General features: G+C 66.5%; 172 protein-coding genes, 1 tRNA gene and 4 pseudogenes (2 of these 177 cut by a window edge). 83 read left to right on the top strand and 94 right to left on the bottom strand.

The genetic code is table 11. The features are described 5' to 3' along the window. Positions 1-1342: part of a protein kinase coding region (locus tag Q8T13_02805; protein ID MDP3716677.1), annotated on the top strand (this coding region is incomplete at its 5' end). 1257 nt of the annotated region lie to the left of the window's left edge; the window shows 1342 of its 2599 annotated nt. A gap of 152 nt (positions 1343-1494) precedes the next feature. Then, entirely contained in the window at positions 1495-1743 is a 249-nt protein-coding gene (locus Q8T13_02800; protein MDP3716676.1) for a hypothetical protein, read from the top strand. 7 nt (positions 1744-1750) lie between these two features. On the opposite strand, the gene Q8T13_02795 is transcribed toward Q8T13_02800, so the two are convergent. Then, a complete protein-coding gene (locus Q8T13_02795; protein MDP3716675.1) occupies positions 1751-2179 on the bottom strand; it encodes a PIN domain-containing protein in 429 nt (142 codons plus the stop codon). Continuing rightward, positions 2163-2435, bottom strand: a complete 273-nt coding sequence (locus tag Q8T13_02790; GenBank protein MDP3716674.1) for an AbrB/MazE/SpoVT family DNA-binding domain-containing protein — start codon at positions 2433-2435, stop codon at positions 2163-2165. Before Q8T13_02790 ends, Q8T13_02795 begins: the two co-directional genes overlap by 17 nt. An 87-nt stretch (positions 2436-2522) precedes the next feature. Between Q8T13_02790 and Q8T13_02785 the strand changes: the two genes are divergently transcribed. Together Q8T13_02785 and Q8T13_02780 are read left to right on the top strand one after the other, a co-directional pair. Then, positions 2523-5321 (top strand): protein kinase, encoded by a 2799-nt coding sequence (locus Q8T13_02785; protein MDP3716673.1) that lies wholly within the window; start codon positions 2523-2525, stop codon positions 5319-5321. A 54-nt stretch (positions 5322-5375) separates the two neighbouring features. Further along, positions 5376-8450 carry a sialidase family protein gene (locus Q8T13_02780; protein MDP3716672.1) on the top strand — a complete coding sequence of 1025 codons (3075 nt, stop codon included), beginning with the start codon at positions 5376-5378 and terminating at the stop codon, positions 8448-8450. Positions 8451-8536: 86 nt separating this feature from the next. Here the strand turns inward: Q8T13_02780 and Q8T13_02775 are convergent, their stop codons facing one another. Then, complete coding sequence (locus Q8T13_02775; GenBank protein ID MDP3716671.1) at positions 8537-9043, bottom strand: transposase; 507 nt, start codon at positions 9041-9043, stop codon at positions 8537-8539. Positions 9044-9090: 47 nt separating this feature from the next. On the opposite strand from Q8T13_02775, the gene Q8T13_02770 reads away from it, so the two are divergent. Continuing rightward, positions 9091-10566 carry a M24 family metallopeptidase gene (locus Q8T13_02770; GenBank protein ID MDP3716670.1) on the top strand — a complete coding sequence of 492 codons (1476 nt, stop codon included), beginning with the start codon at positions 9091-9093 and terminating at the stop codon, positions 10564-10566. Between the two features lie 133 nt (positions 10567-10699). Continuing rightward, on the top strand, positions 10700-13564 hold the full coding sequence (locus tag Q8T13_02765; protein MDP3716669.1) for a TonB-dependent receptor: 2865 nt from the start codon (positions 10700-10702) through the stop codon (positions 13562-13564). Between the two features lie 26 nt (positions 13565-13590). On the opposite strand, the gene Q8T13_02760 is transcribed toward Q8T13_02765, so the two are convergent. After that, positions 13591-14676 carry a phosphoglyceromutase gene (locus Q8T13_02760; GenBank protein MDP3716668.1) on the bottom strand — a complete coding sequence of 362 codons (1086 nt, stop codon included), beginning with the start codon at positions 14674-14676 and terminating at the stop codon, positions 13591-13593. Between the two features lie 114 nt (positions 14677-14790). Between Q8T13_02760 and Q8T13_02755 the strand changes: the two genes are divergently transcribed. Beyond that, positions 14791-15558 (top strand): glutaminyl-peptide cyclotransferase, encoded by a 768-nt coding sequence (locus Q8T13_02755; protein MDP3716667.1) that lies wholly within the window; start codon positions 14791-14793, stop codon positions 15556-15558. A gap of 57 nt (positions 15559-15615) precedes the next feature. Here the strand turns inward: Q8T13_02755 and Q8T13_02750 are convergent, their stop codons facing one another. Further along, the gene (locus tag Q8T13_02750) at positions 15616-20739 is read right to left on the bottom strand and encodes an FG-GAP-like repeat-containing protein (protein ID MDP3716666.1); all 5124 of its coding nucleotides are present in this window, start codon (positions 20737-20739) and stop codon (positions 15616-15618) included. A gap of 171 nt (positions 20740-20910) precedes the next feature. Between Q8T13_02750 and Q8T13_02745 the strand changes: the two genes are divergently transcribed. From Q8T13_02745 to Q8T13_02735, 3 genes are all read left to right on the top strand, one after another. Then, positions 20911-21606: a hypothetical protein gene (locus tag Q8T13_02745; protein ID MDP3716665.1), complete on the top strand. Its 696-nt coding sequence runs from the start codon at positions 20911-20913 to the stop codon at positions 21604-21606. A gap of 1 nt (position 21607) precedes the next feature. Then, positions 21608-22495 (top strand): winged helix-turn-helix domain-containing protein, encoded by an 888-nt coding sequence (locus Q8T13_02740; protein MDP3716664.1) that lies wholly within the window; start codon positions 21608-21610, stop codon positions 22493-22495. Between the two features lie 128 nt (positions 22496-22623). After that, the gene (locus tag Q8T13_02735; protein ID MDP3716663.1) at positions 22624-22935 is read left to right on the top strand and encodes a hypothetical protein; all 312 of its coding nucleotides are present in this window, start codon (positions 22624-22626) and stop codon (positions 22933-22935) included. Between the two features lie 62 nt (positions 22936-22997). On the opposite strand, the gene Q8T13_02730 is transcribed toward Q8T13_02735, so the two are convergent. Beyond that, positions 22998-24647, bottom strand: coding sequence for a M14 family metallopeptidase (locus Q8T13_02730; GenBank protein MDP3716662.1), 1650 nt, complete (start codon positions 24645-24647; stop codon positions 22998-23000). Between the two features lie 290 nt (positions 24648-24937). Between Q8T13_02730 and Q8T13_02725 the strand changes: the two genes are divergently transcribed. Then, positions 24938-27277 (top strand): diguanylate cyclase, encoded by a 2340-nt coding sequence (locus tag Q8T13_02725; GenBank protein ID MDP3716661.1) that lies wholly within the window; start codon positions 24938-24940, stop codon positions 27275-27277. A gap of 2 nt (positions 27278-27279) precedes the next feature. Here Q8T13_02725 and Q8T13_02720 read toward each other — a convergent pair whose 3' ends face one another. Next, the gene (locus Q8T13_02720) at positions 27280-29352 is read right to left on the bottom strand and encodes a S9 family peptidase (protein ID MDP3716660.1); all 2073 of its coding nucleotides are present in this window, start codon (positions 29350-29352) and stop codon (positions 27280-27282) included. 79 nt (positions 29353-29431) lie between these two features. Here Q8T13_02720 and Q8T13_02715 point away from each other — a divergent pair, with 79 nt between their 5' ends. Beyond that, entirely contained in the window at positions 29432-29854 is a 423-nt protein-coding gene (locus Q8T13_02715; GenBank protein ID MDP3716659.1) for a hypothetical protein, read from the top strand. Here the strand turns inward: Q8T13_02715 and Q8T13_02710 are convergent. Together Q8T13_02710 and Q8T13_02705 are read right to left on the bottom strand one after the other, a co-directional pair. Beyond that, positions 29851-30237 carry a copper chaperone PCu(A)C gene (locus Q8T13_02710; protein ID MDP3716658.1) on the bottom strand — a complete coding sequence of 129 codons (387 nt, stop codon included), beginning with the start codon at positions 30235-30237 and terminating at the stop codon, positions 29851-29853. The two genes, Q8T13_02715 and Q8T13_02710, sit on opposite strands and share 4 nt — an antisense overlap. Positions 30238-30267: 30 nt before the next feature. Continuing rightward, entirely contained in the window at positions 30268-31644 is a 1377-nt protein-coding gene (locus Q8T13_02705; protein MDP3716657.1) for a M20/M25/M40 family metallo-hydrolase, read from the bottom strand. 150 nt (positions 31645-31794) lie between these two features. Between Q8T13_02705 and Q8T13_02700 the strand changes: the two genes are divergently transcribed. After that, complete coding sequence (locus Q8T13_02700) at positions 31795-34671, top strand: carboxypeptidase regulatory-like domain-containing protein (GenBank protein MDP3716656.1); 2877 nt, start codon at positions 31795-31797, stop codon at positions 34669-34671. An 85-nt stretch (positions 34672-34756) separates the two neighbouring features. On the opposite strand, the gene Q8T13_02695 is transcribed toward Q8T13_02700, so the two are convergent. From Q8T13_02695 to Q8T13_02685, 3 genes are all read right to left on the bottom strand, one after another. After that, positions 34757-35635: a hypothetical protein gene (locus Q8T13_02695; protein ID MDP3716655.1), complete on the bottom strand. Its 879-nt coding sequence runs from the start codon at positions 35633-35635 to the stop codon at positions 34757-34759. 3 nt (positions 35636-35638) lie between these two features. Beyond that, positions 35639-36967, bottom strand: a complete 1329-nt coding sequence (locus Q8T13_02690; protein MDP3716654.1) for a hypothetical protein — start codon at positions 36965-36967, stop codon at positions 35639-35641. Positions 36968-37140: 173 nt separating this feature from the next. After that, positions 37141-39417, bottom strand: coding sequence for a prolyl oligopeptidase family serine peptidase (locus Q8T13_02685; GenBank protein ID MDP3716653.1), 2277 nt, complete (start codon positions 39415-39417; stop codon positions 37141-37143). A gap of 34 nt (positions 39418-39451) precedes the next feature. On the opposite strand from Q8T13_02685, the gene Q8T13_02680 reads away from it, so the two are divergent. The 5 genes from Q8T13_02680 (at position 39452) to Q8T13_02660 (ending at position 47665) form a co-directional block, all read left to right on the top strand. Next, a complete protein-coding gene (locus Q8T13_02680) occupies positions 39452-40939 on the top strand; it encodes an amino acid permease (GenBank protein MDP3716652.1) in 1488 nt (495 codons plus the stop codon). A 5-nt stretch (positions 40940-40944) separates the two neighbouring features. Then, positions 40945-42420, top strand: a complete 1476-nt coding sequence (locus tag Q8T13_02675; GenBank protein ID MDP3716651.1) for an aldo/keto reductase — start codon at positions 40945-40947, stop codon at positions 42418-42420. 150 nt (positions 42421-42570) lie between these two features. Next, positions 42571-44247, top strand: coding sequence for a DUF885 family protein (locus Q8T13_02670; GenBank protein ID MDP3716650.1), 1677 nt, complete (start codon positions 42571-42573; stop codon positions 44245-44247). A 75-nt stretch (positions 44248-44322) separates the two neighbouring features. Then, the gene (locus Q8T13_02665) at positions 44323-46083 is read left to right on the top strand and encodes a hypothetical protein (protein ID MDP3716649.1); all 1761 of its coding nucleotides are present in this window, start codon (positions 44323-44325) and stop codon (positions 46081-46083) included. A gap of 1 nt (position 46084) precedes the next feature. Beyond that, a complete protein-coding gene (locus Q8T13_02660) occupies positions 46085-47665 on the top strand; it encodes a M81 family metallopeptidase (GenBank protein ID MDP3716648.1) in 1581 nt (526 codons plus the stop codon). Between the two features lie 22 nt (positions 47666-47687). On the opposite strand, the gene Q8T13_02655 is transcribed toward Q8T13_02660, so the two are convergent. Further along, entirely contained in the window at positions 47688-48134 is a 447-nt protein-coding gene (locus Q8T13_02655) for a PIN domain-containing protein (GenBank protein ID MDP3716647.1), read from the bottom strand. Then, complete coding sequence (locus tag Q8T13_02650) at positions 48131-48376, bottom strand: type II toxin-antitoxin system prevent-host-death family antitoxin (GenBank protein MDP3716646.1); 246 nt, start codon at positions 48374-48376, stop codon at positions 48131-48133. Before Q8T13_02650 ends, Q8T13_02655 begins: the two co-directional genes overlap by 4 nt. 117 nt (positions 48377-48493) lie before the next feature. Here Q8T13_02650 and Q8T13_02645 point away from each other — a divergent pair, with 117 nt between their 5' ends. Then, positions 48494-48967: a heme-binding protein gene (locus Q8T13_02645; protein MDP3716645.1), complete on the top strand. Its 474-nt coding sequence runs from the start codon at positions 48494-48496 to the stop codon at positions 48965-48967. A gap of 10 nt (positions 48968-48977) precedes the next feature. Here the strand turns inward: Q8T13_02645 and Q8T13_02640 are convergent, their stop codons facing one another. After that, complete coding sequence (locus tag Q8T13_02640) at positions 48978-51230, bottom strand: TonB-dependent receptor (GenBank protein ID MDP3716644.1); 2253 nt, start codon at positions 51228-51230, stop codon at positions 48978-48980. Between the two features lie 196 nt (positions 51231-51426). On the opposite strand from Q8T13_02640, the gene Q8T13_02635 reads away from it, so the two are divergent. The 5 genes from Q8T13_02635 to Q8T13_02615 are packed head-to-tail and all read left to right on the top strand — an operon-like array spanning position 51427 to position 55643. Then, on the top strand, positions 51427-51810 hold the full coding sequence (locus Q8T13_02635; GenBank protein MDP3716643.1) for an MbcA/ParS/Xre antitoxin family protein: 384 nt from the start codon (positions 51427-51429) through the stop codon (positions 51808-51810). After that, positions 51776-52519, top strand: a complete 744-nt coding sequence (locus tag Q8T13_02630) for an RES family NAD+ phosphorylase (protein MDP3716642.1) — start codon at positions 51776-51778, stop codon at positions 52517-52519. The genes Q8T13_02635 and Q8T13_02630 overlap by 35 nt, the downstream gene beginning before the upstream one ends. Then, on the top strand, positions 52516-53898 hold the full coding sequence (locus Q8T13_02625; protein ID MDP3716641.1) for a GntP family permease: 1383 nt from the start codon (positions 52516-52518) through the stop codon (positions 53896-53898). The genes Q8T13_02630 and Q8T13_02625 overlap by 4 nt, the downstream gene beginning before the upstream one ends. A 51-nt stretch (positions 53899-53949) precedes the next feature. After that, a complete protein-coding gene (locus Q8T13_02620; protein MDP3716640.1) occupies positions 53950-55023 on the top strand; it encodes a transporter in 1074 nt (357 codons plus the stop codon). Beyond that, a complete protein-coding gene (locus Q8T13_02615) occupies positions 54969-55643 on the top strand; it encodes a carboxypeptidase regulatory-like domain-containing protein (protein ID MDP3716639.1) in 675 nt (224 codons plus the stop codon). The genes Q8T13_02620 and Q8T13_02615 overlap by 55 nt, the downstream gene beginning before the upstream one ends. A 38-nt stretch (positions 55644-55681) precedes the next feature. On the opposite strand, the gene Q8T13_02610 is transcribed toward Q8T13_02615, so the two are convergent. Further along, on the bottom strand, positions 55682-56950 hold the full coding sequence (locus Q8T13_02610) for a PQQ-binding-like beta-propeller repeat protein (protein ID MDP3716638.1): 1269 nt from the start codon (positions 56948-56950) through the stop codon (positions 55682-55684). Between the two features lie 109 nt (positions 56951-57059). Between Q8T13_02610 and Q8T13_02605 the strand changes: the two genes are divergently transcribed. The 4 genes from Q8T13_02605 to Q8T13_02590 are packed head-to-tail and all read left to right on the top strand — an operon-like array spanning position 57060 to position 60802. Beyond that, positions 57060-58181, top strand: coding sequence for a hypothetical protein (locus Q8T13_02605; protein ID MDP3716637.1), 1122 nt, complete (start codon positions 57060-57062; stop codon positions 58179-58181). Positions 58182-58225: 44 nt separating this feature from the next. Beyond that, positions 58226-60052: a M28 family peptidase gene (locus Q8T13_02600; protein ID MDP3716636.1), complete on the top strand. Its 1827-nt coding sequence runs from the start codon at positions 58226-58228 to the stop codon at positions 60050-60052. A gap of 40 nt (positions 60053-60092) precedes the next feature. Then, positions 60093-60404: a Rieske 2Fe-2S domain-containing protein gene (locus Q8T13_02595; GenBank protein ID MDP3716635.1), complete on the top strand. Its 312-nt coding sequence runs from the start codon at positions 60093-60095 to the stop codon at positions 60402-60404. A gap of 38 nt (positions 60405-60442) precedes the next feature. Next, positions 60443-60802, top strand: a complete 360-nt coding sequence (locus tag Q8T13_02590) for a hypothetical protein (GenBank protein ID MDP3716634.1) — start codon at positions 60443-60445, stop codon at positions 60800-60802. A 16-nt stretch (positions 60803-60818) separates the two neighbouring features. Here the strand turns inward: Q8T13_02590 and Q8T13_02585 are convergent, their stop codons facing one another. Beyond that, a complete protein-coding gene (locus Q8T13_02585) occupies positions 60819-61829 on the bottom strand; it encodes a hypothetical protein (GenBank protein MDP3716633.1) in 1011 nt (336 codons plus the stop codon). A 65-nt stretch (positions 61830-61894) separates the two neighbouring features. Further along, positions 61895-64387: a thiamine pyrophosphate-dependent enzyme gene (locus Q8T13_02580; protein ID MDP3716632.1), complete on the bottom strand. Its 2493-nt coding sequence runs from the start codon at positions 64385-64387 to the stop codon at positions 61895-61897. Positions 64388-64502: 115 nt separating this feature from the next. Between Q8T13_02580 and Q8T13_02575 the strand changes: the two genes are divergently transcribed. From Q8T13_02575 to Q8T13_02560, 4 genes are all read left to right on the top strand, one after another. Beyond that, the gene (locus tag Q8T13_02575) at positions 64503-65477 is read left to right on the top strand and encodes an endonuclease/exonuclease/phosphatase family protein (GenBank protein ID MDP3716631.1); all 975 of its coding nucleotides are present in this window, start codon (positions 64503-64505) and stop codon (positions 65475-65477) included. A 14-nt stretch (positions 65478-65491) separates the two neighbouring features. After that, positions 65492-67405: a histidine kinase gene (locus Q8T13_02570; GenBank protein ID MDP3716630.1), complete on the top strand. Its 1914-nt coding sequence runs from the start codon at positions 65492-65494 to the stop codon at positions 67403-67405. Next, positions 67368-68144 carry a LytTR family DNA-binding domain-containing protein gene (locus Q8T13_02565; protein MDP3716629.1) on the top strand — a complete coding sequence of 259 codons (777 nt, stop codon included), beginning with the start codon at positions 67368-67370 and terminating at the stop codon, positions 68142-68144. The genes Q8T13_02570 and Q8T13_02565 overlap by 38 nt, the downstream gene beginning before the upstream one ends. A 150-nt stretch (positions 68145-68294) precedes the next feature. Continuing rightward, positions 68295-69431: a dipeptidase gene (locus Q8T13_02560; protein MDP3716628.1), complete on the top strand. Its 1137-nt coding sequence runs from the start codon at positions 68295-68297 to the stop codon at positions 69429-69431. Positions 69432-69527: 96 nt separating this feature from the next. Here Q8T13_02560 and Q8T13_02555 read toward each other — a convergent pair whose 3' ends face one another. From Q8T13_02555 to Q8T13_02540, 4 genes are all read right to left on the bottom strand, one after another. Beyond that, complete coding sequence (locus Q8T13_02555; GenBank protein MDP3716627.1) at positions 69528-72182, bottom strand: ABC transporter permease; 2655 nt, start codon at positions 72180-72182, stop codon at positions 69528-69530. A gap of 7 nt (positions 72183-72189) precedes the next feature. After that, the gene (locus Q8T13_02550; protein MDP3716626.1) at positions 72190-72522 is read right to left on the bottom strand and encodes a PadR family transcriptional regulator; all 333 of its coding nucleotides are present in this window, start codon (positions 72520-72522) and stop codon (positions 72190-72192) included. Positions 72523-72587: 65 nt separating this feature from the next. Further along, positions 72588-73160, bottom strand: coding sequence for an isoprenylcysteine carboxylmethyltransferase family protein (locus Q8T13_02545; protein MDP3716625.1), 573 nt, complete (start codon positions 73158-73160; stop codon positions 72588-72590). A gap of 75 nt (positions 73161-73235) precedes the next feature. Beyond that, positions 73236-73823, bottom strand: coding sequence for an isoprenylcysteine carboxylmethyltransferase family protein (locus tag Q8T13_02540; protein MDP3716624.1), 588 nt, complete (start codon positions 73821-73823; stop codon positions 73236-73238). Between the two features lie 320 nt (positions 73824-74143). On the opposite strand from Q8T13_02540, the gene Q8T13_02535 reads away from it, so the two are divergent. Next, positions 74144-75079, top strand: coding sequence for a sigma-70 family RNA polymerase sigma factor (locus Q8T13_02535; protein ID MDP3716623.1), 936 nt, complete (start codon positions 74144-74146; stop codon positions 75077-75079). Here the strand turns inward: Q8T13_02535 and Q8T13_02530 are convergent. From Q8T13_02530 to Q8T13_02495, 8 genes are all read right to left on the bottom strand, one after another. Further along, positions 75069-75941, bottom strand: coding sequence for a hypothetical protein (locus Q8T13_02530; GenBank protein MDP3716622.1), 873 nt, complete (start codon positions 75939-75941; stop codon positions 75069-75071). The genes Q8T13_02535 and Q8T13_02530 overlap by 11 nt on opposite strands. A 6-nt stretch (positions 75942-75947) precedes the next feature. Then, entirely contained in the window at positions 75948-76937 is a 990-nt protein-coding gene (locus Q8T13_02525; GenBank protein ID MDP3716621.1) for a SagB/ThcOx family dehydrogenase, read from the bottom strand. A 107-nt stretch (positions 76938-77044) separates the two neighbouring features. Beyond that, complete coding sequence (locus Q8T13_02520; protein MDP3716620.1) at positions 77045-77329, bottom strand: hypothetical protein; 285 nt, start codon at positions 77327-77329, stop codon at positions 77045-77047. Between the two features lie 9 nt (positions 77330-77338). Further along, positions 77339-79849 (bottom strand): protein kinase, encoded by a 2511-nt coding sequence (locus tag Q8T13_02515; GenBank protein ID MDP3716619.1) that lies wholly within the window; start codon positions 79847-79849, stop codon positions 77339-77341. Further along, the gene (locus Q8T13_02510; GenBank protein MDP3716618.1) at positions 79839-80420 is read right to left on the bottom strand and encodes a sigma-70 family RNA polymerase sigma factor; all 582 of its coding nucleotides are present in this window, start codon (positions 80418-80420) and stop codon (positions 79839-79841) included. The genes Q8T13_02515 and Q8T13_02510 overlap by 11 nt, the downstream gene beginning before the upstream one ends. A gap of 133 nt (positions 80421-80553) precedes the next feature. Beyond that, a complete protein-coding gene (locus Q8T13_02505) occupies positions 80554-81663 on the bottom strand; it encodes a serine hydrolase (GenBank protein MDP3716617.1) in 1110 nt (369 codons plus the stop codon). Positions 81664-81781: 118 nt separating this feature from the next. Further along, on the bottom strand, positions 81782-84466 hold the full coding sequence (locus tag Q8T13_02500; GenBank protein ID MDP3716616.1) for a M14 family metallopeptidase: 2685 nt from the start codon (positions 84464-84466) through the stop codon (positions 81782-81784). Beyond that, complete coding sequence (locus tag Q8T13_02495; GenBank protein ID MDP3716615.1) at positions 84463-85362, bottom strand: serine hydrolase; 900 nt, start codon at positions 85360-85362, stop codon at positions 84463-84465. Before Q8T13_02495 ends, Q8T13_02500 begins: the two co-directional genes overlap by 4 nt. Before the next feature lie 76 nt (positions 85363-85438). Between Q8T13_02495 and Q8T13_02490 the strand changes: the two genes are divergently transcribed. Next, positions 85439-85903: an OsmC family protein gene (locus tag Q8T13_02490; protein ID MDP3716614.1), complete on the top strand. Its 465-nt coding sequence runs from the start codon at positions 85439-85441 to the stop codon at positions 85901-85903. Between the two features lie 34 nt (positions 85904-85937). Here Q8T13_02490 and Q8T13_02485 read toward each other — a convergent pair whose 3' ends face one another. Next, the gene (locus tag Q8T13_02485; GenBank protein MDP3716613.1) at positions 85938-87974 is read right to left on the bottom strand and encodes an aconitase family protein; all 2037 of its coding nucleotides are present in this window, start codon (positions 87972-87974) and stop codon (positions 85938-85940) included. A gap of 189 nt (positions 87975-88163) precedes the next feature. Between Q8T13_02485 and Q8T13_02480 the strand changes: the two genes are divergently transcribed. After that, positions 88164-89750 carry a M20/M25/M40 family metallo-hydrolase gene (locus Q8T13_02480; protein ID MDP3716612.1) on the top strand — a complete coding sequence of 529 codons (1587 nt, stop codon included), beginning with the start codon at positions 88164-88166 and terminating at the stop codon, positions 89748-89750. A 121-nt stretch (positions 89751-89871) separates the two neighbouring features. Here the strand turns inward: Q8T13_02480 and Q8T13_02475 are convergent, their stop codons facing one another. After that, complete coding sequence (locus tag Q8T13_02475; GenBank protein ID MDP3716611.1) at positions 89872-91191, bottom strand: PQQ-binding-like beta-propeller repeat protein; 1320 nt, start codon at positions 91189-91191, stop codon at positions 89872-89874. A 76-nt stretch (positions 91192-91267) separates the two neighbouring features. Here Q8T13_02475 and Q8T13_02470 point away from each other — a divergent pair, with 76 nt between their 5' ends. From Q8T13_02470 to Q8T13_02440, 7 genes are all read left to right on the top strand, one after another. Further along, positions 91268-92587 carry an MATE family efflux transporter gene (locus Q8T13_02470; GenBank protein MDP3716610.1) on the top strand — a complete coding sequence of 440 codons (1320 nt, stop codon included), beginning with the start codon at positions 91268-91270 and terminating at the stop codon, positions 92585-92587. A gap of 33 nt (positions 92588-92620) precedes the next feature. Next, positions 92621-93511, top strand: coding sequence for a sulfate adenylyltransferase subunit CysD (cysD, locus tag Q8T13_02465; protein MDP3716609.1), 891 nt, complete (start codon positions 92621-92623; stop codon positions 93509-93511). Further along, complete coding sequence (gene cysN / locus Q8T13_02460) at positions 93475-95334, top strand: sulfate adenylyltransferase subunit CysN (protein MDP3716608.1); 1860 nt, start codon at positions 93475-93477, stop codon at positions 95332-95334. Before cysD ends, cysN begins: the two co-directional genes overlap by 37 nt. Continuing rightward, complete coding sequence (locus Q8T13_02455; protein ID MDP3716607.1) at positions 95331-96125, top strand: sulfite exporter TauE/SafE family protein; 795 nt, start codon at positions 95331-95333, stop codon at positions 96123-96125. Before cysN ends, Q8T13_02455 begins: the two co-directional genes overlap by 4 nt. Positions 96126-96199: 74 nt before the next feature. Then, on the top strand, positions 96200-98503 hold the full coding sequence (locus tag Q8T13_02450) for a sulfatase-like hydrolase/transferase (GenBank protein ID MDP3716606.1): 2304 nt from the start codon (positions 96200-96202) through the stop codon (positions 98501-98503). 26 nt (positions 98504-98529) lie between these two features. Then, positions 98530-100617 (top strand): sulfatase-like hydrolase/transferase, encoded by a 2088-nt coding sequence (locus Q8T13_02445; protein ID MDP3716605.1) that lies wholly within the window; start codon positions 98530-98532, stop codon positions 100615-100617. Beyond that, on the top strand, positions 100618-102600 hold the full coding sequence (locus Q8T13_02440) for a tetratricopeptide repeat protein (GenBank protein MDP3716604.1): 1983 nt from the start codon (positions 100618-100620) through the stop codon (positions 102598-102600). Between the two features lie 86 nt (positions 102601-102686). On the opposite strand, the gene Q8T13_02435 is transcribed toward Q8T13_02440, so the two are convergent. Continuing rightward, positions 102687-105374, bottom strand: a complete 2688-nt coding sequence (locus Q8T13_02435; GenBank protein MDP3716603.1) for a TonB-dependent receptor — start codon at positions 105372-105374, stop codon at positions 102687-102689. A 262-nt stretch (positions 105375-105636) separates the two neighbouring features. Here Q8T13_02435 and Q8T13_02430 point away from each other — a divergent pair, with 262 nt between their 5' ends. Both Q8T13_02430 and Q8T13_02425 read left to right on the top strand, forming a co-directional pair. After that, complete coding sequence (locus Q8T13_02430) at positions 105637-109611, top strand: CocE/NonD family hydrolase (GenBank protein MDP3716602.1); 3975 nt, start codon at positions 105637-105639, stop codon at positions 109609-109611. Positions 109612-109651: 40 nt separating this feature from the next. Next, positions 109652-110923: a P1 family peptidase gene (locus tag Q8T13_02425; GenBank protein ID MDP3716601.1), complete on the top strand. Its 1272-nt coding sequence runs from the start codon at positions 109652-109654 to the stop codon at positions 110921-110923. A gap of 22 nt (positions 110924-110945) precedes the next feature. Here the strand turns inward: Q8T13_02425 and Q8T13_02420 are convergent, their stop codons facing one another. Together Q8T13_02420 and Q8T13_02415 are read right to left on the bottom strand one after the other, a co-directional pair. Next, entirely contained in the window at positions 110946-114047 is a 3102-nt protein-coding gene (locus Q8T13_02420; protein MDP3716600.1) for a serine hydrolase, read from the bottom strand. A gap of 735 nt (positions 114048-114782) precedes the next feature. Beyond that, positions 114783-115037: pseudogene (locus tag Q8T13_02415) on the bottom strand (DUF2442 domain-containing protein). Positions 115038-115150: 113 nt separating this feature from the next. Here Q8T13_02415 and Q8T13_02410 point away from each other — a divergent pair. Next, the gene (locus Q8T13_02410) at positions 115151-115369 is read left to right on the top strand and encodes an addiction module protein (GenBank protein ID MDP3716599.1); all 219 of its coding nucleotides are present in this window, start codon (positions 115151-115153) and stop codon (positions 115367-115369) included. A 734-nt stretch (positions 115370-116103) separates the two neighbouring features. On the opposite strand, the gene Q8T13_02405 is transcribed toward Q8T13_02410, so the two are convergent. The 6 genes and pseudogenes from Q8T13_02405 to Q8T13_02380 all read right to left on the bottom strand — a co-directional run bounded on the left by Q8T13_02405 (position 116104) and on the right by Q8T13_02380 (position 121172). Next, positions 116104-116598: a hypothetical protein gene (locus Q8T13_02405; GenBank protein MDP3716598.1), complete on the bottom strand. Its 495-nt coding sequence runs from the start codon at positions 116596-116598 to the stop codon at positions 116104-116106. Positions 116599-116743: 145 nt separating this feature from the next. Beyond that, positions 116744-116971, bottom strand: coding sequence for a hypothetical protein (locus tag Q8T13_02400; GenBank protein MDP3716597.1), 228 nt, complete (start codon positions 116969-116971; stop codon positions 116744-116746). Positions 116972-116976: 5 nt separating this feature from the next. Next, positions 116977-117210 carry a hypothetical protein gene (locus Q8T13_02395; protein MDP3716596.1) on the bottom strand — a complete coding sequence of 78 codons (234 nt, stop codon included), beginning with the start codon at positions 117208-117210 and terminating at the stop codon, positions 116977-116979. 264 nt (positions 117211-117474) lie between these two features. Then, positions 117475-117687: pseudogene (locus tag Q8T13_02390) on the bottom strand (tyrosine-type recombinase/integrase). 237 nt (positions 117688-117924) lie between these two features. After that, positions 117925-119271 carry an APC family permease gene (locus Q8T13_02385; protein MDP3716595.1) on the bottom strand — a complete coding sequence of 449 codons (1347 nt, stop codon included), beginning with the start codon at positions 119269-119271 and terminating at the stop codon, positions 117925-117927. Then, a complete protein-coding gene (locus Q8T13_02380; GenBank protein ID MDP3716594.1) occupies positions 119271-121172 on the bottom strand; it encodes an NAD(P)/FAD-dependent oxidoreductase in 1902 nt (633 codons plus the stop codon). Before Q8T13_02380 ends, Q8T13_02385 begins: the two co-directional genes overlap by 1 nt. A gap of 66 nt (positions 121173-121238) precedes the next feature. Here Q8T13_02380 and Q8T13_02375 point away from each other — a divergent pair, with 66 nt between their 5' ends. Together Q8T13_02375 and Q8T13_02370 are read left to right on the top strand one after the other, a co-directional pair. Continuing rightward, positions 121239-122414 carry a serine hydrolase gene (locus Q8T13_02375; protein MDP3716593.1) on the top strand — a complete coding sequence of 392 codons (1176 nt, stop codon included), beginning with the start codon at positions 121239-121241 and terminating at the stop codon, positions 122412-122414. Beyond that, entirely contained in the window at positions 122411-123757 is a 1347-nt protein-coding gene (locus tag Q8T13_02370; protein ID MDP3716592.1) for an aspartate aminotransferase family protein, read from the top strand. Before Q8T13_02375 ends, Q8T13_02370 begins: the two co-directional genes overlap by 4 nt. Before the next feature lie 17 nt (positions 123758-123774). On the opposite strand, the gene Q8T13_02365 is transcribed toward Q8T13_02370, so the two are convergent. The 4 genes and pseudogenes from Q8T13_02365 to Q8T13_02350 all read right to left on the bottom strand — a co-directional run bounded on the left by Q8T13_02365 (position 123775) and on the right by Q8T13_02350 (position 128918). Beyond that, positions 123775-125217, bottom strand: coding sequence for an NAD-dependent succinate-semialdehyde dehydrogenase (locus Q8T13_02365; protein ID MDP3716591.1), 1443 nt, complete (start codon positions 125215-125217; stop codon positions 123775-123777). A gap of 6 nt (positions 125218-125223) precedes the next feature. Then, the gene (locus Q8T13_02360) at positions 125224-126840 is read right to left on the bottom strand and encodes an amidohydrolase (protein MDP3716590.1); all 1617 of its coding nucleotides are present in this window, start codon (positions 126838-126840) and stop codon (positions 125224-125226) included. Positions 126841-126854: 14 nt separating this feature from the next. Further along, positions 126855-128222: an aspartate aminotransferase family protein gene (locus tag Q8T13_02355; GenBank protein ID MDP3716589.1), complete on the bottom strand. Its 1368-nt coding sequence runs from the start codon at positions 128220-128222 to the stop codon at positions 126855-126857. A 306-nt stretch (positions 128223-128528) separates the two neighbouring features. Further along, positions 128529-128918, bottom strand: a pseudogene (locus Q8T13_02350) (GNAT family N-acetyltransferase). Between the two features lie 68 nt (positions 128919-128986). Here Q8T13_02350 and Q8T13_02345 point away from each other — a divergent pair. Continuing rightward, positions 128987-130771: a CocE/NonD family hydrolase gene (locus tag Q8T13_02345; protein MDP3716588.1), complete on the top strand. Its 1785-nt coding sequence runs from the start codon at positions 128987-128989 to the stop codon at positions 130769-130771. Between the two features lie 39 nt (positions 130772-130810). Next, positions 130811-132520: an amidohydrolase gene (locus tag Q8T13_02340; GenBank protein ID MDP3716587.1), complete on the top strand. Its 1710-nt coding sequence runs from the start codon at positions 130811-130813 to the stop codon at positions 132518-132520. 20 nt (positions 132521-132540) lie between these two features. Here Q8T13_02340 and Q8T13_02335 read toward each other — a convergent pair whose 3' ends face one another. From Q8T13_02335 to Q8T13_02310, 6 genes are read right to left on the bottom strand one after another with little or no spacing between them, the layout of a single operon-like run. Continuing rightward, positions 132541-133617 carry a nitronate monooxygenase gene (locus Q8T13_02335; GenBank protein ID MDP3716586.1) on the bottom strand — a complete coding sequence of 359 codons (1077 nt, stop codon included), beginning with the start codon at positions 133615-133617 and terminating at the stop codon, positions 132541-132543. Continuing rightward, complete coding sequence (locus tag Q8T13_02330) at positions 133563-135329, bottom strand: amidohydrolase (protein MDP3716585.1); 1767 nt, start codon at positions 135327-135329, stop codon at positions 133563-133565. The genes Q8T13_02335 and Q8T13_02330 overlap by 55 nt, the downstream gene beginning before the upstream one ends. Before the next feature lie 52 nt (positions 135330-135381). After that, positions 135382-136233 carry a hypothetical protein gene (locus Q8T13_02325; GenBank protein ID MDP3716584.1) on the bottom strand — a complete coding sequence of 284 codons (852 nt, stop codon included), beginning with the start codon at positions 136231-136233 and terminating at the stop codon, positions 135382-135384. Beyond that, positions 136217-136408 carry a hypothetical protein gene (locus tag Q8T13_02320; GenBank protein ID MDP3716583.1) on the bottom strand — a complete coding sequence of 64 codons (192 nt, stop codon included), beginning with the start codon at positions 136406-136408 and terminating at the stop codon, positions 136217-136219. Before Q8T13_02320 ends, Q8T13_02325 begins: the two co-directional genes overlap by 17 nt. Position 136409: 1 nt before the next feature. Next, positions 136410-138371 (bottom strand): alkaline phosphatase family protein, encoded by a 1962-nt coding sequence (locus Q8T13_02315; protein MDP3716582.1) that lies wholly within the window; start codon positions 138369-138371, stop codon positions 136410-136412. Further along, the gene (locus Q8T13_02310) at positions 138368-140458 is read right to left on the bottom strand and encodes an alkaline phosphatase family protein (GenBank protein MDP3716581.1); all 2091 of its coding nucleotides are present in this window, start codon (positions 140456-140458) and stop codon (positions 138368-138370) included. Before Q8T13_02310 ends, Q8T13_02315 begins: the two co-directional genes overlap by 4 nt. 50 nt (positions 140459-140508) lie before the next feature. Here Q8T13_02310 and Q8T13_02305 point away from each other — a divergent pair, with 50 nt between their 5' ends. Continuing rightward, on the top strand, positions 140509-141114 hold the full coding sequence (locus tag Q8T13_02305) for a sulfotransferase domain-containing protein (protein MDP3716580.1): 606 nt from the start codon (positions 140509-140511) through the stop codon (positions 141112-141114). 26 nt (positions 141115-141140) lie between these two features. After that, the gene (locus Q8T13_02300; GenBank protein MDP3716579.1) at positions 141141-142013 is read left to right on the top strand and encodes an amidohydrolase family protein; all 873 of its coding nucleotides are present in this window, start codon (positions 141141-141143) and stop codon (positions 142011-142013) included. On the opposite strand, the gene Q8T13_02295 is transcribed toward Q8T13_02300, so the two are convergent. Beyond that, positions 142010-144721, bottom strand: coding sequence for a protein kinase (locus Q8T13_02295; protein ID MDP3716578.1), 2712 nt, complete (start codon positions 144719-144721; stop codon positions 142010-142012). The two genes, Q8T13_02300 and Q8T13_02295, sit on opposite strands and share 4 nt — an antisense overlap. Before the next feature lie 168 nt (positions 144722-144889). Here Q8T13_02295 and Q8T13_02290 point away from each other — a divergent pair, with 168 nt between their 5' ends. The 5 genes from Q8T13_02290 to Q8T13_02270 all read left to right on the top strand — a co-directional run bounded on the left by Q8T13_02290 (position 144890) and on the right by Q8T13_02270 (position 153407). Further along, positions 144890-145417, top strand: coding sequence for a hypothetical protein (locus tag Q8T13_02290; GenBank protein MDP3716577.1), 528 nt, complete (start codon positions 144890-144892; stop codon positions 145415-145417). Between the two features lie 17 nt (positions 145418-145434). Continuing rightward, positions 145435-146412 (top strand): DUF1028 domain-containing protein, encoded by a 978-nt coding sequence (locus tag Q8T13_02285; protein ID MDP3716576.1) that lies wholly within the window; start codon positions 145435-145437, stop codon positions 146410-146412. Between the two features lie 60 nt (positions 146413-146472). Beyond that, positions 146473-148314 carry a VWA domain-containing protein gene (locus Q8T13_02280; GenBank protein MDP3716575.1) on the top strand — a complete coding sequence of 614 codons (1842 nt, stop codon included), beginning with the start codon at positions 146473-146475 and terminating at the stop codon, positions 148312-148314. A 10-nt stretch (positions 148315-148324) separates the two neighbouring features. After that, positions 148325-150382: a M3 family metallopeptidase gene (locus Q8T13_02275; GenBank protein ID MDP3716574.1), complete on the top strand. Its 2058-nt coding sequence runs from the start codon at positions 148325-148327 to the stop codon at positions 150380-150382. 316 nt (positions 150383-150698) lie between these two features. Continuing rightward, positions 150699-153407 carry a protein kinase gene (locus tag Q8T13_02270; GenBank protein MDP3716573.1) on the top strand — a complete coding sequence of 903 codons (2709 nt, stop codon included), beginning with the start codon at positions 150699-150701 and terminating at the stop codon, positions 153405-153407. Positions 153408-153606: 199 nt separating this feature from the next. Here Q8T13_02270 and Q8T13_02265 read toward each other — a convergent pair whose 3' ends face one another. From Q8T13_02265 to Q8T13_02220, 10 genes are all read right to left on the bottom strand, one after another. Further along, positions 153607-154794 (bottom strand): DUF3500 domain-containing protein, encoded by a 1188-nt coding sequence (locus Q8T13_02265; GenBank protein MDP3716572.1) that lies wholly within the window; start codon positions 154792-154794, stop codon positions 153607-153609. 95 nt (positions 154795-154889) lie between these two features. Then, positions 154890-155378, bottom strand: a complete 489-nt coding sequence (locus Q8T13_02260) for a DinB family protein (protein MDP3716571.1) — start codon at positions 155376-155378, stop codon at positions 154890-154892. Between the two features lie 362 nt (positions 155379-155740). Beyond that, positions 155741-156160, bottom strand: coding sequence for a hypothetical protein (locus Q8T13_02255; protein ID MDP3716570.1), 420 nt, complete (start codon positions 156158-156160; stop codon positions 155741-155743). Positions 156161-156236: 76 nt separating this feature from the next. After that, on the bottom strand, positions 156237-159437 hold the full coding sequence (locus Q8T13_02250; GenBank protein MDP3716569.1) for a hypothetical protein: 3201 nt from the start codon (positions 159435-159437) through the stop codon (positions 156237-156239). Positions 159438-159492: 55 nt separating this feature from the next. Continuing rightward, positions 159493-160401 (bottom strand): MBL fold metallo-hydrolase, encoded by a 909-nt coding sequence (locus Q8T13_02245; protein ID MDP3716568.1) that lies wholly within the window; start codon positions 160399-160401, stop codon positions 159493-159495. Beyond that, positions 160401-161714 (bottom strand): amidohydrolase, encoded by a 1314-nt coding sequence (locus Q8T13_02240; protein ID MDP3716567.1) that lies wholly within the window; start codon positions 161712-161714, stop codon positions 160401-160403. Before Q8T13_02240 ends, Q8T13_02245 begins: the two co-directional genes overlap by 1 nt. Before the next feature lie 70 nt (positions 161715-161784). Next, positions 161785-162351, bottom strand: a complete 567-nt coding sequence (locus Q8T13_02235; GenBank protein ID MDP3716566.1) for a DUF2721 domain-containing protein — start codon at positions 162349-162351, stop codon at positions 161785-161787. Between the two features lie 79 nt (positions 162352-162430). Next, positions 162431-163405, bottom strand: coding sequence for an NADPH:quinone reductase (locus tag Q8T13_02230; GenBank protein ID MDP3716565.1), 975 nt, complete (start codon positions 163403-163405; stop codon positions 162431-162433). Between the two features lie 112 nt (positions 163406-163517). Next, on the bottom strand, positions 163518-164585 hold the full coding sequence (locus Q8T13_02225) for a thioredoxin domain-containing protein (protein MDP3716564.1): 1068 nt from the start codon (positions 164583-164585) through the stop codon (positions 163518-163520). Next, on the bottom strand, positions 164582-164776 hold the full coding sequence (locus tag Q8T13_02220; protein MDP3716563.1) for a hypothetical protein: 195 nt from the start codon (positions 164774-164776) through the stop codon (positions 164582-164584). The genes Q8T13_02225 and Q8T13_02220 overlap by 4 nt, the downstream gene beginning before the upstream one ends. 55 nt (positions 164777-164831) lie before the next feature. On the opposite strand from Q8T13_02220, the gene Q8T13_02215 reads away from it, so the two are divergent. Beyond that, positions 164832-165743 (top strand): VWA domain-containing protein, encoded by a 912-nt coding sequence (locus Q8T13_02215; GenBank protein MDP3716562.1) that lies wholly within the window; start codon positions 164832-164834, stop codon positions 165741-165743. A gap of 158 nt (positions 165744-165901) precedes the next feature. Here the strand turns inward: Q8T13_02215 and Q8T13_02210 are convergent, their stop codons facing one another. From Q8T13_02210 to Q8T13_02195, 4 genes are read right to left on the bottom strand one after another with little or no spacing between them, the layout of a single operon-like run. Next, positions 165902-166729 (bottom strand): hypothetical protein, encoded by an 828-nt coding sequence (locus tag Q8T13_02210; GenBank protein MDP3716561.1) that lies wholly within the window; start codon positions 166727-166729, stop codon positions 165902-165904. Beyond that, entirely contained in the window at positions 166722-167624 is a 903-nt protein-coding gene (locus Q8T13_02205; GenBank protein ID MDP3716560.1) for an FAD binding domain-containing protein, read from the bottom strand. The genes Q8T13_02210 and Q8T13_02205 overlap by 8 nt, the downstream gene beginning before the upstream one ends. Continuing rightward, positions 167608-168075 carry a (2Fe-2S)-binding protein gene (locus Q8T13_02200; protein ID MDP3716559.1) on the bottom strand — a complete coding sequence of 156 codons (468 nt, stop codon included), beginning with the start codon at positions 168073-168075 and terminating at the stop codon, positions 167608-167610. Before Q8T13_02200 ends, Q8T13_02205 begins: the two co-directional genes overlap by 17 nt. 49 nt (positions 168076-168124) lie before the next feature. Next, a complete protein-coding gene (locus Q8T13_02195; protein MDP3716558.1) occupies positions 168125-170263 on the bottom strand; it encodes a xanthine dehydrogenase family protein molybdopterin-binding subunit in 2139 nt (712 codons plus the stop codon). 54 nt (positions 170264-170317) lie between these two features. Here Q8T13_02195 and Q8T13_02190 point away from each other — a divergent pair, with 54 nt between their 5' ends. Together Q8T13_02190 and Q8T13_02185 are read left to right on the top strand one after the other, a co-directional pair. Continuing rightward, entirely contained in the window at positions 170318-170524 is a 207-nt protein-coding gene (locus Q8T13_02190) for a type II toxin-antitoxin system HicB family antitoxin (GenBank protein ID MDP3716557.1), read from the top strand. Further along, a complete protein-coding gene (locus Q8T13_02185; protein ID MDP3716556.1) occupies positions 170521-170733 on the top strand; it encodes a type II toxin-antitoxin system HicA family toxin in 213 nt (70 codons plus the stop codon). The genes Q8T13_02190 and Q8T13_02185 overlap by 4 nt, the downstream gene beginning before the upstream one ends. 269 nt (positions 170734-171002) lie before the next feature. Here the strand turns inward: Q8T13_02185 and Q8T13_02180 are convergent, their stop codons facing one another. Together Q8T13_02180 and Q8T13_02175 are read right to left on the bottom strand one after the other, a co-directional pair. Then, positions 171003-171257: a MoaD/ThiS family protein gene (locus Q8T13_02180; protein MDP3716555.1), complete on the bottom strand. Its 255-nt coding sequence runs from the start codon at positions 171255-171257 to the stop codon at positions 171003-171005. Continuing rightward, positions 171244-173199, bottom strand: coding sequence for an aldehyde ferredoxin oxidoreductase C-terminal domain-containing protein (locus tag Q8T13_02175; protein MDP3716554.1), 1956 nt, complete (start codon positions 173197-173199; stop codon positions 171244-171246). The genes Q8T13_02180 and Q8T13_02175 overlap by 14 nt, the downstream gene beginning before the upstream one ends. Before the next feature lie 45 nt (positions 173200-173244). On the opposite strand from Q8T13_02175, the gene Q8T13_02170 reads away from it, so the two are divergent. The 3 genes from Q8T13_02170 to Q8T13_02160 are packed head-to-tail and all read left to right on the top strand — an operon-like array spanning position 173245 to position 176604. Further along, on the top strand, positions 173245-174162 hold the full coding sequence (locus tag Q8T13_02170; protein ID MDP3716553.1) for an alpha/beta hydrolase: 918 nt from the start codon (positions 173245-173247) through the stop codon (positions 174160-174162). 49 nt (positions 174163-174211) lie between these two features. Then, complete coding sequence (ggt, locus tag Q8T13_02165; GenBank protein ID MDP3716552.1) at positions 174212-175882, top strand: gamma-glutamyltransferase; 1671 nt, start codon at positions 174212-174214, stop codon at positions 175880-175882. A 53-nt stretch (positions 175883-175935) separates the two neighbouring features. Continuing rightward, entirely contained in the window at positions 175936-176604 is a 669-nt protein-coding gene (locus Q8T13_02160; protein ID MDP3716551.1) for a hypothetical protein, read from the top strand. Positions 176605-176698: 94 nt separating this feature from the next. On the opposite strand, the gene Q8T13_02155 is transcribed toward Q8T13_02160, so the two are convergent. After that, the gene (locus Q8T13_02155; protein ID MDP3716550.1) at positions 176699-177718 is read right to left on the bottom strand and encodes a proline racemase family protein; all 1020 of its coding nucleotides are present in this window, start codon (positions 177716-177718) and stop codon (positions 176699-176701) included. Between the two features lie 348 nt (positions 177719-178066). Between Q8T13_02155 and Q8T13_02150 the strand changes: the two genes are divergently transcribed. Genes Q8T13_02150 through Q8T13_02140 form a run of 3 tightly spaced genes read left to right on the top strand, consistent with a single transcriptional unit; the run spans position 178067 to position 180522 of the window. Then, complete coding sequence (locus tag Q8T13_02150) at positions 178067-178972, top strand: histone deacetylase (GenBank protein MDP3716549.1); 906 nt, start codon at positions 178067-178069, stop codon at positions 178970-178972. Positions 178973-179014: 42 nt separating this feature from the next. Further along, positions 179015-180004 carry an ornithine cyclodeaminase family protein gene (locus Q8T13_02145; protein MDP3716548.1) on the top strand — a complete coding sequence of 330 codons (990 nt, stop codon included), beginning with the start codon at positions 179015-179017 and terminating at the stop codon, positions 180002-180004. Next, entirely contained in the window at positions 180001-180522 is a 522-nt protein-coding gene (locus tag Q8T13_02140; GenBank protein ID MDP3716547.1) for a hypothetical protein, read from the top strand. The genes Q8T13_02145 and Q8T13_02140 overlap by 4 nt, the downstream gene beginning before the upstream one ends. Here the strand turns inward: Q8T13_02140 and Q8T13_02135 are convergent, their stop codons facing one another. The 4 genes from Q8T13_02135 to Q8T13_02120 all read right to left on the bottom strand — a co-directional run bounded on the left by Q8T13_02135 (position 180523) and on the right by Q8T13_02120 (position 185234). Continuing rightward, positions 180523-181773 (bottom strand): mechanosensitive ion channel family protein, encoded by a 1251-nt coding sequence (locus tag Q8T13_02135; GenBank protein ID MDP3716546.1) that lies wholly within the window; start codon positions 181771-181773, stop codon positions 180523-180525. Positions 181774-181874: 101 nt separating this feature from the next. Continuing rightward, the gene (locus tag Q8T13_02130; GenBank protein ID MDP3716545.1) at positions 181875-183047 is read right to left on the bottom strand and encodes a M48 family metalloprotease; all 1173 of its coding nucleotides are present in this window, start codon (positions 183045-183047) and stop codon (positions 181875-181877) included. Beyond that, entirely contained in the window at positions 183044-184915 is a 1872-nt protein-coding gene (locus Q8T13_02125) for an adenylate/guanylate cyclase domain-containing protein (protein ID MDP3716544.1), read from the bottom strand. Before Q8T13_02125 ends, Q8T13_02130 begins: the two co-directional genes overlap by 4 nt. Before the next feature lie 244 nt (positions 184916-185159). Continuing rightward, a tRNA-Glu gene (locus tag Q8T13_02120) sits at positions 185160-185234 on the bottom strand. Between the two features lie 76 nt (positions 185235-185310). On the opposite strand from Q8T13_02120, the gene Q8T13_02115 reads away from it, so the two are divergent. From Q8T13_02115 to Q8T13_02095, 5 genes are all read left to right on the top strand, one after another. Beyond that, positions 185311-186066 carry a hypothetical protein gene (locus Q8T13_02115; protein ID MDP3716543.1) on the top strand — a complete coding sequence of 252 codons (756 nt, stop codon included), beginning with the start codon at positions 185311-185313 and terminating at the stop codon, positions 186064-186066. Further along, positions 186041-186961: a heme o synthase gene (gene cyoE, locus Q8T13_02110; protein MDP3716542.1), complete on the top strand. Its 921-nt coding sequence runs from the start codon at positions 186041-186043 to the stop codon at positions 186959-186961. The genes Q8T13_02115 and cyoE overlap by 26 nt, the downstream gene beginning before the upstream one ends. 77 nt (positions 186962-187038) lie before the next feature. Continuing rightward, the gene (locus Q8T13_02105; protein ID MDP3716541.1) at positions 187039-187785 is read left to right on the top strand and encodes an ABC transporter ATP-binding protein; all 747 of its coding nucleotides are present in this window, start codon (positions 187039-187041) and stop codon (positions 187783-187785) included. Continuing rightward, entirely contained in the window at positions 187782-188531 is a 750-nt protein-coding gene (locus Q8T13_02100) for an ABC transporter permease (protein MDP3716540.1), read from the top strand. Before Q8T13_02105 ends, Q8T13_02100 begins: the two co-directional genes overlap by 4 nt. After that, entirely contained in the window at positions 188528-188941 is a 414-nt protein-coding gene (locus Q8T13_02095; GenBank protein ID MDP3716539.1) for a DUF420 domain-containing protein, read from the top strand. The genes Q8T13_02100 and Q8T13_02095 overlap by 4 nt, the downstream gene beginning before the upstream one ends. A 77-nt stretch (positions 188942-189018) precedes the next feature. Here Q8T13_02095 and Q8T13_02090 read toward each other — a convergent pair whose 3' ends face one another. Next, positions 189019-190200, bottom strand: coding sequence for an ATP-binding protein (locus Q8T13_02090; protein MDP3716538.1), 1182 nt, complete (start codon positions 190198-190200; stop codon positions 189019-189021). 108 nt (positions 190201-190308) lie between these two features. Between Q8T13_02090 and Q8T13_02085 the strand changes: the two genes are divergently transcribed. Beyond that, positions 190309-192780, top strand: a complete 2472-nt coding sequence (locus Q8T13_02085) for a TonB-dependent receptor (GenBank protein MDP3716537.1) — start codon at positions 190309-190311, stop codon at positions 192778-192780. A gap of 29 nt (positions 192781-192809) precedes the next feature. Here the strand turns inward: Q8T13_02085 and Q8T13_02080 are convergent, their stop codons facing one another. Continuing rightward, complete coding sequence (locus Q8T13_02080) at positions 192810-195239, bottom strand: DUF1343 domain-containing protein (protein MDP3716536.1); 2430 nt, start codon at positions 195237-195239, stop codon at positions 192810-192812. A gap of 59 nt (positions 195240-195298) precedes the next feature. Here Q8T13_02080 and Q8T13_02075 point away from each other — a divergent pair, with 59 nt between their 5' ends. Further along, positions 195299-196240, top strand: coding sequence for a tetratricopeptide repeat protein (locus tag Q8T13_02075; GenBank protein ID MDP3716535.1), 942 nt, complete (start codon positions 195299-195301; stop codon positions 196238-196240). 335 nt (positions 196241-196575) lie between these two features. Here Q8T13_02075 and Q8T13_02070 read toward each other — a convergent pair whose 3' ends face one another. The 6 genes from Q8T13_02070 to Q8T13_02045 form a co-directional block, all read right to left on the bottom strand. Further along, a complete protein-coding gene (locus Q8T13_02070) occupies positions 196576-197367 on the bottom strand; it encodes a tryptophan 2,3-dioxygenase family protein (GenBank protein MDP3716534.1) in 792 nt (263 codons plus the stop codon). A gap of 255 nt (positions 197368-197622) precedes the next feature. Next, positions 197623-200454 carry a carboxypeptidase regulatory-like domain-containing protein gene (locus Q8T13_02065; GenBank protein MDP3716533.1) on the bottom strand — a complete coding sequence of 944 codons (2832 nt, stop codon included), beginning with the start codon at positions 200452-200454 and terminating at the stop codon, positions 197623-197625. Between the two features lie 217 nt (positions 200455-200671). Further along, complete coding sequence (locus Q8T13_02060) at positions 200672-201553, bottom strand: DMT family transporter (protein MDP3716532.1); 882 nt, start codon at positions 201551-201553, stop codon at positions 200672-200674. A gap of 97 nt (positions 201554-201650) precedes the next feature. Next, positions 201651-201995, bottom strand: a complete 345-nt coding sequence (locus Q8T13_02055) for an ATP synthase F0 subunit C (protein MDP3716531.1) — start codon at positions 201993-201995, stop codon at positions 201651-201653. Next, a complete protein-coding gene (locus Q8T13_02050) occupies positions 201992-202369 on the bottom strand; it encodes an ATP synthase subunit I (GenBank protein ID MDP3716530.1) in 378 nt (125 codons plus the stop codon). The genes Q8T13_02055 and Q8T13_02050 overlap by 4 nt, the downstream gene beginning before the upstream one ends. 109 nt (positions 202370-202478) lie before the next feature. Then, positions 202479-202700 (bottom strand): AtpZ/AtpI family protein, encoded by a 222-nt coding sequence (locus Q8T13_02045; GenBank protein MDP3716529.1) that lies wholly within the window; start codon positions 202698-202700, stop codon positions 202479-202481. Positions 202701-202763: 63 nt separating this feature from the next. Between Q8T13_02045 and Q8T13_02040 the strand changes: the two genes are divergently transcribed. From Q8T13_02040 to cobA, 3 genes are all read left to right on the top strand, one after another. After that, positions 202764-203654: a VWA domain-containing protein gene (locus Q8T13_02040; GenBank protein MDP3716528.1), complete on the top strand. Its 891-nt coding sequence runs from the start codon at positions 202764-202766 to the stop codon at positions 203652-203654. Between the two features lie 3 nt (positions 203655-203657). After that, positions 203658-204653, top strand: coding sequence for a VWA domain-containing protein (locus Q8T13_02035; protein ID MDP3716527.1), 996 nt, complete (start codon positions 203658-203660; stop codon positions 204651-204653). A gap of 68 nt (positions 204654-204721) precedes the next feature. Beyond that, a complete protein-coding gene (cobA, locus tag Q8T13_02030) occupies positions 204722-205837 on the top strand; it encodes a uroporphyrinogen-III C-methyltransferase (GenBank protein ID MDP3716526.1) in 1116 nt (371 codons plus the stop codon). Between the two features lie 4 nt (positions 205838-205841). Here the strand turns inward: cobA and rseP are convergent, their stop codons facing one another. The 5 genes from rseP to Q8T13_02005 form a co-directional block, all read right to left on the bottom strand. Further along, a complete protein-coding gene (gene rseP / locus Q8T13_02025; GenBank protein MDP3716525.1) occupies positions 205842-207179 on the bottom strand; it encodes an RIP metalloprotease RseP in 1338 nt (445 codons plus the stop codon). Next, positions 207176-208348, bottom strand: coding sequence for a 1-deoxy-D-xylulose-5-phosphate reductoisomerase (locus tag Q8T13_02020; GenBank protein ID MDP3716524.1), 1173 nt, complete (start codon positions 208346-208348; stop codon positions 207176-207178). Before Q8T13_02020 ends, rseP begins: the two co-directional genes overlap by 4 nt. Positions 208349-208607: 259 nt before the next feature. After that, positions 208608-209390, bottom strand: coding sequence for a phosphatidate cytidylyltransferase (locus Q8T13_02015; protein MDP3716523.1), 783 nt, complete (start codon positions 209388-209390; stop codon positions 208608-208610). Positions 209391-209397: 7 nt separating this feature from the next. Beyond that, positions 209398-210186: an isoprenyl transferase gene (locus Q8T13_02010; protein MDP3716522.1), complete on the bottom strand. Its 789-nt coding sequence runs from the start codon at positions 210184-210186 to the stop codon at positions 209398-209400. A 127-nt stretch (positions 210187-210313) separates the two neighbouring features. Beyond that, positions 210314-211552 carry a hypothetical protein gene (locus Q8T13_02005; protein MDP3716521.1) on the bottom strand — a complete coding sequence of 413 codons (1239 nt, stop codon included), beginning with the start codon at positions 211550-211552 and terminating at the stop codon, positions 210314-210316. Between the two features lie 111 nt (positions 211553-211663). Between Q8T13_02005 and Q8T13_02000 the strand changes: the two genes are divergently transcribed. Next, the gene (locus Q8T13_02000) at positions 211664-212962 is read left to right on the top strand and encodes a HupE/UreJ family protein (protein MDP3716520.1); all 1299 of its coding nucleotides are present in this window, start codon (positions 211664-211666) and stop codon (positions 212960-212962) included. On the opposite strand, the gene Q8T13_01995 is transcribed toward Q8T13_02000, so the two are convergent. Next, positions 212959-216765, bottom strand: a complete 3807-nt coding sequence (locus tag Q8T13_01995; protein ID MDP3716519.1) for a protein kinase — start codon at positions 216763-216765, stop codon at positions 212959-212961. The genes Q8T13_02000 and Q8T13_01995 overlap by 4 nt on opposite strands. Before the next feature lie 44 nt (positions 216766-216809). On the opposite strand from Q8T13_01995, the pseudogene Q8T13_01990 reads away from it, so the two are divergent. Both Q8T13_01990 and Q8T13_01985 read left to right on the top strand, forming a co-directional pair. Then, positions 216810-216984, top strand: a pseudogene (locus Q8T13_01990) (FAD-binding protein). A gap of 130 nt (positions 216985-217114) precedes the next feature. Then, entirely contained in the window at positions 217115-217309 is a 195-nt protein-coding gene (locus Q8T13_01985) for a hypothetical protein (protein MDP3716518.1), read from the top strand. A 17-nt stretch (positions 217310-217326) separates the two neighbouring features. Here the strand turns inward: Q8T13_01985 and truA are convergent, their stop codons facing one another. After that, positions 217327-218136, bottom strand: a complete 810-nt coding sequence (truA, locus tag Q8T13_01980; GenBank protein ID MDP3716517.1) for a tRNA pseudouridine(38-40) synthase TruA — start codon at positions 218134-218136, stop codon at positions 217327-217329. Positions 218137-218139: 3 nt separating this feature from the next. After that, on the bottom strand, positions 218140-218712 hold the full coding sequence (gene pyrE, locus Q8T13_01975; GenBank protein MDP3716516.1) for an orotate phosphoribosyltransferase: 573 nt from the start codon (positions 218710-218712) through the stop codon (positions 218140-218142). Positions 218713-219056: 344 nt separating this feature from the next. Here pyrE and Q8T13_01970 point away from each other — a divergent pair, with 344 nt between their 5' ends. From Q8T13_01970 to Q8T13_01955, 4 genes are all read left to right on the top strand, one after another. Further along, positions 219057-220514 carry a TolC family protein gene (locus Q8T13_01970; GenBank protein MDP3716515.1) on the top strand — a complete coding sequence of 486 codons (1458 nt, stop codon included), beginning with the start codon at positions 219057-219059 and terminating at the stop codon, positions 220512-220514. 23 nt (positions 220515-220537) lie between these two features. Further along, positions 220538-221332, top strand: a complete 795-nt coding sequence (locus Q8T13_01965; protein MDP3716514.1) for a glycosyltransferase family 2 protein — start codon at positions 220538-220540, stop codon at positions 221330-221332. Then, a complete protein-coding gene (locus tag Q8T13_01960; protein ID MDP3716513.1) occupies positions 221269-222372 on the top strand; it encodes a glycosyltransferase family 4 protein in 1104 nt (367 codons plus the stop codon). Before Q8T13_01965 ends, Q8T13_01960 begins: the two co-directional genes overlap by 64 nt. Before the next feature lie 221 nt (positions 222373-222593). Next, entirely contained in the window at positions 222594-223391 is a 798-nt protein-coding gene (locus Q8T13_01955) for a transposase (protein ID MDP3716512.1), read from the top strand. Positions 223392-223436: 45 nt separating this feature from the next. Here Q8T13_01955 and Q8T13_01950 read toward each other — a convergent pair whose 3' ends face one another. Genes Q8T13_01950 through Q8T13_01940 form a run of 3 tightly spaced genes read right to left on the bottom strand, consistent with a single transcriptional unit; the run spans position 223437 to position 225637 of the window. Continuing rightward, on the bottom strand, positions 223437-224096 hold the full coding sequence (locus Q8T13_01950; GenBank protein ID MDP3716511.1) for an ankyrin repeat domain-containing protein: 660 nt from the start codon (positions 224094-224096) through the stop codon (positions 223437-223439). A gap of 15 nt (positions 224097-224111) precedes the next feature. After that, a complete protein-coding gene (locus Q8T13_01945) occupies positions 224112-225095 on the bottom strand; it encodes a M28 family peptidase (GenBank protein ID MDP3716510.1) in 984 nt (327 codons plus the stop codon). 32 nt (positions 225096-225127) lie between these two features. Continuing rightward, positions 225128-225637, bottom strand: coding sequence for a GNAT family N-acetyltransferase (locus Q8T13_01940; protein ID MDP3716509.1), 510 nt, complete (start codon positions 225635-225637; stop codon positions 225128-225130). 89 nt (positions 225638-225726) lie between these two features. On the opposite strand from Q8T13_01940, the gene Q8T13_01935 reads away from it, so the two are divergent. Next, positions 225727-228186: an ABC transporter permease gene (locus Q8T13_01935; GenBank protein ID MDP3716508.1), complete on the top strand. Its 2460-nt coding sequence runs from the start codon at positions 225727-225729 to the stop codon at positions 228184-228186. 30 nt (positions 228187-228216) lie between these two features. On the opposite strand, the gene Q8T13_01930 is transcribed toward Q8T13_01935, so the two are convergent. After that, positions 228217-230439, bottom strand: a complete 2223-nt coding sequence (locus tag Q8T13_01930) for a DUF5916 domain-containing protein (GenBank protein ID MDP3716507.1) — start codon at positions 230437-230439, stop codon at positions 228217-228219. Positions 230440-230446: 7 nt separating this feature from the next. Beyond that, positions 230447-230686: the end of a S8 family serine peptidase gene (locus tag Q8T13_01925; protein ID MDP3716506.1), read on the bottom strand. The gene runs 444 nt beyond the window's last position; only the last 240 of its 684 coding nucleotides appear in the window; its start codon lies beyond the right edge, outside the window; its stop codon occupies positions 230447-230449.

The raw sequence follows: 230686 nt of genomic DNA, 5'->3' as shown, positions 1-230686 counted from the left end.
GGGAGCGGACGGCACGATTCTGATCCCCGGCGATGAGGGGCGGATCTGGAAAGTCAGCGCGAAGGGCGGAGACCCCGAACCAGCGACGACGCTTGACCCAATCGCGCGGGAGCGCCGGCACTCCCGTCCCTCGTACGTCGGCGATACGCAGTCGTTCGTCTTCGAAGCCGAGACCCTCGGTCCATTGAAGACGGTGAAGCTGGCCTCGCTCGCGAACGCCGCGGCTGCCACGCTCTTAATCGACGACGCCCTGATCCGGCAGACTGCGGTCTCGGCGAACTACCTGCTCTTCAAGACCGCGTCGACGCTGTTTGCCCAACCGCTTGATCTCGCCGCGCGAAAGCTCGTCGGCACATCACAGCGCATCCAGGAGGACGGACTGCTGTCCGAGATTGTCCCGAGCGTCTCCCCACGGGTGCTGACACACATTGATGGGCGGCGCGTACCGACCGAAATGCAGTGGCGAGACCGATCGGGGCGGCTGCTGGGGAGCGTCATCCGCGCAGGCGAACTCGGCGGACTGGACCTGTCGCCCGCCGGGGACCGGCTCGCCTATGACAGTGTCAATCCCGCAACCGGGCGCAGCGAACTGGTCGTCACCGGTGTGGCTGATGGCCGCTCGAGCGTCGTCGTCGCCACGGATGGCAACCTGGACAGTCCCATCTGGTCTCCGGACGGACAGGAACTCGCCTACATGGCGTTTGAGAAGAATGCGTCCGGCGTCTACCGCAAGCGTCTTGACACGAACTCGCCGGCAGAACGCCTGATCGATCAGACCGCAGGGGTGGTAGCGCCATCGGATTGGACCGCTCACGGCAATCGTTTGATCTGGAAGCGCAACGGTGTGGCCAACGATGTGATGATGCTGCCGTTGGCTGGCGCTCGCGAATCGGTGCCGCTGGTGAACTCGCCGGCCTTCGAGGACACGGGTAAGGTCTCGCCTGATGGCCGGTGGCTGGCCTATTCGTCAGACGAGTCAGGCCGGGTTGAAGTGTACGTGCAGTCGTTCCCCGGGAGCGGACGACGCTGGCAAGTGTCGCGGGCGGGCGGCATGTTTCCACGATGGCGGGCAGACGGCCGCGAGCTGTTCTTCTATGCCGGCAGCACACTGGCGGCCGCGGAGATCGTGCTCGGCAGTGTTCCTCGAATCGGCGACATCACGGCGCTCTTCACCTTCCAGAGGCGCGGGGGGGCAAACCAGAATGAGTATCCGTACGCGGTGACGCCAGACGGACAGCGTTTCATCATCAACGCGCGCGTCGACCAGTCGCCGCTGCTCAGCATCGTCGTCAACTGGCAGGCGGCGCTCAGGGCGCCCGTCCGCAACGGGGCCGGTCAATGAACGTCGCGCGCCGGGCGCGACGGGCCGGGCCCGCCTGGGCCTTCGGTGACGCGAAATATGATCCCGGCCATTGGCGCACGGCCAACGGGGTGCCGGCGGCATGGGCGAGGTGTATCGCGCGAAGGATTCGAAGTTGAAGCGGCCGGCCCGCGATTCTGAAGTTTCACCAGGCGATGCCGCCATGGACGCCGGAGAGATCGATCCACATCGATGAGATCCGGGGTCGAGGGGAGATGGCGTTCGTGATGGGACATTCAACCGTCACTCCCGGCGCCGGCGGTAAGCCCGTGGTGGTTGGCCGCTACCTGGACATTCGGTTGCGACAGCCGGAAGGGACGTGGCTGTTCTATCGCGACATGGTCAGCCCCGTGCCGCCCCCGATCGAGCCGGCGGTCAGATAGATCGTGCTCACCGGAACGGATCGATGGTGCGGACGCGTCCATACCGCCGATCGTGCGCGAAATCCTCGCTGAAGATCGTGTCGAGGCCGAATCGCTCCGCATAGGCCCAGAGGTGCGCATCGAACCAGGACAGCCCGTAGGTGGCGGCACCGCGGATGGCGGTACGCAGCACTTCTTCATCCGGATAGACCACCTCGAACTGCAGCAGCATGTCCTCCATTTCCAGTCGCGCGTCGCTGGACGAAAGGAGCGAAGCCCCGCCCTTGGACAGCGGCTTGGTGGTCGCGGCCACAAACTCGAGCAGCGCCTGGTGCGGCACGCGGATGGAGTCGCCGGCGATGCCTGCCTTCAGCAGCGCGGTCGCCTTGGCCTGCTTCGCCGGATACCGGGGGTCGAAGCGATAGACCAGGATGTTGGTGTCAATCAGCGCGGCCACGGGTGTACAGCTCTTCGCGCGTCCATCCGCGCGTCGCGCCTTTCGGGGCCGTTGCGCGCTTGTGTTGCCGCTTGGTGGCGCGGTCGAAATGCGTCAACCGCTCGCGCGTGTCATGTGCGACGCCCTCGGTCCGGCGGGTCACGAGCAGCCCACCACCGTTGACCCGGATGTCCAGCGTGTCACCCACTGTGATGCCGGCTTGCGTCACCGCGGCTTTCGGCAAGGTGATCTGAAACTTGCCCGTCACTTTGGCCATGTCTCGAGGCTGGCAGACATCAAGGATTAAGTCAAGGATTCACCCTTGCCTGCCTGGCGGCCAATCCGTCGGTATAATCCACGGCACGTGGCCCTGGCCCCTGGCACCCGCATCGGCGCCTACGAAGTCCTCGGCTCGCTTGGGGCGGGCGGCATGGGCGAGGTGTATCGCGCGAAGGATTCGAAGCTGAAGCGCGAGGTCGCCCTCAAGGTCCTGCCCGCGGATGTCGCCAACGATCGCGAACGGATGGCGCGGTTCCAGCGCGAAGCCGAAGTTCTCGCCTCGCTCAATCATCCCCATATCGCGCAGATCTACGGCATCGAAGAAGGTCCGGCTGAAGCCGGACACCACATTGGCACGGGCGAACCTGGACTCCACATTGGTGCCGATGTAGCGTCCGGCTTTAGCCGGACCACGGGATCCGATGCCGATGTAGCGTCCGGCTTTAGCCGGACTACCGCCCTGGTGATGGAACTGGTCGAAGGCGAGGACCTCGCCGAGCGGCTCAAGCGCGGCGCCATCCCCATCGACGAAGCGCTGCCGATCGCGAAGCAGATCGCCGAGGCACTCGAGGCTGCGCACGAGCAGGGGATCATCCATCGCGATCTGAAACCCGCCAACATCAAGGTGCGGCCCGACGGCACGGTGAAGGTGCTCGACTTCGGTCTCGCGAAGGCACTGGAGCCGGGAGTCGGGAACCGGGAGTCGGGAGTCGGAAATACCCTCGCCAACTCGCCCACCATCACCTCACCCGCAATGACGATGCGCGGGATGATTCTCGGCACGGCCGCCTACATGGCGCCGGAGCAGGCCAAGGGCAAAGCGGTCGACAAGCGCGCCGACATCTGGGCGTTTGGCGTCGTCCTCTTCGAGATGCTCACCGGCACGCGGGCGTTCAAGGGTGACGACGTTACCGACATCATCACGTCGGTGATGCGTGACACGCCGGACTGGGGCGCGTTGCCGCTGGCGACGGCGCCCGCAATCCGCACGCTGCTGCGGCGGGCACTCGAGAAAGACCCGCGCCGGCGGCTGCCGCACATTGCCGTCGCGCGACTCGAGATCGACGACGCGATAGTGTCCACTGGCGAGCTTGTCAACGCCCCCGCGGCACCAGCGCCAGGCGCGCCGACCGGGCGCACCCCGCTCGTTTGGGCCGTTGCCGGCGCCGCCGCAGCCATGGTGGTGACGCTCGCACTGCCGGCGTACCGGACCTGGCGCAACCCGCCCGCACCCGAGGCATCCACGACGCTGATCGCGCAGCTTGGCGCTCCGGCGTCGGTGGTGTCGGCGTTTCATGAGGGCTTCGCTCTGTCGCCTGACGCCGCCACGCTCGCTTTCATCGCGCGTGGTACCAACGGCGTGCAGCAGTTGTGGGTTCGCCCGCTCGATGCACTGGAGGCGCGTCCGCTCGATGGCACGGAAGGGGCACGCTATCCGTTCTGGTCGCCCGACTCGACCGAGCTCGGCTTCTTCGTGCGTCAGCAGTTACGACGCATTTCGTTGAGCGGCGGCTCTGCCCAAACCATTTGCGACGTGCCCGGTCCCATGCCAACCGGATCGTGGGGCGACAACGGCGTGATCCTGGTGGGCGCCATGGAAGGCATGCGGACCAACATCTACACGGTTCCCGCCACGGGTGGCGCCCGGGAGATCGCGCTCGCCGGCGCATACCGGCCGCAGTGGTTGCCTGGCGCGCGCGGGTTTCTCTACGCCGACGAAGGCAGTAAACCCGGCGTCTACGTCCAGGCGGAAGGCCTCGACTCGCCCCGGCAATTGGTGGCGCTCGGCGGCAATGCCGACGAGGCGTGGGCATTCACATTTTCGCGAGCCGGGTACCTGTACGTCAATCGCAACGGCGCCTTGACGATGCAGAGGTTCGATCTCGACTCCCTGAATGTCGGCGGACCAGTGGTACCCCTCGCGGGTGCAGCTGGCACGCCGTCGCTGTGGATGGCGGCATCGGCAGCCGCTCATAGCCTGGCTGCCCTGGTGCCGCAGTCGGCGGACGACTTCGGCAACCCCGGGGATCCGGTCGCGCGGTTGAAGTGGGTCAATCGGATGGGCGAGACCGCCGGCGAAATCGGGGAGCCCGCACGCTACTGGTCGCTGCGGCTGGCACCAGACGGACGCCGCGTCGCGGCCAATCTCGGCGGTGGCACGTTGTGGCTGCTCGACGGTAACCGGCGCAGCGCCATCGCAGCCGGCACGGAGGGTGGCGGGGAGAACGGCATCTGGTCCCCGAACGGCCGGGCGATCGTCTACTCGCAAGTGGCCAGGACGAATCTCGTGCGCCGCTCTCTCGGCACTGGCGGCACGGTCGAGGAACTGCCAGGCCTGCATGGCTATGCCACCGACTGGTCCGGCGACGGCGCTTTTCTGTTGGTCATGGTCGACGGCAGTGCCCAGTCGCAGGGAGCAGACATTGTCCTCTACGACTTCGCCGCCAAGACCTCGCGGCCCTTCCTCAGTTCGCCAGCGAACGAACTCCAGGCTCGCTTCTCGCCCGACGGCCGATGGGTGGCCTACGTGTCGAATGCCGGGGGCCGTGAAGACGTGCTGATCAGGTCGTTCGCAGGGGACGGCGCTGCCCATGCGGTTTCGACCGGCGGCGGCGCACACCCCATCTGGCGGCGCGACGGGCGCGAGCTGTTCTACTTGAGTCCGAATGACGACCTGATGGCCGTCCCCGTGTCGCTCTCTGATGCTGATGTCTCGCTTGGTGAGCCGAAGGCGCTGTTCCGCATTCTGCTGAATTCGATTGGTGCGCGAACGTTCACACCGTACGACGTCAGCGCCGACGGCCAGCGGTTCCTGCTCAACGTCACCGAGGGGCCGCAGCCATTGTTGTTTATTTCGGGCGTGGGCGGCCTGCTGCCGCAGTAGCCCCCACCGCGGACCGGCTGCGGTGACGACGCCCCTTGGTAGTAGGATCGGCGGATGACTCGACGCCGAATTGTCTCTGTTCTTCTCTTCATCGCCCTCACCGCCACCGGATGGGCAACCCTGAATGGTGGCCTCCACCAGACAACAGATCTGCTTGAGCAGGCGGGTCTAAAGACCCGCCTCTACGCTCAGGCGGCGCCGGCGTTGCAGGGCAGCGACCTCGCGGGCCTGCGCCTGCGCAATATTGGCCCCGCCACCATGTCGGGCCGCTTCGTCGACATGGACGTCGTCGAAAGCAATCCCTTCATCATGTATGTCGCCTCGTCCACCGGCGGCATGTACCGCACGCTCGACAACGGCATCACCTGGGCGCCGGTGTTCGAGCGCGAGGGCACGCACTCGATTGGCGACGTCGCCATCTACCAGCCCGATCCCAACATCATCTGGGTCGGCACCGGCGAGCGCGCCAACCGGCAGAGCGTGAGCTGGGGCGACGGCATCTACAAGTCCACCGACGGCGCGAAGACATGGACCAACGTCGGCCTCAAGACCTCCATGCACATCGGCCGCATCGTCACCCACCCGTCGAATCCGGCGATCGTCCACGTGGCGGCGCAGGGCTCGGTATGGGGGCCTGGTGGCGATCGCGGCGTCTATCGCACGCTCGACGGCGGCAAGACGTGGCAGCGCACGCTGCACGTGGATGACGACACCGGCGCGACCGACCTGGCCATGGACACGCTCGATCCCAACGTCCTCTACGCCGCCACCTATCAGCGCCGCCGCACGGCGTTCGGCTTCAACGGCGGCGGCCCCGGCAGCGCGTTGTGGAAGAGCATCGATGGCGGCGCGACCTGGACGAAGCTGACCGGCAACGGCCTGCCCGACGGCGAATACGGCCGCATCGGCATTGCGGTCTACCGCAAGGACCCGCGCATCCTGATCGTCAGCATCGAGCAGGGGTTCCGCTACAACGCCTCGACCGCCTACACCGAGCGGCGCGGCGGCATCTATCGCAGCAACGACGCCGGCAAGACCTGGCGCTTCATGTCGAACTGGAACCCGCGGCCGATGTATGCCAGCCAGCCGCTGATCGATCCGCAGGACGACCGCCGTGTCTACATGATGAATTCCTACTCGTTCTCGGACAACGGCGGCGAGTCGTTCACGACGCCGAGCCAGACGCTGCACGGCGACGACCGCTTCGTGTGGGTCAATCCCAAGGACTCGCGCCACGTCGTCAAGCTGGACGACGGCGGCATCGGCATTTCGTACGATCGCGGGCTCAAGTTCCTGTATGTGCAGAACCTCCCGGTGTCGCAGTACTACCGCGTGGCCGTCGACAACGAGCGGCCCTACAACATCTACGGCGGGTTGCAGGACAACGGCTGCTGGAAGGGCCCGAGCGCCAGCTGGACGACCAACGGCATCCTGAACGAACACTGGTCGCGGCTGTGCGGCGGCGACGGGTTCTTCACCGTGCCCGATCCCGCCAACTCGCGCATCGTGTTCTCGGCCAGCCAGTTCCTGGGTCTGCAGCGCAACGACACGCGGACGTTCACGACCCAGGACATCCGGCCGGGCGACCCGCAGGGCGCCATCGGCGGCCGGCGCAACTGGGAGACATGGGGCAAGGACGTGCCGCAGCAGGTGCTGGGCAACGAGTGGCACTACGCCAACTGGGACGCGCCGATCGCGTTATCACCGTTTGATTCCGCCACCATCTACGCCGGCGCCAAGCACCTGTTCCGCTCGCGCGATCGCGGCAACACCTGGGAATATCTTGGCGACATGACCACCGGCGTCGATCGCAGCAAGCTGCCGGTGATGGGCCGACTGCCAGACGAGAACGTGCTGTCGGTCGACGATGGGGTGCCGTTCTACCCTGGGCTCGTCTCGATCGCGCTGTCGCCACTGACGCGCGGGCTGATGTATGTCGGCACGGACGATGGCCGACTGCGGATGTCGAGCGATGACGGCAAGTCGTGGACCGACCTGCAGGACCGCCTGCCGGGGCTGCCGAAGTCGTCGTGGTTCGGCGGCATCGAAGCGTCGCGTCACAACGCCAACACGGTGTACGTGGCCGTCGATAACCACCGCAGCAACGACCTGAACAACTACATCTACAAGTCGGTGGATGGCGGCAAGACGTTTACCGCGATCGCCAGCGACATGCCGGCCGGCCGCGTCGTCCGCACCATCCGCGAAGACGTGAAGAACCCGAACCTGTTGTTTGCGGGCACTGAGATCGGATTGTTCTTTTCGCCCAACGGCGGCGGCAACTGGATCGAGCTGAAGAACAACATGCCGACCCTGCCGCACAACGACCTGGTGATCCACCCGCGCGACAACGACCTGGTGCTGGCCACGCACGGGCGCGGCATCTGGATTCTCGACAAGATCAACGCGCTGCAGGAGATGACGCCGCAGGTGCTGGCCTCGCCGGCGCATCTCTTCACGGTCGCGCCCGCGTACCAGATTCGGCAAAGCAACCTGAAAGCCCACACCGGCGACATGTGGTACCGGGGAGAGAACCCGGCGGCCGGCGCGCTGGTGGATTACTGGCTGGGCGCCGCGGGCACGGCGCCGGCGGTCACGGTGCACGCTGCGAACGGGCAGTTGATCAACACGCTGCGCGCCACCTCCAGCAAGGGCGTGAATCGCCTGGTGTGGAACCTGCGCGAGACCGACCTGCCGATTCGCGGCGGGGGCGGCGGAGACGACGATGATGGCCCGCAAGGGGGCGGCATGCCGGGTCCGCTGGTGGCGCCGGGCACGTATTTGATCCGCATGGTCGCCGGCGGCCGCACGCTGGAGCAGAAGGTCGAGGTGCGCGAGGATCCGCGCATTGACGTGACGCCGGCGGATCGCAAGCTGTGGACCGATGCGGTTGCGCAGGTGACGGCGCTGGCGCGGATGTATGCGCCGGTCAATGATCGCATCCAGAAGATGGGCGGTACCGGCGCCGACGTCGTGGACCTGAAGCGCCAGTCGCGCGAGCTGCTGTCGCGCATCTCGGGGCTCTACGGCGCGGTCGGCCGGTGGACCGGTGCGCCGACGAAAGACCAGTTGTCGCGGCTGGCGTATTACCAGTCGATGGCGAAGCAGTTGGCGGCGAAAGCGCCGTAGAAGTACGGAGGGCCGGGACTTTCGTCCCGGCCCGACCCGGAGAGCGATGGCTTTAGCCGTCGCTGCCTCCCCGGAGAGCGATGGCTTTAGCCGTCGCTGGCACCCCGGGGCCTCTGCTGCACCGCCGCCATCAGTTCGGTCAGCGAGTACCTGGATGACCCAAGGTAGGGATACTGTTCCGGTGAACGAACAAGGCCCGCACGAACAGGGTTCGCCACGACATAGGCCGCTATGCCGATGACCGAGTCGTCGTCTCGAAGCGTGTAGTCCCAGTATCCTTCTTGCCAGAGGTACTGTCCGGTTCGGCGGCGCTCCCAGAACCCGGACAGCTGCCGCCAGAGGCCTAGCCATTTCCGGAAATCCGCGTCGGGTTGTTCCGCCTCAACCAGGACGTGGACATGGTCCGGCATCAGGCAGTACGCGATTACCGCGAACCCGTGCTTCTGAGTCGATTGAAATAACTGCGTGGTTACTTTCCCGCACAAAGCGGGATCCCGAAACGACGCGCGCCGGCCGTAGGTCGAAGCCGTCAGAAAATAGCAGTAGAACCCGCGATATTGGTCGAGCGGGAGTCGATGGGGATGACGCGCCATCCTGAGTAGCGTTGCAAGGGGCGGACCGGCTGTAGAATTGTCTGACCATGCGAACTCGAATTCTCATTGCGTTGATTGCTGTGGCGGCTGTGGCGGCGACGGCTAAAGCCGTCGCCCTCCGGGAAACACCGGCGACGGCTGAAGCCATCGCCCTCCGGGAGACACCCGCGACGGCTGAAGCCATCGCCCTCCGGGAGGCACCGGCGACGGCCGAAGCCATCGGCCTCCGAGAGACACCCGCGACGGCTGAAGCCATCGCTCTCCAGGTGACCTATCCCGATCCCACCGAGCGCGTGCTCACGCATCGCGAGCAGAACGCGCTGGTCACGCCGTGGATCAAGAAGCGCTTCGACACGCTGCTTGGTCCGCTGATGACCCGCGAGGGCATCGATATGTGGATCATCCCCACCCGCGAGTACAACGAGGACCCGGTGTTCGCGTCGATGGCGCCGCTTACCACCTACGCCTCGCGGCGCCGCACGCTGCTGGTGTTCTACAACCCGGGCGGCGGCAAGCCGGCGGAACGGTTCTCGATTGGCCGCTTCGACTACGACGGCATCTACCCGATGGTGCCCTCGACCAACGACGGCCAGCACGAGGCGCTGCGCAAGCTGGTGGACGAGAAGAACCCCACCGTGATCGGCATCAACGAATCGGATGCGTGGCAGCACGCTGACGGGATCACCGCCAACGAGAAGCGGCGGCTGGTGGAGGCACTGGGCCCCGCGCACGCCGCCAAGATCAAGTCGGCCGAGATGCTGGCGGTCGGCTGGCTCGAAGTGAAGCTGCCGGAAGAACTGGACGCCTATCGCCACGCCATGAAGGCGGCGCACATGGTGATTCGCGAGGCGTTCTCGAACAAGGTAATCACACCGGGCAAGACCACCAACGAAGACGTGGTCTGGTGGATGCGCCAGCGCGTCGTCGAGCTCGGCCTGGGCAAGTGGTTCCAGCCGTCGGTGACGATCTTCCGCCAGGGCGAGAAGACCAGCCCGCGCGGCGTGATTCTGCCGGGCGACATGCTCCACACCGACTTCGGCATCGTCTACATGGGCTTCTCCACCGACACGCAGCACAACGCGTATGTGCTGAAGCCGGGAGAGACCGACGCGCCGGCGGGCCTCAAGGCCGGCCTCAAGGCGGCCAATCGCCTGCAGGACCTGACCATGCAGTACGCGCGACTCGAGCGCACCGGCAACCAGGCGCTCGCCGATGCGCTGGCCCATGCGAAGAAGGAAGGCCTCGTGCCGTCGATCTACTGCCACCCGGTCGGCTATCACGGCCACGGCGCCGGGCCGCCCATTGGCATGACCGACTACCAGCAGGGTGTCCCCGTTCGCGGCGAGTATGTGTTCCGGCCCAACACGTGGCACTCGATCGAGCTGAACGTGACGCACAACGTTCCGGAGTGGGGCAACCAGCCGGTGCGCTTCGCCCTTGAAGAAGATGCGGCGATCATGCCCGGCGGCAAGTGGGACTGGATCAACGGGCGGCAGGAGAGCTTCTACCTGATCCGCCCGTGACGCCCAACAGGGTCGAGTATTGGTCACTGGGGGACCAATTGCCATTCGTGTGACGCCGACGTAACATCCTCTCATTCAACGGACTCTCAACTCGCGGGGCGAGTCGGGCCGTTTGACTTGATGGAGGATGGTCATGACGAGGCTCACCGGCACAGCCGTTTGCGGTTGCGTGTTGTTACTGCTTGCCCTGGCCGCACCGGCCGCGGCGCAACTCGACACCGCGACGGTGATCGGCGTTGTGACCGACGCACAGGGCGCTGTCGTTCCTGGCGCCACCATCACGGCCACCAACAAGAACTCTGGTTTCGTGCGTTCGACGACCAGCGACGCCGACGGCCGCTATCGCCTGGCGGCGCTCACGCCGGGCCGCTACGAAGTGGTGGCCGAGCTCCAGGGCTTCTCGCGGGCGCTGCGCGAGGGACTCACCTTCGCCCTCGGCTCTGAAACGGTCGTCAATTTTTCGCTCCAGCTGGGCACCTTGAGCGAGGCCGTGACGGTGACCGCGGAATCGCCGATCGTGCAAACCACGACGGCGGCGGTCGAGACGCGGCTCGATCGCGCGACCATCGACGTACTGCCGATCATCGGCCGCAGCTACGAATCGCTGCTGCGCATGGCGCCGGGCGCGCAGAGCTCGAACGGCACCGCGTTTGTCGGTTCGCGCGGCCGCTCGAACCAGTGGAACATCGACGGCGTTGACAACAGCGAAGACATCTCCGGCTATTCTCGGCAGTCGCTCGCCCTCGACTCGGTGCAGGAAGTGCAAATACTGGTCACCGGCTTCAAGGCCGAGTACGGCCAGGCGTCTGGCGGGGTCGTGAACGTGGTGACGCGGTCGGGCACCAACGACCTGCGCGGCAGCGGCTTTTTCCTGTTTCGCGATCAGTCGATGATGGCTCGCAGCCCCTATGCCAACCGCAGCCTACCGGCCGACCCGTTCCAGCGCATTCACTACGGCGGCTGGCTGGGCGGCCCGATCAGGCAGAACAAGCTGCATTATTTCCTCAACTACGAGCGGGAGGATCGGGACACCAACTCCAGCAGCACTCGCACGCTGCCCGCCGAGACGGCCAACTTTTCTGCGGCCACGCGCCAGTTTCTGGCCGCCAACAATATTCCCCTGTCGCTGTTCGGCGCCGGCGGCTCGATTCGGCAGGTGCGGCCCGAGTTCGTCGATGTCCACAACCTGACCGCCAAGCTCGACGCGCAGCTGTCCAACAGCCAGTCGTTCACCGCGCGGTATCAGCTCACCGACGACGCGCAGCCGTCAGGCCAGAGCGGCACGCTGCTCGACTTCAACGGCAGCGTGACGGACTTTCGCACCAACTACGCCAATTTGAACCATAAGTGGATTCTCGGGTCGAACAAGCTCAACGAGCTCTACCTCCAAGTCGGCCAGACCCTCGGCAGTTTCCTGCCGACCTATCCGGCCCTGACCAACGTGTCGGTGACCGGCGGTTTTGACCTTGGCGGCCCGAGCACCTATCCCCAGGGTCGAACCGATTGGGTTTATCAGGTCATCGACAACCTTACCTGGACGCTGTCGGGCACCCGCACCGGCGAGCACTCGGTGAAGGCCGGTGCCCAGGTCAAGATTTTCAAGTCGGATAGCTATTTCGATTCGAACTTTCGCGGTACCTACACGTTCCCGTCGCTGAACGCATTCATTGCCGGCACGCCGAGCCGCTTTACGCAGAACCAGGGCGACTCCAATCTGGCCCGGCCGAACCAGATCTACGGGTTCTACCTGCAGGATGACTGGCGGCCGTCGCCGAGCTTGACCATCAACACCGGGATTCGCTACGACTACGAGGGCGCCAAAACCGAGGCGCTCAAGGACGTCACCGGGACGGCCGGACCGGGCATCAGCCGGGACCGCAATAACGTGGCTCCACGGTTCGGGTTTTCATGGGCGCCGGACGGGACGACCACGCAGGCCATCTACGGTGGCACCGGGATCTACTACGACCAGATCATCCTGAACATTATTGGCAACGCGCGTTTCACGCCGCCCAAGATCATCGGGATCCAGATCGACAATCCTGGTTTCCCGAATCCCTTCGGCGGGAACCAGACGGTGCCGGTTCCCAGTCTCTCGGTGATCGACGACAACCTGGTGACGCCGTGGAACTGGAATACCCAAATGGGTTACCGGCGCGAGCTGACGGGCGATCTCGGCCTGGATGTCAGCTTCGTTTACAACCGGGGCTACGACCAGATCGGGATCACCAACACCAACGCCGGGCGGCCCGGCACGGCAAACATCAACGGCGCCGGCGCCATCAGGCCCGACCCGCGCTATACCAACGTCAGCTTCTACACCAATCAGGGCGAGATCCGCTACAAGGGCCTGATCGTCGACCTCCGCAAGCGCCTCAGCAACCGATTTTCGGGCGAGGTGGCCTACACGCTCTCGAAGACCACCGACAACGCGTTTAACTTCGTCAGTTCGGTGCTGGTGCCGGAGCGGCCCGACCTTCAGTGGGGCCCGGGCAGCGACGACCGGCGGCATGTCGTCACCGGCAACATGGTCTACCTGCTGCCGATGAACCTGACGCTGGCGACCATCGTCGAGTATCGGACGGAGGCGCCGTTGAACATCACGGTTGGCCGCGACGTCAATGGCGACGGCCTCACCACCGACTGGGTCAACGAGGGCATTTGCCGCAACGTGGCGTGTCCGGGTTTCAACTATTCTCGTAACAGCGTCCGCGAGGTGTCGACCGAGGAGGCCAACCGGCTACGTGCGCTATTCGGGCTCTCCGCGATACCGGCGTTCGAGAACAATCCCAAATTCTTTAACGCCGACGTGACCCTGCAGTGGGCCCCCACCCTGGGGGGCAGCCGTCGCATCAAAGTGTCCGCCGAGGCCTTCAACGTCTTCAATTTTCCCTTGAGGAACCTGCCGACCGAGAGCATTACGTCCGGCAACTTCGGCCGGGTCACGTCGGTCTCACAGCCCCGCGCGGTTCAGTTCACCCTGCAGATGGATTTCTAGGCCGCGCCCACTCGGCTGATTGGTAATTACTGCACTGGCGGGGCGGCGGCTGGATCGAACGTTTTCCAGTCGCCACCCGCCCACTTGATCAGCGTTGCGGCCACCTGTGCGATTGTCAGCGGGGCGTGACGGGTCCACTCACCCCGGCGCGACATTGACGGCGATGCGAACGCCATCCACGTTTCACTGGCGCCGACGACATCCTTGCCGTGGTCCTTCCAATCCTTGGGCGTCTGGCCACGGCCGTGGTCGGTGGTGATCAGCATGTGGGTGCGGCCGCGATACTCCGGCTGCGACTGCAACCAGGTCCACAACTGCTTCAGGTAGTCGTCAGTCCGGGTATAGGTTTCGAGCACGCGGTCGTAGCGGCCGTTGTGCGCCCAGTCGTCGGTCTCACCAAGGGCCAGGTACAGCACTCTCGGCTTGTGCCGTGACAGGTGGTCCATGGCAAACCGGAACGTGTACGCGTCGTGCCGCACGGTGTCCCACGGCGTCGGCGTCTCGAACTGTAGCTGGCTCAGGCGCCGCACCTCTTCGTCCGGCGAGTCGAACTGCTCGAAGCCGGCGTTGACCGTGATCGCGCCCTTGGTCTGTTCGACAATCGCGCTGAAGACGTCCCACGACGCAAACGCCGCGACCTGGTTCGAGGTGAGCCCCGCGGTCTTCTGCAGGTACTCGAGCACGGTTGGATACGGATTCTGAATCGGGTCGTTGCTCTTGATCACGTCATCGTGCGCCCGGCCGGTCAGCATCTCCGAGTAACCCGGGTACGAAAAGCGATGACCGTTGACCAGGTGCACGCGGCTCTGCTTAGCCGGGTTGCCGGCAATCGAGCCGTGCTCGCGCATCAGCGTGCCCCAGAAGAACGGCATCAGCTTCGCCCGCCGTTCCTCCGGCGTCGCCGCCCAGAAGCGCTGGTAGAGCGGCTGGTCCTCGACGCGCTGATTCGGCTTGAGGCCGGCCTTCACAATCTCCACGTCGATGCCGCCAAACACCTCTTCGATCCGCGCCCCGTCGAGGGTCACGAGGACGATGGCTGGCGGCGACTGGGCGAAGACAGCCGCCGTCAGCCCTGCGACGAAGAGCGCGATCGTGATTCGGAGGTGTCTCATTTGGTCAGCTTACGCGAAAGCAGCGTAAGCAGGCGCTGTGACACCTCCAACACGATTGCATTACGAAAGGCGAAGACCAACCTCGCCCGTCGCGGCTCGGCTTATAGTGGCATCATGAGGGCTGGTTCACTGCTGATGACGATGGCCGTTCTCGCCTGCGCCCCCACAACCGTGGCCCAGCGGCAGCCCGCGCCGGTGCAGGGATATAAGCTCGTCGCAACCTATCCGCACGATCCTACGGCGTTCACGCAGGGGCTCGTGTTCGCCGACGGCCAGCTCTACGAGAGTACCGGGCTGAATGGCGAGTCATCTGTCAGGCGGGTGGAAATCGCGTCCGGCAAGGTGCTGCAGCAGATCAAGATTCCCGACGAATACTTCGCAGAGGGCCTGGCACTCGTCGGGGACGAGCTGCTGCAGCTCACCTGGCAGCACCAGCGCGGCTTCGTCTACGACCGCAAGACGTTCGCGCAGAAGCGGACATTTGCCTACAAGGGCGAAGGCTGGGGTTTGGCCTACGACGCTGCCGGCGGCTTGGTGATGAGCAATGGCAGCGATACGCTGACGTTCCTGGATCCGAAGACGCAGGCGCCGGTCCGGACCCTCCGCGTGCGCGATGCGGGGCGGCCGGTGTCACAGCTGAACGAGCTCGAGTGGATCGAGGGTGAGATCTGGGCCAACGTGTGGATGACCGATCGGATTGCGAGGATTTCGCCGGTCACCGGCGACGTCAAGGCCTGGGTGGACCTCGCCACGTTGTGGCCCCTCAACCAGCGCCAGCCGCCCGCAGACGTGCTGAACGGCATCGCCTACGACAAAACCACGCGCCGGATCTTCGTCACCGGCAAGAAGTGGCCGCTCCTTTATCAGATCGCCGTGCCCTGAAAAAAAAGAGCCCGCCGTTTCGGGCGGGCTCTTGAAGGATCAAGCCGAGGACGTAAGTTACTTGCCCTGGCTCTTCGGCACGAAGACCGTGCAGGTCTTCGTGCTCTTGTTACCCACGGCGTCGCTCGCTTCCACTGTAATGGTGTAAGTGCGGCCGTTGCCCTTGCCGCCACGCTCGGCGCGCAGGTTGAGCGTCAGATCGCCGGTGACTTGGATATCGCCGGCGGTGTCGCCGTCGCCGAGCCCGTTGTCCGGTTCGCTGCTCGTGGCGCTAATGATCTTCAGCGAGGTCACGCCCACCAGATCACTGGCCAAAGCGCTGACGGTGACGGCGACCATCTTGTGATTGGGCGGCCAGAGGGTCGGGGCGTTGGTCGAGACGCTGGTGATGACCGGCGCCGTAGTGTCCTTGATTCTATTGGTGATCGACGTGGCGCCGACGCTGATGTAGTTGGCGCCAGCGAAGCTCCACGAGTCGGAGTAGGTGCCAACGTTGGTGTGGGTCGTGTTCTGAGTGACGGCGCCGACGGTAGCCCCGGTCTCCCCGTTCACGCCGGTGATGGTGAAGGTCGCCGTGTGCGGCTGACCATCGTATTCCACGTCGTAGGGCGCGGCCACGACCGTCGCAACCGCCTTGGCGATCGTGATCGACGCGCTCGCCGAGCTGCTGGTGTGGTTGCCGTCGCCGGCGTTGGTCGCCGTCGCGGTGCAGGTGCTACCGGCATTGGTGCAGTCGCCGGTATACGCGATGGTCGGCGTCCCGGCCGGGTTCGTCGACGCCGTCGCGGCGAAGGCCGCCCCGTTGTACACGAATGGCCCGGAGCCGAAGCTCACGGTCGTCTCTGTTGACCGCTTGGCGATCGTGATCGACGCGCTCGCCGAACTGCTGGTGTGGTTGCCATCGCCGGCGTTGGTCGCCGTCGCGGTGCAGGTGCTGCCAACATTCGTGCAGTCGCCGATATACGCGATGGTCGCCGTGCCGATTGGGCCCGTCGACGCGGTCGCGGTTAAGGCCGACCCGTTGTAGACGAAGGGCCCGGAGCCGAAGGTCATCGTGGTCGTGGTCGATGCCTTCGTGATGTCAGCGCTTGCGTTTGCCGAGCTGCTGAAGTGATTCGCGTCGCCCGGATTCGTCGCCGTTGCGGTGCACGTCCCGACATTGGTGCAGTCGCCGCTGTAGACGATCGATGCGCCGGCGCTGGCCGTCGCTTCGATGGCGGACCCGGTGTAGACATACGACGCGGCGCTGAAGTTCACCGTCGTCGTGGTCGATGCCTTCGTGATGTCAGCGGATGCGACCGCCGAGCTGCTGAAGTGATTCGCGTCGCCCGGATTCGTCGCCGTCGCCGTGCACGTCCCGACATTGGTGCAGTCGCCGCTGTAGACGACCGATGCGCCGGCGCTGGCCGTCGCTTCGATGGCGGAACCGGTGTAGACATACGACGGAGCGCCGAAGCTCACCGTCGTCGTGGTCGCGGCCTTCGTGATCTCCGCGGTTGAGACCGCCGAGCTCTCGCTGTGATTCGCGTCGCCAGCAGTCGTCGCCGTCGCCGTGCACGTCCCGACGTTAGTGCAGTTGCCGCTGTAGGCGATCGTGGCTCCGGCACTCGCCGTCGCTTCGATAGCCGAACCCGTGTAGACGAACGACGGAGCGCTGAAGCTCACCGTCGTCGTGGTCGGAGCCTTGGTGATATCGGCGCTCGCAACCGCGGAGCTGCCGATGTGATTCGCGTCGCCGGCGGTCGTCGCCGTCGCCGTGCAGGTCCCAACGTTGATGCAGCTGCCGGTATAGGCGATCGTGGCGCCGCCGTTCGCCGCCGCTTCGATAGCCGAACCGGTGTAAACAAACGACGCGGCGTCGAAACTCACCGTCGTCGTAGTCTGGACCGGAGCAATCGTGATCGATGCGGTTGCTGAGCTGCCGAAGTGCGTGGCGTCACCATCGTAGGTCGCGGTCGCCGTGCAGGAGCTACCTGCGTTGATGCAGTCGCCGCTGTAGGCAATGTTGGCCACTCCGCCCGAGCTCACTGACGCCGTGGCGGTAAAGGCCGCGCCGGTATAGGTGAACGGTGCGGTGCCGAAGCTCACCGTGGTCGAGGTGGGCGCCTTCTCAGGCAGGTCCCCACCACCGTCGATGAACGACTGGCGAGTCTCGAGCCGGAACTTGCCGCCAGCGGAGCCGCCACCGTCCAAGATGATGAAGCTGAGGGTGTGCGGACCGGGGCCAGTGAGCGTGAGTGGATATCTCCCTGTGCCGTTGGTCGCCCAGTTGGTGTCCTGAACGCCAATGAGCTGGTCATCCAGGTAGATCCAGGAACAGTTGTCGGCAAGAAACTGCACGACGAAGTCGCCTTCGCCAGTGACCTGCGTGGTGTACTTCGTCCAGTTCTGCCGGCCATCCGGGCCCATCGGGCCGCGTGAATTCAGGTCTTCCCACGCGTTGATCCAGTTGGCGCCGAACTTGAACGCCGATGGAACCCACCCTTGGTGCTCCCAGGGATGCGAATTCAGCGGGAAGGAGAACGCGGCGTGGGGGTTCACCCAGTTGGCATTCGGGCCGACCGAAGGCGCCGCCGAACACTGCGAAGGCCAGTTCTGGTAAGCGGTGCTTGGGAAAATCGGATCCCAAGTCGTCACATCGGCCGTGCCGCTGGCGAAGACGGTCTGCGTCATGCTGAAGGTGGCCGGCCCGTTCCCCTCCTGCAGCGTCACGGGCTGGTTGAAGAGCGTGACGACCACTTTCTTGTCCGGTCCGCCGTTGAGCAGCTCGAGTTGCAGCTCGCCATTCACGACCTCGACATCCACTGATTCGCCGGGGTCAAGGCTGAATGAACCAATCGGCGTCATGCTGTCGTTGTAGAGCGTCACCAGAATCGGTGCTGTGTTCGTCTCCAGGGCCGTCACAGGGCTACCGGCGATCACGCCGTTGCCGGCGCTCGAGGTCATCTTCACCCAGGAGCATCCGGACGGGCAGACCACCTTCCAGAACTCCGGCGTGCCGGAGTCGAAGCTCACTGTCAGGGAGGTCCCGGACGCCGCGCAGCGCCAATCGATGGTGTCCCCAACGGTACCGAAACGCAGTTCTTTCGGTCCCCCGCCGCAGTTGGCCGAGATAACGGCCGGCGCGGTCCCAAAGCCAGAGAGGGTGGCGCGCAGCTGGAATGCCGACCCACTCGCCGTCGGCGCAATCGTCACGGTCCCGCCATTCCGCGTCACCGTGCCCGTATTCTTGGCGTCCAGGCCGTAGTCGTTCGACGCGGCGGTGCGCTGATGGTCAACGCCGTCGGCAATGCCGTCGCCGTCGTCGTCCTGGTCCACGTCGTCCACGAGTCCGTCGGCATCGATATCCGTCGTTACCGTGACCAGGAAGGAGGCTTCCCCGTAATTCAGGCGGGCGTCAGACGCTCCACAGACTACGGTGGAGGTGCCCCCAGGGAACTGGGCACCCGACGTGACAAGACGGCCACCCGATATGTTGTTCATGTCGATGCACTGGGGCGTGAGGGTCCCGTCGACGAGGTCCACGGCCGACACGGCGAAGGTCACGGCGGTGGTCGCCAGGCCCGGCGTCGCGACGATAGAGATGTTGCCAGGAACGGTGATCACGGGATCAGTCGTGTCGCGGATCGTCACGAGGAACGTTGCAGTGCCCACGTTGTTCGACGTGTCCGAGGACGTGCACGTCACGGTCGTGTTACCCAGCGGGAAGAGCGACCCAGAGACAGGGGCGCACGTGACGGACCGAGCGCCATCCTCGACGTCGACGGCCGTCACAGTGAACTGCGCGGTGGCGCCACTTGCGCCGACGGCTTCCACGGTCACGTTGGTCGCCCCGGAGAAGGCCGGCGGGGTGGTGTCGGGCGTGTATCCGACGGTTCCGCCACTCAGCGTGACGCTCGACGGGTGCAGCTGTGCGTTGGCAACGACATCGTTCGTACTCGTGCAGCAGTCGGCGCGCATATAGGACCGGCTGATCCCGTCATTCGCCACGACCACGTCAAGCTTGCCGTCGATGTTGATGTCGCGGATAGCGACACCGGTCGTGGCCTCCGGAATCGGCTCCGAGACCGCAAAGACGGTGCCCCCGATGTTGACGTTCACGATGTGGTTCGGCTGAAAGGCGAAGCCGCACTGAAACAGACCGAAGCAGCGGACGTTCGGGCCATCCGCGTTAACGAACGCGATCTCGGCGCCCCTGTAGGCGGTGGTGGTAGAGGGGGGGGGCGGGTTCGGCATGAAGTCAGCAATCACCACGTCGACCGTGTGATAGGCGGCATCGTTGAATGTGTAGGAGGTAACCGGATTGAACCCGCCGCAGGCAAAGCCCACATTCAAGCCCGACCAGTTGCCGTTGCCGAGGCAATACTCGTTCTTTCCGTCGTTGGCGAAGGCGATATCCAGATTGGCATCTGGCGTTTGCCCGAAGCCGGCGGGGAGGTGTCCGACAGCGACCGCATTCGAGACCTTCGTCGCCAAGACATTCGCGGCCTGGGTAATTGCGCGGCAGTCGAACGACGTGCCGCCGCCGCTGTTGAGGCAGACCTCGTTCCGAGTGCCGCTATTGGACACCACGACGTCAAGGTCGCCGTCGTTGTCGACGTCGCCTAGTGCCACGCCAGTCGAGGGCGCCAGCGTGCCGAACTCGTAGCAGCCTCCGCCGCCGAGACACACCAGATTCGACTGGTTCAGCGGATTGCCAGCGTTCCCGCCGTTGGCGAACACCAGGTCCGGGACACCGTCGCCGTTCAGGTCACCGGCGGCCACGTCCTGACTGTTGTAGGGGAAGGTATTGAACCCATACAACTCCGCGCAGCCGAGGCCGGAGTTGAACTGACCACCACCGTCGTTGTAGCAGACCACGTTCGAGTGGCCTTCCATGGCCAGCGCGATGTCCAGGTCGCCGTCGCCATCCCAGTCGATCAGCGCCGACGCCGTCGTGTTGATTTGGTTCGAGATTGTGAACTGGGCACCGATCAGGTCGGAGCAGGTGGTAAAGGCGCCCGTGCCGTTGCCGAAGCAGACCTGGTTGTAGCGCTGCTTCTGGGTGAACACGGCGTCGACTCGGCCGTCCCCGTTGATATCCTGGGATGTCTGTCCAAATAGCGGATTGGGAACCGCGAGGGCGACCAGCGCAAGCGCCAGTGCCGTGAATAGACGGGCTGGGGAGCCAATCCGATGCATTTCTAACCTCCTGAAATCACTAATACCGACAAGAACCGACACCATGACTCAGAGGCGGAAAAGGTGTCCTTTAGTGAGCCTTTATGGAGTCTTTATTCTTCATTTATTTAGGAAATGCTTGTATTTATCGGGTTGCACAGTGTTTTGATACACTCCCCTTCGAGATAAGGATTGCCTCCCCCCCAGATCCTGAAACTTGCCACGGCGGTGGTAGTCGCCAGCGTTCTCGGCACCCCATTCGCGGCCGGCCCCGCAGCCATTGACTTCGTCGATGCGCTGACGGGACCGGATAGCCCTGCCTTTCGCATTCCCTTCGATAAGTACGCGCTGTCACCCGCCGGCCTGGTCCGGACCTTGGCCGGGTCGGGCACCCAGAACGGCATCGACCGCCCAGTGGTCAGGAGCGCCTCCGGCAAGTACCTGTCCCGGGACTTCGTGTTCGAGGTCGACGTCACCATTCCGGCATCGCATGGCGACATCGCGTGGGTCGGCTTCGGCCATGGAATCAACAGCCAGCTCTTCGACAACGAGCCGACCAGTGCCTTCTTGTTCCGCATCCACAACCTGCCGGAAATTGCCTTCCACGGCATCGACATCGCCGTGTCGGTGCCGAGCGGCGGCACGGAGTTTCATGGTGCCTTCCGGTCACTCGATCGGATCGCTGCCTATACGCCGGGCCACCCCATGCGCTTCCGCATCGAACACCGCGGCGGCGTGGTGACCATGCGTATCCCCGATTTGAATTTGAGCCGCAGCTTCATGTTCGCGGAGTTCGCGGATCTGTTCGACTCGTCCAACGCTTACCTGTTCCTGAGCAACAGTTCGGAGGGCACGACCTTCCGCAACGCGTCACTGCGAACGCCGTAGCATGGCAGGACCGGCGTACATCTGGGACGAGTGGCGCTTCGAGCCGACCGAGTGCCGGTTGATGAGGAACGATGCTACTGTGCCGATGCCCGCCAAGACGCTGGACTTGCTGGCGACCTTGCTCCGGCGCGCACCGCGGCTGGTGACCAAGGAAGAGATCCTCACCGCGGTGTGGCCCGACGCCGCTGTCGAAGAGGGCAACATCGCCTTCCACGTCGCGGCGCTGCGCAAGGTTCTCGATACCGGTGACGGTCCTTCGGTCATTGAGAACGTCAGGGGACGCGGCTATCGGTTCGTGCACGACGTGGCCATCCTCCAGCTGCCGCTGACCGATGCGGTGCAACAGCGCATCGTCCAACCGCCGCCGGTCGCGCGACACCAGGCGCGGCGGCGTGCGCTCTGGCCGGCACTGGCAGTTGCCGGCCTTCTCGTGGTCGCGCTGGTCATGACGGCGGTCATGCGCGGTCGGCCGGCGGAATGGTCGGTCGTCGTGATGCCTTTCACGGTTGTTGATTCGGATGAGGGCGCGGAGTTCGTGCCTGGGCTCGCCCAGTACATCGTCCTGGAACTGGAGAAGAGCGGCATTCGGGCCCAGGCGAGAACCGGTGGACTGCGAGGAGAACAGCCGCGAGACACCGCCATGCGGCTTGGCGCCGATGCGGCGTTGATGGGCACGCTGCGGCAGACCCCTGCAGGATGGCAAGTCGCGGTGGAACTGGCGCGATCAAGCGACGGCAGGCGCGAGTGGACCTGGGTCTTCGAGGTGGCGACCGATGCAAACCGTCCTGCCGGCGCCGGCCCCGATGATGTGCGGTCCCGCCTGCAAGGCACGATTGGCGGACGAATCGCGGCCGGACTCCAGCACCGGCTGGCCGCAGGCGACGATTAGCGCCGCAGCTTCCCCCTGCTTGAACCGTGGTCGTCGTGACGTCGTCACCTGCCCATGCTATTTTCAGGTAGGGGCGTGATCCGCGCCAGCAAGGGAACGAAACAGCCTGACGAAAGAAGACCGTGGTTTTGAAGAAGACGTCCCGATCCCCGAAGTCCGCCTCACCCGCTCCGCCGCTGGAAGAGAAAAAGAAGAAGAAGCCGTCGCCGGCGGCCGACAAAACACCCGTCCGCGCCGCCACCCGCCGAAAGCGCCCTGCAGCCGAGACGCCAGTGGCTCCGGACGCTGTTTCGCCGGTGGTGGAGGTGTCCGACGAAGACATCCGGATCCGCGCTTATTTCCTGTCGATCGAATACCGCGGCAGCGACCGGCAGGATGTGGATTTCTGGTTGCTGGCCGAACGCGAGCTGCGGCCGCCGAAGCCGCCCGGCAAGCGATGACGTGTGCCGGGTGGACGGCTAACCGCCCTCGCCTGGCGCTGCCATCCGGCTAAAGCCGGACTCTACTTAAAGCGGAGCGCCGTGGTGTTCATCACCCGGTAGATCGGATACGCCTCGCCCGCCGCCAGTCCGTCTTCGATGACGTTCCAGGTCACGAAGCCATCATCGCTCTCCGGTTCGAGCAGGTAGAACGCCAGCCGCGCCAGCGGCTGGTCGGCGGGCACGAACAGCGCGCCGGGATCGACCGTCAGTTGCGCGTTTTCGAAGGTCCCCTTCAGGCGCGCCTCGCGCCGGCCCTGGAACACGCGCTCGGTGCGCGTGTAGTCGGCAATCGTAAAGCGCTCCACCGACACTTGCCCGGGAGTCGTGACCTCGTGTAACTGAATCCCGTGCCAGCGCAGGCGCTCGACCGCCGCCGCCAGGCGCGGGCTGGACGGAATCACCCACCCCTTGGGCATGGCCGCCGAGCGCGTGGCTGCGAACACCCCGTAGTCTTCCATCGACACCGGCACGGCCAGGTCGGTCATGGCCAGCATCTCGCGGCCCGATCGCGGGTTCGGCACCTTCTTCACGTCGCCGACGAAGATCCCCACCCGCTCGGGCAGCGCGCGAATCTCGAAGTCGAGGCCGAGTTCCACCGGCTTGGCGTTGGGCGGGGCGGTGAACTGCCGGTCGGCCTGCGCGGTGAGCTGGAGGATCTGCTTGGCGTTGTCGGCGGCCGACTTCCAGATCTCGGCCACGAAATCTTCGGTGACGTCGACGCGGCCCTTGAAGTCCAGGTAGCTATACGCCTCCGACAGGATGGCGATGCGATTGCGCAAGCCCGCGTAGTTGTTGCCGAAACGCGGCCGATGGTCAAAGGTGCGCCACGTGACGTTGCCGGGGTTGGCGGGGTCGACGCGCGAACTGTCGCGGCTTGATCCGTCCTCGGGCGCAAAGTTGCCGTAGTAGTAGGTCCGCCAATTGTGATCCTTCAACATGGCGGCGCGAATCGGCGCCAGCATGCGCTCGCGGGTGAACTCGATCAGCCGCGCATCGGCGTTCGGGTTGAGGATGGGCGAGTAGGTCAGGTGGTTGGCGTGATACGAGCCGTTGGTCGTGTGCAGGTCGACCAGCACGTGGGGATCCCACTTGTTCATCAGCCCGACCAGCGCTCGCGCCTCGACCGAGTCGAGCTTCATGTAGTCGCGGTTGAGGTCCAGACCCTTGGCGTTCTCGCGCGTCCCGACGCCGGCCACCGGCCCATACTGCGCCGCGCGGTTCTGCACGTTGACCTTCTCGTTGCCGTCGGCGTTATAGTTGGGCGCGATCAGGATGACCAGCTCCCGTGTCAGCGGCTTCAAGTCACCTGAGACCAGGCGGCGGGCCAGCACCAGCACGGCTTCCTTGCCCTCGACCTCGCCGGCGTGGATGTTGGCTTGCACAAACACAAGCGGCCGTCCCAGCTTGCGCGCGGCGGCCGGCGTCGTCACCTTCGGATCGGAGATCACCAAGAGCGGCAGCTCGCGGCCCTCTTCGGTCGTGCCAAAGCTTTCGACATGCACCAGCGAGCTCGACGCGGCGAGGGCGTTCGTCACCCGCTGCACATCGGCGTGTGAACTGGTCTCTTCGTAGTTGGTGAGCTCGGCTCGCGTGCGCAACTCGGCCGGCTGCTGCGCCGAGGCGTGGGTCATGGCGATCAGGATGATGGCGGGAACAGAAAGACGACGCATGATGGCGAATTATGGCCCAACTGCCGCGGACCGTCGCAGGGTCCGAGCCGGCGGGCAGCTTGGTAACCAACTGTCACATAAAAGCACACACACGAGCGCGACAGATTAACCATGAATCGTACTATTTAGCCGAGTTATTAGGTATTTCAGGCCAGTAAACACATGTTCTGGCCGAGATAGCCTTGCTAGGCACGTAAAATGCAGAGCGTCATTACATGACTATAAAGTCATACAATGTCTATTGGTGTCATGTTCTATGATTCTTGTCGTGGCCGGGTGAGCGGAGCCTGATGAACTCCGGTTTGCCGAGCCGGCGGAAGTCCGACCGGGCCGAGTTGATGGCGCTGCCGCGGCCGGCGCGCGCGTACGTCGTCGCCGTCGTGGTCGCGGGCGTCGCGGCGCTGGCTGATGCCGCGCGCAACCTGCCGCCGCCGGACCTCGGGCTGTTCGTGATGCTGCTGGTGATCGCCGTGGCGACCTCGACGGCGAAGATCGAGTTGCCGCTCGGCCGCAGCAAGTCGAACCTCTCGCTTTCGCATGCGGTGAACTTCTGGGCCTTACTGGCGTTGGGGCCGTCGCCCACGGTGTTGATCGCCGCGGCCAGTGCCTGGGCGCAGTGCACGCTTCGCACCGCCGCCCGCAACCCGCTGCACCAGGTAGTGTTCAGCATCGCGACCTTGACGATCACCGTGTGGGTGGCCGGCCTGCCGCTTGATTTGGCGATGGGCGCGGATCGCGCCGGCCTCCCCGCGCTGGTGCGTGCGGCCGCGGTAGTCGCCCCGCTCTACTTCCTGGTCAACACGGCCCTCGTGGCGGGCGCGATTGCGCTGTCCACCCGCCAGCCGCTGATCAGGATCTGGCGGCGCAACTTCCTGTGGAGCGCGCCAAGCTACCTGGCGGGCGCCGCCCTGGCCGCGGTAGCAACCGTGGTGTGGGATCGCGGCCTTTTCGCCTGGCTGGCGCTGCTCGCGGCGCCGCTCTACCTGGTGTTCCGCAGTTATCACACGGTGGTTGCGCGGCTGCGCGAGGAACAGGACGAGACCCGCCGCGCCATGGACGTCCAGCTGGCCACCATCGAGGCGCTGGCGCTGGCCATTGAAGCCAAGGCCGGCTGCACGCCCGAGCACATTCGGTCGATTCAGCTCTACGCCGCGACCCTGGCCGAAGCCGTGGGCCTGTCGGATGCCGAGGTGCAGGCGGTGCGGACCGCCGCGCTGCTGCACGATGTCGGCAACATGGCCGTGCCCGAGCACATTCTCGCCAAGCCCGAGGCGTTGACACCCGAAGAGTTCGAGCGCGTGAAGCTCCACCCGCGCGCCGGCGCCGAGATCCTGCGCGACGTGCCATTCGGCGCGCCGGTGGCGGAACTGGTGCTCTGCCATCACGAACGCTGGGATGGCCTCGGCTACCCGGCCGGCCTGCGCGGCGACGCGATTCCAGTCGGTGCGCGCATCCTGGCGATTGCCGACTGTTACAGCACGCTGCAGATCGATCGTCCGTACCGGCCGGCGCGCAGCGCCGTGGCGGCGCTCGCCGTGCTGCACGAGCATGCGGGCACGGCCTTCGATCCGGAGCTGGTCGATCTGCTGACGGCGCGGCTGCACCTGTCGGCGGCCCTGCCGGGCCAGCGCGCCGCCGGGCACGAAGCCGCCGACCAGAACCAGAGCGTGCTGCACGACATCACCGGCACCCATCGCGAAGAGCAGACCTTGTACGAGATTGCGCAGGCGCTTGGCTCGAGCCTCGGCGTGGAAGACGCGATGATGCTGATCCACGAGAAGGTCAATCGCCTGGTGCCGTTCGTGACCTGCGCCTTGTTCCTGGGCAACGACAGCGACGGCTACTCGTGCCGCTACGCCCATGGTCCCGGCACCGAGGCGCTGCTGACCTGGACCGGCCGGCCGTGGAGCGACCTGTCGCAACAGTTGCCGCCGTGCGCCGACGGCCGGGCCGGCCGCGGTCAAGACCTGGCGGCGCTGCTACCCTGCCCGCTGGTGTGCGACGGCCGGCGCATTGGCGCCCTCGTGATTTACCACCACGCGCCCGCCTGCTTCACCGACGAACACCGGCGCGTGTTCGGCCGCGTCAGCGAGCAGGCCGCGGCGGTGATCTACAACTCGACCCGTTACGAGCAGACGCAACACGAATCGCAGACCGATGCGCTGACGGCCCTGCCCAACCGCCGATCGTTCGATCAGCAGTTTGGCGCTTGCATCGCCGGCGCCGCCAGCGCCGGCGGCACGGCCAGCGTGATCGGGCTCGACCTCGACCGGCTCAAGGAGATTAACGATACCTACGGACACGAGGCGGGCGACCGCGCGCTGCGCGCGGTCGGCGCGGCGCTACGGTCAACGGTGCGCGAAAGCGACTTGTGCGCGCGGTTTGCCGGCGACGAGTTCATGGTGGTGCTGTGGGGCTGCAGTCCCGAGCACGAAACGCGGCGGGTGGCCGAGGTGCAGGCCGCGGTGCGCGACTACCCGTTCGAGCCGCGGCCGGGCGTACGGATGCAACTGTCGATCAGCGCCGGGTGCGCGCGCTTCCCCGAGGACGGGCGCACCGTCGAAGAACTGCTCGCGGTGTCGGACGAACGGATGTATCGCGACAAGGCCAGCCGCCGCTCGCGGGCGTAGCGTTACTGGCCTCGCGCCGTCGTCGTCGCTGCCGGCTGCAGATACTTGTTGAACCAGTTCAGGTAACGCTGCAACCGATCGCGCTCGTAGCTCGGAATGGTCAGGCCGTGGAACTGGCCGGGGTAAATCACAAGCTGGGTGTCGACGCCCAGGCTCTTGAGCGCCTGGTACATCTGCTCGCTGCCGGCGATCGGCACGTTGAAGTCTTTCTCGCCGCCCATGAACAACGTCGGTGTCTTGATCCGGTCGGCGTTGAAGAACGGGTAGGACACCTTCATCCACTTGTCCTTCGACTTCCACGGCTGGCCCATCTCCTGCTCGTATTGGATGATGTACTGGTCCATGCCGTACATCGTGAACTGCATGGAGCTGCCGGCGCCGCTGACGGCGGCCTTGAAACGGGTGTCGGTCGCGATCGTGTAGTTGGTCGAGATGCCGCCGTAGCTCCAGCCGCCAATGCCGAGCCGATTGGGATCGGCAATGCCCTGCCTGACTACTTCATCGGCCGCGCCCAGCAGGTCGACCACTTCGAGGTTGCCCCAATCGCCGTGAATCACCTTCTGCCACGCGTTGCCGCGGCCGGCGCTGCCGCGGTAGTTGATGGCGAGCACGACGTAGCCGTTGGCGGCGAGGAACTCGCGATCGAAGTTGAAGGCGTGCTGGTCCTGCCCGTTCGGGCCGCCGTGGACGATCAGCAAGGTCGGATAGGTCGTGCCCGCCTTGAAGCCCGCGGGCTTCACGATCAAGCCGTTGACGACCGCGCCATCCTTGCTCTTCGAGGTGAAGTCTTCGGTGGTCGCCAGCTGCAGCTCGGCGGCCAGCGGATCGTTGTGCTTCGTCAGCTGCCGCAGGTTCGCGCCTTCGAGCGCGTAGACCTCGGTGAACTGTGTCGGCGAGGTCGCGAGCACGGCGAAGTGGCCGTCCTGGCCCGGGCTAATCGCGCTGATCACGCGGCGGCCGGTCGACTTGCGCTGCGCCGTGCCGTTGGGGTTCTCGGCCGGCACCGTCGCGACGTGATTGGTGCGATCGTCCTGCAGCAGGAATGCGAGGTGCTGGCCGTCGGCCGACCACGACACGTTCGACACGGCGCGGTCGAGCTTTGGCATGTAGACGGGCGGATTGGTCGCCGGTCCCGCCGAGGCCGGGGGATTGGCCGGCACGACGATCAGCTTGTTCATGCCGTAGGCGGTGTTCTGATCGTTGTCGCCCATCAACGCGGCAATGCGGCTGCCGTCAGGACTCCAGGCCGGACGGCCCGCTTCACCGGCCGCGGTCTGCGTCAACTGCTTGGGCGTGCCGAACGGCGTGGCATCGACCACCCACACGTCTTCATTCGACGTGCGATCGGGATCGGCGGCGCCGCGCTTGCTCAGGAACGCGATCTGCTTGCCGTCGGGCGACCACGACGGGCTCACATCGTCGGTGTTGCCCTTGGTGATCACGGTCGAGGTCCTGGTGGCGAGGTCGAAAATGGCAATGTGACGGTACAGCTGCTTGAGGTAGCCTTCGCGATCCTGCTTGAAGTGGTAGCGATCGATCACAATCGGCGGCGCGGTCTTGCGCTTCCAGCCGTCCATCTGCTCGGGCTCGTCGGCGGGATCCTCGTCGCTCGCGACAAATGCTATGCGGGTGCTGTCGGGCGACCACTGGATGTCGGAGACGCCGCCCTTGACGTCGCTGACGCGCTGCGCCTCGCCGCCGGCGCGGGGCAGCAACCAGATCTGGCCGCCCTTCTTCTTCTCTTCCTCAGTGCCGCGCGAGGCGACAAACGCCAGGTAGTTGTTGTCGGGACTCCAGCGCGGCGACGATTCGCTGTCGGGCGACGAGGTCAGCTGCAGTTGTTCGCTGCCATCCCACTTCACCATCCAGACATCGGTGTTGCGCCGGTCCTTCTCGGCATCGATGGTCGTGACCGTGTACGCCACCCACAGGCCATCGGGCGACCGCTGCGGATCGCCCACCCCGAGGATGCGGGAATGGTCGTCCAGGACCAGCGCGCGGCGCGATTGCGCGGCCGGGGTCAGCGGGGCCATCAGGGCCAGGATCAGGGTGAAGCTGAGCAGGGTCTTCATCATCGGGACACTATAGCCTCATGCTATTCTTCCGCCGCACTGGGCCGCATTCCGCTGCCCTTTGCGTCCCGGAGGGATCTGCATGCATTTTTCTCGTTTTCTCACGGCTGCCGGCATGGCCCTGGCCCTGGCCATCACCATGTCCGCCGGCCCACTCGCCCAGGCCAAGACGGATGAGGACTACGACACCTTGATGAAGGCAGTCGGCGCGGCCATGGGCGGCGTGCGCGGCGCCGCCAAGGAACAGAACCTGGCCGGCATCTCGGCGGAAGCCACGAAGATGGTCGCCCTGTTCAAGGATGCCCAGGCGTTCTGGACCGCGCGCAACAACGCCGAGGCCGCAGAATGGGCGGGCGCGGCCATGAAGCACGCTGACGCCCTCGCCAACGGCACCGACGCGGCAAGCATCATGGGCGCGATGAAGGAACTCGGCGGGACCTGCCAGACCTGCCACGCCAAGTACCGCGAAGGCGCACCCGGCGCCTTCACGATCAAGAAGGGCTAACGTTTGACGACGGCGGTGGCCACGATCGTGGCGCCGCCGTCGGTCAGCATCGTGACGGTGATCGACTCGCCCGCCTTCCACTCGCTCTTCAACTCCGACAGGCGCAGGAACATCCCACCGGCTTTCAACTCCAACGATCCGTACGCCGCGACGGTCATGTTCTCGACCGGCTTGTCACCGGAATACAGCTCGACCTTCCCCGCCGCATCGCTCGTCGCCGACATTACGTAGATGTCGTACATCGACGGGTTGTTGACGGTCAGGTAGACCGACGCGGTCGTGCCGGACCGAACGATCGTTGCGTCGGTGGCCGTGGGCGCCGGTTGTGCAAGAACTGTCACATTCAACAGCAGCGCGACGAGAGCAGTACGCAGAATAGTCATCAAAATCCCATGTAACCGTGCCAGGCCCCGTTACTTCGGCAATGCCTGCGGCATGTCGGCGACGACGTAGACCACGGCGGCGATCGCGGCCGCGGCCTTCGACACCTCGGCGGGAGCAATGCGATCCACGGTGTCGGCCGGCGTGTGGTGAATGGTGAAGTACTTATCCGAGTCGCCCTGGTAGGCCATCATCGGCACCTTGCCGAGCGCGGCGATAGGACCGATGTCGGCGCCGCCGCCGCCGGGCCCGATGTCCTGCAACCCAAGCGGCGCGAGCAGCGTGCCGATGTCGGCCATGATCTTCTGCGCCGCCTCGGAGCCCGTGAAGCCGAGCCGCGCCGGAGCAAAGACGCCCGAATCGGACTCGAGCGCCAGGATGTGGTTGGGCGCCTGCGTCGCGTGCTGATCGCGATAGCCGTTGCCGCCGCGCATGCCGTTCTCCTCGTTGGTAAACAACACCACCCGCACCGTGCGCTTCGGCCGGATGTTCAGCTGCTTCATGAGCCGCGCGGCTTCCCACGTCACGATGCACCCCACGCCATCGTCCGACGCGCCGGTGCCGGGATCCCACGAGTCGAAGTGGCAACCGACCAGCACGATCTCGTCCGGCTTCTCGCTGCCGCGAATTTCTCCGACGACGTTGAAGGATTCGGCGTCGGGTTCGAACCGCGCCTCCATCTTGAGGCGGACGCGGACCTTGAGGCCGCGGTTGGCGAGGCGCTCGATGCGCAGCGCGTCTTCGACCGGGATCGCCGCGGCCGGGATCTTCGCGACGGTGTCGTCGCCGTAGTTCATGTTGCCGGTGTGGGGCGTGCGCAGGCCGACCGGCCCCACCGACCGCACCAGCGCGGCGACGGCGCCATGTTGCGCGGCCATGCGCGCGCCGCCGGATCGGTAGGCCACCGTCTCGCCGTAGTTGGTGTAGGGGACGTTGAACAGCACGATTTTACCCTTCGCCTCGGCCGCGCGCTTCGTCAGCTCATCGCCACTGGCCACCACCATGACCTCGGCCTCGATGCCGGCCGGCGGCGTGGCGATGCTGCCGCCAAGCCCCAGCATCGGCACGACGTGATGCGGCGGGTTGGTGATCTCGAGGCTCTCGGCGCCGCGCACCCACTTCGGCACCATCACGCGCTCGGTGTGGACGTTCTCGAGACCGTCCTTCGTCATAGTCTCGACCGCCCAGGCGATGGCGCGGTTCAGGTTGTCCGATCCGCTGATGCGCTGCCCGTAGGTGTCGGTCAGTTCGGCGACGCGGTCCCAGGCGAACTGGCCGGCGGTGGCGGCCGTGATCAACTTGCCGGCGTTGTCGCGATAGGGATCGAGCCACGCCGGCCGGCCCTGCGCCGAGAGTGACATCGAGAGGGCGCTGCCGGCGAGCAAGAGGATGGTGAGCACTATCCGCATGGCCTTGATTATAAGTGCGCGCTGGCAGCGGCGGTTCTGTCTGTGTATGTAACGGCTTATGGGCTCGCATAGGTGCTATAAGTTCCGCTCGTCGGCCGTCACGGGGGCAATTCCTCTCAGTACCCGTGATGAGCGCGACAAGGAGCGTGTATGAATTGGAAGACTTGGAGTGTGGTGTGGCTGACTTCACTGGCGCTGACCGTGGCGCTCGTGGGTTCGGCAGAGGCGCAGCAACAAACGGGGGCAATCACCGGACGAGCGACGGATGCCAGCGGCGGCGCCCTCCCGGGTGTCACGGTGTCGATTACCAGCCCGAACATGATTGGCGGGGCCCGTACCGCCGTTACCGATGATCAAGGCATTTATCGATTCACCCTTCTCACGGGCGGTCAGTACGTCGTGTCGTTCACCCTGCCCGGGTTTACGACGCTGAACATCGAGGGCGTCAACCTCAACGCCGGCGCGACCGCGACGATCAACGGCAAGCTGGAGGTGGCGTCGCTACAGGAAAGCGTGACCGTCACCAGCCAGTCGCCGACCATTGACCTGGAGTCGGCGAACGTCGCGGTCAACTGGGATCAGCAGAAGCTCGACGACCTGCCATCGAGCCGCAGCCTGACGGCGTTGGTCTCGATGATTCCCGGGCTTTACGCCACGTCGATGGACGTGGGCGGCTCGAGCTTCGGCACCGGCTCGGGTCCGGCGGCGCGCACGTTCGGCCGCGCCGGCGGCGGCGTGGTCAGCTACGACGGCATGATCTGGGACCAGACCTACGGCGACTTCGGCACCTACGAAGAGGCGCAGATCACGACGGCGGCCAAGGGCGCCGACGCGATGAACCCCGGCGTGACCATGAACCTGGTGGTCAAGTCGGGCAGCAACATTTTCAAGGGCCTCGGCTCGGCCAATTACCAGTCGGGCGATTTCCAGAGCGACAACATCACCCAGGCTCTGCGCGACAAGGGCTATGCGCCCGGCGTCAACAAGTTCACCAAGCAGACCGACTACTACGGCGAACTTGGCGGACCGCTCCTGAAGAACCGCTTGTGGTTCTATGCCAGTCACCGCGACGCCTCGTCGGGCATGCTGATTCCGGGCTTCGTGCAGTTGTCGGACCGCCAGCAGGTGGAGTTCTACACCAAGCTGCAGGATCCCACACTGAAGATGACCTACCAGGTGACCAAGAACAACAAGTTCGAGGGCATGTTCCAGGTCGGCCGCAAGTGGCAGCCGTACCGCACGGCCAGCCGCTTCGTGCCGCTGGAATCGACGCAGAACCAGGACTCGTGGTCGCTGGTCGGGCCGTCGTTCAAGTGGCTGTCGATCCTGTCGTCGCGGGCGACGTTCGACGCCAGCCTGCAGCGAGGCGGTTACTGGTGGCCCGACGTGCCGTGGACGAGCGACGTGCGCAAGAGCGACCTGGCCACGACAGCGGTGCGCGGCGCGTTCCTCGAGACCGACCGGGCGCCGCGGCGGTGGCAGTACGGCGCGACCGTCGCCTACTTTGCGGATATCGGCGGCCGCAACCACGAGCTGAAGACCGGCTACCTGGGCTGGAAGAACATCGCCGACACCGAGAACCTCGGCTACCCAAACCAGCAGCTGTACCGCTACCGCAGCGTGACCGGCGACGCGGGTTGCAACGAGTCCGCCAACTACGAGGGCTGCTTCACCCGTCCCGACTCGGTGCAGGTGTTCGACTACCCGAACACGACCGGCTCGGGCGAGTGGTACAACTCGCTGTACTTCAACGACAAGATCACGCTCAGCCGCAAGCTGACGCTGAACGTGGGCGTCCGCTACGACCGCTACTCGAGCTTCCTGCCCGAGCAGGGCAACCCGGGCACCGGCCCGTTTGCCACCGAGAACATCTTTGCGGCCAAGGGCGAAGACAACTACCCGATCTACCAGACGCTCGTGCCGCGCATCTCGGCGGTGTATGACCTCACCGGCGAAGGCCGCGTGGCGGTGCGAGCGAGCTACGGCCGCTATGTCGGCGGCAGCTCGGGCGCCAATGCCAACCCCGGCCCCGGCGCGGCCGACCTCAACCCGAACGCGATCATCACGCGGACCTACTCGAACTGGAACGGCGTGATTCCGTATGTGCCAAACCCCGCCAACCTGACCTCAACCACCGGCGGCGGCACCAACCGTTCGATCGACCTCGACCTGAAGGGGCCGTATGTGGATGAGTACACGGCGGGCCTCGACCTGGGCTTGAGCCGCGTGCTGACGGTGCAGTTCAACTACGTGCACAAGCGCGACGGCAACGCCAACTACGCGATCAACGAGGCGCTGCCCTACGACGCGTACACCGTGGCCACTACCGGCATCGACCCCGGCCCTGACAATCGGGCGGGAACCGCCGACGACCAGACCCTGGTCGTCTACTCGGTGCCGCGGACCTACCCGACCTTCGGGCAGAACATCGAGCGACGGGTGCAGACCACCGGCGACAGCCAGTACCACGCGTTCGGTGCGACGCTGAACAAGCAGCAGTCGAACAACTACACGTTCCTGATGTCGTTCGATGCTGACTATCGCGACCTCAAGAACAACGCGCCGCGCAACCCGAACGAGGCGCTCTATGGCACCGGCACGGTCACGGGCAACAACTACGGGGTGCAGAACTTCCAGCGCGCCAGTCCGTCGTGGAACTACGCACTGCGTGTCAGCGGCAGCTACAACCTGCCGTGGGGCCTGATGTACTCCACGTCACTGATGGCGCAAAGCGGCGACTACTACTTCCGCGAGGTGCAGATCCGTGACGGCAACAACGTGCTGGTCCCGATCCGCGTCGACCCGCAGGCCGGCCGCTACGAGTGGACCAAGATCTGGGACAACCGCATCTCGAAGCGCATCAAGACCTGGGGCAACCAGTCGGTGGAAGGGACGTTCGACCTGTTCAATTCGCTGAACACCAACACCATCACGGCGCAGACCAACCGCGTGGGCTCGACCTACCTTCAGCCCACCGAGATCATCGCCGCGCGGGTCTTCAAACTCGGCGTGAAGTACCGCTTCTAGGGAGGAGTTCAGGAGTCACGCGAGACCAAAACGAAAACGGCCGGGCACCTTCGGGTGTCCGGCCGTTTCTTTTGCTTCAGAGGGGTTACCTGACGGTGACCTTGATGTAGCCGTTGGTCCAGCAACACTGGTTGCCGGCCGAGGTGTCGGGGCGGCCGAAGTTGTCGGCGCGCACGCGCAGCATATAAGCGCCGGGCTGCGTGAAGGTGGCCGTGGAGTTGACGGTGCCCTGCAATTCGGTCAGGCCCGTCCTGGCGGGATCGAATTTCACCGGCCCCGGCCCTGAATGTTTGTACCAAACCACGTTGACGGCGGGGCGAGCCGGGCCGCGAGTCTTGAGCGGGATGGAATCGGCTTCGCGCTTGCTGTCGTCGTTGATCCAGATCGTCACCGGCAGCGGGGTGCCCACGGTGGCCTGCAGCGCCGGACCTTCAATGCCCATCGGGCCGCGGCCCTCTGGGCCCGTGGCCGCAAAGCGCAGGGCCGGCGGGATTGAGCCCATCGCCATGGGCCACTTCAGGCCGTAGGCGCCGGTCTTCGTGCGGCCCGGCACCTTGTGTGTCTGCCCTGCGTGCCGCAGCGTCCAGACCACGTCGCCCTTGTAGGTGGCCGGTATGGTTACGGTGAAGACCCCGCGCTCGCGATCGCGGCGTGCGCCGGTGGGCCCGCCGCCGGAAACCGGGGGAAACGACGTGGGTTGGCGGCCGTCGAACTCCTTCGGCTCGATGAAGTTGTCGGGACCGAGAGGAATCTCGACGACCTCCGTCGCATTGAGGTTCGAGTAGCCGAACGACAGCGATACGCTGCCGTCGGCGTTCTCGTAGAAGCCGTCGAAGAACGGCGCGACGCGTTGACCGTCGGGCGGCGTCGGCGCCAGCGGCCATTGCCGCGGCGCCTGCGCACCCACAACCCCGATCGCCGCCGTCACCAGGACGACGCCCAGAACAAACGAACGTGTACGCACGCTTTACTGCCTGTCCCGCGGCGCCGCGACGTCGGTGGTGGTCTTCTTCTTCGCCTCGCGTTCGGCCTTGATCCGCGCGTAGCCTTCGTCGTCCAGGTGGGTCACCGCGATCCACGCGTGCGACATCTCATCCGCAGTCCGGCTGCCCGGGCCCACCCATTGGTCGGGATCGGGATTGCCCTTGTTGGCTGAGGAGTTGTCGTAATAGCCGGTGATTACCAGCACGGCGCCCGCCGGCAGGAGCGGCGCGGCATCGTCGGCATAGATGTGACTGGTGTGCCAGTTGTTGGTCCAGTTCGAGACCGAGCTCACCATCTCGAGCCGGCCGGTCTCGGGGTAGAAAATCTCGAGCGTCTTGCCCACCAGCCGGAAGTGGCCGTGGGGCTGGAAGCTGTCGATGCGCACGGGCGTCTTGAAGGTGTGGAAGCCCTGCGTCATGGTGGTGCCGTGCGGCGGAATCTCGAGATCGCCGCCTTTCATGGTCATCAAGTAGAGCCTCAGGTCCTGCTTGTATTTGCCCTTGTGATCCTCGGGATAGAGCCAAATGCCCATCTCGATTACATCGTCCTTGAGCTCTTCGCCCGTCGGGTAGTAGTGCACGTCCCAGCGGACCAGCGAGTTGGCCGGCATGGTGCGGCAGCCGTCGGCCGGGACGATTTCACCGGTCTTGCCGAGGGCGTATTCCGACACGCGCTGGGTTTCCACGTAGTTACCCGACTTCTCGTCGAACTCGACGAACTCGGTATTGGCGTGGTGCGCGGCAGCGCGGCCCTTGCGCGACGGCTTCACCGACACCGCCTTGATGCAGCGGTCCTTCGTGATGCCCGTGGGGACGATTGGGCGCCACCACACGTCCTGCCCGCGCGCCGCCAGCGTGAAGGGCTTGGTCTTGACGATCACATCGGGCGGTCCCATTTCCTTCTCAAACGCCCACACATTCGGGTTGGCGAAGGTCACCGCAGGCGGCAGGTCGGCCGGGTTACCTTGCGGCGCGCCGCTGTCGACCCACTTGGTAATGGTCTGGATTTCCTTTTCGCTAAGCCGCAGGTCATCCTTGAGGTCCTGGATGCCGACGTTGCGGTCGTAGCGATAGGGGGGCATCTCGCCCAACATCACCTTCTGCTTGATTGAGCGCGCCCACGGCCTGACGTCGGCGTAGGTCTTCAGTGACATCGGTCCGATCGAGTCGGGCTGATGGCACTGCAGGCAGCTGCGTTGAAAGATCGGGGCGATGTCCTTGGTGAAGGTCACCGACGCCGGTGCGGCAGCCTGCTGGCCCTGAGCGGAGTCGAAGGGCTGCTCGGCGGCCGGGCGGGCGACCGACGCGGACACGAGGACGGCACCGAAAAGAACGAGAACCCCAGCCCGAAAGAGACGGACGCACTTCAGAGACATCTGGCTACCTCAAACCGGGATTCTAAGGCCAATTGCCTCTAAATGTGAACAGGCAAGAGGTCCGCCCCGGCAGAGGTCAGAATTGCGCAAAAGCGGCCAAAATCGTCGTTTTAAGGGGTCTGGCCCTTCAGGTGGCGGTCGAAAAACTGCACGAGCTTGCGGTAGAAATACGTTGCGTAGTGCTCGCGCGCCGTCCACGCGTGCGTTGCGGCGGGCGCGGTCGCGACATCAAAATCCTTGCCGAGCAGCATCAACCGCTCCGCCAGCGCCATGGTCGTGCGGAACGGGACCACATCGTCCATCAGGCCGTGGATGATCAACAGCGGATCGCGCAACTCGTCGCCGAGATGGAGCGCCGATCCCCGCACGAACGCCTCGGGATGCGACGCCGGGGTCCGGGTGATCGCGATGTCATCCGGTCCGAACGCGTGCGGATCCACGGCCGGTGCGCCGGCGACACCGGCGGCGTAGACCCCGGGCCGCTTCAGCAGCGCATAGACCGAGAGCAACCCGCCGTAGCTGCTGCCCCAGATGCCGATGCGGTCACCGTCGACATACGGCATCGCCTTCAGGCCATCGACCACCGCCTGCAGATCGTCGAGGTCCTTGCCGCCGTAGTCCATCAGGAACGCCTCGCGGAACGCGCGACCGTAGCCGACGCTTCCCCGCACATCCACCTGCACGACGATGTAACCCTGCTGGACGAGGAACTGCTGGAGTGTTCCAGCCAGGCCATTCCAGCGATTGCGCACGGTATTCGAGTAGACCGGCCCGAAAATCACGGGATGGCGGCGGGCCTTGTCGAGCGCGGGCGGTTCGAGAATGCGCGCATGCACGACGAAGCCGTCAACGGCGTTGGTATAGGTTGCGTAGCGAGGACGGGCCCACGCGTGGCGCGAGAACTCGGGCAGCGGCGAGGTGGTGACACGACGCGCGGTGGCCGAGCCGCTCGCCGCGATCATCAGTTCCGGCGGCGTCACATCATCGGTCCAGATCGTGGCGAGGTGGCGGCCGTCGGGGGACATCACCGGCGCGTGCGTGCCGGCCAGCGTCGTCAGGGCGACCGGCCCGGTCGCCAGGGTGGTCAGGGCAACCGGCGCCGCGCCACCCGGTGCCGCGCGATAGACCTGACGTTCATAGGCGTTCTTCTGCGTGCTGGTGAAGATCACTGCGCCGTCGGCCGCGATCTCGACGAGCGCGGTCACGTCCCACGGGCCTGAGGTCAGCGCGACCGGCGTCGCGGCTGTAACGGTTGTATCGATGGTGTAAAGGTGATCGCGCTCCACGAGATCCGCCAGGACGACGATGCGGCGGCCGTCGGGGTGCCAGCGGGCGGCGTAGGAGGGATAGATGCGCGTGTCGCGCTGGTCGTGCCACACCACTCGTGGCGTGGTCGCGCCTGGATCCAGGACCGACAGCCACCGATCGGTGCCGGTGTCTGACACCCGATCGATCAGCAGCCGGCCGTCGGGCGCCCATTGAAAGTCGCTGACCGCCCGGTAGCCGGGCGCCTCGAGTGCGATCGGTCGCATGGCGCGAGTCGCGAGATTGAGGACATGCAGGGTGCGACGTTCGTTCTCGTCACCGGGATAGCCGCGGCGCAACTCGCTGGCGATGGTCTCGTCGCCGAGGTACGACGGAAACGGCACGCGGCGGATGTGGCGGCGATCGACCTGGTGGAGAACCATCGACTTGCCGTCGGGCGCCCACGCGAACGGGCGCCAGCTCGCGCCCCAGATGCCGGTGCCGATCTCGACATCGGCACGGTTGTAGGTGCCGAGCGGTACACGTGCGATGCCCGGCACCGCGACCTCGGTCAGCCGCAACGGAGGCGCGCTGGCATCCAGAGGCCACAGCCACAGGTCGCCGGCGCGCAGGAAAGCCAGCCGCGTGCCATCCGGCGACACCGCCAGGTTCGACGCGGCGCCCCCAAGGTCGAGCCGTGCCGGCATGCCGCCGTCGGCATCGAGACGATAAGCAGCGCCCGCGGACGTGAAGAGCAAGGTGCGGCCGTCGCGCAGCCACAGGTATTCGCCCACGCCGCCGCGCGCGCGTGCCGCCGCTTGTGCCGCGAGTGCCGCGGTCGATCGCCCGTCCGGTGGTGGCGGCGAGGGATGGGTGCGATCGAGATCGGTGAGCCGGCGCAATCCGCCGCCGTCGGCCGCGACGATCCAGAGATCGCGAAATGGCAGGCCGCGATCGTTCCAAGCAAAGACCAGGCGCCGGCTGTCGGGTGACCACGCGGGCGCGGCGGGCGGCGTGCCGATTACGCTCGGTCGCGAGGTGACTTGCGCGAGCGTCAGCGGTGCGACTGGCTGAGCGACAGCAGGTACGACCGGCAGCCCAAAGAGGATCGCGAACAGCACAGAGCGCGGGGCAGTCAACATCGACGAATAGTACAACGGCTATACTGGCCGCTCCATGTCGGAACCTACCGGTCGGGCCACGCTCGCCCGCGAGATGGGTGTGCTGGGACTGACGGCGACCGGCGTCTGCGCCATGGTCGGCGCCGGCATCAACATCATCCCGTTCATGATTCAGCGCAACGTGCCGGGCATTGGCCCGTACGTGCTGCCGGCATTTCTGTTCGCGGCGCTGCCGGCCATCCTGGCCGGACTGGCCTACGCGATCCTGGCGTCGGCCATGCCGCGCGCCGGTGGCAGCTACGTCTATGCGAGCCGCGGCTTGAGCCCCTACCTGGGCTTCGTCGCCTCGTTCTCGCAGTGGTTTGCGTTGTGCGTGGCCATCGGTGTGGTGTCGTACGTGTTGGTGCCCTTCATTCGCGACATCGCGGTGGCCGCGGCGTGGCCGGGCGTGGCGGCCGCGCTCGAAACCGGTCCGGTGCGGCTGACGATCTCGCTCGGCGTGCTGTGGGCAGCGGTCGCCGCCAACCTGCGCGGCATCGCGTTCTACCAGCGATTGGTGGTGCCGCTGATGTTCCTGACCTTCGCGCTCGGCGCCGTGGTGATCGTGGCGGGCTTCTGGTTTGGTGCCAACGACTTCGCCACTGCCCTGATGGCGCGCGAGGGCCGGGCGATTCCGGACATGCCGAGCCGCTTCGAGCTGTGGCCGTTCCTGTCGGCATCGGCGGTGCTGTTCGCGTCGTTCATCGGCTTCGACGCGATTGCGCAAGCCGGCGGCGAGGCCCGCAACCCTGGCCGCAACCTGCCGCTGGCGATCGGCCTCGCGGTCGGTTCGGTCGCGCTCTTCTATCTCCTGTTCACCGCCGCCGTGTATCACGCGGTGCCTTGGCAGTACGTCGCAGACGAGGCGCTGCGGCGCGACGTGACGGCGCCGGGTCTGCTCGGCTACCTGCTGCCGCCGTTCTGGACGGTGGTGATCGTGTCGGCGGCCGCGGTGGCGCTCGCGAAGGACCTGCCGGCCATGCTGCTGGCGACCTCGCGGCTGATGTTCGCGTGGGCCGAGGACGGCATCTTCCCCAAGGCCGTCGCCGCCGTGCATCCGCGCCATCGCACCCCGCACGTCGCCGTCGTCGCCAGCGGCGTGATGGCGACGCTCGGCATCCTCGGCAGTCACCTCGCCGGCGACTTCTTTCTCGGGGTGGACATTCTCGTCACGGCGATGCTGGTCAACTTCCTGTTGATGGCGGTCTCGGTGCTGACGCTGCCGGGGAAGAACCCGCTGCTTGCGAGCGCGGTCACGGTGCTGCCCAACCCGGCGCATCGCGTGCCGCTCGCGGTGCTCGCTGTGGTCGTGATCGGAGGCTTCCTCGCGATCCACACCGTCAAGGACCTGACGGCACCGGCCGCGGCGTGGTACTTCCGTTCAACCTGGCTGTGGATGGCCGTGATGGCGGCCGGCACTGTCATCTATTGGCGCGAAGTCGCCAAGCTCAAGGCCGCAGGCGTGGACCTGCCGGCGCGTTTTGCGGCACTGCCGCCGGAGTAAGCCGCATGGCACAGTTTCTCCCGGTTCCACGAATCGATCTCGCGCCAGGTCTTTCCATCTCGCGCGTGCTGACCGGCTTGTGGCAGCTCGCCGACATGGAACGCGATGGCCGCGCGATCGATCTCGCACGCACGGCTACCGCGATGCAGCCGTATGTGGATGCGGGCCTGACGACATTCGACATGGCCGATCACTATGGGTCGGCGGAACTGGTGGCGGGGATCTTCCGGTCGCGTGACACCGGCACAGTGCAGTGCCTCACGAAATGGGTGCCGAAGCCGGGCCGCGTCTCGAAGGCCGAGGTGCGCACCGCCGTCGAGCGGGCCCTCGCCCGGTTGCAGGCGGAGTCGCTCGACCTGCTGCAGTACCACGCGTGGAACTACGCCGACCCCAGTTGGCTCGAGACCCTCTATGACCTGCAGGACCTGAAGCGTGAAGGCCTGATTCGCCAACTCGGACTGACCAATGTCGACACCGCGCACCTGCGGATGGTCAGGAACAGCGGGATCGAGGTGGTGTCGAACCAGGTCTCGTTCTCGCTGCTCGATCAGCGCGCCGCCGCTGGCCTGGCGCCCTACTGCGAGGTCAGCGGCGTTGGCCTGCTGGCTTACGGGACCGTGGCCGGCGGGTGGCTGACCGAGAAGTGGCTCGGCCAGCCCGAGCCCGACTGGGAACGCACGGGCACGTGGTCGATGATGAAGTACGGACGGTTCCTGCGCGTGGCCGGAGGATGGGACGCGCTGCAACGCGTGCTCGCCGCGGCCAAGGTGGTGGCAACCAGGCACGGGGTCTCGATCGCGAACATCGCGACCCGCTACATCCTCGATCAACCGGGCGTGGCCGGCGTGATTGTCGGCGCGAGACTCGGCGAGCGGGCCCACATCGACGATACGCTGCGGTTGTTCTCGTTTTCGCTTTCGGACGAAGACCGCGCCGACATCCGCACCGCGCTCCAGACGCTTGCGCCGATCCCTGGCGACTGCGGCGACGAGTACCGCACGCCGCCGTTCCTCACGGCCTCGGGCGATCTCAGCCATCACCTCCAGAGCATGCCGGCCCCATACGAGACACGCGCCGGCGCCGATGGCCGGACGCGTTGCCTCAGCGGCACGGTGTGGGAGACCGCCGCTGGTTTTGCGAGGGCGATTCGCCACGGGCAGCACATCGCCGTGTCGGGCACTACCGCCACGCTTGGCGACCGGGCCATTGGCGGGCAGGACGCCGCCTCGCAGACGCACTTTGCGATCGACAAGGTCGAGGGCGCGCTGCAGTCGCTTGGAGCGGCGCTCACCGACGTGGTGCGGACCCGGGTGTACGTCCGGCACGTCCGCGACTGGGAAGCGGTGGCGCGCGCCCACGGCGAGCGTTTCGGCAGGATTCAGCCGGCCAACACGCTGGTTGGCGCCGAATTAATCGGAGACGAGTACCTGGTGGAAGTCGAAGCCGACGCAATCGCCAGGCCACTGATTGACACCGATTAGACACAGACGATCGACGGGCCACTGATTGACACCGATTAGACACAGACGATCGACGGGCCACCGATTGACACCGATTAGACACAGACGATCGACGGGCCACCGATTGACACCGATTAGACACAGACGGGTCAGTAAGACTTGAGAGAGACGATGATGAAATACGGGCTGCTTGGCGCACTCTTGATCCTGTCGGCTGGCGTGCTTGGCGCCCAGTCCCCCGCGTCCACCTATCCGCAACTGCTCAGCGTGTTCGCCGACTGGCGGGCTTTCGAAGAGCCGCCGCGCGTGAACGGCGGCATTCCCGACTACTCGCCGGCCACCAATGCCCGCCGGCTGGCCGAACTGGGCAAGCTGCAAGCGCGGCTGCAGGCAATCAACCAGGCGGGCTGGTCGATCCCCCAACAGGTCGATCACCACCTGGTGCGCGCCGAGATGAACGGGCTCGAGTATCACCTGCGGGTGCTGCAGCCGTTCGCGCGCGATCCCGCGTACTACGCCTCGATCGTCACCAGCGAAAGCGACACGCCGGCCAAGGAAGGGCCGGTGATCCACGGCGCGCTCAAGCTGTACGACTATCCGATCTGGCCGCGCACCGGTCTCGACGTCGTTCAGCCGCTCTCTGCCGCGCAGTCGGCCGAGCTGGCGACGAAGCTGCGAACCGTGGCACCGTTGCTGGCCGCGGCTCGCGAGAACCTCGCGGCGGCCAATGCCAAAGACCTGTGGGTCGGCGGCGTGCGGGCTTTCGAAGATCAAAGCGCGGCGTTACGGACTCTGGCCATGCGCGTGCCGGCAAGTGATGGGGCGCTGGCGAGCGCGGCAGAAGCGGCCCGGGCCGCCACCGACAGCTTCGCCGACTGGCTGCGAACCGAGGCGCCGAAGAAGACGGGGCCTTCCGGCATCGGCAAGGAGCAGTACACCTGGTATCTGCGTAACGTGCTGCTGGCGCCGCTGTCGTGGGAGGACGAGGTCACGATCCTGCGTCGCGAACTGGCGCGCGGGCACGCGTCGCTGCGGCTCGAAGAGAACCGCAACCGGAACCTGCCACCGCTGCCGGTGGCCGACACGCCTGAGGCGTACGCCGCGCTGCAGGAGAAGGCGATTCCGCGTTACCTGAAGTGGATGGCCGACAACCGCATCCTGACCATGGAGCCGTGGATGGAGCACGCCATGCGCGAGCGGACGGCGCCGTTCGCGGCCGAGGCCAATCGCAACTTCTTCATGCAGGCGACCCAGCGCGACCCCATTCCGCTGTGGACGCACCTGTATCACTGGTGGGACAACATGCGCATCCGGATGGCGCCGCATGCCAACCCGATTCGCCGCCAGGCGCTGCTCTACAACGTGTGGATGAGCCGTGCCGAGGGCACGGCGACGGCGATGGAAGAGTGGATGATGCACGCGGGCTTGTACGACGAGTCGCCGCGGTCGCGCGAGATTGTCTGGATCATGCTGATCACGCGCGCGGCGCGCGGCCTCGGCAACCTCTACGCGCACGCCAACGACCTGACCATGGCGCAGGCCGCCGACATCCACGTCAACTGGACCCCGCGCGGCTGGATGCGGCGCGATCCGCTGCTGGGCTTCGAACAACACCTCTACCTGCGACAGCCCGGCTACGGCGCCAGCTACATCACGGGGGGCCGGTTGATGGAGGAGATCATCGCCGAACGCGCGCGCCAGCTGGGCGACGCCTTCACGCTGCAGCGCGTGATGGACGAGATCAACCAGGCCGGCATGATCCCGCCGTCGCTGATCTACTGGGAGCTGACCGGCGACGACCGCATGGTGCGCGAACTGCAGGCGGGGCGACCGTTGCCGCCGCGCTGATCGACTGGCGCCCTGGCGGGTGACCTTGATTGACCATGAAGTTCCCATGGTCGCGGATGGGTCTATACTCCGCCAATGGGCCCGTACCTCCATCGCCGTTTACTCTCGTTTCTCGCTGCGGCCGCCGGGCTGTGGCTGGCCGGCTCGCCGCTGCTCGTCGCGCAGGGCGGCGGACCGCTGCGCGTGCAGATCACAATCGCCGCGCCGCACCGCGCGAGCGCCCCCTTGGATGGCCGCTTGCTGCTCATGCTGTCGAAGCGCGAAGGCGATGAACCGCGCTTCCAGGTGTCGGACGGACCCACCGCCCAGCCGGTGTTTGGCATCGATGTGGATGGCTGGAGCGGCAGCACGCCGCAGGTGATGGACGAGGGCGTGTTCGGCTTTCCGGTTGCCAGCCTCGCGAACATTCCGGCCGGGACCTACACCGTGCAGGCACTGCTGCACCGCTACGAAACGTTTCGCCGGGCCGACGGGCACACGGTCAAGCTCCCGATGGACCGCGGCGAGGGGCAGCAGTGGAATCGCGCGCCCGGCAATCTCTACTCCACGCCCGCGCGCCTCGTCGTCGATCCGGCGCGTGGGGGTGCCATCGAGGTCGTGCTCGACCAGGTGATCCCGCCTATTCCGCCGCCCGCCGACACCAAGTACATTCGGCATGAGCGGATTCAGAGCGAGCGGCTGACGAAGTTCTGGGGCCGCCCGATGCACCTGGGCGCGAACGTGCTGCTGCCAGAGGGATGGGAGGCGAACCCCGGCGCGCGCTATCCGCTGTTCGTCTATCACGGCCACTTTCCGTACACGTTCACCGGCTTCCGGGAGACGCCACCCGATCCGAACCTGAAGCCTGATTTTGCGGCGCGGTTTCGCCTCGAGGGCTACAACCGCATCCAGCAGCAGCACGCCTACGACTTCTACCGTGAGTGGACCGGACCGAACTTCCCGCGCGCGATCGTGATCGAGATCCAGCATCCAACGCCGTTTTACGACGACAGCTACGCGGTCAACTCCGCCAACCAGGGCCCATACGGCGACGCCATCGTGCGCGAGCTCATTCCCTACCTCGAACAGAAGTATCGCGGCCTCGGGCAGGGATGGTCGCGGTTCATGTATGGCGGCTCGACCGGCGGCTGGGAGGCAATGGCCGCACAGGTGTTCTATCCCGACGACTTCAACGGCGCCTACATCGCGTGTCCCGATCCGATCGACTTCCGCGCCTTCACGGTCGTCAATCTCTACGAGGACACGAACGCCTACTACATCGACAGCGACTGGAAGCGCACGCCCCGGCCGGGGCGACGCAATTACCTCGGGCACGTCGACGCGACCCTCGAGGAGATGAACCAGCTCGAGCTGGTGCTCGGCACCAAGACGCGGTCGGGCCAGCAGTGGGACGTCTGGGAGGCGACCTACTCACCGGCCGGCCCCGACGGGTATCCCGCGCGCATCTGGGACCGGCGCACGGGCGCGATCGATCGGACGGTCGCCGAGTACTGGCGGGACCACTACGATCTCTCCTACATCCTGCGGCGCGACTGGGACAAGGGACTTGGCGCGAAGCTGCAGGGGAAACTCCACATCTATGTCGGTGACATGGACAACTACTACTTGAACAACGCCGTCTACCTGGTCGAGGAGTTCCTGAAGAGTACGACCTCGCCGCCGTACGGCGGCGAAGTGGACTACGGCGATCGCGCCGAGCACTGCTGGAACGGCGATCAGACGCGGCCGAACGCGCTGTCGCGCCTGCGCTATCACCAGATGTTCATCCCCAAGGCCATCGAGCGGATGCTGAAGACCGCGCCGGCCGGTGCGGACTTGAAGAGCTGGCGGTACTAGCGTGCCGCGATCATTTCGTTTCGTTGTCCTGATGCTCGCCCTGGTCGGCGCCGTGGCGTGTCAACCAGAGGCCGGGCGAGAGGCGGGCGGCACCGAGCCGCAGCGCTTCAAAGTGGCGGTCGCGCGCTTTCAGCATGAGACCTGCACGTTCTGCCCGGGCGGCGACCTCGGCATCGAGGATTGGACCCGCATCCGCGCGCCTTTTGGCGGTGCGGCGCTGCTCGACGACGATGATTCGTACGTGCAGGGCTTCGTGCGGATGGCACGTGAATTTGGCGACCTCGACCTGGTTGGCCTGACCTCACCCGGCGAAGCGTTCGGCGGCTCGTCGCGCGCCTGGACGACGAAGGAGGCCTTCGATCATTTCCTTGGGCTGATGCTCGACGACCTGCGGGCGGCGATGCCGGTCGATGGCGTCTATCTCGCGCTGCACGGGGCGATGGCGGTGCGCGAGGTGCCGCGGCCGGAAGCGGAGATCGCGCGCCGCTTCCGCGAGGTCGTCGGGCCGAACGTACCAATCGTCGGCGCGTTCGACCTGCATGGCAACGAAGACGAGGCGTTCCTCGAGGTGGCGGAGGGCTCGTTTGTCACCAAGCATTTTCCCCACTACGACTCGTGGTACCAGGGCGAGCGCGCCGCCATCTACCTGCGGCGGGTCATGCGCGGCGAGTACCAGCCGGTGCGCGTCACGAAAACGGTGCCGGTGGTCACCGCGACCGTGCTGCAGTGGACCGGCGCTGCGCCGGTCCTGGACATCATGGCGCGCGCGCGTCGGTGGGAGGATCAGTATCCCGGGGTCTTCGTCAGCGTGTTCCTCGGGTTTCCGTGGTCCGACGTGCCCGACATCGGCACGACGGTTCAGGTCATGACCAACGGCGATGCGCGGCTCGCCAACGAGGCGGCCAATGACGTGGCCTCGCTCATCTGGCGCCTCAGGGAGCGCTATGCAGCGCCGCAAAGCTACCCGCTGCCCGCCGACGCGGTGCGCCGTACGGAAGCGGCGATCCAGAGCGGCGCGACGCCGGTGGTGCTGGCGGACTACTGGGACCGTCCGGGCGACGGCACCTGGACGCTCAAGGCCCTGGTGGACCGCGGTGTCGGCAAGGTGCTGTACGCGGCGCTGACCGACGCCCCCGCCCTCGAGGCCATCTTCGCGGCAGACCTGCAGCCCGGCGCACGCTTCGAACGCGAGGTGGGCGGCTACACGGGTGAGCCTTCTGGGCCGCCAGTCCGGATCAGCGGCACGCTCAGGTGGAAAGGCGCGCGTTGGGGCTACGAGCGCGTGGCCGTAATCGATTTCGGCGCCGGCAACGTGCTGATTCTGACACCGGCATATCAGCAGATCACGATGCCCGAACAACTGCGCTTTGCCGATCTCGAGCCCGATCGCTTCGACGTGTTCGTGCTCAAGAGCCGCGCCCATTTCCGCCGCGGCTTCGACGACAACGGCTACGCCAAGACGATTCTGATCGTCGACGCGCCGGGCGACTGGTTCGGCACGACCCGGCTCGGTGCGTTGCGGTACGAACACGCGCCGCTCGGCCGGCTGTATCCGTTCGGCACAGCGGCGTTCACGCCCTGACGTGCTGACGCGGGCCGCCCGGTCAGGCGCTGACCAGGGCGTCGAGCAGTGGATGACGCCGCGGGGCGAACGGATTGGTGACGGTCACCCCGCGCCAGGTGAAGCCTTCCTGGAGATCCTCGGACAACAACAGCCGGCACCGCGCGTCGGCGGCCGCCGACAGCATGATCGCGTCCCACAGGCTCAGTTGGTGCGCATCGGCGAGATCGGTGGCCGCCAGTAACACGTCGTTCGAGGTCTCGATCAGGGGAAACGCATCACCCCAGCTGAGCACCGCGGCCGCGGCAACCGATCGAGACTTGCCGGCCTTGCGGACCAGAACCGTGAACAGCTCGCCGAGCGCCTGCACCGGCACCAGGGTGGATTCCGGAGGCAGCGCCTGCAGCAGGCCCAGCGCGGCGTCGCGATGCTTCGCGCCGTTGACACCTTCGGCATAGGCGAGGACGTTCGTGTCCACGGCCACGTTCATCGCTCGTCCTCGTACAGTTCGTCACGCGTCCAGCGACCAGCGTTGACCGGGCGGGCGGCGGCCAGGCGATCGAACAAAGTCTTGCGCGCCGACCGAGCCACGGTAGCTCCGGCGGCCACCGGCACAATGCGAGCCACGGGCCGCCCATGCGACGTGACGGTAAACGTCGCGCCGCCGCGCACTTTGCGCAGGAGCGCGGAGAAATCTCGGTTCGCGGTCGCAGCCGAAACGGCTTTGCTCATGGTACCTCCCACGAAGTAGGTATTTTACCTACTTCCAGCCGGCGCGGCAAGCCTGGGGGCGCAGGTGGGCGATAATGGCGTTCCACTGGCCATTGGCCGCTTGCAGATGGAGCTCACATGTTTCGATTCACTCCCGTCGTTGTCGCCCTCGCCCTGATCATCAGCGCGGCAGCAGCCCAGGCACAAACCGCCGATCGCAAGGTCATCACCCTTGATGGCGCCAAGGCAATCCTTGCCGCCGCCGAGGCCGAAGCCTTGAAGAACAAGTGGACGGTCGCGATCGCCGTCGTCGACGAGTCCGGCAACCTGATTGCTTTCCACAAGGTGGATGACACCCAGGTGGGCAGCATCGACATCGCCATCGGCAAAGCGCGCACCGCGGCGCGCATGAAGCGGCCGACCAAGGCGCTTGAAGACGCGGTCGCGGGCGGTCGCACGGTGATGCTGGCGATCGAGGGTTTGACGCCGCTCGAGGGTGGCGTGCCGGTGATGCTCGGTGGACGCGTGATCGGCGCCGTCGGCGTCAGTGGCGTCACCTCGCAGCAGGACGCGCAGGTGGCCCTGGCGGGCGTGGCCGCATTAAAGCAGTAGCGTTACCCGGTTAGAAGCCCAGCGTGTAGACGACCTTGAAACTGCGGCCGGCTTCGAGCAACTGGTCCTTCAAGTAGTTCAGGTGATTGCGGTACGACTCGTTCGCGGCATTGTCCAAACGCGCCGTGAAGGTGTGCAGGGCACCGCCGCGGGCGATCGAATACGAGCTGTAGAAACGCGCTGTCAGGTAACCGCCGGTCGGTGTCTCTTCGCCGTAGACGCGGGTCTGGTCCGATGCCACGGTGAAGCTGCCGCCTAATTGGAAGGCATTCTTCTGGTACTTCAAACCCGTCGTCACCCGGAACGGCGGAATCCGCGGCAGCGGCTCGCCAGTGTCCTTCAACTCTCCGGTCACCCAGTCAGCGGTCGATTCGAGGGTGAACAGGCTCGACAGCTTGAGATCGAGGTGCGCTTCGACGCCCATCAGCACGCTGTCGCGGCCGACGAACTCGACGAAGGGGAACTCGCCGTGGTCGTGGCCGCCCTCGCCGCCTGCCTCGTCTGCGATCCCGAAACGCTCGTCAAACTCGTCCTCGCGTTCCTCGAACTCTTCTTCGCTCACCGGATTGCGAAACACGTAGTTCGCGATGTCGTTACGGAAAAACGTGAGTTCAGCCTCGAAGCGGTCTGACCGACCACGCAGCGACAGGTCGAAACCGAGGCCCTGCTCGGCCTCGAGGTCGGGATTGCCGATCTCGAACGAGAAGTTACCAGGGTGCGGACCGAAGAAGTACAACTCCTCGAGGGCCGGAGCGCGGGCCGCGCGGGCGAGGCTGGCGGCAATCACGAAGTTATCGCTGGCCGCCTCCGGCTGAATCAGCAGGCCGAGCGAGCCCGACCACTCCGTGAAGTCACGCGCCGGCAGCACCCCGCCAGGCTCGTAATTCGTTTGATCGACACGTCCGCCAAACTGCAGCGTCGCGTGCGACCACTTCACTTCTTCGTACAGGAATGCCGCCAGGCTCCGCTGGTCAACCGGTGGCGACAGCGCCTCGGCGCCGGTGGCCTTGAAGGCGCGATCGAGAAACCATCCGCCGAGGCTGCCAACCAGGCGGCCGGTGGGACGATGCGACAGCAGCACCTCGCCCTCGACCGAGTCGTTGTTGAAGGTGGTGCCGACCTCGTCACCTTCCACCTCGGAGTGCTCGTAGCGACGCACGCCCACGGTGGCGCGGTATGACTGCAGCCATCCGCCCATCTCCGACGCGCCCGCCCGCGCGCTGAACGCGTGGCGCTTCGGCGTCAGGCTGATCTGGCCATCTTCCACGACCGGAATGCCGTAGCTGGTGTCGTCGTAGCCGTAGCTGGCACCCACATAGGAGTTGTCGCCGGTCCACGCGCCACCGACCTGGCCCATGGCCATGCGCGACTGGGAGTTGTCGACCTCGCCTTCGGGCGTTGAGATGTTCCCCGAGCGGCGGCTGGCGCCGCCGAAGTGGAAGGCGAACGTGCCATTGCCGACGTGCACGTCGCCGGCGCCCCCGGCCTGGCCGCCGTTGCTGCCCAAGTCCAGGGTAAAGTCGCCCGTGGTTTTGGTGGTCTTCTCGGTTGGAATCTGATCGGTGATCACGTTGACGAGGCCGCCAATCGCATTGGCGCCGTACAGCAGCGTGGCCGGGCCGCGCACCACTTCGATCCGCTTGGCCGCGGCTGGATTGATCGGCACGCCGTGGTCCGCCGACTGGCTGGACAGGTCGCCCATGCGCTGGCCGTCTTCGAGCACGACGACGCGGTCGCCGTCGAGACCGCGGATCACCGGCCGCGCCGGGCCGGGACCCAGGGAACGCATGGCCACGCCCGGCGACTCCGCCAGCGTGGCGCCAATCGTCGACTCCAGTTGCTTGGCCAGATCCTGGCCGGCCAGCACCGAGGTCGGCTGATACGACTCGAACTGCGGCCGCGCGTGGGGGCTGACCGACAGGATCTCGGCAAAGTGCAGGTCGAAATCGATCGACAGATTCAGGGTCGCCGGCGTGGTGCCCACGGTGACCTCGGTCCGCCTGGTCGTGTAGCCCTCGGCCCGCACGCCCACGTGGTACTGCCCGGGCGGCACCGCTTCGAACACGTAGTTGCCGTCCTCGTCGGCACGCACCTCGCGGCGCAACTCGTCGATGACGACGAGGGCTCCGGGCATGGGCAGGTTGGTCAGACCTTGCGTGACCCGGCCGCGGAGGGTGGTGCCGGTTTGCGCAGAGGCGGTGGGGGCGATGACGGCCGTAACGACCAGGGCGCCGATGACAAGAGCAGCTGACAGACGGATCATGACCTTCCTACGCTAGCCTCGCCGGCGCCGCTCCGCTACCAGTTCCCGCCTGCCGACGCCTGTGGACCGGTGAATGGTCGTTTCCGGCCTATGAACGGACTGGCCGCCCAAGCGAGGCCGCGTGGGCCGACCCTGGCTGGAGTCAGATGGTGTATTTGCTTTTGAAATAAGAATACAATATTATTTCTACAGAAACATGTTAAGCCTGTCGAGTTCGGCCGAGCCCAGCCCTGCGCAGGGGGCCGTCGTGACCAAGGCCGTCATTCGCGCTGCCGGCGCGCTTGAAGTTTCGAACAAGTCGCTGGCAAAGATCCTGGGACTCTCCGAAGCGAGCGTTTCGCGAATGGGCTCGGGCGCCTACGAGTTGCGGCCGGCGGACAAGACCTTTGAAGTGGCCATCCTTTTCCTCCGGCTCTTCCGCGCGCTCGATGCCATTGTCGGAGGCGACGAGGCAGTGGCGCGGGCCTGGTTGAAAAACGAGCACACGACGCTCGGGGGCTCCCCGGCGGTCTTGATCCAGTCACTGACCGGCCTCGTGAACGTCGTTGGCTACCTGGACGCCCGCCGAGCTCTCGTCTAGCACGCGCGGCCTCGGCGGCCGCTGCTGGCGCGTGGTCGAAGCCCAACATGTCGTCTCGACCATGAAGCTGGTGGATACGCTGGCCGAGCAGGCCCTGCTCGAGCGACTGCTCGAGGCGCACAAGCCGCCGGTCCCATCCGAGTGTCGCCACCTTCATTACCTGCTGGCCACGCCGTTTCGCTATGGCGCACCCTACCCGCGAGGCTCACGGTTTCGCCGGGCCGGGATGACGCCCGGGGTGTTCTACGCCTCGCAGTCGCCGGCCACCGCCATGGCGGAGGTCGCATTTCATCGGCTGTTGTTCTTCGCCGAGTCGCCCGGCACGCCGTGGCCCGCCAACGCCGCCGAGCACACGGCGTTCGCGGTGCGGTACCGCGCGCGGGCAGGACTCGACCTGACCGAGCCTCCCTTCGATGAAGATGCGGCGCTGTCGGATCCGAGCAACTACGAACCGTGCCAGGCATTGGCGGACGTCGCGCGCGCGGCCGGCGTGCAGGCCCTTCGCTATCGTTCGGTTCGCGATCCAAACGGTGGACAGAACGTCGCGCTGCTGACCTGCGCCACCTTCACGTCGCGCGAGCCGATCGAGCGCCAGACCTGGCGCCTTCAGCTGGGCGCGACCGGCGCCCGGGCCATCTGTGACAGTCCGCCGGCCCGTCTCGAATTCCTTGCACTTTCGCGGCCGGCGGGACATCCTCGGCGCGCATGATTGGCGTAGCCGGCATCCTCCTGTCCCTGGTTCTGCTGATGTATCTCGCCTACCGCGGGATCAACGTGCTGGTGCTGGCGCCGCTGTTGTCGCTGCTGGCCGCGCTCATGGGCGGCGACCCGCGCATGCTGGCGATCTACACGCAGGTGTTCATGGTCAGCCTCGGCGGGTTCGTGGCGAAGTACTTCCCGCTGTTCCTGCTCGGCGCGATCTTCGGCCGCCTGATGAGCGACTCCGGTTCGGCCACCAGCATCGCCCGAGCGATCGTGGCCAGGCTCGGCCCCTCGCAGTCGCTGCTGGCGATCGTGCTGGCCTGCGGCATCCTGACCTACGGCGGCGTGTCGGTGTTCGTTGTGGTGTTTGCGGCCTACCCGGTGGCGGTGGAGTTGTTTCGCGCCGCGAACACGCCCAAGCGTTTGATTCCGGGGGCGATCCTGCTCGGCGGCGCCACGTTCACGCTCAGCGGCATGCCGGGCACGCCGTCGATCCAGAACGCTATCCCGATGCCGTTCTTCGGCACCGATGCCTTTGCGGCGCCGGGGCTTGGCAGCGTCGCCGGCGTGGTGATGCTGGTGGTCGGCATGTGGTGGCTGAACGGCCGGGCGCGCCGGGCCGTGGCCGCCGGCGAGGGGTACGGCGATCATCCACACGACCTCGACCTCTCGCAGAGTCCGCATCAGCCGCCCCTGATGATCGCGCTGATCCCGCTGGCGATCGTGCTGCTGGTGAACCTGGCGATGACGTGGTGGGTCATTCCGGCCATGGACCTCGCGTACCTCGCCGAGCCGCGGTTCGGCGGCGTCGGCGTGAATGACGTCCGTGGCATCTGGGCGCTCGTCGCCTCGCTCGGACTCGCCATCCTCGTCGCCATCGCGCTGCACTGGCCGCGGTGGCGGGACCTGAAAGGGTCGGTGAACCAGGGCACGATGAGCTCGCTGCTGCCGATTTTCAACACCGCGTCAGAGATTGGCTACGGCGCGGTGATCGCGTCGCTGGCGGCGTTTGCCACGGTGCAGGCGGCGGTGATGGCGATCTCCTCCAACGTGCTGGTCTCGGAGGCGGTGGCCGTGAACATCATGGCCGGCATCACCGGCTCGGCGGCCGGCGGCCTGAGCCTCGCGCTCGGCATGCTGGGAAAGACCTACGCCGAGGCCGGCGCCGCGGCCGGCATCAGCCCGGAGTTGCTGCACCGCGTGGCGGCAATCGCTTCCGGAGGCTTGGACTCGCTGCCGCACAACGGCGCCGTGATCACGCTGCTCGGCATCTGCCGCCTGAGTCACCGCGAGTCGTACCTGGACATCTTCATGGTCTCGGTCGTCGGCCCGCTCGCGGCCCTGGCCGTCGTCCTCATTCTGGGCTCGACCGTCGGCGCGTTCTGACGAACACGGCACCGCTGGCGATTCGCCATCTGATCAGGCATAGTTCGGTCGTTGACGTCACTGCTTCTCGCCGGCACGCTGGTTCTGGCAAACCAGTTGCCGGCCGGCGGGCCTACGACCATCCCTGAAATGTGGGGCGCCTGGTGCGCGCGCTGCCATGCCGACGATGGCAGCGGCAAGGTGAAGGAGCCGACCATCACGGTCGAGCCGATGGACTTTACCGATTGCCGCGTCACCTCGCCAGAACCCGACGCCGATTGGGAACGCGCCATCGCCAAGGGGGGACCGGGCGTGGGTCTCTCGCCCGAGATGCCTGGCTTCGAAGATTCGCTGTCGCCTGAACAGATCTCCGGATTCGTTACGCACATGCGCAGCTTCTGCAAGGAAACCCGCTGGCCGAGCGGCAACAACAATTTTCCCCGGCCGATCATCACGGAGAAGGCGTTCCCCGAGAACGAGTTTCTGTTGCTGCCGGCTGTCAGCCACGAGTCAGAGCCGCAATCGGCGTCGGCCACCGACTTGAGCCTCGTCGCGGTCTACGAACGCCGCGTGGGCCGGCGGGCGATGTACGAAGTCGCCATTCCGTTCTACAACTGGGACTTCCAAACCGCACGCGACTCGGAGATCGGCGACGTGGCGGTGGCCTTTAAGTACGCTGCCTACGCCAGCAGCACCACGCCTCGGATTTTCTCATTCGGCCTCGAAGCCACGCTGCCCACCGGACAGGTCTACAAAGAGTTCGGCAAGGGCACGGTGGTTTTCGAGCCGTATGTCGCCGCCGGCACCATGCTGGGCGACTGGTACGTCCAGGCGAGCGCCAAAGTCGAACTGCCCGTGGACACGCTGGTGGACCGCGCGTATCTCTACAACCTGTACCTCGGCCGCGACACCAGCGCCGCACCAAATACCTGGACGCTCGGCGTCGAGTTGAACGGCGTAGAGCTGAACGGCGAGAATCGGGAACTATGGATCACTCCGCAGGTTCGCAAGGGCCTCACCGGCACGGGCGCACTGGCCGCGTCGCTCGGCGTGTCGATTCCGGTCAAGTACCGCGGCGAGAAAGTTGTGTCATGGGTCGGTTACTTACTCTGGGAATACTTGGAGCCATTTCGTGCGGCACGCTAGCGGCGCCGGCGTGGGCACAAACCGGCAGCGTCACGGGCACGATTACGACCTCGGCGAAAGGGCTGGCGCCCGTCCGCGTGACGATCGATCAGAAAGTGTGCGGCAACGAACTGCCCGACCACGCCATTGTCGTTGACGCCCAAGGCCGCCTCGCCAACGCCGTCGTCGTCTTGACGGGTGTAAAAGGGTCCGCGCCCGCGGAAACGATGGTCACCAACGACAAGTGCGCCTTTGCACCGCGCGTGGAAATTATGCGGCCCAACGGCAACCTCAAGACGACCAGCAACGACCCCGTGCTTCACACCACGAACGCGCAACTGGAGAACGGGCGGACGCTGTTCAACGTCGCGCTGCCAATCCCGGGCCTGACCATCACGAAGCCGATTGGCGCGGCGGGCACCGTGCGCCTGGGCTGCAACACCCACCCCTGGATGCGCGGCTGGGTGATCGTGACCGACCAGGCCGCCGCCGTCACCGCCGCCGACGGCCGGTTCACGATCGACAACGTGCCGCCGGGCACCTATGAGTTGCGGGTTTGGCACGAGGCGCTGAAGGGCGCGCCGCAGAAGATCACGGTCGCGGCCGGCAAGCCGGCCGACCTCACCGTGCAGATGAAATAGGGGACAGGCAACCCCAGAGAAGGGGTTGCCTCCACCAATCAGCGAATCGCGATCAACGCCTGATCCGTTCGCCAGTACCACGTGCCATCGACCAGCGCCGGCGACGCGAGCGTCCGCGCGCCCATCTCGTTGACGTGCAGCAGGTTGAACTTGCGCCCCTTCTGCACCACGAAGGTCTGCCCATCGTCATTCGTGAAAAAGATCTTGCCGTTCACGTGCACTGGCGACGCCGAGAACCCCTCGCGCTGCGCCACGCCCAGGCGCTCCTGGTAGACGAGCGTGCCCGTGGCCGCTTCGTAGACCGTGAGAATGCTCTGCATGTCGTTGATGAGATACAGCAGATCATCCACGACGATACCCGATGGCACGAAAGGTGAGCCCTTGGGCGAGTTCCACGCCACGTGGGTGGCGGTCACGTCGCCGCTGCCGCCGGGACGAATCGCGATCGTCGGACCCGCGCGTCCAGACGAGGCGATCACCAGGCCATGAGCGACCACCGGGGTGGGAATAACCTCGAAGGTCATGCCGCGCACGGTCCACAGCTCCTTGCCAGACGCCGGATCGTAAGCGGCGACGCGGCGCTGGCTGCTCACCACCAGTTCGTCGCGCTCGCCGGTGTTGAGCACGACGGCGGTGCCCCACCCGACGGTCTCGCTGCGCGGCGTCTCCCAAATGGTCTTGCCGGTCTTCTTGTCGAAGGCGCCGACGAACGCGCGCTGCCCCGGTGCCGGGTTGGCATCCTGGTAAATGAACACCCGGTCCTTGTAGAGCACCGGCGACCCGGCCGGGCCGTGGTAGTTGTCGATGATGCCGAACTTGCGGTGCCACACAATCTTGCCGCCAAAGTCGAACGCGACGAGGCCGTGGCGGCCGAACGAGGCGTAGACCAGCTGGCCGTCAGTCGCCGGGGTCGCCGAGGCGTAGCCGTTTTTTGCGTGCGGATACTCGACGCCGTTCTGCGGGATGTCGGTTTCCCACAGCTTCGCGCCGTCCTTGCGCGCGAACGCCAGCATCGACAGGCGCTGGCCCTGGTCGCGCGCGGTGGTCAGGAAGATGCGATCGCCCCAGACGATGGGCGACGAGTTGCCGCTGCCGGGTACGGCGACCTTCCACTGCACGCCGGTCGTGGCCGACCAGCGGTCGGTGTATTGCCCGGCGGGCACCTGGCCCTGCCCGGACGGCCCGCGCCATCGCGACCAGTACTTGGCGCCCTCGCCGGTCACCTCGATCATCTTCACATCGCCGGGCGCGGCCCCCACCGATGTCACCGCCAACGCCGCCAAGCCCAGCCACAGCCGAGGTTTCATAGCCCGATTCTAGGCCAGACAAGTCCGGTTTCGCCCTGCCACCCCGGGGCCAGTAGAATGAAGGCCTCCGGTTTGTGGGGACCAAATGCCAAACGCCTTGACGAATAGAGTGATTTCCACGGTATCCGTGTGCGCGGCGGCCGTATTGCTGTGGTCGACCGTGCCGGTAGCCAGCCAGGCGCCGTCGGAAGAGCGGTCGTTCCTGAGCCGGGTACGCCGCCTGACCGTGGACGGCAAGCGCGCCGGCGAGGGCTACTGGTCGCCCGACGGCAAGAAGCTGGTGTTCCAGAGCGAACGCGACCCGGCCAACCCGTTCTACCAGATTTTCGTGCTCGACTTCGCGACCGGCGAGACCAAGCGCATCTCGCCCGGCGTGGGCAAGACGACCTGCGCGTTCTTCCGGCCCGGCAGCAGCGAAATCATGTTCGGCTCGACGCACCTCGATCCCAAGTCGCTGCAGTATCAGAAGGACGAGCTCGACTTCCGCGCCTCGGGCAAGCAGCGGCGGTATGCGTGGGATTACGACCCCGAGATGGACATCTTCGCCTATGACGAGAAGACCGGCGCCATGAAGCAACTGACCACGGCCAAGGGCTACGACGCCGAAGGCGGCTACTCGCCCGATGGCCAGTGGATCGTGTTCTCGTCGATGCGCGATGCCTACAACCGCACACTGTCGGCCGCCGAACAGAAGCAGCTCGAGCTCGACGCCTCGTACTTCGCCGAGGTCTACGTCATGAAGGCCGACGGTTCGGAGCAGAAGCGGCTGACCGACTGGGCCGGCTACGACGGCGGCACGTTCTTCACCAGGGATGGCCGCATCGTGTGGCGCCATTTCGAGGAGAACGGGCTGGTGGCCAATGTCTGGACGATGAAGATGGACGGCAGCGACAAGAAGCAGATCACCGACTTCGGCGCCATGAGTTGGGCGCCGTACGAGCATCCGTCAGGCGAGTACTTCATGTTCGCCTCGAACAAGCTGGGCTTCGAGAACTTCGAGGTCTTCATCGTCGACAAGGACGGCGCCAGGGAGCCGGTGCGCATTACCTATACCGACGGCTTCGACGGGCTGCCGGTGCCGTCGCCGGACGGCACACAAATCGCGTTCACGTCGAGCCGCGGCGGCGGCACGGGCTCGGCCGGGCAGATTTATCTCGCACAGTGGAATCACCAGGCGGCGATGGCAGCGTTGAAAGCCGCGCCGCCGCGGACACCTCCAGCGAAGAAGTAGTGCCAGAAGGCCGGGACTTTAGTCCCGGCGGACGGAGAAGCATCATGCGAAAAGCCATTCAAGTTGTCGTTCTGGTCTGGGCCACAGGCGTTCTCGGGACCGCGCCCCACGCGCAGACGGCCACCGCCGTCAAGTCGCGCACCCAGGTGCATGTTGAAACGCTGGCCTCGCCGAAGTTCGAGGGCCGCTTCACCGGTTCGCCCGGCGAGAAGCTGGCCGGCGACTACCTCATCAGCGAGCTGAAGCGCATGGGCGCCCAGCCGCTGCCCGGGCTCACCGATTTCCGCATCCCGTTCACGTTCACCGCCGGCTCGAAGGACGGTGGCACCACGCTCACCATCACCAACGACGGCGGGACGGCGCAGACGGTCACGGGCGCGGCCAGCGTGCAGGCGCTGTCGTTTTCTGACAACGCCGAGGCGTCGGGACGCGTCGTGTTTGCCGGCTATGGCCTGGTCGTGCCCGAAGCGCAGAACTTCGGCTACGACAGCTACGTGGGCCTCGAGGTCAAGGACAAGATCGTGGTCGTGCTCCGTTACTTCCCGGAAGACGCGGACCAGAAGACCCGCGCGATCCTGGCGCGCTACTCGGACCTGCGCTACAAGGCCCAGGCGGCGCGCCAGCGCGGCGCCAAGGGCATGATCGTCGTCACCGGCCCGCGCTCGCCTAATGCCGGCGCGGTCGTGCCCATGAGCTTCGACACGGCGATTGCCGGCTCGGGCATTGCCGCCGCGAGCGTCAGCGGCGAGGCCATTGCGCCGATCATGACGGCGGCGGGCAAGTCGCTCGACGCGGTGCAGAAGGAATTCGACAGCGGCAACCCGCACGTGTCGGGCTTCGCCATTCCCGGCATCACGGTGACGCTCAAGGCCAACGTGATTCGCGAGCAGCAGACCGGCAACAACGTGGTCGCGTACCTGCCCGCGACCGCGCCGGTGACCGGCGTCGCCAAGCCGTGGGTCGCGGTCGGCGCGCACTACGATCATCTCGGCCGCGGCGGCGCCGGCAATTCGCTCGCCAGCAAGGACGAAGTGAACCAGGTGCACCACGGTGCCGACGACAACGCCTCGGGCACGGCGACGGTGCTCGCCATCGGCGAGGCGTTCAGCCAGCAGCCGCGCAAGCGCCACCTGCTGCTCGCCTTCTGGTCGGGCGAAGAGCTCGGCCTGCTCGGGTCGAATGCCTACGTGACCACGCCGCCCGTGCCGCTCGACGCCCACGCGGCGTATCTCAACTTCGACATGGTCGGCCGCGTGGCCGACAACAAGCTGACGGTGCAGGCCACCGGCACCAGCGCGATGTGGCCGCGGCTGCTCGAGCAGGCGAACATCGCGGCCGGGTTCGACCTGGTGCTGCAGGAAGATCCCTACCAACCGACCGACGTTGGCAGCTTCAACACCGCCGGCGTGGCGTGCCTCACCTTCTTCACGGGCGCGCACCCGGAGTACCACCGGCCCAGCGACACCGCCGACAAGATCAACTACGAGGACCTGGTCCGGGTCGGCGAGCTGGCGGGCGGGATCGTGCGGCGGCTGATGGACTCGGCGGAAGTGCCGCTGTTCACCAAGGTCGAACGGAAGACCGAGACCGGCGGGCGCGCGGGCATGCGGTTGTTCACCGGCACCATCCCCGACTACGCGTCCGACGTGAAGGGCCTGTTGCTGGGCGGCGTGATCGGCGGCGGACCCGCGGAGCAGGCCGGGCTGGCCAAGGGCGACGTCGTGATCGAGATTGCCGGGCAGTCGATCACCAACATCTACGACTACACCTTCGCGCTGGAGTTGCTCAAGATCGGCCAGCCGGCGAAGGTCGTTTACATGCGCGGCGGCGAGAAGCGCGAAACCTCGCTCACGCCGGCAGCCAGGAAGTGAGTGCCAGGAGGGCCGGGCCTTCAGGCCCGGCCACGCGGCGATGACAGAGTTCGTGAACGTCGGCCGGGTGGCCGACTTCACCCCGGGCGCGGGCAAGATGGTGGTGGTCGGCGGCCGCCACGTGGCGGTGTTCCGGCTGGGCGACACCTTCCACGCCCTCGACAACATGTGCCTGCACCGCGGCGGGCCGCTCTGCGAGGGGCCGATCGCCCGGGGAGTAGTGACCTGCCCGTGGCACGGGTGGTCGTTTGAGATTGCGACCGGGACCATGGTGCAAGACCCGCGGGTGGGCGTGTCGCGTCACGAGGTTCGCGTGGCGGACGGCGAAATCGCCGTCCGCTTGACCGATTGATCTGCTAGGCTCGTTCGACCACTTTCCTGGAGGCTTACATGTTCCGAGTTCTGTCGTTGGCGGTGGCGTTCGCAGTCGTTCTCGGGGTCGCGCCGCGCGCGCAGGGTTCGGTGACCGGCGCGTGGGACCTCAGCATCAACGGTCCGCAGGGCCCGATTACCGCCGCCGCCACCCTGGCGCAGGCGGGCGAGGAAGTTACCGGCACCATCGAAAGCCCCCAGGGCACGGTCCCGGTGAAGGGCACGCTCAAGGGCAAGACGCTGGCGCTGATGTTCAGTGTCGACGGTCCGCAGGGCCCGCTCGAGATCAAGGTGAACGGCGAGGTCGAGGGTGACTCGATCACCGGCATGCTCGATTTCGGCATGGGCCAGGCCGACTTCACCGCCAAGAAGAAGTAGGCCGCCGGCCGGCGGCTTACTTCGACTGGGAAAAGCCCGCAGGCAACGCGACCGACGCGGCATCGACGTCGGTCGTCAACTTCAGCATTTCCACCGACGTCGTCATGATGACCGCGCGCGCGGGTGTGCTGCTGCCCTTCTCGGCGCCCTGCGTCATCTTCTTCAAACCGCCGAGCATGCCGCCGAGGCCTCGCTTCCTGGGCTCCTCGGGCGGTGGCGGCGCTGCGGCTGCCTGGTTCGCGGTGCCGGGCGGCACCGACTCGACCTTGGTTTCGGTCAGGATCGCCGTCCCCGAAAGCTTGCCGCCTTCCGCCTGCATCTTGTCGAACGCCGGCTTGATCTGTGGATACATCGCCATCGCCATGGCCATGTCCTGCGCGGAGGCGCCGGCGACGGCCGGGCCATAGAGTTTCTGGGCATAGCGCATATCGAAGTCGGTCAGTTCCTTCGTTGACGGGGCGTTGGGGGTCAGCCACGTGTCGGTGACCATCACCACGCCACCCGACTGATCGAGGGTCTTGCCCTTTTCCCGAACGGTGACGGTGATCACGCTCTTGGTGGTGTCGAAGCCGTTGATGGTGCGCGTCTCGGCCGTGTTCTTGATCTCGAAGTCGACCTCGTATTCTTTCGCGTTGGGATCCTTCTCGGTCGGCTCCTCGGGCTCGTTGGCCTGCTCGCGGGCGTTCTTCTCGGCCTCGCGCTTCGCCTCTTCCAGCTGCTGGCGCAGCTCCGCGAAGGTGGTGACCTTGTAGGTTTTCTTCTTGAGGTCGAGGTCGTAGATCTTCTCCTCGGCCAGGTCGATGATCTGACCGGTCGAGTCCGACATGGTGGCCTTGCGGTCGCCCTTGACGGCCACGGTTGACGTCACGCCCTCGCGCGCGCCCTTGCCGCCAAACATGTTGACCAGCTTGCCGATGGCGCCACCCAACTGGAACTTGACGCGTTGGTCGGTGCGGACGTCGGCGCTGACGGAGGTGGTGGCGGCCGCCACCAGGAGGATGAACGCAAAAACGCGGGCTCGAGTCATGGGTACCTCTCCACTACACGGCGGGGGCTGAAGCCCCCGCCCTCCATTATCGCTGACCGACAACCTTAATAGCTGACCAACAACTTCGCGGCGGCCTGGATTTCCTGCTCGCTGACCAGGAACACCTCTTCGAGCGGCGGTGAATACGGGACGGGCGTGTCGAGCGCGCCGAGGATCCGGATGGGGGCATCGAGCGCTTCGAATGCCTCTTCCTGGATGATCGCCGCCAGGCTTTCGCCAATGCCTCCCGTGCGCGAATCCTCGTGCACGATCAGCACCCGGTTGCAGTGCCGCGTCACGGCGAGAATGGCCTCGCGATCGAGCGGCGCCAGGCTGCGCAGGTCGAGCACCGACGCTTCAATGCCTTCCGCCGCCAGCTTCTCGGCCACGCGCATGCAGTGGTGCACGTAGGCCCCGTACGAAATCATCACCAGGTCCGCGCCCGCCCTCCGTAGCGCTGCCTTCCCGATCGGGCACGGCGCGGGAGCGTCGGCGGGCAAGGCCTGCTTGACGCGCGGATCGCGGTAGAGCGCGATGTGCTCGTAGAACAGCACCGGATCCGGATCCGCCACCGCCGCCGCCATCAGGGCGCGGGCATCTTCCGGGGTTGAGGGGACGACGATCTTGAGGCCGGGCGTGCGGTAGAACCACGGCTCGGTGTTCTGGCTGTGGTACGGGCCGGCATGGCGCAACCCGCCCCACGGCATGCGCACGACCATGGGCACGCTGCCGCCCCACCGGTAGCGAATCTTCGCGGCGTTGTTGACCAGTTGATTGAAGCCGGTAGCCACGAAGTCGTTGAACTGCATCTCGCCGATCGGCCGCTGCCCGGCCAGCGCCGCGCCGACGCAGACGCCGAGCACCGCGCCTTCGGCCAGCGGCGAGTTGCGGATGCGGCTGCCGTAGTCCTTCAGTAACGGGCGCAACAGCAGGAACGCGTTGCCGTAGTGCCCGCCGACGTCTTCGCCGTAGACGAACACGCGCGGATCGGCCGCGAGCGCATCGCCGACGCCGAGCATCACCGCTTCGAGAAAGGTGTTGCCCTTCTTGTCGAATGGCAGCCCCGGCTCGAGCGCCGGCAGCGCGGCGATGGTGGGCACCGCCAGCCGGAGCGCCGGCTCCAGCACCTCGATGCGCTCGCGCGGCGCTTCGTCGTAATGCACCCCGACGCCGGCCATTTCCGGGCGCGGCCACGGCGCGTCGATCACGAGCTGTGCCTGGCGGCCGACCAGCTCGTCGGCCCAGGCCTTGATCGCGTCGAGCTCGCCGGCCTTGATCACGCCTTCGCTCTCGAGGCGGCGCGCGTACATCGGAATGGGATCGCGCTTGGCCCAGTACTCGTACAACTCGCGGTTGGCGTAGCCGGTCTCGAACAGCTGGTGATATTCCCACGACGGCGGCTGATCCTTGCCGAGGTACAGCATGTCGTCATGGTGCGCGTGGCCGCACATCCGCATCGCCACCACTTCGATCAGCGTGACGCCTTCGCCGGCGCGCGCGCGCTCGGCGGCCCAGGTGAAGGCGGCGGCGACCTCGTCCGGGTCGGTGCCGTCGATGGTCACGCCGGGAATGCCGTAGCCGGCCGCCTTGTCGGCGAACACGCGGGTCGCGGAGTTGTCGCGCACCGGCGTCGACAGCGCCGTCTGGTTGTTCTGCAGGCAGAAAACGGCCGGCAGCTTGGCCGCCGCGCACGCGTTGATGGCCTCGTGCCATTCGCCCAGCGACGAGCCGCCTTCGCCAATGAACGACAGCGCGATGCGATTACTCTTCTCGAGCGCGAAGGCCATGGCCATGCCGGCCATGGTCAGCGAGCCCACGGCGAGCGGCGCCGCGGCCGGCAGCACGCCCCACTCGAAGTCGCCGGTGTGCAGGTCCTTGCCGTCCATGGGCGGTCCCGACTTGCCCATCTGGGCACGCAACACCATGGCCACGGCCTCTTCGTCGTGACGCATCGCCAGCGTCATGCCGAGATCGCGAATCACCGGCGCCAGCACGTCGCCGCCCCAGGTGCCGTCGGCCTTGCGGTAGCTCGCGCCGCGGTGCAGGCGAATGGCGCCGGCATAAATCGCCTCTTGTCCCAGCGAGCGGAAGCCCTTGCCCTGGAACGCCATGTCGCCCCAGCGCACCTCGCCGCCCATGAAGAACTGCTTCAGGCGATTGTCGACGCTACGCGTGAGGCACATCCCCTTGAGAATTTCCTTGCGCTCGGCCTTGGTCAGCGACGCCTCGATCGCGGCCCGCCGCAAGAACCCGTCGCACGCGTCCACCACTTCAGCCCGCGCCTGCTCGAGCCGCTTGATGGCCGAGGTGCCCGGGGTGGTCTCGGCAATGCCCTCCGGTGCCGCGATCTGGTCGTACAGCGACTTCGTCAGCGCGCGCCGAAACGGGGGCCGAGCCGCGTCGAGCTTCACGGCGTCGCGACTCTTGATGTCGCCGATGCCCGAGGCGTCGAACGCCTCGAGGGCGAACTTCAGGGCGAAGGGATGGCGTTCGGCGACAAACGCGGCGAAACGGCTGGCGAGCCCGGTGAGGCGGGTGGCATCAGTGGTACGCGACATGCAGACGCCATTGTACCGAATGCGCGTCTTCTCGCTGGCTCTCGCGTGCGCCTGTCTCGCCGTCTCGTCCGGTTGCCGAACCGCTGCCGTTTCTGAGCGCTCCGCTTCACCGTGCGTGGCACGGCTGGCACAGGTCGACGGCCAGGCGGTGGCGTGGCATCCAGGCCCCACAGGTGATGCCTTCCAACTGGACCGCTGGTGCCGCGCAGTAGGACCGCCCATCCTCGTGCCGCAGCCCGGCTCACCCAAATCGGACGCCCCCCCGGCCCTCGAAGATCTCGTGGTGGTGACCTGGAACGCCCACCTGGTCGAAGGCCGGCTGCCGGAGCTGGTGCGCGCGTTGCGTTCCGGCGCGCTGACCGGCGGCGCCCCCGTCGATCACTTCGTGCTGCTGATCCAGGAGGCGTATCGCCGGGGAGCGGACGTGCCGCCCTTTCCCGAGGACGGGCGGGCGGCGTTTGGGATCGTGCCCCGCGATCCGCATGGACCGGACGCGATCGCCGAGGCCGTGTCCCTGGGGCTGGCGGTCTGGTACGTCCCGTCGATGCGGAACGGGCCCGAGATGCCCGAAGATCGCGGAAGCGCGGTCGTCTCCACCGAACCGCTGAGCGCACCGCAGGCGTTGGAGCTCCCGCTCGCGCGTCAGCGGCGGGTCGTCGCCGGAGCCACGGTGGCGGTTCGCACCCGGCGCGGCCACGAGCGTCTGCAGTTGTGGAGCGCGCACCTGGAACCGGTGAGTTCGCCACGGACGTTGTGGCTGTTCCACAACCCGCGGCCCGCGCAGGTGCGCGCCATCCTGTCGGTCCTGGCGACCCAGGCCGTGGCCGGCGCCGCCCCATCGGCGGGTGTGGTGCTTGGCGGCGACTTCAACACGATCAGAAACGGCGACGATGAAGGCGCATACGCGTTGGCGCGGGAATGGTCCACCAGCCTGGCCGCCGAAGATGGCCGCCGGACCCATCTGATGGGACGGCTCGACTACCTGTTCTTCCGGCTCGCCGGGAGCTGGCAGGCCCAGGCGCGCCGTGCCGACGACCGCTACGGCTCTGACCACTACCCGGTCGCCGGCCAGTTCCTCCCGTCGCGCTAGGCTAGAATCGATCCGTGATCGCGCCGAACGCGGCGGAGGTACTCAACCTGGTCGGCTTCGTCACCGGCACGGCGCTGTACGCCATGCTGCTGGCGCTGGTGCTGCGCGGTACGCCTGGCGCCAAGGTTCAGGACCACCCTCCCCCACCGTACCTGCCGCTCGCGACTGGCGTGCTCGGCCTGATCTGGAACCTCGGCGAACTGGCCGCGTATTCCCTGCCGCGGCTGGGCTATTTCAACGAGTCGATTGGCCTGTGGGCGATCGCGTTCCCGGCGCTCGGCCTGCTGGCCGCCGTCGTTGTGCATTCGGTCGCCCGCGCGCTGCCGCGCGGCGTCGTCCTGACCGTGATCGCCTACGGCTGCAGCATCGTTGCCTCGGTGCTGCACCTGCAGACGGTGATCACCGGCAATCCGGAACCTTCGTCACTCGCCTTTCTGATCCTGACTATTTGCTACGGCCTGATCATCCTGGCGCTCGGCGTACTCACGCGGGCGCAGGCGAATGGCCAGCGGGTGCTGTGGGTGTTGGCGCTGGCGCTGTTCGCCGTGTCGGCCTCGCACCTGGGCCGCTTCCACGCGGCGGCCGACGGCTGGGCGGTGGAGCTCGTCGGCCACCACGCCGCCATTCCCCTGGCGTTCGCCATCCTCTACCAGGACTACCGCTTCGCGCTCGCCGACTTGTTCCTGAAGCGCGCGCTCACGCTAATCGCGCTCGTCGCGATCGCCTTCGCGGGCTACAGCCTGGCGACGCTGCTGCCGGCCGGCCCGCTGGCCGCCAGCCTGTTGATGGCGCTATGGGTCGCGACCTCGCTCGTCTCGCCCTGGCTGCACCGGCTCATTGTTCGCTTTGTCGATCACTCGCTGCTCGGCCGCACCGACTACGCCGCGCTTGCGGCAGGCATCGGGCAGGCGCTGCAGGCGCGCAATAGCATCGACGGTGTGCTCGAGATGGTGGCCGAGCGGCTGGCGCCGGCGCTTGATGCGCGGCGCGTGTGGTGGGGGGAGGACGGCGCCGCGGCCGGCGGCGGTCTGCCACGGACCACGCAGGCGCTGGTGCCGACGACCGACCTGCCCCGCTACGTCGTCAACGTCGGCGAGCTCACCGGCGGCCGGCGGCTGCTGTCGGACGACCTGGCGCTGGTCGAGACGGTGGTGGCCACCGCGGCGCGGCGCATCGACCAGATCCGGCTCACGCACGAGCGCTACGAGGTGCAGCTGCGCGAAGAGGAGATGCAGAAGCTGACTGCCGAAGCCGAGCTGAAGGCGCTGCGCGCGCAGGTCAATCCGCACTTCCTGTTCAACGCGCTCACCACCATCGGCTACCTGATCGAATCGGCGCCGCCACGCGCCATGAACACGCTGATGCAGCTGACGGCGCTCCTGCGTGGCGTGTTGCGGTCCGAGGGCGACTTCACTACCCTGGGCCGCGAGATCGAACTGGTCGAGCACTACCTGAAGATCGAGCACGAACGCTTCGAAGAACGCCTGCGCGTGCACGTGAACGTGCCGCAGGCCTTGCGGCACTTGCGCATTCCGGCGCTCGTGGTCCAGCCGCTCGTGGAGAACGCGATCAAGCACGGCGTCGCACCGAGCACCACCGGCGGCGACGTCGAAGTGGCGGCCCTGCTCGATGCGGTCGATGGCGTCGAACGGCTGCACATCGTGGTTCGCAACACCGGCGCGCCGCTGCACCCAGGAGCCTTGCGCGACCTCGGCCGGCCCACGATCCCGCCAGGGGCGAAGGTGGGCGTCGATAACGTCAGGCGCCGGCTGGCGGGGCACTACGGCGCGAGTGCGACGTTGACACTGGCCGCCGAGGCCGGCCGCGGCACGGTCGCCGAGCTCGTGGTGCCACTCGCCACGGCTGCCGAACTGGAAAAGGACGATCGAGATGCCCAAGCTGTTGCGGGTCGTACTGGCCGACGATGAGCGGCCGGCCCGCCGCTTCCTGATCAACCTGCTCAAGACCTTCCCGGATGTCGAGGTGGTGGGCGAGGCGGCGAATGGCACCGATGCCATCGACCTGATCGAGACCCTGAAACCCGACCTGGCGCTGCTCGATCTCAACATGCCGGAGGCCGGCGGGCTCGACGTGGCGCGGCTGGTGACGGCCGGGGCGACGCCGTCGATTGCCTTCGTCACGGCGTACGACGAGTTCGCGGTGCAGGCGTTCGAGTTGAACGCCGTCGACTACCTGCTGAAACCGGTGGATCGCGACCGGCTCGCGACCACCCTCGATCGGGCGCGGACGCGCGCTGGCGCGAGCGAACCCGAGCGCGCCCAGGGACTGGCGGCCGCGTCGGCGGCGCTCGACACGGCCGTGCGCCCGACGTATCTCGAGCGCATCCCGGTGCGGCGGCGCGAGGAAACGGTGATCCTGCCGGTGCGGCAGATCGCGTCGGTGGTCGCCGAGGGCGACCTGCTCCACCTCACCACCGCGACCAACGAGCGCTTCACCATCTCGCACCGCCTGCACGCGCTCGAAGCGCGGCTCGACCCGCGGCGGTTCGTGCGTCTCAGCCGCGGCACGCTGGCGGCAGTGGATCAGATCCAGAAGGTCAGCCCGATGCCGGGCGGGACCTACCAGGTGCAGATGGTGAACGGACAGACGCTGTCAGTCAGCCGCATCCAGGCGCGGGTCCTGCGCGACACCTTGCTGCGCATCTGAATCAGGGATCAGGGATCAGGGATCAGGGATCGGGGATCGGGGATCGGGGATCGGGGATCGGGGAACAGGGATCAGGGCGGCGCGGATTGTGGCAGGATGGCGTCTATGCCCAGATACTCGCCCTTCGTCGCTCTGCTCGCGGTCGTCGTCATGGCCACCAGCCACACCTCGGCCCAGGGAGATCTCCTGGCACGGGCCAGGGCCTTGCACAAGCAGGTGCCGCTCATCGACGGCCACAACGATTACCCCTGGGCGCTGCGCGGACTCGATCCCGGGCGCGACTTCAGCAAGGCCGAGATCTCCAAGCCGGTGCCGTCGTTGCATACCGATATCCCGCGCCTGCGAGAAGGCGGGGTCGGCGGGCAATTCTGGTCGGTGTACGTGCCGTCGAGCATGCAGGGCAAGGAAGCGGTGCGGGCCACGCTCGAGCAGATCGACATCGTGCACCGCATGACGAAGCGCTGGCCCGAGACCTTCGAGATGGCGTATACCGCGGCCGACATCGAGCGCTCGTTCAAGGCCGGCCGCATCGGCTCGCTGATCGGCATGGAAGGCGGGCACTCGATCGACAACTCGCTGGCGACGCTGCGCATGTTCTACGCGCTCGGCGCCCGATACATGACCATCACCCACTCCGCCAACCTGCCCTGGGCCGACGCCAGCACCGACACGCCGGTGCTCGGCGGCCTGTCGAAGTTCGGCGAGGAGGTGATCCGCGAGATGAACCGGATGGGGATGCTGGTGGACCTGAGCCACGTGTCGCCCGGGACCATGGAAGATGCCCTGCGGGTGAGCGAGGCGCCGGTGATCTTCTCGCACTCGTCGGCCAAGGCGCTGTGCAACGTGCCGCGCAACGTGCCCGACAACGTGCTGCAGCTGACCGCCAAGAACGGGGGCGTGGTGATGGTGACATTCGTGCCCCAGTTCATCTCGCAGGCGGTGGCCGATCACGACGCAAAAAGGGCCGAGGGCCCCGCACCGCGGGCCACGCTCGCGCAGGTGGCCGACCACATCGATCACATTCGCAAGGTCGCCGGTATGGATCACGTGGGCATCGGCGGCGACTTCGACGGCATCAGCTCGGTCATCCTCGGCCTCGAGGACGTCTCGAAGTACCCGGATCTCACCGCGGAGCTGCTCAGGCGCGGCTACTCGGACGACGACCTCAAGAAGCTGCTCGGCCTGAACGTGCTGCGGGTGATGAAGGGTGCCGAGGCCGTCGCGGCGCGGCTGCAGAAAACCCGGCCGCCTTCGACGGCCACCATCGAGCAGCTAGACGCCAAGTAGTTGGCCACAGAGGACACAGACACAGAGGATGTTTTTCTAAATACCGGACCGCGGTATTAGAAACGAATCTCGGTGTCCTCTGTGTCCCCTGTGGCCCTATTCCGCGCGCAGGGCGATTAACGGGTCGACCGTGGTCGCCTTGCGCGCCGGGATCAGGCACGCCAGCCCGCCCGCCAGCACGAACACGACGGCCACGGCCGCAAAGATCAGCGGGTCGCGCGGGGCGGTCTGGTAGAGGTATGACGACAGCACCCGGCCGCCGGCCAGCGCACCGGCAATGCCAATCACCAGGCCAATCACGACCAGCGTCAAGCCCTGGCGCAGCACCATGATCAGCACGCTCTCCCGCCGCGCCCCAAGCGCCATGCGCAGGCCGAACTCCTTGGTGCGCTCGGTCACCGACGTGGCAATCACGCCGCCGATGCCGGCGAGCGTCACGAGCAGCGCCAGCGCCGCAAACACCGCGAGCAGCGTCGCCGTGAGGCGCGGGGCGGCCAGCGCCTCGGAACGCAGATCGTCCAGCGTCTGCACCTCTTCGACCGGCTGGTTCGGATCGACCGAGTGGATGACGCTGCGCAGCGTATTGCCAAAGGCCGCCGGATTGCCGGCGGTGCGTACCAGCACCTGGCCCGCGAAACCCTGGCGCGTCTGCGCCAGCGGCTGATAGACCTGCGCCACGGTTTCCTGGGCCAGGCCGAACTGCTTCACGTCACCGACGACGCCGACGACGGTGAACCAGTTCTGACCGCGATCAACCGAGATGCGGCTGCCAACCGGGTCGGCGCCTTCCCAGTACCGCGCCATCGCGCGGTTGATGACGACGACGCTCAGTGATTGGTCGGTGTCGAGTGGGTTGAACGCGCGGCCGCTGACGAGGGGAATGCCAATGGTGTTGAAATACTGGTCGCTGGCGACGCGCACATCCATGGTCGGACGCCGCTCAGGGTCGTCGCTGACGCGGCCTTCGATGTCGAAACGGATGGTGCCGGGCGCGCCACCGCCGAGCGGCACCGCATTGGTGATCGCCGCGCTGCTGACCCCGGGGGCGGCCTGCAGCCGCTCGAGCACCGGCAGGTAGAGCTTGCGCAGTTCGTTCACGTTCGGATACCGCGAGAAGTTGCCGTAGATCTGTGCCGACAGCACGCCGTCCGACCGGTAGCCGGTCTCGACCCGCTGCAGCCGATAGAAGCTGGCCAGCAGCAGGCCGGCGCCCACGAGCAACATCACCGACACCGCCACCTGCGCCACGATCAGCGCGCCCTGGATGCGGCGACGGCCGCCGGCGTCGCCGGCCTGGCCACCGCCCTGCTTCAACGCCGCCACCAGGTCGACACGACTACCGACCGCCGGCAGCGTGCCAAACAGCAATCCCGTCAGCACCGACACGCCCAGCGTAAACACCAGCACCACCGGATCGAGCGTGACCTCCCCGGTCCGCGACGTGAACCGGCCGACGAACGTGGTCAACATCCCGATCGTCACCCACGCGAAGCCGACCCCGACAAGGCCGCCACAGACGCCGAGCAGCATGCTTTCGGTGAGCAGCTGGCGCACCAGCCGCCCGCGTCCGGCGCCAAGGGCCGCGCGCATGGCCAGTTCGCGGTCGCGGCCGAGCATGCGCGCCAGCGTGAGGTTGGCGACGTTGGCGCACGCGATCAGCAGCACCAGCCCGGTGATGCCGAGCAGGATCAGCAGCAACTCGCGGGCGCCGCTGGTGAGCGCGTCGCGCACCGGCACGGTGGTGGCGCGGAAGCCGGACGTCTCGGGCCGGTAGACCTGCCGGTGGTCCTGCGTGAAGGTGTGGCAGATCGCGCCGACCGCGCTGGCCGCCGCCCCGGGATCGAGCCCCGGCTTGAGACGGCCGAACACGTTCAGCGCGGCGAAGGCGCGGCGGTTCTGCGCCATCTGCCGTTCGCCATTGGCTCGAAACGGGCACGCCAGCACCGGCATGTAGACGTCGTTCTCCTGCGGGTAGTGCGGCACGTTGGGCAGCACGCCAATTACGCGGTGCGGCCGATCGTTCATCTCGAACACCTGGCCGACGATGTTGGGGTCGCCGCCGAACTTGGTGCGCCAGTAGGTGTGGCTCAGCACCAGCACGGCCTCGGCGCCCTCGACATCGTCGGTGGCAGCGAAGGTGCGGCCGATGATCGGCTTGATCCCCAGCAGGTCGAAGAAGTTGGCCGAGACGACGCCGGTGTCAACGCGATCGGGTTCGCCGCGATTGATCAGGTCGAAGTTCATCTGGTGGTACTCGACCAGACCGTCGAACACGTTGGTGGCGCGTTCGCGGTAGTCGTAGTACTCGGCGATGGCCACGCCGACCGTGGGCTGGCCCGAGAGCGGCCGCGACTGCTGCAGCACCACCAGCCGATCGCCGTTCTCGTACGGCAACGGCTTGAGCAGCACGCCGTTAATCACGCTGAAGATGGCGGTGTTGGCGCCAATGCCGAGGCCGAGGGTGATGACCGCCAGGGCGGCATAACCGGGGCGCTTGACCAGCGCGCGGGCCCCGTAACGCAGGTCGGCGACCAGCGTCTCGAGCCAGCTCACGCCGCGGGCGTCGCGGGTTTCTTCCTTGTGCTTTTCCATGGGTCCAAAACTCCTGAACGCGCGCGTGCGCGCCTCGTCCGGGCTGAAGCCGAGCGAGATGTTCTTCTCGGTTTCCATCTCGATGTGGAACCGCATCTCGGCGTTCAGGCCGCGATCGAGTTGTTGGCCGCGCCACAGGGCCGGCAGGCGTTTCCACATACGTTTCCTATGCCTCGCTGGCGAGGATCTTCGCCACCGCGCCGGTCATTCGCTCCCACTGCTCGGTCTCGTCCCTGAGCTGCCGGGCGCCGGTGCGGGTGAGCTGGTAGAACTTGGCCTGGCGGTTATTCTCGGACGTGCTCCACTCGGAGTCGATCCAGCCGGCGGTCTCGAGGCGCTGCAGTGCCGGATAGAGCGAGCCCTGGTTGACGCGCAACACGTTGTCGGAAATCTGCTGGATGCGCTGCGAGATCCCCCATCCGTGTTGGGGCCCAAGCGCCAGCGTCTTCAGGATGAGAAGGTCGAGCGTGCCCTGGAGCAGGTCGAGTCTTGTCGGCATTCGATAGAAGAATGCGCCCGGCTCTTGTCGAATGTCAACAGGAGCGCGAAAAAGGCTGGGACGAACTAAAACAGGAAGGGAATCATCCGCCAGGTGCGGGCGCGGTACTGCTCGTACTCGGCGGCGCGCTTCCCGGTCGCGAGCCGGCGCTCTTCCTCTCGCGCCGACGCGACATAGCACCCGATCATGATCACGGCGGTCACCCCAAGCGCCACGCTGTGCATCGCCACGGGCGCCGCTAACCAGGCCAGCGCGTACGAGAGGTAGATGGGGTGGCGAATCACCCGGTACGGACCGGTCTGGAGAATAATGTCGCACTTGGGCTCGTAGACGAACGTGCGCGTCATCGGCGTGCGCCGCGCCGCCTCGATCGCGCTCAGGAACAGCGCCAGCGACACGGAATACATGCCGATGCCCACGCCCGCCCACAGGTCGGTGGCGGTGTTCAGCACGAGCAGGGCGAAGCCATGGGTGAGGCCAACCAACACGCTCAGGTCCTGGAACAAGCGCTGGGGCCGCGAGAGCGTCGGCGGTTGCACAAAGAAATTCTGCAGCGCGACGGCAAACACGATCAGGGTGGAGCCGCCGACGACGGCCAGGGCCCACTCGAGCAGGGTATCGGGAAATTGTGCTGACACGGGGCGCTCAGCAAGCTTAATGCCGGATTGGCGCGTACCCCCACGCCAGCACGAATATTGTGTGCAATCGGCGGTTCAGCGGAAGAAACGGACCAGGCCTGGAATCGACGGCAGCACCCCGCCTGCCTTCGCGCGGTAGACTCGATAGGCGTCGCCAAAGTGCGCTTCGAGCCGGCGTTCCTCGCGCCGCGCCGCGAACACATACAGGCCCACCGCCAGCAGGCCCGAAATCGTGATGACCGGGCCGTGGGTCGCGACCGGCGCGGCCAGCCACGCCAGCGAGTACGCGATATAGAACGGGTGCCGCACGACGGCGAAGGGACCCGTGGTGATGAGCGCCCTTGGCATGGGCTCGTCGACCAGAGTGCGCGGCAACTTCACGCGGCGCGCCGATTCGAGGGCGGCCAGGAACAACAGCGTCGCGCCCATATACATGGCAATACCGGCCGCGGCCCACCGCGGGCTCACCGATCCGAGCAGAAGAATGCCGCCGACGTGGATCACGGCCAAGCCGACGCCGACGTCCTGCAAGGCGCGAATTCTGGGGCTATTGACTCGCGAGTCGAGAAAGAAATCCTGCAACGCCACCGCAATGATCACACCGGTGGCGGCGGCAACCGCGAGCAGCACCCAATCGAGCGGCGTCTGTGGCAGGACACGCATGGCGGCAGTAGGGTATCGCGGAAACCGCGGGACCGGTGCGTCCATTGATGGTGGGAGGCGGTCTGGCCGATATGTCAGAGTGTGCAGATGGGTCCGCGTGTTCGTTCATTGAAGTCTTATACTGGCCGCAACTTTAGATGATCCGACGACTGCTGTCGTTTTTCAGGACGTACCGGAAGGCCCGCAGGCTGGGATTCACCGTGGTCGATGCGATGCGCGCAGCGCGGGTCAACTCGCGCGGCGCGGGTTGGTAGCCTCAGGCAAGCACCAACTGTTCGGTTCGTCGCGGTTCGGCGTTTTGGGGGGTGAGGAGAGTTCAGATGGCCCCCCAACCGTCGGTCACTTGCCCAGCCGTACCAGGCCGCAGCCTGGTTGAGTCCCAATTCGAACTGATTCAAGCCACCGTTCGCGCCGTCGCCTGGAGCGCGCGCCTGCCGGTCCAGGATCGCGGCGATTTCGAGTCGTATGCCTGGATGAAGCTGCTCGAAGCCGACAGCCGCAAGGTGGCGGCATTCCGCGGCGACTGCACGTTTCCGATCTTCATCCGAATCGTGATCAAGCGGATCCTGTTGGACTACCGCAATAGCCGTTGGGGGCGGTGGCGCGCGTCCACCGACGCGCGGCGCGCCGGTGCGGAAGTGGTCGAGGCCGAGCGACGAATCCTCCGCGATGGCTATCCGGTTCACGCGGTGGCCACGCGCGGCCACGCCGGCGTGGCGGCGCTGGTCGCCCGGCTGCGCGCCGGTGGACACCCGGCCAGCGGCCGGCGCGTTCGCGAAGAACCGCTCGAGCTCGTGCTGGAGACGGCATCGAAGGAACCTAATCCGGAGGAGCAGGCACTGGCCAACGCCAGGAAGGCGCGCTCGGCGACGGTGTCGCGCGCGCTGCTCGACACGCTGCGCCAGTTGAGCGCCGACGACCGCCGGCTGCTGATGTTGCGCTACGCCACCGGCCAGCCGGTCAGCCAGATCGCATTCACGGTGGGACAGGATCAAAAGCGCCTGTATCGGACCTACGAGCGCATTCTCAGCCAGCTGCGCGGCGAGCTCGAGCGCGCCGGTGTCTCGCGTGGCGAGGCGCGCGAGGTGGTGGCCGATGGCCTCGACTCGCGGCTCTTCGCGACGACGCCGTGCGCCACCGGCCAGGATGCGCACCGGCGCCGGGCGCCGGCATGCCCACTTCGGCCACGCCTAGGCACCCGCGAATACCGTCACGACCCAGGTAACGCACCGGCGCAGGCGGCCGCTATGGCCTGAGGCTGCGGGCGGGCGGGGACCAGAAGAATCCCACCAGCGTCATCGGTTGGTTGAATACGGCGCTGCGGATGTTGCGGATGACGAGTCTACTGCCATCGACTTGATCGACCGGATCGGGGCCATCCTTCTGGGACCACACCCCGGAATCATCGAGCCGGAGACAGTGAAAGTCCTGGTAAATGCCCATTTTTGATCGCAGGCAGATCGCGAGCAGATGGGTGTTTGCGTCACCCGTGCACACCGTTGGCGGGCGCATGCCGTCCCAGACCAGGTTGTCGTATTCGGCGGCGCGGCGCATTTCAGCCGCGTCCGCCCACGTCGTCAACCCCCCAGGCATGGCACCCGTCATGGACTGCCCAAACACGACGTCGTTCGCGTAGTTGTAGCAGTTGTTGCTCTTTCTGTGGGTATCCCAGAAACTCGGCGAAACAGGGTACGTGGGAGCGTCAGGGCAGACGATTTCCGCCGGGCCGCTTGCGATGCCGGCGATGGTGTGGGTCGCCGCTGGGGTACTCGACAATTGGGCGAATGTCAGGCCGAGCGACATCTTGATGGCGAGCGGCGCGGTGCCGTACAGCCAGGATTCAAGTAATCCCGCAGTGTCCCAGAACAGGCTTGTTCCCGACAAGGCGCGGGCGCTCCAGACGTGAAGCGAGATCTCACTATCCTCGCCACTGCCGCGTACATCGAATCCACGATAGCCCGACGCGGGCGGCGCGAACTCGACCGACACGTTGAGGTCGAAGGCCCCGCCCTGTAGCTGCCCCAGCGCCGTCTTGAATAACGGCAGGTCATCGGTATTCAGCATCCACGCCGGATTGCGAATGCCTGAGAACAGGATCAGCTCAACGCGAATGGCCATCTCACCTCACTCCGACATTCCGCCCGGGTGCCGGCGCCGGTCGGCGGCCTGGATGCCAACGCCAACAACATAGATGGGACATTCGGTCACGCCATCGAGGCCCAGTATGGATTCGATCTCCGCCTCGCGAAACGCCATGGTGCAAAAGGGCGCCAGGCCCATCTCTGTCGCCAGCAGACAAAAGGACTGCCCAAGATGGCCGGCCTCGATCAACACGGCCCGATACACGCGGCTGAACGGGTAACGCCACATGGCGCGGGCAAACACCGGGCACATGACGATCGCCGCAGCCGCCCCACGAAAGTAGTTCTGACCGGCCAGGCAATGCACCAGTTCGGCGGGCTGACATCCGCTGCGCACACCCACCAGTTCATGCGCTTCCGCATCGTAGTGATACCAGCCAGGCTCGAGCCCGTTGACGTCCAGAACCGCGACGTACGCCTCGATGGAGTGCCGCGCACCGCCCGAAGGCGAGGTCTTCAGCGGCACGCGGCTTTGCCCCGGCACGTTGCCCCACGCCTGCACGCCCCACGTATGGAACAACAGTGCTTCGAGCGCCTCGCGCTGAAGGCTGCCGGCGCCGAAGTTGCGCCACGTCCGGCGTTCATGCAGGGTCTTCGTGACCGGCGTGGCCAGGTCCTTTGATGCCAGGCGAGTTCGACTCCCGGCGATCTTCTTGCACGCGGGTGGTGGTGGCTCGACCACCGCCTTGGCCCGCAGCACCTGCTCGTACGCGATCAGGTCGTCTGGATACGAGCCATCCTTGGTCGCGAAGTGGAACGCCACGGCCTCCGGACTCCAGGGCGCCCAGACGCTGAGATCCCGGATCGGATCGGTGGTGCGATCGAGGATCGAGGCATCGGCGAGCAGCGTCAGCAGTTGCGTGGTCGATTCGAGGGAGCCCAGTTCCGGGCAGCCGGCGAGCACCTCTGGCGCCGATCGCCAATCCGTCAACGCTTCCAGCATCGGCACGCAGAGCGTCGGCAGAGGCGTCACACTGTGAGTCATCCAATTGGTCGCCTGAAGCCCTGCCCCCTCCCAGTGCAGCGTCAACGTGGACGAACGCCGAAAGCGTTCGTCCACGCCATTGCGCTCCAAGTCGGTCACTCCACTTCGAACAGGCAGAACAAGCCCTGCCAGCCACAAGTGGCTCTAACGGCCTCACGAGCCTCTGTCAGCCTGGCGATCGCGGCCTCCACCTTCGCCAATGTGTTGGCCTCGTTATGTTCCGTGTTCGCCGGATGCCCATCGGCCGGCTTCACCGTGAGCGAGAGATTTCCGGACTCCAGCTTCATCCGGAGGAGCTCGAGGCGATCGATGCGGAGCTGAATTTCGTCCTGCAGTTCCTTGTTGTCAACACTGACAATCTCAACGGGCTTCTCTGCCATGCCTGCTCCCTAGGGTTGTGCGCCGAGTCCTGCCCGGCGCAACAGTTCACCGAATCTCGGATCGGTCCTCAACGGATCGACTCGAGGGTCCACTCCAAGCCACAACGCATTCGTCGAACGCTGGGCCACCGCCTCTTCGAGGATCGCCAGGGCGTCGTCGAAACGCCCCTCGGCAACGGCCAGGTACGCCAGGCTGTCGGGCCCGGGGGTCTCGCCCGCGCGCCGCCTGGTTTCCAGTTCCTGCATCACGGCGCCGGCGTCGTCCTGGCGTCCGGCCGACAGGTAGACCCGCGCCAGTTCGGACAGCCACCCGACGTTCCGGCTTTGCGCGAGCGCCTGCTGGATTTCGGCAATCGCCGCATCAAACAAGCCGCGGGCGCTGTAGATCCGTCCCAACCCAAAATGGGCGACCCCGTAGCCGGGCGAGAGGGACAGGGCCCGTCGCATCTCAGATTCCGCCTGCGCGAAATCGCGCGCATAGTAATACAGGGTGGCCACGGAGGTCGTGCGATTGGCGATCAGGGGCTCGCGCTCCCTCGCCTCCAGGCCCATGGCGATGGACTCGGCGAATCGTCCTTGCGCCGCCAGCAGCATCGCGAGCCGCTGGCGCGCCAGTGCGTAACTCGGACTGGACGCAATCGCCTGCCGATAGGTTTCCTCCGCCAACGGCAAGTCCCAATCGAAGTAGAACTGGACCGTGGCCAACGCGGTCAACCCGACCGGCAGTTCGGGGTCAAGCGAGAGCGACCGACGGGCCAGTTCCCGGGCGTGCTCGATTCGGGGCGCCCGCTCCGGCAACGCCGACAGGTCGGCGAGTCGATGCTCGATCAACGCCAGTTCCGCCCAGGCCTCGGCAAAGGTGGGCTCCAGTTCGATCGCCCGCTTGAACAGGGAAGCTGCCAATGCGGCCCGGCGATCGTCAAACGCAATGGTGGTCTCCACCAGGCCGCGGACGTAGGCGTCCTGGGCCTCGGGATTGAGCACACGTTCCGCCAGGGCGCGCCGTTCGCCGGGCGACAGATCCAGCATCAGGCGCGTGGCCACCAGCCTGGAAATTTCGGTTTGGGCACTGATGATGCCGGCGCGATCGCGAATGATTTCGTCGCCCCAGATGGTCTTTCCGGTGGCCGGCTCTGACAGGCGCACGTTCAACCGGAACGCGTCATTGACCTGGTCAAGCGATCCCGCCAGCAGGAGACGGACCCCGAGGCGGGACGCCTGGCCGTCGGTCTCCGCCGTTGGCGACAGATTGCGGACGGCGTCGTAGGACGGCACCCGCAACGAGCGAATCCTGGCGAGGTTGGAAATCAGCAGTTCGGTCATCCCGGTGGTCAGGTAGTCGAGGTCCGGGTTTCCGGTCCGGTTGAGGATTGGCAGGACGGCGATGGAGGTGTCGCTTGGTTCGACCGAGGTGAACCGGGTGATCGCCGCCCCGCTCAGCACGACGGCAAGCGCGGCGGCCAGCCAGAGCACCAGGCCGCGCCAGCCCCGGCCGGTCGTCACCGGGTCGGCGGCGGTCGCCACGCTGGTCGAGAGGACGTCCGACAGGTCAGCCTCGAACTCGCCGGCCGTTCGCGTGCGCCGCGCCGGGTCATGCTCGACGGCGCGAGAGACGGCGCGAACGAACTCCGGGGCCAGGTCCGCTCGCACATCGAGCAGGTTCCGGCCGCTCCGATCGAGGTGCGCCTGGCGCAGCGCCGCCAACGAGGCGGCGGCGATCGGAAACTGCCCGGTCGCCAGATAAAACAGGGTGACGCCAAGGCTGTAGACGTCACTCTCCGGTGTCGCTGGCGTGCCGGCCAGCACCTCGGGCGCCATGTAGAGCGGCGTGCCGGTCTGATCGGCGACGGCATCACCCGGCAACAACACCGAGCTGGCGCCGAGGTCCATCAAGACAATGCGGCCGCCCGCCTCGCGCATCACGTTCTGCGCCTTGACATCCCGATGCACCAGGCCGGCGGCGTGAATGGCCGCCAGCGCGCGGCACAAATCGCGGCCGATCAAGGCGGCCTCGTGCGCGCCGAAGCGCCCCTGCTCCTTGACCAGCAGGTCCAGCCGCTTGCCGCGGACGAACTCCATCCAAATGCCCGGCAGGCCCTCGTGCACGTCGGCGCCAAACACCGTGACGACGTTCGGGTGCCGCACCCGCGCCAGGCGCCGGCCCTCTTCGATCACCGTGGCCGGCTGCGAGGACCGCGGGAACAGCTTGAGCGCGACCTCGCGATGAAGATGGGTGTCGAGGGCGCGGTAGACAATGCCGAACGAGCCGCGGCCCACCTGCTCGAGCAGCTCGAGATGCCCCCAGCGCGAGGCGACCGGCCGGTCGTCGGCCGGGCTCGACGGATCGCCCGGCAACAGGTCGTGCAGCTGGCGGTGCGCCGCGGCGACCTGGGACACGGCCACGAGCTGATCGGCCACCGCGCGGTCGTCGGCCGAGAGGCCGGCGAATGCCGCGTCCCAGTCGACGCCGGCAAAATCGGCGACCCGGCCGGCGGTGTCGATCAAGGGGTCAGGCTTCATTCTTCATGACCTGGGCGAGGCGCAGGATGGCGCGGCTGACCGTCATGCGGGCGGCGTCGGGCGACGGCTTACCAATCAAGTCGGCGATCTCCTGGTACGAACACCCCATCTCGACACGCGCGATGACCGCCTCCCGCGCTTCGGGTTCGAGCAACCGCAGCGCGCGCTCGTAGCGCTCCATCGTCTGTTGCCCAATGGTCGCCTCGAGCGGGCTGGCGCCGCTGAAGAGGAGGTCGTCATCGAGCTCATCGCGGTGCGGACGGCGCGCCCGGCCGCGCGCCTCGTCTTTGACGCGATTGAGGATCGCCTGCCGCAGGTACGCCTGGAAGGCGCCTTCACCCCGCATTTCGAAGGTATTCAGGGAGCGCACGGTTCGCACCAGCGTGTCTTGCACGAGGTCGTCCGTATCTGACAGGTCACGCACCCAGCGCGGCAACCGGCCCGAGGCCCAGCGCGTCAGCCGGGGCAAAAACCGGTCGAGCAGCCGGCTCAACGCCTCGGCGTCGCCGCTCTTGGCCATGGCCACGAGCTGGATGGTAGAGGTCGCGGACGGATCGCTGCCCGGGTCCAAGCGGCGATTCTAGACCAACTGCCGGGCTGGCAGCGGCGACCCGCGCGCGAACGCCAGCAAGGTGTGCAACGCCTGGCATACCGAGGTAGACGGACACGGAATGGAGTTTCCGGGTCCGTCGCGCCGGGCTGCCCTATTTGATGGCGGCGATGATGCGCTTGGCGAACTCCCCTTCGTTGCCGGCGTGCCAGCGCCACACCACCACCAGGTCGTGATCGGGAGAGATCAGGATGGTGTTGCTGCCGGCGCCGCGGGCGCCGTACACGTTTGCGGGCAGGCCCGGATAGTTCTTGCCCGCCGTGTTCAGCCACCACAGGTAGCCGTAGTCAGGACCGTTCGCGCTCGGCGACACCGCGGCCTTGACGAACGCCGGCGGCAGGATCTGCTGGTCGCCCCACTTGCCGCCGCGCAGCCACAGGTAGCCGAAGCGCGCCATGTCCCACGAGTTGATCCACACGCCGCCGCCCCAGCGCGTGCCGCCGCTGACCGACGGCATCTTCCGGCCGTCGATGGTGACGTAGCTGTTGTGGTACGGCACCCACTTCCACGAGTTGGAGCCGCCGATCACGTCCATCACCTCGTCGCGGAACACCTCGGGCACGGGCTTGCGGAACGTCTGCAGCAACGACATGCCGAGGCGGTTGATGCGAACGTCGTTGTACTCGTAGAACGTACCGGGCCGCTTCAGTTCGCGAGGCTTGCGTTCGCCGTCGCCGAATGCCTCGGCGCCGACGAAGTCGTGGTTCTTGCCGAACATCGCGCCTTCCCATTCGGTTTCCTGCTGGAGGTGCATCTTCCAGGTGACCTGCGCGTTGCGCGGCGAGTCGTAGCCGCCGTCCTTGACGGTGGCGCCGACCGGCGCGTCGAGGTTGGCGATCTTGCCGTCGCGGATGGCGATGCCGGCGACCGTCGCCATCATGCTCTTGGCCACCGAGTAGGTCGGATCGACCCAGGTCGAATCGCCGAACTCGGCGACCACGTAGCCCTTGTAGATGACCAGGCCGTTGGTCGTGGCGCGCTTGGTCGGGACCGAACCGAGCAGGGTGCCGAAGATCTTCTCCTGGTCCGAGAAGTCCATCTCGCGCCGCGACTCGCGGGTCTGCGCCCAGGCGACGGCCTCGGCCAGCCTGGCGGGGTCCAGTCCCAACTCCGCAGGAGCCTTCTTTTCCCAGGTCCCCGCGGGTGGATAGTACTGCGCAGTCTGCGCGGCAGGCGCGGCCGCCAGATACATCCACAGAAGCACGCAAGCACAGAAACACGGAGCCAGGGCTCCAAAGGCCACTGCGCGGAGGCGTCGAATTCCGGTCGTCATAAAATGAGTTTCCGTGTTTCCGTGTTTCCGTGTTTCCATGCGACGCATTCTAATATCCCGGCCCCAACAACACCGCGTTCATAAACAACAACATCGTGGATTCCGTGAACGCACGATAGTTCGGATCCTCGGCAAAGCCGATCACGTGGCCTTGTCCGAAGGGCTGGTGCATGAGGAACGCCTTCTGCACGAGGATGTCCTGGGCTTCGGGCCAGATCAGGCCCGAGGCGATCAGCTGGTCCTTGGTCGCGTAGATGCCGACGTTGCGGCCGCTGTTCAACTTGAGCGGCGCGAACACCCGGTTGCCTTCGATCATCACCTGCGTCTCGGCATCGCTGCCGGCCGTCAGCCAGTGATTGGTGTCGAGCGTCACGCGCAGGATGGCACCGGGCTGCGACGCCGGCCGCTCACGATCGGGCTGGATCGCCTTGTCGTAATCGAACGCCTCGCCCGGCTTGGGCGCAGCACCTGAGGCACCCGAGGCACCTGAGGCACCCGCGCCACTGGGCGGCGGGATGTCGGGCCGCCCGTCTTTCAGCAGCCCCGTCGTCTCCAGCAGGCCGACGTTGGCGCCCGTCGCCCACCTGGTGGCTTCGGCCATGGTGACCAGCGTGCCGCCACTGCGCAGCCAGTCCTTCACGCGGTTCAGCACGGCCTCGTTGATGGTGCCGGCAAAGTTGCCCGACGGCATCACGATGACGTCGTAGTCGTTGAAGTTGGCACGGCCGAGCGAGCTGGTCCGCACGGCGGTCACGTCCTGGCCGAAGCGCCGCTCGAGCGTGTACCGCGTCCACCCGGCCGACAGCGTGCTCGTGGGCGTGTCCCAGACCAGCAGCACTTTCGGCGCCTTCAGCGCCTGCACGTCGTTGCTGCCGAGCGAGGTTCCTTCGTCCACCCACGATGAATCGATCGGCACCAGGTCGACGCTGTGACGCCGCGCCAGCGCCGTGAGCTTCGCGTTGAGGTCAGCCGGATTCTCGATGTTGCGGAAGAAGGCGGTGCCAATCGGGTAGCGCCGGCCGTTGTGCGTGAACGCGCCGCCGACGCTCCGGATCTTGAGGCCCTGTTTCAAGGCGTCAGCCGCGACCGCCGCCGCGCCCGATCCCCACGGCATCAGGTAGCCGACCTTGGCCGCAGCCAGCGTCCGCGCCGGCATGGGCGCGTCGTACTGCGAGGGCATGGCCGTCGTCTTGACGGCCACCGCGGTGGGGCTGGTGACCAGCTCAACGTCGAACAGCATCGGCAGGTTCCACGCGGTGATGTCGTAGATCTGGTCGTTCAGGCGCATCTTGCGGCGCTCTTCCTGCTTGCGGACGAACTCGGCCGGCATGTCGGTTTTTGGATCCAGCAGGTTGCGCGCCATGCGCGCGGTCGGCTGCGCGTTGGAGACGATGAAGGTGCCGGCGGGCAACGTGCGCGAGGCCAGCTTGATCGGTTCCTCGGCGCGGCGGACTTCAATGCCCTGCGTCGCCAGGTTACGGGCCAGCAGCTCGGCACGCGACGGATCGTGTCCCGGCACGATCAGGTACTCGCGTACCGGCCCCTTCTCGCCCTCGGCCACGGCGCTGCGCCGGTACTCGAGGTAATCGCGCATCAGGCGCTCGCGGTTGCGGGCCGCGGTGATCGCGGTAGTGATGGCGGCGTTGAAGTGATGCATCACGCCGTCGCGGTAAGTCAGCGTGTCGCCGTCGCTCCGGGCAAAGGCCAGGCCGCGGGCCGACGCTTGTTCGTAGGTCATGCCGATCGAGCCCTGGAAGGTCGGCCACGAATCGCCGTAGCCCGGATAGAACGCGTCGTAGACCTCGCGGATGTAGTACGCCCAGCCGCGCTCGTCGAAGCGGGCGCCGTTGGCGCGACCGAGCAGTTCCCACGCCGCGATCTGGCTCTTGGTAATGTGCGGATTCAGCGGGTCGGCCGGCGGCGCGAAGTAGTAGCTGTTGTCGCCGCCCATCTCGTGCAGGTCCACGGTGACCTGCGGCACGTACTCCAGCCCGATCTTGATGCGGCCGCGCGTCTCGGGCTGCGACTGGGCGAACCAGTCGCGGTTCATGTCGAACAGGTAGTGGTTGCTGCGCCCGCCGGGCCACGGCTCGTCATGCTCGGCACTGTATGGCGCGGCATCGGGCGTGGCGGCGCGTCCCAGCAGGTTCTGGGCCACGAACCGGGCGCGGCCATCCGGATTCTGCATCGGGTCGATCAGCACCAGCGCATCGCGCGTGACCGCGTCCACGCCGGCGTCGCCCTGGGACGCCAGCAGGTGATACGCCTCGGCCAGCGCCGCGTCGGACGAAGAGATTTCGTTGCCGTGCACGCCGTGCACCAGCCACACCACGACCGGAAGCTCGCGGGCCAGTCGGTCGGATTCGGCCGGCGCCACGCCGCGCGGATCGGCAAAGCGCTGCAGGTCGGCCTTCACCTGTTCGAGCTTCGCAATGCGATCGGCGCTGCCGATCACCATCAGCCACAACGGACGCCCTTCCCAACTGCGCGCGTACTCGATCAGCCGCGAGCGGGTGGGCGCGGCCTTCTGCAGCGCCTGCAGATACTGGGCAACGCCTTCCGGCGGCGTGATTACCTCGCCGTGGTCGTGCCCCAGCACCTGCTTGATGGTCGGGATGGCCGGGTCGTACTTCGCGCCAGGCCACAGAGCCGGTTCCTGCGCTGCCGCGGATGTCAGCCACAGAGGACACAGAGAACACAGAGCCAGAACACTAAAGACAAGACGCCTGCTCATTTGTCGAAATACTCCACTAGCTGTTGCGCGAAGCGGCCGATGCGGTCTTCGGCCTCGCCGTAGTTGCCGGTAATCGCGTTGCCCAGAAACGACACGACGATCGGTCCGGAACGCGCGTAGATGATGCCGACATCGTTGGCCAGCACCGGCGGGAAATCGCCGGTCTTGTGCGCGACGGGCACCGAGAGATAGTGATTCAGGCGGCGCTGCCCGGCCAGCTGGGCGCGCAGCATTCGCAACATCTCGTCGCAACTGGCCGCCGAGGCGATGGTCTTCTTCTCGATCGCCTCGAGCATCTGGCCGGTCGCCCGGGCGCTGATTTCACCCAGCCAGTACGATCGATCGCTATTGGTCTTGCCATTACGATCATCGGTCGGCTTGAGCGCGTTGTACTTCGCGAACAGCTCGCCGGTGGTCTGCGTCAGCTTCAAGCCCTCGCCGTACCCCTGTTCCTTCAGCCACGCGTTGACGCGCGCGACGCCGCCCACCCTGGCGATCGCCAGGTCGGTGGCGGTGTTGTCGCTGGTGATGATCATCTGCAGCAGGACGTCGCGAAAGGTCGGCTGCAGGCCGGCGTCGTGGTGTCGGAAGATGCCGGAGCCGCCGCGGATGTCTTCTTTGCGGACGGTGACGCGCTCGTCCAGCTTGATCTCGCCGCGCTCGGCCATCTGGAACGCCAGCACCAGGACCGGGATCTTGATGACGCTGGCGCTGTTCAGCAGTTCTTCGTCACGCACGCCCGCGGCCTCGCCGGTGGTGAGGTGCTTCACCCAGATGCCGGCGGTCCCTGGGAACTCTGCGGCCACGCGCGTGAGCAGCGCGCCGAGCGGCGTTGTTTGCTCGGCCGTTGAAAACGAGGCCAGGCCGAGCGCCAGCAGCGCAACGACAGGTTTCACGCGCCCTAGCTTATTGCAAATGGGTTGGGGCTTGGGGCCTGGGGCTTGGAAGGCGTTTCGCCAGATAATCGGGGGGATGGCCCACCTTTACCCCATTCGCATGACCTGGACGGGCAACACCGGCACGGGGACCGCGCACTACAAGGGCTACGAGCGGACCCACGAGTATTCGGTCCCGGGCAAACCGGTGATTCCTGGTTCGTCAGACCCCGCGTTCCGCGGCGACGCCACGCGCTACAACCCTGAAGAACTGCTGGTCATGTCGCTGTCGTCGTGCCACATGCTCTGGTATCTCCACCTCTGCGCCGAGGCCGGCGTCGTGGTGACTGAGTACGTGGATGACGCGGTGGGGACGATGGTCGAAGTGAAGGAGACGGGCGGTCACTTCACGGAAGTGATCCTGCGTCCGCTGGCGACGCTCCAGGCGGGCAGCGATGCGGCGCTGGCGGCGCAACTTCACGAGAAAGCGCACCACCTGTGCTTCGTCGCCAACTCGGTGAACTTCCCGGTCCGCTGCGAACCGTCCTTTCGGTCCGCCTAAAGGCGTTACGCCCATCGGTGAGGAAGGGACCTTCTTACACGCCGTACTTTTCGGGATCCCAGAGCAACCCGAGTTCGGTCGGCGGCGCCATGTAGCCCGCCAGCGCCGACGCTGCCACCACCGATGGCGAGGCGAGATAGCCTTCGCCGCCCAGTCCCATCCGGTTCTGCCAGTTGCGATTGAACGAGGTGATCGCGCGCTGGCCCTTCTCGAGGGCATCGCTGCCCTGCCCGAAGCAGGGTCCGCACCACGACGCGCGGATCTGGCCGCCGACGTTGCGGAAGACATCGGCGATCGACTCGCCGCCCAGCCGCGGATCCGGCCGCTCGATCAGCAGCTTGACGCCGCCGGAGCCGGGGAACACCACCAGTTCTTTCTGGACCTTCGTCAGTCCCTTCGCGCGCGCCGCGACCAGCACCAGCGCCGCCGACAGCAGGTCGTCGTAGCTGCCGTTGGTGCACGAACCGATCATCGCCTTGTCGAACTCGATCCGCTCGCGCGCGACCTCTTCGGCCGGGAACGCGTTGCCCGGGCTGAACGGCTTGGCAATCATTGGCGTGATCTCGTTCAGCACGAGTTCCTCATCGATCTCGAAGCTCGCGTCGGGCCCGCAGCCGAACTTCGGATACGGCAGCTCGGTCATGCCCTTGGCCTTGTACCAGGCATAGGTGATGTCGTCCGGAGCGAAAATGCCGTTCAGCGCTTCAGCCTCGGCCATCATGTTCGCAATGGTGTTGCGGAACGCGATCGGCAGCTGCTTGTCGGCGTCCACCAGTTCCACCGACATGCCCTGCGACTGCCTGGCGCCCCACCGGCGTAGCAACTCGAGCACGATGTCCTTGCCGGTCACCCACGGGCTCAGCTTGCCGCGGAACGTCACGCGCCGTTCCTTCGCCATCGTGAAGTAGATGTAGCCGGTGGACCAGCCGAAGCCGAGCGTGGTCGAGCCGACGCCCATGCCGACGGCGCCGTACGCGCCATAGGCGCGGCTGTGCGAGTCGGCGCCGGGAATGAACTGCCCCGGCACGACCAGACCCTGCTCGGGAAAATAGAAGTGGAAGATGCCGTCGCCGGGCGTGGCGTAGTACGGCTTCTTGATGTCGTGAAACGCCGCGAACTGCCGCCCAATCCCCGTCTGCTTGTCATCGTCTGGCTTGCCGGTGAAGACGAAGTGATCGTTGGCGACGGCGGCCTGGCGCGGCAGGATCGAACTGCCGCCGGTGATCTGGTTGAAGGTGTGGATCGAGAACGGCGCCGTGCCGTCGGACGCCGGCAGCAGATCGGCGTACACCCGCAGCGTCGCGCCCGGCGCGACCTCTGCGTCCTTGTCCACCCGGTGCGCCCACACGATCTGCGCGGTGGTGGACATGGTGCGCGCGAGCGTCGCGTCCGGAAAGATCACCTCGGGTGTGCGCTCGACCGACGAGCGGAACTCGCGGCGGCCGACAGCGAAGATGCCGCCGCTCTGCCGAATCTCGTCTTCCTTTGCGCTGAGCGGCACCGGCGTGTAGGTCCTGCCCTGCGTGAGGTTGACGATCTGGCGCGAGCCGGTTTCGAACGTGAACGCGTCGCCGTCTTTCGCATCGGCCACCGCCTCGGGACTTTGCACGACGTGCAGGCCGAGGTTGAACGAGTTGCGGCGGAAGATGTCGCCCATGTTGTGGCCGCAGATGATCACCATCTCGAGGCCGACCTCTTCAGCGATCGCCTTGAGGCCGGCCGGCGACATCTCGCGCGAGCTGCCAATCGCGAACCGGTCACCGGCAATCACGAACGTCTCGCCCTTGTGGACGCGGGCGCGGAAGTCGGGCATCAGGTAGCGAAACGAGCCGGCCTTCCAGCGTTCATCGAGCGTCTCCAGGCTTTCCGAGACGCAGTCGGCCGCCGGCGTGATTTGGTCGGTATCAATGGCGTCGAGTTTCTTGCCGGGCTTCCTGGGATCCCAGAGGATCAGCGCCGTGCCGCGAATGCTCCGGCTGGCGTCGCTGCCGGCCAAGTCGGCAGGACGCGGCGTGGGCAAGGTATCAAGGGTGAGGCCCGGCTTCAGGATGGCGGGTTTCGCAATCTGCATAACCTAACGATTGTAACTTGCCGGCCCGCCTGCGCTCGCCTGGCGAGCTACGGCGAGGTCGCGCCGAAGCAGCCGTTGGCTGCGAAGGCGGAGAGTCGGGAGTCGGGCGTCGGGAGTCAATGTGGCGTCCGGGTTCTTGACCCGCCGAAGCGCAACGCGAAGGCGGTCAGCCGAACTAAAATGGCGGCCATGCGTTACCTCACATTTGCCCTGACGTTTGCCATCGCGGCCCTGTCGGTTGTCACACCAACCGCGCAAGAGAAGATCGACAAAGACATCCAGTGGAAGATTCGCCGCGAAGCCACGGACAACTCCCAGATTCTCCGCACCCTGCACTTTCTGACCGACGTCTACGGGCCGCGCCTGACCGGCTCGCCCAACCTGAAGGCCTCGCAGGAATGGGTCGTCGCGGAAACGACCAAGTGGGGCTTGAAGAACGCCAAGCTCGAGCCGTGGAACTTCGGGCATCCCGGCTGGGCGAACGAAAAGCTGTCGGTCCACGTGACCGCTCCGGTGAAAGACTCGCTGGTAGCCGAAGCGCTGGCGTGGACGCCTGGCACCGCCGGCGCCGTCACCGCGCAGGCCGTGCAGTTGATCGTCCCGAACCAGCCAACCAAGGACGTGCTGACGAGGTTCTTTGACGACCACCGCGCGAAGGTGAAGGGCAAGTTCGTGATGGTGGGCGCGGCCGCGGACGTGCGCGTCGCCATCCTCACGCCGCCGAAGCGCCGCGAAGATAACGACGTGCGCGCGCAGTACGATCCGGTCAACCCCACCGGCGGCGGCTTCCCCGGCGGCGGTGGCCCGGGCGGTCCGGCCAATCCCAACATCGTGCCGGCCGCCCAGGTCGCCGAGCAACTGGATCAGTTCCTGGTCGCGGCCGGTGCCGCCGGCCGCGTCAACGACGCCGGCCGTGAGCACGGCCAGATCCGCGCCTTCAACAACCGCACCTTCGACATCGCCAAGGCCGTGCCCACGGTGGTGATGCGCAACGAAGACTACGGCCGCCTCTCGCGGTTGATGGCCGGCGGCGCCACCGTCGAACTCGAGATGAACATTGTCAATCGCAGCTACCCCGAAGGCGCCACGCAGTACAACGTCGTCGCCGAAATTCCTGGCACCGACAAGGCGCACGAAATAGTGATGCTGGGCGGCCACATCGACTCGTGGCACTCGGCGACCGGCGCCACCGACAACGCGATTGGCTGCGCGACCATGCTCGAGGCCATCCGCATCCTGAACGCCATCGGCGTGAAGCCGCGCCGCACCATTCGGGTTGCCCTGTGGGGCGGCGAGGAGCAGGGCTTGCTCGGCTCGCAGGCTTACGTGAAGGAACACTTCGGCATGGTCGAGAATCCGAAGCCGGGGCACGCCAACTTCGCCGGCTACTTCAACATCGATTCAGGCACCGGGCGCGCCCGCGGCATGTCGGTGTTCGGTCCGGCCGAAGCGGCCGCGATTCTGCGCCAGGCGACCAAGTCTTTCGAAGACAACGGCTTCTTCGGCGTCAACGCCACGCAGAGCCGCCGCCGCGGCGGCACGGACTCGACGTCGTTCAATGAAGCGGGCCTGCCCGGCATCGGCATCCAGCAGGATCCAATCGAGTACAACTCGCACACGTGGCACACCAACCTCGACACCTACGAGCGCGTTATTGAAGACGATGCGAGGCAGTCGGCGATGGTGATTGCGGCGGCGGTGTACCACCTGGCGATGCGCGACGAGATGCTGCCCCGCCTGCCGAAAGACAAGATGCCGCCCCTGCCGACACCCTAAAAGGAAATCTGCCACAGAGGACACAGAGAAACACTTCTTCGAAATGCAAGATACGCGATAGCAACCGTGTGCCTGCATTTAGAAAGACTTTCTCGGTGTCCTCTGTGTCCTCTGTGGCCAATTACTGTCCGACAGCGTAGATACGGTCGTCCGCGCGCAGATAGAGCCTGCCTGCCGCGGCGGCCGGTGACGCGACGAAGTGGCCGTCGAGCTTGTTGCGCGACAGCACCTCGAAGGTCCGGCCGGCCTTGAGCACGATCGTCTCGCCCGTCTCGCTGACGAAGTAGACCTTGCCGTCGCCGGCGATCGGCGACGCGGTGAAGACGCCGCCGACCCTTTCCTGCCACAGGCGCTGGCCGGTTGCGGCATCCACAGCGGACAGGATCCCGTTCTCGCCGCTCATGTAGACCACGCCCTGGTAGTGAATGAGCGACGACACGTACGGTCCGCCCGTCGGCACGCGCCAGGCGACATGGCTGGCGGTGATGTCGCCCTTGCCACCCAACCGAATCGCCATGTACGGGCTGCTGCGATAGCCGCGGCTGAGGTACAGCATGCCCTTGTCTTCCATCGCCACCGGGATCGGAAAGCGGTTGACCTCGGGGTAGTGCCACAGTGACGCGCCGGTCGCCGGGTTGAACGATTCCACGCCGGTGCTGGAGTTGACGATCAGTTCAGGTCCCGAGGGACCGGTGATCACCACCGGTGAGCTCCACGAGGCGTTGCCGGCGGGCTGGTCGACTTTCCACTTCACCGCGCCGGTGCGCTTGTCGAGGGCCAGCAGATACGACAGCTGCTCGTGGTAACAGAGCAGGATCAGCGAGTCGTTGAACAGGACCGGCGAGCTGGCGTGCCCCCAGTTGATCTCGAAGGGCGCGTAGTCGCGCGCGAGGTTGCGCTGCCACAGCTGCTTGCCCGAGACGTCGAGGGCGACCAGCTGGCCGGTGCCAAACCACGCGTAGACGCGCTCGCCGTCGGTCACCGGGCTGGCGCTCGACAGGTTGTGCTTGTCGTGCACGGGCGGCAGCTCGCCCTCGGCCGGCGTCTCGTGGATCCACAGCCGCTTGCCGCTGGCGCGGTCGAACGCCTCGACGATAAAGGCCACCGCGTCACGTTTGGTCCGTCGCGCAAGAGTGCCCTCGCCCGCAGCGGCAGGATCGACGCCTTGCGCCAGGGTCGGGTGGCGGCCGTCCTGGCGGCGGCCGTCGCCGGCCTGCGACGTAACGAACACGCGGTTGGCCGACACCACCGGTGATGACACGCCCGTGCCCTCGAGCGGCGTTGACCAGGCCACGTTCTGCGTGGCGCTCCACGTCGCCGGAATAGGACCGGTCGCAATCCCGCTGGCCGCCGGTCCGCGCCAATGCGGCCAGGTGTCGGCCGACAGCGAAGCGGCGGCAATGAACAAGGTGGCGAGGGTGACGGCAACGCGCATCTGCATGACTGGCTCCGGAGCCGATCCTACCGTAAGCTTGCAGATTCCCGTGCGCGCGTCCCTTCGCTCAGAACTGGCTCCCATGCTCCGCCTCGCCGCCCCGGTGGTGATGGCCGAGCTTGGCTGGATGGCCATGGGCGTGGTCGACACCTTGATGGTCGGGCCGCTCGGTCCCGAGGCGATCAGCGCCGTCGGCGTCGGCGCGGCCATGCACATTGCGTTCGCGGTGTTCGGCATGGGCGTGCTGCTCGGCCTCGACACGCTGGTGTCGCAGGCGTTCGGCGCCCGTGACATCCGCGACTGCCACCGCTGGCTGTTCGATGGCCTGACCCTCGCCGCCCTGATGACCATCCCGATCATGCTGGCCTGCGGCGTGCTGGCGTATTCGATTCCGTCGCTCGGCTTTCACCCCGCCGTGGCGCCGCCGCTCCAGTCGTACTTCATCGTGCTGATCTGGAGCACCCCGTTCCTGCTGGGCTACGCCGCTTGCCGGCGCTACCTGCAGGGCATGCACCTGGTGAAGCCGGTGATGTTCGCGCTGATCTCGGCGAACGTCTTCAATGCCGTCATGGACTGGCTGCTGATCTACGGCAACCTCGGGTTCCCGCGTCTCGAGGTGGCCGGCGCGGCCTGGGCGACGCTGCTGTCGCGCATCTACATGTTTGCGGCGTTGCTGGTCGCGATCTGGTGGGCCGACTCGCGGCATGGGCACGAGAGCCTGTGGAAGGTGCCTCGCCTTGTTGATCCCGCGCGGCTCAAGCGGTTGCTCAAGCTCGGTCTGCCGGCCGCCTCGCAGGTGCTCGCGGAGGTCGGGGTGTTCGCCCTGGCCACCGCCCTCGCCGGCACGCTCGATCCCATCTCGGCGGCGTCGCACCAGATCGCGCTCAACCTGGCCGGCATCGCGTTCATGATCCCGCTCGGCGTGGGCTCGGCCGGCGCCGTCCGCGTTGGCCATGCGGTCGGCGCGGGCGATCCCGTGCGCGCGGCAGCCGCTGGATGGACCGCCATCATGCTGGGCGTCGTGTTCATGCTGAGTTCGGGCGCGTTGTTTGTCGCCATCCCGCGCACGTTGATCGGGCTCTTCAGCACCGACCCGGCAGTGCTCAGCGCGGGCACGTCACTGCTTTATCTCGCCGCCGTGTTTCAGCTCTTCGACGGTCTCCAGGGCGTGATCACCGGCACGCTGCGGGGAATCGGCGACACGCGCACACCCATGCTCGTCAACCTGGCGGCGCACTGGTTGCTGGGGTTGCCCGTGAGCTATACGCTCTGCTTCGTGATCGGCTGGGGGGTGTGGGGCCTCTGGGTGGGCCTGTCGCTGGGGCTGATCGTCACCGGCACCATCCTCCTCTGGGTCTGGGCGCGGAAGATCCATGACTATCGAGTGGCCCATGAACTGTGACCCGCACCGCAGTCGTGCCATGATGAGGGGTCGATGACGCTCGACGTCCTGGAATCGGAGAGCATCGAGATCCTGCGTGAAGCCGTGGCCGGCGCCGAGCGACCGGTCCTGCTGTATTCCATCGGCAAGGATTCGTCGGTGCTGCTGCACCTGGCCCGCAAGGCGTTCCATCCCTCGCCACCGCCGTTTCCCTTGCTGCATGTCGACACCACGTGGAAATTCCGGGACATGTACGCGCACCGCGAACGCGTGATGCGCGAAGCCGGCATGCGCCTCCTCGTGCACCGCAATGAGGCCGGCCTGGCCGCCGGGGTGAATCCCTTTACGCACGGCTCGGGCCCCTACACCGACGTGATGAAGACCGAGGCCCTCAGGCAGGCGCTCGATGCCCACCGCTTCGACGTCATCTTTGGCGGCGCCCGCCGCGACGAGGAGGCCTCGCGGGCCAAGGAGCGCATTTGCTCGTTCCGGGCGGCGGGCCACCGGTGGGATCCGAAGGCGCAGCGCCCGGAACTCTGGGCCATCTACAACATGCGCATCCGCCCCGGTGAGTCGATGCGGGTGTTCCCGCTGTCGAACTGGACCGAGATCGACGTCTGGCGCTACCTCGAGCGCGAGGCCATTCCGGTGGTCCCCCTCTACTTCGCCGCCGAACGGCCGGTCGTGCATCGCGGCGGGACTCTCGTGATGGTGGACGACGAGCGGTTTCCGCTCGCACCCGGCGAGCAGCCCGAACGCCGATGGGTGCGGTTCCGAACGCTGGGGTGCTACCCGTTGAGCGGCGCCATCGAGAGCCGCGCCACCACGATCGCGGCGATCATCGCCGAGACGGTGGCGGCGGCGTTTTCCGAGCGACAGGGCCGGCTGATCGACAGCGACCAACCGTCATCCATGGAGAAGAAGAAACGGGAGGGATACTTCTGAGCCTCCCCCTGCTTCGGCTGATCACGTGCGGCAGCGTGGATGACGGCAAGTCGACCCTGATCGGCCGGCTGCTGCACGAATCGCGCGCGGTCTTCGACGACCAGACGCGGGCGCTCGAGGCCGATTCGCGCAAGTTCGGTACGCAGGGCAGCCGCGTCGACTTCGCGCTGCTGGTGGATGGACTGCAGGCCGAGCGAGAGCAAGGCATCACCATCGACGTCGCCTACCGCTTCTTCTCCACCCCCGCCCGGCGGTTCATCGTCGCCGACACGCCCGGCCACGAGCAGTACACGCGGAACATGGCCACCGGCGCATCCACCGCCGACCTGGCGGTGATCCTGGTCGATGCGCGCAAAGGCCTGCTCACCCAGACCCGGCGCCACACCCGCATCGTCGCGCTCATGGGCATCCGGCACGTCCTGCTCGCGGTCAACAAGATGGACCTGGTGGACTATTCGCGGGAGGTCTTCGAAGCCATCGTCGACGCCTACGCGCCGTTCGCGGCCGCGTGCGGCATCACCAGCGTCAGGCCAATCCCAATCTCCGCGCTCGAGGGCGATCACCTCGTCGCGCCGAGCGCGCGCATGCCTTGGTACCACGGGCCCACCGTGATCTCCTACCTCGAGACCATCGAGGTGACCGGTCCGCCTTCGTCCGGGCCGTTCCGGATGCCGGTGCAGTGGATCAATCGTCCCGGCCCCGATTTTCGTGGCGCGGCCGGACGGGTCTGCGCAGGCGCCGTGCATCCGGGCGACCGCGTGCGCGTGCTGCCCTCCGGCGTGGAAACCCGCGTCAAGGGCATCGTGATGTGGGGTGGCGAGCGGGCCCGGGCCGAAGCCGGCGACTCCGTCACCCTGACGCTAGGCGACGAGGTGGACGTCAGCCGGGGCGACGTGATCGCGGCCGCCACGGCCGCGCCCGCCGTGGCCGATCAGTTCGAGGCCCGGCTGTTGTGGATGGGATCTCACGACCTCATTCCAGGCCGTTCGTACCTGCTCAAGGCGTACTCAAAGGAAATGCGCGCGACCGTGACCGCCATCAAGCATCGCCTCGACATCGGCAGTGATGCCCACCTGGCGGCGAAGACGCTGGCGCTGAACGAGATCGGCGTGGTCAACCTGTCGACCGCGCAGCCCCTCGTGTTTGAACCCTATTCCGTCAATCGCACGCTGGGCGCCTTCATCCTGATCGACTTGCTCACCTTCGAAACCGTGGGCGCCGGCATGATCGAGTTCGCGCTGCGCCGCGCCGCGAACCTGCACTGGCAGGCGCTCGAGGTCACGGGGCCGGCGCGGGCGGCCTTGAAGCAGCAGCAACCGTGCTGCGTGTGGTTCACGGGCCTCTCGGGCTCCGGAAAGTCGTCGATCGCCAACCGCCTCGAGCAACGCCTGCATGCGGCGGGCCGCCACACCTATCTGCTCGACGGCGACAACATCCGGCACGGACTCAATCGCGACCTGGGATTCACCGAGGCGGATCGGGCCGAGAACATCCGGCGCGTCGCCGAGGTCGCCCGCCTGATGGTGGATGCCGGGCTGATGGTGCTGGTCGCGTTCATCTCTCCCTTCCGCGCCGAGCGGCGAGCGGCGCGAGACCGGTTCGCAGACGGAGCGTTCGTGGAGGTGTTCGTCGACACCCCGATCGAGGAATGCGAACGGCGCGATCCGAAGGGGCTGTATGCGAAGGCGCGCAGCGGAGCGCTGCCAAACTTCACCGGCATCGACAGCCCGTACCAACCGCCGGAATCGCCGGAGATCCACCTGGTCACCACCGGGCGCTCGCCCGAGGAGTGCGCCGAACAGGTGTTCGCGCGCCTGCCGTGACCATCGACGCGTGGCAGGTCGCGGCCGGTGCCCTGACCGGCTTGGTGGTCGGGATGACCGGCGTCGGCGGCGGTGCGCTGATGACGCCGATTCTCTTGCTGGGTTTCGGTACGGCGCCCCTGGTTGCGGTCGGCACCGATCTTTGGTTTGCCGCGATCACCAAGCTCGCCGTGTCCGGACTTCACGTGCGACAGCGATTGATCGACTGGCCGGTGGTGACGCACCTCTGGCTGGGCAGCCTCCCGGCATCGCTGCTCACGCTGCTGTGGCTGGCCAACTGGCAGGCCAACGATGGCGCGGTAGCGCTGGTAAAGGCGGCGATTGCGATCGCGGTGTCAGTGACCGCCGTCAGCCTGCTGGTGGGCCAGCCGTTGCGGGCGCCCGGCGCCCGGCTCTCCGCATCGGCGCCATCATCGGCCGCCATCGAATGGCCGGCGGCGGCGACCGTCGCGGCAGGCGCCCTCCTCGGCGTCATGGTGACCCTCACATCGATTGGCGCCGGCGCGCTGGGTGTGGTCATGCTGGTGCACCTGTACCCACGGCTGGCGCCGCCACGCCTGGTGGCCAGCGATATTGCCCACGCCATTCCGCTGGCGCTTTGTGCCGGCGTCGGGCACCTCGCGCTCGGCGGGATCGATCTGGCCCTGCTGGGCAACCTGCTGGCGGGGTCGATCCCGGCCGCGCTCGTCGGCGCGGCGGTCTCATCGCGGGTGCCGCACGCCGTCTTGCGGGCGGTTCTCGGCGCCGTGTTGCTCGTGATTGGGCTGACGATGCTTCGCGCGGCGATGTGACCCGCCAGCGCTCATGCGCTGGCCGTGAAGTGAGAGGCGGGCAGCCGCGGCAGCGCCGCTGATACCATAGCGGCATGCGCAGGGTCCTTGCAGTGCTGGCCATCCTGGCCGGTCTCGCTGCCGGCTGGTTCGGCTGGCAACAGGGCTGGTTCGGCGGCGCGTCGAGCCGCGGTCCGGCGTCCGTGCTGCTCATCAGCGTCGATACGCTGCGAGCCGACCGGCTGGGCAGCTACGGCTACCAGGCCGCGTCCACTCCGGTGCTCGACGCCCTGGCCGCGCGTGGCCTGCGGTTCGAGCAGGCGGCCACGGTGGCGCCGTTGACGCTGCCGGCCCACGCCTCGCTGCTCTCCGGCACCTTCCCGACGTTTCACGGCGTGCGCGACAACGGCAGCTTCTATGTGAACGACTCCATCACTACGCTCGCCGAGGTGCTGCAAGCTGGCGGCTATCGCACCGGGGGATTTGTCGGCGCCTTCGTGCTCGACCGCCGGTGGGGCATCGCGCAGGGGTTCGACCACTACTTTGACGCGTTCGACCTGTCGAATTACGAGATGGCCGCCGGCCTCGACGCCGCCCAGCGGCCAGGCAGCGAGGTGGTCGATCACGCGCTGGCGTGGCTCGCCGAAGACAGTGACCGTCCGTTTCTGGCGTGGGTGCACTTGTACGATCCCCACAGCCCGTACACGCCCCCCGAGCCGTATCGATCGCGCTTTCCCGCCACCATGCAGGGCGCCTACGACGCCGAGATCGCATTCACCGATGCGCAGATCGGCCGGCTCCTCGATGCGCTCAAGGCGAGCGGGCGACTCGATGACACCATCGTCGTCGTCGTCGCCGACCACGGCGAATCGCTCGGCGAACACGGCGAGCAGCAGCACGGCTTCTTCGTGTACGACGCGGCCGTGCGCATTCCGTTGATGGTGGCCGGGCCGGGTGTGCCAGTTCGCGCCGTGCCCGACCAGGTTCGCATCGTCGACGTGATGCCGACCATCCTGGATCTGGTCGGCGCCGAGGTGCCGTCAGATGTGCAGGGGGTCAGCCTGCTGCCACTGGCGCGGGGCGAAGCGCTGGAGCTGCTGGGCTTCAGCGAAACCTGGTACCCGCGCTTGCACTACGGCTGGAGCGAGCTGACCGCAGTGCGCAACGGCCAGTACAAGTTCATCGCCGCGCCCCGCCGGGAACTCTACGATACGCAGGCCGATCCGGGCGAGACCAACGATCTGTCGGCTGCCAATCCCCGGATGGCCGACGCGCTCGAGCGCGCCCTGCGCGACATGGCCGCGCGAACGGCCACCGCCGCGCCCACGCAGACGCCTCGCGCGATCGATCCCGCGGTGGAAGAGCGCCTGCGCGCGCTTGGCTACGTGGCGACCAGCGTCAGCCGGGCGGCGCTGGCCGAGCGGCCGCGAGGCGATCCCAAAGACATGATCCGGCTTTACAACCTGTTGAAGCTGGCCGGAAGCGACTCGGTCGAGGGCAGGCTGGACGACGCCATGGCCAAGGTTCGCAGCGTGCTCGAGGCCGACCCCGAGGTCATTGAAGCGCACACGATCCTCGGCAACCTTCACACCAAGGCCGGCCGGCTTCCCGACGCGATCAAGGCATACCAGCAAGCGCTGGCCGTCGACCCGGAGCACGAGGGCGCCGCGTGGAGCCTGGCGCTGGCCTACCGGCAGGCCGGCAAACTGGACGAAGCCCGCGCCGGTTTCGAGCGCGTGTTCGACCTCAACCCGCGTGGCGCGAAAGCGCTCTACCAACTGGCGACCTTGTCGATGGGCGAGCGAGACTTCGCGGGCGCGGCCGCGCTGCTGGAGAAAGGCCTCGACCTCGGCGATCGCGCGGTCTTCCTGGTCAAGATTGCCGAAGCGCGCATCGAGCTGAAACAGCTCGACGCCGCCCAGGCCGCGCTGGCCGAAGCAATCAAGATCAACGCCGGTCAATCCATGGCCCACTACGACCTGGGCCTGGTGCACGAAGCACGCGGTGAGTGGCAGGCCGCCGCGTCCGCCTACGAGGCCGAGATCAAGGTCAGCCCCAAGCTGTACCAGCCCCACTTCAACCTGGCGAAGCTGCTCGCCCGCAGCGGGCGGCCCGCCGATGCCCTCACGCATTTTCGCGCGGCAGTCGACAAGAACCCTGAGTTCGGCACCGGCTTCCTGTACCTCGCCAAGGCGCTTCTGGACGCCGGCAATCTGAAGGACGCTGAGGAGGCGGCCACCCGGGGACTCGCGACGAAGCCCGATCCCGCCATGGTCCCCCTGGGTCACTACGTACTTGCCGATATCTACTCGCGCCAGGGTCGTGACGCGGATGCGGCGCGCCAGGCGGCGGCCGGCAAGCGGGCCGAAGCCAGGGGCGGGAGCTCGGGGCGCCGGTGAGTTTGACACCGAGCAGTCGACTCGTCGTGGCCGTGGCGCTGATCGCCGCCAGCGCCGGGTGTGCGCCCACGCCACCGGCAGTGCCGGCCGCGCGCACGGCCCGGCACGTGCTGGTGGTCACCATTGATACGCTCCGCGCCGATCGCCTCGGCGTCTACGGCAATCCGACGGTGGCCACGCCGAATCTCGACCGTCTGGCTCGCGAAGGGGCGATGGCCCTTCACGCGTCGGCGCATTCGCCCATCACGCGTCCATCGCACATCTCGCTCTTCACCGGCCTGTACCCGGCCGAACACGGGATTCGCGACAACGTGTCCCCGCCGCTTGGCAAGGGCGTGCCCGTGCTCGCCGAGATCCTGCAGCAGCGCGGGTTCCGCACCGGCGCCTTTGTCTCGTCGATCGTGCTGTCGAAGCAGTCGGGTCTCGGCCGCGGCTTTGCGCACTACTCCGACCAGTTCGAGGTCGGCGAAGACGACGCCCGGTTCCTCAACACGATCCAGAAGCGCGGCGATGCGACGGTGGCCGAGGCCGTGGCCTGGCTCGGCGAACCGGGACCCGAACGGCGCTTCGGGTGGGTCCACCTGTACGATCCGCACGATCCCTACGAGCCGCCTGAGCCGTATGCGTCGCAGTACGCCGATCGGCCGTACGACGGCGAAGTCGCCTGGTCGGATGAGTTGGTGGGCCGACTCGACACCGCGCTCGGCGCGGCGGGCCTGCGTGACGACACCCTGCTGCTGGTCACCGCCGACCACGGCGAAGGGCTGGGCGAGCACGACGAGGCGGTGCACGGGTTCTTCGTCTACGAAACAACGCTCCGCGTTCCGTTCATCGCGCGCGGCCCCGGCATCACTCCTGGCACGAGGCTCGGCGTCGTGGCGCGAGCCGTTGACGTGATGCCGACCGTGCTCGAACTGCTGGGGCTGGCCGAGGCGACGCCCGCCGTCTCCGGCCGATCGCTGGCCGGGGCACTTGGCGGCGCCCCCCTGGACGATGAGCCGACGTTTGCCGAGTCGCTCACGCCGCTCATTCACTACGGGTGGAGCGATCTGCGCGCGCTTCGCGACGGCCGGTGGAAGTACATCCTGGCGCCGCGGCCTGAGCTGTACGATCTCGATCGCGATCCGGGTGAGCTGCACAACCTGGTCGATCGGGAACCGGCGCGAGCGCGCGCCTACCGGGCGGGAATCGAGCAACAGCTTCGCCAAGAGCAGGCGGCTGTGCGCGATCCTGGCAGCGTCGCCTCGGTGCCACCCGACCTGCTCGAGAAGCTGGGCGCGCTCGGCTACGTGAGTAGTGGCGGCCCCTCGACCAGCAAGGCTTCTGGCGCCGACCCGAAGGACAAGATCGACGAGTATCAGACCCTCAATACGCTGATGCGCGAGGGCCTGGTCAACCTGCGGGAAGGCCGCTACGCCGTCAGCCTCGAGCGTTTCCGGGGACTCTTCGGCCGCGGCATCGACAGCTTCGAGGCCCACTACTACGCCGCCCGCGCCTTGACCGGGTTGAAGCGGTGGCGCGAGGCGGCCGCTCACTACGAGGGCGCCATCGAGAAACTGCCCTCCTACTCGGCCGCCTACCTCGGACTCGCCGACGCGCACCTCGCCGACGGCAATGCCACCCTGGCCCTGGCCGCGGTCCGCCGCGGACAGAAAGCCGCACCGGACGATCCCCGGCTGATCGAACGCGAAGGCGACCTGGGACGGCAGCTGGGTGACCGGAGCCTCGCCGCGCGCGCCTACGAGCGCGTGGCGCAGATGGCGCCTCGCGATGCGCTCGTGCGGGTCAAGCTCGGCGAGCTGTATCGCGACGGGGGACGACCGGTCGACGCCGCCCGCTTGCTGCGCGAAGCCATCGCGCTCGATCCGGAAACGGCGTCGTATTGGAATTCGCTCGGCATGATCCTCGCCGGCGGCGGCGACTTGTCCGGAGGCGAAGCGGCCTTTCGTGAGGCGGCCACGCGCGATCGCGCCAACCCGCAGTACACCTACAATCTGGGCCTGGCCCTCGCCCGGCAGAACCAGCGCGACGAAGCGGCCGCGCAGTTCAGGCGCACGCTCGAACTCGACCCACGGTTTGCCGCCGCACGGCAAAGGCTCGCAGAGCTGCGCTGAATGGCCGCCCGGGTCGTCTCGATTGTCGTGATGGCCGCGGCGGTGGTCTGGACGTTCCTGCCTGCCACCGGTTTTGCCTTCCTGAACTGGGACGACCAGGCCGTCATCGTCCAAAACCCATCGCTCGGCTTTCCAGGCGCCGCGACCTGGGCCTTCACGACCACCTACATGGAGCATTACCAGCCACTCAGTTGGCTGGTGTGGGCGGCCCTCAAGACGCGCGCCGGCCTCGACGCGACGGTGTTTCACGCCGCGAATGTGTTGGCGCATCTCGTCTGCGTCGCGCTGGTCTGGGGCGTGAGCCGTCGTGTGTTGTCGCGATCGGCGCCGGACCTGCCCGGACCATGGCACGACAGGGCCGCCCTGGCCGCGGCCCTGCTCTATGGTCTGCACCCACTGAGAGTCGAGGCGGTGGCGTGGATCAGCGCGCTGCCCTACACGCTCGCGCTCGCCCTGATGCTGGCGTCTCTGCTCGCATACATGGAAGGTCCGGCTAAAGCCGGACACCACATTTCCGTCACGGAAGGTCCCCATGCGTCCTGGCCGTGGTGGGTTGCGTCACTGATGCTCTATGCCGCGTCACTCGGGGCGCGACCCGTCGCCCTTGGCTTTCCGATCGTGCTCCTGGCCGTCGATGCCGGCCTCCTCAAGCGAGGCCGGCGCGCGAGCCTGGCCAGGGTGTCGCCGTTCGCGGTCCTGGCCATTGCGGCGGCCGTGATCGAGAGCGTGGCGCGCGTCCCTGGGTTGAACGACACGCCGTGGCTGTACCGTCTGCAATCGGCGGCATCGGCCCCGTTCGTGTACCTGTGGCACACCGCGGCGCCAATTGCGCTGACGCCGCTCGCCGTGCTGCCGATCGAGCCGGTCGCGCACTCCGGTGTGCTGGTCGCGGCGTTGCTGTCTCTGGCGGCTGCATCCTTCGCCGCCTGGACCTGGCGCCATCGGTGGCCCGGTCTCTCAGCGGCGTGGGTGGCGTATCTGGCGTTGCTGGCCCCGGCCGCGGGACTGGTGCCAAGCGGGCTCCAGGTCACTGCCGATCGCTACACCTACCTGCCCGGCGTCGTCGTGGCGATCGTGGTCGCGGGGGCCGCCGCGCGGTGGGCCGCACGACGGCAGGGCCGTGCCCGGCTGGTGACCACCGCCTTCGTGGTGTTGGCCGTGGCTTCATCCCTGGCGTCGCGGCAGGCCCTGGCATGGTGGTCCGACTCGGTGTCGCTCTGGACGCGCGTCGTGACCCTCGATCCCACTCACGATGTCGGCTTATACAACCTCGGGACCGCGCTGGCCGCCGAAGGGCGCAACGAAGAAGCGGCGGTACGGTATCGACAGGTGCTCGCGCTCAGGCCCGACCACGCCGACGCCAGGGCCAATCTGGATCGCCTTGATGCCGCGCGTCTCGAACGCCAGGGCAACGACCTGGCGGCCAGGGGCGACTTGACCGGGGCGGCCGAGCGCTACCGGCAGGCCGTCGCCCTCGACCCTCAGCGAACCCATTCGCAGGCCAGCCTGGGCATGGCGCTCGCCAGCCTTGGCCGCGTCAGCGAGGCGTTGCCGGTCCTGCGAGAGGCAATACGCCTGGGCGTTGTTGACGACCCGGCGGTCCCGAGCGCGCTCGGCGTGCTGCTACTCCAGTCGGGGCAGACGCGCGAGGCGCGGTCGGTGTTTGAAACGGCGTTGGCGAAGCACCAGAACGACGTCGGCCTTGCGCACAACCTGGCGCGACTGTTGGCGACTGGTCGTGTCATCGAGCCTCGAGACGCGATGCTGGCGCTGCGACTGGCCGGCGCGGTCGTCGCGGCCACTGGCGAGCGCGATCCGCGGGCCCTGGAAACGCTGGCGACGGCGCTGGCGGCCAACGGCCGGCGGGCCGAGGCCATGATGGTCAACGCCAAGGCGGCATCGCTGGCCACGGCCCTGGGCGATCATGACCTGGCCGTACAGATCACTGCCCGAGGTGCCGAGTATCGGCGCCCCGGGCAGTAGGTTGGGTCTAATTTCAGGAGTTCAGGAGTTCAAGAGAATTTCTGATTGGATTCTCCTGATCTCCTAATCTCCTGTTCAGCTCCGGACTAGAACCGGAACTTGCCGCCGACCATCAGCCGGCGCGGCAGGATGAACCGTGACGCCACGTTGTAGTTCGCGTTGCCGAGGCGCCGGTCGAGCACGCTCTCGTTGGCATCGCTGTTGGTCAGGTTCAGGAAGTCCCCGAACACGGCCAACTCCGCGCCGCGGCCGAGGTCAAATGACTTCTCGACGCGAGCGTCGATGGTCTGCCATGTCTTGGTGCGGAGCTCGCCGTCGCTCGGCGTGGCAATGATGCGGCTTGCCCCGGGAATGCCCGTGGCGCTGGTGGCCGCGCGAATCTCCGAGTAGACCGGCTTGCCGGTCTGGCTCATGAAGTTGACCGACGACATGATCCCCCACGGCATCTGATACAGGAACTGCGTCTTCAAGACCACCGGCCGGTCGCCAATGAGGCGGCCGTCGCTGTTGATGAAGTCGTTCGGGTTCTGGCCGAAGATGCCGGCCGTGCTGGTCTGCGACGTGAGCGGTGTGGCGCGGGCCGAACTCGAGCCCTGGCGGCCGGTGGACTTCGACAGCGTCAGGCCAAAGTTGGCCTGCCAGCGGCTCGACATGCGCTTCTTGATCTCAAACGCTACGCCGTTGTAGCGCGAGAACATGCGGTCGTCGTTCCTGAGCTGGAAGCGTCGCGAATCGGCGCCGCTCGTCAAGCGGTAGACCTGGGGCACGCTGGCGCCCGCTGGCGCCGTGTATGCGACCAGGCTGTAGGTGCCGCCGATGTCCGGGAACGCCGTCTGCTGCTCGCTGCGCTTGTGCACGTAGCTCACTGATAACCCGATGTGGGACCCCACCTGCTGCTCCCAGGCAGCGATGAACTGGTCGGTGTAGGGGTTCTTCAAGTCAGGGTCGACCGAAAGCTTGGAGTTGTCGGACACCAGTTCCTGGTCGAGCGGGACTCCGGCCGCACTGTAAAGGCCGGAGAACAGGTATCTGGGCGAGATCGACGGCGTGGTGTTGTCGAACTCTCCGGTCACGATGCCCCGGTAATAGCGCCCGTAGTGCACCTTGAGCAACGTCGAGCCGCGCTCGTTCACCTTGAAGTTCAAGCCGATGCGTGGCGACACGACCCGCCATCGGAAGACCTCGTCGACCGCCCGGGACTGTGCCCCTGTGGGCTTGCCGCTCGCATCGAGGAGGTCCTGCGCAGCGATGTAGGCCTTGCTGTCGTCGTAGCGGAGGCCCACGTTCAGCGTCGCCCGTCCGACCTGGTAAGTATCGTCGGCGAAGATGCCCATCGACCGCAGGCGGCCGCCCTGGGTGTACGGCAACTGCGTGTAGCCATACGCGGGCGTCGAGCCGTACGTGTAAATGTAGTCGTTGGGGCCGTAGGTGTACTCGCCGAGGCCGCCGTTGTACTGCACCCCCAGCTTGAAATCGTGGCTGCCACCCATGAACGCATCGGCGTATTTCGTGACCTTGGCCGAGAACGCGGTCTTGGCGCTCTTGCCGTCGTACCACGAGTAAATGCCACCGGTAATCTGGCCGGTGTCGAGGTCGTGGTAGCGGCGCGCCACGCGCGATCCGCCGTTGAGCGGGTCGCCGTGATCGACACCGTAGAAGCCCGAGTAGCGCGCTTCGAGCACGGTGGTCGGGTTAACGACCGAGGTCCACAGCAGGCCAGGCGATGGGTTGTGCCCGGTCTCGATGGAAATAGTGCTGGGCGCCGTGGTGGCGGTGGCGCGGCCCGGGATGCGGTAGAAGTCGTCGTGCATCTGGAACTGCAGCCGATGGCTCTGGTTGAACTGGTAGTTCACCTTGTAGAAGTAGCGCTTGGCCGACGACCGCGCGGGGAACTGCGGATCGGTGCCGGGCTGCGAGTCGGCGTCCTTCTGGTATTGGAACGACCCGAAGAACCAGAACTTGTCCTTCATGACCGGGCCGCCCAACTGCACGGTGGTGTCCTTGAACTCATCGCGGTTGTAGGGCAGCTTGTTGTCTTGCTTGTCGGTCGTGTTGCGGCCCGTCAGGCTCTGATTCTGGAAGTAGAAGTTGGCGTCGCCATGGAAGTCATTGCTGCCCTGGCGCGTCACCACGTTGAACACCGCGCCGCCCAGGTTGCCGTAGTCGGCGGGCGCGCCGAGCGAGAGCACCTGCACTTCTTCGATGGCGTCGGTGTTGGGCCACGGCCAAGCCGCGCCGGTCAGCGGCGCGGTGAAGTCGGTGCCGTCGATCAGGTAGACGTTCTCGTTGGTCGCCGATCCGAACGACTGTGACCGTGAACTGGTGGAGGTCGACGGGCTCACGCCAGGCGCGGCGTTGATCAGGTCGAAGAAGGTGAACCGGCGGACCGGTGCGTTTTCGACCCACTCACGAGAGTAGTTGGTGGCGACCTGCGAGCTGGTCGAGTCGACGATCGGGGACTGGGCGACCACGGTCACAGTTTCGGTCAGCGTGCTGACTTTGAGCGCCACGCTGACTTCGGCCGTGCCGCCAAGCGACACCTGAATGCCGGTCTGCGCGCTGGTGGTAAAACCGGAGAGCTCCGCCGTGATGTCATACGACCCCGGCGGCAGGTTCGGGAATCGATAGGCGCCCGTCTCGTTGCTCACCGTCGTCGGCGCGCCCGGCACGGCTCGCCCTCTTAGCGTGAGGGTGACCCCCGGCAGCACGGCGCCAGACTCGTCGGTCACCACTCCACGAATGACGCCGGTGGTCGTTTGGGCCCACCCGGACATCGGACTGGTTAATAGCCCGACAATCATCAAGACCCAGGCCATACGTTGCCGCATCGCATCCTCCCAATCCAGTTTCCACACGCGCGTAGGTCACTGCCGTCGACGACGGCAGTCCCTGAGTTACACCGGATTACATCCGGGCGGATTATCCAGCGGTTGAGCTGCAGTGTCAACGAGCGATATTCCACACGACGGCGTTCGTCCCAGGCAATTCCGGTGCGGATTGACACCCGGGGCGCCGGGGGTTAACGTCCCGATTCTCATGGTCATTCGTGCCGTACCGGTCCTGGCGCTGCTCCTGCTCGCCGCCGCCTCACTTCCGGCACAGGTGTCGCCTGAGGTCCACATCGAGAAGAACGTCCCCGCCCGCATGCGGGACGGCATCGTTCTTCGTGCCGATGTCTACCGGCCTGCTGCGGCCCGGCCGGGACTGCAGTCCCGGCCCGCCAAACTGCCCGCCCTGCTGCAGCGCACGCCCTACTCCAAGAACGATCGCGACTCGGCCCGGCGATTCAGCGCCATCGCGGCGCGTGGGTTCGTCGTGGTCGTGCAAGACACCCGGGGGCGCTACACCTCGGACGGCGTCGCCCGTCCCCACGATGAGGCTGACGATGGCTACGATTCAGTGCAATGGGCCGCGTCCCTGCCGGGCGTCGACGGTCGCGTCGGCATGTTCGGCGGCAGCTACCTGGCGACGACCCAACTCCAGGCCGCGACCCGTCAGCCACCGGCGCTCGTGGCACTGTTTCCCGCCTCGTCTTACAGCCGCCGCCATGACATGGTCTTCCAGGGCGGTGCGTTCTACCTCAGTGACGGGCTCGGGTGGAATCTCGGCCAGGCGATCGACGTCCGGCGCCGGGAGTTGGCGCCGGACCAGGACCGGGACAACCCAATCGGCCTGGACCCGAAACAGTCGGCCCTGCTCAGATCGTCATGGTTGTGGCACCTGCCGCTCAGCTCCTTCAATGAACTCGGTCTGGATCGCTTTGCGCCCGGTTACCGGCAGATGCTCGCCCACCCCGACGCCGACGCGTTCTGGGATCCCTCCGACATTGAGTCTCGTCACGACCGTTTCCTTGTGCCAGCCTTCCACCTGACCGGCTGGTACGACACCTTGCTCACTGGCACGCTACGCAACTTCACGGGCCTGCGCGCGCGCGCGGCCACCGACACCGCGCGCCGCTACCAGCGCCTCGTGGTCGGCCCCTGGACCCACGCGCGACCGAGCAAGGACACCACGGCGATCGGGAATGTCGATTTCGGTCCGGACGCCGGTTTTAGCGCGGACGAAGCCATGCTCAGCTGGTTTGACTACTGGCTCCGCGACGGTGCCAATGCGGACTCCAGCGGAAACAGTGTGGCGTCCGGCTTCAGCCGGACCAACCCCGCAGATCAGGCGCCGGTGCGCCTGTTCGTCATGGGAGAAAACCGGTGGCGCGACGAACAGGAATGGCCCCTCGCGCGGACCCGATCCACCGCCTATTACCTGCGCAGCGGCGGCCATGCAGCCACGCTGTCGGGGGATGGACGCCTCGACCTTGCGGCCCCGGGTCAAGAGCCACCGGACCAATACACCTATGACCCGAAGGACCCGGTGCCGACGGGCTCGAGCGGCGGCTACTCGCGTGCGCCAATCGATCGGCGGACGATCGAGCAGCGCCCCGACGTGCTCGTCTACACCAGCTCGCCGCTGACCGCCGACCTCGAAGTGACCGGTCCCCTCGCGCTCACGCTCTGGATCGCGTCGAGCGCGCGCGACACCGACTTCACCGGCACATTGGTGGATGTGTTTCCTGACGGCACGGCCCGGGCCCTCGCCGACGGCATCATGCGCGCGCGCTACCGGGCCGGCAAGACGGCGCCGGCGCTCTTGACGCCCGGCGAGCCCACCGAGATTACGATCGACCTCGGCGCCACGTCCAACCTGTTTCGCGCCGGACACCGGATCCGCCTCGAGGTATCGAGCAGCAATTTCCCCCGTTTCGACCGCAACCCCAACACCGGCGGGGTCTTCGGTCACGACGCCGCGGTGGTCAGCGCAACGCAGACCATTCTTCACGACGCGTCGCATCCGTCACGCCTGATCTTGCCCGTCGTGCCGCGTCAGTCACCCGTGGCGTCAACTGCCGCCGCGCCGCCGCCGGCCCCGCTCGGCGCATCGCCGTCGCGGGCGGCCGCCATGCGGGCGGTTGAACAGCGCTTTCTGAGCGGCGTCTCGACCGAGTCGATCAGCACCATGCACCAGCTGGTCACCGAGCATCCGCACATCGCCGGATCGGCGCGCTCGATGGCGGTGGCCGAGCGGGTGCGACGCGCGCTCGACACGGCGGGCTTGCAGACCGAAGTGCGCGACTACCTCGTGCACCTGTCCACGCCGAAGTCGGTGACGGTGGACATCGTCTCGCCGAGCGCCGAATCGCTGGCCGTCCGCGAGCCCGTCGATCCGCGCGATCCTGACGGCGCGCATCCTGAACTGGGTCCGGCGTTTGTCGCCTACTCCGCGTCGGGCACGGTCAGTGCACCGGTCGTCTACGTGAACTACGGCCTGCCGCCCGACTACGCCAGCCTGGCCGCGGCCGGCGTCGACGTGCGCGGCAAGATCGTAATCGCGCGCTACGCGCGCAGCCACCGCGCCGTGAAGGTTCACACCGCGGAACACGCCGGCGCGGCGGGCATCATCATCTATTCCGATCCGGCGGATGACGGCTATGCGCGCGGCCTGGAATGGCCCGACGGCCCCTGGCGCGCCGATTTCCAGTCGCAGAGCGGCAATGCCAAGTACAGCTGGTTCTGGCACGGCGATCCGCTAACGCCCGGCGTCGGCGCCACGCGCGGCGCCCCGGCCCTCGATCCGGCCACGGTGCCGACCCTTCCCAAGATCCCCGCGGTGGTGCTGTCGTGGAAGGAGGCGTCGAAGATCCTGTCGAAGCTGACCGGTCCACCGGTGCCGGCCGGGTTCCAGGGCGGGCTGCCGTTCACCTATCGGCTGGGCCCGGGCCCGGTGACGGTGCGGCTCGACGTGCAGATGGAGGCGAGCCGGCGGCCCATTCGCAACGTGATCGGGAAGATCACCGGCCGTGATCCCGACCGCTGGATCGTGCTCGGCACCCATCACGATGCGTGGAGTTTCGGCGGGATGGATCCCGGCACGGGACTGGCACCGACATTCGAGGTGGCACGCGGCCTCGCGGCCCTCGCGCGATCGGGCTGGACGCCAGAGCGTTCCATAGTCTTTGCCTTCTGGGATGCGGAGGAGTTCGGGCTGATCGGATCGACGGAGTACGCCGAGGCGATGCAAGCCGAGCTGCGCGAGAAGGCCATCGTCTACATCAATACCGACCTGTCGATGCGCGGCCGCTTCGACGGCGGCGGCACGCCCTCGCTCCGCGACTTCCTCGTGCAGGTGACGCGCGAGGTGCCGCACTACGATGGCGGCGGTTCGGTCTACGACCGCTGGCGGGCCGACCAATGGCAGCGACAGCCGGTGGAGCGTCGCCGACGCGGACCCGACGGCTACGAAGTGGAGCTGGCGGCGCTTGGCAGCGGCGCCGACTTCGTGGCGTTCCAGGATTTCCTGGGACTGCCCACCTTGCAGATGGAGTTCGACTTCGAGGGGAGCTACGGCCCCTATCACTCCAACTACGACACGCGGCAGTACGTGGAGCGGCACACCGACCCCGGCTTCAAGGTCGGCCAGACCCTGGCGCGCGTGCTCGGCCTGACCGTGATGCGCCTGGCGTCGACGGAACTGCTCCCGTTCCGCTATTCGCACTACGCGCGAAAGATGGAAGAGTTCATCGACACCGCCGCTCGGTGGGCGGTCGATGATTCCGGTCGTCGTCGAGTGGTCACCGACCTCGCGACGGCCCGCGGCCTGGCCACGCGGGCGATGACTACGGCGTCTGCGATTGAAGCGCGGCTGGATCGACATGTCGCCGCGGGTGTGGTCGATCCGGTCCGTGCGCGCCGGCTCAACGACGCGCTCGTCCGGCTGGAGCAACAGTTGTTGGACGAGTCGGAACCCCCGGCGACGCGCTGGTACCGGCACGTGATCTACGGATGGAACATCTACTCTTTGTACGAGGGCCAGCCACTGCCAGGGCTGGCCGAGGCGATTCGCGTCGGCGACGCCGCGGCGGTCGCCCGCGAGACGGCTCGCCTGGAACAGGCTCTCACGCGTTTTGTCACCACCCTCGAGGAGATTGCCCGCCTTGCTGACACCGTCGACGCACCGTGATCGGCCCCGGCCCGCGTCCCTCAGCCGTGGGCTCTGGGGCTTGAGGCTTGGTCTGCTCCTGCTTGGCCTGGCCGCCATGTCGCGCGCGTGGCCCGCGGCGATGGCGCCGTCGGCCACGACGTTCGCGATCGTGAATGCCAATGTCGTTGACGGCGCGGGCGCGCCGGCGCGGGCGCCCCGCGCTTGGGCCGACCTCGTGCGGCGCCAGAACGCCGCGGTCCGGCCACGCGCGCGCGACCTCGGCGTGCCCTTCGAGGGCACCGCCGGGTCGCGCAACGCCATTACCGACGTGACGGGGGTTGAGGTCGGATTCGCCACGATCGTGACTGGTGAGGGCGCGCTCGTGCGGGGGAAGGGCCCGGTCCGCACCGGTGTCACCGCCGTGCTGCCGCGTGGTCGCTCCGGCGACAACGTGTTCGCCGGGTGGCACACGCTCAACGGCAACGGCGAGATGACCGGCACGACCTGGATCACCGAGGGCGGGTTTCTCGAGGGGCCGATCCTCATCACCAATACGCACAGCGTCGGCGTCGCTCGGGACACGGCGGTGGAGTGGATGGCTCGCTACTCGGACATCGTGCCTTTGCCAATCGCGGCTGAAACCTACGACGGCACGCTGAACGATATTTTGGGTTTTCACGTCAAGCGCGAGCACGTGTTGGCCGCGCTCGATGGCGCCACGCCCGGCGCCGTGCCTGAAGGCAACGTCGGCGGCGGCACCGGCATGATCGCGTTCGGCTTCAAGGGTGGCACCGGCACCGCCTCGCGCGTGGTCACGGCCGGCGGCGCCGACTACGTGGTCGGCGCCCTGGTGCAAGCCAATTTCGGCCGGCGCCCGCAGTTCCTCGTGGCCGGTGCGCCCGTCGGTCGAGAAATTCCTGACCTGATGCCCGAGACCGGGCGTCCGCGCGCAGTCCAGGGTGACAATCCCGAGTCAGGCTCGATCATTGTCGTCATCGCCACCAACGCGCCGCTGCTGCCGCACCAGCTGCGGCGGCTGGCGCAGCGCGCGGGGCTCGGCGTGGCCCGCGTCGGCGGCACCGGCGGCAACGGTTCCGGCGACATTTTCGTGGCATTCTCAACGGCCAATCCAGATGCCTACGCGAAACCGGCCACGGCCGCGGTGACGATGCTCGCCAATGACGCCATCGACCCGTTGTTCCAGGGGGCGATTCAGGCCACCGAAGAGGCCATCATCAATGCGGTGGTCGCGGCGGAGACGATGGTGGGACGCGACGGCAATCGCGTGCACGCCTTGCCGCACGACCGATTACGCAGCGCGCTGCGGAAATACAACCGGCTCGCGCCCTAGCCGCCCTCCGATCGTCTGGCGGTCACCGCGGTGGCGAGGGACGAAGCGCCGATCGGTCGACCGTCCCGCCGAAGTGGTCGGCGACGATGGCGGCGATGCGCGCCTCGGCCTCGTGAATCTCCGCGGTCGTGCCGCGATGGTGGCCGGCGAAGGTCACGAGCACGATGGGCGTCCCCTTGACCCACATGATGCCGGCATCGTTGGCCACCCACGGCTGCCCATCACCGGTCTTGTGTGCCACCTCGACGTCCGCGCCCAGGTATCGCGGAAAGCGATTGTTCACCTGCTGACGCTTGAGGATCGACACCATGAGTGCCGAGGCATCCTGTGACACCAGTTCGCCCCTGGCCATTAGCGAGAACAGTCGCCCCGTTTCCCGCGCCGTGCTCCGGCCGAAGTAGAGGCCGGTGTCCTCGATGACCTTGCGAAACGCCTCGCCAACGGCGGCGTCGCCATACTTCGCAAACGGAAACTGGACCGTGCGATCGCCGCCGGCGTCCCGATAGGAGGGATCCAACTGCGACAGCCAGAGTCGATCCCATTCGAGATCGGAAAACCGAATCATGGTGTTGGGCAGACCCAGGCGCCCCATAAAGCGCGTCACCTCGTCCCGGCCCACCAGGTCGCCCAGCGCGTCGGTGGCTTCGTTGTCGCTGATGATGATCATCAACGTGAGGAGGTCCTTCACGGTCGGCTGGAGCCCGGCATCGAGGGCGTAGAGCACGCCCGAGGGGATCCGGCGCTGGTCGGCCGTCAGCGTGATGCGATCCGAGAGCGACAGCCGGCCTTCGCGCACGCGCTCGAGCACGGCCGCCATCAGCGGCACCTTGATCACGCTGAAGGTCTCGTACGGCGAATCGGCATCGATCGCCACGCGTTCGCCGGTCGTCACGTTCTCGACATAAACGGCCATGCGGCCGTCGACCTCGTCGCGCACCTGTCGCAGCCGGGCTTCGAGGCTGGTGAGCGCGGCGCCAGCCGGCAACTCGGCGGCCGCGGCGTCGGCAAGCGCGCTGTTGCGCGCCAGCGCGTCGGCGACGAGCGAGAGCTGGGCGGCCGCGCGCGGCCAGTCGCCCTGTTCGGCGGCTTCGGTAATGCCCGGCAGGGTCATGGCGGCATAGGTGTAGCGCGGGGCGTAGAGCAGGTGCTTGAACCACGGACGGCCGGGAATGCCCGCCTCGTGCAACCAGTTCTGCTCGAACTGCCGCAGGCTGCGGTTGACCCGGCCGGCCACTTCGCGCGTCGGCCCGCCGGCCGCCAGTGCCGACTCCAGGCGAAGGTTCAACTTCCGGCCCGATGTCCGCAGCGCCTTCACCCCGTCCACGAGTCGCGGGATGTCGAGGTGCTCGCGCACGCCCGTGATCGCGTCGAGGTGGCGGACGAAATCCCGAACCGACGCGGCGTACGACTCGACATCGAGCGGCAGGATCTCGGCATTGGCGAGCCGCAGCGCCAGCGAGCCCCAGAGCTCGGTCATCAACTGGTGGTAGCGGTAACCGGGATCGCCGATCTGGTTGATCCAGTAGTGGCTGTCGTAGGCGGAGTGGTAGACGCCGTACGGCCCGGTGAACCCCATCTCGACCACCGGCAGGCCGACGTGATTGATGAACACGGTGTGGTCCGACCCGCTGCCGATCCTGGTCACGGCCAGCGCCTGGTCCGGCAGCGTGCCCTCCTTCGGGCCGTCGCTCTCGCCTTCGGGGCGCCGCCACGCCTCGTACAGCGACACGCCGGACGGGTCGCGGAGCTCCTTGGTCAGGTCCACCACCATCGGCGCCAGCGATCCCACCGCCGACAGTTCGAGCCGCGGTCCGGATGCCGACGAATCGACGTTCAGGTATGCGACTGCCTTCTCCCTGAGTTCAGCGGCAAACTGCTCCCCCCATTCAGTGGACCCGGTGAGCGTGACCTCCTCGCCGTCCCAGGCGCAGAACACCAGCGTCCGCTTGGGGCGCGTGCCTTCCTGCTTGAGTCGGCCGAGCGACTTGGTCAGCTCCATCATCGACGCCGTGCCGCTCGAGGGATCGACGCCGCCAAAGACCCACGCATCGTGATGGTTGCCCAACACCACCCACTCGTCGGGCAACTCGCTGCCGGTGATGCGTCCCTCTACCACGTAGTTCGGCTGCACGTCGGTCCGCATGTCGATCTGCAGGCGCATGCGCGCCACCTCGCCGCCGAGTCGATACTCAATCGGCAAGGCGCCCCTCCACTCGGCCGGCGCCAGCGGTCCGCCGAGCTTTTCAAGGATGGGTTGAATGTCGCGATACGACATCGGCAGGGCCATCACCTTCGGCACCGACACCGCCTCGCCAATCGGGATGCGCCTGGCGCCAGGCGTGGACGCCCAGCCCGGCGTCAACGGATCGCCGGGGACCAGGTAGTCGTAGGCGATGCCGCCGCGCTGAAAATGGCTCGCCGGTCCCCACGGGCCCTTGGGGAACGTCTCGCCCTTGACGTAGCCGTCCTCCTGCGGGTCCGAGTAGACAATCATCGCGGCCGCACCTTCCCGCTCGGCGGTGAGGGCCTTGAATCCGCGGTAGCTGTAAGGGTTCGAGTAGCGGACGATCACGATCTTGCCCCTGGGATCGATGCCGTTGCGGCGCAGCACGTCGTAATCGGCGGGATTCCCACTGTTGGCGTAGACCACCGGCGCGGTGACGTCGCCGGACGCGGAGAACGACAGCCACGCGCCGCTGATGGCCTTCTGGGAAGAGTCCGGGTCTTCCCGGTAGGGATCCTCCCTCAGCGACGGCACGTACCGGATCGGCGCCACGAGTTCGGCGCGAATCCTTCTCGGATTGGACGACAGCACGTCGTACCTCCGGATCACGACCTCGTCCAGCCCTTGCGCCTTCCATTGCGCGGCGATGTAGTTGGCGATCTCGAGGGTACGCGGAGAGGTGGCCGGGTGCGGCTTCGCCGTGAAGTAGCGGTGCCATGCCTTGATTGACTCGGCGTTGGGCAGCTCTCGCAGGCGACGCTCGGTCGCTCGCTGGGCGAGCGAACCCTCCGGCGAGAAGCCGCGAATAGGCGGCATTGCCGTGCGGTCCTGGGCACCCGGCGCCGCGACGAACAGGACGGCGGCGACGAGCGAAGCGGCAAGCGGGCGATTGGGGAACATCAGCAGGCCTTTCAGGTGGATTGACTTCCTGGATACCAGATCGCTCACCGGCCGTCGGGTGCACCGCCTGTCAGGCCGGGGACAGTTTGAGATCGGGAAGATTCTCTCCCAATACCCCTGCGTTGTCATGCGCTCGAATGGTGTTGACAACTACTGGCATCGGGTCCGGCCAAATGTCCGGCAGGTCCACCTCGCCTGGTAGCCGCAACGAAAACGCCAGCCGTTCGGTGGGCGGAATGAACTGGGCATCGACTCCGGCGCGATTCCCACGAGGATCTGCCCGGTACCACCCGATGCCAGGAACAGGACCGCATTCAACCCATGAAGGCAAAAACGATGACCGCCGTCATCGACGTCGAGCCCCCTTTCCAAGCACATCAATGCCGAGTCGACATAGTTCTCGGCAACCCGGTTGAAAAGAACCCCTACCCTCATCTGACAGCGGTTGATTCGTCGAAAACAGCACGCACAAGCCTGAACACTTGGTGGCGCCAGCCTTGGCTCACCTGCTCACGGCAGATGCGCTCGGCAGCTTGGACCCACGCATCGTGTCGCTCGTCGGTCGAGGTGGTGCCAGGAAGTGGCAATGCTATTTGGTGTCGCCGAATCCGTCCGGCTAACGATCGGCGCTCAGCCGCGAGCCGCGCGGGAGCGCTGCTTCGGCTTGGGTTTCTGTCGAGCGCGGCTCGTCGGATGCAGCGCCTTGTTAGCCGGTGATGACTGAGCATCACCGCGTCGAGGTCGACGGGCGGGAGCACCGTTGAGAAGACCGTCCGCACTTAGATCTTCGTCGACATCAGGCCAATGCACGCCAGCGCCGTCGCCGATGAGTTCCCAATTCTCGCGTTGGGCAGGTGTTGCGTCTGACAGTCGCCACGACCACGCCAGCGGCACGCTGATGACGCGACCATCAACGAGGTGGGCAGTGATCGTCTCGTCCGTGACCACGATGTGACCGATTCGGTTCTCAACGCTGACCGCAGTGCTCATGCCAAGCCTCGATGATGGATGACTCGTTCTCGATGACCACACGCCGAATCTCATTGAGTTCGCGCGGGCTGCAGCCATGATTCCACGTCAACTCGACCGGAGACAGCCAGAACTTGCAATGGTCACGATCGCGCCGAACGTGGACGTGCGCACGCGCGGACGTCGCCGCCGAGCTGCTCGCCAGCCTTGATGGACCGGTTGATGCGGACGCAGAAAGCGCCTGGGACGCCGAGATCGAACGTCGTATCGAGGCCATCGAAGCGGGAACGGTCCGACTGGAGCCCTGGTCGGATGCCAAACGCCGAATCGAACGGGACGTGCTCGGCCGGTGACGCCGCTACAGATCAGCGAGCCCGCCTCGCTGGAACTGGCTGAGGCCGTGCGCTGGCACGAAGCACGTCGCTCGGGCTGGGGCGGTCGGTTGTTCGACGCCGTCGCAGGCACGTTCGCACTGGTGGAGTCTTTTCCGGAAGTCGGGTCGCCGCGGCGGGGCGGCTCCCTTCGCGTCAACTCAAAGTGCGCGGGTTTCCTTACGTCGTCGCGTATCGAATCCGGCCCGCCGATGTCTACATCATCGCCGTGGCTCATTCGAGCCGGCGTCCGGGCTACTGGAAACATCGGGCTTGACCGCCTGTGGCCCGGACTCCGAAGCTGAATCACACGGCAGTCGCGTCACTGAACGGCTCGAGATCGCCGGATGACCGCTCGCAGCAAGCACCAAGCCACCATCAACATCGCACCCAACAGCATGCCCACGAGCGCGCGCACAGGGCCGATGGCGCCGTTGGGCACAGTGTCCGACGAGATTACGTCAGGCAACACACGTGGTGTCAGCAACACATAGACAAACGCCAGCAAGCCGGCGCCAAGCATTACCCGCGAAATCTTCGTGCTGAGTGGGGAATTGTTCAAAGAACGCCTCCGCTTCGTAGCTGTCGTGGTTGTCCGGCTAACGTCGGGCATCAGCCGCAGCGGGCTCGTAGTCGCACACGGATGTCGGCTGCCTGCCATGTTAGACCCGCGTGTATCTTGTCCTGGTCCCAATGAGTAACCATGACGAGTGTCTCTACCGAATTGACGGCGCCTGGTAGACCACTGAACTGCGGACCCGTGCCGCGTCAACGCGCCAGCCAATGAGCGCACCGACCACACTGCCCAGCACGCCCGATCCGACGATGAAGTCTCGTCGGTAGCCCGGAGGTTTGGCTCCGTACCGCCCGCTTCCATGGAACCACGCGGCACCAAGTCCCGCACCTCCGCTGAATCCGAGCGCAGCCCCAGCGACGAGCCCCTGCCAGGCTGAATCACGTTTCAGCGCCCTCACGGTGTGGAGTTCTCCGACCGCGATCTGCCGCTCCTCACCGGTCTTCGTGACAACGACGAATTGGTCGGCGGTCGCAGCCTTGGCCTCACCCTCGACCAGGACGCCCGATACCGTCGTGGCTATGACCGGGGTGCCCACTGCCAATCCACGGAGCGCCGCCAGCGGATCCTGCGCGTGGGCGCCGAACGGCGCAACGCTAAGAACGATGACGACAACTGCTCCTGCCGACCGCCTCATCGTGCCTCCTCGTGGGCGCCGACGACATCCACGCCCCGCAATATGAGGATCCTTCACCACTGGTGGTTCAGCGGTCTAACGCGCCAAATGAGCCGCGCCCGCAGACACGCGTAGGCGTGGCAAGGGCGTCGGCTCCATTGGGATGTTAGACGGCTGCCAGTACCGCTCTCTTGATCGGTGTTGGCAATTCGATGGCCGCGAACCACGAAGCCGGAAACAAATAGTCTTCGCCGGATTCATCGACGACCCGAATCTGCCGGTGGCGTCCCGCTGCCTTGTCAGGAAGAACCTCGTAGATCTTCCGGAGTTCGAGCGACACTTCATACCCTTCGTTTCGAACACAGACCGCGAAGTGGCGACGTGGTTTTGCCATGGCTCTTAATCGAGGTAACGCTTGATCTTCAGTTCACGACGGCCGATACCGGTGGCCTCGTACCAATGCAACTCCGCTTGCGCTACGACCCCGTCCGAAAGCCGGACAGTAGCCAGGCCCTTGCGCTTCCGCCAACGGCCCCGACCGTACTTCTTTCGCAGACGCTTCAACTCGTGAATGCGCCGGCCAATTGCGAATGTCTCGATCTCCGCGATTTCGCCGATGACCGTGAAATCCACGACTCATCGTCACCAATATCCATCTGCGCGTCAATGGCCGTATTGTCGTCCGTCTGACAAGAAGTCGGCTGAACCGCCTACTTCGTTATTCAAACGACAGGCGCAGTGTAGTCCCCGGGTTCAGGCCGGTCAACGGCACCGGAACACGGCACTGGAACTTCATGAACCTGCTGCTTTTGGCAATGCGATCACCTCGCTGAAGACCGGGATAGGCCGATCAGCATAGTTCGATATTCCCGCGGCTCCCGGTCGGCATAGCCCAGCTCACCGCCGCCCGAGTCCCTGCGCCAGTTGGTCAAAGGGGCTCCGCACGCCACGCCCACCCTGATTGAGCACGTGCGTGTAGATCATGGTCGTACTGACATCGCGATGGCCCAATAACTCCTGAATCGTTCGGATGTCATACCCAGACTCCAAGAGATGCGTGGCAAGTGAATGGCACAGGGAGTGACACGTGGCCGGTCGAGGAACACCGGCTGCCCATAGGTTTCCGCGGTCCGCGGACTGTAGTGGCGCAGCTGTATGGCTGTCCTGATCTGATCGAACAGCTTGGGAGGCGGTGCGGGCAGCGGGGAAGTGCGTTCGGTCGGCATGGGCCGTACAACTGCGAACGGCATGCCGCCGTTAATCAGGCGAGAATCCGCACAGCGTCCGGCCAGATGTCGCAAAAACTGCGATGTTGCGCGACCGAGGGTGTCGCAGAAACAGCGAAGCTCAGGACCGCAGCCGGCCGTGTGATCGCCAGTACAACCACAACCCGATCGCAATCGGCCCGCCCACGCCGGCCACCATCTTCAACTCGAACACCACCACGCTCGTCACATCGTCGCCCGGCAGGAACGCCGTGATCATTCCCGCGCTGGTCACCAGCGCGCCGACCGCCCCGGCTGTGCGCTCGAACGGGCGGGCCGTGTCGAGCGTCAGCAGGACGAGAAACGTATAGACGAACGGCACCAGGTTGATCACCACCGAGGCCCTCAATAGCACCTGATACGCCTCCGCGACGCTCGACCCGGTCAACGACAACGCGGTGAGCCCCGCCGACAGCAGCGCGCAGGTGATGAGCGCGACGTGCGGTGATCCCCAGCGTGGATGCAGGCGGCCGAGTGCCGCCGGCAACGCGCTGTCGAGCCCGGCCACGAACGGAATACGCGCCGGACCCGCGAACCACGCCGACGTGGCACCGCCAATCGAGATGGCCATTACCACGGCAATCGGCGCCACCAGCCAGCCGGCGCCGGCCGCCTCGGCGCCGCGCGACACTGCCTGCATCACCCCCTGAATCGCACCGAGCTCACCGGAAGGCACCAGCGCCAGCAACGCGTCGGTGACCAGCAGGTACGACACGATCGCAATCGCCCCGACGATCGCGATCGCGCGCGGGATGTCGCGCTCCGGATGCCGGATCTCATCCGACATCGTCGACGCCAGCTCGATGCCAATGAAGGCAAAGCACATCACGCCCAGCCCGCTCACCATGTCGAGCGCCGAACCCTCGACGGCCGCCGGTGTCGCGGCCACGCCCTGCCAGCGCGCCACCATCGCGGCCACCACCAGCAGCACTACCGTGACGCCACTGCCGATGCCGCCGATGTTGTGGACCCACTTGCCGACACCCATCCCCCGCACGTTGGCGACGGTGATGATCGCCAGCCAGCCAAAGGCAACCGTCGCGACGAACCACTTGTCGTCAACCAGCCCGGCGGTGCTGGCGCCACCGGCGAAGGCGACCACGCCGGCCAGATACACCAGCAGGACGGGCACGTAAAAGAGGTTGTTGGTCCAGTAACACCAGCCTGAGACGAACCCGTGAATGTCGCCGAAGTGACGACGGGCCCACAGATACACGCCGCCTTCACCCGGGTAGCGGCGCGACAGCGCCATCACGGCGATCGCTTCCGGGATGAAGAACGCGGCAAAGGCGACCACCCACAACAGCAAAGTCGCCCGCCCGAAACCCGCCACCGGTGGCACGGTGTTGACGTTGACGATCGCGACGGTGCCGAGCAGCACCAAGTCCGTCAAGCCGAGCGTCCGCGGGATCCGGGGCGCGACAGACACTACGCGAGCAGTTCCTGGACCGCGCGATGGGCGTGGTCGATGGCCGCGTCGGTGTAGGAATAGGCGCCGGCGTCGGCGTTGGCGATGGCAATCCGCCCGTGCGGCTTGCGCGCGACGGCGCAGGGCTGTTCGCCGCCGTTTACCCAGAAGTCGTCGGCCAGTGAGTTGTACTGGTAGGCGTAACCATGCGGCCAGCGGTTGACGGTAATGCCGAGAATGTCTGCTGCCGGATCGAACCCGCCACCGCCAAGCGCGCGGCCCAGTTGATCGCGAATGCTGCGTTCGATGGTGGCAAACGACGTTGAGAGCAACTCTGCGCGGCCCACGCGGTGCTGTTCGCGCACCGGCAAGCCGGGCCGGCACGCCGACTTCGTCAAATGCAGCACGATGGGCTCGGCTGGGTTGGTCTGATGCTTGTAAGACCCGAGGCTGACGGGAAAGTCGAGGCCGACCGAGGTGTGCCAGAATCCGGGTGTCGAGACGCGCTGCACGCCCAGTTTTTGAAAGGCGGTCCAGTTCCGGATGAACACGTTGGTGTAGACGAGCGGCACTTTGATCGCGTAGTCGAGCGCCGTCTTCTGCGCGGCCGGCAGCTCGGGGCAGATCGACGGAATCGCCGTGTGCCAGCAGGCCAGGATGACCGAGCGCGCCGACACGGTCTTGAGGGTCTTGTCGCCTTGCAGGTATGCGACCTCGACACGTTGACTAGGACCCGGAGCGCCGACGTGACGCACGCGCATCGCGGAGCTGCTCAAGCGAATCCGCACCGGCGTGTCGGCCGTGTCGAGCTTCGAATAGTCGGCGCGCGCCGTCACCACATCGTCCAGCGTGGATCCCGGAATGGCGATGGGAATCAGCCGGCGAACCAGCAGCCGCGCCATCGTGGCGTTGCCGTCGGGAAAGTGGAAGTAGTAGTTCTGCGCCTCGTCACTCTGGATCGAGTCGAAGTTCTGGCCCGGTCCAGGCTTATTGTCGAGCCCCATGCCGGCGAAGCCCGGCAGGCCCAATCCAAACGCATCCTGCGCCGGGACCGCGTCGACGCCCACGCCGAACAGGCCGTGGGTGCGCGTCTGGTAGAGCCGCGCGACGCCGGCATCGAGCTGCCACAGCTTAGTGAGAAAGTCGGTGTAACTCATCCGCGCCAGGCGCGCTTTCTTTTCCGTCGAGTTGAGTCCCGGCATCGGATCGAAGCGCTCGGTGAGCAGCCGCTTGAGATCGCGCCGGACGGTGTCGCTGAGCGGCGCGGCCGCCTGGAACGCCTCGTCGCGGAGATCGCCGGTGACGAGGCGATCGGCGCCGTAGGTCTCCTGGTCGAAGAAGGTCGCCGACCGCAGGCCCAGCGACTTGTAGAGTCCCGAGTCGAGCACCTTGTCGTAACGGGCCATGTCGATGCCCAGTTCGGTGACCAGCGCTTTCGACACCGCGCTGTACGGCGCCGGGCTGTCGATCGACTGCGTGCCGCCGTAGCCGATGTAGGTGCGGCCGTTGTGCGTGAACTCGTTGCGCTTGGCGTGGCCGCCGAAGTCGTCGTGGTTGTCGAGCAGCAGGATGCGGGCCTCGGGCCGGGCCTTGCGGAAGTAGTGGGCGGCCGCCAGGCCGCTGATGCCGGCGCCGACTACCACCAGGTCGTACTCCTCACCGGTGACCTGGGGCTCGGCCGCGGTCTTCCAGAAAGTGCCGTTCGCCATCGAGTGAAAGACCTCGAACGAGCCGGCGTGCGACCCGCGCAGGCCGGTCAATGCCGGCGGATACCCACCGGCCTGGCCTTGGGCGAGCAGGGTCGCGAAATCTGGAGACAGCGCTCCCGCGGCCGCGGCACCGACGCCAACGGCCACGCCGTTCAGGAAGTCACGGCGCGTGATTGGGGAGCCCATGCCTAACTGGCGGTCGTCGTTGGTCATGATGAGGCGATTGTAGCCGCGTTCGTGGTACCGTTCCCCGGCCGGGCGACGGCAAGGAGCGCAAATATGTTGAGGCAAGTGGTCGTGGCAAGCATCGTCGTCGTTCTGGCCGGGTGTGCGGCGGCACCAGAGACACCGCCGGCCACGCCCTGGCCGACCAAGGCCTGGGCGGCGTCTTCGCCGGAGGCCGAGGGGCTTGATGGCGCCAAGCTCGCCGCGCTCGACGCCGAGTTCGCCTCGGGCGCGCGCGGGCAGATCACCGCCATGCTCGTCATTCGCAACGGCAAGGTGGTAATCGACAAATCGTACCGCCACGATTTCGATGCCCTGTTTGCCGGCCGCGACCCGGTGCGCGGTCCGTACAACTACTACGATCCGGACTGGCACCCGTTCTATCAACACGGGCCCCTGCACACCATGCAGTCGGTCAGCAAGAGCGTGACGTCCGCGCTAATCGGAATCGCGATTGGCCGGGGCGAGCTGCCCGGCGTCGACGCCAGGGTGATGCCCTACTTCGCCGGCGATTTCCGCGTCGCCGGCGCCGACCCGCGTCGTGACGACCTCACGCTCAACCACCTGCTGACGATGACGGCCGGCATCAAGTGGGACGAGAGCACGGTGGCCTACACCGACCCGGCCAACAGCTGCGCCGGCATGGAGAAGAGCGACGACTGGATCCAGTTCGTGCTCGACCAGCCGATGGCCACGGCCCCGGGCGCCACCTTCGTCTACAACAGCGGTGCCACCGAGCTGCTGTCACAGCTGATCAAGAAGGTCACCGGCAAGCAGGCGGATGAGTACGCCGCCGAGCACCTCTTCGCGCCGCTCGGCATCACCGACACCTACTGGAAGCGCACGCCGAAGGGCCTGTCCGACACCGAGGGCGGGCTGTACCTCACCGCGCGCGACCTGGCGAAGATCGGCTACCTGTATTTGAATGACGGCATGTGGGATGGCCGCCGTCTGCTGCCCGAAGGCTGGGTCAAGGCGTCGACGATGCCGCTGGTCGATACGCGTCCCGGCCAGCCGCGCTCGCGCAAGTACGGCAACCAGTGGTGGGTACTCCCGTACGGCGACGGCTCGAAGCATGCCTACGCCGCGCTCGGCTACGGCGGGCAGCGCCTGATCGTCGTGCCCGAGCACCAGCTGATCGCGGTGTTCACGGGCTGGAACATCTACGAGCATGCCGAGTTCGCACCTTACGACGCGCTCGATCGCATCCTCGCCACCGTGAAGCCGTGACCCACATCCTTCATCGCCACCTCCGGGTCACGCCGCCGGTCGCCGTCACCGGCCAGGGCGTTTACCTCACGGATGCTTCGGGGAAGCAGTATCTCGATGCCTGCGGCGGCGCCGCCGTGTCGTGCCTGGGCCACGGCCATCCCGCAGTGGCCGCGGCCATGCACGCGCAGATCGATCGGCTGGCCTACGCGCACACCAGCTTCTTCACCTCGGCGCCGGCGGAGGCGCTCGCCGATCAGCTGGCGCGCACCGCCCCGGCGGGGATGGAACACGTCTACTTCGTGAGCGGCGGCTCCGAAGCCGTTGAAGCTGCCCTCAAGATGGCCCGGCAGTATTTCGTCGAGATCGGTCAGCCCGAGCGCGGCGTGTTCATCGCGCGCCGCCAGAGCTATCACGGCAATACGCTGGGCGCGCTTGCGGTCGGCGGCCACGAGGCGCGACGCCGGCAGTTCGCGCCGCTGCTGATCGACGTCAAGCACGTCGCGCCGTGCTACGCCTACCGCGACCAGCGTGCCCATGAAACGGCCGAGGCGTACGGCGCGCGGCTCGCCGCCGAACTCGACGCGACGATAACGGCGTGTGGCGAACAGCGGGTCATCGCGTTTGTCGCCGAGACGGTGGGCGGCGCGACCGCGGGCGCCGTGACGCCGGCACCCGGCTACTTCAAGGCGATCAGGGAAGTATGCGACCGCCACGGTGTGCTACTGATCCTCGACGAGGTGATGTGCGGCATGGGCCGCACGGGCACGCTGCACGCCTGCGAACAGGAGGGCGTCGTCCCCGACCTGTTGACGATCGCGAAGGGTCTCGGCGGCGGCTATCAGCCAATCGGCGCCGTGCTGGCCCACAAGAAGATCGTCGATGCCATGTCGGCCGGCAGCGGCTTCTTCCAGCACGGCCACACCTACCTCGGCCACCCGGTTGCCTGCGCGGCGGCGCTCGCCGTGCAGCAGGTGATCGAGCGCGAGGGGTTGCTCGCCGTCGTGCGCGCGCGCGGCCAGTCGCTGGCGGCGCGCCTGGCCAGCCGCTTCGCGGATCATCCGCATGTCGGAGATATAAGGGGCCGCGGGCTCTTGCACGCCGTCGAACTGGTCGAGGATCGCGCCACCAAGGCGCCGTTCGTCCCAGCTGCTCGGTTGCACGCCCGTGTCAAACGCGAAGGCATGGCCAGGGGGCTGATGACTTACCCGATGGGCGGCACCATCGACGGTGTCGCCGGGGATCACATCCTGCTCGCGCCGCCGTTCATCATCGAGGAACAGCACCTCGAGATCATCGTTGATCGGCTGCACGCGGCGATCGATGCCGCGATCGCCTCGCTTGGCCGGTCAGGGTCCGGCTGAAGCCGGACGCCACATCGTCAGCTCAGGCCGCCGATGGCGACGAGCTTGGTCTCGAGATACTCCGACAGCCCCTCGCTGCCACTTTCGTGGCCCACGCCGCTCTGCTTCCAGCCGCCAAACGGCGCCTCGGTCGCGTGCGGCGCCCACTCGTTGATACCGACCATGCCGAACTCGAGTGCCTCCGAGATCTTCACCGACGCTCGCAGGTCGTTGGTCCAGATGTAGGCGGCCAGGCCGTACGGCGTCTGGTTGGCCAGCGCGATCGCTTCGTCCACTTCGTCGAAGGTCACGATGGGCATCACCGGTCCGAAGATCTCTTCGCGGAACACCGGCATGTCGGCCGCGACGCCCGAGAGCACCGTCGGCTCGAAGAAGTACCCGTGCGGCAGGGCGGCGGGGATGTGGCCGCCGGAACGGACCGCCACGCCCTGGCCGGCCGCGCCGGCCACCAGGGCAGCGACGCGGTCGCGCTGCCGGGCATTGATGAGCGGGCCCACCTGCACTGCGGCATCCAGTCCGCTCCCCAGGCGCAACTCGCCGGCGCGGCGCGCCACGTCGTCGGCGAACGCCTCGGCCACGCGCCGGTGCACGAGGAAGCGCTGCGGCGACACGCACACCTGGCCGTTGTTGCGAAACTTGCTGGCGATCGCGCCGGCGGCGACCTGCTCGAGATCGACGTCAGGCAGCACGATCACCGGCGCGTTGCCGCCGAGCTCGAGCGAGAGCCGCGTGACGGTGCGCGAGGCGCCGTCCATCAGGATCTTGCCGACGCGGACGCTGCCGGTGAAGCTGATCTTCCGGCACGCCGGATGGTCCAGCATCGCCTGGCCCATCGCCTCGGGATCGCCGTTGACGAGATTCAGCACGCCTGCGGGCAGCCCAGCCTCGACCAGCACCGCGGTCATCGCCATCGCGGTCAGCGGCGTGAACTCCGACGGGCGGCCCACCACGGTGCACCCCGCGGCCAACGCCGCCGCCCACGCCCGCGCCGGGTTGTAGGCCGGAAAATTCCACGCTGTGATCACGCCGACCACGCCGAGCGGCTGGCGCAGCACGGTCATCCGCTTGGTGGCAACCCGCGAGGGGATGGTCCGGCCGTAGGCGCGCTTGCCTTCTTCGGCGAACCAGTCGAAGAGATCGGCGGCGACCAGCCACTCGCCACGAGCCTGCGCCAACGGCTTGCCGCACTCGAGCACCATCGCGTGGGCGCCCTCGTTCGCCACCTCGCGCATGCGGGCCGCCGCCCGTTGCAGGATGGCGCCCCGCTCATACGGCGTGCGACGAGACCATCCCGGAAAAGCGCCCGCCGCCGCCTCGATCGCCGCGTGGCAATCCTCGCGCCCGCCGAACGGAACGATGCGAACCACTTCCTCTGTCGCGGGATTGATCACGTCCCACGTACCGCCGCCGGCCGCGCCGGTCCAGGCCCCGTTGATGTGCTGCTGATAAGTGAAGGTCATGGTTGGTTATCCCGAGTACGCCTGATCGCCGCCGACCCAGGTCTGCGTCACGCGCAGGGAAATGATCTCTTCGGCGGGCGTCTCATGCAGGTTGCCCGACAACACCGCGAGGTCCGCCAGCATCCCCTCGCGCAAGCACCCGCGCTCCCCATCGTCTCCCGATGCGATGGCGCCGCCCCGGGTGTAGGCGTCGAGCGCCTCGTCCAACGAAATGGCCTCGCCCACCGCAATCCCGTGGCCGTCCTCGTCGCGACGAAGCATCGCCGCCTGGATGCCGCGCAGCGGAGAATCATCTTCGACCACCGGCGCATCCGACGACAGCGCCACCGTCACGCCGGCGTCGAGCATCGACCGCACCGGGTAGGTGCGCGCCAACAGGGCATCCGGCAGATACTGCCGAAAGTTGCGCCCAAGCGCGTGGATGAACACCGTCTGCGGAACCGCAATCACGCCGAGGCGGGCCGCCCGTGCCAGATGATCGGCGCCTGGCAGTCCGAAGTGCTCGATGCGGTGCCGCATCGCACCGCGGCCACCTGCCCTGAGCGAGTGCGAGCGAGTTAAAGGGAGCGCCTCGTAGACGCGCAGCACCTGGTCGATCGCGACATCCCCAATGGCGTGGGTGGCAATCCGCCAGCCCGCCTGGTGCGCCTCGCGGGCCAGCGCCAGAAATTCGTCATACTCGAAACGCAGGACGCCGCGCGTGTCGGCATGCCGGTAGGGCACGCTCAACGCCGCCGTGGCGCCGCTCAGACCGCCGTCGGCAAAGAACTTCACCGTGTCGATGCGCAGTCGATCCGACCGGTGGTGATGCGCGGGGAGCGGTACCGCGCCGACGCCATCGACCAGCCGCAGCGCCATCACGTTGATGCGGATCGGCAACCGCCCGTCCTGGTCCATCTGCCGGTAGCGGTCGAGGAGCTCCGGCGCAACGCCAGCGTCGTTGGTGCTGGTGATGCCGAGCGACACTTGATGCCGCAGGGCGGCGGTGACCATCGCCTCGTAGTCAGCGGCCGACGGCGGCGGCACGTGGCGCAGCACGAGCCCCATCGCCGCTTCGCGCAGCACGCCGGTCGGCTCACCGTCGGGGCCGCGATCGATCTCGCCGCCCGGCGGCGTCGCCGTGTCGCGCGCGATGCCGGCCCGCTCGAGCGCCACGCTATTGCAGACGACGATGTGGGCGCAGGTCCGCATCAGCACGACGGGCCGGTCGGCGACCACCGTGTCGAGGTCGGCCCGCGTGGGTGGCCGGCCGTCAGGAAACCGCGCCTCGTTGTAGCCGCGTCCTTGCAGCCAGGCGCCGGGCGCGAGACGGCTGGCCCGCTCGCGCAGCTGCGCACCGAGACCAGTGAGGCTCGACGCGCCACGCAGGTCGAGCAGCGTGGTCAGCAGATGGCCGATCTTCCAGATGTGCGCGTGGGCATCCACGAACCCCGGGATCAAGGTCTGCCCGGCCAGATCCACCACTAGCGTGCCGCGCCCTCGCAGCGCGAGCACTCTGGGGCTGTCGCCGACGGCGACGATGCGGCCACCCGACACGGCGAGCGCCGTCGCGCGCGGGTCGCCGCCGACTCCCGTCCACACAACGCCGTTGTGGAAAATCGTCTCGGCCGTATCGGCGCGCATCACCGCCCGGCGCGTCAGGACCTGCCCGCAGCCGCAGGCGTCAGGACGCGTGCCTCCACCTCGGTCAGCGCCTGCTCGACCACCCCGAGGCCCTCGCGCAGTTGGTCGTCGGTGATGACCAGTGGCGGCAGGAACCGGATGCAGTTGGTGAAGAGGCCGGCTCGCATGGCGATCACGCCTTTCTGGCACGCCGCCTTGATGATGGCCAGGGTCTCGTCCGGTGCCGGCTGCTTCGACGCGCGGTCTTTCACCAGTTCGATCACCAGCATTGAGCCCAGGCCGCGCACGTCGCCAATCAGCGGATGACGGCTCTTCCATCCCTCGAGGGTTTCTCGCAGCGTCGCGCCAATCTGTTCAGCCCGGGCCAGGAACGCCGGCTGACGGATCATCTCGATGGCCGCGATCGCCGCGACGCAGGTCAGCGGATTGCCGCCGTACGTGCCGCCCATGCCGCCGAGGTGCGTGGCATCCATGATCTCGGCCCGCCCGGTGATGGCACTCACCGGCATGCCGGCGCCAAGCGACTTGGCGGTGACGACGATGTCGGCGGCGACGTCGTAGTGCTCCAGCGCGAACAACTTGCCGGTGCGCGCAAAGCCGCACTGCACCTCGTCGGCGATCAGCACGATGCCGTGCTGATCGCACAGCTCGCGCATCCGCCGCATGACGCGCGGCGGCACCGGGATGAAGCCGCCCTCGCCCTGCACCGGCTCGATGATCATCGCCGCGACTTCTGCCGGATCGACCTGTGCCGTGAAAGCGTGCTCGAGCTGGTGAATGGTCCAGGTGACGCAATCCTCCGCGGTCATGCCTTCGGGAGCACGGTAGGCATTGGGCATCGGCAAGCGGACGATTTCCCCCGCGAACGGACCCATGCCCTTCTTGAACAGCCCGTACTTGCTCGTCAGGCTCACCGCCAGCAGCGTGCGGCCGTGGTACGCGCCCTCGAAGCAGATGATGCCAGGCCGTTTGGTAAATGCCCGTGCCGCCTTCACGGCGTTTTCCACCGCTTCGGCGCCGCTGTTGGAGAGCAGCGTCTTCTTGGCGAACGTCCCGGGTGTGATCTCGTTGAGCAGTTCGCACAGCCTCACGTACGACTCGTAGGTCGCCACGAGCGAGCCCACGTGGATCAGCTTTTCCGCCTCGGCCTGAATCGCCTGCACGACGGGAGGTGGGCAGTGGCCGACCGCCAGCGCACCGATGCCGCCGACGAAGTCGATGAAGGTGTTGCCATCCACGTCGTGCACGAGGGCGCCCTCGGCGCGCTCGACGACAACGTCGGTCGCCTTGCCGAGGCCGGTGGGTACCGCCGCGAGCCGGCGGGCGAGCAACGCCTTGCTGCGCGGGCCGGGCACTTCAGTCTTCAGCTGAATCGATGACATCACTCTCTCCTTCAATTGCCTGGCGGGCGCGACCGGCCGGACGGCGCCCTGCACGTCCCTGGCCGCATCGAGCACGATCAGCACACTGTAGTTGTCGCAGACTGGATCGCTCAAGTAATCCTTGAGCAGCGCCCGGAACTCGAACCCCACCTTCTGCTGCATCGACAGCGTGGGGTCGTTGATCCGGCCGCTCACCAGCCCCTCATAGTATGACTCGGCGCTCATCCGGTGCTTGACGGCACCAAATCCGCTCATCATGCCCGCCGTCACCTGTCCCTTGAGCCCCAATGCCCAGACCAGTTCCTGGCGGGCGGCGTAAAGCGCCTGCGCCAGCCCGCGTCCGCGATAGTCGGGGTGCACGCCGATGTCGGCGCCGTACAGCCAGTCGCCGTCCGGCTCGTGCGACGTCAGCCATCCGCCCTGGATGACATCGGCAAAGGTATGCGTGCGGTCGTTGAAATCGAAATGCAGCCGGATGGTCGCCGTGGCCGCCACCACGCGATCGCCGTCAAGCCCGACCAACTGCCCGGCCCGAAACAACTCAATGTGCTTGTGGTAGTGGGCGGCCTTGAAGCGCTGATCGTCAGCCAAGGTCGGAAACACCACGCGCTGAAGCGCTTCGAGTTGGCCGGCGTGTTCCGGCTGTGCCGAGGCGATGACCAGACCGTCCGGCAGCACACGGCGATAGGCGCCCATGCTGGCGTGCATCGCGGGAGTATACTTCGCGGTGACACGCCGTGGTCGTGCTGCCGCTCAAAGGTCAAATGCGCCTCACCCACCACCCGATCGCCCGCTACCAGGTCGCGTTCGCCACCCTCTTCGCGTTGACGCTGTCGGCCCAGACGCCGACGCCCGCCGGCCGGACCATGCTGCGCGAAGTTGATGTGGCGGTGCCGATGCGGGATGGCGTCGTCCTTCGCGCTGATGTCTTGCGTCCGCCCGCTCAGGGACGCTTCCCCACGTTGGTCTATCGCACGCCGTACGGCAAGCATGCGGCACTTGACGACGAGACGACCTTCAGCCGCGCGGTCGAGCGGGGCTACGCCGTCGTCGTGCAGGACGTGCGAGGCCGCTACCGGTCGGACGGGGAGTTTCGGCCCTACGAAAATGAAGGGCGCGACGGCTTCGACACCATCGAATGGGCCGCGCGCCAGCCGTGGTCAGACGGCAACGTCGGCACGTTCGGGTTGTCCTATCCCGGCGCGGTGCAATGGCTGGCCGCCGTCGAGGCGCCGCCGCACTTGAAGGCCATGGTCCCGGCCATGACGTTCTCGACCCCCCAGAACTTCTTCTACACCTGGGGCGTCTGGGACATGTCCTGGGCGTACTGGATCTGGCAGAACATCGCCCCGGACGTTCGCGTCAGGAGGAACCTGCCTGGGCCAAGGACCTCGGCCGACGCGCGCGCCGGCTGGCCGGCGGTGGAGCGGAAGTTGACGGGCACGCTACCGCTCGATCGTCTCGAGGAGTTTCGCGAGGTCGCGCCCTATTACTTCGACTGGCTGCACCATCCGCCCGACGACCCCTTCTGGAACTTTGCCGAGCTGCGCGGCAAGTACTCGCGCACGCAAGCCGCCGTGCTGAACCTGTCTGGCTGGCACGACGACAACTACGGGCCGGAGGGAGCGACGACCAACTTCACCGGCCTGGTGCGCGCGCGGGGCGGGCAACCATCGGGCACGGCCTTGCTAATTGGTCCCTGGGTGCACGGCGTGGACGCTACCGCTCGCACCAAGTCGGGCGAACGCGAGTTCGGCCCCGCGGCGGCGATTGCCTACGACGAGGTGGTCCTGGACTGGATGGACCGTCACCTGCGCGGTGACCGCCCGGAGACGCCGCCGGATCCCGCCGTGCGCTACTTCGTCATGGGCGACAACCGGTGGAAGACCGCCAGCGCCTGGCCGCCGCCGGCGCGCTCCCGCGTCTATTACTTGTCCCCCTCGCCTGGCGCGGCTCCCCGGCTCGGCACGCTCAGGTCGGAACCGCCAACCGACGCCAAGACGCCCAGCGAGTTCATCGCCGACCCTGATGCCCCGGTGACCAATCCGTACGATGGGGCCGGTGCGCACGACTACCGGCGACTCACCGATCGCAGTGACGTGCTCACTTTCGATTCGCCGCCGCTTGACCGCGATACCGAGGTCACGGGCCCGATCCTCGCCCGCATCTATCTGTCGTGCGATTGCCGCGACACTGACCTGTGGGTCCGCGTGCTCGACGTCGCGCCTGACGGCACCGCCTACAACCTCATGAGCCCAGGACTCGACGTGGTGCGGGCCAGTTACCGGGATCTGGAAAAGGGGCGGCAACTCCTCGAGCCCGGCCAGGTCTACGAGCTCCGGCTTGACCACCTGGTCACCAGCAACCTCTTCAAGCGCGGGCATCGCGTGCGGGCGCAGATCTCCGCGAGCTTCTTTCCCAACTTTTCGCGCAACCTGCACACGGGAGATCTCGAAACCGTGTCGTCCCGCCGGCAACGCGCCACCATTCGCGTCCATCACGATGGCGCGCACCTATCCCAGGTGGTTCTCCCTGTCGTGGACCGCTGAAACGTGAGGACTGCCGTGATTCACACAAGGAGATTGTCCATGAGGGTTCGTGCGGCGTCCGGGGTCTGCCTCGCATTGCTGGCGTTCGCGACCGCGTCCTGTCGTGCCGCACCGTCGCCGGCCGGGGGAGAAGTCGCGGACCTGATGATCGTGAACGGCCGGGTGTTCACCGCCGACGAGCAGGGCACGATGGCGCAGGCCGTGGCCGTCGCCGGCAACAAGATCCTCCGCGTCGGAACCGACCAGGACCTGGCGGCGCTGCGTGGACCTGGCACCCGCGTCATCGACGCGCACGGCGCCAGCGTCACGCCCGGGTTCAACGATTCGCACGTGCACTTCCTGAGCGGCGGTGAATCGCTGGGCGACGTCGACCTCGCCGGTCTGACGACCCTGCCGCAAGTACAGAACGCCATTCGTGATTTCGCCACCGCCAAGCCGGATGTCGCCTGGGTGAAGGGCCGTGGCTGGCTCTATTCGCCGTTCCCGGGCGGCACCCCGACGAAAGCCCAGCTTGATGCCGTCGTCGCCGACCGACCCGCGGTGATGACCTGCTACGACGGCCACAGCATCTGGGTGAACTCAAAAGCGCTGGCGATGGCCGGCATCACCAAGGACACACCGAATCCCCCCAATGGCGTGGTCGTCAAAGACCCGAAGACCGGCGAGCCCACGGGTCATCTGAAGGAATCGGCCACCGACCTCGTCACCGGAATCATGCCGAAGGCTACCGCCGAGGATCGGCGAGCGGCCCTGCGAACCGCCGTGGCGCACGCGCACCGTTTTGGCGTGACGAGCGTACAGAACGCGGGCGGCGATCCCGGCGAGATGGCGCTGTACGACGAGGCCCGGCAGGCTGGCGAACTGCAGGTCAGGACGTATCTGGCCTTCTCGGCGCAGGCGGGCACCACCGAAGCAGACCTCGATCGCATGGAGGAGGTCCGAAAGCAGTTCGGGGACGACCCGGCGTTGAAGACCGGCGCGGTCAAGATCTACGCCGACGGCGTGATCGAGAGCCGGACCGCGGCGTTGCTGGCGCCCTACTCGAACAGCCGCGACGCGGGCTCGCCGAACCTCTCAGCCGACGAACTGAATCGCCTGGTCACGATGATCGACAAGCGAGGCTGGCAGATCTGGATCCACGCGATTGGCGATCGGGCCATCCGCATGTCGCTTGATGCGCTCGAGCGCGCGACAGCGGCCAACCCGGCCCCAGCGAGCGGCCGGCGCCATCGCCTCGAACACATCGAGACAATTGATGCCGCCGACATCCCGCGGTTTGCGCGGCTGGGGGTGATCGCCTCCCAGCAGCCGATGCATGTGCCGCTCGGCGACATGAACTCCGCGCACCCCTCCGGCCCCTGGCCCGACAACATCGGTCCCGACCGTGCATCGCGCGCGTGGGCCTGGAAGAGCATTCAGGACGCCGGTGGCCGCCTGACGTTCGGCAGCGACTGGCCCGTGGCGCCGCTGTCGCCGGGACAGGGCATCTGGGTGGCGGCGGCGAGAACGGGGCCGTCCAACGCGGTCGATCAGAAACTGCCGGTGCGTGACGTGATCAGCGGCTATACGCGCTGGCCGGCATACGCGTCATTCGAGGAGCGGCGCAAGGGCACGCTGGCCCCGGGCATGCTGGCAGACCTGGTCGTGCTGTCCGCGGATCTCCTGGCCCGGCCGCCGGCGACGGCCACCGACGTCGTGGTGGAGACGACGATCTTCGACGGCCAGGTCGTGTACCAGAAGCCGAAGTAGACGACGCGGCCCGCCGGGTGCTAGCGGGCGGGCCTTGCCGCTCGCGCGTCGGCGCCGCGAAGGGCGGCGGTGGCATCGCGCATCATGGCGTCGACGATGGCCGCGGCCGGGTGAATTCCAGCAACGTGTGCGGAGCTCTTGCCGGCGTACAGGCACATCTGCTCGAAATCTCCAGTCGTCGATCGCAAGGGCGAATCAGTGCCGCACCGGTAGACCGGCCGTCCGTCGTCGTCGCCGATCACGTCGCGCGGCAACTGGTCCGGATGATAGCCCCACAGCGTTTCTCCCGCGGCCGCGGTCACGCTGTTCTTCAACACGCGCACTGGCGCATGCGGTGGCCAGCCGATGGCAAACAGGTCCGTGTGCACCGTGTCGCCAGGCCCGGCCGCCACGATCCGCTGCTTGTGATAGTCGTGGGCGAACGACTCAGTACTCGCCAGGAAGAGCGTGCCGCACTGCACGCCGTGGGCGCCCGACTCCAGGGCGGCGGCCAGGCCGCGCCCATCGGCAATGCCGCCGGAAGCCACGATCGGGATCGTGAGCTTCTCGACCACCCGCGCCAGGAGGACCGACAGCGGCAGGTGGCCGCGCACGTGGCCGCCCGCCTCGACGCCCTGCACGATCACCACGTCGGCGCCGGCGGCCTGCGCCAGGACCGCATCCTCGAGCGATCCCACTTGATAAAGCACCAGGCATCCCGCGTTCTTCGCCTGGTCGACGATGGCGGGATGCACATCCCAGAAGAAGCACATGGCAGGAACGTGGGCGTCGAAACAGGCGGCCAGCTGGTTGGCCAGCAATGCGGGAGCCGTGGCGAACGGGACGAGATTGACGCCGAAGGGCCGAGCGGTGCGGCGTCTCACGTCGGCGATTTCCCGGACGATGAGCTCGGGCGATTCGCCGACCATGCCGAGCAGCCCAAAGCCGCCCGCCTCGGATACCGCGGCCGCCAGTTCCGACCGCGCCGGGCCGCCCATGCCGGCCGAGATGATCGGGTGGCGGCAGCCCAGCGACTCTGTCAGCCGGGTCGTGATCGTGGTGCTCAGCGTGATGCCCCGCGATAGACGACCTTGCCCCGCACCAGCGTCAGCTCGCACCGCATGTCCTTGAGCGCCGCGGTGGCAACCTCGTACGGGTTACGATCCCACACCGCGAGGTCGGCGTCCTTGCCCACCTCGATCGACCCGATGCGGTCTTCCAGGAACATCGTCCGCGCCGCCCAGATGGTGTACGAACGCAGCGCCGTCTTGATGTCGACCGACTCCGACGTACCAAAGGGCGTCGCCCCGTAGGTGGCGTTCAACGTTTCGCGGGCGACTGCTGCCCACAGGCCATACCGGGCGGCGAACGGCGTGACCGAGTAGTCGGAACCGCCGCCCCACTGCACGCCCTTCCGCAAGTAGGTCTGGAACGGGTTGAGCCGCTGATTGCGCAGCCGTCCGAAATTGCCGGCGTAAGTGTCGCCAATCCACCACATGAACGTGGACGAGGCTTCGGGGTAGCCGGCGTCGTAGTCCCGCTGCAGGCGGGCCATGGTGTCGATCGCGCGATCGGTGGGGATGTTGCCGTGAATGAGGCCATGGCGCAGGCCGCGCGTGGGTTTGGCTTGCAGCGCGCGGTCGTAGGTGTCGATCACCCAGTCGATCGCGCGATCGCCAATCGCGTGGGTGCTGACATGCACGCCCGCATCGTGCAGCTCAGTGGCGATTTGTCGATACTGATCCGGCGGCGTTGACGGATAGCCCGGATTGCCCGTGTCAGTGTCGACGAGGTTCTTGTTCCAGTCGTCGTACATCCACGCCGTCCGGGCACCGCCGCTGCCATCCATGAACATCTTGACGCCGCCTGAGATCAGCATGGCGTCGCCGGCCAGGCCGGCCTGCCGCGGGTTGGCGCGGACGCGCGCCATGACCGCCGCGCGTTCCTCGAGGCGGCGTGCGCCGGACCACAAGGCGAAGACGCGGACGGTGAGCCGGCCCTCCCGCAACAGCTCCTGGTACAACTCCCACTTGCCTTCGCCGATGCCCGGATCCTTCGCGCCGGTCATGCCTTCCTTGTTGAAGTCCTCGATGATCCTGATCAGCCCCTGCTTCTGCTGATCGCGCGTCAGCGGTGGCACCAGCCGGCTCACCAGGCCCATCGCCGCTTCCTTCATCACGCCGGTCGGCATGCCGTCGGCGGTGCGATCGATGGTGCCGGCCGGCGGATCCGTCGATTCCTTCCGGACCTCGGCCATCTTCATGGCGTAGCTATTGGCCACGCCGTAGTGCCCCGTCGTGTGCATCAGCCACACCGGGTTGTTCGGGGCGACGGCATCAAGGTCGGCGGCGGTGATGTAGCGCTGTTCGGCGTATTTCCCCTCGTCCCATCCGCGGCCCCTGACCCACTCGCCTGGCTTGAGCTTCGCTACCTGCGCCGCCACGCGCTTTTGGACCTCGCCGATCGTCTTGACCGCCGTGTCGCTCAGGTCCACGGTGAACAGGGCATCGGCCTCGGTGAAATGGACGTGGCTGTCGATCAGGCCCGGTGTCACCGCCCGGCCGCGCAGGTCAATGACTTCGGTGGCGGCGCCAACCAGGGCCTTGATGCGATCGGTCGTGCCGACGGCGACGATCTTGCCGCCGGCGATCGCCACGGCCTGGGCCACGGAGTCGCGGGCATCTACGGTGAGGACGCTGCCGTTGATGAGAACCATGTCGGCCGGCGCCGGAGCCTGCGCGTGAGGGGCCAGTTGGCCGTGCCAGGCCACCACCGAACACAACGCGACTGCCAGACCAACGCGGTGAATCGGAACCAGTTGCCAGCGCATGATGGACCACAGTCTAACCCCAACCGGCAGGACCCACTGGCAACCGCTGGTCCTAGATCGTGACGCCGAAGCGGCGGGCGAGGATGAAGGCGCAGGCCAGCGACAACACGCCGTAGACGATCATCCAGTGCATCCTCCAGCCAAAGACGTCAATCCCAGGCTCTGGATACGCTACCGCAATAGACGCGATGCGGCTGCCGGCAGGCAGCGGCGCTTCAGACGGATAGAGCGCTTGATTGGCCAGGCCGCCCGCGACCGTCATGGGTGACCGGCGCCCAAGCGCCGGCGACACCAGCACCGACTTGGTCACCGCGGCTTCTCCATCGCGAAGGGTCAGCGTGTAGGCACCCTCGGTGGTGGGCCGGAGACGCCAGACAACTTCGTTCGATCCCGCCAGCCGCACCGCGCCGGTCTCGAGGCCAACCGCGGCCGGCGCCTCCAGCACCAGCGCGGACGCCGCCGCCGACCCTGACCCTGGGATCAGTTGCACCGTGATCAATGCCGGCGCGCCGGGCTGCAGCCCGCCGTATCCATAGAAAGCCTGCAACTGCGCGATGACGAGCACCAGCGGGACGCTCATCCAGGCGAGGGGCACCAGCGACAACAGGAGATAACGCCCATTGCGGACCAGCACCTCGCCGAACGCGCGCAACATCAGGCCGGGCTGGTCGCCGTAGAGCCGGATCTCGAACAGCGCCGCATGAATGCCGCGCTTGGTCTCGGTCATCGCGCGCTGATTCGACGTGCGCGCGACGACCACCAGCATCGCCGCCGCCGTCACCAGTGACACCAGCAGCAGGCTGACGAGCGGCGGCAGGCCCATCAGCGGCCCGAGCAGCACGTCGAACGCCGTCACCAGCGCCGCGTTGACCCACGCCAGCGCGCGGTCAGGAAATGTAGCCAAGCCCCTTCAGCTTCTTCTTGATCTCTTCCTCGGAGTCGGAGCCCTCGAACTTGGCCAGTTCCTTCTCGATCACGTGCGTGACGAACTCGTCCACCGACGAGTAGCCGGCGAGGTCGGCGTAGCGCTTGACCTTCGCCAGCAGGGCCTTGTCCAACTTGATGTTCGATCCAAACATGTCAGTACTCCTTGGCGCGGCGCTCCCCGGGAAACCCGTCGATCCCGAACTCCGCGAGAATCGCCGCCGCCAGGTTATGAATCGTCGCCGCCGGACGCTGGAGCGCCCGGCTACTCAGCAGGATCCCGGGGACCGTTTCGTGATCCATGCAGTGATCACCGCTCCACGCGCTCGTGTTGTCCGTTAAGACGTCCAGCGGCAGGCCGCCCAGCGCCGACTCGTCGGACCCACGCGTGCCCTTCGCGTATCCCACCACCAGGTCGGGCGCGATGTCCTCGTTGCCCCCCAGATGAAACACGTCTTCGCGCCGGTACATCTTGGAGATGGCCGCGCTCCCGGTCGCCGGGTCCATCGTGCCGAGTAGCTTCGCCGCAATCTCGCTCACCAGGGCCTCGCGTTCGGCCGGTTCGACGATGCCGTCCCGCTCGCGGCCCTTGAGGTTCAAATACAAGCCGTTCAGGCCGACCGCATAGGCGCGCGTGCGGGACCAGTCGACGTTGCCGAAGAACCCCGGGTCGTCGCGCCGGTTGGGATCGACCAACGCCAGGTAGCCGTGGTCGCGCAGCCAGCTGTTCATGTGGAACGCGCGGCGCCAGGACGTGAAGCCATGGTCCGACATCACCACCAGCAGATCGTCGGGTCCGAGCGTCGCGAGCGTGTCGCTGACGATGGCATCGAGGCCCCGGTAGAGCTCGTCGACCACGCTCGCGTTGGGACTGTCGGTCACGGCATTGTACGCAGGGTGATTCGGATCCCGTGCGCGCCACATCATGTGCGACACCTGGTCGACGTTGCCGAAATAGTAAAACAGCAGGCCGTCGTCAAACCGGTCGAGCACGTAGCGATACTGCCGCCGGTTCTCGTCGGCGGCCAGGCGCGCCTGGGCGAGGAACTCGGCCTCGGTGAGCACGCCGGTCTTCAGGCCCTTGGTGTCTTCGGGCATGCCCTGCGTGTAGAAACGCCCGGTGGCCTCCGCCAACTCCGCGGCGTAATCGCCTGGATGCGACACCGGCATGGCCGGATTCATGGGATCGATATTGACCGGGCTGGCATACAGCTCGAAGAACGGATCGAGACCCTTCAGGTAGAAGCGGACCTCGCCGCCAATCGACTGCGTCGGCGCGAGCGAAAAGCTGATCGGCACCCAGTCGCTCCATTCGCCCACGGCCAGCAGGAGCTCGTCGGCGCCAACGGTGATCTTGACGTGACGGTTGGCCTGGTCGAGGTGCGCCGTGAACTCGGCGCGCACCTTCTCCGGTTTCTTCAGGAACGGATTCTCGGGCCCTTCGAGCGACGCCCGTACCTGGCCGTTCCGGACCTTGACCGCATGCACGACGCCGCCGGACAGTGACTGGCCAACATAGGCATACGGCTCGGAGGTGTAGAACGCGAACGTGCCGTAGGTGCCGGTCAGATCCGGCGTGCCCATGCCGCTCAGCTCGCGCGTCGCCGTGCCAGACGGGGGGAAATTGGCCGGCATGCGGATGATCGTAGTGGGCACGCCACGCGACTCGAGGACCTCCCAGAACGGCTGACCGCGGCGCAGTGATTCTACGCGACCGCTCGACAGCGGCAGCTGCCATCGGCCGACGCCGAGCGCCCGGCCGCCCGGCTCCGTCCGCGTCGTCGACAGGTACGGCAGCATTGTCTTGGGATCGCGATGCACGAAGTCGAAAATGCCGTGCCCGCCGGGATCGAGACCGGTGATGAAGGTGGCCCACGCCACCGGGCTTTGCGGGGGAATGGTAGTACCGAGCGACGAGAAGCCGCCGGTCGCGGCGAGGTGCGCGAACCCGGGCAAGCGGCCGGCGGCGATCATCTGGCGGGTCAGGTCGTAATCGAGACCGTCGAAGCCCAGCACGATCACCTTGCGGCCCACCGCCGCGCGCGAGCCGCACGCGCCCACGGCGATTGCCGCGACGACCGCTATCGCCACCAACGCGCCATGGCCGGCGCGCGTCATGCGAGTCCTTCCAGTGACCGGCCGTCCATATAAGGCGGCGGTTCGATGCCGAACAGGCGGAGCGCCGTCGGCGCGATGTCGATCAGCGACGGTTCCTCGGTCGTGACCTTGCGGTTGCAGAAGAACACCCCGGGTACCAGGCGCGGATCGATGCAATGGTCGCCACTCCACGGCTTCAGATTGTCCTCGAACACCGCGCCCGACACGATGCCCGTGGCGCAGTCCCACGACGTGCGGTAGCCGGCGTTGTAGCCGATGATCAGGTCGGGCGCGTTCTCGAGGTACGGGCCCGAGTACAGCGCGGTGGTGTCGAACGCCTCGTTGACGCCGACCCCCGCCTTCTCGGGGTCGGCGAGGTTGCGAAGCTTGCCCATGATCTCGGCCTTGAGCGCGGCAGCCTCGGCTCCCGGAGAGACAATGCCGCCCGCCTCGCGGCCGGTCAGGTTGAGAAACATCCCCGTGAGGCCCAGCGCGTAGGCGCGCGTGGCGCTCCAGTCCACATCCCGCAGCCACTCGCTGCTGCCGTCGGTGCCGGGCTTGAGCGTCAGGTAGCCTTCGCGAAGCAGCCACTGGTTGAGGTTGACGCCGCGCCGGAACGAGCTGAAGCCATGGTCCGAGATCACCATGAGGACATCGCCATCCCGCATCCGCGCGCGGACGCGACCCACCAGCGCGTCGTTGTGGCGGTAGAGCTCGCGGATCGCGTCGCGGTGCGGCGCCTGCTCGCGGCCGCGACCGGCGGGGTGTCCGGGATCGATGTCGCGCCAGAACATGTGCTGGATGCGATCGGTGGCGTCAAAGACACACACCAGGCAGCCCCGGCGCAGGCGATCGAGCGACGCAAAGAACATCGACTCCCGCTCGCGGTCGATATCGTAGGCCTGCTGCAGGAACGTCCCATCGTCGGTGACGCCTTCGTTGAGCGCCCACGTGTCTTCGGCCAGGCCGAGCGTAGCAAAGGACCCCACGCGCTTGGCGAGGTAGGTGGCGTAGTAGGAGGGATGCGAGATCGGCATCGCCGGCGCGCCCGGGTCGAGGTTGATGGGCGAGACGTAGAGCGAGAAATGCTCGCCCAGCTCCGTGACGAGCAGGCGCGTCAAGCCTTTTACGGTGATGCCGGGCATCGCGGAAAAGGCGAGCGGGATCCAGTCGCTCAGCGTGCCGGCCTGGAGCGTGACCGAGTGGCCGCCCACTTCCACGTGCACCTGGCGTGACCCGCGATCCAGCCGCGCCCGCAGGGGCAAGGTGAGCGGGGGCGTGCCGTCCAGGAAGGTGTTGTCCGGTCCGTGCAAGGTGGTCGTGACGCACTCGCCTTCGATCGCAACCGCAAAGCGCAGCCCGCCCTCCTTGAAGGCCTGGCCCTGGGGCCGGGTGGTGTAGAGCAGGAACGTGCCCTGGGTGCCCAGCAGATCGGGCACGCACATCGCGCTCAGTTCGGCGCCGTAGAAGCGGTCGGGGGGGAACGTGATCGGCACGCGCAACACCGTGCTCCAGATGCGGGACTCGCCGAGGATCGTCCAGAACGGCTTCGACTTGCGCAGCAGCCGCAGTTCGGGCTTGCGCAGGGGAATCCGGTAGCGGCCGATCTTCAGGAACCGATCGACCTTGCCGATGCGGGCCGACGACAGCATCGGCAGGTAGGTGCGGCGGTCGCGATCGAGAAAATCGAAGATGTTGTGCCGCGCCGGGTGCGAACCGGTGCTGAACGACGACCATGCCACCGGCGACACCGAGGGAAAGGTCGTCTTGAGGCGCCGATAGCTGCCGGTGGCGGCGAGCGCGCTGAAGTTGGGCAAGATGCCTTCGCGCATGAACTGATCGGTCAGCTTCGGATCCTGACCGTCGAGACCCACCACGATCAGCCGGGTGATGGATGCCTTGGGCGGCGCCGCACTGGTGAGGGCCCGCCACAAGGCGCGAAACGGCCAGGCCAGCAGCGTCACCAACACGACGAGGATAGTGGTGACGAGCACGAAGGCTGACGACATCAGCGCGAAGCCGGCGCCGGGGCCGATGTATGCTGGGGTCGGCGTGGCGTTGCCAAGCAGCATGAGCAACGCCAGCGTGAGGGTGGTCAGGAACTTCAAGCGACCACTCTAGGCGGGCCGAACCCGTTTGGCAACCGACGATGGCTCCAATGTCCTTCCTTCGCCGCCTTCGACGCGGCCGTCCGATTGTGGTGGTGTCCGGCCTGCCGCGGTCGGGAACATCAATGGCGATGAAGATGCTCGAGGCCGGGGGGCTCCCCACCTTGACCGACGGCCTTCGGCGCGCCGACGCGAGCAACCCCAACGGCTATTACGAGTTCGAGCGCGTCAAGCAACTCGACAAGGCGGGCGACACCGCCTGGCTCGCGGCTGCGCGCGGCCAGGCCGTGAAGATCATCTCGTTTCTCCTTACCTACCTGCCCGAGTCGTACGATTACCAGGTCGTTTTCATGCGACGCGACCTGGGCGAGGTCGTCTCATCGCAGAACCAGATGCTCGACGCCCGCGATGAGGATCGTGGGGCCGGCGACGACCGCACGATGGCGCTCTACGCGCAGCACCTGGAGCAGGTCGAGCGCTTCTTGCGGCAACGAGCGTGCTTTTCCACCTTGATGGTGGACTACGCCGAGGTCCTTGCCGACCCCGGCGGACAGGCGGCGCGCATCAACCAGTTCGTCGGCGGCCGCCTCGCCGTGGATCGGATGGTCGCCGTGGCCGAGCCGGCCCTCTACCGTAACCGCCGCGGCGCCTCATAGGGCCGGGCCGGAAGGTCTCAAGAACTATGATCTGCGACGCACACGTCCACTTCTTCTCACCTGGGTTCTTCGCGGCGCTCAAAGCCGACCGTGCCGCCGTTGCGGCGCTCGGCTTCGACGTCCCGGAGTCGGCCGAATCGCTCGCCGATCGCTGGGTCGCAGAGCTCGACGCCAACGGCGTCGCTCAAGCGGCGGTGATGGCCAGCTTGCCGGGCGACGCAGACTCGGTGGCGACGGCACTCGCGCGACATCCCTCACGCTTCGTCGGGTTCTTCATGGTCGACCCGACGCGCGACGATGCGATGGCGTACGCCACGCGGGCCCTGGACGCGGGGCTACGCACCATTTGCCTGTTCCCGGCGATGCATCGGTACCCGCTCTACGACGAACGCGTGGCGCGGGTGTTCGGCCTCGCGGCATCGCGGCCGGGCACCGCGCTGTTCGTTCACTGCGGGGTGCTGTCGGTAGGCATTCGCGGGAAGCTCGGCCTGCCCAGCCCGTTCGAGATCCGCTTCGGCAACCCGCTCGACCTCCACGGCGTTGCCTTGAAGTTTGGCGCGGTGCCGATCGTGATCCCGCACTTCGGCGCCGGCATGCTACGCGAAGCGCTGATGGTGGCCAGCCTCTGCCCGAACGTGCTGCTCGACACATCAAGCTCCAACTCCTGGATCAGGCAGACGCCGGGCCTGACACTGGAGCAGGTGTTCCGCACCGCCCTCGACGTCGTCGGCGCCGAGCGGCTGTTGTTCGGCACCGACTCGTCGTTCTTCCCGCGCGGCTGGAACCCTGACGTCTACGTGCAGCAGAAGACCGCGCTCGACAGCCTCGGCATCGACGCGACTGACCAGGAGAAGATCTTCTCGGGCAACTTCAAGCGACTGTTCCGCGAAGCGCCTTAGCGTGGCGGCGTCTTGGCGACCAGCTCCTGCAGCCCGTTGACGACGACTTCAATCTGCGTCGAGTCTCCCCGGGCCGAATCGGCCGAGCTTTCCGGGAGCACGACCAACAGCCGCTTGCCATCAGGCATCAGGTCCCAGTGCCGCCGCATGGTCGCACCGCCCGGCATGATGTCCGGCAGCTTCAGTTCCCTGGGCTGGCCGATGGCCAACGCCGGGGCGGTCTGAATATCGGCGATGAAGATACGGCTATCCCTGGAGAAAAACAGGCGCTTGCCATCGCGCGACCAGACCGGATTGGACGAGTCCATCGGCAGTTGGTGCTTCGCCCCCGTGGGTGGATAGGGTTGTACAAACACCTGGGTGTTGCGCCCGTCGAGTTCGTTCGAGGCGTAGGCCAGCCACCGCCCGTCTGGCGAGAACTCGCTCATGGCGTACGACTGGGCCCCTCGCAGCAAGGGCTTCGGCAATCGGTCTCCCTCAGGCGACCACGCCCAGACGCTGGTTACCTCGGTAGCTACCCGCATCGCAAGCGTCTTTCCGTCAGGACTCCATGACTCCGGGAAGTGGCTGTGGATCAATTCGGGCCTGGTGAGACGCTCTGCGGCCTGGTTGCCGTCCGCGGGCTGCTGGAACAGGCCGCGATCGCCTTCGCGATCCGACTGGAAAGTGATGAACTTTCCATCGCGCGTCCAAATCGGCGCCGCGTTGCGCCCATCAAACGTCAGCCGGCGAGGGAGGCCATCGCCGGCGAGGTCGTGAATCCAGATGGCCGAGTCGTCTGCGGTCTCCGTCGCCACGACGATGCGAGTGCCGTCGGGGGAGATGCGTGGGTGCTGGTAAGCGTTCGGTGGTACGGGCAGCAACTGCGAACTGCCGTCGAGGTTCATCAGTGCCAGGTTGCGCCGCGCCGCTGCCGTGGGCGCTTCGGCCGGCAGGTATGCGAGCGAGCCGGAAGCCGACACCGCATAGTGCGCCACGAACAGCTGCGACATCCCGCGCGAAATGCCCTCGACGATCGGGACCGGCGGTCCGGTCGTGCGGAAGCCGGCGAGGTCGAAGGGCACCGCGAGCAGATTCGCCCCAGACGCAAACACCAGGTGACCTGACGACAGGTAGCGCGGGTCACTGGCCGACGACGCCACGACCCGTCGCGCGCCGTCAGCAGTCTGGATGATGACCTGTCCCTTTTCCCAGCCGGTGCCGAAGGCCTCCGTCGTCAGCGTGAACAGGATCGATCCGTCGTCGCCGATGTACTGCGGACTGGAAATGCGCTCGCCGGGCGCGACCGGAATCACCACCTCTGGCTCACCCCCGTCGGGCGAGACCCGAAGACCGCCGCTTGGCTGGGTGATGAGAATCCCGCGCGCCCCCCAATGCGGGCCCGAGAATGGCGCCACCATCCTGGCCAGGGTCACCGCCGGGCCGCCGGTGAGCGCGACCTTCTTCAACGCCTCGTCTGCGCCAGAGTAGAACGCGACAAACTGGCCGTCGGGAGAGAACGATGGACTGCTGACCTGTCCCTCGGCGCCAGGGATCGACCGCGCCTGCGATTCGCCCATGCTCCGCAGCATCAGCTGGCGTTGGCCGGGGCCAACATCGACCACGTAGGCCAGCCGCGTGCCGTCGGGTGACAGCGCGAGATTCTGGAACGCGCGGTTGTAGTTTGGGCTCGGAAACGCAAACCGCACCACGTCGCGGGGCGGCGCCGGCGTCAGCCACCGCGTCGCGAACACCGAGGCGCCGGCGGTGATCGCGACCAGCAACGCCACCGGCATGACGCGGCGCCAGAGCGAAGGGGTGGCGGGAGTCACGGTAAATGTCGCGGTCGCCGCGGGAATTGGCGCGGCGACCAACGCCTCGAGCTCGATCCGCAGATCGCCCATCGCCTGCCAGCGCTTCTTCGGGTTCTTCTCCAGGCAGCGCTTGAGCAGCACGGCGAGCCGCGGGTCCGTTCCGGCAGGCAGTGCCGTGAGATCCGCCTCGAGGGCGATGATCGCCGCCATGACCTGTGCGCCGGTGTCGCCGCGAAAGGGCCGTTGCCCGGTGAGCATCTCGTACAGCACGACGCCGAACGAGAACACGTCGCTGCGCCGATCGACCGCGGCGCCCTTGGCCTGCTCAGGCGACATGTAGGCGGCGGTGCCCATGATCATGCCGGCCTGCGTGGCCAGTAAGACCACCGTCGGGGAACTCGCGGTTGATAATGCCGCCGGCGAGCTGTCCATGGCCTTGGCGAGCCCGAAGTCCAGGACCTTGACCTTGTCGTCGGGTGTGATCTTGATGTTGGCGGGCTTCAGGTCGCGGTGCACGACGCCTTGCTCGTGCGCGGTCTCGAGCGCGTCGGCAATCTGGATGGCGATGGGAAGCGCCTCGCCGACGGGCACTGGCCCACGCGCGAGGCGTTCGAGCAGAGTCTCGCCTTCGACCAGTTCCATGACCAGGAAGTGGATCGGCACCTGGCCGGCGCCGTGCTCCATGCCGTAGAGCGCGGCGATGTGGGGATGGTTGAGCGACGCCAGCACCTTGGCCTCGCGCTCGAAGCGCGGCACCCGGTCCGCATCGGTGGCGAACGCCTCCGGCAGGACCTTGATCGCCACGCTGCGACCGAGCCGGATGTCACGGGCGCGGTACACCTCGCCCATGCCACCGGCGCCAAGCGAGCCGGTAATCTCGTAGGTGCCGAGGGTCGTTCCGGGAGCGAGCGGCATGCCGTGGGTGATGATAGCTCGGGACGTTCGGGGGCCGACTAGGAAGAAGGCCGCGTTGCGCGCGGTGGGGGCTCGTGGCCTCCGGCCACTTGTCGGGCTCGGCGCTCCGCGCCTTCGTCGGGCGTGGCGTATACAATGCGGCAACGGCTCAGACCGTGAGACACCCAAATGGCAAAGAAAAAGACCAAGGCAAAGTCACCGAAGACCACCGCGAAGAAGGCCACCAAGAAACGGCCGGCCAAGAAGGCGCCCGCGAAGGGAACTGCGGCCAGAAAGAAGGCGAAGACCGCGGCCAAGCGCAAGCCGGCCGGGGCCCCCGACGAACTGTACGCGCCAATTCTCGGCGCCGAGCGCCGCTACCTGGGCCGCGTCCAGCTCGAAGTGGTCCGCGCGGGCGCCGCGCGCGTGAAGCGGATGATCTATCCGCCGGGCTTCAAGTGGTCGGTGGACATGCAGCCGGCTGTCGGCACCGACCTGTGCATGCACGCCCACGTCGGTTACCTGGCGCACGGCGAGATTCACATCGAGTATGCGGACGGCTGCGTGGTCGAGTTCAAGGCGCCGCAGGTGGTGGCGATCGATCCCGGGCACGACGGCTGGGTCGTCGGCACCGAACCGGTGGTGCTGATCGAGTTCGATTTCGAGCGCGATACCGTCGCCCGCATGGGCATGCCCAACAGCCACCGCCATGAGTAGTAGCCACGACTGACGTCATGAAAATACTTATCCTCGTCCTCACGCTCCTGCTCGTGCCGGCACTGCCGGCCAGCGCGACGTTCTCGATTGTCGCGATCGATCCGGTGACCGGCGACCTGGGCATTGCGGTGGCCTCGCGCTACTTTGCGGTGGGCGCGGTCGTGCCGTGGGCCGACGCGGGCGTGGGCGCGGTCGCCACGCAGGCCGGCGTGAACGTGGGCTATGGCCCACGCGCGCTGGAGTTGCTGCGGCAGGGGTTGACCGCGCAGCAGGTGATGGACCGCCTGTTCCAGGAGGACACGTTTCCCGGCAAGGACGGCCGGCAAATCGCCATCGTCGACGCCAAGGGCAACGTTGCGGTGTTCACCGGCGATGCCGCCAACGCGTGGCGCGGCCACGTCACCGGCAAGACCTGGTCCGCGCAAGGCAACATCCTGGTCGGACGACACGTCGTCGAGGCCATGGGCCGCGCGTTCGACCAGACCAACGATGAACTGGCCGAGAAGCTCTACGCAGCGCTAAAGGCCGGCGACGAGGCGGGTGGCGACAGCCGGGGCCGGCAGTCGGCATCGATCCTGGTCGTGCGCAAGGCTGGTGGCCGCAACACCAACAACGACCGCTATGTCTTCGTGAACGTGGACGATCACCAGGATCCGATGAGCGAACTGCGGCGGCTCATGAACATCCAGATGACCATCAACCACGGCGGCGCCGTCAATCGCGCCCTCACTGCGAGCGACTTTGCGAAGGCGCTGGCGTCGGCCGAAAAGGTGGCCGGCTACTCGCCGAACGACGGCGCGGCCCACGTGCGAGCCGGCTTCATCGCGTACCTGGCCGGCAACCGCGACCGCGCCACGGCCGCCTTCGCCCGAGCGAAGCAACTGACGCTGCCGGCGCAGTTCAAGACGCTCTGGGACGGCCAGTCGTCCCGGACCCCCGCGTTTGCCAGGGTCCTCGAAGACAAGGCGTTCGTGGCGGCCTCAGGCCCGCAATAGCCTGGGGCCAGTTGCAAGACGGTACTGCCCCGGAGCCGGGGAACTGTCTACAATGCGGCTATGCGAATTCCTGCCGGACTGACCGCCGCCGCCCTCCTCGCCCTGGCGGCGACCGAGCCGGTTGCCACGCGGCAGTTCCGGGCCGGCACCGCCCTGGTGATGGTGGACGTGGTGGCCACCCGGGCCGACGGCAACCTGAATCACGACCTGAAGCGCGAAGACTTCCTGGTGTTCGAAGACGGCAAGCCGCAGGAGATCAAGCAGTTCCAGATCGTGGATCTGGAGACCATCGCCGCCGAAGTCGTCGATCCACCCGGGGTGTTCAGCAATCGCGCCGAGCCCGGCGCCGTGTTCGCGCTGGTGCTCGATGACATGAACATCGACACCCGGCACTCCGCCTTGATGCACAAGACGGCGAATGGGTTTATCGACGAGCAGGTGCGCAGTGGCGACTACGTCGGGGTGATGCGCACCGGCATGAACTCGCCGTTGCTGCTCACGACCGATCGCGAGCTGGTGCGACCGCTGATTGCGCGGACCCAGGGGCTCCGCGATGCCAACGACCTGAGCGCCGTGACCGGCGTCACTGGCGAGACCTTGCCCGTGCTTGGCGCCGGCGGCGAGCTGCAGATGCCGGACTTCAGCGCGCTGGGGCTGTTCGACCAGTCGCCGGCCGCGCGCATCCAGGCCGAGCAGAGCCTCGTGATGGTGCAGCGCGTGGTCGAGTACCTCTCGCCGATTCCGGCGCGACGCAAGGCCGTGCTGCTGTTCAGCCAGGGCGTGGCGTTCGACCTCGAAACGTTCGCGGCCAACAGCACCTCGCGCAGCTTCGACACCATGCGCCGCCTGCTGGCCGCGGCGCGCGAGGGCAACGTGGCGATCTACACCATCGATCCCCGCGGACTGCAAGGGTCACAGGATCCGCCCATCGGCGCCACCCCGGTGCCGATTACCGGCGATGCCGGCATCGACTCGCTGCGCGATCTCGCTGCGGCGACCGGCGGTCGGGCCGTGGTCAGCACCAACGAGCTCCAGGGCGCGCTTGGTCGCATCTCCCGCGAGAACCGGTTCTATTACCTGGTCGGCTACGAGCCATCGGACACGGGCTCGCCGACTCGCGCGCGGCAGATCGAGGTCAAGACGCGAGCGCCGGGAACGACGCTGCTGCACCGCCGGGCCTATTCGCCGTCAGCGGCCACGGCCGTGGCGGCGGTCGTCAACCGGGCGCCGATTGCCGCGCCGCTGCCGGATGCCGGCCTGCCGATCTCGATGGCGCCGGTCGTGTTCCCCGACCCTGCAGGTGGGGCGTCGCTGGCCGTGCCGTTCGAGGTGGGCGGCAACCTGCCGGGCAACGACACGGTGAAGTACACGCTGGTGGCGGTCGACGGCCGCGGCGTGCAATCGGGCCGCGTCTCCGGCACCGTGCGCGTCGCGGACGGCGCCGCGCGAGGCATGGTGCGGCAGAAACTCGCGCCCGGCCGCTACCAGCTGCGGCTGCAGGCCGAGATTGACGGTCGTGGAACCGGCGTGGCGCTGGCCAATGTCTCGATGCTCGTGCCCAATACCGATACTCCGGTCTGTGGCGGATTCATGCTGTTGCAGAACGAGGGCGGCAGGCCGCGGCCGAACGTGACGCGGTTTTTCCGCAGCGACCGACCAGTGATGGCCGCCATGGTGCTGTCGGCACGCGCGCTGTCGGCCGGCTCACTGGCGCTGGTAGTGCGGCGTCCCGGCGCGCCCGAAGCCGAGTTGCCGCTGGGGCGGCCGCAATCGATCGTCAACGGGCTGTGGCGCGTCGAATCCGGCATTCCGGCCTCGACGTTCTCCGGCGATGTCGAGCTGATCCTGCTGTCGAACGAACAACCCGTTCCCGGATGCCGCACGGAACTGCATTTTGAGTGAGCACTCTCGCATGCGCCTGACACTTGGTTCGTTGATCGTTATCGCCCTGGCCGGGTTGACCTCGGCCGGCCATCTGGTGGCGCAGGCGCCGCCGGCCGCTACCGGCAGCACGGCGCCGTTCTTTGCCGGGGTCACCGATCCGGCGGCCCTCACGACGCTGGTCAATGAACACCTGGCGGCCGGGCGCGGGTTGCTCGCCCAGCTGACGTCGGCGCCAGGCCGGCGCCCGGCAGAACAGACGCTGCGGACGTACGACAACATCATCGTCCACATCAACGCCGCCAGGGACCTGTCGTCGGTGGTTCGCCAGCTCCATCCCGATGCCGCCATGCGCACCGCCGCCGAGACACTCGGCCAGTCCGCGGAGAGTTTCGAAACTGAGCTGGCGCTGAACCCGGCCGCCTACGGGGCCTTGGCCGGCATCCGCACCGCCGGCGCGCCCGCCGACATGAAGCGGTACCTCAAGCTCGAACTCGACGACTACCGCCGCGAGGGCGTCGACAAGGATGCCGCGACGCGCGCCAAGGTCAACGAGCTGCGCGACCAGCTGGTGCGGCTGCGCCAGGAGTTTGATCGCAACGTCCGCGACGGGGCGCGGACGCTGACGGTGGCCAACGCCGGCGAGCTGGCCGGCCTGCCGCCCGACTACATCGCCGCCCGCAAGCCCAGGCCCGACGGCTCCATAGTCCTGACGACGAACGCGTCGGACCTGCAGCCGGTGATGCTGTATGCGAAGAGCGACGACCTGCGCCGCCGCATGCTGCTCGAGTCGAACGACGTCGCCTATCCGGCCAACCTGGCGGTGCTGCAACGGACCATCGAAACCAGGGCGGAGCTGGCCGGCACGCTCGGCTTCAAGGACTGGGCGACCTTCGACCTGTCGAACCGCATGGCGGCCACGCCGCAGAACGCGGCTGCGTTCATCGATCGCATTGTCGCCGCGTCGGCGGCGAAGGCCAACGCCGACTACCAGTTGATCCTCGACCGCAAGCGGCAGGACCAGCCGGGCGCGACCACCGTCGAGGCGTGGCAGCGCCGCTACTACACGGAGCTAGTGCGGCAATCGAGCTACGACTTCAACTCGCAGTCCATGCGTCCCTATTTCTCCTACGAACGGGTGCGGGCCGGTGTGTTCGCGGTCAGCGGCCGGCTGTTCGGCCTCGAGTTCAGGCCGGCGCCGTCGCTGCCGGTGTGGCATCCATCGGTCGAACCCTACGAAGTGTTCGAGGCAGGGCGGCTGGTCGGCCGCATCTATCTCGACATGCACCCGCGTGCCGGCAAGGCCGGCGGCGGCGCCACCGCGGCCACCGCGCGCGCCGGCATCCGCGGCCGTCAGTTGCCAGAGGTGGTGCTGATTACCCGCTTCCCCGGCGGCACCCCGGGCGATCCCGGCCTCATGACCTTCGACCAGGTCACGACGTTCTTTCACGAGTTCGGCCACCTGGTGCATGCCCTGTCGTCGGGACAGCAGCAGCAGTGGATCGGCCTCACCCGCGTGGCCGAGCGCGACTTCATCGAGGCGCCCTCGCAGATGATGGAAGAGTGGGTCTCGGATCCCGCGACGCTCGCGACCTTCGCGACGCATTACCAGACCAACGAACCGATTCCTGCGGCGCTGGTCCACCAGATGCGCCGGGCCAACGAGCTCGGCCGCGGCTACGACACGCGCCAGCAGATGGTGTTTGCCGGCCTCAGCCTGTCGCTGCACAATCGCGATCCGAAAGACGCCGATGCGATGGTGATCTACAAGGATTTGATGACGAAGTACCTGCCGACGACGTACCCGGAGGGTAGTCATTTTCCGGGGACTTTTACGCAGCTGTCGAACCCCAACTACACCGCGTCGTACTACACCTACATGTGGTCGCTGGTGATTGCGAAAGACCTGTTCAGCGGTTTCGACAAGCGCGACCTACTCGCGCCAGGACCGGCCCGCCGGTTCCGCAACAAGGTGCTGGCGCAGGGCGGCGCCAAGCCGGCCGCCGAACTGGTGCGTGACTTCCTGGGTCGCCCCTACAGCTTCGATGCGTGGGCGGCCTGGCTGAACCAGGAGACGCCGGCGCCTTAGGAGGGCTCGCGGCTCCGCCGCTGGTGGGGTCGCTCGCTCTGCTCGCTCCTGGGGACGCGAATTCACGGCGTTGATGTCATCGGTTCGATCCCGGTCTGGTCCACCACCTCCTTAGCCTTGGGCGACTGGCGGTTTTCAAGAATGTCCTGGAGAAGACTGACCATCGGTCGCGATGGTCCTCGAAGCTTGCCGAGGGCATGGGCCCGGGGGGGCGGGTCGGCACAGTAATGGCTGTGGTTCCAGTGTAGACTTCGCCAACGGAACGCTTACGCCAGTGCAGGCTCGTTCGTCACACGCGGCTCGCTGAGGGAACGGCATGACCCTTCAACGCGGAACCAGGCTCGGACCCTATGAAGTTGTGTCGCTTCTCGGCCACGGTGGCATGGGCGAGGTCTACCGCGCGCGCGATGAGAGGCTCAATCGCGACGTCGCCATCAAGGTCCTGCCACAGCATCTCGCAGGTGACATTGAGCGGCTGGCGCGGCTCCGCCGCGAGGCCCAGGTTCTTGCGTCGCTGAATGATCCGAACATCGCGCACATTCATGGCCTCGAAGAGACGAACGGAGTGCCCGCGCTCATCCTGGAGCTCGTCGAAGGATCCACACTTGCGGAGCGCCTGGCGAACAGCTCGCTGCCGCTTTCTGAGGCAATCGGAGTCGCAAGGCAGATCGCCGACGGTCTCGAGGCGGCGCATGAGAAGGGCGTCATCCACCGTGACCTGAAGCCCGCCAACGTCAAGATCACTCCTGACGGCACCGTGAAGCTTCTCGACTTCGGGCTGGCCAAAGCCGTGTCTGCGGATGGCCCAGAGCCCGATTTGTCAATGGTCACGACCGCGAACACCGAGGCGGGCGTGGTGCTCGGAACCGCCGCGTACATGAGCCCTGAACAGGCGCGCGGGCGACCGGTCGACAAGCGTACCGATATCTGGGCGTTTGGATGCGTGCTCTTCGAGATGCTGTCCGGGCGGCGGCCCTTTGGCGGTGAGACGCTGTCAGACACGATCGCCGGCATTCTGACTCGGGACCCGGACTGGGAAGCCCTGCCGCCTGATTTGCCAGCCAACATTCATGTGCTCTTGCGCCGTAGCCTCGAGAAGGACAGCAAGCGCCGCTTGCGCGATATCGGCGACGCCCGCATCGAACTCGACGACGCAAGAGGCGCGCCTGCTGGCCACGTCCCTCAAGAGCAGCCCACGGCCGTCACTCGGAGGACCGCAATCGCCGCAGTGGCCGGTGCTGCGGCCGGCGCGGCGGCGACGGGCCTGCTGGCCGTCAGCCGCTATCGCAACGACGCCACGCCGCGCAAGCTGGGACGCTTCGCGATCCCGTTGCCGGGCGCAAGTGTCATTACGGTCGGCTTCAACAAGCGGGTCGCCATCTCGCCGGACGGGACGTACTTGGCCTGCAACCCGGTGCCGCAAGGCAACGCCGCCAACATCTTCATCCGGTCGAAAGGCGACCTGGAAATGCGACCGCTTGTGGAAGGTGCTCGCGGCGTGCCGTTCTTCTCGCACGACTCTCGTTGGGTGGGCTATTTCACGACCGACGCCCCGTGGCGACTGCAGAAGGTCGCGCTGAGCGGCGGTGGAGCGACGACGCTTTGCCGCACCGAAAATTTCGCAGGAGCGACTTGGGCGGCCGACGACATGATCTATTTCGTCCCGGCCGTGCCGGGAGGACTGGTTCGCGTCGCGGCCGCGGGCGGCGATCCCGTCTCGGTGGTGAAGATCGATCTCGATCGCGGTGAACGCCTCTTCAAGTTTCCGCACGCGCTCCCTGGCGGCACGGCCATGCTGCTCACAGTCGGAACGGTTGACAGCGAATCATTCGACGATGCCCAGATCGTGGTTGTCTCGCTGCGGACGGGCGAAAGACGGGTGCTGATCCAGGGCGGTACTAGCCCGTGTTATTCACCCACGGGCCACGTCGTCTACGCGCGCAACGGCAGTCTGTTCGCGGTCCCTTTCGATCTGAACCGGCTGGAAGTCACCGGCCAGCCGGTGATGGTGCTGGAAGGCGTGCTGATGAGTCGTAACTCGGGTGTCGCGAACTTCGAGATTTCACTGACGGGCGACCTCGTCTACGTCCCTGGCCGCGCGGTCGGCGGGTCCCGTACACTGCACTGGGTTGATCGCAGCGGCCGTCCCGAGCCACTTTCGCTGCCGCCGCGAGCCTTTCTCCATCCGCGCCTCTCGCCTGACGCGACACGGTTGGCGATCGAGGTCGAGGGACCCGATCACGATGTGCACGTCTATGACTTCCGCAGTGGCGTGTTCTCGAACCTCACCGCCGACGGCGTCAGCCACTGGCCCGTCTGGTCGCCGGATGGACTTCGGATTGGCTATCGTTCGGGGCCGATGGGGCGCTTCCGCTTATTCGAAGTACCCGCCGACCGCAGCGCCCCCGCCAAGCAGGTCCTCACGACAGACATATCCCAAAGTCCGGGGTCTTACTCGCCGGATGGCCGTGCGATCGTGTTCACGATGAACCTGCAGACCTCAGCGCCGCCGAAGATCGCGGTGATCTCGCTCGACGGCGATCAGAAGCCCCGGCCGCTCGACGATTCCCGGTACGCGCAGGGGTCGCCCAAGATCTCGCCGGACGGCCGCTATCTCGCCTATTGCACGAACGAAACCGGGCGGCCTCAAGTGTACGTTCGGGCCTTTCCCGGACCAGGACCCACGACCCAGGTCTCGACCGAAGGTGGTACCGATCCGGTCTGGAGACGAGACGGCCGCGAGTTGTTCTATCGCAATGGCGACAGCATGATGGTGGTTCCGCTTGCGGCCGGTCCGGACTTCGTCAACGGTCGGCCCGAGCTATTGTGGAAGGGCAGCTACTCGCACGGTATGAGTAGCTCGTGCGGTCCCCCCGGCCTGACCTCGTCCAACTACGACGTCACGCCTGACGGTCTGCGATTCCTGATGGTCAGGGACGAGGACGTGGAGAAAGAGACCGCGCGCGAGTTCATCCTCGTCCAGGGCTGGGGCGACGAGCTGTCCCGCTTGTCCACGCGCAGCTGAAACGCTCTGCGCTGCGCGAAGATCCTCCGCTCCATGATCCAGGCGGAGGTTGTCCACCGTAGCGGCGAAGCCGCGTAGGTGGACCTCCCCTCCCAGTCAATTCGGAGCTACGGTTGGCAGGCCCACTTCCCGAGGCCCCACTCCTACCTCTACCCAATTGTTTCTGCTGGCTTGGGCGAAGATTCTTCCAGAGTTCCTCTTACTGCGCTGCGACGTGGGGATGCCGCTGGTAATGCTGCCGCAATAGATCCTTGCCGTAGTCGTTGCCGTTCGGGGTACGCATCACGGCATGAATGTGCTCCCGAAACGGCACGCCCGGCGGATACAAGTGACGCAGGCCCACCGGCGTCTGGTGATCGAACTCGATCAACAGCACGGGGCTGTGCACGCGGTAGTAGAACACGGCGTCGGCGTCGGTCTTGCCGATCCACGCAAAATAGGTGCGATCGAGATGCGCTTTGACCTCTGCCATCCGCACCGCTGCATGGCCTTCGCGCATGTTGCCCACGTACTGCTCGATCAAATCCAGCAGCGCCTGCCGTTGTGAGCCGTTCAAGTCGCTCCCCCGCACACCGGCATAGTCGAGCACGACGTTGTCCTGCCACGCCTGCGTCAGGATGTTGTTGCCGGTCTTCGCGACGTTCAGTACCGCCTGGCTGCGTTGCGCCTCGGTGAGCGCGTTCACCAGCGCCAGGCCCTTGCGCGCTTCGTCGATCAGGATCTCGGTGCCCGCATATTTCCCGCTCTTCGCCACCACCGGCTCGGATCCGACAAACAGGGGTGACATCACCACCTGGTCGCCCAGCACGAAGTAGTTGACGATGCCGTGATGGCCGTCGAACTGCCAGCCCCACGGTTCGGTCGCCGACGGCGCGCCCATCACGGTCAGGTGATACCGGCCCTCGTTGTGCGCGGTGAAGTCGTTGTTCTGCAATTCACCGAGCGTGTGGTTCAGCTTCCTGATGTTCTCGGTCAATGTCAGGCCGCGGGCGCTGAGGCTGGCCCGCATCATCCCGAGCGCCGCCTCGCGTTGAGCGTCGCTCATCTCACCGAAGCTGACGCCGCGCGCCCAATAGGAACTCTGGTTGGCCCAGCTGCGCCACTCGTCGGAATCGTGCGCAAAGGTCGACTTCTGGCGCTGCTCCGCCGTGAGCGAGGCCAGGAAGGTCTCGGCCGCCTTGCGCACCGGCTCGGTAGAGACGCCCGTGGACTTGAGGCTGAACAGACCCGGCTCGACCTGCCCGTTGGCGGTGATGCCCTTGAACGGCACGGCCAGTTCCTTGACTTCGAGCGCGCGCGAGCGCTGCTCTGGACTGGTTTGCTCCGCAAACGCCCAGGCGCCAAGCATCGTGCCGATCACGAGGGTGTGGGTGAGCAGCCTTCTCATGACGGCAAGTCTACACTGCGGGTCGTTGCGAAGCGTGACCGCGGCGCGTCATGAGCGCCTCCACCTGTCTGAGCCATTTGGCGATTCTGCACCCATCATCCCCACAGCCCCAACGCACGCCGCACGGCGACGATCTGGCCGAGATGATACGCGTTGTGATCGGCCATCAAGAGGATGGCGCGCAGGTAGGACTGGTGTCCTGTGCCCTTCGGGACCAGCGCGTGGAGATCGACGGCCTCATCTCGCACCAGGTCCTTGAGCCGCTCGCGGTCCGCCTTGAAGCCGGCCACGCTGTCGTCCCACGCCTGCGCATAGGCCGGCGCGGCCTGCGGCCAGTAGTCGTCCGGCCACTTCATCGCGTGCACGTAGTTCGGGTTCAGGCAGAAGTCGAGCACGTCGACCTGCGCAAGGCGCATGTGCTCAACCAGCTGCCAGACGGAGTACGCGATGCCGGGCGCCAACGCCCCTCGCTGATCCGGCGGCAGGCCGTCGATGGCCTTGTCGAACCCAACGTGCGCCTCTTCCCAGTCGAGGACGCGCGCGAGCTGCAGTCGAAGGGGATCTGAGGTGTTCGTGTCTGTCATTGTTAGATCTATTCACCGCTCAGGGCCGGAACCTGTCGTCGGACCGTGCGGAATTCCCCGGTCGCTGGCTCACCTTCCAAAGCGCGCGCGACAGACCTCCGCAGAGCACCGCTCCCAGCCCCACGCCCACCGCCACCATGGCCAGCACTGCAGGACCAGGGAGACTGTCATGCCCGAAAGTCGCGGCCGCATAGACCAGCATTACGCAGTAGACGGCAAGTGTCGCGGAGGCGATTGCGCAACCAATCGCGATGACGCGTGTGGCGATTGATAGCACTCCACGTAGTTGGCTAGTCAAGGCGTCGCAATCATACATGACCGCTCGAAGAGAGAGCGGGCCTGGCGGCAAGCGGATGACGAGGTCACGCACGCTCCACCGCCGCAAGCAACGACAGCAGTGCGGGCCAGTCGGGCACGACCGTGATCTCAGGCAGCCAGTGGAATACATTGCCCCGGGCTCCGACCACGATTACCCGCTTGCCGCGGGCCAGCGCATAGCCGGTCTCGACGTGCCGGCCGCCACGGCCGATGCTACACGCCTCCGCAGGGTTGAAGACCACTACCAGGTCGGACCGGTCGATGTCCTCGAAATCCTGCCGCGCGATGCCGCTGAGCCGGGTCTCGGCTCCCGGGTCGGACGCCTGCGCCGTCGCCGGCCCGGCCGCGGCTGAATCGAGCCATCGCGACGTCACGCAGTAGCGGGCCTCTTGCAATTGCTGGCGGACTTCGCACAGCCTCGCCCCGTCTTCAAACTGGCCGCTCAAGTAAATCCGCGTCGGCATCAAAATCAACCCCTCCGCGACATGTCCGCCGTAGCCTTGGCGAAGGTGGAAGCGCCGAGCCCCAACGCGCTAGCGCCTACCCCTTCGGCACCGGCTTGATCGCCGGGAACAACGCCCCGGAACCGACCATCTCCTTCACCAGTCCTGGCACCTTGGCCACCACCGCGTTCGCCTGATCGATCACTCCGGGCAGCGCCGCCTTCACCTCGCGGATCTGCATCAGTTGGGTGTTGGTCGGCGTCGCGGTCGCGTTCATCACGGCGTTCTTTAGCTGGCCGATGCGGCCGCGCACGTTCTCGGTGTTGCCGCCGCCCCCGCCACCGAAGCCCTGCTGGCCGAGGCCCAGCCGCCGGCGAACCGCTTCGAACTCCTTCACCACCGCATCAAGCTGCTGCTTGACGTTCGGCGACAGCGTGGCGCCGCGCGTTTGCTGCTGCAACACGCCAACCTGCGCGAACGCGGTCTGCACCATCTCGGCTGCGGCGTTGGCCTTAGCCTGCTGATCGTGCAGGTCTCTCGCGGTGTCGAACCACATCCGGCGATCGGCGTCGGTGATCTGGATCTCGGGGTCGCCCTTCACCACCACGTCGATCGTCTGGGCGTCGCGGCCGTTCACGTTCAGCGTCGCCTTGTAGGTGCCCGGCAGCACGTACGGACCGTTGTTGCCGCCGCCACCGAATCCCCCACCACCCCCACCCGCCCCACCAGCCCCACCAGCCCCAGGAGGCGGCGGCACCGGCACCAGCGGCTGCACCCGCAGATCCCATTTCAGGATGTTGAGGCCCGCCTTGTTGGCATCTCGCACGACCTCGCCCGACAGTTCGCGCACGACGTCGCCGCGGCCATCCTTGATGATGAACTTGACGTCCTTCGCATCGCCCTTGAGCCGGTAGGCCAGCGTCGCGCCCGCCACCGGGTTCTGACCGAGGAACAGTCGATCGCCTTCGAAGCCTTTCATCTGATCGTTCGCGGGATTCATGATCGCCGCCGGCTCGGCGTCGAACAGGAACGCGTCGGCGCCTTCCGACTTCGCCCACTGCTGGATCGGCGTGACGTCATCGAGAATCCAGATGCCACGCGCGTGGCTGCCCAGAATCAGGTCGTTGTCGCGCGGATGCTGCTTGATTTCATAGATCGGCATCGTCGGCAGGTTGGCCTTGATGCGCGTCCACTGGCCGCCCCGGTTGAGTGACACCCACAGGCCGGTTTCGGTGCCGAGATACAGAATGTCGGCGTTCTTGCGATCCTCGGCCAGGCCGCGGACGACCTCGCCCTTCGGCAGGTTGCTGACAATCGAGCGCCACGTGGCGCCGTAATCGGTGGTGGCGAAGACATAGGTGTTGAAGTCGCCACCACGGTGGCCGTCGAACGACACGTACGCGGTGGCCGGGGCCGAGCGCGAGGGCACGACGTCGGACACGTAGGTCCACTTCGGCACGCCGGAGATCTTTGACGTGACGTTGGTCCAGGTCTTGCCGGCATCCTGCGTGACGCTCACCACACCGTCGTCACTGCCCACCCACACCACGCCCTGCCGCGCGGCCGATTCCTCGAGGGTGACGATGTTGCCGAACGAGCCGACGCCGTCGTTCTTGGCAATGCGAACATCGGGACCCGCGACACCCATGATCGACAGGGTCTCGCGATCGGTGTTGGTCGTCAGGTCGGGACTGATCGGCTGGTACGAGCGCCCGCGATCGGTGGACTTCAGCACCATGTTGGCGCCGATGTAGATGGTCGAGGCGTCAAACGGCGACAATTGCATCGCGGTGTCCCAGTTGAACCGGTACGGCGCCTCACCCGGCTTCAGTTCCGCCGGCTCGGGCCGAATCACCTGCCGCTCGTTGGTCTGGCGGTCCACGCGGCTCATGCGGCCGTCCTGCGACTCGGCATAGACGATGCGTGCATCGGTGGGGTCCATCAAGGGCTGGAAGCCGTCGCCGCCGTTGATGACGTACCAGTTGTCGTTGTGGATGCCGCTGTTGGTGCGCACCGCGCTCGGCCCACACCAGGTGTTGTTGTCCTGCAGGCCGGTGCACACGTGATACGGCGTCTGCATGTCGAACTCGACGTGGTACGACTGCGCGCCGAGCAGGTTGGGCATCCAGCCCCAGGTCGCCGAGCGGTCGTACGAAATGCTGACGCCCCCGTCGTTGCCGATCACGATGTGCTTCGGGTTGGCCGGGTTGATCCACATGGCATGGTGATCCACGTGGATGCGCGCCGCGCCGTCATTTCGGAAGGTCCGCCCGCCATCGTCCGAGATGTGGAGCTGTACACCCAAGACGTAAATGCGCGAGTCGGTCTGCGGGTCGATGCGGATCTGGCTGAAGTACATCGGCCGCGGGTTGACGTCGCTCAGCTTGCGCCAGCTCCCGCCCGCATCGTCGGTCCGGTAGACGCCGTTCTCGCCGGGGATTTCGGCCACCGCGTAGAGCACGTTCGGATTGGCGCGGTAGATCGCCAGACCGATGCGGCCCTTGGGACCGGCCGGCAGGCCGCCTTCGACGCGCGCCCAGGTCAGGCCCGCGTCGGTGGACTTCCAGATGCCGCTGCCCGGGCCGCCGCCGTTCATGCCCCACTGCTGGCGGCGCCGCTGATAGGTGGCGGCGTAGAGCGTCTTGTTGTTCAGCGGATCGATCACCAGGTCGGTGGCGCCGGTATCGTCGTCCACGTGCAGCACGCGGGTCCACGTCTGGCCGCCGTCGGCGGTCTTGAACACGCCACGATCGCCGCCAGGGCCCCACAGGTCGCCGGTGGCGGCGACATAGACGACGTTGAAGTCGATCGGGTCGATGATGATGCGCGCCACCTGCTTGCTGGTGGCGAGGCCCATGTTCTTCCAGGTGCGGCCGCCGTCGGTGGTCTTGTAGACGCCGTCGCCCCACGACGAACTCTGGCGGTTGTTGGCCTCGCCGGTGCCGGCCCACACCAGGTTCGGATCGGTTTGCGAAATGGCGATGGCGCCGATCGAGCCGCTGCCGTAGTTGTCGAACACCGGCGTGAACGTCGTGCCGGCGTTGGTCGTCTTGTAGATTCCCGAGGTCGCCATCGCGACGTAAAACGTCGCCGGATCGCTTTCGAGCACCGCCAGGTCATCGACGCGGCCCGACGGCGTGGCCGGCCCGATCGATCGGAAGTACAGCCGATCGAGCGGCCCGGTGCCGGTCGAGTTGGTGGTCATGATCGGCGTGACCGGCGGCGGCGCCTGGGCGACGAGCGCAACGGTGGTGAAACACAACGAGAACAAGGCAAGAGCAAGTCGAATCCGTGTCATATCAGTCCCTGATCCCCGATCCCTGATCCCTGATCCCTGATCCCTGATCCCTGACTTACTTACCGGTGACCTCGTCGTAGCAGATGCCGAGCACGAAGGCGAGGGTGAGGCGCGCGTTGGGCGAGACGTTGTCTTCAAAGCCCTTGAGCACCGGCAACTTCTGAACTTCTTCTTTCGACTGGCCGGCCTTGGCGCCGGCGCGCGCGTGCTCCAGCACAGCGGTCAGGTAGTTGCGGAAGTGCATCACCTCGGCCTTGGTGTTGCGAACCACGTTGTCCTTGGCGTGGCCGGCAATGAAGATGGTGTCGTTTGAGGCACGGTTGCTGACCGCTTCGAGCACCTTGATCCAGTTGGCGACGCTGGCGCCCTGTGGTCGGTCGATGTTTGGGTGCGCACGGTTGAACAGCAGGTCGCCCATGTGCATGACGTTGGCGCGCTGGAAGTGAATCACCGCGTCGCCGTTGGTGTGGGCGGCGCCGTAGTAACGGGCTTCGATGGTCTCGTCGCCAAATTTCTCCGTCCAGGTGTCGGTGAACGTCGCCGTGGCGTACGCCTGCTGGTCAACCGTCTTGGCCGCCTCGGTCACCTCTTTGTGCGACTTCAGGCAGTTGGCATGAGCCACGATCTTGCTGACGCCGTAGGCCTTGTTGCCGCCGGTGTGGTCGCCGTGGTGATGCGTGTTGAGCAGCATGGCAATGCCCTTGGGCGCGCGCTGCTTCAGGCCCGCCGCGCAGATCTCGGCGGTGTTCATGAACTGGCTGTCGACCGCGACGGCTCCGTCAGCGTTGACAAGATAGCCAATCGTGCCTCCGGAACCCATGAACATGCCGACGCCCCGCCGCAGTTCGGTGAACGAGGTGACGGGCGGAGCGGCCGCAGCGGGCTGAAAGGCAAATGCGGAATCAGCAACGGCCAAGCCGGCGACGCCGGCGGCGGTGGTCGAAATAAAGGCTCTACGGTTCATTACTTTCCTCCAAACAAATAGTCGAGCGCGAGGTTGGTCATCGCCTTTACGCCGACGGGCAATGCCGACTCGTCGGCGAAGAACAGCGGTGAGTGATTCTGCGGTACTTTCGTGTGGTCCTGGTCACGCGGTGTCACGCCCAGAAAGAAGAACAGTCCCGGCACCTTCTGTTGAAAGAACGAGAAGTCCTCGGCCGTTCCGGTCAGGGGGCCAAGCCTCACGTTCTCGGCACCGGCGGCCCGCCGCAACGTGGGCAGCATGCGTTCGGTCAGCGCCGGGTTGTTGATGGTCACCGGGTAGTTCGCGCCGAAGCCGATGTCCACCGTCGCGGTCGCACCTGCCGCTTCGGCGTAGTGGGTGGCGATCGAGCGAATGCGCGCGTGGATGTCCTTGCGCACACCTTCGTCGAACGTGCGGATCGTCCCTTCCAGCTCCACCATCTCGGGCACGATGTTCGAGCGGTTGCCGCCGGTGAAGCGGCCGACGGTGACGACCGCGGGCGCTTCAGTGATGTTGACGGTGCGGCTGATGATCGTTTGCAAGCCCATCACGACTTGCGAGCCGATCACGATGGGGTCGATGCCGCCCCACGGCACGGCGCCATGGGTCTGGCGGCCCTTGATCCGAATCAGGAACGATTCGGCACTCGCCATCAATGGCCCGGACCGGTAGACGATCGTGCCGGCGGGATAGGGAAACACGTGCAGCCCGAAGACGGCATCCACCTTCGGATTCTCGAGCACGTTCTCTTTCACCATCTGCTCGGCGCCGCCGGTCTCACCTGGCGGCGGACCTTCTTCGGCCGGCTGAAAGATCACCTTCACGGTCCCCGGCAGGCGGTCCTTCATGCGCGCGAGGGCGGTGGCGGTGCCAAGGAGAATCGCCATGTGGTTGTCGTGACCACACGCGTGCATCACGCCAACTTCCTGTCCGTTCCACTGGGTCTTGACGGTGGACTTGAACGGCAGGTCGCCCTGCTCGGTCACGGGCAAGCCGTCCATGTCGGCGCGCAGCGCCACGACCGGGCCCGGAAGGGCGCCCTTGAGCACCCCGACGACACCGGTGGTGGCCACGCCGGTGGTCACCTCGAAGCCGAGCTTTCGCAGTTCGTCGGCGATGACCTTGGCGGTTCGGGTCTCGCGATTTCCCAGTTCGGGGTTCTTGTGAAAGTCGCGACGCCACGCCACGACTTGCGGGTTGAGCTCAACCGACAGCCGGTCTGCTTCCCCTGCTAACGGATTTGGAGCCGTCTGGGCCGGCATTGGGGACGGCAGCGACAGCAACAGCGCGACGGCAAGCACGGCAGTTTTCATAGTGGTGGAGGGGATTCTACTCCCCACGAGCGCCATTCGCCCTGGCGGGCACCGGCGCGGCTGAGAGCCGCTAGATCTTCCGCCCCAGCCAGGTGAAGGGGCCGCCGGTGGGCTTACTCGCCAGCTCCTTGCCCGCCATCTTCGTGCTGACCTTCCAAACGAAGTCCATCTCGCTGTGAATGGCGCCGAGGGCCATGCGGCTTTCGACGATCAGCAGGACCGAGCCGTAGAGCATGAACAGCGACCCGAGCAGGCCCAGGACCACGGCAATCCAGGTGAAGTTGCGGGCCGCGGCCGAGACGACGGCAATGGCGACGCTGGACGCGACGAACACGCCGAGCGCGGTGTAGAAGGCCGTCATCGCCCGCTGGATCAGCCGCGCGCGCGAGGTCTGTCGATCGAGCTGCGAGAAGATCAGCTCGCGCCGCTCCGCGAACAGCTCGTCCTTCTCGGGATGGAGCGCCACCGTCTCGAACCGCTCCGACAGCACGCGCACGCGGTCGATGACCCGCCCGAGCCGCGTGCTGGTGGAGAAGATCAGCGCGCCGCAGGCCGAGATCAGCACCGCCGGCGTGATCATCGCCGTCAGGATGGCGAGTGCGTTCTGGGGAGCCTCGAGCCGCGTGAGCCAGTCCATGGGGACAGTCTAATGCCTGCCGGGAGGGAAATGCTTGTCGGGAGGGAGCCTCTCGTCGGGAGGGAACCTCTTGTCGGGATCAAGGGATGAGCACGATCTTGCCGCGGGCGCCGGGCTCCATCACCGCCACGTGCGCCCGGGCGGCGTCTCCCAATGGCATTTCCTTCCCGACCACAGGGTTGAGCGCACCGCTTTCCAGGCCGGCGACGATTGCCTGGTGCGCCCGGCGCACTTCGTCCGCGGGAATACCCCATAACGCCAGACCGTAAACCGCACAATCCTTGGTCATAATCTTACGGGCGTCGATCTCGACCCGGCCGCGATTGCCGATCACGACTATTCTGCCGCCGGGCGCCACGACAGTCAGGTCGTGATCTAGGTTCACGTTTGCGAGCATCTCCAGAATGAGATCCGGCCCGCGGCCGCCAGTCGCCGCGGTGATCCGTGCGAGGTAACCCTCGAGACGGTGATTGAAGGCGTGGTGCGCGCCCTGCTTCGCGACCTCGGCCAGTCCCTCGTCCGTTCCGGCTGTGCCGATCACGGTCAACCCCGCCGCCACCGCAAACTGCGTCGCCGCGATGCCGACGCCGCCGCTGGCGCCATGAATCAGCACCGTGTCGCCGGCGCGGGCGTTGGCCCTCCCAAAGAGCGCACGCCACGCAGTCACGTAGGGCACGAACAACCCGGCCCCTTGTGCGAAGGTGATGCGCGCCGGGAGGCGATGAACTTGCGCGGCCTCGCACACGGCGAGTTCGGCGTACGCGCCGTGCGCCTTGCCGAGCGCGGTACCGCTGATGTAGACGCGGTCGCCGGAGCTCCAACCCGACACGCCGTTACCGACCTGGTCGAGCACGCCCGCTGCGTCCGCACCAGGGGTGTACGGCAGCGCGGGCTGGATCGCATAGCCGCCCGCGCGCATGTAGGTGTCGTAGGGGTTCACGCCGACGGCGTGAATGCGAACCCGGACCTGCCCCTTGCCAGCCACGGGGTCCGGGACGTCCTCCAGCTTCAGGACATCAGGACCGCCGAACTCGTGCGCGAGAATCGCTTTCATGGGATTCGTCTGCTGTGAAAGGGAATCGGTCCCGACAAGGAGTGCCTCCCGACAAGCAGTGCCCTCCCGACAAGAGGTTCCCTCCCGTCAAGAAGTGCCCTCCCGGCAAGAATCACTTCCTGGCGAGTTCTTCGTCGATGATCTGCTTGAACGCCTCGAACGGCTGCGCGCCAATCAGGGCGCGGCCGTTGATGTACAGCGTCGGCGTCGAGTTCACGCCCATGCTCTCGCCCTGCCTCAGGCCGGCCGCGACCAGGCCGGCGTGCTTGCCCGAGTCCAGGCACTGGTTGAACGCCGTCATGTCCAGGCCGAGCGTCGTCGCGTACTGCTTGAGCGCGGGTACCGTCAGCGCCCGCTGGTTGGCGAACATCAGGTCGTGCAACTCCCAGTACTTGCCCTGTTCGTTGGCACAGTGCCCCGCCTCGGAGGCCTTCGGCGCCTGCGGATGATTGGGCAGCGGGAAATCCTTGAACACGATCTTCACCTTGTCGCCGTAGGCCTTGCGGACCTGGTCGAGGGTCGGGTTGACGCGGGCGCAGAACGGGCACTCGTAGTCGGAGAACTCGACGATGGTGATCGGCGCCGAGGCCGGGCCGCGCACCGGGTCCGCCGCGGTCGTCGCCACGGTGTAACGGGGCGGGTCGAGCATCACTTTCACGCCGGTGCTCTTGGCCTTGAGCTCTTCCACCAGTTGCGCGCGCGCCTGCTGCGTGCGCTGGCTGGCCAGGAAGTCCTTGATCTGCGGGCTGAGCTGTTCGAACGTGCGGCCTTGCGTGCGATCTTTGTTGGCCTCGAAGAACTGCGCGACCTCCTGATCGGTCACGGGCAGCGCGCGCTTGGCGGCGTCCTGTGACAGATAGGTCGCGACCGGCATGCCGGCGGCCTTCGCGGCGTCTTCGATCAGGATCTCGCCGACCACCTGGTCGAGCATGTTGCGGCGGTTCTGATACATCAACTGGGTGACGCGCGCGCGCTCGGCCGCATCGAACTCTTCCCACTTGGCGTCAACCTCGCGCAGCGTCACCTGGCGCCCGGCGACTTCGGCCACGACCTGGTCGGGGTTGCCGGCGGGGGCCGGCAGCGCTTGTCCTGCCGCGCTGGACGACTCGGAGCAGGCGGTCACCGTCAGGACGGCCAGGCTGGCCATGGCCGTGCTTCGGAGGAATCCTGAAAACGTCATCCGGTCAGCTTATCATCGGGCCCGGGCCGGGACGGCTGGTAGCCCGGGCACGTCATCACGGGCAGGACCGGATACCGGTAGAAACGCGGATCGGTCTGCGCGAGCTGGCACAGGTAGAAGGTGGACCGGCCACTATCGATGAGCCGGGCGTGGGCGCAATCACCGCACAGGCCGGGAAGTACGGCAGGCATGGGCTGCCTTTAGTGTAGGCGGCCAGGGCACGACCTTTGCTAAAGTTGGGGTGTCATGAACAGGTTGTCCTCGATTGTGTGCGCCGGCGTCCTGCTGGCGGGAACCGCTGTGCTGGCGGCGTCGGCGCAAGATCAGCCGATTTTCAAGTCGTCTGTTCGCACCGTCCCCATTTACGCCACCGTCGTGGACTCAACCGGCCGCCTGGTGCCCGATCTCGAGCGCACCGACTTCTCCATTGCTGACAACGGCAAGCCCGTCGAGGTCTCGCTGTTCTCGAACGAGTCGCAGCCCTTCACGGCGGTCGTCATGCTCGACACGAGCGCCAGCATGACGGCCAACCTGAAGCTGCTCAACCGCGCCGCGGAACAGTTCCTGCTTCGGTTGATGCCGGTGGACCGCGCGCAGGTCGGCGCGTTCAACGACAAGATCCAGTTGAGCGGCACGTTCACCAACGACCGCGACGAGCTGATCGGCGCGCTGAACGATCTCTACTTTGGCAACCCCACCCGCCTGAACGACGGCATTGCCGCCAGCCTTGACGCGCTCAAAGGCATCGACGGCCGGCGGGTCGTGCTGGTGTTCACCGACGGCGAAGACACCGCCAGCCGCGCCAGCTTCAAGAGCGTCATGGAGCAGGCCCGCGACGAAGAAGTGATGGTCTATGCGATAGGCCTGGAGTCGGAGTACTTCAACGGCGTGCGCGTCACCAAGACCCGGCCATCGCGCGACTTGCGGAAGATTGCCGACGAAACCGGCGGCGGCTACTTCGAACTCGTCAAGACGGTCGACCTGGCGCCGACGTTCACGCGCGTCGCGCAAGAACTGCGGAGCCAGTACCTGATCGGCTTTGCGCCGGTGAACCTCGACGGCAAGATCCACAAGCTCGAGGTGAAGGTGAACCGGCCCGGCATGACGGTGCGGGCGCGCCGCAGTTACCTCGCCGCGCCCGACAACCCGAAGTCGTAAGCGCTAGAAGAACGACAGCACGCCGGCGGCGAGCATCGAACCTGCGAGCAGTGCGGGAACGACCACGTGGATGGTTCCCGAGAAATTCCAATCGATGATTCTGAACATACTTCCTACCTTGGCCTGTGTAAGAGGGGCCACTAGGTAGGACGGCGGCGCTACTTCAGAAGTTCCTGCACCCGGTGCCAGTCGGTTTTGACAAGAATCTCGCTGATCAGGGCCTCGTTGCCGCGCAACCGCACGATCACGGATTGCGACGTGCCGCCCGGGACCGCCGTGGCCGTGACCTGATAGGCGTGCTCTGACCGCTCCCGTACCTCTGGGGCCGACACCGCGCCGAAATAGACCAGGGCTTCCGCCGCGCAGTACTTCTCCTCGGTTCGTTCCACGCCCTTGGTCCGAAACACGTTCGATGGCGTCGTGATCACCGCCACCGCACCGGCAATCGCCACCTGGCGCGACGGCGCTGGCGCGACCCCCGAATCGATGCCAAACGCATAGGCGGGCTGATTGAAGTCAACGTCGATGGTGACGTGGGCTTCGGCGTCGATGCGGGCCCCGGCCACGCCCTCGTCCGACAGGCTCACGCCGTCCACGTCCTGCGAGCGGCCCGTCCGCTTCGCTTCCGCTACGGCGTGCTCGTACTGCAGTTCGGCGCGCCGCTGCGCGACCTCGACGGCGGCGCCGATCAGGGCCATGGCCCTCGCGGCCCGCGTCTGGTTGACCTCGTTCAGCGGATTGGCCAGCACCTCGATGATGCGCTCGCCCGGCTGCAGCGGACGCACCATCCACAACGGGACCGGCGAGTTGTTGGCCGGCATCGAACCGGTATCGTCGGTGTCGGGATACGGCAGCGCCGGCGCCACCGCCGCGCGCACGACCGCCATCACGCGATCCCCGGCGGCCGTGCCCTGGGCCTGCGCATGAACCGGGTACGCCAATACGAGCACCGCGAGGAGCACCCTGGCACCCTGGCACTTATTCATGAGTTTCCTTCCAGAATTGCGCGAGCAGGTTGGCGGCCACCTGCGAGCGATACTCCCCCGTCGACCGCACATCGTCAATCGGGGCAATCTCTTCGCGCAACAACACTTGCGCGGCCGCCAGCGAGCCGCCGGCCGCGAGCAACCGCGCCGTCTTCTGCGCGAGCACCACGGTCGGTCCGACCGACCCAAAGGCCATACGCACACTGCCAATGTGGCGTCCGGCTTCTTGACCGCCGTAGCCTCGGCGAAGGTGGTTAGCCGGACCATGAACCCCCGCCATCGTGATCTTCGAGATCGCCTGGGCGCGACGCGTGCCGACCTTGCGCCACCACTGGCGTCCTTCGATGGCCGGAATCTCGACCGCCGTGATCAGCTCGTCGGGGCGCCGCACGCTCGTGCGATAGCCCGTATAGAACTCGTTGAAGGGCACACGCCGTTCCCCCCCGGTGCTGCGCAACACGATCCGCGCGTCAGCGGCTGCCAGCACCGGCAACGTATCGCCGGCCGGCGAACCGTTCGCGATGTTGCCGCCAAGCGTGCCGCGGTTCTGGATCTGCGCGCCACCAATCTCCCTGGCCGCCGCGACCAGCATCGGCACCCGTTTCCTGATGATCGGCGACGCGATGATCTCGCTGTAGGTCGTGAGCGCGCCAATCCGCACTCCCTGACCAGCCCTACCCGCCCTACCCGCCCGACCGGCCGTAATCCCCCGCAGTTCGTCGAGCGGCCACAAGTCGATGAACCGGCGCTGGTCGCTCGTACCGAAGTGCAGGCCGACCATCACGTCCGTGCAGCCGGCGATCGGCGTCAGCGTGGGCTCGCTGGCGAGCATCGCCAGCGCCGCCTTCAGGTTGCGCGGCCGGTGCAGCGTGAGCGTCCTAGCGTCGACCGGCACGCGGACCCTTCTTCCGGAATCCCGCTTCAACCGAGTTGAAGATGCTGATGTAGCCCGTGCAGCGGCACAGGTTTCCGGCAAGCGCGGTCTTAATCTCGTCGCGCGAGCAGCCCGCCTTCAACGTGCACGCGGCCATGATCATGCCAGGGGTGCAGATGCCGCACTGCGCGCCGCCGTGCTCGACAAAGGCATCCTGCAGCGCCTTGGCATTCTTCTTCGCCACCGCCGCGCCCTCGATGGTCACCACGCGGCACCCCTCGACCTGCGCCACCGGAACCAGGCACGAATCCACGGCGACGCCGTCAACCAGCACGGTGCAGGCCCCGCACTCGCCCTCCCCGCAGCCCTCCTTGGTGCCGGTCAGCCCGCAGTGCTCGCGCAGCACATCGAGCAGCCGGGTCATCGGCGGCACGTCGAGCCGGCGCCTCTTTCCGTTGATCGTGACCATCATCGCCATGAACTTGTAACTGCAACTGAAACTGAAACTGAAACTGCAACTTTCAACTGAAACTACCAACTTTCAACTCTTCAACTTTCAACTTGCCCTTCATCAGCCGTTCGGGCGTGGCGGGGAGGGAGCGCACGTCGAACCCGCAGTGCCTGAGCGCATTGATCACCGCCGGCGCCGGTCCGTCGATCGGCATCTCGCCCACGCCCTTGGCGCCGAACGGACCGTGCGCGTAGGGACGCTCGAGCACGACGACGTCAATCGGCGGCGCATCCATGGGCGTCGGGATGATGTAGTTGGTGAGTTGCGCATTGGCCATGCGGCCGTCGCGCATCACGACCTCTTCGAGCAGCGCCCAGCCCAGGCCCTGCGCAGTGCCGCCCTGGATCTGGCCCTCGGCCATCACCGGGTGAATCGCCTTGCCAATCTCGGCGACCGCCGTCACGTGCGTCGGCGTCACCTCGAACGTCACCGGGTCCACTTCGATCTCCACCACGTTGCAGCCCCAGGCATAGCTGCCATACGCGTCGCCGGCATACCGGACGTCGTCCCACAGCTGGCCGGCCGGTGGCTCGTACTGCATGGTCACGGTGAACGGCCCGTGCTTCTTGAAGTACTGCGGCGGCGTCAGCCGGCCGAGCTTGCGCCGCATGCCGCGCGCGCACCGCTCCAGCAGCTTGCCGACGATCATGCAGGTGCGCGATGCCACCGTCGGCCCACTGTCGGGCACCGCGTCGGTATCGGGGACGTGCACCGTGATCGCCGCAAACGGCACGCCCAGCGCGTCGGCCACGATCTGCGCGAGCATGGTCCGCGTGCCCTGGCCAATCTCCGTGCTGGCCACCAGGATGCGGGCGCCGGTGGCGGTCAGCTCGAGCGACGCCTTCGAGGCCAGCTTGACCTCGCCGGCACCGGTGAAGCCAGAGCCGTGAAAGAACAGCGACAGGCCGATGCCGCGATTGGTGCCGCGCCACTGGCGGCGCTTCTGCTTGAATCCCGATCGCTTGACCGCCTCGCGCAGCACCGGCAACGCGCTCGCGTCCTTGCCCAGCTTCTGTCCGGTCGCGGTGGTATCGCCCGGACGAAGCGCGTTGATTTCCCGCAGGCGCACGGGCTCGAGACCGAGCGCGTCGGCCACCCGATCCATGTGGGCTTCCACGCCGAACTGCGTCTGCGGCGCGCCGAAGCCGCGGAAGGCGCCGTTGGGCGGCGTGTGCGTCATCATCGCCCGGCCGCGAATGCGGACGTGATCGCAGCGATAGGGACCGGCGGCGTGAATCACGCCGCGAGACAGCACCACGCCGCTCAACGTCGCATAGGCGCCGCCGTCCAACACCACTTCGATGTCCATGGCGGTTATCCGCCCATCGCGGGTCAGGCCCGTCCGGTGCCGAACGATCGCCGGATGCCGCTTGGTCGTCGCCAGCAGGTCCTCGACCCGGTCGTAGATCATCTTGACGGGCCGGCCGGCCTTCATGGCCAGCACCGCCGCGTGGCATGCCAGCACCGAGGGGTACTCTTCCTTGCCGCCAAAGCCGCCGCCGGTCTCGGCCTGGACAACGCGCACCCGGTGGCCGGGCAGGCCGGTGACCCCGACCAACGCCTTGTGCACGTAGTACGGGCACTGCAACGATCCGTAGACGGTGATGTGGCCGTCGCCCGGCACGGCAATCACGCCGTTGGTCTCGATGTAGAGCTGTTCCTGGTGGCCGGTGCGGTATTCGCCTTCAACGACGATCTCAGCCTCGCGAAAGCCCTGGTCGAGGTCGCCCTTGTCGATGTTGATCTTCTTGAAGCAGGTGTCAGACGACTCGGGATCGTAATTCGGGGCCAGCGCTGTGTAGTCGAACCGCACGCGCTGCTCGATGCCAAACAGCGCGCGGCGATCGGCATGCGCCACCAGCAGGACCGGCTCCGCCACGTGCCGGATCTCGCCTTCGCTGAGGCACGGCTGATCGGGATCGATCAGCGCGATGTAATTCTGGCCCGGGACATCACGGTAGTCGGCAACGATGAAGTCGGGAGAGAGCGCGAGGTGGGTGTTGACGATCTCGCCACGAGGAATGGTGGAGCGAATGGTCGCCCCGAACAGCATGCCGGGGAACGCCAGGTCGTCGATGTACTTGGCGGCGCCGGTGACTTTGGCGTCACCGTCCTTACGACGAACATTGGCCCCTACCGCGCGCCCCATAGCCAGACTCTAGCCTATCTTGCTGAGGGGAGGTCCGGGTGCTAGAGTGCCATTGTGATCTTCAAGATTGAGCTCGAACGTGAACAGGACGGCCGGTGGATCGCCGAGATTCCTGACCTCGCCGGAGTGCTCTGTTATGGGGCAGATCGGCCAGAGGCAGTGGCGAAGGTCCAGGCCCTCGCCCTGCGGGTGCTGGCCGAGCGCCTCGAACACCAGGAGGCTCCGGGTGAACTCCTGAACGTTTCCTTTCAAGCTGCGTGAGCAACTGGCCTGCCGCGAAGGCACGGCGCGTCCTCGCCGCGCTACTGCGCATCGGTTGGCGGATCAAACGACAGTCGGGCTCCCATCGGACGCTCGCGCGCGACGGGTGGGCGGACTTCGTGTTCGCGTTTCACGACGACGAGGAAATCGGACCTGCCATGCTTGCGCGAATCGCTAAACGGACAGGCCTTCAGCCAACAGACCTCTAAGATTCCACGCCGCCTACCTGGGTTCGAGACGGTCTATGACGGCTTGAGCGCGCTTGTTGACACCGCTACGCTCGAGCGCGAGACGCCCCATTTCGACGGCACGGTCACGCGCTCCAAGCTGTTCGAACACTTCTGACAACAGCGCTGGCGCGCGGCTTTGGTTGTTCAAAGTCACTGCGGCGGCAAGCGGGACGATTGCGGTCGAAGGCGCCCTCATCCATCAGCGCCCTCCTCCTCGTACAGTTCGTTGTCCGAGATAGGTGCCCGAGTCAGCCACCAGCCATCGTCGGAATCACTTCGACGACATCGCCATCGGCAATCGGCCTCTGGTCGACCGCGTGCAGCAGTAGCTCGTCATTTACGGCGAAGTTATAGAGGGGATCATCGAGTTGCTCGCCTAGTCCCGGGGCCAGGCGTTCGAGCGCCTGCAGCAGTTGGCCGACCGTCGACACGCTCTCGTGGACGACGAGTGACGTGCCGCCGGCAATGGGTTGCAGCGCCGCCGGAAAGTTAACGGTCACCACCAAGGGCGCCCACCAGTTCCTTGCGCCACGCATCCTCGGGCGCGCCCTCGCTTGTGAGCCGCGAAATCGCGTAGAAGCGCGACAGCATGGCGTCGAACTCCTGGCGATCGATCTTCTCGCCCTTGTAGGGGCCGTCGGGATTCGGCTCGTCGAACCAGCGATCCGGCAGCGTGTCATCCTTGCGGCGCACGCCGAGGCGATGGTTGATTAGGCGTTCCACGCCCATCACGTTCAAGCCGCACTGCTCGAGCGCCTCGTCCGTGAACACCAGCCCGGTGACATTCGCGAGCTGCTCGCGGAACTCCTGGATGCCAGGCAACGACGGGCTATTGAACAGCTTGGTCGTGAAGCGGCACATGCCGACGGAATCGCCCACCGCGTAGATGTTCTCGCAGGCGCGCACGGCGCGTTCCTTGTCCACGTAGCTGTTGGGCTCAGCGCTCACCGCCCCGCCATACAACTCCGACTTGAAGGCCGGGTTGTCGTTGATGCGGGCGTTGATCTCGAGCGTGGCGCGATTGCGCAGGTGATCCATGCCGCGCGTCGCCACGGCCAGGCCCAGCGCGAACGCCTTCAGGATGCGCGCATCGTGCGGATCGCTCTGACCCAGGCCCTTCACGGCCATCCGGTACTTCAACGCCTCGGCCGGGTAATGCCCCTGCTCCACCGCGCGCGTGCTGTCGGCCAGCGCCGCGCCAAAGCCCTCGCGCGCCGCCATCATGAACAGCAGCTTCTCGATCGTGTCCGCGTCACCCCAGGTGAGCGGGATGCCGCCGGTGTGTGCCGTCGTGATGATGCCGCGCTGGAACAACTCGAACGCCCAGGCGAGGGCTGATCCGGTCGAGGCCGTATCGAGCCCCAGGTCGTTACAGATGTTGTTCAGGCGAATTACCGAGACGACGCTGTCGATGCCGAGGTTGGGACCGAACTTGCCGAGCGTCACGTACTCCGGACCATCGCCCTGGTCGTACTTGTCGGGCGACTCGCTGTGCAGGTCGTTCAGCGGCCGGCAGTTCACCGGGCAGCGGAAGCAGCCCTCCATTCCGGGGCGATATGCATCGAAATGCTCGGCGTCGAGCCCGTCGGTCCAGGTCGTTTCCTGGTTGTTCTTCGTGCCCATCGCGCCGAGCAGCCGGCTGGGCTTGTACAGAAACGGCGTGCCGGTCTTCGACAGCGCATTCTTGACCACCGACGTCGCCAGCAGCTTCTGCGCAATGGTCCGGTTATAGGGCTTGTACGGTTGTGCGGTGACGAACTCGCGCGTCTGCGCCACCGTGACAATGCCCTTCAACCGCAGCGCGCCCATCTTGGCGCCGGGGCCGCCGCGGGCGTAGATTGCTTTCGGGCCGCCCATGATCCCGCTGGTCAGTACCTGATTCTCGCCGGCGCGGGTAATGTTCACCATCGCCATGTTGCGGGCCCACTTGCCGCCGACGTCTCGCGCCACGGCCTCGCGCAGGTCGAGGTTGTCCATGCCGACATACGGCGCGGCATCCTCGAACGTCACCACACCCTCGCGAATCATCACCATCGTCCAGGCCGCCGCCTGGCCGTAGAGAACGAGGTGATCGAAACCGTTCATGCGGAGGAACGACGGGAAGTAGTCGCCGGCGTTGGAGTCGAGCAGGACCCCCGACTCCGGCGACCACGACGTGCAGTTGCCACGCGCGGCGCTGGGCACGAGTCCGGTCAACAGGCCAGAGCCGAAGATCAGCGGGATACCGGGATCGAGCGGCGTCAGCGTTTCGTCGAGCAGCCGGTGGAGGTAGTACATGTTGGCGCCGCGGCCGCCGAGCACGGTGCGCGTCACCGCCAGCGGCGTGAACGCGGTGTGCAGCTCGCGACGCTCGAGGTCAACGAACAGGGTGGCGCCTTGTGAGGGGAATTGCGCTTCACGCGGCATCTCGTCAAGGAGACGAGCAACCCGGTCACGAATGGCCATGCATCCAGTATACGAGTGCGCACTCCCGGGGGGTAGAATGCCCCTGTGAACTTCTTTGCCGTCTCGGTGCTCTGCGCGGTGTGCCTTGCGGCCGCCTCACCAGCTGAAGCCCGGCAGCCGGAAGGCGCGCTGGACCTCAACGCCATCACCCAAACCATCACCGCGAACGGCATGGCGTTCCCGGTGATCGATCACGGCACCGGTCCCGCCGTGCTTCTTCTGCACGGCTTTCCCGATTCGCGATTCCTGTGGCGCCACCAGATCACGCCGCTGGTCGATGCCGGCTTCCGGGTCATCGCTCCCGACCTGCGAGGGTTCGGCGACGCGCCGAAGCCGGCCGCCGTTGAGGATTACCGGCTGCAGGTCATCGCGCCTGATGTGATCGGCATCCTGGATGCGCTCGGCGTGAAGCAGGCGCGCGTGGTCGGTCACGATTGGGGCGCGGCGCTGGCGTGGTTCCTGGCCATGACGCAGCCGGCGCGCGTGGAGCGCATCGCCGCGTTGTCGGTGGGCGCCATTGGCAATTCGGGATCCAGCACCCTGGCCCAGCGCGAGAAGTCGTGGTACTTCCTATTCTTTCAGTTCGAAGGGATTGCCGAGGCGACCTTGATGGCCAACGACTGGGCGTTCTTCAAGCAATTCGCGCGCGGCCAGGGCGATCAGGAGCGCAATCTGAAGGATCTCGCCCGGCCAGGCGCGTTGACCGCCGCGTTGAACTGGTATCGCGCCAACGTGCGGCCGCAGATGCCCGCGCCCAATGCGTTCCCGCTGCCGAAAATGGCAATGCCCGCCATGGGCGTCTGGGGTGATGGCGATCCGTTCCTCACCGAAGAGCAGGTGACGCGATCGACGGAGCGGCTGTCCGGTCCGTGGCGTTATGAGAAGGTGACCGGCGCCGGGCACTGGATCATGCTCGATAAACCCGCGGAGTTGAATCGGCTGCTGCTCGACTTCCTCAAGTAGAGGCATTGTGAGAAATCTTCTGTTCGCTCTGACCGGAGCCTTCCTGATCATGACCACCTCGTCCGCACAACAGATTCAGCCTGGCGACCGCCCGTCGGGCAACCTCCGCGGGACCCGCTCGCCGGCGGTGGGACGCCACGGCATGATTGCCACCAGCCAGTCGCTGGCCTCGGCCGCGGGCCTGAAGGTGCTGCAGGATGGCGGCAACGCCATCGACGCCGCCGTCACGGCGGCCGCGGTCCTTGCCGTCATCGAGCCGAGCATGAACGGCATTGGCGGCGACCTGCTGGCGCTCGTCTTCGACGCGAAGACGAAGAAGGTCTACGGGCTCGACTCCACCGGCCGCTCGGCCTACGCCGCCACGCCCGAAGAGTTCGCGAAGCGTGGACTGAAGGAGATGCCGGGCAACGGCCCGTTGACGGTGGATGTGCCGGGGGTGGTCGAAGGCTGGCACCAGCTGCTGACGCGGTTCGGCACCATCTCGATCGCCAAGGCCCTGGCGCCGGCCATCACGCACGCGCGCGACGGCTTTCCTGTGGCGGAACTGATGGCCAGCGAGTGGCAGTCAAATGAGAAGCGCCTGGCGAGCGATCCGGCAACAGCCGCCACCTTCCTGCCGGCCGGCAGGCCGATGATGCAAGGCGACATCTTCGCCAACCCCCGCCTGGCACGCAGCCTCGAGATGATCGCCAAGGAAGGCCGCGATGCGTTCTACAAGGGCGCGCTCGCCCGCGCGATCGTCGCCGACCTGAAGGCGCGCGACGGCCTGCTCGAGATGAAGGACTTCGCCGATCACAAGGCCGAGTGGGTCGAGCCGATCGGCACCAACTATCGCGGCTACGACGTGCTCGAAATGCCACCCAGCACGCAGGGCTTCGTCGCGCTCGAGATGCTGAACATCATGGAAGGGTTCGACCTCAAGGCGCTCGGCCACAACTCGGCCGACTACCTGCACGTCGTCACCGAAGCCAAGCGGATTGCCTTTGCGGATCGCGGCGCCTACCTGGCCGACCGCGACCACATGGCCAAGGACATCCTGAAGACGCTGCTGTCGAAAGAGTACGCGGCGGCGCGGCGCAAGGAGATTGACATGGCCAAGGCCGCGAAAAGCTACGCGGCAGGCACGTCCGCCGGCGCAGGGCGACCGACGCAGGATTTTGCCGGCCGCGATCTCGGCGACACCATTTACCTGGCGGCCGCCGACAGCCACGGCAACGTGGTCTCGTTCATCCAGTCACTGTTCGGGTCGTTCGGCGCGGGATTCGTGGCCGGCGAGACCGGCATCACCCTGCACAACCGCGGCTCCGGCTTCGTGCTCACGCCGGGGCATCCCAACCAGATCGGCCCGCACAAGCGGCCGTTGCACACCCTGGTGCCGGCAATGATCATGAAGGACGGCAAGCCGTGGGTGTCGTTCGGCGTGATGGGCGGCGACAACCAGGCGCAGGCGCACGCGCAAGTGGTCGCCAACTTCGTGGACTTCGGCATGCACGTGCAGGAAGCCGGCGATGCCGCCCGCATGCGGCACATGGGCAGCCGGCTGGGGCTCGAAAGCGGCATTGGCGCCGACGTGCGCAAGGCGCTCGAGGCGAAAGGCCACACGGTGGCCGAGGGCCGCGGGCAGATGGGCGGCTACCAGGCGATTTTCATCGACCCGCGAACAGGCGTTCTACTTGGCGGCTCCGATCTACGAAAAGACGGACTCGCGATAGGGTGGTAGGAACAGGGTGCCTAAGGTGCCTGGGGTGCCTAAGGTGCCTAGGGGGAAACGCAATGCATTCATCAAGACTCGTAATCGCAATTGCTCTGGTCGCCTCGTTCGCTTGTGGCAAATCCGACGCCGAGAAGCAAGCCGAGCAGGCAGCGGAAGACATCAACAAGGCCGCTGAGGCCATCACGCAAGCCCAACAGCAGGGCGGCGACACCGCCAAGGGCATGGCCGACATGGCGAAGGCCATGCAAGGCATGGCCGCGGCCGTTGGCGGCGGCGCGGACGGCAAGCCGGTCGAGCCGGTCGCGACCGACGCGCTCAAGGCCACGCTCCCGTCGGTCAGCGGCTGGACGATGGACGCACCCGACGCCGAGCGGATGACGTCGCCCATTGCGTATTCGCAGGTCGAGACCACCTACAAGAAGGGCGATTCGGAGATCGAGTTGCGCGTAATCGACACCGGCTACGCGCAAATGCTGATCGCGCCGTGGTCGATGTTCCTGGCGTCCGGCTACAGCCGCGAAACCGGCGACGGCTACGAAAAGTCGATCTCGATCGGCGGTAATCCCGGATTCGAGAAGTTCGACAACGGCTCAAAGCGCGGCGAGCTGAACATCTTCGTCAACAAGCGCTTCATGGTGTCGCTCGAGGGCAGCGACCTCGCCGACACCAAGGTGCTGCACGAGTTCGCGTCGCAGATGGATTTCGACAAGATCGCCGCCTTGAAGTAGTGCCAGGAGGGCCGCAGTCAAGGAGTGCCAGGAGGGCAGCACTTTAGTGCTGCCCCACCTGCCAACCCGCCCGACCTGCCCCACCGGCTTTCTGCTACAACCTGAATCCCGCCTTCAACGGATCATCCCCATCGATCAGGAACGTGTGCTCGCCGGTAATCCACGCCGAGCCCTCGATCTCGGGAACAATCGCCGGCCGCTCGCCGACCTGCAGCCGCTCGGCGACGCGTCCCGTGAACGTCGTGCCGACAATGCTCTCGTGAATGAACGGCACATCGTCCAGGAGCAGGCCCATGTCGTTCAGCACGGCCATCACCGCCGCGGTACCGGTCCCGCACGGTGAGCGATCGACCTCGGCGTCGGCGAAGACCGTGACGTTGCGCAGGTGGGCGTCGGGCAGCTGCGCGGGCGCGGTGAAGATGGTGCCGTAGATGCCGGCCAGGCCCGGATCGTCGGGGTGCACGACCTGGCGCAACTTCTCCACCTCGCGCGCGATCACCATGCCCAGCTTGCGCAGCTCGGGCAGGTGCGCAGCATCAATCGGCACGCCGGCGGCTTCGGCATCGACAATCGCGTAGAACGCGCCGCCGAAGGCGACATCAACCGGGATCTTGCGGCCGCCGACCGGCACCAGCAGCGACGGCTCGAACACGAACGAGGGTACGTTGCGGAAGGCGACGGACTCGACGCGGACGGCGTCGCCGCGATAGCTCACTTGGGCCCGCGCTTCGACGCGTCCGGCCGGGGTGTCGTAGCGCAACTGCACGGTCGACGGCCGGCCTTCCTGCTGTGACCAGATCAGCCCGCGCTCGATGGCAATCGTGCTGACGGCAATAATGCCGTGACCGCACATCGTGCTCCAGCCTTCGTTGTGCATGAACAGGATCCCGGCATGGCCATCGCGCGTGACCGGCTCGGTCAGCAGCGCGCCGTACATGTCGGTGTGCCCGCGCGGCTCGAGCATGATCGCCTTGCGCAGGTGGTCGAGCCGCTTGGTGGCCCACGCGCGCTTGTCGAGCATGGTGCGGCCTTCCGGGCTGGGAAGGCCGTCGATGACCAGGCGGAGCGGCTCGCCGGCCGTGTGCGAGTCGATGGTCTTAATGCGATGAATCAACGACGAGAGTTTATCCCAAGGTTCAAACACAGGGGTTCAAACACAGGGGTTCAAACACGGGGGTTCAATCACGGGGGTTCTAGCACGAGGGTTCAAACACGGAGGTTCAAACGCGGGGGTGCAAACACGGGGGTGCAAACACGAGGGTTCAAACACGAGGGTTCAAACACGGGGATTCAAACACGGGGGGTTCAAACACGGAGGTTCAAACACGGAGGTTCAAACGCGGGGGTTCAAACACGGGGGTTCTAGCACGAGGGTTCCAGCACGAGGGTTCTGAGAACCATTGTGGTTGAACCATCGGGATTGAACCATCGGGATTGAACGTTGATATCGTTAGTCGCCTGTATGCGCGCGTTCTACTCCGACCACTTCGTCCTGCCGCTGCCTGACGGCCACAAGTTCCCCATGGCGAAGTACTCGCGCTTGCGCGAACGCATCCTGGCCGAAGGCATCATCGCGGCCGATCGACTGCACGAGGCGCCGGCTGCCGATTGGGACGACCTGCGGCTGGTGCACGACGCGGCCTACGTGGATGCCGTCGCGAATGGCACCGTGCCACCGGACATCCAGCGGCGCATCGGCTTCCCGTGGTCGCCGCAGATGGTCGAGCGCGCCCGCCGCTCCGTTGGCGCGACCATCGCCGCGGCGCGGGCGGCGCTTGATGACGGCACCGCCGCCAACCTCGCCGGCGGCACGCACCACGCGTTTGCCGATCGCGGCGAGGGCTTCTGCGTGTTCAATGACGTCGCCGTCGCGTCACGCGTCTTGCAGCGCGACCACCATGCCCGCCGCATCGCGATCGTCGATCTCGACGTGCACCAGGGCAACGGCAGCGCCGCGATCTTTACCGGCGATCCATCGGTGTTCACGTTCTCGATGCACGGCGCCCAGAACTTCCCGTTCCGGAAGGAAGTGAGCGACCTCGACGTGCCGCTCGCCGACGGCACGGGTGACGTGGAGTATCTGGAGTTGCTGCAGGCGCACCTCCCGTCGGTGTTGAACAGCCATCAACCGGATTTCGTCTTCTATCTTGCGGGCGCGGATCCGTATGAAGGGGATCGGCTGGGACGGCTCAAGCTCACCATCGACGGCCTCCGCCAGCGCGACGAAATAGTGATGGGCGCCTGCCGGGCCGCCGGCTTGCCGCTTGCCATCTCCATGAGCGGCGGCTACGCTTCCGACATCGACGCCATCGTGACCATTCACGCCAACACGATCCGGTCGGCTGTTAACTTTCTAATCGGTGTCTAATCTGTGTCTAATCTGTGGCCCTTCGGTGTTTAATCTGTGGCCATGGCCCAACGTTTTCGCCTCCTGACCGAACAGCAAGTCCAGTCGCTCTTGCCCATGAGCGACCTAATCGCCGCCATGGAGGCGGCGCTCGCGCGCTTCTCGGCCGGCGAGGTGTTGCAGCCGGTCAGGTCGGTGTTGACCGTCGGCCCGACGAAGGCGTACTTCGGATTGATGCCGGCATACGTGCCGAACCCGGGCAGCCTCGGCGCCAAGCTGGTGACGGTGTTCAGTGACAACCCGTCGAAGCAACTGCCCTCCCACCTGGCGACGATCCTGCTGCTCGATCCGGAGACCGGCTCGCTGCAGGCGCTGATGGACGGCCGCTACATCACCGAGGCCCGGACCGCCGCGGTGTCCGCAGTGTCCGCGCGGTTTCTCGCCAGGCGCGACGCCGCGACGCTGGCGATCATCGGCAGCGGCGTGCAGGCGCGCAGCCACCTGGAGGCGTTCGCCGAGGTCCGGCAGCTGAAAGAGGTTCGGGTCTGGTCGCCGAAAGCCGCCAGCCGCGAGCGGTTCGTCGGCGAGATGACGGGCCACGTCCCCGTGCCGGTGCGCGCGACCAACACGGCCGAAGCCGCCGTCCGGGAAGCCGACCTCATCGTGCTCGTCACTTCGTCGGAAACGCCGGTGATCCAGAACGAGTGGGTTGGCGCCGGCGCTCACGTGGTGTCGGTCGGCGCCTGCCGTCCCACCCAGCGCGAGATGGACCCGGCCCTGGTCGCGCGCGCGCGGCTCTTTGTCGACTCGCGGGCCGCTGCGGTCGTCGAGTCGGGCGATATCGTGATGGGCATCGCCTCCGGATTGTTCAGCGCCACGCACATTTGCGGCGAGCTCGGCGAGGTCGTGCTCGGTCGCGTGAACGGCCGCACGAGCGATGCCGACGTGACGGTATTCAAGTCGCTGGGCATGGCGGTGGAGGATGTCGTCGCCGCCGACCTGGTGTTGCGGCGCGCCGTGGAAACCGGCGCCGGAACGGAGCTGACGCTATGACCGATGCCTATGTCGAACCGCGCAAGCCCAAACGCACCTGGCTGTGGATCCTGCTCGGCGTTTTCGCGTTCCTCTTTGTCATGGCCGTGGGCGGCGCCGCCTTCACTGCCTACTGGGTCACCTCGAACATGGAGTTCGTCGAAACTCCGGCGCCGGAGGCGGCCAGGGCCTTTGACGAGGTGCGAGCGAAGTTCCCCGGACAGCGGCCACTGATCGAGTTCGTCAACGGCGACCGCGGCAACGTCACTACCAACCAGGCGACCACCGCCTCGTCGGTCAAGCTCACCACGCTCCACATCATCGCGTTCGATGACGGCGAGGGGCGCATGGTGAAGATGGCCGTGCCGTTCTGGTTGCTGCGGCTGAAGTCCGGGCCGATTGCCTTCAGCTCGTACGCCAGCGGGTTCGACGACGAACGCGTGCGGCTGAGAGTGGAGGATCTCGAGCGGCGGGGACCAGGAATTGTGCTCGACCTCGATCACCCCACGGAAGGACGCGTCTTGATTTGGGCTGAGTAGCTATACGTGAAGAAACTTGCGCATCCGCGCCACGAACGTCTGCTTCGCTTCAGGGGGGCCGGCCGACGCGGCTGACGCGCGCGCTTCGTCCAGGCCGGTGCGGCGCGCCGTGACGACGCTGGAGATGTGATCGAGCAGCGCCGGGTCGGCCACCGCCAGCTCTCGAAAGTCCGCCGCTGAAATCTCCAGGGCCCGCACATCCTCGATCGCCCGCACCGTCGCGGTGCGGCGATCGCCGGTCAGCATCGACATCTCGCCAAAGAACCCGCCAGCCGGAAGCACCGCGATCTCCTGGCCCGACGGCTCGAGCGTGACCCGCGCGGCGCCGCCCAGCACGACGAACATCGAATCGCCCGCCGCGCCTTGCCTCACCACCGCCTCGCCGGCCGCGAACAGTCTCGGCCTCGATGCGGCCGCCAGCCGATGGCGCGCTTCAGCGCTTTGGGTGGCAAACAAGTCGACGCGGCCCAGCCCCTCGGCGGCCTCGAGCAACTGCTCCTCGGTTCGCGCCGGCTTCTCCTCACGTGAGTACTCGATCTGGATCGGCCACGGAATCTCGATGCCGTGCCGCCGCAGCGTGTACCAGAGGTTGACCCGCACCTGGTCCCTGGCCTCACGCTCTTTGCCGTAGTCGTCAACCCAGAACAAGGCCTGGTATTCGACGGCTGACGCACCAAAGCCCCGCACCAGCACCTGCGGCGCCGGCGCCTTCAGGGCCAGCGGCGCGTTGTCGATGGCCTCGAGAATCGCGCGCTTGGCGTCGTTCGGCGGCGTCTCGTAGCCGGTCCCGACCTCGACGCTGACGATGTTCGCAACCGACGGTTCCGAGTAGTTCAGGACCGGGTCCTTCGCCATCAGGCTGTTGGGCACGATCAGGAACTCGCCGTCCTTCGTGCGCAGCTTGGTGGCGCGCCACGTCACTTCCTGCACCTGTCCCTCGCGTTCGCCCACGCGGATCCAGTGGCCGACACGAAACGGCTTCTCGATCTGAATGGCGAGGCCGGCAAACAGGTTGCCCAGCGTGTCTTGCAGCGCGAAGCCGACCACGACCGCGCCGACGGCGGAGGTGGCGAGGAGTTGCTCGCGCAGCAGCATCGTCCCGATCGCCATGAACAGCGCGATCACGGCGACGTCCTGCACGATCCCCGGGAAGCGATCGCTCGGCCGATCGTCACGCCACTTGTTGGCGGCCAGGGCGACGGCGGCCGTGACCACCGCCAGCACCAGGAGGAGCCGGGCAATCGCCGACAACCAGGCGACGTCGCCCAGCCCCTGGCGGGCCGCGACCTCGAGCAGGACGTACCCGATCAGCAGCCAGGCCGCGAACTGCAGCCGGCCGCGGACGTAGCGGCCTACGGCAGGCCTCCGTCTTTCTTGAACGCGGCAATGTCAGCCGCGACGAGCTTGACCGGAACCACCTTCGGGTTCGAGCCGCCCTTCGAGTCCTTCTCGGGGTCCACTCCTCGCGCGCCGCCCGAGGCGGTGACCTGTGCCGACTTCTTCTCGCCGCCGCCAGTCGGCAGCATGCGGCTCAGCCCGAACCCCCGCTTCTTGGGTTCCTCGGCTTCCTTCTTCTCTGCCGCCTTCGCCTCTTCGGCCTTCTTGTCGCCGCCCGTCAATCCGGCCGCGCCCGGATCGACGGTGGCAATGGCCGTCACGGCCACCGGCGTGTAGGTGATGTTCTTGGCATAGCGCGGTTGCACGGTCGCCGTCGCCGTCAGTTTCCTCGACGCGATCAGCTTGGTGATGCGGTCGAGGCGATCCTGCATCTCTGGATGCGACGCGAACAAGCCGCGCTTCTCGGTTGACGCCTTGTTCCGATCCTTCAGTGTCGTCAGGAAGCCGTTGAGGCCGTTCGGCGCGTAGCCGATCTTGTTGGCCAGCGTCACGCCCATCTCGTCAGACTCGTTCTCTTCAGCGCGGCCGAAGCCGCGTTCGACGATGTTGTCGTAGGTGGCGGTGACGGCCCGCTCCATCAATCCGGAGGATCCCGAGAGGGTTTCGGCGGCGCCCATCTGCACCGCCTTGCTCTTCTGGATGGCGCGAATGGTGTGCTTCTCGGTGATGTGGATGATCTCGTGTCCCAGCACGCCGGCCAGTTCGGCCTCGTTCTTGATCAACGCCAACGCCCCGCGCGTGATGTGCACGTAGCCGCCCGGCGCGGCAAACGCGTTGACGCCGTCGGTGTCGAGCACGATGAAGGTCCACGGCAGCGCCGGCCGCGTGCTGCCCTGGGCCAGGGTCGTGCCGACCAGGGCCAGGTAGCGATGCACGGCCGCGTCCTGCACCACGCCGTAGCGGGTGCGAATCCGCTCGCTGACGTTGGCGCCGAGCTCGGCCTCTTCGGCGTCGGTCATCGCCAGGTCGCGAACCTCGTTCGCCTTCTTGGCGACCTCGACGCCCCTGGTGATCTGTCCGAGCTGACCGTCGGGCGCACTAAAGTGCGCCCCTACGTTCGGACCGGCCTCGGCCAGTCCCACTGACGAGCAAGCCAACGCCATTCCGAACATCACTGAACGCATCATGGTGTTTTGACCTCAAAAATCGCGACCGGTTTACTCTTGCCTTTTACGACCACGTCGCCGAGGGGATGGATATCATACCGCCCCTTCAGGCGGGAACGGGTGGCCTCGCTGATGATGATCCGGGTGCCGTAGTCCTTGTTCAGGGACTCGAGCCGGGCCCCCAGGTTCACGGCGTCGCCAATCACGGTGTAGCTCATGATCGTGTCGGACCCGATGTTGCCGGCGACCATGTCGCCGGTATTGATGCCGATGCCGATGTCGAGGGTGGTGCGCCCCTCGGCCTGCCAACGGGTGTTCAGCTCGCCAAGCGCCACGGCCATGGCCAGCGCCGTCTGCACGGCGTGCTCGGCGTGGTCGTCATCGTCGAGCGGCGCGCCGTACAGCGCCATCACCATGTCGCCGACGAACTTGTCGACGGTGCCGCGATGGTCGAACACCACCTCGACCATGCGCGAGAAGTACTCATTGAGCTGCGCGACCACCTCTTCAGGCGATCCCTTCTCCGACATCGCCGTGAAGCCACGCACGTCGGAGAACAGCACGGTCATGCTCCGCCGCGCGCCGCCTAGTGCCGCCAGTGACGGATCCGCTACCAGTTGGTCGTAGACGTCCTTCGAGACGTAGCGTGAGAACAGCTTCTTGACCTGCCGCTTCTCGCGCCCCTCGACCACGTACTTCCACGCGAGATCGCCGACAAACGCAAAGACGATGGCGAGACTGGGCACGGCAATCGGAATCCAGGATCCGCTCGCGAAACGCATCACCGACACCCCCGCCAGCACGAGAAGGACTGCGAGCGACGCCACGCCGGTGACCCAGGCATTGGCACCAAGCCCGATGGCGGCGACCACGAACGCCAGTCCCACGGTGAGCGCGACACCGACCCACGATGCCACGGGTGTCATCGACCGTCCCGCCAGCAGGCCATCAATGACGTTGGCGTGGACTTCGGGGCCATCGATCGCCCCGGCTGGGAAGGGCGTCGTGAACGCCTCCTTCAACCCCTCGCCACTGCCGCCGACGACGACGATGGCACCCTTGAACGCCGCCGGGTCGACGTCCGGCTTCACCCCTTCCAGGAGCTGCAGCTGGGAGTAGTAGAGGTCGTAAAAGGAATAGGAACTGAACGTCGGATGACCGGCCGCGTTCTCGGCCGGCCCACGCCACGCCACCAGCGACGCACACTGCCCGGCATCGACGCGCGCCTCGGCATTCACCGTCGCACCCGCCGCCATGGTCGTGGCCAGGGCCAGCGACGGGATCGTCCGCTCGCCGACCTGCACCACCGGCGCAATGCGACGAACCGGTCCATCGGGATCGAGAATGAAGAGCGTGTGACCGATCGCGCGCGACGCCTCTGCCAACGCCGGAAAAGGCGGCCGCAGCAGCGGCCGCGCCTGTACGCAGCCGGGCGACGGGATCTGCAGGTTGAGCGCCGGTGCGTCGAGATTCTCCGCGAGGGCACGCGAGGGATCAATCAACTCGGTGCTGGAAGCCTCTGCTGCGTGGACGACGTTGCCCGCTTTGCGAGTCGCGGCGACGAGCTCGGCGTCCGACTCTTCGCCGGTCCACTCGACATCCTCGATCATGAACTTGCGCAGGTCGCGTTCGGGAAACAGGATGTCGTAGGCAATCACCTTCGCGCCGGCGGCCGAGAGGTAGTCGATCACGGTGGCATGCACGAGGCGTGGCCACGGCCATCGGCCAAACAGCGGCTCCATGCGCCGAATGCTGTCGTCGTCTATCCAGACCATGACGATGCCTTCGGCCGGCGCAGCCGGGCGCGCCGTCGCCGCGACGCGCAGGTCGTAGGTCTTGAGTTCAATGGTCCGGACGAGCGGAAGCAGGCCGAAGGCGCCGGCGAGCACGGCCGCCAGGGTGCCGATACCGAGGAACGATAGCCAGCGAGCGCGACGGCGTGAGTGTGCGGGTTCGATGCGCCTAGTTTATGCGAGGGGGTTGCCGTGACGGCTGGCCATAGCTGTGGGTCCTTCGATGCGTTAACGTCAGGCCTTCGGCCTGCCGTCAGCTTACTCAGGACATTCGACCTGTCGAATGGCTTGCCATGAGCGAACCTTCGGCTTGCCGCAGGCAAGATGAAGGTGAGTCGAATGGTACCGCTACGGGGATTCGAACCCCGGTGTCCAGACTGAGAATCTGGCGTCCTGACCCCTAGACGATAGCGGCACTAGGGACTACGAACTTCTAATTCTATTGACCCAAGAGGCAGGGGTCAAGGGTCGCCGGATGAGATAATGGCGGGATGCCATTTTTCCGCCGGTCGGCTGGCCTGGTCCTGCTGGCTGCAACGCTCGCGTGCGGCGGTTCCACGCCGACCGCGCCGCCTCCAGCGGCGGCGCCCGTGGTGGATCCGGCCACGGCGGCAGCGGTGACCGTGACGGTGAACTTCGAAGGCGCGGCACCGGCGCCCGTCATGATGCGGCTCGACGGCGACAAGCGCTGCGTGGCCGAAGTGGGATCCGATCAACGGGCCGACGAAAGCGTCCTGCTCGGCACCGGCACCGCGCTCCAGAACGTGTTCGTCTACGTCAAGGACGGCCTGGCCGGCCGCGCCTTTCCAATCCCGACCGAGCCCGTGGTGCTCGACCAGGTCCAGTGCCGCTACACGCCGCGCGTGCTCGGTGTGCGCGTCGGCCAGCCGCTGTCCATTCGCAACAGCGACCCGCTGCTGCACAACGTGCGCTCCGAGGGCCAGATCAACCAGCCCTTCAACATGTCGACGCCGGTCGAGGGCATGAAGTTCGACCGCACCTTCGCGACCCGCGAGGTCATGGTCGACATCCGCTGCGATGTCCACGCCTGGATGCGCGCGTTTGTCGGTGTGCTCGAACATCCGTACTTCGGCACCACCGGCCAGGACGGCCGCGTCGCCCTCAACAACCTACCGCCCGGCACGTACACGATCGAGGCCTGGCACGAACAACTTGGCGTCAAGACGCAGCAGATCACGGTCGGCTCGAAAGAAATGAAAGATGTCAGTTTCACATTCGCACGCTGAAGACAGTCACATGGAGCAGGCGAAGGCGACGCCGTCGCGGGCGGCCGACTTTGTCACGCTGACCAAGCCGCGGCTGAACTTCCTGGTCCTGCTGACCACGGCCGCGGCCTACTCGCTCGGCGCGGGGCCCGGCGCCACGCTGGCGGCGTTCGCCCACACGCTGCTCGGCACGTTCCTGGTGGCCGGCGGTGCCTCGGCGCTAAACCAGGCCTGGGAGCGCGACACCGATCGGCTGATGCGGCGCACGCGCATGCGCCCGATCGCCGACTTGCGGATGCCGCCGTCGGCCGGCATCGTCTTCGGCCTGTCCCTGACGGTGCTCGGCGCCACCGAACTGGCGTACTTTCTCAACCCGCTCACCTCGGGGGTGGCGCTCTTCACCGCGGCCAGCTACGTGCTGTTCTACACGCCGCTCAAGACCCGCACCTCGCTCTCGACCATCGTCGGCGCGCTGCCCGGCGCGCTGCCGGCCGTGATCGGCTGGGCCGCCGCCACCAACACCCTCTCGATCGAGGGCTGGGTCCTGTTTGGGATCGTGTTCATGTGGCAGATGCCGCACTTTCTCGCCATCGCCTGGATGTATCGCGACGAATACGCCCGCGCCGGCATGCCGCTGCTGCCGGTGATCCAGCCCGACGGCCGCTCGACCGGACGCCAGGCCGTGATCTACACCGCGGCCCTGATTCCGCTCAGCATGATGCCGACCGGCGTTGGCCTGGCCTCGCCGTGGTACATGGTGGGCGCAATGACACTGGGAGCGATCCTGATGATGATGGCGCTCGAATTCTCGGCCAAGCGCACCCTCGCCACGGCCAGGCGTTTGTTTTTCGGATCGATCTTGTACCTGCCCATCCTCTGGGCGCTGCTCGTCTTCGACCACCGAGCCCACTTTTAAAGGAGATCAAGAGATCAGGAGCAACTTTGGGTTGTTGAAAAGCCATAATTAGCCTCCTTATCTCCTGAACTCCTGTCATGACCAGCTCGGCACTCGAAGTAACCGACCTCAAGCATCGCTACGGAGAGCGTGAGTCGCTGCGCGGACTCAGCTTCTCGGTGCCCCGCGGCGATCTGTTCGCGCTGCTCGGTCCCAACGGCGGCGGCAAAACCACGCTGTTCCGGATCATCAGCACGCTGATTGCACCCACGTCGGGCACGGTCGAAGTGTTCGGGACCGACGTCGTTCGCCAGCCCGCGGCCGCCCGCCGGCAGCTTGGCGTCGTGTTCCAATCCGCGGCCATCGACCCGTGGCTGACCGTGCTCGAGAACCTTCGTCACCACGGCTACCTGTATGGCCTGTCTGGGCCGGCCCTCGCGCGCGGCATCGAACGCGGCCTCGAACGCTTCGGCCTGACGCCCCGGGCCGGCGACCGCGTCGGCACGCTCAGCGGCGGCCTGCGCCGCCGCGTGGAACTGGCGAAGGCATTACTGCCGGAACCGCCGCTGCTGGTGCTCGACGAACCAAGCAGCGGCCTCGACCCGGCGGCGCGCCGCGACCTGCTGCAGGAGCTGCGCCGCCTGCGCGACGATGAGGGCACCACCATTGTGCTGACGACGCACCTGATCGAGGAGGCGGCGGTGGCCGACCGTGTCGGCATTCTTCATGAGGGCCAGCTGGTGGCCATCGGCGCGCCGGCAGACCTGGTCGCCAACCTCCCGGCCCGCGCGCCGACGCTGGACGACGTCTTCACCCATCACACGGGAACCGGCCTCTCGTCATGATCCTTGCGACATATTCGCTCTGGCGGCGCGACGTCCTGCGGTTCCTCCGCCAGCCGAGCCGCATTGTCGGCGCGTTGCTGACGCCGGTGATCTTCTGGTTCGTGATTGGATCGGGCCTCGGCACGTCGTTTCAATCGGCCACGGGCGAGGCCGGCTTTCTGCCGTACTACTTCCCGGGCTCGCTGGCGCTGATCGTTCTCTTCACGGCCCTGTTCTCGACCATCTCGATCATCGAGGATCGCCAGGAGGGCTTTCTGCAGGGCGTGCTGGCGTCGCCGGCGCCGCGCGCGTCGATCGTGTTGGGCAAGGCGCTCGGCAGCATGACACTGGCCCTCATCAACGGTGCGGTCTTCATGCTGCTGTTGCCGGTGTCCGGCCTGTCACCGGGCGCCGGCGATATCCTGGCGGCCATGGCGTCGGTCGCGCTGCTCGGACTGGCCCTGGGCGGACTGGGCATCATGATCGCGTGGCCGATGCGATCGACGCAGGGCTTTCACGGCATCATGAACGCGGTGCTGATGCCGATGTGGCTGCTGTCGGGGGCGTTGTTCCCCGCCACCGGCGCATCCGGCTGGGTGCAGGCGCTGATGCGCGTGAACCCGCTCACGCCCGCCGTCGAGATGCTCCGCGCGTTCCTGACCGGCGTGCCCGCTGCCAACCTGGCCTCTGCCGCCGGCACGGTGGCGGTGTTCGCCATCGTCACCCTGTCAATCAGCACCCTGCTTGTGAGCCGTCCATCCCAATGACCGTGACTGATCTTCCGGCGCTGAACGCGTCACTCAACGCCACCTCGTTCGTGCTGCTGACCACGGGCTGGTTCCTGATCAAGAGCGGCCGCCGGCAGGCGCACAAGTGGTGCATGATCGGCGCCCTGGCCGTGTCGGCCATGTTCCTGACCTCGTACGTGATCTATCACCTCAACGTCGGGTCGGTGCCCTTCAAGGGAACTGGGTGGATTCGCACGGTGTATTTCGCGGTGCTGATCCCACACATCATCCTGGCGGCGGCGATCGTGCCGATGGTACTGATCACGGTGTCGCGAGCGCTGTCGAGCCGCTTCGACCAGCACAAGCAGATCGCGCGGATCACCCTGCCCCTGTGGCTCTACGTGTCGGTCACGGGCGTGATCGTGTACCTGATGCTGTATCAGATGTAGCAGCCCATTTCCATCCACCCGACGAGCGCCGTAAGGCGCGAGCCCCAGGAGGCGGCGAGAGCCGCCGACCCCGGCCGTCAGAGCCTGGCGATGTCCTGCGGCCGGCTGAGGAGTTGGCCGGCGGGAAGAGCCGTCACCTGATGACCGAGCGAGTACGCCTCGCGGCCCGGATAGATCACGTAGCCACGTTGCAGTCCCAGGTCCTTCATGCAGGTCAGCACCCCGCGCGCGTCATCAATGGTTGGCGCCGAGTGCAGCTTGATCTCGAAGGGCACTTGCCGCCGGCCGTCATCCATCAGCAAGTCGACCTCCTGGCCAGTCGCCGTGCGCCAGAAGTAGGGCCGGTACGCCGGCCGCACCCGTTGGAACGCCGCAATCAGCTGGTCGATGACAAACGCCTCCCAGCTGAGTCCGCGGGCAGGATGCCCGTGAAGCGAAGCCCCCGTGTCGATACCGAGAAACGCATGCAACAGTCCGCTGTCTCGAAAGTAAATCTTGGGACTCTTGACGAGACGTTTCTTGATGTTGGCGAAGAATGGCGGCAACCTCCTGACGAGAAAGGTCTGCTCGAGCACGTCGACGTAGCGATTGACCGTGTGATAGCTGACGCCGAGCGAGGCGGCGAGCTGCGAGGCGTTCCACAGCCCGCCATTGCTGTGCGCGAGCATCGTCCATAATTGACGCATTCGGGCGGCCGAGACGTCGACACCCAGAGCCGGGAGATCGCGTTCGATGAACGCGCGGGTGTAGGCGTCGAGCCACTCGGCCCTGGCCCGGTCGCCGCGCGCGAGAAAGGCGCCGGGAAAGCCGCCGCGCAGCCACAGGTCGGACAAGCTTTCTTTGCGGCCGGCGCCCTGGACCTCGTCCCATCGGAAGGCCGGCAAGTCCAAAAAGGCCGTGCGGCCGGCGAGGGACTCGGCCACGCCGGTGACCAGCTGCGGCGACGCCGAGCCAAGCAACAGGAAGCGGCCATTCCGGGACCGTCGCTCGTCGATGGTGCTGCGCAGCACGGCGAACAGCTCGGGGACCCGCTGCGCCTCATCGAAGATGACGTGGTCGCCGAGCTGCGCGAGCCGGGCCTCGGGATCAGCCAGCAGTGGCGCGGCGTCGGACGGCCGCTCGAGGTCGACGTAGGTCCAGCCAGGCAGGGCGTGTCGGCTGAAGGTGGTCTTGCCGCACTGGCGCGGGCCGAGCATCGTCACCGCCGGCCAGCGGCGGACCAGCCCGTGCAGGGTCGCGGCGTAGCGCCGGTTTATCACCTGTGTATATTAGAACTGTCACTTCTAATTTACAAGCTTAGGCGCGGAGCCACGGCCAAAGCGCAGACCTGGGAACCAAACGCCGCGCCCCGGCGTCTCACACGGCAGATGTTTAACCGGCTGGCCCTGGCACTGGCCATTGCGTTCCTGGCCGAGCCCGCCCTGGCACAGTCGCCGTCCAGAACCGTCTCTGGGACCGTCGTTGATGCCGAATCGCGCGCTCCGATCTCGAACGCTCGCCTCTCACTGAATCAACTGCTTGCGACCACCGACGCGGCCGGGCGGTTCTCGCTGGCCGTGCCGGCGGGGCAAATTGCCTTACTGGTCGCAGCGACGGGTTATTTCCCCCTGGCGGCTGATCTGGACGTTCCCGAAAGCGGCCTGGCCGCCGTTGAGCTGGCGCTCGCGCCTGACACCGGCTTCGCCACCAGCGTCGCGGTAACCGCGACGCGGCCCGCGGCGGCGCCCGCGACCGAGGTCATTGCCCCGGTGGAAGTCCTGCGCACGCCGGGGGCGCTCGACAATGTCTATCGCACCCTCCAGACGCTGCCAGGTGTGGCGGCCACCGAGGAGTTCGGCAGCCGCATCGCGGTGCGTGGCGGGTCGCCCGATCAGAACCTCACCGTGATGGACGGTGTTGAGATTCACGACCCCTATCGGCTGTTCGGTCTCACCAGCGCGTTCAATCCCGAAACCATCGAACGCTTCGAGCTGTCCACCGGCGGCTTCAGCGCCCTCTACGGCGACCGGCTGTCGTCCCTGTTGATGGTGGAGAACCGCGAGGGGACGCGGGCCGAGACCCTCGCCGGCTCGGCGTCGCTCAGCATCACCGACGCCAACCTCGTGCTCGAAGGCCGGTTGCCGGGCCGGGCCACCGGTTCGTGGCTGGTGACCGGACGCCGCACCTACTACGACCTGGTGGCGTCACCGCTGACCGGCCAGGAGTTCCCCGCCTTTGCCGACCTGCAGGCCAAGGGCGTGTGGGAAGCCGCGCCCGGCCGCACGCTCACCGTGTTCGGCCTGCGCAGCCGCCAGGACGCCGCCATCGCGATTGATGAAGACGATGCGCGGGGCGAGTTCCAGGACGATACCGAGAACGACCTGGCGTGGGTAAGGTTCGACGCGTCGATCGGCACGCGCGGACAATCGCACACGGTGGCCGGGTACTCGGACACCCGGTCGACCTTCGGCGTGGATGCCAGCTTCGAGAACACCAGCCGGCGCTCGAACGCGCCGCCCGAGGACAGCTTCGACACCGCCAACGTCGCGTTCAATCGCGCGCTGTCGGTCAAGGACGTTTCGCTGCGACAGGAGTTCGCCTTCGCGCTCGGCTCGCACGTGCTCGCAACCGGCTTCGAGGCGCACCGCCTGTCAACCGCGCTGCGGTTCGAGATCGACGGCGATCGCAATCCGAGTGCGGCGAACGGCTCGAGCGTCCGGGGCGGCGCCGGGCTGCCCGACCTGCTCGACTCGTCGCAGCAATCGACGCGCGCGGGCGCGTGGATCCAGGATACGTTCCCGGTGGGCTCGCGCGGGTCGCTCCAGGCCGGACTGCGCTGGGACCGTCCGGGGGCCACCGGCGAAACGCTGTTCTCGCCGCGCCTGTCGGGCCTGCTGGGCGTCGGCGACGCGACCCGTCTGCGAGCGGCGGCCGGGCTCTACACGCAGAGCCCGGGGTACGAAAAGCTGGCGCAAAGCGACTACGTGCTCGACTTCTCCACCGACGCGCGGCTGCGGAGCGAGCGCTCCGCGCAGGTATCGGCCGGCGTCGAGCGCGATCTGCCCGGCCGCGTGACGCTCAAGGCCGAGGTCTACCACAAGCACTTCACCGACCTGTTGATCGGTCGGCTCGAAACCGACGAGGCGCGGCTCGCCCGCGTAGCGCGGTATGACTTCCCCATCAACCTGCGGTCCAACATCCCGGTTGATCCCCTGATCACCACGCTTCCGTCCAACGATGGCCGCGGCCGGTCGTACGGTTTCGATGTGTTCGTTTCACGCACGAGCCCGCCCGCCGGGGCGAGGGTCAGCGGCTGGGCGAGTTACACCTGGGGCCGAACCACGCGCGATGCTTATGGCCGTCGCTACGACTTCGAATACGACCGCCGGCACGCGTTCACCATGGTGGGGGCCTATCGGTTCACGCCGCGCTGGGAGCTCGCGTCGACGATCAGGATCGCCTCGGGTTTCCCGCGCACGGCGCCGCTCGGCGTACGGGTGGCCGCGGCCGAGGACACCGAAGATCGTGACAACGATGGTGTGACCGACGAGCTGCTCCCCGGTCGGGATGCGAGCGGGCGCCTGATCTACGAAGTGGACTTCGGCAACACCGTCAACATCAACGAGGCGCGCCTGCCGGTGTTTGCCCGCGTCGATTTGCGCGCCACGTGGCGTCCGAGGGGCGCCGCGGGCCGGTGGGAACTGTACGCGGAGATCATCAACCTGTTGAACCGCCAGAACGCCGGTGCGCTTGACGCCCGCCTCGAACACGATCCGAACGCCGACCAGCCGCGCATTGTCGAGGAAGCCGATCAGTCGATTCCCCTCTTGCCCACCGTGGGAATTCGCTTCCGGTTCTGAGCGATGTAGCCTCCGGCTTTAGCCGGAGTTCAGCGATAGAGGAGGTACTGCGCGCGCAACCGGCGCCAGCGCGCCTCGTCATCTCCCCAGCGCGCCGCGACCACCGCCGGGTCCTCGCCGCGCTTGACCCGCTCGAGGCTGTCGCGCGATCCGAGCAGCAGGTCGGTGTTCTCCAGTTGGTACTTCTCGCCAAACAACGCAAACAACGCGCCGGCAATCTCGAGTCCGACGCGCACCGGCCGTAGCGCTGATCGATTCGTGATCACCATGAACACGCCCTGGCAGGCCTGTCCGGCGTACTTGCTGGAGGCCGGCGTGAACGCGACCGGGTAGAAGCGCACGCCCGGCAGCTGGCGCGCGTTCAAGGCGGCCGCCAGGCGCGGGCCGTCGATCCACGGCGCACCGAACTGCTCGAAGGGTTGGTCGGTGCCGCGTCCCACCGACACGTTCGAGTACTCAATCGCGCCGATGCCGGGATAGAGCGCCGCCTGGTTGAGGTTGCGCATATTGGGCGACGGATTGATCCACGCCAGGCCGGTGTCGTCGAACCAGTAGTCGCGCCGCCAGTTCTCTGCCGGAATCACGGTGAGGTCGGCATTGATCTTCTTCTCGTCGTTGAACACCCGGGCCAGCTCGCCCAGCGTCAGGCCGTGACGGACCGGCATGGGGAAGTACGCAATGAACTCGCGGATCGGCTCGCTCTGGTTCGGCCCTTCGATCTGCCAGCCGTTCACCGGGTTCGGCCGGTCCAGCACCATCACGGCGATCTTGCGCTTCGCCGCCTCCTCCAGCACGTAGCCGGTCGTGGCGGGATAGGTGTAGAAACGGGCGCCGATATCCTGCAGGTCGATTACGAGCGTGTCGATGCCGGCCAGCATCGCGTCGGTCGGACGCCGCGTTTCGCCGTACAGCGAATGGATGGTCAGGCCCGTCTTCTGATCCTTCTCTGCAGGCACGTCGGCATCGAGCACGCCGCGGATGCCGTGCTCGGGCGCGAACAGCGACACCAACTGCACCCCGGGCGCGGCGTGCAGCAGGTCGATGGTGGACCGGCCGTCGCGCGCGACGCCGGTGTGGTTGGTGATCAGGCCGACGCGCTTGCCTTTGAGCTTCGCGAAACCATCGCGGGCGAGGACGTCGATGCCGTTCAGCACAGGAGTGGTCCCGCAAAATCCGGACCCCACAGAGGTCGCCGATGTGGTGTCCGGCTTTAGCCGGACCTCATTGGGTGTCAATGTAGCGTCCGCCTTTAGGCGGACCGTACCGCCGCCACTGAGCAAAGCCGCGGCAACCGTCGCGATGCGACTCCTCAAGACTCCGACATCGCCCACGCCGTCGGGATGAAGACGACTCGACAGGAAGATCACGTACGACTTCGACGCGGGATCGATCCAGAGGCTGGTACCGGTAAACCCGGTGTGCCCGAACGAGCCAATCGGAAACAGGTCGCCGCGATTCGACGAGAACGAGGTGTCGATGTCCCAGCCGAGGCCGCGCGTGCCGGCATTGGCCGGCATGGGCACCGGCGCAATCATCCGCGCGACGGTGGCAGCCGACAGCACGCGCACCCCGTCGAGTTCGCCGCCGTTGATCAACATGCGGGCAAACCGCTGCAGATCCCGCGCGGTGCCGAATAGCCCGGCGTGCCCGGCGACACCGCCCATGCGCCGCGCCGTGGGGTCGTGGACGACGCCGCGCAGCGGCGCCGCATCGGGACGCTTGCAAGGCCAGGCATCCTGTTCGGCGCACCGTTCGGTCGGGGCCATGCGTGGCAGCAACGCCGTCGCCGGGCGGAAGCCGGTGTCGCGCATCCCAAGCGGCGCGAAGACCGCGCGCTGCAGGTAGCCGTCCAGTGATTCGCCCGTGACACGGGCCACGATGTCGCCAAGCAGGAAGAAGTTGATGTCGCTGTACACAAACTGCGCGCCGGGCGGCATCGTCGGCACCTCGTCCACGGCCAGGGCAATCGCCGCGTCGTAGCCGGTCCACGGGTGCAGGTCGACGTCGGGACGTAGCCCCGACACGTGCGTCAGCAGGTGCCGGATGGTAATGCCGCCCTTGCCGTAGCGCTCGAACCCAGGCACGAACGCGGCCACCGGGTCGTTGAGCCGGAGCCGGCCCTGCTCAACCAGTGTCATCACGGCCGTGGTGGTGGCCACCACCTTGGTCAACGATGCCAGGTCGAAAATCGTATCCAGAGTCATCGGCTCGTGTGAAGGAACCGTGGCCCGGGCGCCAAAGGCCTTTTCGTACACGGTCTGGTCGCCACGCCCGACCAGGACCACGACGCCGGGGGCAGCTTTGGCGGTGATTCCGTCGGCCACCAATTCGTCGATTCGGGCCCATTCGACTCGGGGAAGCCCGGTCCGCTGACCGGCCTTTCCCTCGCTCAGGGCGTCGAACTGGACAGGGGTGGCCGCCACAACGGCCAGGGCGGCGAGATATAGCGTTCGACGCATGGGGCTAATATACTGATTCGGTTGTGGTTCCTTTAAGGGAGAAGCTAGAAATGCGTGACTTGAAGACAATCTTTTCGGCGGCGGCTCTGGTCGTGGCGCTCGTGGTCTCGGCCCTCCCGGCCGCCGCGCAGACGGGCCGGGTTGGCGGCACCATCAAGGACCCTCAGGGCCAGCCCCTAAAGGGCGCCACGGTTACGGCTGAGAATCCGGCGGCGTCGCCCTCGTCTTTCACGGCAACGACCGACGACAAGGGCCGCTACTCGATGATCGGCCTCAAGACCGGTACGTGGAAGGTGACGGCGGTGGCCCCGGGCTTCGCGGCTTCGTCGGGCAATGTGCCGATCCGTTCACTGGGCTCGCCCAATCCACCGGTCGACTTCGTGCTGGCTCCCGGTGCCGCCGGTCCGGCTGGCGCGCTGGCCGGGGTCAACACCAAGGAACTCCAAGGTGAACTGCAAGCCGCCATCGACCTCGCCAACGGCGGCCAGCATGACGCGGCCATCGCCGCCTACGAGGCCATTCTCGTCAAGACCCCGGCGCTGACGATGATCAACGGTCAGATCGCCCAGGTCAAGCGGCTGAAGAAGGACTTCGACGGCGCCATCGAGTCGTACCAGAAGGTGCTCGCGGCCGACCCGAACAACGACAAGTCGAAGATCGAGATCGGCATGACCTATCTCGAGAAGGGCGACTTCGCCAACGCCGAGAAGCACCTGCTCGAAGTCGCGACCTCAACCAGCGCGAACCGCGAGGTGTTCTACAACCTCGGCGAGGTGAAGTTCGCGAAGGGTGAGACCGACGAGGCCGTGACGTACTACCAGCGCGCCGTTGACATGGACGGCACCTGGGGCAAGCCGCTGTTCAAGATCGGCCTCGCCAAGCTGCAGAAGGCCGACATGGCCGGCGCGCTCGAGATCATGGAGAAGGTGATCGCCGTCGATCCCAACTCGCCTGAAGCGGCCCAGGCCAAGGGCCTGATTGCGCAGCTGAAGAAGGGGTAGAGGCTCGGGGGCATCCACCGTCGCTCGGTGCTGCGAGCTATGGTGGATTGCTCCGTGCACTGCTTGGCGGAGCAAAAAAAAGGGCCCTCATAAGGGCCCCGCGAGTCAGTGGCCTAGTCAGCCTGACTCAAACTTCCGCCTGTGCCCGGAGGCTGCGGCGGGACAAGGTATGACTTCCTGTGGGGGACGTCAAACTTTCACCCGGTATAAAGCAAGCGCCGTGCCGGGGCAACGGCGCCGCCGATCTGGCAAAAACAGGCCAAAAGTCGAAGGACGTCAGGCTAAGGGAACTGACGAATCCAACGGATTGAAAAACGGGACTCCAGCGCTCTGGATCACAGCGCCGAACGGATGGCCCAGAGATCGGGAAACACTGGCGTCATCAACGTAGTGACCAGGTACTGCGCTCCGGCCGATCCTCCGGTGCCGATCTTGGCGCCAATGGTCCGCTGCACCATCTTGACGTGGCGGTAACGCCATTCCTGGATGCCTTCGTCCAGATCCACCAGCCGCTCGCACATTTCGGCACGCATGGGGTCGCGGCGATACACCTCGATCAACGTTGCCTGCAGTTGTTCAGACGCCTCGACCTTCGCCGTGACGTCGCGCGCCAGCAGTGCCGCCGGTACCGCGTAGCCCTCGTGTGCCAGGTAACGCAAGAACGCGTCCCACAACGTGCCCTGTTCGAAGCGGCGCAACAGCGCGGCCCGCGCGCGGCTGCCGGCCGGAAAGCGATCCACCGCCGGGCGCGACTTCTGTCCCAGCACGAACTCGAGTTGCCTGAACTGATCCGACTGGAATCCGCTGGCCGCCTCGAGGCGCGTACGAAACGACTGGAACTCCAGCGGCGTCATGGTTTCGAGAATGTCGAGTTGCGCCACCATCACCTTGAGGATGGTCAGGATGCGCTTGAGCGAATGCTGCGCCCGGAACGGGTCGCGCGCGTCGAGTAGCGCCATCACGTGGTCGATCTCGTGCAGGACCTGTTTGAACCAGAGCTCGTAGACCTGGTGAATGACGATGAAGAGCATCTCGTCGTGCTCGGGCCCCGCGGAGCGTGGCCGCTGCAGGGCCAGCAACTCATCAACCGCGAGGTAGTTGCCATAGGTCACAGCTTCATCAGGCATGTCGACAGCTTACGGCAGTTCCGGTCGGGAGGGCACTGCGGGTCAGGAGGGTGACGCGTGTCGGGAGGGCATCGCGTGTCGGGAGGGCACTACACGTCGGGAATGAAATCACGCAGATCAGATCTGCGTCATTGGTTTCATCTGCGGCCCTGGTTTGTTTGTGTCATGGGCGGGAAAGAAAAAAGGCGGGAGGGCGCCGGCGTAGCGCCCTCCCGCCAAGACGACTCCCCCACAGGAGTCGAGTTCGTTAGCGTCCTACCAGAGGAAGCGGAGACCCAATCGGGCGGTTCGCGGCGCCAGAATCGCCGCGGGCCGCAGGTAGTTCGACCCCGTCGAGCGGGTGATGGCCTCTGAGGCGGCGCTGTTGGTGATGTTGAAGAAGTCAACAAACAGCCGCGCCCGCGTCCGCGCGCCGAAGTTCACGGTCTTCTCGCCGCGCACGTCGAACACCCAGATGTTGTCCTCGCGGTTGGCGTTGGCGGGCTCAGCGTAGATCGTACCGCTGTAGATCAAGCCGTTGGCCGACGCGGCCGAGGCCGGGACCGAGATCGTGCGGGCGAAGTTGGAGCCGGACTGGTGCCGCAGGACCGGCGACACACGAATGCCCCACATCGCGTCGTAGCTGCCCGACGCCTTCAGGTTCCAGGTCGTCCGCTCTTCATCGAACGGCTCATTCGGGTTGTTCGGAAAGCCCTCCGGGAAGTCATTCAGCCACGTGAAGCCGCCACCGATCGACGCCGACCACCGGTTGCTGTACCGGCGGTTCAGCTGCGCCTCCACCGTCTTGTAGCGCGAAAAGCTCTCCACGTTCTGGATGACCGCGTTGACGGGGAAGTTGGCCGACTGCGATGCCGGCAGGCCGAGCAGCGTCAACGTGCGGTCGTCGCCCGTACCACGCGTGCCGTCGACGCCGATGTCGACAAACGTAAAGGGCACGGTATAGGCACTGATCGGCCGGCCCGGACGGTACGTCGCCCAGAGGTCATCCTCCGTCTTGTAGACGAAGCCGACGCGAGCACCCATGGTGTCGGTCAGCTGCTGTTCGAAGAACGTACCGAATTCGTGCGTGAAGGGCTGCTTGATGCCCGGGTCAATGCTGACGGCGCCGGCCAGGGCAGACGCCAGGAGATTGCCCTGTTCGCCCATCTGGAAGCGGCGGTCGCCGTTCGCATCGTTCCAACCGTAGGTGGCCGACTTGGCAGCCTGATTGGCGTTGGACGAGCCGGCGAGGCCCGGGCCCGGGTTGTGCCAGTAGAGCCCGTAGTTGGCTTTGATCACGGACCGGCCGTCGCCCGACAGGTCGTACACGACGCCGACGCGCGGAGCAAACGACGACCACGTGAAGTATTCCCTTTCAGCGAAGGTCTGGGCGGCAATCGTGACCGGGCCGTTGGTGCCCCCCAGCTGCTGCTGCTCGGGCGTGGTCCCGGTGTAGCGGTCGTAGCGGACGCCCGCGTTCACGGTGGTCTTACCGACCGACCACGTGTCGTTGACAAACAGGCCAAGCACGCCGAGCTTGGCGATCGACATCAAGTCCTTGCGCGCGCCCATGCTGCCAACCGGACCGGAGGCCGTCGGGAACCCGAAGACGACCTGGTTCGAGACACCGTTGGTGTAGATCAGGTCGCGATTGCCGCCGAGGAACTGTTCATAGCCCTCCCACTGCGTCTCGTCAAAGAACTCAAGGCCGGCCTTGAGCGTGTGGCTGCCCGAGCCGCTGTCCAGGAAGTAGGTGGAGGCGAGCGTCAGCTGCTTGCGATCCCGGTCCGTCTGCCAGCGACGACCGGTGCCGTCGATGGTCTGCAGGCCGCTATCGCGGAAGCTGAAGTCCTGCGTGCCGTTGCCAAGCAGCGGGAAGTAATAGCCGAAGTCGCCGGCGCGGGCCTCGAGGTACAGTTTGTCGCTGACCGTGGAGTTCCACTCGCCTTTGTACACCCAGCTGCCCGAATCCTGGCGCCACGTTTGATCGGGTGATTCGTACACGTAGGTGGCGAACGGCGTGCGGAAGGGCTGAATCTTTTGACCGTACTGGTAGTAGCCGATGACCTTGTTCTTCTGATTCACCTGCCACGTGCCCTTGACCACCGGATTCCAGAGCGTGGTATCAAAGGTCTGGTCGAACCGGAACTGCGGCTGGGCGACGGAGTTGAACTGGGTCCGGTAGGTTCCGAAGTACCAAACCTTGTCCTTGACGATCGGTCCGCCGACGTTGATCGCCGCATCGTAGTAGCGGTCGATCTCGTTCGAGTGCGGGCGAATGCCGCGGGCAATCACCGACTCCGGGATATTCGAACCCTGCAGCGAGTTGTTGTACCAGTCGACGTAGCCTTCGCCCGAGAACTGGTTGCCGCCGGACTTCGCGATGAACTGGCTCTGCACACCGGGGTTGGGCATTTCGGCCGACTGGCCCGAGGTGCCGAGGAACACTTCTTCGAGCGACGAGTAGTCGAAGTAGAAGCCCGCGCCGCCCGTTCCCTCGGTGGTGTTGATACCTTCAATCAGCACGCGAACCTGGCCGGAAAAGCCATAGGCGGTGTAACCGGTCTGCGTGCCGGCACGGTTGCCGCCGACGTCGATACGACCCATCTGCACGGACGGTGTCACCGCCAGCAGCGACCACATGTCGCGGCCGTTCGGCAACGACTGCAACTGGTCCAGCTTGAACGCCTGAACCGTCCTGGTCGCGGTGGTGTCGATGACCGGTGACTGGCCACTGACCGTGACCGTCTCCTGCAAGGTCGCCAGGGCCAGTTCCACATTCACGTTCGCCGTGAATCCCAACGAAATCTGGATGCCCTCACGCCGCAGGGTGTTGAATCCCGCCAGCTCAAACGCCAGCGTGTAGCTGCCCGGCGGCACGGCGGGGAAACGATAGTTGCCGTTCTCCGACGACACGGCCGTCTGCACACCGGGCATGGACGGACTGGTCGCCGTCACCGTAACGCCCGGCAGAACCGCGCCCTGCGAGTCGCTAACGCGGCCCTGGATGGTGCCCGTGCTGCTGGCACCGCCGCCCTGCGCGAAGACTGATGTGCTGATCGACAACGCCATCAGCAGGGCGAAAACGCCCGTAGTCCAACGCCTCATAAGTTCTCTCCTCCTCAAATCAGTGGGGGTTGGCCTCGCGGCCGTCCCAAAACGAAAGCATTCCAACAAACAACACGACCGGCCACACAAGACGGCTGACAGGCAGAGCCTGCCGACCGTCCAATGTAACCAGAGGTAACGGGAACAATACAGGGAGCGTGGGACGAATTGCAACTTTTAAGGGTTGAACGATCGTTTAGTAGTGACGGGTGATTCGTCAGTTGACGAAGCGCGTGATGAGCAGGCCCGTGAAGATTGCGCCCGCACCGGCCACCTGGTTCGCCGAGATCGGCTCCGAAAGCCACACCGCGGCCACGACCATGGCGACGACCGGCGTCAGGTAGCTGTAAACGGACGTGCGGGAGCCGCCCAGCTTCTTCAGGCCGGTGTACCAGATGTAATAGGAAAGGTTCAGTGCCAGCAGCGCCGACCCCACCATCAGGCCCCAGCTCTGCGCCGAGATCGACGACCAGTCAACCCGCAGCAGCACGGGAATCATCATCACCACGTAAAGCGCGGCGCCGATCGAGAACGTCAGCCCAATCACCGTGAGCGCCGAGTGCCGCTTGAGGATCGGCTGCGACGCCACCGAGTACACCGCCCAGCACAACACGGCGGCGATCATCAGCGCGTCGCCGTACAGCGTTTGCGACGACAGCTCCGCGCCACGGCCGACCACCAGGTACAGGCCGCCAAGCGCGAGGAACACGCCAACCCAGCGCACCGGCTTGATGCGCTCGTGCCCCGCCCACGCCGACAAGAGCGCAATCACGATCGGCGAGCAGCCGACAATCAGCGAGCCGTTGGCGACGCTGGTGCGGCGCACACCGCCCACGAAGCACAGCTGATAGAGGAAGGTGCCGACCGCACCGAGGAACAGCAGCTGCAGCCAGTCGGCGCGCGTCAGCGGCGCCTGCTGCCGCTCGCTGTCGCGATGCCACCAGAGCACGCCCAGGAACACGGCGCTGCCAATCAGCAGCCGCATGGCATTGAACGGGATCTCGGGAAAGTCGCGCAGCGCCACCTTGACGACCGAGAAGTTGCTGCCCCAGATGAGCACCATCAGCAGCAGCGCGGCGTCGAGGAGGGTCAGGGCCAACGGGGGAATTGTATCCGCGCCAAAACGAAAACGGGGGCAGCGCCGTGAGGCGCGCCCCCGTCAGAACACTTCAAGCTCGTAAACCTGAGCCGCGTCCTCAGCCGCCGAAGGGCTTGAGGAAAAACAGGATCAGCGAGATGAGGAGCACGTAAATGACCAGCGACTCGATCAGCACGAGACCGAGAATCAGCGAGCCGCGGATTTCGCCGGCGGCGCCGGGGTTGCGCGCAATGGCCTCAGCGGCCGAGGCGACCGCCTTGCCCTGGCCGAGCGCAGCGCCGAACGCGGCGATGGCCAGCGCGAAACCGGCGGTGATGATCGACCACTGGACCAACCCGGAATTCGCCGCATTCGCAGCGGCCTCCTGGGCATAGACCGGTGAGGCCAGACCGAGGACCACGAACCCGAACATCAACGACAGCACAAACCGACTTGTTCTCACGGAAAACGCCTCCATCTCAGACTTCTCACCGCTTCTACGGCAACGGCGACGCCTAGCGACGTCACACCTACCAGCATGGCCACCGGGTCGAGCTGCAAACGCACCATCATACCGTAGGCTGCGAAAGCCAGCATAGCATGCCTTGTGAAAAACTTCACTAAGTGGAAACGTGCCGGTTTTCGACCGGTTTCGCCGCCAGGTCGAACACCCACGAAGGCCTCGATACTCCCCCGGATGGCCCAGAACGACAGCCCAATCAGCAACCCGCCTCCAAGCACCCCGAAGGGCACCGCGGCACTGCGGAACCACAGCGCCGCGACCAGTGCAAACAGGGCGCACACAAGCGCAGTGTCACGGGCGATGCGCCCGATCATGACGGAAGGGAACCTCTTGTCGGGACGGCACGGCTTAACGGGATCGCACCTCCCGACGGGAAATGCCTTCCCGACAAGAGATTCCCTCCCGACAAGAAGTGCCCTCCCGTCACGGCTTTCGGTTAGCGAGCTGCATCACACGATAGACGTTCAAGATGCCGGCGGCGAGCCCCAGGAAGAATCCCAGAAAGGACAACCAGGGCGTGGTTCCCAGCCAGCCATCCAGCCAGTAACCGCCACCGAAGCCGAGCACCAACGCGAACACGAACGACATCCCGATCGTGCTCAGTTGACCGATGAGCTGCCAGGTGGACGGGGACGTGGGCGCCATAGGTCTAGTGTAAGCTGCAGTTAGCTGCCCGATGCGCCTCGGCTGCAGTGCGGTGAGGATCTCATGAGTCGACATCCGATCGTTCGTCTCGCAGCCGGGGGCGCCGTCGCCCTCTTCATTTCCGTGGCCGTGCTCGCCCAGTCGGCGGAGCGCGTGCTCTACGTCAGCGTGTGGGACGAGAAGTCCCGCGCCCCCATCACCGGCCTCGGCACCGACGCGTTCGCCGTCCGCGAAGATGGGCTGGCCCGCGAAGTGCTGCGCGTCACGCCCGCGACCTCGCCAATGTCGATTGCAATCGTCGTCGACAACTCGCAGGCCGCCACACCCACCATTGCCGACCTGCGCAAGGCCCTGTCGGCCTTCGTCAAGTCGATCGACGGCATCGGACCGGTCGCCCTCGTCAGCGTCGCTGACCGGCCGACAATCCTGCGCGACTACACCACCGATCAGACGCAGCTCCAGGATGCCGTGGGCCGCGTCTTCGCGATGCCCGGTTCGGGCGCCACCCTGCTCGACGCCGTCGTCGAGGTGAGCAAGGGCCTGGCCAAGCGCGAGACCGATCGCGCGGCGATGGTGATCGTCACCGGCGAGAATCGCGAGTTCAGCAACCGGCACTACCGCGATGTGCTCGAAGAGCTCGCCAAGGGCGGCGCGATGATGCATGCGCTGGTGCTCAGCGGACCCGGCAGCACGGCGCTCAATGACGAGGCGCGCAATCGCGCGTCGGTGCTCGACCTCGGCCCCAAGGCCAGCGGCGGCACGCGCGAGGACATCCTGACCAGCCAGGCGTTCGAAGTGAAGCTGCAGGAACTGGCGGCCATTCTCAAGAGCCAGCACCGCGTGGTCTACGCCCGTCCGCAAACGCTGATTCCGCCCGAGAAGGTCGAGGTCTCGGCGACCAAGCCGGGCCAGGTCGCCAGCGGGGCGCCGGCCCGAGGGCAGGCCACCCGGTAAGCCATGCGCACTGCGCTCCGCGTTGCCGTTGTCTGTGCGGTCGGGTTCACCGCCCCATCCGCCTACGCTCGCGAGGACTCGGGCGAGCTTCGGCGAGACCTAGACGAAGCGGCCTACGGCCGCGAAGTCGGGCCCGCCCAACAGGACAAGAACCAGGTCTTCCGCGCCGGCGTCGAGATGGTGTCGCTCAACGTCACCGTCGTCGACAGCCAGGGGCGCTATGTCACCGATCTCGAGCAGGACGCCTTCAGTGTGTTCGAGGACGGCGCCAAGCAGGACTTGTCGTACTTCAACCGCACCAACCTGCCGATTGCCCTCTCGTTGCTGATCGATTCGAGCGCGAGCATGGAACAGCGGATGGAGCATGCGCAGGAGGCCGCGATCGGCTTCGCCCGGAAGATCCGGCCGCAAGACCTCGCCCAGGTCATCGACTTCGACAGCCGGGTCGAGATTCGCCAGACGTTTTCAAACAAGCTCGACGAGCTCGAGCGCGCCATTCGCAACACCTCGCCGGGCGGCTCGACCGCGCTGCACAACGCCGTCTACATCTCGCTGAAGGAACTGGCCAAGATCAAGGCGAAGAACACGGACGAGGTGCGGCGCCAGGCCATTGTCGTGCTGTCAGACGGCGAAGACACCTCGAGCCTGGTCAGCTTTGAGGAAGTGCTGGAGCTGGCGAAGCGGTCCGAGACGGCGATCTACACCATTGGTCTGCAGCCGAGGGAAACCACGGCGTTGCGCGGGTTCCGCGAAGCCGAGTTCGTGTTGCGCCAGCTGGCGCAGGAAACCGGCGGGCGGGCGTTTTTTGCACAGAGAGTCGAAGACCTGAAGGACGTCTACGGCCAGATTGCCGACGAGTTGTCGAGCCAGTACTCAATGGGCTATTCGTCGCGCAACCCGCGGCGCGACGGCGCCTTCCGCCGCCTGGTCGTCCAGATCAGCCGGCCCAACGTCACCGCCCGCACCAAGCGCGGTTACTACGGTCCCACGTCAGACTAGGCCTGGGACTCGAGGCTTGGGGCGTGAGATGCCCAAGTCCCAAGTCCCAAGCCTGCTACTATCACCCCGTGCGATCCATCGTCTACCTGATTGGCGCCGGCCCGGGCGCGCCTGATCTGATCACGCTGCGCGGCTTTCACTGCCTGCAGCAGGCCAGCGTGGTGATCTACGACCACCGTGTCCACGCCGACGTGCTGCAGTACGCGCCCGCCCAGGCCGAACGAATCGACGTGGGCGGCGCCGCGCCCGATGCCAGCGCGCAGGATGCCATCTGCTATCTGATCGCCGAAAAGGCGCGCGAGGGCAAAGTCGTAGCCCGTCTCAAGCGCGGCGACTCGTTCCTGTTCGACCACGGTGGTGAAGAGGCGCTGTTTCTGCACGAGCAGGGCATCCCCTTCGAGGTCGTGCCTGGCGTTCCATCCGCGATTGGCGCCTCGGCGTATGCGGGCATTCCCATCACCTATCCCGGCGGCGGCGATACCGTCACCTTCGTGCGCGGCTTCGACGACGACGGCCGCGAGCGGACGCGGCTTGACTGGGACCACCTCGCCGGCCTCGGCGGCACCATGGTCTGCAACGCCGGCCCGAAGCAGCTGCCGAAGATGATCGAGGCGCTCGTCGCGCACGGCCGTCCCGCCGACGAGTCGGCGGCCATCATCGTCAATGGCACCCTGCCGTCGCAGCGCACCATTACCGGCACGCTGGCCGAGCTCGCCAAGGCGGTTGAGGAGAATCCGGTCGGGGCGGCCATCCTGATCGTCGGACGCGTCGTCAACTTCCGCGAACACCTGCGCTGGTTCGATTCACGGCCGCTGTTCGGGCGCCGCGCCCTCGTCATGCACTCGAAGGAGCAGCCCGACGATGTGGCGGCGCTGCTCGAACAGCAGGGCGCCGCCGTGTTGCTCGATACGGACGCCGGCATCGACGTGTACCGCCAGCTACTCGATCGGAAGGTCGACGTCGTCACGTTCACGAGCGCCTCGGCGGTGCTGGGGTTCCTGGCCAGCGTGGGCGCCGACCAGGCGTCGGATCTGCTCGCCCACACGGTGGTGGCGACACTGGGACCCGCGGCGGCGGACGCCGTGACCCGGGCCAATGTGACGCCGGCGATTCAGTTGCCGGGTGGTTCGCTTACGGCATTCGCCGACGCGATTGCAGCGCACTTCGCACCTAAGGCACCCTAGCTCTTTAACGCCAGGGCATCAGGTTTTCGATCCACGTGATGCGCGTGAGGTCGTTGTAGATCACCGTCACCATCAGCGTCATCAGCAGGACGAAGCCCACGAACAGCATCTTCTCCTTCACCTGAAGGCTGAAGTCGCGGCGCGAGATCGTCTCGATGCCCATGATGAAGATGTGGCCGCCGTCGAGAATCGGGATTGGCAGCAGGTTGAGCAGGCCGAGGTTCAGGCTGATGCCGGCCATCAGCATGAGCAGTGAAATCCAGCCCTGCTGCGCGGACTCACCCGACAGTTGGGCAATGCCGACCGGCCCCATCAGCTGCTTGGGCGACGCTTCACCGGTGACCAGGTCGCGCAGCGTGGCCAGGATCTGGCCGGCCATCTCCCAGTTGCGCTCGAAGCTGAGGCCAATGGCTTCGATCGGGGTCGGCGTGAACGGAACCGTCGCGTTGCTCATGAACATGCCGATGCGCGGCGAGTCGCCTTCCATCCGCGGCGTCACGCTGATCGTCTGCTCGACGCCGTCGCGCCGGAGCCGGAACTCGACCGGCTCCCCCTTCTTGACGGTGATCGCCTCGATCACCATCGAGCTGAACACCATGCGCCGGTCATCGACGGCGAGGATCAGGTCGCCGGGCTTGAAGCCGGCCGCTTCAGCCGGTGAGCCCGCCTGCAGCGACTGGACGCTGGGGTTCACGTCTGGCAGCACGCCGATGGTGCCGACCTCGAACCGCGCGTTGCCGCGCGTCCGCAATTCGGTGAGATCGGGAGTGATCGTGAGCCGCTCTTCGCGGCCGTCCCGAATCACGACCGCTTCGATTTCGCGTTCCGGGCGAGCCGCGACCGCCATGTCGAGGTGTTCCCAGGTGCGAACGTCGGCGGAGCCCATCTTGATGATCGTGTCGCCGGGACGGATGCCCGCCCGGTCGGCCGGCGAACCTTCCTGCACCGCGCCGACGACGGCCGGCCGGTCGAGGTACGCCAGCACGTCGGCCCCCTGCATCAGGACAATGGCCAGCAGGACGACGGCCAGAATCAGGTTCATCGCCGGGCCGGCGATCAGGATCTGGAAGCGCTGCCACTTCGACTTCGACATGAACTCGTCGTCCGCGCCGGTCTTCGGATCGTCCGGGTTCTCCCCGGCCATCTTTACGTAGCCGCCGAGCGGGATGATGCTGATGCAGTACTCGGTATCGCCCCGCTGGAACTTGAGGATCTTCGGGCCAAAGCCGAGCGAGAACGTCAGGACCTTTACGCCGTTGTAGCGGGCAAGCAGGAAATGACCCAGCTCGTGTATGAACACGAGCACACCGAGCACGAACAGGAACGCCAATAACGTCGTCATTGCAAACTCGATTCTAACTCTCGCGCCGTTTCCGCGGCATGTTGCCGGGCCCAGGCGTCGACCCGCCGGACCTCGGCCAGTGTGGCAGCGGCCTCGGGAGTGTGGGCATTCATCGCTTGTTCGATCACCACCGGAATGCTGGTGAACGCCAGGCGGCCCTCTAAGAAGGACGATACGGCGACCTCGTTGGCCGCGTTCAACACGATCGGCAGGCTCCGCTCGGCCTCGAGAGCTCGGTAAGCCAGCCGCAAGCAAGGAAAGTCGTCCCAGCGAGGTTCCTGAAACTCCAGCGGCCCCACGGCGGTGAGGTCCAGGAACGGCACCGGCGCGTCCCAACGCTCCGGGTAAGCAAAGGCATACTGGATGGGCAGCCGCATGTCGGTGATGCCCATCTGCGCGATGATCGAGCCGTCCTTCAGCTCGACCATGGAGTGGACGATCGACTGCGGATGCACGACCACGCCGATCTGCGCCGCGGGGGCGCCGAACAGCCAGTGCGCCTCGATCACCTCGAGACCCTTGTTCATCAGCGTGGCCGAGTCGATGGTGATCTTCTGGCCCATCTGCCACGTGGGATGCTTCAGGGCGTCGGCCGCCGTGACGGTGGCCAGCGCCTCGCGCGAGCGGCCGCGGAACGGGCCGCCCGACGCCGTAAGAATGAGCCGGCGGAACGCCCCGGCTTCGCGGCCGTGCAGGCACTGATGAATCGCGTTGTGCTCGCTATCAACCGGCAACACCGACACGCCCTTGCGCCGCGCCGCGTCCATGACGATCCCGCCGGCCATGACCAGCACTTCCTTGTTAGCCAGGGCAATCGTCTTCCCCGCTTCGATCGCGGCCAGCACGGCGTCGAGCGCGGCCGTGCCAGACGAGGCACACAACACGACATCCACGTCGGGATGCGTTGCCAGCTCGATCAGGCCGTCGTTGCCGACGCCGCAGATCTCGGCAGGCGATCCGCCGAGCACGGCGCGCAGCTTGTCCATGGCGGCGCCGCTGGCCATGCCCACGGCGCGCGGACGGAACTCGAGCACCTGCTTCGCCATGAGGGCGACGTTAGTGGCGGCCGCGATGCCGACGACCTCGATGCGATCGGCATGCGTGCGCGCCACGTCCAACGCGCTAGTGCCGATCGATCCCGTTGAGCCGAGTATGGCGACGCGCGTCATGCGTTTAAAGGCAGCCGCAGATTCCACAGATTTCGCAGATGCACACTCGACCCGACGGCCGGGCATTGCCCGGCGTATGCGGCAGTGGTCAGGTCGCGATCGAAAGACCCTCGGTATGGCTGGGGCTCTTTCGATCGCGACCTGATCACTGCCGCGCCCGACCGCAGGTCGGGCCGGGTCGAGTCGGCACCGAAATGCGTTCGACGCGCGGGCAGGCATTGAATCTGTGTAATCGGCGTAATCTGTGGCCGCATTTTGATCACAGCGTACGCAGGAAGAAGTAAAACACCGGCGCGGCGAAGAGCAGGGCGTCGATACGATCCAGGATGCCGCCGTGGCCGGGGATCAGCGTGCCGCTGTCCTTGATGTTGGCGGCGCGCTTCAGCATCGACTCGAACAGGTCGCCGATGATGCCGGCAATCACGACGCCCACGCCGAGGGCCGCCAGCCACCACGCCGGGGCGATCGGCAGCCAGTACGAGCCCGCCACCGCCAGAAAGATCGGCGCGACGATGAAGCCGCCAATAGCGCCCTCGCGTGTCTTTTTCGGGCTGCGTAGCGGCGCCAGCGGCGTGCGGCCGAAGGTGCGGCCCGCGTAGTACTGTGCCGTGTCGCTCACCGCGACCGTGGCAATCAACAGCAGCACGGCTTCGCGTCCCGCAATGGCGTGGACTCCGACCAGCGAGCCGAGCGGCAGGCCGAGGTAGATGGGCGCCAGCACCGCGGCAGTCGTGTCGGCGAGCAGCGGCGTCCCGACGCGATCCGACACCAGCACATTGAAGGCGACCAGCAGCAGCGAAGCCGCGAGCACCGATTCGATGTCGACCCACTGGAACGGCACCATCGCACAGGCCAGCAACGTGGCGAGTAGCGCCGTCCAGAACGGCACCTTCGCGCCAATCGCATCGACGATCTTCTCGTATTCCGTGAAGGCCAGCGCCGCCACGGCCAGGGCCACGCCCAGCAAGACGATTGAGCTCGAGAACCAGATCAGCGCCAGGGCCACGGCGCCGAGGACGACACCGCTCAGGACACGGGTCATGCCGGGACTACTTCACTCCTGCAGCAACCGGCGGCGCAATGCCGCCGAAGCGGCGGTCGCGCTTCTGGTAGGCCAGCACGCCTTCGAGCAGGTGCCGGCAGCGGAAGTCGGGCCACAGCGTGTCGGTGACCCAGATTTCGGCGTAGGCAATCTGCCACAGCAGGAAATTGCTCACGCGCATCTCGCCGCTCGTGCGAATCAGCAGATCGGGATCGGGCTGGCCCGCCGTGTAGAGGAAACTCGCGAAGCGGTCCTCGTCGAGGTCCTGTGGGCCGAGACCCGAGGCCATGGCGCGCCGCGCGGCGTCGACGATCTCGGTGCGGCCGCCGTAGTTGAGCGCGATGTTGAACAGCATGCCGGTGTTGGTCGAGGTCTTCGCCTCGGCGGCGTACAGCTCTTCGAGCACGTCGGGCGCCAGCGCCTCGGTGCGGCCGATCACCTTGAAGCGGATGTTGTTGCGCAGCAGCGTCGACAACTCGAGCCGCAGGTAGCGCTTGAGCAGCATCATCAGGGTGCTGACCTCGGAGGCCGGCCGCTTCCAGTTCTCGACCGAGAACGCGTAGAGCGTCAGGACGTCGAGGCCCAGGCGGGCCGAGGTTTCGACGACGTCTCGGACCGAGTCGATGCCGGCACGGTGGCCTTCCACCCGCGGCAGGTGTCGCTGGCCAGCCCAGCGGCCGTTGCCGTCCATGATGATCGCGACGTGCCGCGGCAGGCGGTCCATCTCGACTTGGCGGGCCAGGGCCTCTTCAGCCCCGCCTTGCGGTATCCACTCCAACAATTGATCCAGGCTCATGGAGTCGGTCTTCGATAGTACAACGAAAACGCCGGCTCGGACGTGGTCCGAACCGGCGCTTGAGCTTGGTGCCAGAAGGTTGCCAGGAGGGCAGCACTTTAGTGCTGCCCCTGCCGCCCCTGTCTATTTACATCCCCGGCCAGGGTGGCACGCCCGACTTCGGAATCGCGCCTTCACCCTTGAGCGTGAACTTCTGCAGGCGCTTGCCGGTGTAGGTTTCGGTCGTGTAGATGTTGCCCTTCGAGTCGGTGGCAATGCTGTGCACGCCCAGGAACATGCCGGGCTGGCGGCCACCGTAGCCGAAGTTATAGAGCTCTTCCATCGACTGACGGTCGAACACGCGCACGTGCTCGTTCACGCCGTCAGCCATGTAGAGGTACTTCTGGGCGGGGTCCTTCGAGAAGGCCACGTCCCACACCGAGCCGTCGGCGCGGGTTTCCTTCGCCACGAACACTTCCTTCACGAACTTGCCTTCCCGCGTGAAGATCTGGAGGCGGTCGTTGGGACGGTCGCAGACATACACAAAGCCGTCGTTTGACATCTCGGCACAGTGCACCGGGGTGCGGAACTGCTTGGCCACCGGCGCGGCCGGGTCATACGGGCCAAGCGGCGCGTCATCGGGCGGCTCGCCGTAGGCGCCCCAGAACCGCTTGATCTTGCCGCTGTCGAGGTCGATCACCGCGACGCGCTTGTTGAAGTAGCCGTCGGCCACGTAGCCTTCGTTCGCCTTGGGATCGATGAAGATCTTAGCGACCCGGCCGAAGTTGTTCATGTCCATGCTGTTGGGCACGAACGTCGGCTTCGCGCCGGCCGCGCCTTCCTTCAGGCGGGCGTTCTTCTTGCCGTACTGCGCCACGAACTTGCCGTCGCGCGTGAACTTCAGGATGTGCGCGTCGGGACCGCCGTTGCCGCCGATCCACACGAAGCCCTTGTGGTCCACGACGATGCCGTGGTTGCTCTCGGGCCAGTCGTACGAATTATCCTTGGGCTGACCGCCCCAGCTGCCGACCAGGTTGCCGGCCGCGTCGAACTCGAGCACCGGCGGGGCCGGGTTGCAGCACTCGCCGACCCGCGGCGCGCCTTCCTTGACCACGGCGAGTTCCGTGCGATCGAGATTGCCCGGATCGTTGCCGCGGTGAATCACCCACACATGGTCATCGGCTGACACGCCAAGACCGATGGTCATGCCCATGACCCAGTTGTTGGGCATGGCCTTCGGCCAGAACGGATCGACTTCGAACCTCGGGGCCTGCTTGGCCTGGGCGGATGTGTTCTCGAGCAGGGCCTGGCCCGCACCGAGTGCGAGCAGAATCGCGACAAACGCCGCGCCGACATAAAGCTTGCTGTTTCTCTTAACCCGGTCCATCGTGGCTCCCCTCTCAAGAAGTGCCTGTCTTTGCGGGCGCCAGTATACTTGGGACCGATTACCGTGTCGAGCGCAACCAATCCCAGCAACTCATTGACTCGATTGGCCGTCGTGGCCCTGCTCCTGGTCTTGCTGGCGCCCCGCGCCGGCGCTCACGATGTGCCCAACGAGGTCACCGTGTTCGGCTTCGTCCGGCCCCAGGCCCAGACCCTGACCCTGTTGTTGCGGGTGCCCCTGAAGTCGCTCCGGGACTTGGACATCCCCACCTACACGAACGGCTTTCTGGACTTCAGCCGGGTCGATCGGGCCCTGACCGACGCCACCAACCTGTGGATTCGCGACTACGTCGAGATCTACGAGAACGGCCAGCGCCTGGCGTCGCCCGGGATCAGGGCGCTGCGGGTGTCGCTGCCCGGAGACCGATCGTTCGACGCCTACGACACCGCGCTCGAAAACATCCTGACCGGCCCTCGCCTCGGCCAGGAGACCCAGATCTACTGGGAGCAGGGCATGCTCGACGTCGCGCTCGACTACGCGATCGGCTCCGAGCAGTCGGACTTTGCCGTGCGCCCCGGGTTGTCGCGGCTGGGACTCCAGGTCAACGTCGTGCTCCGCTTCCAGCAACCCGGCAAGCCCGAGCGCGCGTTCGACATCCACGCCGACACCGGCATCGTCCACCTCGATCCGCGCTGGCACCAGGCGTTCTACCTGTTCGCCCGGGAGGGGTTCTTCCATATCCTCGACGGCACCGATCACCTGCTGTTCCTGTTGTGCCTGGTGATTCCGTTCCGCCATCTGCGCGGACTGGTGATTGTCGTCACGTCGTTCACGATCGCGCATTCCGTGACGCTGATCGCGTCGGCCTACGGCATGGCGCCCGATGGGCTGTGGTTTGCGCCGCTCATTGAAACGCTGATCGCGGTCTCGATCGTGTACATGGCGTTCGAGAACATCGTCGGCGCGCAACTCAGCCGCCGCTGGATGGTGACCTTCGGCTTCGGTCTCATCCATGGGTTTGGGTTCTCGTTCCTGTTGCGCGAGCGCATGCAGTTCGCGGGTGAGCACCTGGTCGCGTCACTGCTTGCCTTCAACGTCGGGGTCGAGATCGGCCAGGTGTTCGTGTTGATCCTCGCCGTGCCGCTGTTGACGCTGACGTTCCGCTACGTGGTCGCCGAACGGATCGGCACCATTCTGCTGTCGGCGCTCGTCGCGCACACAGCCTGGCACTGGGCCACCGAGCGCGGCAGCGTGCTGATTGGCTACCGCTGGCCGGAGTTCACCGCCGCCGACCTGTCACAGCTCTTGCGTCTGGCCATGGTGATCGTCGGCGCTGCGTTCGTGATGTGGCTGTTGTCGCTGTGGATGGGAAAACCGGCCGCCCCGGCACCCCAGGCACCTGAAGCACCCTAGGCACCATCAGTTCGCGGCAGGTTCGGCGCGAAACAGTTGGTAAGCGCCGCCGGGTTCTTCACGCGTTGCGTGGCGAACCAGGCGTCGGCGGTTTCGATCAGCCGCCGGCCTTCGTCTCCGCCTAGAAGTTCGCCGCGCCGCCGCCGGGTGCCGGCCAGATATCCGTTCATCTCCGCCTTCTCGAATCGTCGCTCCGCCGAGGCCAGTAGCGCCGTTGCGGTTGCGCGGTCTCCCCGCCAGGCTGACACCGTGCCGTCCAGCTGGTCCGCAAACGCATCAGCCCAAGCTGCGCGCTGCCGTCGGAGTGCGCGTACCACCTCGCTGGCCACCTTCAAGTATTGCGGCGCGCCGGTGGCGGCCATCATCGCGATCGCGGCACGGCCACGGAGTTGATAGGCGTCGATCCGCTGAGATTGAATCGACCGCATCAGCGTCTTCAGCAAGGTCGGCCATTCGGCCTGCAGCCGTTCCCAGCCGCTGCCGGGATCACCCACGTACAGGCTGGCCTGGACTCGTGAGTGCAACTGGAACTTCCGCGGCAGCGAATACCCGCGGGTCGACCAGCCGCTGACACCGTCGGCCTCCTCCCGCGCTCGCGAGGGTTCATCCGCCACCAGATAGCCGAGCGGCGCGTAGCGCGACCGCATGTAGGTGGAGGCGTAGAGATCGCCACGCTGCCGGGCGCCCTCGATAAAGCCCGGAAGACGGTCGAACAGTTCGACCCATCGGCCCACCCACATAAGACCTTCGAGCTGGAAGATGCGCGCAGTCTGCCGCTCCCAGACCTGGCCGGGCAGGTTCTCCACGGTTTCAAAGGCGCGATCGAGGAAGGCGAGGCTCTGGGCAAATTCGCCATTCAGCTTGGACGCCATTCCTGAGGCGACCAGGATGCGGCCGAGCGCGGGACGATTGTCGAGACGGGTCGCGAGCCCGATGGCGTCGTCGATGAGCCGGCTCGTGAACGCGCGAGTCTTGCTGCCCGAGATCGCGAAGTTGCAGATCTGGTTCGACATCGCCCAGGCGACCCGGTGCGGTTCGCCGACCCTGAGCGCCAGCAGTGTCTGGCGCACCTGAAGATCGAAGCCTTGCAACGGATCCGCCATGCCGAGCGGCCCACCCAACAACGTGCAGACATCCAGCCGCTGAAGTTCGGTCGCCGGCACGCTCGACTCGTGGCGTGACTTGAACTTGAAGCCCCGCACCCTGAGGAGCGCGCGCCTGGCCAGGACGCTCAGAATCAAGCCGTGGGGTGTGGTCGGCAGTTTCATGCCGACACGGCCGAGGACCCTGGCGGTCGCGTCGAGGCCGGCGTCGAGTGACCCGCCCATCAGAAATTGTTCCGCCGCCCGCAGTTCCCACCTGACCGCATCAGCCGGCGGCTGGCCTTCGGCGATCGCCAGGAACTCCACGCCGGCTTCGTGACCGCGGCCGGCATTGGCCAGGGCTTCGGCCAGCTGGGCACGCACGTTTCGCGCTTCGGCGACCGGCAGCACTCCCAGGCCGAGGATGAGGCGATAGCAGTACGCCGCGCGCTCGAAGGCCAGGCCGCGTTCGGCTTCGGCGGCGGCGCGAGCCGCGTAGTGCGCGGTTCGTTCGCGATCGCCGATCGCCTGGTAGTGCGTGGTCAGGGTGCCGGGATCGGCCCGGCCGTCGGCTTCCCAGGCCTGGACCAATGCGGTGTGGCAGCCGACCAGCTGCGCGTCGGTCAATCCGGCCAGCGTGACCTCGCGAATGCGATCGTGGTACGGCTCGAGTTCGAGGCGGTCGGCCGAGGTGTGACTCTTCACCAGGTGCTCGACGCGCAGCAAGTCGAGCGTCGTGTGATGCCGCTCTTCGGCGCCGGCCGCCAGCAGCACCACCTCGCGGGCCACCGGCCTGCCACTCACGGCGATCAGCCGCAGCAGCTGGCGGGCGTCGACCGGCAGGTTGCGAATGCGCTCGCGGATCACCGCGTCCAGCTCGACATGCTCGCCGCCGCTTTCGGCGTAGCGCACCAGCTCGTCGACGAAGAACGGGCTGCCGCCTGATTCGAGGGCAATGGCTTCGGCGCGGCGACGCTCCTCGACCGCGTCGGACCCCAGGCGCGACAGCGCCAGCTCCAGGGCCTCGGCCGCCGACAGCTCGCCCACTTCGAGCGTTTGCACGTCCTGTTCGCTGCCCAGTTCGGTGAAGGCCTGCAGCAGCGCGCGGACCACCGGGCTGGTGTCGCGCTCTTCGCTGCGGAAGGCGACGACCAGCAGCATGTGCGGCGGCGCCGGCGGCCGCAGCAGCTCGCGCAGCAGCCCGACGCTGTCGAGGTCGCCCCACTGGATGTCGTCGATGTAGACCAGTAACGGCGACTCGTCGGCGAGCGCGCCGAGCAGGCCGCGCAGGGCCACGAACGCCCGGCGCCGCATCTCGGTGGTGTCGGCATGGTCGTCGCTTCTAATCGGCGTCCTGGCGATGACCTCAACCTGGTGCAGCACCGGGAACAGCCGCGCCAGCGACTGGATGTCGCGAGGCAGCAACCGCGCCGCATCCACCTCGCTCAGGCCCTTCAGGTGACGCACGAGCGCATCGATCAGGCTGTCGACCGCCTTGTAGGGCATGGTCTCGCGCTCGTAACAGCGCCCCGCCAGGATCACCGGTTTGCGACGGCCGGGCAACGGCAGGTTCAGCTCGCGGATCAGCTCGGCCACGAGCACGCTCTTGCCCATGCCCGAGCGGCCTTGCACCATCACCGCCACGGCGCGGCCGCCTTGCGAGGCACGGAAGGCGTCGCGCAGCACGCCGAGGTGCCGCTCACGGCCGACCAGCCGGGTGTTGACGGCGGGCGCGGAGGCCATGGCTTGCGGCCGCGCCGATCGCAGCGTCCCGCCGAGCCTCCGCAGGATCTCGGCCACCCCCGGCCTGGCCGTGGGATCGCGCTTCAACAGGTCCATGCACAGGTCGTCGAGCTCGCGAGGCACCTGTGGCGCGATTGCCGATGGCGCCGGCGGATCGACCGACTGCTTGGCGGCCAGCAGTTCGAGCAACGGACCCGAGTGCGGCAGGCGTCCAGTCAGCGCCTGGTACATCACGACACCCACCGCGTACCAATCGGTGGCGTCGGACAGTGGCCGGCCCGCGGCCTGCTCCGGCGACATATACGCCGGCGTGCCCGACACCTGGAACGACGCCGTCACATCGACCGCGACGTTCTTCGCCAGGCCGAAATCAAGCAGCACCACTCGTCCGGCCGGGGTCACCATGACGTTGCCCGGCTTGACGTCCTGGTGGACGATGCCGTGCCGGTGGATGGCCGACAGTCCCTCGGTCAGTCCCCGGACCGCGTCGCGCAGCCGATCGATGTTCTCGGACCGCACCATCTGCGGCGCCATCGACGGGTGGAGCACCACTGGCGGCGGCGGGCCGGCCGCCCGCGCCGCCACCAGGTCGGCGCGGTCGATGGCCTCGGTCGGGCCGTCGCTCAGCCCGCGCGATGGTGTAATCGCGTCCTCGGCCAGGCGATCGGTCACGTTCCACACGTAGTCGAGAATGGTGCCGCCCTCGACGAACTCCATCGTGAAATACCACTGGCCGGCGTGCGACTGCAGTTCGTGCAGCGTGATCAGGTTCTCGTGGGCGATGTCGCTCAGCGACCGGAACTCCTGCTTGAAGCGGTACAGGCCCTTGGCATCGAGCCGATGCAGCATCTTCAGCGCCACGTTCGTCCCACGCTGGCGATCGAAGGCTTCGTAAACCACGCCGAAACCACCGGCGCCAATGCGGCGCCGCAACTCAAACCGGTCGCTTTCGAGCAACGGGCTTTCGGGAGGCAGCATTCGTTCCGCGTATGCTACAACCGTTCAGCTCAAGGAGTTCCCTGATGTGGCAGCGTCTCTCGTCTTCCCCGGGCACCATGAAAGAGCACTACACGGCAGTGGTCGTCGGTTCCGGTTACGGCGGGGGCATCGCCGCGTCGCGTCTCGCCAGGGCCGGGCAGGCGGTAGTGCCTGCTCGAGCGCGGTCCCGAAGGCCAGCCGGGCGAGTTCCCTGACACCATTGCCGAGGCCGCCGAGAACCTGCAGGTTGACGCGCCCCACGGCCACGTCGGATCGCGGAGCGCACAGTTCGATTTCCGGGTCAATCCCGACATCAACGTCGTCGCCGGATGGGCCTCAGGTGCATACCATGGCGGTACCCCTACCGGGACTCGACGACACGTTCGATGGCGTGGTCTACGCCGAGAAGCGTTCGTTCCTGCAGTTGTTCCTCGACCTGCTGAAACCCAACACCGCCCGCTTCAACAGCACCGTCGTCGTCGTCGAGTGCCACTTCACCGACTCGACGCCAGTGACGCTGATGCGCCGGCTGGCCTCCTGGTAAAGGCCGCGGCGGCGAAATCACGCTTCGTAAGAGACCTTCCACAACATCAACCCCTGCGGCGGCGCCGTCTGCCCCGCCTCTGCGCGGTCGCGCGAATCGATGATCCGGCGCATGTCGTCTGGCGCCAGTTGCCCCCGGCCAATGTCGACCAGGGTCCCGGCAATCGTCCGGACCATGTGCCGGAGGAACCCGGTCCCAGAAATCTCGAGACGAAGGAGCCGTCCATCGCGCTGCGGCGCGGAGGAGTCAAGCGGCGACACTGCGGTTGGCTGATCCGTGCCGGTGGCGATCTCGCGAAGCTCCGCTGACAGCACGCGGCGGACCGTGGTCTTGACGTCGCTGCCGCGGCCCTGGAACGCGGCGAAGTCCTGCTCCCCAACCAGCGCGCTCGTGGCGTGAACCATCCGCGGCAGATCCAGGACGTACGGCACGTGCCACACCACGTGGCGCATGAAGGGGTTGGGCACGCCGCCATTCCAGATGGCATAGCGATAGGTCTTGGTTTTCGCGAAAATTCGCGCGTCGAAGCGATCGAAGGTCTCCTCGATCGCGCGAATGCGGATGTCGCCGGCCTTCAATCGCGCATTGAGGGCCTTCAGCAACTCGTCGCAGGCGATCGGATGATCGATCGTGATACTCGCCACCTGCGCGGCGGCGTGCACGCCGGTGTCGGTGCGCCCCGCCGCGACCAGGGGGTTGTGCGCACCGACGATGACCGCAATCTCATCTTCCAGGACGGCCTGGATGCCTTGCGCGTTCGCCTGCCTCTGCCAACCGGCATAGGCCGAACCGTCGTACGCGATGGTCAGCTTGAGCGTGCGAGGCACAAGTTACTTGCTGCGCGAGCCGGGCTTTATGATGGGAAGGTCCTGCTTGCAGAGCGGGCAATCATCCGCCTGATACGTCGGCACGACCATGGGCAACAGCGCATGGAACGGCACGTCGAGTCCCTGCTTGCCGCCGCTGCGGTCGACCACCGCGCAGGCGCCGACGACCACCGCACCGGCCGCGCGGGCGACCTCCATCGTCTCGCGGGTGGATCCGCCAGTGGTCACCACGTCTTCCACGACCAGCACCTTCTCGCCGGGCTCGAGTGCGAAACCGCGGCGCAGCGAGAGGGCGCCGTCCTGGCGCTCGGCAAAGATGGCACGGACGCCCAGGGTGCGTCCTACTTCCTGGCCAATGACAATGCCGCCCAGGGCCGGCGACAGCACCGTCACGGCGCCTAGCGGGCGCACGAGGTTGCCCAGGGCTGCACCGAGCGCCTCGGCATCAGCGGGATGCTGCAGGACCAGGGCGCACTGGAGGTAGCCGGGGCTGTGCAGCCCCGAAGACAGGCGAAAGTGGCCGTCGTGCAGGGCGCCCGAGCGGCGGAACAGGGTCAGGAGGTCGGATTCGGTCATGAAAGGCTAGTATCTAGTATCTAGTATAACGACCAGCCCTCGCCGCCCTTGGCGCGCCGAAGCGCGGAGCGCGAAGGCGGCGAACCCTTCCCGGCCCTGCCACGTCTATGATGGAGGACGGACGTGTCGGCCGGCGGCACCGCTTTTGCTGCCCCTCATGGCCAGACCCGCGAATTACCTTCGATTGGAGTAGCAGTGTGATGCGTTTTGACCAGCGTTTTTGCGCCCGGGCTGTGGTTACCGCCGGCCTCGTGGCGACGATAGTGTCCGGTTTTGGGCTGTCGGCTGTCCACGCCCAGACAACGGCCACTACGCCTCCGGCGCAAGGCGGCCCGGTCCGGCGGATGAGCATCGACGATGCGGTGGCGACCGCGATCGAGCAGAACCTCGACCTGCAGGTCCAGCGCTACAACCCGCAGCTGCAGGACCTGTCGACCGACCAGTTCAAGGCGGCGTACTCGCCGAACTTTGTGTCGACGGTCAGCACGTCGGACTCGACACAGCCCTCTACCAACATCCTCTCGGGCGGCACCGCCAGTGGCATCACGACCGGCCAGTCGCTGTTCAATTTTGGGGTCGCTTCGCTCACCAACTGGGGGGGCGGCAGCTACGACGTCCGCTGGAACAACGGCCGCAATACCACCAACAACCAGTTCTCGACGTTCAACCCGCAGTTGAACTCGTCGCTCAGCGCGACCTACACCCAGCCGCTGTTGCGTAACTTCAAGATCGACGGCACCCGCCAGCAACTGCTGGTCAGCCAGAAGAACAAGGAGATCTCCGACGTCCAATTGCAGCAGTCGGTCTCGGTGACGGTGCGCAACGTGCGCAATGCCTACTACGACCTGACCTATGCGCTCGGCAATCTCGCCGTGCAGCGGCAATCACTCGACCTCGCGCAGCAGTCGCTCAAGGACAACCGGGCGCGCGTTGAAATTGGCACCATGGCGCCGCTCGACATCGTCCAGGCCGAAGCCGAAGTGGCGACGCGCGAGGAGTCGGTGATTCTCGCCGAGGCCGCCATCGACCGCGCCCAGGACACGCTGCGCGCGCTGGTCTTTAACCCGGACAGCGCCGACTTCTGGTCGGCGCGCATCGAACCGACCGAGACGGTGACCTTCCAGCCGACGACCGTCGACATCGAGGGCGCGGTCAAGAACGCCCTCGGGCAGCGGACCGACGTCGTTAACGCCCGAAAGAACCTCGAGATCAACGACGTCAACATCCGTTACTTCCGCAACCAGGCGTTGCCGGACGTGACCGCGTCGGTCAACTACAACGCCCGCGCCACCGGCGGTCTGCAGGTGAGCCGCGCCCGCGATCCGATCACCGGCCTTCCCACCGGCGACATCATCTCGAGCGTCGAGCAGAGCTACTTCAACACCCTCGGCAAGACCTTCTCGGGCGATTTCCCGGGCTGGACGCTGCAGGTCGACCTGGCCTACCCGATCGGCAAGTCGACGCAGGAGGCGCAGCTGGCACGGGCGCGGCTGCAGAACACGCAGGCCGAGCGGCAGATTCAGAGCCTCGAGCTCCAGGTCGCGACCCAGGTCCGCGAGTACGGCCGCCAGGTGCAGACCAACGCCAAGCGCGTGGACGCCACCCGGTCGTCGCGCGTGCTCGCCGAGCGCCGCCTCGAAGCGGAAGAGAAGAAATACCAGGCCGGCATGACCAGCAGCTTCTTCGTGCTGCAGGCCCAGCGCGACCTGAACGTCGCCCGCAACAGCGAACTGCTGGCCCTGATCGAATACGCCAAGTCGGTCGTGAACTACACCGCCGTCCAGGTGTCGCCCCTCTTCTAGCCCTTCTCCGATAGACTGTGGCCGTGCCCGTCACGGCCACAGTCATTACCCTCAACGAAGCCGCCAACCTGCGGGCCGCCCTCGAGTCCCTCTCGTGGGCCGACGAGATCATCGTCGTTGACAGCCAGAGCACCGATAACACCGTGGCCATCGCCCGGGAGTTCACCGACCAGGTGATCGTGCGGGAGTGGCCAGGCTACGTCGAACAAAAGAACTTCGCCGCGGCGCAGGCCAGCCACGACTGGATCTTCTCGCTCGATGCCGACGAACGCGTGTCACCGGCGCTGGCCGACGAGATCAAGGCCGTGCTGCAGCGCGGACCGGCCGCGCCAGGCTACCGCGTGCCGCGGGTGACATTTCACCTGGGTCGCTGGATTCGGTCCACCGATTGGTTTCCGGACTACCAGCTGCGCTTATATGACCGCCGGCGCGCCACGTGGACCGGCCGCCTGGTGCACGAATCGGTGAAAGCAGATGGCCCGGTGATCGACCTGAGGGGTGAGCTGCAGCACTACGCCTACCGCGACCTGGCGCATCACTTCCAGACCATGGACCGCTACACCTCGCTCGCCGCGCGGCAGATGTTCGAGGATGGCCGGCGCGCCGGCTGGTTCGATCTCGCCGTGCATCCGCCGGCGGCGTTTCTTCGCAACTACCTGCTCCGCGGCGGCTTCCGCGATGGAGTGCCCGGGCTGATCGTCTCGGCGATGAACGCGCGATACGTCGGCCTCAAATTCGCCAAACTCTGGGAACTGTGTTCTCCCTCCACATCGACACCGCGCGCTCGTGGCGCGGAGGACAGCAACAAGTCCTCCTGACCGTGCTTGGCCTGCGGGCCAGGGGCCATCGCGCGGTGCTGGTCGCGCACCCGGAGGGAGAGCTCTATCGACGCGCGGTGGAGGGGCCCGACCTGGTGCCGATTGCTTCGATGAACGAGGTTGACCTGGCGGCGGCGTGGAAGCTGTCGCGGGTGGTGCGGCAGTGGCAACCCGCCATTGTCCATGCCCATGATCCGCATGCGGTCGCCATGGCGGCGCTCGGCCTGTCGTATGGCGCGCCGGTGCCACGGCCGAAGATCGTCGCGTCGCGGCGGGTGGACTTCCACCTGCAGGGCAATGCGTTGTCGCAGTGGAAGTACCGGCAGGTAGACGGGTTCATCGCCGCCTCGGGTGCCATCCGCGACATTCTGGTCCACGACGGAGTTCCGGCCGGCCGCATCAGCGTCGTCCACGACGGCATCGACGTCGAGAAGATCGCGCGTCGCGAGGCGACCGATCTGCATGCGGAGTACTGGCTGCCGCACGGCGTCCCGGTCATCGTCAACGTCGGCGCGCTGGTCGCGCACAAGGGGCAGAAGTTCCTGATCGACGCCGTGCCCCTGGTCTTGCGCGAGGTGCCCGACGCGCGCCTGGTGATCTTCGGCGAAGGCGAGTTGCGGCCGGCGCTGGAGCGCCAGGTGAAGCACCTGTCGCTCGAAAAGCACGTGCTGCTACCGGGTTTCCGAGAAGACGTCCTGTCGTTGATGAAGTCGGCCGACCTTTTCGTGATGAGCTCGATCACCGAGGGGCTCGGCTCGGCAGTGCTCGACGCCATGGCGATGGCGCTGGCCGTAGTCGGCACGCGAGCCGGCGGCATCCCAGAGGCCGTTGTTCCGGGCGAGACCGGTGAACTCGTGGAACCAGGCGAGGCAAAACCGCTGGCGGCCGCGCTGGTGAAGCTGCTCAAGGATGCCGAGCTGCGACGAAGCTACGGAGAGGCCGGACGCCAGCGCGTCGCGGAGCAGTTCGACGTCGAACACCTCGTCTCCGGCACCCTCGCCGCCTACCGCCAGTTGGGTGCCCGCCAGTTGGGTGCCTGACCCCCATTTTCACAACATTGTGGGTTGGGGCCAGTCATCGGCCCGATCGCAGTTTCTTCGCAATCAGCTCGCCGTCCGTGTTGCGAGAATTGCACCCCCTCCGAGCCGAGGATGACGGATCCGGAGACGAATCATCGATCCTGGGTGGCCTCTACTTTGTAGGGCCATAGGACATGGCAAGGGGACGACGAATCCAGCTGAGGGGCGCGACTCACCACGTGATGTCGCGAGGAAACCGAAAGGGAATCATCTTTGAGGATGATCTCGATCGCCGAAGGTTCGTGGAGCTGCTAGGCGAGACAACAGAGCGTTACCGCTTGCGGTGTCAGTCGTATTGCTTGATGGGCAACCACTACCACGCAATCGTGGAGGTCCCAGAGGGTAACCTGTCTGACGCCATGAGATGGCTGAACGGCGTCTTCGCGCGAGAGTCGAATCGACGCCACCACCGCAGCGGCCATTTGCTGCAAGGGTGTTTCAAGTCGGTCTTCATCGGGGACGACGTGTATCTACGCACCGCGAATGTCTACGTCGTGATGAATCCCGTGCGGGCCGGTCTTGTCGACGATCCTGACGCGTGGGCTTGGAGCAGCCATCGTGCAACAGCGGGTCTCGTCACGCCTCCCGGCTGGCTGGATCTTGCCTGGCTCAACTGGGTCTTCGGAGGGCGATCAGTGAAGGCTGCACAACGACAATATCGAGAGTTCCTACGGACAAGCTCCGATGCCTCAGCGCCAGATGACAAACTCGCGTTTGGGGACCAGGCTCTCCGCGGGGTCATCCGCACTGAGATCGGCGAAAGCCAGCATCAGTGCCGGGTGCCTCGTGAATACAAGGCGCTCGGACGCCCGTCGCTCGGAGAACTATTTCCCCGTCCCCAACATAAGGCGCAGCGCAACACCCAGATTCTTCGCGCCCACGTCGTGCACGGATACCGGCTTGCGGAGATCGCCGCCTGCCTGTGTGGGCACCCGAATACCGTCAGCCAGGTCGTAAGGGCCCTGCGAACGCGAGGTTGACCGAGGTTGCTCCGTCCCCAATCCACAAATCTGTGGATTTGGGGGTCAGGCACCCAACAGGGCGGCACCCAACAGGGCGGCCAGCTCGGTGTGGCCTTTGTCGGTGGCCAGGTCGATGCTCGTCTTGCCGGCTTCGTTGGCCAGGCGCGGATTGGCGCCGTGCTCGAGCAGCAGCTCCGCCATCTCGCGGTTGCCGTTGGTGGCGGCCTCGTGCAGCGGGACGAAGCCCTGTTGCTGCGGGACGTTGGGATCCCCGCCGGCCTCGAGCACCGCGCGCAGGATGTCAAGGTTGCGGCTGGCAGCGGCGGCATGAACGGGCTGCACCTTGAACGGATTCTTCGCGGTGGCCCGCACATCGGCCCCGGCGGCGATCAGGACGCGGACGGCGTCGAGGTGCCCAAAGAACGCGGCCAGGCCGAGCGGATAAAACCCGTCCTGCGCGTAGGCCGAGGCCAGTCCCGGGGCGGCGGTCACAAGCGCGGTGATCTGGCCCACCAGGCCGAGCGCGCTGGCCTCGAAGATGTCGACCGGCGCGCCCATCTCGACCAGTGCCGCGGCCACGTCGCGCTTCCCGTGATAGGCCGCAATCAGGATGGCCGACACGCCATTGGCGTCGCGCGCGCCGGCCAACGCCGGCGTGGCGCCGACCAGGCGTCGAACTTCATCGACCTGCCCCTTCTTGATCGCATCGAACAAGGCCTCCATCGCGCTCCCTTTCTGCTACTTCGGTGGCGCGGCGAACGCCGCATCCAGCTGTAGCACCGCATCAAGCACCGTCTCGGCCACATCAACAAAGAATCCGCGATTGATCTTGTCGGCGGTGTCGGTTGGCTTGTGATAGTCGGCGTGGTCCTCGACGCCGAAGTACACGAACGGAATCTTCGCGGCGTTGAAGGGGCCGTGGTCCGACTGGTTGGTCCAATCATCGACGCCGCCCGCAATCGCCACCGGCTTGTCGTGGCCGAACAGCACGGTGATCGGGGCGCGCTTCGCGACCTGCTCGAGCGGCGCCTTCAGCTGCGGCCATGGGTGCGTCCCGGCAATGAAGATTTCCCGCTTGTCGCTGCGGCTCACCATGTCGAGGTTGACGTTGAGGACAATGCGCTCTTTGGGGAACGGCGGCGACGCGACAAACACCTTGGCGCCCTGCAGCCCCGCTTCTTCCGCGTCGAACGCGGCAAAGACCACGGTCCGGCGGAACGGCGTCTTGCGGCAATACTCCGCCACCGCCATCATCACCGCCACGCCCGACGCGTCGTCATCAGCACCGGGATAGATCACGCCGTCGCGCACCCCGAGATGATCGTAGTGAGCGGAGACGACGAAGATCGGGGCCTTGGGGTCGGTGCCCACGCATTGGCCGATCACGTTGGCGCCGCTGCCGTCGACGCGGCCCTTCGCGGTCATGCGCGTGTACGTGAAGGGGAACACGTAGCTGCCCGACACCGGCTGCAGGCCGATGTCCTTGAACCGATCCAGCACCCAGGCGCGCGCCGCGATCCCGCCTGGGGAACCGGCGGCCCGCCCCTCGAACTTCGGATCCGACAGCGTCGTCACCACCTCCATCAGCCGGTCGCTGTCGACGCGCAGGCTCGCCGCGCGGGCCTGCGTCGCCGGTCGCGATTCGCGCTGATCGTCAATGCGACTCGCCTCGAACCGACCCGCCACCTGGAACCAGATGACGCCGGTGGCGACAATGCTCAACACAATTATTCGGCGTGTTACTCTGCGTGTCTTCATAAGGGCCTGGTCATGACGCGATCGGTCTGCGGATCGGTCCCGAACAAGAATACGTGCTCGCCAACGTCGGCGAAACCACATTTACCGTAAAACGCGAGCGCCCGCGGGTTGCGCTCCCACACGCCGAGCCACAGGGTCTGGGCGCCGGCCTCGCCGGCCTCGGCCACCACGCGGTCCATCAACGCCTGCGCCACGCCTTTGCCGTGCCAGTCCTGATCCACGTAGAACCGCCATAACTCCATGGGCCGCGGGCCGGTGATGCATTCGGGCTCATCGCCCGTCCTCAGCTGCGCATAGGCGACGGCCCGATCGCCCTCTTCCACCAGCAGCGTGATCACGCGCGGGTCCGTCAACTCGGCGGTCTGCTGCTCGACGCCGTAGGCCCGTTGCAGGTGAAGGGCCATGTCGGTCGCATCGTTGGTGGACGCAAACGTGTCGAAGAAAGTGTCGCGCGCCAGGGCCGCCAGGGTCGGGGCATCCGCGGCTGTGCCACGGCGGATTGTCATGGACGGAATCGTAACCCAAGGGAACCCTGCCGCCGGTTTCTCCGTAACCGTGTCTAGCGCCACCAGGGTCTACAGCGGGAGAGGCACGCATGGGATTTTGGGAAGACATTCGCTTCGCGGCCCGACTGCTGGTCAAGGACAAGTGGTTCACGCTGGTCGCCGCCCTGGCGCTGGCCCTTGGCATTGGCGTGAACACCACGGTGTTCACGTTCGTGAACGCGGTGCTGATTCGCGGCCTGCCGATTGACGAGCCCGACAGCGTGATGGCCATGCGGTCGTTCGACCCGGTGCGCAATAACGAAATGGGCGTGTCGTACCTGGACTTCAGGGATTGGCGCGACACCACGCGCACGTTCGAATCGCTGGCCGCCTTCACGGGCACTGCCGCCAACGTCAGCGACGAAGGCCAGCTGCCCGAGCAATTCAACGGCACCTACCTGAGCGCCAGCTCCTTCTCGATCATGCGTCAGCGGCCCGCACTCGGCCGTGATTTTCTGCCCGAGGACGACCGGCCGGGCGCCGCCGCGGTCGTGCTGCTCGGCCACGGCATGTGGCAGAACCGCTACGGCAGCGCCCCCAACGTGATCGGCCGCACGATCCGGATCAACGACGTGCCGTCGGTGGTGATCGGGGTGATGCCGGAAGGATTCAAGTTCCCGCAGAATGCCGACCTCTGGCAGCCGCTGTCGGTGATCAATGGGCTGGAGCAGCAGAAGCGCAACTCGCGCGGCCTGTCGGTGTTCGGACGGCTCGCGGCGGGCGTGACCCGCGACCAGGCACAAGGCGAGCTCATCAACATTGGCCGCCAGCTGACCGCCGACTACCCCGACACCAACCAGGACGTGCAGCCGAAGGTGCTGACGTTCAACGAGTTCATGAACGGCGGGCCGATTCGGGCGGTGTTCCTGTCGCTGATGGGCGCGGTGGCGTTCGTGCTGCTGATCGCCTGCGCCAACGTCGCCAACCTGCTGCTGGCGCGATCGACGCAGCGCGGGCGGGAGATCTCGGTCCGCATCTCGCTCGGCGCCACGCGCTGGCGCGTGATCCGGCAACTGCTGATCGAAAGCGTCCTGCTCGCGACGATCAGCGGCGTGATCGGCCTGGCCATCTCGTTCGTCGGCATCCGGCTGTTCGACCAGGCCACCCAGGACGTCGGCCGGCCCTACTGGATCCAGTTCACGATGGACGGCAGCGTCTTCGCGTACCTGGCGGCGATCTGCCTCGGCACCGGCGTGCTGTTCGGCCTGGCCCCGGCGCTGCACATCTCGAAGACCGACGTGAACGAAGTGCTGAAAGAAGGCGGACGGTCGGGCACCGCCGGCGTCCGCGCCCGCCGCTGGACCGGCGCGCTGATCGTCGGCGAACTGGCGCTCACCGTCGTCTTGCTGGCCGGCGCCGCGTTCATGATGCGCAACTTCGTCACCATGTACAGCCTCGACCTGGGCATCGACACGTCGAAACTACTCGTGATGCGGCTGTCGCTGCCAGAGCGGAAGTACCCGGCGCTCGAGCAGCGCCTCGCGTTCTACCAGCAGATCGAAGAGCGCCTGAAGTCGAACAGCCGCATCGAGTCGGTCACGATCGCCAGCCACCCGCCCATGCAGGGCGGCTTCCTGCGTCGGCTCACGCTCGACGGCAAGCCGCTCGAACAGGGCCAGCAGGCGCCAAATGTGACCATGTTGACCGTGGATCCGCGCTACTTCGCAACCATTGGCGCGCCGCTCGTGCGCGGCCGCGGGCTCACCGACGAGGACGGGATGATTGGCCGCGAGGCCGCCATCATCAACCAGCGCTTCGCGCAGCTGCACTTCCCGAACGAGGATCCGATCGGCCGCCGCATCGTGCTCAGCATCGACCTGCAGGGCGGCGCCGCGCCGGCCGGCGGCATTCCCGTCTCGCTGGCGGCGACCATCGTCGGGATCGCCCCCAACGTCCGGCAACGTGACTTCCAGCTGCCGGATCCCGATCCGATTGCCTACCTGCCCTTCCGCACCGATCCGCGCGCCTTTATGACACTGCTGGTGCGCAGCCAGAGCGACCCGACGGCGATGGCGCCGATCCTGCGCGAGGAAGTCCGCGCCATTGACGCCGACCTGCCGCTCTTCGGCATCATGACAATGGACCGGTCGCTGGCGCAGGCGCGCTGGCCGTTCCGCGTCTTCGGGACGATGTTCGCGGTCTTTGCGTGCATCGCGTTAGCGTTGTCGGCAATCGGCCTCTATGCCGTGACCGCCTACTCCGTGACGCAGCGCACGCAGGAGGTCGGCGTGCGCATGGCCCTTGGCGCGCAGTCGAACCAGGTGACCTGGCTGTTCCTGCGCCAGTCGTTCGTGCAATTGGCAATCGGGCTTACCCTCGGGGTGGCCGGCGCGTACGGCGTGGGCCGGCTGTTCCAGAGCACGGAGTTGCTGGTCCAGACCACGGCCGGCGATCCGCTGACGATCGGCGGCATCGCGGTGCTGCTGGCGGTGGTCGCAGTCGCCGCCTGCGTCTGGCCGGCGCGGCGCGCCACCTTCCTCGACCCGCTGATCGCGCTGCGGCACGATTGACGGATTCAGAGGTCCGCCTGAAGCCGGACGCTACCGTCGCAGGAGCCGCGTCGCCTTGACCGCAAAGGTTCGGTTCTGCAGCAGCGGAAAGCCGGTGGCCGAGGTGTCGCGGCCGTCGCTGTAGACCACGAACAGCTCGCTGCCGCCAGTGTATTCCCACCGCAACCGCGCACTTGAACTCAGGGTCTGGGTGTCAACATTGAATTGGACCAGGCTGCTGATCAGCATCCGCGCGCTCGGCGTGATCGTGAAGCGCGAGCTTACCAGCCGGGCGGTGAAGTCGCCGTACGGCAGGCTGACCCAATTGAGTGCGACGCTCGGCTCCAGCGACAACTGTGGCACGACGCCCCAGCGCCCGCTGTACGACACCACCGACTTCGTGCCGCCATACAACGTGCCGGTGGCGGCCGACAACCGGCCCGACACCTTGCGCTGTTGCCCGAGCGTGTAACCCAGCCGCACCGTGCCATCGGTGTAGCCACCCGCGGGCACCACGACACCTGGCGCAATGACAAACGGGGCGGGCAGCAACTCGTACTCGCGCGACAGGTCGATGCTGGCCTGATCGCTCGACTGAAAGTCGATTCGAAACAAACCCGACACGTCGCGGCTTTGCAGGGTGGTCGCCGACGCATCGGTGACGTATTCCACACCACCCTGCCAGGTGTACTTGCGAACGAATGCGCTGGCGCGTGGCCGCGGACTGAAGCGCGCCTGGCCGAAGCTGCGCCGCACGTCGGTGCGCCTGACGTAACCGACCTCCGGGGCGAAGGTCTTGTCGATCAACATGTGCTCGGCGGACGCCCCATAGCGGTCGTCGGTGTAGTCGAAGCGGCCGCGATAGCTGGTGCCGGTCACGTTCCCACCAGTCCGGCCCGGCACGCTGGTCATGGCGTAATAGCTGGTCACGTTGATGCTCTTGAAGAACAACAGCGTGGCATCCGCGCCAAAGGTGTAGCTGGGCGCGCCGGTGCCGCCGATGGCCGGGCCACGCCGGGTCGCCATCACGCCCACGTTGCTGCGGCGCAACAGGTTGCGCTTTACGCGCAAGGCCGAAAAGTTGGTCGACACCGCCCGCGCCGACGGCTGGTCGTCGGTCTGGATGTTGAGGACGCCAATGCTGAAGGGGCCCTGGCGACCGGTCAGCCGGGCGCCGCCGAGCACGGGCACCGCCTGGCCCTGGCTGATCCCGATCTGGCGGCTGAAGAACAGCAGCGGCACGTCGCCGGGACTGTTGCCCGCCTGCACGCCGCCGAAGTCGAAGATGCCCTGCCCCTCGATGAAGAAGTCCCGCTTCTCGGGAAAGAAGACGCTGAATCTCGTGAGGTTGATCTGCTGGAGGTCCTCCTCCACCTGAGCAAAGTCCGTGCGATAGGTCGCGTCGAGAATCAGGCTGCGTGTCAGGCCGTACTTGAAGTCAAGTCCGGCGTTGAAGTCGCCGTCGTTGTCGAACGGCAGCGTCGCAGTCCGGTTGGTCGTAGACGTAGCGACCGCATACGGCTTGAATTCGATGTTCTTGGACTCCGCCGGCGTCTCGATGCCGACCACCGTCGCGGCCGACGCCATGCGGCTGACTCCCACCGTGCCGAGCGCCGCCGGCACGAGCGACAAATAGGAAAACTCGTTCTTCCATTTCACCAGGCGGCGCAGGTTGATGCCCCAGGTCTGTGGCCCGCTGCCACTGTAGCGCAACGACTTGAAGGGGATGGCCACCTCCATGGTCCAGCCGTGCTCGAAATGGCCGGTCTCGACGTACCAGATGCCGTTCCACGCCGAGTTCTGCTGGTCGTCGGTCACGGTCATGTCGCGCAACGCGCCGAGCGGATTGGTCTGGAACAGGTAGCCGTTGCGGCGATCGTGCAGCGGGTCGATCACGAACGTGAAGTTGTCGTTGCCGAGAATGTTGGCGTTGTCGCGGCGCAGCTCGTTGGCGATCTCCCGCTCTGGCTGCGAGTTCCAGTTCCTCGCGCTGATATACAGATTCACATCGTCAAACAGGATCCACGCCTCGGTCTTCTCGGTGGCCGGCTGGCCTTCTTGCGGTTCCTGCTGGATGAAGCCGGTGATTGACTCCACGTCGGCATAGACGCTTTCGTCGAGGCGGCCGTCGATCCGTAATGGCTCAGTGACGCGCACGGCGCGCACCGTCACGTGGTCGTTCGCCGTGCGACTGACAATGGCGGGTCCGGCGGCGGTCTGAGCGTCGGCGAACCGGGCGAGGCTCAGCAGTAAGACAACGAGAACGAGGGGCATACCTCGGTCAGCCCATCCGTCCGGTCGACACCGCTCGCAAGAGCAGGTCCACCGGATCGGTGCCCGGTTCGTTTGCGATTAACGCCGCGACCAAGCCGCTGACGTTAGCGACGGCGAAGCTCAGACCCTTCAGGTTCTTCTCCGGCGGCACGCCAGGAATCGGCCGCGGGAAACCCGAGGCGGTGAAAGACACTTCACGGGCCGGACTCACGGCCACCCGGCACTGCTCTCGCGGCAGCGACCAATC

It is taken from the genome of Acidobacteriota bacterium (assembly GCA_030697165.1).
GTDB lineage: Bacteria > Acidobacteriota > Vicinamibacteria > Vicinamibacterales > UBA2999 > 12-FULL-67-14b.
This window is presented reverse-complemented; position numbering and strand designations above follow the sequence as displayed.

Coding starts and splice junctions, on each gene's coding strand:
- Q8T13_02790 (MDP3716674.1), bottom strand. CDS start 2,435: ATGGCCAAAGTGACGGGCAAGTTTCAGATCACCTTGCCGAAAGCCGCG.
- Q8T13_02780 (MDP3716672.1), top strand. CDS start 5,376: ATGACTCGACGCCGAATTGTCTCTGTTCTTCTCTTCATCGCCCTCACC.
- Q8T13_02775 (MDP3716671.1), bottom strand. CDS start 9,043: ATGGCGCGTCATCCCCATCGACTCCCGCTCGACCAATATCGCGGGTTC.
- Q8T13_02770 (MDP3716670.1), top strand. CDS start 9,091: ATGCGAACTCGAATTCTCATTGCGTTGATTGCTGTGGCGGCTGTGGCG.
- Q8T13_02765 (MDP3716669.1), top strand. CDS start 10,700: ATGACGAGGCTCACCGGCACAGCCGTTTGCGGTTGCGTGTTGTTACTG.
- Q8T13_02760 (MDP3716668.1), bottom strand. CDS start 14,676: ATGAGACACCTCCGAATCACGATCGCGCTCTTCGTCGCAGGGCTGACG.
- Q8T13_02755 (MDP3716667.1), top strand. CDS start 14,791: ATGAGGGCTGGTTCACTGCTGATGACGATGGCCGTTCTCGCCTGCGCC.
- Q8T13_02750 (MDP3716666.1), bottom strand. CDS start 20,739: ATGCATCGGATTGGCTCCCCAGCCCGTCTATTCACGGCACTGGCGCTT.
- Q8T13_02740 (MDP3716664.1), top strand. CDS start 21,608: ATGGCAGGACCGGCGTACATCTGGGACGAGTGGCGCTTCGAGCCGACC.
- Q8T13_02730 (MDP3716662.1), bottom strand. CDS start 24,647: ATGCGTCGTCTTTCTGTTCCCGCCATCATCCTGATCGCCATGACCCAC.
- Q8T13_02725 (MDP3716661.1), top strand. CDS start 24,938: ATGAACTCCGGTTTGCCGAGCCGGCGGAAGTCCGACCGGGCCGAGTTG.
- Q8T13_02720 (MDP3716660.1), bottom strand. CDS start 29,352: ATGATGAAGACCCTGCTCAGCTTCACCCTGATCCTGGCCCTGATGGCC.
- Q8T13_02715 (MDP3716659.1), top strand. CDS start 29,432: ATGCATTTTTCTCGTTTTCTCACGGCTGCCGGCATGGCCCTGGCCCTG.
- Q8T13_02710 (MDP3716658.1), bottom strand. CDS start 30,237: ATGACTATTCTGCGTACTGCTCTCGTCGCGCTGCTGTTGAATGTGACA.
- Q8T13_02705 (MDP3716657.1), bottom strand. CDS start 31,644: ATGCGGATAGTGCTCACCATCCTCTTGCTCGCCGGCAGCGCCCTCTCG.
- Q8T13_02700 (MDP3716656.1), top strand. CDS start 31,795: ATGAATTGGAAGACTTGGAGTGTGGTGTGGCTGACTTCACTGGCGCTG.
- Q8T13_02685 (MDP3716653.1), bottom strand. CDS start 39,417: ATGTTGACTGCCCCGCGCTCTGTGCTGTTCGCGATCCTCTTTGGGCTG.
- Q8T13_02680 (MDP3716652.1), top strand. CDS start 39,452: ATGTCGGAACCTACCGGTCGGGCCACGCTCGCCCGCGAGATGGGTGTG.
- Q8T13_02675 (MDP3716651.1), top strand. CDS start 40,945: ATGGCACAGTTTCTCCCGGTTCCACGAATCGATCTCGCGCCAGGTCTT.
- Q8T13_02670 (MDP3716650.1), top strand. CDS start 42,571: ATGATGAAATACGGGCTGCTTGGCGCACTCTTGATCCTGTCGGCTGGC.
- Q8T13_02665 (MDP3716649.1), top strand. CDS start 44,323: ATGGGCCCGTACCTCCATCGCCGTTTACTCTCGTTTCTCGCTGCGGCC.
- Q8T13_02655 (MDP3716647.1), bottom strand. CDS start 48,134: ATGAACGTGGCCGTGGACACGAACGTCCTCGCCTATGCCGAAGGTGTC.
- Q8T13_02650 (MDP3716646.1), bottom strand. CDS start 48,376: ATGAGCAAAGCCGTTTCGGCTGCGACCGCGAACCGAGATTTCTCCGCG.
- Q8T13_02645 (MDP3716645.1), top strand. CDS start 48,494: ATGTTTCGATTCACTCCCGTCGTTGTCGCCCTCGCCCTGATCATCAGC.
- Q8T13_02640 (MDP3716644.1), bottom strand. CDS start 51,230: ATGATCCGTCTGTCAGCTGCTCTTGTCATCGGCGCCCTGGTCGTTACG.
- Q8T13_02635 (MDP3716643.1), top strand. CDS start 51,427: ATGTTAAGCCTGTCGAGTTCGGCCGAGCCCAGCCCTGCGCAGGGGGCC.
- Q8T13_02625 (MDP3716641.1), top strand. CDS start 52,516: ATGATTGGCGTAGCCGGCATCCTCCTGTCCCTGGTTCTGCTGATGTAT.
- Q8T13_02615 (MDP3716639.1), top strand. CDS start 54,969: ATGGGTCGGTTACTTACTCTGGGAATACTTGGAGCCATTTCGTGCGGC.
- Q8T13_02610 (MDP3716638.1), bottom strand. CDS start 56,950: ATGAAACCTCGGCTGTGGCTGGGCTTGGCGGCGTTGGCGGTGACATCG.
- Q8T13_02600 (MDP3716636.1), top strand. CDS start 58,226: ATGCGAAAAGCCATTCAAGTTGTCGTTCTGGTCTGGGCCACAGGCGTT.
- Q8T13_02595 (MDP3716635.1), top strand. CDS start 60,093: ATGACAGAGTTCGTGAACGTCGGCCGGGTGGCCGACTTCACCCCGGGC.
- Q8T13_02590 (MDP3716634.1), top strand. CDS start 60,443: ATGTTCCGAGTTCTGTCGTTGGCGGTGGCGTTCGCAGTCGTTCTCGGG.
- Q8T13_02585 (MDP3716633.1), bottom strand. CDS start 61,829: ATGACTCGAGCCCGCGTTTTTGCGTTCATCCTCCTGGTGGCGGCCGCC.
- Q8T13_02580 (MDP3716632.1), bottom strand. CDS start 64,387: ATGTCGCGTACCACTGATGCCACCCGCCTCACCGGGCTCGCCAGCCGT.
- Q8T13_02565 (MDP3716629.1), top strand. CDS start 67,368: ATGCCCAAGCTGTTGCGGGTCGTACTGGCCGACGATGAGCGGCCGGCC.
- Q8T13_02560 (MDP3716628.1), top strand. CDS start 68,295: ATGGCCACCAGCCACACCTCGGCCCAGGGAGATCTCCTGGCACGGGCC.
- Q8T13_02555 (MDP3716627.1), bottom strand. CDS start 72,182: ATGTGGAAACGCCTGCCGGCCCTGTGGCGCGGCCAACAACTCGATCGC.
- Q8T13_02550 (MDP3716626.1), bottom strand. CDS start 72,522: ATGCCGACAAGACTCGACCTGCTCCAGGGCACGCTCGACCTTCTCATC.
- Q8T13_02540 (MDP3716624.1), bottom strand. CDS start 73,823: ATGCGTGTCCTGCCACAGACGCCGCTCGATTGGGTGCTGCTCGCGGTT.
- Q8T13_02535 (MDP3716623.1), top strand. CDS start 74,144: ATGGCCCCCCAACCGTCGGTCACTTGCCCAGCCGTACCAGGCCGCAGC.
- Q8T13_02530 (MDP3716622.1), bottom strand. CDS start 75,941: ATGGCCATTCGCGTTGAGCTGATCCTGTTCTCAGGCATTCGCAATCCG.
- Q8T13_02520 (MDP3716620.1), bottom strand. CDS start 77,329: ATGGCAGAGAAGCCCGTTGAGATTGTCAGTGTTGACAACAAGGAACTG.
- Q8T13_02515 (MDP3716619.1), bottom strand. CDS start 79,849: ATGAAGCCTGACCCCTTGATCGACACCGCCGGCCGGGTCGCCGATTTT.
- Q8T13_02500 (MDP3716616.1), bottom strand. CDS start 84,466: ATGAGCAGGCGTCTTGTCTTTAGTGTTCTGGCTCTGTGTTCTCTGTGT.
- Q8T13_02490 (MDP3716614.1), top strand. CDS start 85,439: ATGGCCCACCTTTACCCCATTCGCATGACCTGGACGGGCAACACCGGC.
- Q8T13_02485 (MDP3716613.1), bottom strand. CDS start 87,974: ATGCAGATTGCGAAACCCGCCATCCTGAAGCCGGGCCTCACCCTTGAT.
- Q8T13_02480 (MDP3716612.1), top strand. CDS start 88,164: ATGCGTTACCTCACATTTGCCCTGACGTTTGCCATCGCGGCCCTGTCG.
- Q8T13_02475 (MDP3716611.1), bottom strand. CDS start 91,191: ATGCAGATGCGCGTTGCCGTCACCCTCGCCACCTTGTTCATTGCCGCC.
- Q8T13_02470 (MDP3716610.1), top strand. CDS start 91,268: ATGCTCCGCCTCGCCGCCCCGGTGGTGATGGCCGAGCTTGGCTGGATG.
- cysD (MDP3716609.1), top strand. CDS start 92,621: ATGACGCTCGACGTCCTGGAATCGGAGAGCATCGAGATCCTGCGTGAA.
- Q8T13_02450 (MDP3716606.1), top strand. CDS start 96,200: ATGCGCAGGGTCCTTGCAGTGCTGGCCATCCTGGCCGGTCTCGCTGCC.
- Q8T13_02440 (MDP3716604.1), top strand. CDS start 100,618: ATGGCCGCCCGGGTCGTCTCGATTGTCGTGATGGCCGCGGCGGTGGTC.
- Q8T13_02435 (MDP3716603.1), bottom strand. CDS start 105,374: ATGTCCGGGTGGGCCCAAACGACCACCGGCGTCATTCGTGGAGTGGTG.
- Q8T13_02430 (MDP3716602.1), top strand. CDS start 105,637: ATGGTCATTCGTGCCGTACCGGTCCTGGCGCTGCTCCTGCTCGCCGCC.
- Q8T13_02420 (MDP3716600.1), bottom strand. CDS start 114,047: ATGTTCCCCAATCGCCCGCTTGCCGCTTCGCTCGTCGCCGCCGTCCTG.
- Q8T13_02405 (MDP3716598.1), bottom strand. CDS start 116,598: ATGAGGCGGTCGGCAGGAGCAGTTGTCGTCATCGTTCTTAGCGTTGCG.
- Q8T13_02400 (MDP3716597.1), bottom strand. CDS start 116,971: ATGGCAAAACCACGTCGCCACTTCGCGGTCTGTGTTCGAAACGAAGGG.
- Q8T13_02380 (MDP3716594.1), bottom strand. CDS start 121,172: ATGACCAACGACGACCGCCAGTTAGGCATGGGCTCCCCAATCACGCGC.
- Q8T13_02375 (MDP3716593.1), top strand. CDS start 121,239: ATGTTGAGGCAAGTGGTCGTGGCAAGCATCGTCGTCGTTCTGGCCGGG.
- Q8T13_02365 (MDP3716591.1), bottom strand. CDS start 125,217: ATGACCTTCACTTATCAGCAGCACATCAACGGGGCCTGGACCGGCGCG.
- Q8T13_02360 (MDP3716590.1), bottom strand. CDS start 126,840: ATGCGCGCCGATACGGCCGAGACGATTTTCCACAACGGCGTTGTGTGG.
- Q8T13_02355 (MDP3716589.1), bottom strand. CDS start 128,222: ATGTCATCGATTCAGCTGAAGACTGAAGTGCCCGGCCCGCGCAGCAAG.
- Q8T13_02345 (MDP3716588.1), top strand. CDS start 128,987: ATGCGCCTCACCCACCACCCGATCGCCCGCTACCAGGTCGCGTTCGCC.
- Q8T13_02340 (MDP3716587.1), top strand. CDS start 130,811: ATGAGGGTTCGTGCGGCGTCCGGGGTCTGCCTCGCATTGCTGGCGTTC.
- Q8T13_02330 (MDP3716585.1), bottom strand. CDS start 135,329: ATGCGCTGGCAACTGGTTCCGATTCACCGCGTTGGTCTGGCAGTCGCG.
- Q8T13_02320 (MDP3716583.1), bottom strand. CDS start 136,408: ATGTTTGGATCGAACATCAAGTTGGACAAGGCCCTGCTGGCGAAGGTC.
- Q8T13_02315 (MDP3716582.1), bottom strand. CDS start 138,371: ATGACGCGCGCCGGCCATGGCGCGTTGGTGGCGATAGCGGTCGTCGCG.
- Q8T13_02305 (MDP3716580.1), top strand. CDS start 140,509: ATGTCCTTCCTTCGCCGCCTTCGACGCGGCCGTCCGATTGTGGTGGTG.
- Q8T13_02300 (MDP3716579.1), top strand. CDS start 141,141: ATGATCTGCGACGCACACGTCCACTTCTTCTCACCTGGGTTCTTCGCG.
- Q8T13_02295 (MDP3716578.1), bottom strand. CDS start 144,721: ATGCCGCTCGCTCCCGGAACGACCCTCGGCACCTACGAGATTACCGGC.
- Q8T13_02290 (MDP3716577.1), top strand. CDS start 144,890: ATGGCAAAGAAAAAGACCAAGGCAAAGTCACCGAAGACCACCGCGAAG.
- Q8T13_02285 (MDP3716576.1), top strand. CDS start 145,435: ATGAAAATACTTATCCTCGTCCTCACGCTCCTGCTCGTGCCGGCACTG.
- Q8T13_02280 (MDP3716575.1), top strand. CDS start 146,473: ATGCGAATTCCTGCCGGACTGACCGCCGCCGCCCTCCTCGCCCTGGCG.
- Q8T13_02275 (MDP3716574.1), top strand. CDS start 148,325: ATGCGCCTGACACTTGGTTCGTTGATCGTTATCGCCCTGGCCGGGTTG.
- Q8T13_02270 (MDP3716573.1), top strand. CDS start 150,699: ATGACCCTTCAACGCGGAACCAGGCTCGGACCCTATGAAGTTGTGTCG.
- Q8T13_02265 (MDP3716572.1), bottom strand. CDS start 154,794: ATGAGAAGGCTGCTCACCCACACCCTCGTGATCGGCACGATGCTTGGC.
- Q8T13_02260 (MDP3716571.1), bottom strand. CDS start 155,378: ATGACAGACACGAACACCTCAGATCCCCTTCGACTGCAGCTCGCGCGC.
- Q8T13_02255 (MDP3716570.1), bottom strand. CDS start 156,160: ATGCCGACGCGGATTTACTTGAGCGGCCAGTTTGAAGACGGGGCGAGG.
- Q8T13_02250 (MDP3716569.1), bottom strand. CDS start 159,437: ATGACACGGATTCGACTTGCTCTTGCCTTGTTCTCGTTGTGTTTCACC.
- Q8T13_02245 (MDP3716568.1), bottom strand. CDS start 160,401: ATGAACCGTAGAGCCTTTATTTCGACCACCGCCGCCGGCGTCGCCGGC.
- Q8T13_02240 (MDP3716567.1), bottom strand. CDS start 161,714: ATGAAAACTGCCGTGCTTGCCGTCGCGCTGTTGCTGTCGCTGCCGTCC.
- Q8T13_02235 (MDP3716566.1), bottom strand. CDS start 162,351: ATGGACTGGCTCACGCGGCTCGAGGCTCCCCAGAACGCACTCGCCATC.
- Q8T13_02230 (MDP3716565.1), bottom strand. CDS start 163,405: ATGAAAGCGATTCTCGCGCACGAGTTCGGCGGTCCTGATGTCCTGAAG.
- Q8T13_02225 (MDP3716564.1), bottom strand. CDS start 164,585: ATGACGTTTTCAGGATTCCTCCGAAGCACGGCCATGGCCAGCCTGGCC.
- Q8T13_02220 (MDP3716563.1), bottom strand. CDS start 164,776: ATGCCTGCCGTACTTCCCGGCCTGTGCGGTGATTGCGCCCACGCCCGG.
- Q8T13_02215 (MDP3716562.1), top strand. CDS start 164,832: ATGAACAGGTTGTCCTCGATTGTGTGCGCCGGCGTCCTGCTGGCGGGA.
- Q8T13_02210 (MDP3716561.1), bottom strand. CDS start 166,729: ATGAATAAGTGCCAGGGTGCCAGGGTGCTCCTCGCGGTGCTCGTATTG.
- Q8T13_02200 (MDP3716559.1), bottom strand. CDS start 168,075: ATGATGGTCACGATCAACGGAAAGAGGCGCCGGCTCGACGTGCCGCCG.
- Q8T13_02195 (MDP3716558.1), bottom strand. CDS start 170,263: ATGGGGCGCGCGGTAGGGGCCAATGTTCGTCGTAAGGACGGTGACGCC.
- Q8T13_02175 (MDP3716554.1), bottom strand. CDS start 173,199: ATGGCCATTCGTGACCGGGTTGCTCGTCTCCTTGACGAGATGCCGCGT.
- ggt (MDP3716552.1), top strand. CDS start 174,212: ATGACCACCTCGTCCGCACAACAGATTCAGCCTGGCGACCGCCCGTCG.
- Q8T13_02160 (MDP3716551.1), top strand. CDS start 175,936: ATGCATTCATCAAGACTCGTAATCGCAATTGCTCTGGTCGCCTCGTTC.
- Q8T13_02150 (MDP3716549.1), top strand. CDS start 178,067: ATGCGCGCGTTCTACTCCGACCACTTCGTCCTGCCGCTGCCTGACGGC.
- Q8T13_02145 (MDP3716548.1), top strand. CDS start 179,015: ATGGCCCAACGTTTTCGCCTCCTGACCGAACAGCAAGTCCAGTCGCTC.
- Q8T13_02140 (MDP3716547.1), top strand. CDS start 180,001: ATGACCGATGCCTATGTCGAACCGCGCAAGCCCAAACGCACCTGGCTG.
- Q8T13_02130 (MDP3716545.1), bottom strand. CDS start 183,047: ATGATGCGTTCAGTGATGTTCGGAATGGCGTTGGCTTGCTCGTCAGTG.
- Q8T13_02115 (MDP3716543.1), top strand. CDS start 185,311: ATGCCATTTTTCCGCCGGTCGGCTGGCCTGGTCCTGCTGGCTGCAACG.
- cyoE (MDP3716542.1), top strand. CDS start 186,041: ATGTCAGTTTCACATTCGCACGCTGAAGACAGTCACATGGAGCAGGCG.
- Q8T13_02105 (MDP3716541.1), top strand. CDS start 187,039: ATGACCAGCTCGGCACTCGAAGTAACCGACCTCAAGCATCGCTACGGA.
- Q8T13_02100 (MDP3716540.1), top strand. CDS start 187,782: ATGATCCTTGCGACATATTCGCTCTGGCGGCGCGACGTCCTGCGGTTC.
- Q8T13_02095 (MDP3716539.1), top strand. CDS start 188,528: ATGACCGTGACTGATCTTCCGGCGCTGAACGCGTCACTCAACGCCACC.
- Q8T13_02085 (MDP3716537.1), top strand. CDS start 190,309: ATGTTTAACCGGCTGGCCCTGGCACTGGCCATTGCGTTCCTGGCCGAG.
- Q8T13_02080 (MDP3716536.1), bottom strand. CDS start 195,239: ATGCGTCGAACGCTATATCTCGCCGCCCTGGCCGTTGTGGCGGCCACC.
- Q8T13_02070 (MDP3716534.1), bottom strand. CDS start 197,367: ATGCCTGATGAAGCTGTGACCTATGGCAACTACCTCGCGGTTGATGAG.
- Q8T13_02065 (MDP3716533.1), bottom strand. CDS start 200,454: ATGAGGCGTTGGACTACGGGCGTTTTCGCCCTGCTGATGGCGTTGTCG.
- Q8T13_02050 (MDP3716530.1), bottom strand. CDS start 202,369: ATGATCGGGCGCATCGCCCGTGACACTGCGCTTGTGTGCGCCCTGTTT.
- Q8T13_02045 (MDP3716529.1), bottom strand. CDS start 202,700: ATGGCGCCCACGTCCCCGTCCACCTGGCAGCTCATCGGTCAACTGAGC.
- Q8T13_02040 (MDP3716528.1), top strand. CDS start 202,764: ATGAGTCGACATCCGATCGTTCGTCTCGCAGCCGGGGGCGCCGTCGCC.
- Q8T13_02035 (MDP3716527.1), top strand. CDS start 203,658: ATGCGCACTGCGCTCCGCGTTGCCGTTGTCTGTGCGGTCGGGTTCACC.
- rseP (MDP3716525.1), bottom strand. CDS start 207,179: ATGACGACGTTATTGGCGTTCCTGTTCGTGCTCGGTGTGCTCGTGTTC.
- Q8T13_02020 (MDP3716524.1), bottom strand. CDS start 208,348: ATGACGCGCGTCGCCATACTCGGCTCAACGGGATCGATCGGCACTAGC.
- Q8T13_02015 (MDP3716523.1), bottom strand. CDS start 209,390: ATGACCCGTGTCCTGAGCGGTGTCGTCCTCGGCGCCGTGGCCCTGGCG.
- Q8T13_02010 (MDP3716522.1), bottom strand. CDS start 210,186: ATGAGCCTGGATCAATTGTTGGAGTGGATACCGCAAGGCGGGGCTGAA.
- Q8T13_02005 (MDP3716521.1), bottom strand. CDS start 211,552: ATGGACCGGGTTAAGAGAAACAGCAAGCTTTATGTCGGCGCGGCGTTT.
- Q8T13_01995 (MDP3716519.1), bottom strand. CDS start 216,765: ATGCTGCCTCCCGAAAGCCCGTTGCTCGAAAGCGACCGGTTTGAGTTG.
- Q8T13_01985 (MDP3716518.1), top strand. CDS start 217,115: ATGGCGGTACCCCTACCGGGACTCGACGACACGTTCGATGGCGTGGTC.
- pyrE (MDP3716516.1), bottom strand. CDS start 218,712: ATGACCGAATCCGACCTCCTGACCCTGTTCCGCCGCTCGGGCGCCCTG.
- Q8T13_01970 (MDP3716515.1), top strand. CDS start 219,057: ATGAGCATCGACGATGCGGTGGCGACCGCGATCGAGCAGAACCTCGAC.
- Q8T13_01955 (MDP3716512.1), top strand. CDS start 222,594: ATGTCGCGAGGAAACCGAAAGGGAATCATCTTTGAGGATGATCTCGAT.
- Q8T13_01950 (MDP3716511.1), bottom strand. CDS start 224,096: ATGGAGGCCTTGTTCGATGCGATCAAGAAGGGGCAGGTCGATGAAGTT.
- Q8T13_01940 (MDP3716509.1), bottom strand. CDS start 225,637: ATGACAATCCGCCGTGGCACAGCCGCGGATGCCCCGACCCTGGCGGCC.
- Q8T13_01935 (MDP3716508.1), top strand. CDS start 225,727: ATGGGATTTTGGGAAGACATTCGCTTCGCGGCCCGACTGCTGGTCAAG.
- Q8T13_01930 (MDP3716507.1), bottom strand. CDS start 230,439: ATGCCCCTCGTTCTCGTTGTCTTACTGCTGAGCCTCGCCCGGTTCGCC.